The sequence below is a fragment of the Bacillus sp. S/N-304-OC-R1 genome (assembly GCF_019749375.1).
Taxonomy (GTDB): domain Bacteria; phylum Bacillota; class Bacilli; order Bacillales; family Cytobacillaceae; genus Cytobacillus.
Window position 1 is genome coordinate 1 of sequence record NZ_JACWFE010000016.1, and the last position, 213,023, is coordinate 213,023.

204 protein-coding genes, 1 pseudogene and 3 riboswitches are annotated in these 213,023 nt (G+C 37.6%); of the genes and pseudogenes, 65 read left to right on the plus strand and 140 right to left on the minus strand.

Annotated elements, in window-relative coordinates; genetic code table 11:
• Positions 1 to 57 precede the first annotated feature (57 nt).
• The 8 genes and pseudogenes from H0173_RS13295 to hmpA form a co-directional block, all read right to left on the minus strand.
• Complete coding sequence (locus tag H0173_RS13295) at positions 58 to 1,014, minus strand: tRNA dihydrouridine synthase (RefSeq protein ID WP_221847009.1); 957 nt, start codon at positions 1,012 to 1,014, stop codon at positions 58 to 60.
• Between the two features lie 454 nt (positions 1,015 to 1,468).
• Positions 1,469 to 2,611 (minus strand): MFS transporter, encoded by a 1,143-nt coding sequence (locus tag H0173_RS13300; protein WP_260631185.1) that lies wholly within the window; start codon positions 2,609 to 2,611, stop codon positions 1,469 to 1,471.
• Positions 2,612 to 2,937: 326 nt separating this feature from the next.
• Positions 2,938 to 4,521, minus strand: a complete 1,584-nt coding sequence (locus H0173_RS13305; protein ID WP_221847010.1) for a SagB family peptide dehydrogenase — start codon at positions 4,519 to 4,521, stop codon at positions 2,938 to 2,940.
• Positions 4,522 to 4,544: 23 nt separating this feature from the next.
• A complete protein-coding gene (locus H0173_RS13310) occupies positions 4,545 to 6,485 on the minus strand; it encodes a TOMM precursor leader peptide-binding protein (protein WP_221847011.1) in 1,941 nt (646 codons plus the stop codon).
• Positions 6,485 to 8,446, minus strand: a complete 1,962-nt coding sequence (locus tag H0173_RS13315; protein ID WP_221847012.1) for a putative thiazole-containing bacteriocin maturation protein — start codon at positions 8,444 to 8,446, stop codon at positions 6,485 to 6,487. Before H0173_RS13315 ends, H0173_RS13310 begins: the two co-directional genes overlap by 1 nt.
• 392 nt (positions 8,447 to 8,838) lie before the next feature.
• Positions 8,839 to 9,111 (minus strand): heterocycloanthracin/sonorensin family bacteriocin, encoded by a 273-nt coding sequence (locus H0173_RS22770; protein ID WP_221847013.1) that lies wholly within the window; start codon positions 9,109 to 9,111, stop codon positions 8,839 to 8,841.
• Positions 9,112 to 9,358: 247 nt separating this feature from the next.
• Complete coding sequence (locus H0173_RS13325) at positions 9,359 to 9,580, minus strand: hypothetical protein (protein ID WP_221847014.1); 222 nt, start codon at positions 9,578 to 9,580, stop codon at positions 9,359 to 9,361.
• A gap of 268 nt (positions 9,581 to 9,848) precedes the next feature.
• Positions 9,849 to 11,091 (minus strand): annotated as a pseudogene (gene hmpA / locus H0173_RS13330) (NO-inducible flavohemoprotein).
• 442 nt (positions 11,092 to 11,533) lie between these two features.
• Here hmpA and H0173_RS13335 point away from each other — a divergent pair.
• On the plus strand, positions 11,534 to 11,968 hold the full coding sequence (locus tag H0173_RS13335; RefSeq protein ID WP_221847015.1) for an RrF2 family transcriptional regulator: 435 nt from the start codon (positions 11,534 to 11,536) through the stop codon (positions 11,966 to 11,968).
• Positions 11,969 to 12,563: 595 nt separating this feature from the next.
• On the opposite strand, the gene H0173_RS13340 is transcribed toward H0173_RS13335, so the two are convergent.
• On the minus strand, positions 12,564 to 13,793 hold the full coding sequence (locus H0173_RS13340) for a M1 family aminopeptidase (protein WP_221847016.1): 1,230 nt from the start codon (positions 13,791 to 13,793) through the stop codon (positions 12,564 to 12,566).
• Between the two features lie 583 nt (positions 13,794 to 14,376).
• Between H0173_RS13340 and H0173_RS13345 the strand changes: the two genes are divergently transcribed.
• Positions 14,377 to 14,541: a hypothetical protein gene (locus H0173_RS13345; RefSeq protein ID WP_221847017.1), complete on the plus strand. Its 165-nt coding sequence runs from the start codon at positions 14,377 to 14,379 to the stop codon at positions 14,539 to 14,541.
• A gap of 171 nt (positions 14,542 to 14,712) precedes the next feature.
• On the opposite strand, the gene H0173_RS13350 is transcribed toward H0173_RS13345, so the two are convergent.
• Positions 14,713 to 15,972 (minus strand): helix-turn-helix domain-containing protein, encoded by a 1,260-nt coding sequence (locus tag H0173_RS13350; RefSeq protein WP_260631175.1) that lies wholly within the window; start codon positions 15,970 to 15,972, stop codon positions 14,713 to 14,715.
• Between the two features lie 144 nt (positions 15,973 to 16,116).
• Here H0173_RS13350 and H0173_RS13355 point away from each other — a divergent pair, with 144 nt between their 5' ends.
• Positions 16,117 to 16,875 carry an SDR family NAD(P)-dependent oxidoreductase gene (locus H0173_RS13355; RefSeq protein WP_221847018.1) on the plus strand — a complete coding sequence of 253 codons (759 nt, stop codon included), beginning with the start codon at positions 16,117 to 16,119 and terminating at the stop codon, positions 16,873 to 16,875.
• Positions 16,876 to 17,452: 577 nt separating this feature from the next.
• On the opposite strand, the gene H0173_RS13360 is transcribed toward H0173_RS13355, so the two are convergent.
• Positions 17,453 to 17,812 (minus strand): winged helix-turn-helix transcriptional regulator, encoded by a 360-nt coding sequence (locus H0173_RS13360; protein ID WP_221847019.1) that lies wholly within the window; start codon positions 17,810 to 17,812, stop codon positions 17,453 to 17,455.
• A gap of 138 nt (positions 17,813 to 17,950) precedes the next feature.
• On the opposite strand from H0173_RS13360, the gene H0173_RS13365 reads away from it, so the two are divergent.
• Complete coding sequence (locus H0173_RS13365) at positions 17,951 to 18,484, plus strand: GNAT family N-acetyltransferase (protein WP_221847020.1); 534 nt, start codon at positions 17,951 to 17,953, stop codon at positions 18,482 to 18,484.
• Positions 18,485 to 18,673: 189 nt separating this feature from the next.
• Here H0173_RS13365 and H0173_RS13370 read toward each other — a convergent pair whose 3' ends face one another.
• Both H0173_RS13370 and H0173_RS13375 read right to left on the minus strand, forming a co-directional pair.
• Positions 18,674 to 19,072 carry a cytidine deaminase gene (locus H0173_RS13370; protein WP_221847021.1) on the minus strand — a complete coding sequence of 133 codons (399 nt, stop codon included), beginning with the start codon at positions 19,070 to 19,072 and terminating at the stop codon, positions 18,674 to 18,676.
• A 77-nt stretch (positions 19,073 to 19,149) separates the two neighbouring features.
• Positions 19,150 to 19,743 (minus strand): 3'-5' exonuclease, encoded by a 594-nt coding sequence (locus tag H0173_RS13375; protein WP_313770642.1) that lies wholly within the window; start codon positions 19,741 to 19,743, stop codon positions 19,150 to 19,152.
• 344 nt (positions 19,744 to 20,087) lie between these two features.
• Between H0173_RS13375 and H0173_RS13380 the strand changes: the two genes are divergently transcribed.
• Genes H0173_RS13380 through pstA form a run of 4 tightly spaced genes read left to right on the plus strand, consistent with a single transcriptional unit; the run spans position 20,088 to position 24,609 of the window.
• Positions 20,088 to 21,869: a stalk domain-containing protein gene (locus H0173_RS13380; protein ID WP_221847022.1), complete on the plus strand. Its 1,782-nt coding sequence runs from the start codon at positions 20,088 to 20,090 to the stop codon at positions 21,867 to 21,869.
• A gap of 13 nt (positions 21,870 to 21,882) precedes the next feature.
• Entirely contained in the window at positions 21,883 to 22,746 is an 864-nt protein-coding gene (locus tag H0173_RS13385; protein WP_221847023.1) for a phosphate ABC transporter substrate-binding protein, read from the plus strand.
• A gap of 57 nt (positions 22,747 to 22,803) precedes the next feature.
• Positions 22,804 to 23,727: a phosphate ABC transporter permease subunit PstC gene (gene pstC / locus H0173_RS13390; protein ID WP_221847024.1), complete on the plus strand. Its 924-nt coding sequence runs from the start codon at positions 22,804 to 22,806 to the stop codon at positions 23,725 to 23,727.
• 3 nt (positions 23,728 to 23,730) lie between these two features.
• Complete coding sequence (pstA, locus tag H0173_RS13395; protein ID WP_221847025.1) at positions 23,731 to 24,609, plus strand: phosphate ABC transporter permease PstA; 879 nt, start codon at positions 23,731 to 23,733, stop codon at positions 24,607 to 24,609.
• 109 nt (positions 24,610 to 24,718) lie between these two features.
• Here the strand turns inward: pstA and H0173_RS13400 are convergent, their stop codons facing one another.
• Complete coding sequence (locus H0173_RS13400) at positions 24,719 to 24,937, minus strand: YheE family protein (protein ID WP_221847026.1); 219 nt, start codon at positions 24,935 to 24,937, stop codon at positions 24,719 to 24,721.
• Between the two features lie 264 nt (positions 24,938 to 25,201).
• On the opposite strand from H0173_RS13400, the gene H0173_RS13405 reads away from it, so the two are divergent.
• Positions 25,202 to 25,510, plus strand: a complete 309-nt coding sequence (locus tag H0173_RS13405) for a CotD family spore coat protein (protein ID WP_221847027.1) — start codon at positions 25,202 to 25,204, stop codon at positions 25,508 to 25,510.
• A 113-nt stretch (positions 25,511 to 25,623) separates the two neighbouring features.
• Here H0173_RS13405 and H0173_RS13410 read toward each other — a convergent pair whose 3' ends face one another.
• From H0173_RS13410 to H0173_RS13425, 4 genes are all read right to left on the minus strand, one after another.
• Positions 25,624 to 26,619, minus strand: coding sequence for an ABC transporter substrate-binding protein (locus tag H0173_RS13410; RefSeq protein WP_221847028.1), 996 nt, complete (start codon positions 26,617 to 26,619; stop codon positions 25,624 to 25,626).
• A gap of 83 nt (positions 26,620 to 26,702) precedes the next feature.
• Positions 26,703 to 27,479, minus strand: coding sequence for an ABC transporter ATP-binding protein (locus tag H0173_RS13415; RefSeq protein WP_221847029.1), 777 nt, complete (start codon positions 27,477 to 27,479; stop codon positions 26,703 to 26,705).
• A gap of 12 nt (positions 27,480 to 27,491) precedes the next feature.
• Entirely contained in the window at positions 27,492 to 28,577 is a 1,086-nt protein-coding gene (locus tag H0173_RS13420; RefSeq protein ID WP_221847030.1) for a FecCD family ABC transporter permease, read from the minus strand.
• Positions 28,578 to 28,906: 329 nt separating this feature from the next.
• Positions 28,907 to 29,770: a LysR family transcriptional regulator gene (locus H0173_RS13425; protein WP_221847031.1), complete on the minus strand. Its 864-nt coding sequence runs from the start codon at positions 29,768 to 29,770 to the stop codon at positions 28,907 to 28,909.
• A 296-nt stretch (positions 29,771 to 30,066) separates the two neighbouring features.
• Here H0173_RS13425 and H0173_RS13430 point away from each other — a divergent pair, with 296 nt between their 5' ends.
• Together H0173_RS13430 and H0173_RS13435 are read left to right on the plus strand one after the other, a co-directional pair.
• The gene (locus H0173_RS13430) at positions 30,067 to 31,491 is read left to right on the plus strand and encodes a YfcC family protein (RefSeq protein WP_221847032.1); all 1,425 of its coding nucleotides are present in this window, start codon (positions 30,067 to 30,069) and stop codon (positions 31,489 to 31,491) included.
• A 71-nt stretch (positions 31,492 to 31,562) separates the two neighbouring features.
• The gene (locus H0173_RS13435; protein WP_221847033.1) at positions 31,563 to 32,975 is read left to right on the plus strand and encodes a M20 family metallopeptidase; all 1,413 of its coding nucleotides are present in this window, start codon (positions 31,563 to 31,565) and stop codon (positions 32,973 to 32,975) included.
• An 87-nt stretch (positions 32,976 to 33,062) separates the two neighbouring features.
• On the opposite strand, the gene H0173_RS13440 is transcribed toward H0173_RS13435, so the two are convergent.
• Genes H0173_RS13440 through H0173_RS13460 form a run of 5 tightly spaced genes read right to left on the minus strand, consistent with a single transcriptional unit; the run spans position 33,063 to position 37,667 of the window.
• Positions 33,063 to 34,202 (minus strand): hypothetical protein, encoded by a 1,140-nt coding sequence (locus H0173_RS13440; RefSeq protein WP_221847034.1) that lies wholly within the window; start codon positions 34,200 to 34,202, stop codon positions 33,063 to 33,065.
• A gap of 11 nt (positions 34,203 to 34,213) precedes the next feature.
• Positions 34,214 to 35,476 (minus strand): hypothetical protein, encoded by a 1,263-nt coding sequence (locus tag H0173_RS13445; RefSeq protein ID WP_221847035.1) that lies wholly within the window; start codon positions 35,474 to 35,476, stop codon positions 34,214 to 34,216.
• A gap of 5 nt (positions 35,477 to 35,481) precedes the next feature.
• Entirely contained in the window at positions 35,482 to 36,357 is an 876-nt protein-coding gene (locus tag H0173_RS13450; RefSeq protein WP_221847036.1) for an ATP-binding cassette domain-containing protein, read from the minus strand.
• Position 36,358: 1 nt separating this feature from the next.
• Positions 36,359 to 37,120, minus strand: coding sequence for a hypothetical protein (locus H0173_RS13455; RefSeq protein ID WP_221847037.1), 762 nt, complete (start codon positions 37,118 to 37,120; stop codon positions 36,359 to 36,361).
• Positions 37,113 to 37,667 carry an RNA polymerase sigma factor gene (locus H0173_RS13460; protein WP_221847038.1) on the minus strand — a complete coding sequence of 185 codons (555 nt, stop codon included), beginning with the start codon at positions 37,665 to 37,667 and terminating at the stop codon, positions 37,113 to 37,115. The genes H0173_RS13455 and H0173_RS13460 overlap by 8 nt, the downstream gene beginning before the upstream one ends.
• A gap of 365 nt (positions 37,668 to 38,032) precedes the next feature.
• On the opposite strand from H0173_RS13460, the gene H0173_RS13465 reads away from it, so the two are divergent.
• The 4 genes from H0173_RS13465 to H0173_RS13480 all read left to right on the plus strand — a co-directional run bounded on the left by H0173_RS13465 (position 38,033) and on the right by H0173_RS13480 (position 42,677).
• Positions 38,033 to 38,665: a GntR family transcriptional regulator gene (locus H0173_RS13465; protein ID WP_221847039.1), complete on the plus strand. Its 633-nt coding sequence runs from the start codon at positions 38,033 to 38,035 to the stop codon at positions 38,663 to 38,665.
• Positions 38,666 to 38,881: 216 nt separating this feature from the next.
• On the plus strand, positions 38,882 to 40,003 hold the full coding sequence (locus tag H0173_RS13470; RefSeq protein WP_221847040.1) for a M20 metallopeptidase family protein: 1,122 nt from the start codon (positions 38,882 to 38,884) through the stop codon (positions 40,001 to 40,003).
• 90 nt (positions 40,004 to 40,093) lie between these two features.
• Positions 40,094 to 41,368 (plus strand): MFS transporter, encoded by a 1,275-nt coding sequence (locus H0173_RS13475; RefSeq protein ID WP_221847041.1) that lies wholly within the window; start codon positions 40,094 to 40,096, stop codon positions 41,366 to 41,368.
• Between the two features lie 85 nt (positions 41,369 to 41,453).
• Complete coding sequence (locus H0173_RS13480; RefSeq protein WP_221847042.1) at positions 41,454 to 42,677, plus strand: M20 metallopeptidase family protein; 1,224 nt, start codon at positions 41,454 to 41,456, stop codon at positions 42,675 to 42,677.
• Between the two features lie 239 nt (positions 42,678 to 42,916).
• Here the strand turns inward: H0173_RS13480 and H0173_RS13485 are convergent, their stop codons facing one another.
• Both H0173_RS13485 and H0173_RS13490 read right to left on the minus strand, forming a co-directional pair.
• On the minus strand, positions 42,917 to 43,255 hold the full coding sequence (locus tag H0173_RS13485) for a YrdB family protein (protein ID WP_221847043.1): 339 nt from the start codon (positions 43,253 to 43,255) through the stop codon (positions 42,917 to 42,919).
• A gap of 103 nt (positions 43,256 to 43,358) precedes the next feature.
• Positions 43,359 to 44,078, minus strand: coding sequence for a CPBP family intramembrane glutamic endopeptidase (locus tag H0173_RS13490; protein ID WP_221847044.1), 720 nt, complete (start codon positions 44,076 to 44,078; stop codon positions 43,359 to 43,361).
• 124 nt (positions 44,079 to 44,202) lie between these two features.
• On the opposite strand from H0173_RS13490, the gene H0173_RS13495 reads away from it, so the two are divergent.
• The 3 genes from H0173_RS13495 to H0173_RS13505 all read left to right on the plus strand — a co-directional run bounded on the left by H0173_RS13495 (position 44,203) and on the right by H0173_RS13505 (position 46,257).
• Positions 44,203 to 44,790, plus strand: coding sequence for a TetR/AcrR family transcriptional regulator (locus tag H0173_RS13495; RefSeq protein ID WP_221847045.1), 588 nt, complete (start codon positions 44,203 to 44,205; stop codon positions 44,788 to 44,790).
• 27 nt (positions 44,791 to 44,817) lie between these two features.
• Complete coding sequence (locus H0173_RS13500) at positions 44,818 to 45,699, plus strand: AraC family transcriptional regulator (protein WP_221847046.1); 882 nt, start codon at positions 44,818 to 44,820, stop codon at positions 45,697 to 45,699.
• Positions 45,700 to 45,783: 84 nt separating this feature from the next.
• Positions 45,784 to 46,257 carry a GyrI-like domain-containing protein gene (locus H0173_RS13505; protein WP_221847047.1) on the plus strand — a complete coding sequence of 158 codons (474 nt, stop codon included), beginning with the start codon at positions 45,784 to 45,786 and terminating at the stop codon, positions 46,255 to 46,257.
• A gap of 65 nt (positions 46,258 to 46,322) precedes the next feature.
• Here H0173_RS13505 and H0173_RS13510 read toward each other — a convergent pair whose 3' ends face one another.
• Positions 46,323 to 46,460, minus strand: a complete 138-nt coding sequence (locus H0173_RS13510) for an IS3 family transposase (protein ID WP_221847195.1) — start codon at positions 46,458 to 46,460, stop codon at positions 46,323 to 46,325.
• A 426-nt stretch (positions 46,461 to 46,886) separates the two neighbouring features.
• Between H0173_RS13510 and H0173_RS13515 the strand changes: the two genes are divergently transcribed.
• Positions 46,887 to 48,440 (plus strand): ABC-F family ATP-binding cassette domain-containing protein, encoded by a 1,554-nt coding sequence (locus H0173_RS13515; RefSeq protein WP_221847048.1) that lies wholly within the window; start codon positions 46,887 to 46,889, stop codon positions 48,438 to 48,440.
• Positions 48,441 to 48,537: 97 nt separating this feature from the next.
• On the opposite strand, the gene H0173_RS13520 is transcribed toward H0173_RS13515, so the two are convergent.
• The 15 genes from H0173_RS13520 to H0173_RS13590 all read right to left on the minus strand — a co-directional run bounded on the left by H0173_RS13520 (position 48,538) and on the right by H0173_RS13590 (position 64,318).
• Complete coding sequence (locus tag H0173_RS13520) at positions 48,538 to 49,695, minus strand: hypothetical protein (protein WP_221847049.1); 1,158 nt, start codon at positions 49,693 to 49,695, stop codon at positions 48,538 to 48,540.
• Positions 49,696 to 49,823: 128 nt separating this feature from the next.
• Entirely contained in the window at positions 49,824 to 50,780 is a 957-nt protein-coding gene (locus H0173_RS13525; protein ID WP_221847050.1) for a carbohydrate kinase family protein, read from the minus strand.
• Between the two features lie 37 nt (positions 50,781 to 50,817).
• Complete coding sequence (locus tag H0173_RS13530; protein WP_221847051.1) at positions 50,818 to 51,300, minus strand: ureidoglycolate lyase; 483 nt, start codon at positions 51,298 to 51,300, stop codon at positions 50,818 to 50,820.
• Positions 51,301 to 51,422: 122 nt separating this feature from the next.
• Positions 51,423 to 52,169, minus strand: a complete 747-nt coding sequence (locus H0173_RS13535; protein WP_221847052.1) for a BtpA/SgcQ family protein — start codon at positions 52,167 to 52,169, stop codon at positions 51,423 to 51,425.
• 57 nt (positions 52,170 to 52,226) lie between these two features.
• A complete protein-coding gene (locus H0173_RS13540; protein ID WP_221847053.1) occupies positions 52,227 to 52,955 on the minus strand; it encodes an amino acid ABC transporter ATP-binding protein in 729 nt (242 codons plus the stop codon).
• Between the two features lie 119 nt (positions 52,956 to 53,074).
• Positions 53,075 to 53,734, minus strand: a complete 660-nt coding sequence (locus H0173_RS13545) for an amino acid ABC transporter permease (RefSeq protein ID WP_221847054.1) — start codon at positions 53,732 to 53,734, stop codon at positions 53,075 to 53,077.
• Between the two features lie 41 nt (positions 53,735 to 53,775).
• The gene (locus H0173_RS13550; protein ID WP_221847055.1) at positions 53,776 to 54,597 is read right to left on the minus strand and encodes a transporter substrate-binding domain-containing protein; all 822 of its coding nucleotides are present in this window, start codon (positions 54,595 to 54,597) and stop codon (positions 53,776 to 53,778) included.
• Between the two features lie 85 nt (positions 54,598 to 54,682).
• Complete coding sequence (locus H0173_RS13555) at positions 54,683 to 55,684, minus strand: LacI family DNA-binding transcriptional regulator (protein ID WP_221847056.1); 1,002 nt, start codon at positions 55,682 to 55,684, stop codon at positions 54,683 to 54,685.
• 809 nt (positions 55,685 to 56,493) lie between these two features.
• On the minus strand, positions 56,494 to 57,873 hold the full coding sequence (gene rlmD, locus H0173_RS13560) for a 23S rRNA (uracil(1939)-C(5))-methyltransferase RlmD (RefSeq protein ID WP_221847057.1): 1,380 nt from the start codon (positions 57,871 to 57,873) through the stop codon (positions 56,494 to 56,496).
• A gap of 19 nt (positions 57,874 to 57,892) precedes the next feature.
• On the minus strand, positions 57,893 to 58,786 hold the full coding sequence (locus H0173_RS13565) for a DNA-3-methyladenine glycosylase family protein (protein ID WP_221847058.1): 894 nt from the start codon (positions 58,784 to 58,786) through the stop codon (positions 57,893 to 57,895).
• A 282-nt stretch (positions 58,787 to 59,068) separates the two neighbouring features.
• A complete protein-coding gene (pdaA, locus tag H0173_RS13570) occupies positions 59,069 to 59,866 on the minus strand; it encodes a delta-lactam-biosynthetic de-N-acetylase (RefSeq protein ID WP_221847059.1) in 798 nt (265 codons plus the stop codon).
• 125 nt (positions 59,867 to 59,991) lie between these two features.
• A complete protein-coding gene (locus tag H0173_RS13575) occupies positions 59,992 to 61,539 on the minus strand; it encodes a fumarate hydratase (RefSeq protein ID WP_260631177.1) in 1,548 nt (515 codons plus the stop codon).
• Positions 61,540 to 62,191: 652 nt separating this feature from the next.
• Complete coding sequence (locus H0173_RS13580) at positions 62,192 to 62,374, minus strand: SE1561 family protein (protein ID WP_221847060.1); 183 nt, start codon at positions 62,372 to 62,374, stop codon at positions 62,192 to 62,194.
• A gap of 119 nt (positions 62,375 to 62,493) precedes the next feature.
• Positions 62,494 to 63,195, minus strand: a complete 702-nt coding sequence (locus tag H0173_RS13585) for a GNAT family N-acetyltransferase (protein ID WP_221847061.1) — start codon at positions 63,193 to 63,195, stop codon at positions 62,494 to 62,496.
• Positions 63,196 to 63,208: 13 nt separating this feature from the next.
• Complete coding sequence (locus H0173_RS13590; protein WP_221847062.1) at positions 63,209 to 64,318, minus strand: mandelate racemase/muconate lactonizing enzyme family protein; 1,110 nt, start codon at positions 64,316 to 64,318, stop codon at positions 63,209 to 63,211.
• A gap of 104 nt (positions 64,319 to 64,422) precedes the next feature.
• On the opposite strand from H0173_RS13590, the gene H0173_RS13595 reads away from it, so the two are divergent.
• The gene (locus tag H0173_RS13595) at positions 64,423 to 65,691 is read left to right on the plus strand and encodes a helix-turn-helix domain-containing protein (RefSeq protein WP_221847063.1); all 1,269 of its coding nucleotides are present in this window, start codon (positions 64,423 to 64,425) and stop codon (positions 65,689 to 65,691) included.
• A 45-nt stretch (positions 65,692 to 65,736) separates the two neighbouring features.
• Here H0173_RS13595 and nhaC read toward each other — a convergent pair whose 3' ends face one another.
• Positions 65,737 to 67,161 (minus strand): Na+/H+ antiporter NhaC, encoded by a 1,425-nt coding sequence (nhaC, locus tag H0173_RS13600; RefSeq protein ID WP_221847064.1) that lies wholly within the window; start codon positions 67,159 to 67,161, stop codon positions 65,737 to 65,739.
• A 224-nt stretch (positions 67,162 to 67,385) separates the two neighbouring features.
• Between nhaC and yfkAB the strand changes: the two genes are divergently transcribed.
• Positions 67,386 to 68,510, plus strand: a complete 1,125-nt coding sequence (gene yfkAB, locus H0173_RS13605; protein WP_221847065.1) for a radical SAM/CxCxxxxC motif protein YfkAB — start codon at positions 67,386 to 67,388, stop codon at positions 68,508 to 68,510.
• A 25-nt stretch (positions 68,511 to 68,535) separates the two neighbouring features.
• Here the strand turns inward: yfkAB and H0173_RS13610 are convergent, their stop codons facing one another.
• Both H0173_RS13610 and cax read right to left on the minus strand, forming a co-directional pair.
• The gene (locus H0173_RS13610) at positions 68,536 to 69,354 is read right to left on the minus strand and encodes a YfkD famly protein (protein ID WP_221847066.1); all 819 of its coding nucleotides are present in this window, start codon (positions 69,352 to 69,354) and stop codon (positions 68,536 to 68,538) included.
• 380 nt (positions 69,355 to 69,734) lie between these two features.
• Positions 69,735 to 70,793, minus strand: coding sequence for a calcium/proton exchanger (gene cax / locus H0173_RS13615; protein ID WP_221847067.1), 1,059 nt, complete (start codon positions 70,791 to 70,793; stop codon positions 69,735 to 69,737).
• A 279-nt stretch (positions 70,794 to 71,072) separates the two neighbouring features.
• Between cax and H0173_RS13620 the strand changes: the two genes are divergently transcribed.
• Positions 71,073 to 72,254, plus strand: a complete 1,182-nt coding sequence (locus tag H0173_RS13620; protein WP_221847068.1) for an MFS transporter — start codon at positions 71,073 to 71,075, stop codon at positions 72,252 to 72,254.
• 239 nt (positions 72,255 to 72,493) lie between these two features.
• Positions 72,494 to 74,416: a heavy metal translocating P-type ATPase gene (locus H0173_RS13625; RefSeq protein ID WP_221847069.1), complete on the plus strand. Its 1,923-nt coding sequence runs from the start codon at positions 72,494 to 72,496 to the stop codon at positions 74,414 to 74,416.
• Positions 74,417 to 74,650: 234 nt separating this feature from the next.
• Here H0173_RS13625 and H0173_RS13630 read toward each other — a convergent pair whose 3' ends face one another.
• Genes H0173_RS13630 through H0173_RS13640 form a run of 3 tightly spaced genes read right to left on the minus strand, consistent with a single transcriptional unit; the run spans position 74,651 to position 76,333 of the window.
• Positions 74,651 to 75,475 carry a YihY/virulence factor BrkB family protein gene (locus H0173_RS13630; RefSeq protein ID WP_221847070.1) on the minus strand — a complete coding sequence of 275 codons (825 nt, stop codon included), beginning with the start codon at positions 75,473 to 75,475 and terminating at the stop codon, positions 74,651 to 74,653.
• A gap of 22 nt (positions 75,476 to 75,497) precedes the next feature.
• Positions 75,498 to 75,842 (minus strand): YtxH domain-containing protein, encoded by a 345-nt coding sequence (locus H0173_RS13635; protein ID WP_221847071.1) that lies wholly within the window; start codon positions 75,840 to 75,842, stop codon positions 75,498 to 75,500.
• Between the two features lie 20 nt (positions 75,843 to 75,862).
• Entirely contained in the window at positions 75,863 to 76,333 is a 471-nt protein-coding gene (locus H0173_RS13640) for a low molecular weight protein-tyrosine-phosphatase (RefSeq protein ID WP_221847072.1), read from the minus strand.
• Positions 76,334 to 76,472: 139 nt separating this feature from the next.
• On the opposite strand from H0173_RS13640, the gene H0173_RS13645 reads away from it, so the two are divergent.
• The 3 genes from H0173_RS13645 to H0173_RS13655 all read left to right on the plus strand — a co-directional run bounded on the left by H0173_RS13645 (position 76,473) and on the right by H0173_RS13655 (position 78,385).
• Positions 76,473 to 76,697: a DUF1128 domain-containing protein gene (locus tag H0173_RS13645; RefSeq protein ID WP_221847073.1), complete on the plus strand. Its 225-nt coding sequence runs from the start codon at positions 76,473 to 76,475 to the stop codon at positions 76,695 to 76,697.
• A 126-nt stretch (positions 76,698 to 76,823) separates the two neighbouring features.
• Positions 76,824 to 77,885 carry a tRNA 2-selenouridine(34) synthase MnmH gene (mnmH, locus tag H0173_RS13650; protein ID WP_221847074.1) on the plus strand — a complete coding sequence of 354 codons (1,062 nt, stop codon included), beginning with the start codon at positions 76,824 to 76,826 and terminating at the stop codon, positions 77,883 to 77,885.
• A 176-nt stretch (positions 77,886 to 78,061) separates the two neighbouring features.
• Positions 78,062 to 78,385 (plus strand): helix-turn-helix domain-containing protein, encoded by a 324-nt coding sequence (locus H0173_RS13655; protein ID WP_221847075.1) that lies wholly within the window; start codon positions 78,062 to 78,064, stop codon positions 78,383 to 78,385.
• A 121-nt stretch (positions 78,386 to 78,506) separates the two neighbouring features.
• On the opposite strand, the gene H0173_RS13660 is transcribed toward H0173_RS13655, so the two are convergent.
• The 7 genes from H0173_RS13660 to sipW form a co-directional block, all read right to left on the minus strand.
• Entirely contained in the window at positions 78,507 to 78,659 is a 153-nt protein-coding gene (locus H0173_RS13660; protein ID WP_313770643.1) for an anti-repressor SinI family protein, read from the minus strand.
• Positions 78,660 to 78,688: 29 nt separating this feature from the next.
• Positions 78,689 to 78,852: riboswitch (cyclic di-GMP riboswitch) on the minus strand.
• Between the two features lie 290 nt (positions 78,853 to 79,142).
• On the minus strand, positions 79,143 to 79,439 hold the full coding sequence (locus tag H0173_RS13665) for a DUF5658 family protein (protein ID WP_221847076.1): 297 nt from the start codon (positions 79,437 to 79,439) through the stop codon (positions 79,143 to 79,145).
• Between the two features lie 35 nt (positions 79,440 to 79,474).
• On the minus strand, positions 79,475 to 79,615 hold the full coding sequence (locus H0173_RS13670; protein ID WP_313770644.1) for an anti-repressor SinI family protein: 141 nt from the start codon (positions 79,613 to 79,615) through the stop codon (positions 79,475 to 79,477).
• 46 nt (positions 79,616 to 79,661) lie between these two features.
• Positions 79,662 to 79,856, minus strand: a complete 195-nt coding sequence (locus H0173_RS13675) for a hypothetical protein (protein ID WP_221847077.1) — start codon at positions 79,854 to 79,856, stop codon at positions 79,662 to 79,664.
• A gap of 63 nt (positions 79,857 to 79,919) precedes the next feature.
• The gene (locus H0173_RS13680) at positions 79,920 to 80,783 is read right to left on the minus strand and encodes a M73 family metallopeptidase (RefSeq protein WP_221847078.1); all 864 of its coding nucleotides are present in this window, start codon (positions 80,781 to 80,783) and stop codon (positions 79,920 to 79,922) included.
• 88 nt (positions 80,784 to 80,871) lie between these two features.
• Positions 80,872 to 81,531: a TasA family protein gene (locus H0173_RS13685; RefSeq protein WP_221847079.1), complete on the minus strand. Its 660-nt coding sequence runs from the start codon at positions 81,529 to 81,531 to the stop codon at positions 80,872 to 80,874.
• Between the two features lie 83 nt (positions 81,532 to 81,614).
• The gene (sipW, locus tag H0173_RS13690; RefSeq protein ID WP_221847080.1) at positions 81,615 to 82,205 is read right to left on the minus strand and encodes a signal peptidase I SipW; all 591 of its coding nucleotides are present in this window, start codon (positions 82,203 to 82,205) and stop codon (positions 81,615 to 81,617) included.
• Positions 82,206 to 82,467: 262 nt separating this feature from the next.
• Here sipW and H0173_RS13695 point away from each other — a divergent pair, with 262 nt between their 5' ends.
• Positions 82,468 to 82,812 (plus strand): helix-turn-helix domain-containing protein, encoded by a 345-nt coding sequence (locus H0173_RS13695; protein ID WP_221847081.1) that lies wholly within the window; start codon positions 82,468 to 82,470, stop codon positions 82,810 to 82,812.
• Positions 82,813 to 83,448 (plus strand): class D sortase, encoded by a 636-nt coding sequence (locus H0173_RS13700; RefSeq protein WP_221847082.1) that lies wholly within the window; start codon positions 82,813 to 82,815, stop codon positions 83,446 to 83,448. It abuts the gene before it with no gap.
• Positions 83,449 to 83,497: 49 nt separating this feature from the next.
• Here the strand turns inward: H0173_RS13700 and H0173_RS13705 are convergent, their stop codons facing one another.
• Positions 83,498 to 84,409 carry a pseudouridine-5'-phosphate glycosidase gene (locus tag H0173_RS13705; protein WP_221847199.1) on the minus strand — a complete coding sequence of 304 codons (912 nt, stop codon included), beginning with the start codon at positions 84,407 to 84,409 and terminating at the stop codon, positions 83,498 to 83,500.
• A 21-nt stretch (positions 84,410 to 84,430) separates the two neighbouring features.
• On the minus strand, positions 84,431 to 85,528 hold the full coding sequence (locus tag H0173_RS13710; RefSeq protein WP_260631178.1) for a carbohydrate kinase: 1,098 nt from the start codon (positions 85,526 to 85,528) through the stop codon (positions 84,431 to 84,433).
• Positions 85,529 to 85,678: 150 nt separating this feature from the next.
• Between H0173_RS13710 and H0173_RS13715 the strand changes: the two genes are divergently transcribed.
• Together H0173_RS13715 and H0173_RS13720 are read left to right on the plus strand one after the other, a co-directional pair.
• Positions 85,679 to 86,095, plus strand: coding sequence for a MarR family winged helix-turn-helix transcriptional regulator (locus H0173_RS13715; protein WP_221847083.1), 417 nt, complete (start codon positions 85,679 to 85,681; stop codon positions 86,093 to 86,095).
• Positions 86,096 to 86,135: 40 nt separating this feature from the next.
• Positions 86,136 to 87,341 carry an MFS transporter gene (locus H0173_RS13720; protein ID WP_221847084.1) on the plus strand — a complete coding sequence of 402 codons (1,206 nt, stop codon included), beginning with the start codon at positions 86,136 to 86,138 and terminating at the stop codon, positions 87,339 to 87,341.
• 84 nt (positions 87,342 to 87,425) lie between these two features.
• On the opposite strand, the gene motB is transcribed toward H0173_RS13720, so the two are convergent.
• The 3 genes from motB to H0173_RS13735 all read right to left on the minus strand — a co-directional run bounded on the left by motB (position 87,426) and on the right by H0173_RS13735 (position 89,616).
• Entirely contained in the window at positions 87,426 to 88,199 is a 774-nt protein-coding gene (motB, locus tag H0173_RS13725) for a flagellar motor protein MotB (protein WP_221847085.1), read from the minus strand.
• Positions 88,192 to 88,986: a flagellar motor stator protein MotA gene (gene motA, locus H0173_RS13730; protein ID WP_221847086.1), complete on the minus strand. Its 795-nt coding sequence runs from the start codon at positions 88,984 to 88,986 to the stop codon at positions 88,192 to 88,194. The genes motB and motA overlap by 8 nt, the downstream gene beginning before the upstream one ends.
• 255 nt (positions 88,987 to 89,241) lie before the next feature.
• Positions 89,242 to 89,616 (minus strand): DnaJ family domain-containing protein, encoded by a 375-nt coding sequence (locus tag H0173_RS13735; RefSeq protein ID WP_221847087.1) that lies wholly within the window; start codon positions 89,614 to 89,616, stop codon positions 89,242 to 89,244.
• Between the two features lie 142 nt (positions 89,617 to 89,758).
• Between H0173_RS13735 and H0173_RS13740 the strand changes: the two genes are divergently transcribed.
• Positions 89,759 to 89,941: a hypothetical protein gene (locus H0173_RS13740; protein WP_221847088.1), complete on the plus strand. Its 183-nt coding sequence runs from the start codon at positions 89,759 to 89,761 to the stop codon at positions 89,939 to 89,941.
• A 457-nt stretch (positions 89,942 to 90,398) separates the two neighbouring features.
• On the opposite strand, the gene hutH (H0173_RS13745) is transcribed toward H0173_RS13740, so the two are convergent.
• From hutH (H0173_RS13745) to hutU (H0173_RS13810), 14 genes are all read right to left on the minus strand, one after another.
• Complete coding sequence (gene hutH / locus H0173_RS13745; protein ID WP_221847089.1) at positions 90,399 to 91,892, minus strand: histidine ammonia-lyase; 1,494 nt, start codon at positions 91,890 to 91,892, stop codon at positions 90,399 to 90,401.
• A gap of 288 nt (positions 91,893 to 92,180) precedes the next feature.
• Positions 92,181 to 94,370 (minus strand): DNA topoisomerase III, encoded by a 2,190-nt coding sequence (locus H0173_RS13750; protein WP_221847090.1) that lies wholly within the window; start codon positions 94,368 to 94,370, stop codon positions 92,181 to 92,183.
• A gap of 420 nt (positions 94,371 to 94,790) precedes the next feature.
• On the minus strand, positions 94,791 to 95,987 hold the full coding sequence (locus H0173_RS13755; protein ID WP_221847091.1) for a hypothetical protein: 1,197 nt from the start codon (positions 95,985 to 95,987) through the stop codon (positions 94,791 to 94,793).
• 57 nt (positions 95,988 to 96,044) lie between these two features.
• A complete protein-coding gene (locus H0173_RS13760) occupies positions 96,045 to 97,223 on the minus strand; it encodes an amidohydrolase (RefSeq protein WP_221847092.1) in 1,179 nt (392 codons plus the stop codon).
• A gap of 133 nt (positions 97,224 to 97,356) precedes the next feature.
• On the minus strand, positions 97,357 to 98,877 hold the full coding sequence (gene hutH, locus H0173_RS13765; protein WP_221847093.1) for a histidine ammonia-lyase: 1,521 nt from the start codon (positions 98,875 to 98,877) through the stop codon (positions 97,357 to 97,359).
• A 187-nt stretch (positions 98,878 to 99,064) separates the two neighbouring features.
• Positions 99,065 to 100,510 carry an amino acid permease gene (locus tag H0173_RS13770; protein WP_221847201.1) on the minus strand — a complete coding sequence of 482 codons (1,446 nt, stop codon included), beginning with the start codon at positions 100,508 to 100,510 and terminating at the stop codon, positions 99,065 to 99,067.
• A gap of 259 nt (positions 100,511 to 100,769) precedes the next feature.
• On the minus strand, positions 100,770 to 101,936 hold the full coding sequence (locus H0173_RS13775; protein ID WP_221847094.1) for a M20/M25/M40 family metallo-hydrolase: 1,167 nt from the start codon (positions 101,934 to 101,936) through the stop codon (positions 100,770 to 100,772).
• A gap of 35 nt (positions 101,937 to 101,971) precedes the next feature.
• Entirely contained in the window at positions 101,972 to 103,219 is a 1,248-nt protein-coding gene (gene hutI, locus H0173_RS13780; RefSeq protein WP_313770645.1) for an imidazolonepropionase, read from the minus strand.
• A gap of 111 nt (positions 103,220 to 103,330) precedes the next feature.
• Positions 103,331 to 105,049: a urocanate hydratase gene (hutU, locus tag H0173_RS13785; RefSeq protein ID WP_221847096.1), complete on the minus strand. Its 1,719-nt coding sequence runs from the start codon at positions 105,047 to 105,049 to the stop codon at positions 103,331 to 103,333.
• 285 nt (positions 105,050 to 105,334) lie between these two features.
• On the minus strand, positions 105,335 to 106,681 hold the full coding sequence (locus H0173_RS13790) for a YjiH family protein (RefSeq protein ID WP_221847097.1): 1,347 nt from the start codon (positions 106,679 to 106,681) through the stop codon (positions 105,335 to 105,337).
• Positions 106,682 to 106,884: 203 nt separating this feature from the next.
• On the minus strand, positions 106,885 to 107,607 hold the full coding sequence (locus H0173_RS13795) for an amino acid ABC transporter ATP-binding protein (RefSeq protein WP_221847098.1): 723 nt from the start codon (positions 107,605 to 107,607) through the stop codon (positions 106,885 to 106,887).
• Entirely contained in the window at positions 107,604 to 108,260 is a 657-nt protein-coding gene (locus H0173_RS13800) for an amino acid ABC transporter permease (RefSeq protein WP_221847099.1), read from the minus strand. The genes H0173_RS13795 and H0173_RS13800 overlap by 4 nt, the downstream gene beginning before the upstream one ends.
• Before the next feature lie 69 nt (positions 108,261 to 108,329).
• The gene (locus H0173_RS13805) at positions 108,330 to 109,160 is read right to left on the minus strand and encodes a basic amino acid ABC transporter substrate-binding protein (RefSeq protein WP_221847100.1); all 831 of its coding nucleotides are present in this window, start codon (positions 109,158 to 109,160) and stop codon (positions 108,330 to 108,332) included.
• 664 nt (positions 109,161 to 109,824) lie between these two features.
• Positions 109,825 to 111,546 (minus strand): urocanate hydratase, encoded by a 1,722-nt coding sequence (gene hutU, locus H0173_RS13810; protein ID WP_221847101.1) that lies wholly within the window; start codon positions 111,544 to 111,546, stop codon positions 109,825 to 109,827.
• Positions 111,547 to 111,909: 363 nt separating this feature from the next.
• On the opposite strand from hutU (H0173_RS13810), the gene H0173_RS13815 reads away from it, so the two are divergent.
• From H0173_RS13815 to H0173_RS13825, 3 genes are all read left to right on the plus strand, one after another.
• Positions 111,910 to 113,619, plus strand: coding sequence for a sigma-54 interaction domain-containing protein (locus H0173_RS13815; protein WP_221847102.1), 1,710 nt, complete (start codon positions 111,910 to 111,912; stop codon positions 113,617 to 113,619).
• Between the two features lie 120 nt (positions 113,620 to 113,739).
• A complete protein-coding gene (locus tag H0173_RS13820; RefSeq protein ID WP_221847103.1) occupies positions 113,740 to 115,020 on the plus strand; it encodes an MDR family MFS transporter in 1,281 nt (426 codons plus the stop codon).
• A gap of 123 nt (positions 115,021 to 115,143) precedes the next feature.
• Positions 115,144 to 116,376 carry an aminopeptidase gene (locus H0173_RS13825; RefSeq protein ID WP_221847104.1) on the plus strand — a complete coding sequence of 411 codons (1,233 nt, stop codon included), beginning with the start codon at positions 115,144 to 115,146 and terminating at the stop codon, positions 116,374 to 116,376.
• Positions 116,377 to 116,448: 72 nt separating this feature from the next.
• Here H0173_RS13825 and H0173_RS13830 read toward each other — a convergent pair whose 3' ends face one another.
• From H0173_RS13830 to queF, 4 genes are all read right to left on the minus strand, one after another.
• Positions 116,449 to 117,597 carry an outer membrane protein assembly factor BamD gene (locus H0173_RS13830; RefSeq protein WP_221847105.1) on the minus strand — a complete coding sequence of 383 codons (1,149 nt, stop codon included), beginning with the start codon at positions 117,595 to 117,597 and terminating at the stop codon, positions 116,449 to 116,451.
• A 198-nt stretch (positions 117,598 to 117,795) separates the two neighbouring features.
• Complete coding sequence (gene panF / locus H0173_RS13835) at positions 117,796 to 119,238, minus strand: sodium/pantothenate symporter (RefSeq protein WP_221847106.1); 1,443 nt, start codon at positions 119,236 to 119,238, stop codon at positions 117,796 to 117,798.
• Complete coding sequence (locus H0173_RS13840; protein WP_221847107.1) at positions 119,235 to 119,525, minus strand: YhdT family protein; 291 nt, start codon at positions 119,523 to 119,525, stop codon at positions 119,235 to 119,237. The genes panF and H0173_RS13840 overlap by 4 nt, the downstream gene beginning before the upstream one ends.
• Positions 119,526 to 119,630: 105 nt before the next feature.
• Positions 119,631 to 120,128, minus strand: coding sequence for a preQ(1) synthase (gene queF, locus H0173_RS13845; RefSeq protein ID WP_221847108.1), 498 nt, complete (start codon positions 120,126 to 120,128; stop codon positions 119,631 to 119,633).
• A gap of 82 nt (positions 120,129 to 120,210) precedes the next feature.
• Positions 120,211 to 120,256: riboswitch (PreQ1 riboswitch) on the minus strand.
• Positions 120,257 to 120,410: 154 nt separating this feature from the next.
• On the opposite strand from queF, the gene mscL reads away from it, so the two are divergent.
• Together mscL and H0173_RS13855 are read left to right on the plus strand one after the other, a co-directional pair.
• Positions 120,411 to 120,782, plus strand: coding sequence for a large-conductance mechanosensitive channel protein MscL (gene mscL, locus H0173_RS13850; protein WP_221847109.1), 372 nt, complete (start codon positions 120,411 to 120,413; stop codon positions 120,780 to 120,782).
• 68 nt (positions 120,783 to 120,850) lie between these two features.
• Positions 120,851 to 121,492, plus strand: a complete 642-nt coding sequence (locus H0173_RS13855; RefSeq protein ID WP_221847110.1) for a Bax inhibitor-1/YccA family protein — start codon at positions 120,851 to 120,853, stop codon at positions 121,490 to 121,492.
• Between the two features lie 250 nt (positions 121,493 to 121,742).
• On the opposite strand, the gene H0173_RS13860 is transcribed toward H0173_RS13855, so the two are convergent.
• From H0173_RS13860 to cls, 5 genes are all read right to left on the minus strand, one after another.
• Positions 121,743 to 122,282 (minus strand): GNAT family N-acetyltransferase, encoded by a 540-nt coding sequence (locus tag H0173_RS13860; protein WP_221847111.1) that lies wholly within the window; start codon positions 122,280 to 122,282, stop codon positions 121,743 to 121,745.
• Between the two features lie 50 nt (positions 122,283 to 122,332).
• Complete coding sequence (locus H0173_RS13865) at positions 122,333 to 123,691, minus strand: TldD/PmbA family protein (protein ID WP_221847112.1); 1,359 nt, start codon at positions 123,689 to 123,691, stop codon at positions 122,333 to 122,335.
• Between the two features lies 1 nt (position 123,692).
• Positions 123,693 to 125,084, minus strand: coding sequence for a TldD/PmbA family protein (locus tag H0173_RS13870; RefSeq protein WP_221847113.1), 1,392 nt, complete (start codon positions 125,082 to 125,084; stop codon positions 123,693 to 123,695).
• Between the two features lie 127 nt (positions 125,085 to 125,211).
• On the minus strand, positions 125,212 to 126,099 hold the full coding sequence (locus H0173_RS13875; RefSeq protein ID WP_221847114.1) for an alpha/beta fold hydrolase: 888 nt from the start codon (positions 126,097 to 126,099) through the stop codon (positions 125,212 to 125,214).
• A gap of 167 nt (positions 126,100 to 126,266) precedes the next feature.
• Positions 126,267 to 127,778 (minus strand): cardiolipin synthase, encoded by a 1,512-nt coding sequence (cls, locus tag H0173_RS13880; RefSeq protein WP_221847115.1) that lies wholly within the window; start codon positions 127,776 to 127,778, stop codon positions 126,267 to 126,269.
• Between the two features lie 119 nt (positions 127,779 to 127,897).
• On the opposite strand from cls, the gene H0173_RS13885 reads away from it, so the two are divergent.
• Positions 127,898 to 128,401 (plus strand): GNAT family N-acetyltransferase, encoded by a 504-nt coding sequence (locus H0173_RS13885; RefSeq protein ID WP_221847116.1) that lies wholly within the window; start codon positions 127,898 to 127,900, stop codon positions 128,399 to 128,401.
• Between the two features lie 40 nt (positions 128,402 to 128,441).
• Here H0173_RS13885 and H0173_RS13890 read toward each other — a convergent pair whose 3' ends face one another.
• Together H0173_RS13890 and ggt are read right to left on the minus strand one after the other, a co-directional pair.
• Positions 128,442 to 128,888, minus strand: a complete 447-nt coding sequence (locus H0173_RS13890) for an NUDIX hydrolase (RefSeq protein ID WP_221847117.1) — start codon at positions 128,886 to 128,888, stop codon at positions 128,442 to 128,444.
• 131 nt (positions 128,889 to 129,019) lie between these two features.
• A complete protein-coding gene (ggt, locus tag H0173_RS13895; protein WP_221847118.1) occupies positions 129,020 to 130,789 on the minus strand; it encodes a gamma-glutamyltransferase in 1,770 nt (589 codons plus the stop codon).
• 315 nt (positions 130,790 to 131,104) lie between these two features.
• Here ggt and H0173_RS13900 point away from each other — a divergent pair, with 315 nt between their 5' ends.
• Positions 131,105 to 131,611: an acyl-CoA thioesterase gene (locus tag H0173_RS13900; protein WP_221847119.1), complete on the plus strand. Its 507-nt coding sequence runs from the start codon at positions 131,105 to 131,107 to the stop codon at positions 131,609 to 131,611.
• A 31-nt stretch (positions 131,612 to 131,642) separates the two neighbouring features.
• Here H0173_RS13900 and H0173_RS13905 read toward each other — a convergent pair whose 3' ends face one another.
• Together H0173_RS13905 and H0173_RS13910 are read right to left on the minus strand one after the other, a co-directional pair.
• A complete protein-coding gene (locus tag H0173_RS13905; RefSeq protein ID WP_221847120.1) occupies positions 131,643 to 132,188 on the minus strand; it encodes an RNA polymerase sigma factor in 546 nt (181 codons plus the stop codon).
• Between the two features lie 81 nt (positions 132,189 to 132,269).
• Positions 132,270 to 133,598: a polysaccharide biosynthesis protein gene (locus tag H0173_RS13910; RefSeq protein WP_221847121.1), complete on the minus strand. Its 1,329-nt coding sequence runs from the start codon at positions 133,596 to 133,598 to the stop codon at positions 132,270 to 132,272.
• Between the two features lie 221 nt (positions 133,599 to 133,819).
• Here H0173_RS13910 and H0173_RS13915 point away from each other — a divergent pair, with 221 nt between their 5' ends.
• Positions 133,820 to 134,182 (plus strand): hypothetical protein, encoded by a 363-nt coding sequence (locus H0173_RS13915; protein ID WP_221847122.1) that lies wholly within the window; start codon positions 133,820 to 133,822, stop codon positions 134,180 to 134,182.
• Here H0173_RS13915 and H0173_RS13920 read toward each other — a convergent pair.
• The 6 genes from H0173_RS13920 to H0173_RS13945 all read right to left on the minus strand — a co-directional run bounded on the left by H0173_RS13920 (position 134,140) and on the right by H0173_RS13945 (position 139,053).
• A complete protein-coding gene (locus H0173_RS13920; protein WP_221847123.1) occupies positions 134,140 to 135,414 on the minus strand; it encodes an L-cysteine desulfidase family protein in 1,275 nt (424 codons plus the stop codon). The genes H0173_RS13915 and H0173_RS13920 overlap by 43 nt on opposite strands.
• A 99-nt stretch (positions 135,415 to 135,513) precedes the next feature.
• Positions 135,514 to 136,146 carry a response regulator transcription factor gene (locus H0173_RS13925; RefSeq protein ID WP_221847124.1) on the minus strand — a complete coding sequence of 211 codons (633 nt, stop codon included), beginning with the start codon at positions 136,144 to 136,146 and terminating at the stop codon, positions 135,514 to 135,516.
• Complete coding sequence (locus H0173_RS13930; RefSeq protein WP_221847125.1) at positions 136,139 to 137,185, minus strand: sensor histidine kinase; 1,047 nt, start codon at positions 137,183 to 137,185, stop codon at positions 136,139 to 136,141. Before H0173_RS13930 ends, H0173_RS13925 begins: the two co-directional genes overlap by 8 nt.
• Positions 137,182 to 137,916 carry a cell wall-active antibiotics response protein LiaF gene (gene liaF / locus H0173_RS13935; protein WP_221847126.1) on the minus strand — a complete coding sequence of 245 codons (735 nt, stop codon included), beginning with the start codon at positions 137,914 to 137,916 and terminating at the stop codon, positions 137,182 to 137,184. The genes H0173_RS13930 and liaF overlap by 4 nt, the downstream gene beginning before the upstream one ends.
• Before the next feature lie 122 nt (positions 137,917 to 138,038).
• Entirely contained in the window at positions 138,039 to 138,686 is a 648-nt protein-coding gene (locus H0173_RS13940) for a PspA/IM30 family protein (RefSeq protein ID WP_221847127.1), read from the minus strand.
• Positions 138,687 to 138,708: 22 nt separating this feature from the next.
• Positions 138,709 to 139,053, minus strand: coding sequence for a lmo0954 family membrane protein (locus H0173_RS13945; RefSeq protein ID WP_221847128.1), 345 nt, complete (start codon positions 139,051 to 139,053; stop codon positions 138,709 to 138,711).
• Positions 139,054 to 139,250: 197 nt separating this feature from the next.
• On the opposite strand from H0173_RS13945, the gene H0173_RS13950 reads away from it, so the two are divergent.
• The gene (locus tag H0173_RS13950) at positions 139,251 to 140,171 is read left to right on the plus strand and encodes a VanW family protein (protein WP_221847129.1); all 921 of its coding nucleotides are present in this window, start codon (positions 139,251 to 139,253) and stop codon (positions 140,169 to 140,171) included.
• Between the two features lie 61 nt (positions 140,172 to 140,232).
• On the opposite strand, the gene rraA is transcribed toward H0173_RS13950, so the two are convergent.
• Positions 140,233 to 140,709 (minus strand): ribonuclease E activity regulator RraA, encoded by a 477-nt coding sequence (gene rraA, locus H0173_RS13955; RefSeq protein ID WP_221847130.1) that lies wholly within the window; start codon positions 140,707 to 140,709, stop codon positions 140,233 to 140,235.
• Positions 140,710 to 140,888: 179 nt separating this feature from the next.
• Here rraA and H0173_RS13960 point away from each other — a divergent pair, with 179 nt between their 5' ends.
• Together H0173_RS13960 and H0173_RS13965 are read left to right on the plus strand one after the other, a co-directional pair.
• Positions 140,889 to 141,053, plus strand: a complete 165-nt coding sequence (locus tag H0173_RS13960; RefSeq protein ID WP_221847131.1) for a hypothetical protein — start codon at positions 140,889 to 140,891, stop codon at positions 141,051 to 141,053.
• A gap of 144 nt (positions 141,054 to 141,197) precedes the next feature.
• Positions 141,198 to 142,724 carry an FAD-dependent oxidoreductase gene (locus tag H0173_RS13965; RefSeq protein WP_221847132.1) on the plus strand — a complete coding sequence of 509 codons (1,527 nt, stop codon included), beginning with the start codon at positions 141,198 to 141,200 and terminating at the stop codon, positions 142,722 to 142,724.
• Positions 142,725 to 142,771: 47 nt separating this feature from the next.
• On the opposite strand, the gene H0173_RS22335 is transcribed toward H0173_RS13965, so the two are convergent.
• Positions 142,772 to 142,906, minus strand: coding sequence for a hypothetical protein (locus tag H0173_RS22335; RefSeq protein WP_260631179.1), 135 nt, complete (start codon positions 142,904 to 142,906; stop codon positions 142,772 to 142,774).
• A 68-nt stretch (positions 142,907 to 142,974) separates the two neighbouring features.
• A complete protein-coding gene (locus H0173_RS13970; protein ID WP_221847133.1) occupies positions 142,975 to 144,117 on the minus strand; it encodes a DEAD/DEAH box helicase in 1,143 nt (380 codons plus the stop codon).
• Positions 144,118 to 144,278: 161 nt separating this feature from the next.
• Between H0173_RS13970 and H0173_RS13975 the strand changes: the two genes are divergently transcribed.
• On the plus strand, positions 144,279 to 144,716 hold the full coding sequence (locus tag H0173_RS13975; RefSeq protein WP_221847134.1) for a hypothetical protein: 438 nt from the start codon (positions 144,279 to 144,281) through the stop codon (positions 144,714 to 144,716).
• A gap of 55 nt (positions 144,717 to 144,771) precedes the next feature.
• Here the strand turns inward: H0173_RS13975 and H0173_RS13980 are convergent, their stop codons facing one another.
• The gene (locus H0173_RS13980) at positions 144,772 to 146,124 is read right to left on the minus strand and encodes an alanine/glycine:cation symporter family protein (protein ID WP_221847135.1); all 1,353 of its coding nucleotides are present in this window, start codon (positions 146,122 to 146,124) and stop codon (positions 144,772 to 144,774) included.
• Between the two features lie 310 nt (positions 146,125 to 146,434).
• Complete coding sequence (locus H0173_RS13985) at positions 146,435 to 147,886, minus strand: alanine/glycine:cation symporter family protein (RefSeq protein ID WP_221847136.1); 1,452 nt, start codon at positions 147,884 to 147,886, stop codon at positions 146,435 to 146,437.
• A 330-nt stretch (positions 147,887 to 148,216) separates the two neighbouring features.
• Between H0173_RS13985 and H0173_RS13990 the strand changes: the two genes are divergently transcribed.
• The gene (locus tag H0173_RS13990) at positions 148,217 to 149,446 is read left to right on the plus strand and encodes an MFS transporter (RefSeq protein ID WP_221847137.1); all 1,230 of its coding nucleotides are present in this window, start codon (positions 148,217 to 148,219) and stop codon (positions 149,444 to 149,446) included.
• A gap of 76 nt (positions 149,447 to 149,522) precedes the next feature.
• On the opposite strand, the gene H0173_RS13995 is transcribed toward H0173_RS13990, so the two are convergent.
• Positions 149,523 to 150,020 carry an NUDIX hydrolase gene (locus tag H0173_RS13995; RefSeq protein ID WP_221847138.1) on the minus strand — a complete coding sequence of 166 codons (498 nt, stop codon included), beginning with the start codon at positions 150,018 to 150,020 and terminating at the stop codon, positions 149,523 to 149,525.
• Positions 150,021 to 150,035: 15 nt separating this feature from the next.
• Positions 150,036 to 150,956, minus strand: coding sequence for an aminoglycoside phosphotransferase family protein (locus H0173_RS14000; protein ID WP_260631180.1), 921 nt, complete (start codon positions 150,954 to 150,956; stop codon positions 150,036 to 150,038).
• A 101-nt stretch (positions 150,957 to 151,057) separates the two neighbouring features.
• Between H0173_RS14000 and H0173_RS14005 the strand changes: the two genes are divergently transcribed.
• Positions 151,058 to 151,600, plus strand: coding sequence for a GNAT family N-acetyltransferase (locus H0173_RS14005; protein WP_221847140.1), 543 nt, complete (start codon positions 151,058 to 151,060; stop codon positions 151,598 to 151,600).
• Between the two features lie 17 nt (positions 151,601 to 151,617).
• Here H0173_RS14005 and H0173_RS14010 read toward each other — a convergent pair whose 3' ends face one another.
• The 4 genes from H0173_RS14010 to H0173_RS14025 all read right to left on the minus strand — a co-directional run bounded on the left by H0173_RS14010 (position 151,618) and on the right by H0173_RS14025 (position 155,198).
• Entirely contained in the window at positions 151,618 to 152,028 is a 411-nt protein-coding gene (locus H0173_RS14010) for a GNAT family N-acetyltransferase (RefSeq protein WP_221847141.1), read from the minus strand.
• A gap of 73 nt (positions 152,029 to 152,101) precedes the next feature.
• The gene (locus H0173_RS14015) at positions 152,102 to 152,869 is read right to left on the minus strand and encodes a hypothetical protein (protein ID WP_221847142.1); all 768 of its coding nucleotides are present in this window, start codon (positions 152,867 to 152,869) and stop codon (positions 152,102 to 152,104) included.
• Between the two features lie 492 nt (positions 152,870 to 153,361).
• Positions 153,362 to 154,105, minus strand: a complete 744-nt coding sequence (map, locus tag H0173_RS14020; protein ID WP_221847143.1) for a type I methionyl aminopeptidase — start codon at positions 154,103 to 154,105, stop codon at positions 153,362 to 153,364.
• A 100-nt stretch (positions 154,106 to 154,205) separates the two neighbouring features.
• A complete protein-coding gene (locus tag H0173_RS14025) occupies positions 154,206 to 155,198 on the minus strand; it encodes a zinc-binding dehydrogenase (protein WP_221847144.1) in 993 nt (330 codons plus the stop codon).
• 120 nt (positions 155,199 to 155,318) lie between these two features.
• On the opposite strand from H0173_RS14025, the gene H0173_RS14030 reads away from it, so the two are divergent.
• The 3 genes from H0173_RS14030 to H0173_RS14040 all read left to right on the plus strand — a co-directional run bounded on the left by H0173_RS14030 (position 155,319) and on the right by H0173_RS14040 (position 157,922).
• Positions 155,319 to 155,936, plus strand: a complete 618-nt coding sequence (locus H0173_RS14030) for a hypothetical protein (RefSeq protein WP_221847145.1) — start codon at positions 155,319 to 155,321, stop codon at positions 155,934 to 155,936.
• A 185-nt stretch (positions 155,937 to 156,121) separates the two neighbouring features.
• Entirely contained in the window at positions 156,122 to 156,889 is a 768-nt protein-coding gene (yunB, locus tag H0173_RS14035; protein ID WP_221847146.1) for a sporulation protein YunB, read from the plus strand.
• Between the two features lie 109 nt (positions 156,890 to 156,998).
• Entirely contained in the window at positions 156,999 to 157,922 is a 924-nt protein-coding gene (locus H0173_RS14040; protein ID WP_221847147.1) for a ketopantoate reductase family protein, read from the plus strand.
• A gap of 213 nt (positions 157,923 to 158,135) precedes the next feature.
• Here H0173_RS14040 and H0173_RS22340 read toward each other — a convergent pair whose 3' ends face one another.
• From H0173_RS22340 to H0173_RS22350, 3 genes are all read right to left on the minus strand, one after another.
• A complete protein-coding gene (locus tag H0173_RS22340) occupies positions 158,136 to 158,897 on the minus strand; it encodes a metallopeptidase domain-containing protein (protein ID WP_313770648.1) in 762 nt (253 codons plus the stop codon).
• 69 nt (positions 158,898 to 158,966) lie between these two features.
• The gene (locus tag H0173_RS22345) at positions 158,967 to 159,500 is read right to left on the minus strand and encodes a metallopeptidase domain-containing protein (protein WP_260631181.1); all 534 of its coding nucleotides are present in this window, start codon (positions 159,498 to 159,500) and stop codon (positions 158,967 to 158,969) included.
• 98 nt (positions 159,501 to 159,598) lie between these two features.
• Positions 159,599 to 159,973 (minus strand): hypothetical protein, encoded by a 375-nt coding sequence (locus H0173_RS22350; RefSeq protein ID WP_260631182.1) that lies wholly within the window; start codon positions 159,971 to 159,973, stop codon positions 159,599 to 159,601.
• A 211-nt stretch (positions 159,974 to 160,184) separates the two neighbouring features.
• Here H0173_RS22350 and H0173_RS14050 point away from each other — a divergent pair, with 211 nt between their 5' ends.
• Positions 160,185 to 160,910: a DUF3784 domain-containing protein gene (locus H0173_RS14050; RefSeq protein ID WP_221847148.1), complete on the plus strand. Its 726-nt coding sequence runs from the start codon at positions 160,185 to 160,187 to the stop codon at positions 160,908 to 160,910.
• A 57-nt stretch (positions 160,911 to 160,967) separates the two neighbouring features.
• Here the strand turns inward: H0173_RS14050 and H0173_RS14055 are convergent, their stop codons facing one another.
• Positions 160,968 to 163,397 (minus strand): S8 family peptidase, encoded by a 2,430-nt coding sequence (locus tag H0173_RS14055; RefSeq protein WP_221847149.1) that lies wholly within the window; start codon positions 163,395 to 163,397, stop codon positions 160,968 to 160,970.
• Positions 163,398 to 163,789: 392 nt separating this feature from the next.
• Between H0173_RS14055 and H0173_RS14060 the strand changes: the two genes are divergently transcribed.
• Positions 163,790 to 164,239, plus strand: coding sequence for an SRPBCC family protein (locus H0173_RS14060; protein WP_221847150.1), 450 nt, complete (start codon positions 163,790 to 163,792; stop codon positions 164,237 to 164,239).
• A 51-nt stretch (positions 164,240 to 164,290) separates the two neighbouring features.
• Here H0173_RS14060 and H0173_RS14065 read toward each other — a convergent pair whose 3' ends face one another.
• From H0173_RS14065 to H0173_RS14080, 4 genes are all read right to left on the minus strand, one after another.
• Positions 164,291 to 165,610, minus strand: coding sequence for an alpha/beta hydrolase family protein (locus tag H0173_RS14065; protein WP_221847151.1), 1,320 nt, complete (start codon positions 165,608 to 165,610; stop codon positions 164,291 to 164,293).
• Positions 165,611 to 165,630: 20 nt separating this feature from the next.
• On the minus strand, positions 165,631 to 166,707 hold the full coding sequence (locus tag H0173_RS14070; RefSeq protein ID WP_221847152.1) for a DUF1648 domain-containing protein: 1,077 nt from the start codon (positions 166,705 to 166,707) through the stop codon (positions 165,631 to 165,633).
• Between the two features lie 34 nt (positions 166,708 to 166,741).
• The gene (locus H0173_RS14075; RefSeq protein WP_221847153.1) at positions 166,742 to 167,119 is read right to left on the minus strand and encodes a GntR family transcriptional regulator; all 378 of its coding nucleotides are present in this window, start codon (positions 167,117 to 167,119) and stop codon (positions 166,742 to 166,744) included.
• 107 nt (positions 167,120 to 167,226) lie between these two features.
• The gene (locus tag H0173_RS14080; protein ID WP_221847202.1) at positions 167,227 to 167,709 is read right to left on the minus strand and encodes a ribonuclease H-like YkuK family protein; all 483 of its coding nucleotides are present in this window, start codon (positions 167,707 to 167,709) and stop codon (positions 167,227 to 167,229) included.
• A 647-nt stretch (positions 167,710 to 168,356) separates the two neighbouring features.
• Here H0173_RS14080 and H0173_RS14085 point away from each other — a divergent pair.
• The gene (locus H0173_RS14085; RefSeq protein ID WP_221847154.1) at positions 168,357 to 169,088 is read left to right on the plus strand and encodes a DsbA family oxidoreductase; all 732 of its coding nucleotides are present in this window, start codon (positions 168,357 to 168,359) and stop codon (positions 169,086 to 169,088) included.
• A 115-nt stretch (positions 169,089 to 169,203) separates the two neighbouring features.
• Here H0173_RS14085 and H0173_RS14090 read toward each other — a convergent pair whose 3' ends face one another.
• From H0173_RS14090 to H0173_RS14105, 4 genes are all read right to left on the minus strand, one after another.
• Positions 169,204 to 170,475 (minus strand): MFS transporter, encoded by a 1,272-nt coding sequence (locus H0173_RS14090; RefSeq protein ID WP_221847155.1) that lies wholly within the window; start codon positions 170,473 to 170,475, stop codon positions 169,204 to 169,206.
• Complete coding sequence (locus H0173_RS14095; RefSeq protein WP_260631183.1) at positions 170,476 to 170,952, minus strand: ArsR/SmtB family transcription factor; 477 nt, start codon at positions 170,950 to 170,952, stop codon at positions 170,476 to 170,478.
• A 198-nt stretch (positions 170,953 to 171,150) separates the two neighbouring features.
• Positions 171,151 to 172,680, minus strand: a complete 1,530-nt coding sequence (locus H0173_RS14100) for a solute symporter family protein (RefSeq protein WP_221847156.1) — start codon at positions 172,678 to 172,680, stop codon at positions 171,151 to 171,153.
• Positions 172,680 to 173,024 (minus strand): DUF485 domain-containing protein, encoded by a 345-nt coding sequence (locus H0173_RS14105; protein ID WP_221847157.1) that lies wholly within the window; start codon positions 173,022 to 173,024, stop codon positions 172,680 to 172,682. Before H0173_RS14105 ends, H0173_RS14100 begins: the two co-directional genes overlap by 1 nt.
• A gap of 258 nt (positions 173,025 to 173,282) precedes the next feature.
• On the opposite strand from H0173_RS14105, the gene H0173_RS14110 reads away from it, so the two are divergent.
• A complete protein-coding gene (locus H0173_RS14110) occupies positions 173,283 to 173,834 on the plus strand; it encodes an AAA family ATPase (RefSeq protein WP_313770649.1) in 552 nt (183 codons plus the stop codon).
• Positions 173,835 to 174,144: 310 nt separating this feature from the next.
• Here the strand turns inward: H0173_RS14110 and H0173_RS14115 are convergent, their stop codons facing one another.
• The 4 genes from H0173_RS14115 to H0173_RS14130 all read right to left on the minus strand — a co-directional run bounded on the left by H0173_RS14115 (position 174,145) and on the right by H0173_RS14130 (position 176,974).
• Positions 174,145 to 175,077, minus strand: coding sequence for a hypothetical protein (locus H0173_RS14115; RefSeq protein WP_221847158.1), 933 nt, complete (start codon positions 175,075 to 175,077; stop codon positions 174,145 to 174,147).
• On the minus strand, positions 175,052 to 175,597 hold the full coding sequence (locus tag H0173_RS14120) for an RNA polymerase sigma factor (RefSeq protein WP_313770646.1): 546 nt from the start codon (positions 175,595 to 175,597) through the stop codon (positions 175,052 to 175,054). The genes H0173_RS14115 and H0173_RS14120 overlap by 26 nt, the downstream gene beginning before the upstream one ends.
• A 143-nt stretch (positions 175,598 to 175,740) precedes the next feature.
• Complete coding sequence (locus tag H0173_RS14125; RefSeq protein WP_221847159.1) at positions 175,741 to 176,244, minus strand: hypothetical protein; 504 nt, start codon at positions 176,242 to 176,244, stop codon at positions 175,741 to 175,743.
• A 193-nt stretch (positions 176,245 to 176,437) separates the two neighbouring features.
• Positions 176,438 to 176,974 (minus strand): DinB family protein, encoded by a 537-nt coding sequence (locus H0173_RS14130; RefSeq protein ID WP_221847160.1) that lies wholly within the window; start codon positions 176,972 to 176,974, stop codon positions 176,438 to 176,440.
• A gap of 155 nt (positions 176,975 to 177,129) precedes the next feature.
• On the opposite strand from H0173_RS14130, the gene H0173_RS14135 reads away from it, so the two are divergent.
• The 3 genes from H0173_RS14135 to H0173_RS14145 all read left to right on the plus strand — a co-directional run bounded on the left by H0173_RS14135 (position 177,130) and on the right by H0173_RS14145 (position 180,789).
• Positions 177,130 to 178,407: a sensor histidine kinase gene (locus tag H0173_RS14135; protein WP_221847161.1), complete on the plus strand. Its 1,278-nt coding sequence runs from the start codon at positions 177,130 to 177,132 to the stop codon at positions 178,405 to 178,407.
• Between the two features lie 2 nt (positions 178,408 to 178,409).
• Positions 178,410 to 179,303, plus strand: coding sequence for a response regulator (locus tag H0173_RS14140; protein WP_221847206.1), 894 nt, complete (start codon positions 178,410 to 178,412; stop codon positions 179,301 to 179,303).
• 211 nt (positions 179,304 to 179,514) lie between these two features.
• Positions 179,515 to 180,789 carry a cation:dicarboxylate symporter family transporter gene (locus tag H0173_RS14145; protein WP_221847162.1) on the plus strand — a complete coding sequence of 425 codons (1,275 nt, stop codon included), beginning with the start codon at positions 179,515 to 179,517 and terminating at the stop codon, positions 180,787 to 180,789.
• Positions 180,790 to 180,840: 51 nt separating this feature from the next.
• Here the strand turns inward: H0173_RS14145 and gltC are convergent, their stop codons facing one another.
• Positions 180,841 to 181,746, minus strand: a complete 906-nt coding sequence (gltC, locus tag H0173_RS14150) for a glutamate biosynthesis transcriptional regulator GltC (protein WP_221847163.1) — start codon at positions 181,744 to 181,746, stop codon at positions 180,841 to 180,843.
• Positions 181,747 to 181,936: 190 nt separating this feature from the next.
• On the opposite strand from gltC, the gene gdhA reads away from it, so the two are divergent.
• The 5 genes from gdhA to H0173_RS14175 all read left to right on the plus strand — a co-directional run bounded on the left by gdhA (position 181,937) and on the right by H0173_RS14175 (position 187,508).
• Positions 181,937 to 183,319 carry an NADP-specific glutamate dehydrogenase gene (gene gdhA / locus H0173_RS14155; protein ID WP_221847164.1) on the plus strand — a complete coding sequence of 461 codons (1,383 nt, stop codon included), beginning with the start codon at positions 181,937 to 181,939 and terminating at the stop codon, positions 183,317 to 183,319.
• A gap of 354 nt (positions 183,320 to 183,673) precedes the next feature.
• Positions 183,674 to 183,997 carry an ArsR/SmtB family transcription factor gene (locus tag H0173_RS14160; RefSeq protein WP_221847165.1) on the plus strand — a complete coding sequence of 108 codons (324 nt, stop codon included), beginning with the start codon at positions 183,674 to 183,676 and terminating at the stop codon, positions 183,995 to 183,997.
• A gap of 32 nt (positions 183,998 to 184,029) precedes the next feature.
• Positions 184,030 to 184,266, plus strand: coding sequence for a hypothetical protein (locus tag H0173_RS14165; protein WP_221847166.1), 237 nt, complete (start codon positions 184,030 to 184,032; stop codon positions 184,264 to 184,266).
• 283 nt (positions 184,267 to 184,549) lie between these two features.
• On the plus strand, positions 184,550 to 186,031 hold the full coding sequence (gene putP, locus H0173_RS14170) for a sodium/proline symporter PutP (protein WP_221847167.1): 1,482 nt from the start codon (positions 184,550 to 184,552) through the stop codon (positions 186,029 to 186,031).
• A 175-nt stretch (positions 186,032 to 186,206) separates the two neighbouring features.
• Positions 186,207 to 187,508 carry a serine hydrolase domain-containing protein gene (locus H0173_RS14175; protein WP_221847168.1) on the plus strand — a complete coding sequence of 434 codons (1,302 nt, stop codon included), beginning with the start codon at positions 186,207 to 186,209 and terminating at the stop codon, positions 187,506 to 187,508.
• 52 nt (positions 187,509 to 187,560) lie between these two features.
• Here the strand turns inward: H0173_RS14175 and tatC are convergent, their stop codons facing one another.
• From tatC to H0173_RS14215, 8 genes are all read right to left on the minus strand, one after another.
• On the minus strand, positions 187,561 to 188,331 hold the full coding sequence (gene tatC / locus H0173_RS14180; RefSeq protein ID WP_221847169.1) for a twin-arginine translocase subunit TatC: 771 nt from the start codon (positions 188,329 to 188,331) through the stop codon (positions 187,561 to 187,563).
• 8 nt (positions 188,332 to 188,339) lie between these two features.
• Positions 188,340 to 188,531, minus strand: a complete 192-nt coding sequence (gene tatA / locus H0173_RS14185; RefSeq protein WP_221847170.1) for a twin-arginine translocase TatA/TatE family subunit — start codon at positions 188,529 to 188,531, stop codon at positions 188,340 to 188,342.
• An 83-nt stretch (positions 188,532 to 188,614) separates the two neighbouring features.
• Entirely contained in the window at positions 188,615 to 190,324 is a 1,710-nt protein-coding gene (locus tag H0173_RS14190; protein ID WP_221847171.1) for a GMC family oxidoreductase, read from the minus strand.
• Positions 190,325 to 190,338: 14 nt separating this feature from the next.
• Positions 190,339 to 191,082, minus strand: a complete 744-nt coding sequence (locus H0173_RS14195; RefSeq protein WP_221847172.1) for a gluconate 2-dehydrogenase subunit 3 family protein — start codon at positions 191,080 to 191,082, stop codon at positions 190,339 to 190,341.
• A 274-nt stretch (positions 191,083 to 191,356) separates the two neighbouring features.
• A complete protein-coding gene (locus H0173_RS14200) occupies positions 191,357 to 192,664 on the minus strand; it encodes a uracil/xanthine transporter (RefSeq protein WP_221847173.1) in 1,308 nt (435 codons plus the stop codon).
• Positions 192,665 to 193,187: 523 nt separating this feature from the next.
• On the minus strand, positions 193,188 to 194,495 hold the full coding sequence (locus H0173_RS14205) for a DUF4179 domain-containing protein (RefSeq protein ID WP_221847174.1): 1,308 nt from the start codon (positions 194,493 to 194,495) through the stop codon (positions 193,188 to 193,190).
• Positions 194,488 to 195,012, minus strand: a complete 525-nt coding sequence (locus H0173_RS14210) for a sigma-70 family RNA polymerase sigma factor (RefSeq protein ID WP_221847175.1) — start codon at positions 195,010 to 195,012, stop codon at positions 194,488 to 194,490. The genes H0173_RS14205 and H0173_RS14210 overlap by 8 nt, the downstream gene beginning before the upstream one ends.
• 135 nt (positions 195,013 to 195,147) lie before the next feature.
• Positions 195,148 to 195,744 (minus strand): lysophospholipid acyltransferase family protein, encoded by a 597-nt coding sequence (locus tag H0173_RS14215; protein WP_221847176.1) that lies wholly within the window; start codon positions 195,742 to 195,744, stop codon positions 195,148 to 195,150.
• A gap of 167 nt (positions 195,745 to 195,911) precedes the next feature.
• On the opposite strand from H0173_RS14215, the gene H0173_RS14220 reads away from it, so the two are divergent.
• A complete protein-coding gene (locus H0173_RS14220) occupies positions 195,912 to 196,283 on the plus strand; it encodes a DMT family transporter (protein ID WP_221847177.1) in 372 nt (123 codons plus the stop codon).
• A gap of 50 nt (positions 196,284 to 196,333) precedes the next feature.
• Here H0173_RS14220 and H0173_RS14225 read toward each other — a convergent pair whose 3' ends face one another.
• Together H0173_RS14225 and psiE are read right to left on the minus strand one after the other, a co-directional pair.
• The gene (locus H0173_RS14225) at positions 196,334 to 196,756 is read right to left on the minus strand and encodes a hypothetical protein (protein WP_221847178.1); all 423 of its coding nucleotides are present in this window, start codon (positions 196,754 to 196,756) and stop codon (positions 196,334 to 196,336) included.
• Between the two features lie 161 nt (positions 196,757 to 196,917).
• Positions 196,918 to 197,352, minus strand: a complete 435-nt coding sequence (gene psiE / locus H0173_RS14230; RefSeq protein ID WP_221847179.1) for a phosphate-starvation-inducible protein PsiE — start codon at positions 197,350 to 197,352, stop codon at positions 196,918 to 196,920.
• 154 nt (positions 197,353 to 197,506) lie between these two features.
• On the opposite strand from psiE, the gene H0173_RS14235 reads away from it, so the two are divergent.
• Positions 197,507 to 198,739, plus strand: coding sequence for an MFS transporter (locus H0173_RS14235; RefSeq protein ID WP_221847180.1), 1,233 nt, complete (start codon positions 197,507 to 197,509; stop codon positions 198,737 to 198,739).
• Positions 198,740 to 198,743: 4 nt separating this feature from the next.
• Here H0173_RS14235 and H0173_RS14240 read toward each other — a convergent pair whose 3' ends face one another.
• On the minus strand, positions 198,744 to 199,691 hold the full coding sequence (locus H0173_RS14240; protein WP_221847181.1) for an AraC family transcriptional regulator: 948 nt from the start codon (positions 199,689 to 199,691) through the stop codon (positions 198,744 to 198,746).
• Between the two features lie 66 nt (positions 199,692 to 199,757).
• Here H0173_RS14240 and H0173_RS14245 point away from each other — a divergent pair, with 66 nt between their 5' ends.
• Positions 199,758 to 200,435 carry a CPBP family intramembrane glutamic endopeptidase gene (locus H0173_RS14245; protein WP_221847182.1) on the plus strand — a complete coding sequence of 226 codons (678 nt, stop codon included), beginning with the start codon at positions 199,758 to 199,760 and terminating at the stop codon, positions 200,433 to 200,435.
• 30 nt (positions 200,436 to 200,465) lie between these two features.
• Here H0173_RS14245 and speG read toward each other — a convergent pair whose 3' ends face one another.
• The 6 genes from speG to H0173_RS14275 form a co-directional block, all read right to left on the minus strand.
• Positions 200,466 to 200,993 (minus strand): spermidine N1-acetyltransferase, encoded by a 528-nt coding sequence (speG, locus tag H0173_RS14250; RefSeq protein ID WP_221847183.1) that lies wholly within the window; start codon positions 200,991 to 200,993, stop codon positions 200,466 to 200,468.
• Between the two features lie 94 nt (positions 200,994 to 201,087).
• A complete protein-coding gene (locus H0173_RS14255) occupies positions 201,088 to 201,960 on the minus strand; it encodes a foldase protein PrsA (RefSeq protein WP_221847184.1) in 873 nt (290 codons plus the stop codon).
• Between the two features lie 9 nt (positions 201,961 to 201,969).
• Complete coding sequence (locus H0173_RS14260) at positions 201,970 to 203,244, minus strand: S1C family serine protease (protein ID WP_221847185.1); 1,275 nt, start codon at positions 203,242 to 203,244, stop codon at positions 201,970 to 201,972.
• Positions 203,245 to 203,385: 141 nt separating this feature from the next.
• Positions 203,386 to 204,801: a HAMP domain-containing sensor histidine kinase gene (locus tag H0173_RS14265; protein WP_313770647.1), complete on the minus strand. Its 1,416-nt coding sequence runs from the start codon at positions 204,799 to 204,801 to the stop codon at positions 203,386 to 203,388.
• Positions 204,785 to 205,465, minus strand: a complete 681-nt coding sequence (locus H0173_RS14270; protein ID WP_221847186.1) for a response regulator transcription factor — start codon at positions 205,463 to 205,465, stop codon at positions 204,785 to 204,787. The genes H0173_RS14265 and H0173_RS14270 overlap by 17 nt, the downstream gene beginning before the upstream one ends.
• A 144-nt stretch (positions 205,466 to 205,609) precedes the next feature.
• Positions 205,610 to 205,885 carry a YciI family protein gene (locus H0173_RS14275; RefSeq protein ID WP_221847209.1) on the minus strand — a complete coding sequence of 92 codons (276 nt, stop codon included), beginning with the start codon at positions 205,883 to 205,885 and terminating at the stop codon, positions 205,610 to 205,612.
• Between the two features lie 271 nt (positions 205,886 to 206,156).
• Here H0173_RS14275 and H0173_RS14280 point away from each other — a divergent pair, with 271 nt between their 5' ends.
• Complete coding sequence (locus H0173_RS14280) at positions 206,157 to 207,596, plus strand: NAD-dependent succinate-semialdehyde dehydrogenase (RefSeq protein WP_396021237.1); 1,440 nt, start codon at positions 206,157 to 206,159, stop codon at positions 207,594 to 207,596.
• Between the two features lie 53 nt (positions 207,597 to 207,649).
• Here H0173_RS14280 and H0173_RS14285 read toward each other — a convergent pair whose 3' ends face one another.
• Entirely contained in the window at positions 207,650 to 209,476 is a 1,827-nt protein-coding gene (locus tag H0173_RS14285) for an APC family permease (protein ID WP_221847188.1), read from the minus strand.
• Positions 209,477 to 209,689: 213 nt separating this feature from the next.
• A riboswitch (cyclic di-AMP (ydaO/yuaA leader) is annotated at positions 209,690 to 209,830 on the minus strand.
• Between the two features lie 150 nt (positions 209,831 to 209,980).
• Here H0173_RS14285 and H0173_RS14290 point away from each other — a divergent pair.
• Positions 209,981 to 210,118 carry a hypothetical protein gene (locus H0173_RS14290; RefSeq protein WP_221847189.1) on the plus strand — a complete coding sequence of 46 codons (138 nt, stop codon included), beginning with the start codon at positions 209,981 to 209,983 and terminating at the stop codon, positions 210,116 to 210,118.
• Between the two features lie 41 nt (positions 210,119 to 210,159).
• Here the strand turns inward: H0173_RS14290 and scpC are convergent, their stop codons facing one another.
• Together scpC and H0173_RS14300 are read right to left on the minus strand one after the other, a co-directional pair.
• A complete protein-coding gene (scpC, locus tag H0173_RS14295) occupies positions 210,160 to 211,674 on the minus strand; it encodes a succinyl-CoA:acetate CoA-transferase ScpC (RefSeq protein ID WP_221847190.1) in 1,515 nt (504 codons plus the stop codon).
• A gap of 133 nt (positions 211,675 to 211,807) precedes the next feature.
• Positions 211,808 to 212,452: a LytTR family DNA-binding domain-containing protein gene (locus H0173_RS14300; protein WP_221847191.1), complete on the minus strand. Its 645-nt coding sequence runs from the start codon at positions 212,450 to 212,452 to the stop codon at positions 211,808 to 211,810.
• Positions 212,453 to 213,023: the final 571 nt, after the last annotated feature.

A 213,023-nucleotide genomic window follows, 5' to 3' on the forward strand; every position in this document is an offset into this window, starting at 1 on the left:
GCAATTATTTAAAAGTCATGCAAGACTAGTGGGGCAGGCACCATACTAAACATTCTCTCACTCAAAGTTATCGAGCATTGCACGCACTTCGGATGTTGACTTTGTGCTCATCAGTTGATTTCTTAATTCACCTGCTCCTCGAAATCCTTTGACATAGATCTTAAAAAAGCGATGCAGAGCTGTGAATGGACGAGTCTCTAATTCTTTGGAATATTGATCATAGAGATCAAGATGCAATCTTAGGAGATCAAGCAATTCCTTACTGTCATGATCTTTCGGCTCTTTTTCAAAGGCAAATGGATTTTTAAATATACCACGCCCGATCATCACCCCATCAACACCATATTGTTCAGCGAGCTTCAAGCCGGTTTGACGGTCAGGAATATCCCCATTGATCGTCAAAAGCGTATTTGGTGCGATCTCATCACGAAGTTTCTTGATCTCCGGAATTAGCTCCCAATGAGCATCTACTTCGCTCATTTCCTTTCTTGTACGCAAATGAATAGAAAGATTAGCGATGTCTTGTTTCAATATATGTGTTAGCCAATCGTGCCACTCGTCTACTTCCGTGTAACCAAGCCTTGTCTTCACACTTACAGGCAATCCTCCTGCTTTGGCTGCTTGTACGATTTCTGCAGCGACTTCTGGACGGAGAATCAGGCCACTTCCCTTTCCTCTGGAAGCCACATTAGGTACAGGGCAGCCCATATTGATATCCACACCCTTAAATCCTAGTTCTGCCATACCAATACTCATTTGCCGAAAATTTTCGGGCTTATCCCCCCATATATGGGCCACAATTGGTTGTTCATCTTCTGTAAAAGTCAAACGCCCACGTACACTTTGTTTCCCTTCTGGGTGGCAATAGCTCTCCGTGTTTGTAAACTCCGTAAAAAATACATCAGGTCTAGCGGCCTTACTCACTACATGGCGGAAAACAACATCCGTCACTTCTTCCATTGGAGCTAGTATAAAAAATGGACGTGGTAACTCACGCCAAAAGTTCTCTTTCATATTCAATCCCTCTCACTATAGGACACTAAGTTAAACCCATGTCCCCAAAATAAAAAGCAAAGTTGTCCCTGCTTACTTTACACTTATACCATGCCTAAGTGCTTTTTATCAAACTATCGTGAAGTTTGATTATTATACACTTTAATTTTAACAAATAAAAAGTAAAAAAATCGAGTTGAAGTAGTTGAGTGAGGATCGAGAGGCAGTTGCATTGTCTTGGTTTCTACTACATAATGTTGGAAACTCTTTTGTTAAAAGTTGAGCACATCATACATGCACTTCATCTATTCCTAAGTTTGTAAAAAAACTACTTCCATAAAAAAAGGCGCGAGACCCTCAATGGAAAAGCACTGAGGGGCTGGCACCGAGAACTCATCTAAAACCAATAGTTAAATTAACTGCTCACTCCTCAAAAATGAATAGAGTGGAACAATTCCTTTAATTGCGCGTTTCTCTAACTCAATTCAATCTGACGTGTTTCTTTCCCGAAGATTGCAAGTATCACTACGCCGATGACGATACTTACGCAAAACAGCGCGAAAATGAAACCAATGGAGTAACCTGCAGCAACAAGTGAGCCTACAAGGAGCGGTCCGAGAATCCCGCCGACACGCCCAATTGATGCAGCCATTCCAGCGCCTGTCCCACGAATGACAGCTGGATATTGTTCAGGGGTATAGGCATATAAAGCCCCCCAAGCACCGAGGTTAAAGAATGATAAAAAGATACCCGACACGATCAGGACTGTCGTTGTTTCTGCATGACCGAAAATAAGGGCTGAACCCGCCGTCCCCAGCAAATAAGTAACAAGCACGAACTTTCTCCCTACTCGTTCAATAAGCCAAGCAGCTGTAAAATAACCCGGCAGCTGAGCTAAAGTCATGATCAATACGTATTCGAAGCTTTGTATCATACTAAATCCTTTCATTACCATTACACTTGGCAGCCAAAGGAACATCCCATAGTATGAAAAGACGACCGTGAACCAGACCATCCAAAGCACGAATGTAGAGCGTGCATGTTTCTTTGACCAAACGTCCCGAACGTTTTGGCCAATCGATCGTTTCTCTACTTTCTTAGGTGAAAATGCAGGAGAGTCCGGGAGATTCAACCGTAAATAGAGGGCATACAAAGCAGGGATTGCTCCAAGAATAAGGGCAACTCGCCAGCCAAATGAAGGAATAACAAAATATGAAATAAGTGCTGCAATTAGCCATCCAAATGCCCAAAAGCTTTCAAGTAAAACAACAACTCGCCCACGCTCTTTCGCCTCTACACTTTCTGATACGAGCGTCGAAGCAACAGGTAATTCTCCACCAAGCCCCATACCAACAAAAAAGCGCAAAACTAAAAAGGCAAATAGAGTAGTCGTTAATGCGGATACACCGCTCGCAAGCGAAAATAATAATAGGGTGATAATAAATATATTCTTCCTCCCAATCCGATCCGCCCATAGGCCGAAAAGGAGCGCACCAACAGCCATTCCGATCGAGTTCACACTCCCGATCCACCCCATCTGTTCTGGTGTCAAACCCCAATCAGTTTTAAGTGCTGCAATAATAAACGAAAGCATCCCAACATCCATTGCATCAAACATCCAGCCGAGCCCTGCGATGCCAAGAAGCTTTCTCTTCGAAATTGTTTTTTCTGTCACAATGTTTTCCTCCTACTGTCTTGACAATTGTCATTACTATTTACTTTAATAGGATTCAATCAAAAAAACAATAATTATTTTCTGCTGAAAGGCTTAGTATGATCCATTTCTTCCTAAAAAAGTACCAGCCCCCTAGCATAGTAAAACTGCACTATTGGAAAGGCAGCATATATTTGAGCAATACAAAAGCTTTTTAGAATCCTTGGTCTAATCTAGAGCTTTCTTTTCCATAAAAGAAAAGACGAACCTTATTAAAGTTCGTCTAACATCTAGCTATTCAAACTCCCTTTTAACCAAACGCGGGGACGGTACGGACCAACAGGAATTTGGATAAGGCTTGTTTTTTCTTTCGAATTAACTCCGTAAAGTTCATCACTTTGGTTCGAGTCGAATCCTAATAATGGGTGTCCCCCCATCTCTAGAGCACATGCTGTCAAGAGCAGCCTTTGCAGAAGTATACCTGCTTCCATCTGTTGAATTCTGTATCCTCTATAGCCCAGTTCCTTTTTTAGGTGGTCCCTCTCTCCAACAATATGCAGACAGAGAGGTACCTGAAACAGATTTACAGTTGGTGTTATTAAACAATTTTGCATATACTCCCGGAAATCCCCCTTCGATATTCTCCGAAGGGCATGAGCACTTTTGTCATAGGCGTAAGCACCATCTTTAACACCTTCCACATTATAAAAAGTGCCATACAAATTTAAACCCGACTCAAGATTCCCCTGTGTATTGTTAAGGTCTTTTTGATATGAAAATGAGAAAGTCTCTTTTAATAAAGTGGATACTTTTGTTTGACTGACTTTTCCTATCATAAAATCAAAATCAGGAGAGTGCCGCTCTCTGCAAATAGATGCCAGATCGTAAGAAATTTCCTCCGTAAATGGAAGCATGATTAACTCTGAACCTAATGCATGGTTAAGTGAATCATCTTTTTTTATGTTCACAAATGAATGTGTTGTTTCCAACATTGAGGCTTCATTGATCTCTTTCAGCAATGGGTAATCCATGACTCTCTTTGAACGGTTATATGTTACATGCTTGAGCAATGGAACTTCCCGGGATAATTCCGTTGCAGAAATATTTTTTTCTAGTTTAAATGGCTCCACATTATCAATAGTCGGATAAATAGATAATGGAATCACAGCATATATACTTTCATCCTGCTGGGATAGCCCAAGCAAATGATTGATAGAACGGTCTAGAAATTGGTAACATACCCGTGCCCGGAACCCCATCCTATCCGCCACTTCCAACGATTGCCCAATAAGCACTCCTGCATCTAACCCTTGTAACCTGTAAGAGAAATTATTGTATTTATAAAAATTTTTCCAGAAAACCGTCGATACAAAAACAGTGCAAAAACAGTCTGATAGATTATAACGATTTCCAAGACTTCTGGATAAGTAGGAGTCATAGTTGCCTTCACGGAGCAATAAAAGGCGATGGTGTGCAACATCGTAATGGTAAACTCCTTCTGGTACATCCTCCAACTTTAAGTACACGTATAATTCATTTGGATACAACGCTCCACCAGAGGGAACAAATCTGCGAAATAATTGGGCATAGCTTACAGCAGCTTTTTCCTCGGTGCCCTCAATGAAAGCAGTTTGAGAGTATCGAGTAAGACCATATACATACCATAAGTAATGACCAAACTCCTCCAGGCTGGGTTTTGAAGTAGCTTTCCTCCCTTTGAGAGTTAACGGTGCATCTGCGGTAAGTGGAATCTCTTGTAAGCCACGGTACAGTTTATAGGGAAGTGGGGCGTCTTCCCAATCCGGTTGCCAATCCGATGGAAGAAGTTTATCCGTATCAAAATGCAGATTGTATAGGAATGTATTTAGTTCCAATATGAAACCTCCTACTTTTACAGTTATGGAAAAGGATGGGGATGGGTATTCAACTGTTCATATGTTAACGGTTGCTCTTTAAACCCGAGTTTTACAGGTACGTTGAGTACCCGTTCAAGACCTTTTATACGTGTAAGGTGATGTCCAAATGTCATTGGCAGCATTCCAGGAATTAATACCTTTACACAAAATAAACCGTTCCTTTTGGTTATAGGTGATGTTTGGTCAACCACAATGACTTCCAAGCCTAATCTGCGGAACCTATTTAGAAGATCCTCAACATCATCCTTCAAATCAGGATTCACCGGCGGGCATTTAAATTCCTCATCAAATGTACGTAAAGGACGATTTTCATCCAATAAAAAGCTCAGGTTCTCCTCTGCTTCTCTTAGTCCGTAAAGCATGCCATGGTCCACCATAGTACGCACTGCAAACGGATTCTGTAACATTTCCTCATATTTCTGTCGATTTTTCTCCAATATTTCGTCATGCCTAATCATCATTCCTGCAAGCTCGAAAATCGCACTTTTTACTGCCTTTACAGGATCAGGATTAGCTGCGCCTGCACAAATGATGTTTGCACCCTTGGATCTTCTGTTTTTTGCCACTGCCCAAACGCTCGGAATTCCATGTTCCATTGTCGCATTGTAAAAATGCAGGTCATAACCAGTGACTTCACGAATCCGGCTAACCATCAACTGCAATTCTTTATCGTTTGCCGAACTAAGGTCAAGACGGGGAAGGGGGAGCTGTGCATACCAGGTTAATAAGAATGAGTCTCGCTCAACGACTTCCATTATGGCATGGAAAATTGCCTCCTCTATACTCCCTCCCAATGCACAACCGTTGGAAGTCTCATAAACAAATCCTTCTCCATATCCCAAACTGTAATAGGCCAGTAACTCCGGAACCAGAATAGGGCGTTCTTGTAAAAATGAATATCCCCAGACCCAATTCATTGGTTTATCAGGATGGAATGGTTGAAATGGAAAATCGGGCTTTGCATATTGTTCTATCTCATGCAAACCGACCTTTGCAGGATTTAGTGCTATATCGGCTAAATTGTGATAACTATCACGAACTACCTTCCTTTTGCCGCGAGGTTCGATTCCGCAATATCTTTCCAAACCCTCTAAAATGGCAGTTAGCTCACTCATTTCATAAGAATTAGACCTGCCTGCTACTCCCTCGTCCCCATCAAACAATGGCATGTTCACTAAAACATCAGCGAACGGCAGCCTGGAATCCTGCATTTTCCCGTTCATGATCCCAGTACGATAATCCAGATAATCTTTGACTAGCACGTTCTTTAATTCATCAATCGAACGGCATCGGTAACCAGCAGGCTCCAATTTAGGACTAGCTTCTAACCTGATTATTGCTAATTCATCTGTGTCTTCAGGGATTGGACTGCACATTGGGCACAACGGATCTGGCAAGAAAAAATGGCTGGAGATCGTTAACGTTTTCAGATTTGTAATGAACATCCGTTCTCCTAAGCCGTTTTGCTCTCCTTGAATTATCTTCATCACTTCGTTGCTAATCAAGATCGCCATTTGCCATAGTCCTGTTCGTGATGCCCATGCATCACGAAGTAAACCTTCTGTTGTTGTCATTCTCATTCGAAGCCCCAACGTCTCCTTGCGATCAGGTCCAGCTAACAAAAGTCGTATGTCAGCACAATGAGAACATCCCGGTACATCAGGGCGAACAAATGGACCAATTATTCCCTCACCATACGAAATGAAACCCCGAAGCCACGGAATACCTAAGGCCCTTAACCTCTCTTCGGCTTTTAGATGAACGGATGGTTTCCATGTATCGTGCAGCACAAGAATTAATTCTGTATTTTCGGGAACCTCTTCAAGAATGCTTTGGCGCCTTAAAGAATAGTTTGGGGACAATTGATCATAGACATATTCCGCTAATAAACCCTCACCATCTATAAGTATAAAAGCAGACATTAGGATCCCCCCTCTCTAATCTGAACTCCAAACACCCCTGCCAGCTCTTGTTTTAAAAACGGCTCAAAGGCTAAGTCATAGATTACTAGCCGCATGCGGTTCCGGTTCAATACCTGAATAGACGATTGTAATAGCTCTTGAGACGAGGTGTCATCACAAGATGGGATATCCAGTCTGTTCTCGCTTTTTCCAAGAAAAACGGTTGACTCCATCTCTTGCTTTACTGTGGAATACACTTGGTTTTGAGCATCCATAAGCGCTTGTTCCAATGCATTTCGTAATGCTAATGTTGTATTTAAACCTACACTTTTATACCAACTGCCATTCGACCTTACCGATACTACTGGGAACCCTAGTACATCCTCATTAAAACCAATTGTTGGAGCACCATTTAAGGTGGTCAGGGCATTAAAATAATATCTGCATCGCTTATCTTCTAAGGCTCCCAATTTCATACGATAAACCGTACTCTGCCTATCGTCCTTTCCTTTTTTCAATTCTTCGCCTAAATATACTTGAAGGCCTCTACAAACAGACTCTGCGATTGTTTCTCCAGCACCGATGCCTATAAATTCCTCAGATATGTTCGCACCTATCTTATTTTTCTGATGTTTGTATCCCAAATTGTGCAAATTGATCATTTGTGAAACATACATTTCAATGCCCGTAAGCCCGGCCTCTTTTTTTGCATCCTCATGTGTTAGTCCCGCACAGACAACTTCAGGAAGAAGCTCTGCCGGCCCCACTGATAATGGGTTAACTGCTTGAACATAGCACTGTGCAAGTGGAAGTTGGGGTAAATTTCGTTCCTCCCATGTATGGAAAATTCCTATTTCTTCAGACGTTAGTCGGCTGAAATACTCTAAGAGGTTACTCGATGGTTCATTTCTGTCCGTTTCCTGTTTTAGGCGTAAATCAAAATCTTCCACTAGTCTTAGAGCATCACCTTTAGACATACTCAATGGATGTGGGATGAAGTAAAGCCAGTCTCCTTCGAGGGTTTCAAGATCAAGCATATAAATTTGATGACTCTCATTGGATTCTGCAATCCCTGTAGCCCTTTTGAAAAATTCGAAAACAGAAACATTTGCCAGAATCGATCCCGCTGTTGAAGAGAAGGATTGAGGCTGCCGATCTTTTTTTAGTGCTGAGTGATGAATTCTGCGCCATGCAGACTCCCAACATCCATCCCTATCCGGTCGATTAAATGGACCAGATAGTCCCACCTGGTCTAAATAGATGGATGGCATAAATGCCTTCTTTTCTTCTTTGCAAATCAGATTAAGATCCCTTAGTTCATTTATATTGCCATTCTGCGAGACGTATAGAATCCAATCATAAGGCTGAATGGCTTCTCGCCAGAAACTGCTCCCCGCGTCTTTATGAAAGGGTACTTCCTTTATCTCGACTTCGGAATCGCTCTTTCGGGCATTTTGCACCAGGTCAGTTAGCCTTTGCCAATTAGTTGGAATGGAATCTGTGACCATGACATTTATTTTGGGCAGACCTGATTCGATAAACGCGGAAACCAATGAAACCATAAAGGGGCCAGAGCCAACAGCCAGAACTTTCGCCTGACGGTATTCTTGAAAATGGTACGCACCAGAATCCATAAAGTTCTCTATAAATTCGATTTGTGAAGCATACTTTTCAAGAATGTTTCGATTCAATTGATGAGGAACCTCTTTGCTTAGATCCCGAACAAAACCATTGTTGTGCAACGTTTCTCCAATTTCATACACCCTGTCCCGATAAGGGGCAGTTAATCCATTTGTTAATTCTCCCATTGTATGTTCTCCATTGAACATGGGAAGTAATTTTTCAATCCACTGATAGATTGTATTGCCTTCCATACGGAATGAGCTTAAGTTGTTTCTAAAATACACACCACCATTTGGATCTGGAATAAAGAAAGTATCCCTTTTGGCCTTCAGACGTGAGGACGAGTCCAGTTTTTTCATTCAGCTCCTCCTTATTCATAATCGTACAAATCATGCACTATCAGTTTATGTACGAGTTTTTGTCCAATATGATAAAGAAAACTCGCCGATTGGCGAGCCTTGGAAAGTCGAAGACAGAGGTGTAGTTGCACTTATACTTAGCTCCTAAAATTTTCGACTGCGTCGAGTAATCCATCGCGCTGAAAATTTATAATTTCCTAACGTGTAAGAAAAGCGCAAGCGCCCAGTTCAGCGGCGTATGGCCTGGTGCTAGACATTTCTCAAAGTTATATACTTTTTTAAATTTAAGAAGTGCCCCGGCGACAAATTACGCAGGGGCATTTTTGATTCACAAAATTAATTTTCTCTTCAGGAAATTACCCGACGCCAAATAGATCAAACTGCCAAACCAATTAAATAAAACCGAAACAGCTAAAGCCGATACCAAAGCCGATACAACTGAAACCGAAACATCCACCACAGCCACCACAGCCACCACAGCCAAAGCAGCCAAAACCACCACAACGAAATCCTCCACAACGGAAACCACAGCCACCGCAACGGAATCCACAGCCTCCACAGCGCCTGCTCATCATATGCGGGTCCTGGCTCTGAATATCCATAGGAACTAACTGACCAACTTGATAAGGGTCGATTCCCAACCCTTGTAGCTCATTTTGAAACATTCTGCATTCTTCCTCCCCATTGTCTTTTATTATTAGTCTAAACTTGAATAGAGAGTGGAAAAGTCAATGCTTTCTGTGTATACGAAATCATTAGGTACGATGTGTACTCTCTTCAACAAAATATGTTTATTTTAGGTCTCTGTTACTAAACAAAGAGCCTATTTTGCGTTGAAGTATTTTAATATTGCTAAAATAAAACTTATGGTTGATGCCTATATTCAGTCCGCATATTTTTTTGCCTTAATTCTTATCGCCTTTGTGTAGTAATATTGCTAAAACAGCTTGGACACCCATAATATTGATATATTGCTTTCTCTTTTTGTTTTACATTCTTTTCAATTTTTAGTTTTAAGAGTTCATTTCCTTCTCTCAAAGACTTAATTTCTTGAGAATATATATCAATTAATTCTGTTAATTTTAGGTTGAAATCATTCAAGATTTTCTCTTTTATAACATTGTTGTCTGTCACACTAATCCCCTCATTTATAAAACGAATAAAGATATTAGTATAATAATATATTTTTTTACATTTCCAACTGTAAATGGAGATACTCTTATTTTCTAAAGTCTGTAGCTTAAGCGTGTACAGTTGTATTAAAAAATAATGATGATATTCATTAACAGCTGCTGCAATGTCCTTCTTACTATTTTCAATTGCTTTGTCCTTAGTAAGAACCCCACTACAACTGTTGCAGCTGCTGAAAACAGGAACAGATACTATATAAAAAAGGCTTCCGCTAAATATAGCGAAAGCCCTGGTTTAAGCCAATTACAACTGGCTCTTCTTTTAATTCTGCGGCTGGTCCGAAAAACTCGAAATGAATATTTTCCTCTGGTACACCCCCACTCTGAAAGAACGCGGTACATCATCTTCATAAATGGAGTTGGACCACAGAAATAAAAATCGGCTTGATTATTCGGTAAGATTGATTTCTGCCATTCTAAATCTACATATCCTTCTTTATCATAGCTTTTTTCTGCATGATCCTGTTCAGTCGGTTGGGAATAGGCAACAAAGCTTCTTACGTTTGCATGTTCATCTGCCAGTTGCGCAACATGCTCTTTCATCGCATGTAAGCGGCTGTTTAACGCACCATGTATTAAAGTAACCTCACGTTCTGGCTGCACTTCTACTATTGTATTTAACATACTAACCATAGGCGTTAGGCCAACACCGCCACTTAATAAAACGGCTGGTTTATTATTTGATTCAAGAACAAAGTCACCTGCAGGTGCGCTAATTAGTAGAACATCACCTGTTTGGATCGATTGATGTAAGTAATTAGATACAACCCCTTTGTCTTCACGTTTTACGCTTATACGATAATAATCTTTTCCTGGTGCATCAGATAAGCTGTAATGGCGAAGTTGTGTATTCTCTTGGTCCTCAGGTTTTACTTTTACAGCAAGATATTGACCTGCTTGATAAGAGGAAATTGCTCTGCCATCTTCCGGTTTCAAATAAAAGGATGTAATAACATCACTTTCTTCAACTTTTTTATCCACGATAAAGCTTCTAAAACCTTCCCAACCACCAGGCTGTTCTTTTGCTTCTTTGTACATTTCTTTTTAAATGCTGATAAATGCATCAGCAATTACTCCATAAGCCTCTGCCCAAGCCCCAATAATTTCATCAGTAGCCGCATCACCTAATACATCTTTAATCGCCGCAAGTAAATTTCCCCAACAATTGGGTAATGCTCCGGCAATATGTTCAAAGCTCTGTGCTTTTGACCGATTAGTTTTACTACAGGAATAATGGCACCTAAATTATCGATGTTGGCCGCAGCTGCATAGACTGCGTTGGCTAATGCTGTTTGCTGACGTCCTTGTCTTTGATTCGCATGGTTAAAAATATTCAATAATCCTGGGTTGTTCGTAAAACAATAATTGATAAAAACGAGTTGTAATATCTTTTCCGTGTTTTTCTAATACAGGAACCGTACTTTTTACAATTTCAATTGTTTTTTGAGATAACATATGTTGACACCTTCCTAAACATATATTTATTTTACATGTTTATCACTATACTAATATAGAATAAAAAGATATATTTATAATGCATCTTTTGGAAAGGTTGTCACATTTATATGGGGATTTGTTCCAAAGGTGCTATAATGTAAAGGATCTCAGAAAATATAAGGTGAAACTTCATCAGTGGGGGTTTTTCGACAGAAAGGAATTGTTAGTGCCGACGTCTCTTTAGGAAATGCACCCTTAGTCGGCCCCATTCCCCACTGATTGTTAGTTGAACCAATCACGCTCAAAGCTCCACGTCCTGTGGCTTTCGCCTGACTAGGACATCCTGTCCGTCGTCGGGCCTTTACGGGGAGTTGCCCCCACTTATTCTCCATTGTTTATACTCGAATCCTTAAAGTGGAGGTCTTACTGCCCGTTAATCTGCGATAAGGAGATATCACAATTGCGGTTGACTAATTATAAGGATTACTCCTTGCGTGTGTTAATATATTTAGGTTTAAAAAAAGATGACGAATTAGGTACGATTAAGGATATTGCAGGGTTTTACCATATATCAAAAAACCATCTAATGAAGATCACTCATGAGCTCGGCAAACTAGGCTATATTGAAACGATTCGCGGCCGTAACGGTGGTATTCGGCTTGCTAAGCATCCAAAAGACATCAACATCGGGGAAGTCGTTTCAAAAACAGAGGAAGACTTTCACATCGTTGATTGTTTCAGCCAAGGCGGAAACTATTGCGTGATTTCACCCACCTGTAAATTAAAGCACGTGCTATTCGAAGCCCTTCAAGCATTCATTAACGTTTTAAATGATTATACATTGGAGGACTTAATTGAAAATAAAGATGATATTTATCAGCTTTTACGTACTTAAACATCATATTTGAAACCTCAAAAGCCGATTTCCAGAGGAAGGAAATCAGCGATCAGATTATAATATCTAACCTTGAATGCTATGAATTTTAGCATTCACAGTTTAAAAATACCCCTCTTGATTAAAGGTCATCATTTAAAAATAAAAAGTTCAAAGGCAACTCCCATAAGGGCTAGTTGCCTACTCCCACCAACCCCTTGTTAAACTTTTGTCCCCACTACTTTAAGCACATTACTTCACAATTTTTATCTCTCCCTTTAAATTTTGAGTTAAAGTTTTAATAGTTTTCTCACAAATAATTTCATTAATAGAATACAGAAATAAGAGATTTCAGCCTTTATTAATTTGGAACAAACATAATTAAAGACTAGTAAATCGGTTGCGCTTTCTTGGGGATTTAGTAACCCTGGGGTGAGAGGAAAGTCATCCTCCATAGGCGTTACCGTTGCGTGCTCGACTATCGGTAGTTGGAAGCCAAGATTTAGATGGGATAAATCATTAGAAGTTGACACATACATCGACTTGCCACCGGGCCATTATAAGATTATTACAAAACAATTGAGGTCAGCCAAATCTGGGGCTGACCTCGAGTACTTTATTTTAAATAAAAATCCTTATAGGCAGCGGAAAGTTCCTTGGTTGATCCATAAATCTTTTCTAGTGCTTCCACTGTTCTTTTATTAAGTATATCTAACTTATGTTCAGACCTTTTATCAATATAATCAAATTTCGAAAGGTAGTTTAACATCTCTAAATATTTATCTAATCCATAGGTTAAGACAAGATAATTTGAAATGAGAGACCCATCACGATATAAAGAAAACGCAGCTTCTACATCTAAATAGTCAATTTTTCCAAGTTCTTCGATTGATAATACACTTTTTGATATTTCAATCGCTTTCTTCGCTTTTTCCTCCACTACCGTTTGATCGAAATGAATCGCTCCAGCCTTATCCCGTTGTACTCTATTTTGTAAATAAGTAGCAAATCCCTCTTGAAGGTACAAAGAAGCGTTATCATTTGAAAGATCACTTAACATCTTGTGTGTAAGTTCATGTGCTAATATGGAAAAAACAGAAGAAATAGGCTGTTGCTCGGTTGAAATTTTTAATGATTCTCCCGTTTCATTCCAACCTGAAAGCTGCATAAATGGCACTGTGGCCGATGCCTCATCATCTGAGGAATAAATCTTTATCGAGATCGGGTTTGGTTTCCAGTGGAAATTATCAGAATAAAAAACAACGATATCTTTTGCATCAGTAAGCATTGTCTCGGCAGCTTCCGTTTGATTTCCTGTATAGTAAACAGTAATGTTGTTGGACTTATCTGATATTGTTTTAAACGGTACATCATTGAGCAGCCAAGCATCGCCATCTTTGATACATTCATATGTAACAGCATTCGTTTTACTTCCGTTTATTTGATCGTCCATTTGTACGGAGAATACCACTGTTCCCTTGGAATCATTTTCTTGTTGAAAACTGTTGAATGAAATGGAAATTTTAAAACCGTGATCTTTTTTGTAAATGACCTCGTCGATCCATCTTTGTTGTTCCTTAAAAAACACTTCGTTTTTCATATTTTGGAATTTCATAAAATCTGTTTGATTATTTTCCTCAACTGCTTTCACCAAGTTTTCAAAAGTCCATTCAGGTGTTCCTTTTTGTGCCTTAATGACAATTTCAACCTCTTTCTTTGGTATCTCTTTATTTACTACCTTTTTCTCTGATACCTCTTTTTTAATTTCCGTATTCGTTTTTGTACTACAACCAATAAGTAAACTACCAAGTAAGAAAAACATTAGAATCAAAGTATGTTTCTTCAAATAAAGTTCCTCCCATATGTAAAAGATAAAATATCGCCATCCAATAAATAACTTGTTACACCCATGGGGGATCTAGCTAATTTTAGATGGAATCATAAAGCTTTCTCCCTCTTTTGTCGTGAAATCCTTATACAGTTTTAGACGAATAATTTCTAGGAAAAGGTTACAATACTTACCTCTTTTTTAAAAAAAGGTAATAACCCGAACGGAAAATGTGTGTAAAATATATAAAATAGTAAATGTTAAAGAGCTTATTTATAAACTGGATTGCTGCTGGAGTAAGTGGCTTTCTTCGAAATTCAATCATTTTCCGCAAAAATGACTTTTACGCAAAACTAATTGATAAGACTATGTTCATTAATTTCCGCGTAAAAGTTTGACCCCGGGGATCAAAAAATCCCCGGAGCATTAGTCCGAGGGAGCATAAAACACACTTCAATTTTCAATAATTACTCAAAAACCCGAACGTTTCTGGGGGCAAGCTCCATATTCTGCAACATAAATGAAAGCACAAATCCTCGGGATTTAGAAGCTGTATTTGTAAATAATATAAATGTTACACAATCTATTAAGGAGGACTCCTATGCAACCGAATCAACAGGCTAAAAAAAAACGTAGGTACTGGTTCCCCTATGGGATTGGATTTTCTGGAACGGATGCACAAAAAGTAAAACAAGAAATTAGAAAAGATGTTAGCAAAGGACAAGGTGCAATGACTTCCCGTGAAGCTGGGGCAATGCGCGACTAACCACTCGAAATGATTAGTTTTAGGAAACTCTGGGTGTATCTCTGATAAATTGACTTTTGATACACCCCAGATTTGTTTAAAAGATCTAATTTTGCTTGCCTTGTTAAGAGCTAATCATAAACATTTTAGTTCAAGACGTGATTAAAAATGTTAAATTCATATTTCCTTCAATTATGTCGATGTATTTTCAGAAGAATGATCATTTCTAAACTGCTTAGGAGTTAAGCTTGTGTATTTTTTAAAGACTTTTATAAAATAACTTTGATCGTTGAAGTTTAGCCACGTACTGATGTCTGAAATCGGATAATTTGTTAGTGCCAACAACTTTTTTGCTTCGTCTACTCGTTGCCGTTGAATATATTCACTTACAGGAATACCGACTTCTTTTTTAAAAAGGAATGACAAGTAATTAGGACTTAATCGACATAGCTCAGCAAGTTGTTCAAGTGTAATGTCGCCATATAGATGGTTGTAAATATAATGTATACAGGCAGTTATCGGTGAAGAATATTTTTCATTATTTAATTGGTGTACACGATGGGTATAATCACTTATGGCTTCTTCCGTTAATTTCAATATTGCTTTTAAGCTCCCTAATTCCTCGATCTGTTGAATGTAGAAATCACTTAGCGTAAAGGCCGTTTCTTCGTTTAATCCGCCTTCAATAGCAGCTCTGCAAACAAGGGCAATTCCCGTTATCATTAAGTTTTTTTCACTTCTCAAGCGATTCCGTCTCGACAATAATCCTAATTCTGCCTCACCCACAATTGAGTAATCGAATATTTCCATTAATTTATCGGTACGGCCGTTTTTGACATAATCAAGCAGAACTCGTTCATAGGAAAGATTGGAATGAAAAATAAAATTCCTTCTCCCTTTTGAAAGCTCAAGTTCCAGCTTTTCTGATTCAATTATTTCGAGGTCTAACCCTTTATTGTTTTCTATGACATACGTTTGATCTAATGTTTTATGGTAAATTAAATAATACACTAATAGACTAATCTCTAAGAGTTTTTGATTATCAATAATCGCTACGGCTTGATAGTATTCAATGAGATTTATTTTATTGACGTTTCCTTTAAAAGCTTCCATTACCTTGGTAATATTTTCATCGGATATTTCGGATTCGAGGACAGGCCCTACAATAATCGCACCTAAAAAATGGCTCGATTTTTTAAGATTAACAAAGAAAAAGTTTAAATTTGAATTTGAAAAAAAGATCGGAAACTCTATTGGATCATCTTCATAAGTATATACACTTATCTGCTCCTTGAACGGGATATAATAGGGATTACTCCGTAGCTCACTTCTTGAAAACTCGTATTCGAACTCGCCAAATCCATTGACATAAAAAACAGGTATTCCATGAACTTCCGAAATTAGCTGGCAAATATATTGTAGATCCTCTGTTGATATCTCCATCTGTTTCATCTACTCCATCCGTTTTTACAATCGGTTTCATTGTTTATTTTTACATTAAAAAAATACTATTATCCGTAAGATACTACAATAATTCATTCTTAATCAGCAATAAAATAGTTAATGTAAGAAATCTTAAACAAAGGGGAAATGGACATGGAATTAGCAAATAAAATTGCCGTTATCACTGGTGCAGGAAGTGGCATTGGAAGAGCAAGCAGTTTGAAACTTGCTAGTAACGGAGCAACTGTTGTCTTAGTAGATTTTAATAAAGAAACAGGTGAAGAAACATTAAAGCTTGTGAAAGAACACGGCGGAGAAGGAATCTTCGTTCAAGCCGATGTATCGAAAAGTGAAGATGTGCAAAACTATGTGAATACAGCCGTCGAAACATATGGACGTATTGATATTTTCTTTAATAATGCAGGTATTATCCAAAAGTTCGCTCCATTCACAACGGTTGAAGAATCCGAATATGAACGTATTATGGACATCAATGTGAAAGGTGTCTTCCTTGGATTGAAATATGTGTTAAAAGTGATGGAGAACCAAGGAAGCGGTTCAATCATTAACACTGCTTCAACTGCAGGAATTCGTCCTGAACATAGTGTAGCTGTATATTCCGCAAGTAAACATGCCGTTATTGGTTTAACTAAGGGTGCTGCATTAGAATATGCGAAAAAAGGAATTCGTATTAATGCCCTTTGCCCAGGCGGTGTTCAAACAGCGTTAACAGCTAGTGTCACTGAACAGTTTGAAAAAGGTGGTTACTTCCCAGATGAGGTTTCAAATATGAGAATGGGCCGTTATGCTGATCCAAACGAGCTTGCTGAAATGGTTGTTTTCTTAGCATCTGACAAAGCAAGCTATATGACCGGTTCCATTGCACTTGTAGATGGTGGCTTAACTCTATAAGCTATTAAATGATCAAGCGATTATACAGACTTCCTAACCCTCGTTGACTCCCATATGAGTTATCGAGGGTTTTGTGTAATATTAGGCATGAGGTACTAGACTCTCTTTTAAGCCATTCTTAACAAATTCCTTTCTATTTTCTCGAACAAGCATACTAAATTGGGTGTTCTAAGTTTTTCTCCTATCCATTTACCCTTGCCCATTGCTTTTGTATCAGAAATTTCCGGATTTATCAGCGACTTTCTGATTATATCGGCGCTTTTCCGATTATATCGGCGGCTTTCTCGATATATCGGCGGCTTTCCTATTATATCAGCGACTTTCCGAATTTATCAGCGACTTTCTAATTATATCAGCGACGTTCCTATTATATCGGCGACTTTCTGATTATATCGGCTACTTCCAGATTATATCGGCTACTTCTAGATTATATCAGCGACTTTCCAATTATTTTTGCTGGAATCACAAACTTTTTCCCTACTTTTGAGAGTAATTCATTGCCAATCCCAATAATAGCTTCATATGCAAGCATACAAAAAATCCCACTTATTTATGTCTGAATGCGAATCGATACTAATTATTTATTATTCACTTCAATTGTTTCACGATTTTTCATATTTTTTCCCCAGTTCGCAAGGGTTTTAAGTGATGGTATCAAATCTTCACCATGATCCGTCAAGGAATACTCTACTCTAGGTGGAATTTCCATAAATTGCTCACGATTGATTATACCATCTAATTCCAATTCCTTTAGTGACTGGGTAAGCATCATATTAGTAATTCCGTCAATACTGCGCTTTAATTCGTTATATCTCATCGTTCCATTTTTGCTTAACGCCCAAATAATCGGTAATCTCCACTTTCCACCGATCATGTTTAAAGCATATGTTAAGGGGCAGTCATCATATCGATTTTTATACCATTTTTGTTCATTCATTCAATCACTCCAATACTCAGTTTTTCCTTCCCTAAACAGAAAATATTGCATACTTGTTAATATCATTGTAACTGATATAATCATTTCAAATCTGGTTAAATAACCATATTTTTCATTTTTTAAGAAAGGGTGATTATGATGAGTATTACATATGAAGTTATTTCTGATGATCGCATTTTTTGTATTAAGGATTTATGCAATGAATTAATGACCTATCAAAAATCTAAATCATTTATTCGTCCAGAGCTGTTCGATAACATGAGTTTTGAAACTAGACTCATTCCTTCTTTCAAGAACGCAAAAAATAATTATATCGTTATAGCTAAGGATGGACATGAAATTGTAGGGTATGTGTACAGCAATATTTCTCCAAAGGAAGTATATTCAAATGAATTTGCTACCTTTTTTGATATGGATTCTGTAAAAAATGACGATGTTGGGTGTCTTTCTCAGTTTTATATTAAAGAGGGATATCGTAATATGGGGATCGGTTCTGCTTTATTCAATATGTCTATAGAGTGGCTACATTCCTTTAAGTCCATTACTGATTTGTTTATTTATGTTTCAAACGGGAACGATCATGCACTGACATTCTATCAAAATAAAGGCTTCAACATTAGTCACCAAATACTTGACGGATTTATCACCGTGTTAAGGAATACTCAAAAATGAGGCAGTAAGTTATATAAGAGATAAATGAAAAACTATAAAGAGAACTGGATAACGGTTCCTAGGTTTAAATGAATTTTATCGACTAGCCACTTTTTATATAATTCTTAACACCACTACAATTAGGGAAAAGGTGAGAACCAATCGTTCCTGTTTTTCCCTAATTGATACTTCTTCTATTAAAAGAAGACATTACATATCTAAATCTGTGAAAGCAAAAGGTAATAAATCCTTTAAAGTCAATTCTAATATCTCTTTCTTCTCATTAGTCAAATAAACTGGCATGTCTGGTAAACAGAATTCTGCCAGAACCTGTCTGCAAATACTACAAGGCGGAAGGAAATCTACGGTATCACCTGCTACAGCTATAGCTTGGAAATCTCCTTTTTTATATCCATTTGATACTGCGGTGAAAATAGCCGTTCTCTCTGCACAATTTGTTGCACCTAATGAAACATTTTCCACGTTTACTCCATTAATAACAGTGCCATCTTTTAGTAATAATGCTACTCCCACTGGAAATTTCGAATAAGGGACATAAGCCCTTTCCTTCATCCCACGTGCACTTTCCATTAATTGTTCTTTATTCATATTATACATTCCTTCCTATGAATATTGTGTTTTCCCAAGTTTCTTTTACTAATAACACTAGGTGCTTATCCATGGAATTATTTTACTAAAGATGAACGATATTGTCCTTCAAAAAATTCCCCAGGCTTAATTCGTGTTTTAAAATACAGAACATCAAAATCTGTAATGTCATAGTTATCAATTAGTTTTAACATGATTCGAGCACAAGCTTCAGCATCATCTAAAGCATGGTGATGATTCGCTAAATTAATCCCAAAATGCTGACATAGTGCCTTAAGCTGATAGGTTGATAAGCCAGGGATGATTTTTCTTGATAATTGATATGTACAAAGAAATTGATTATAACTAGGGGTTACTTTATATCGAGCTAAATTATCACGTAAGGCATAACCATCAAATGATAGATTATGAGCTACCATTAATTTATTTCCAATTTTATTCTTAATCTTTTGATAAAAGTGATCAAACGTCATTGCGTTTTGTACATCCCTATCGGTAATTCCATGAATGCGAATATTAAACGCATCAAATTCCTCTTCGGGATTAATTAATTCATATATAGAATCTACAATTCTTCCATTCTCTACAAAAACCATTCCAACCGAACAAATACTATGCCTGAAACGATTCGCTGTTTCAAAATCAAATGCGATAAAATCTTTCAATTCCACTACACCTGCTTCCCCCATGACTTTAGAGCAATTAATTCTATCCCCATTAGATAGAAATATGCTAATAAAGAGGTTTCTATAATTTTCACAAAACTCCTTCCTTTTCAATAAAAAGTCACAGATTTGCAAGATTTGGCAGAACTCGTTCTAAATCCAATTTTTTACACAATTAATACAAACAATTCACAAAATTTACTCTACTAATTAACTAAATTAACAAATGTTACCTATAATAAAAATCAAATTAACGGCATTTGAAGGTGGTGGAACATAGATCTTGAATTCAATTCATTTTTTTTAATTGTTTAGTAAATTACTTTAATACTAGAGATGGAGGAAAGAAAATGAAGCGTCATTTTTCAAGTATGATTATTGCTTCAACAGTACTCGTTGGCAGTGTATCCATTCCAGTTACAACAAATGAAGTTAGCGCTGCAGCAGTACAGCAAAAGCAAATCGTACTAAAAGAAAAAACACTTGTTAATGGGCAAGAAAAAATGATTGAATTTATCGTTTTAAATAAGAAAAAACTTTATTCTGCTACGACATTAGCACACTTCTTTTCTGCAAAAGCTACATATGACCAAAAGACTAAAAGCTATATTTTTACGAAAGAAAATGGAAAGCAGCGCATTTCTATAATTTTAAAAGCTGATTCAAACATTGCGGTTACTAATAATAAAAAAGTTACACTGTCTGTTCCAACTAAGCTTGTAGGAAAAAGTGTATATGTAGATCCAAAACCATTTATTCAAGCTTTAGGAGGAGATCTATTCATTGGCAAAAACCTCTTTATTTCAACGAATGGATTAATTAAATTTGAAACAGCAAAATTGAATATCAATGGTGAATTATCGAAAGTGGATAAAATGAAATGGAATGGAAAAGAATTATACTCTGTTCGTGATCTAGCAAAAGCTTTTTCTCTTTCTATAAAATTAGATCAAAACAATCAAGTAATTTTATCGAAGAAAAATCAAAACGTCACTTTTAAACTTGACCAAAATACGATTATTAAAAATGGAAAATCTATCAAAGGAAATACTCTCCCTATTAATGTAAACGGAACGATCTATGCAGACTTAAAGGATCTTGTAACAGCATTTGACGGAGATTTACTAACTTTATCTAGCGGAATTTTCGTTTCTACTCAGGGTCTATTAGGTGGTGATACCTACAATCCACAATGGATTAATTCTTCTACTTTAATGGTGACGAATGAAACGGAAACTGATAGTAGTACATATCTGATTAGCACAAAGGCTAAGAATATATTGAAAAAGCTTGGGATCGCGGAGATTACTGTCTCACCAAATGGCGAACGAGCGGTTTTTTCAGATGAATCAGGCTTCGTTTCCCTTATCGATTTATCAACATATAAAGTTAATGTATTAAATGAAGAAGACGATGCCGCTAAATTTGAGTTCGTCTGGTCACCTGATGGAACGAAAATCTTCTTTATACACGGAGACAAAAGTGACAAGATTTCTTCTATTAATATTCATGATGGTTCTATTTCAAAAGTGTACCAGGATTCATTTGCTTATAAATCAGACTTAAGATTATCCCCTGATGGTAAGAAACTACTTTATTCAGTTGGAAAAGAAGGGACAACAAAATATTCCGATGATAAAAACACTGATGTTGATGGAATTGATTTAACTGATACAGAAGCTCAATTATATGTTCTTCCTTTAGAAGACTCTGAGATTAAGCCAATCCAAATCACGAATTCAAAAGATAATAAGGTGTTCCCTTCATTTTTGAAAAACGGAAATATTATTTTTACAAGCTATGATATCGAAGGAAATAAACTTCCCATTCTTTATCAAGTGGATTCTAAAAATCAATCAACTTCCCTTGTGTCTAATAAAGATATCATTTCATCAGTTGTTACAGCTCAAGGCAAGATTATGATTTTAACAGCAGAAAGCAATGGAATGTTTATGATTAGCGAAGTAGATGTGGCTAGCAAAAAATTAATAGAGATTGCGCAAACAAAATTAGTATTAACTTCATTCTCTGTTTCTAATGACGGCAAATCCATTGCAGTTACAACTCCAGGCGAGAATGGAGAAAAAATCATGGTATTAAGTAACGGAAGCTTTGAACCATTAACAAAATAAAGGAGCGAATATAATGAACTTGATTAAACGATTTTCGATCGCGACGATGGCAATTGTTGCGACAGTAGGCTTATCACTAGGAGGTCTAACAACTAAAGCAGACGCCGCTTCCAAAGTATCAGGAAAAATTGTCATTGCTGGTTCAACTGCGCTGCTTCCTCTTACACAGCAAGCAGCAAAAGAATTTAAAAAAGCAAATCCTAAAGTTTCTATTTCTGTATCCGGATCGTCTTCGATCGCTGGGCCACAATCCGTCATGAAAGGCTCCGCTACAATAGGAGCGAGTGATTGGGATGCAACTACTGCTGTGGCAGGGTTTGATGCTTTTACCGAATTAAAAGCACATAAAATTGCCGTCATACCGTTCGCTACGATTGTCCATAAATCAAACACTGTACAAAATTTAACAGCTAAACAGCTTCAAGATATTTATGGCGGAAAAATCAAAAACTGGAAGGAAGTTGGCGGAAAAGACGCAGAAATAGTTGTTGTTAATCGCAAACACGGATCAGGAACACGTGTTAACTACCAAATGAAAGCTCTAAATAATTCTAGTTTTATGACAAAAGGGAATTATAAAGAAGTAGGAAAAAGCGGTGAAATGCTATCTGCTGTCGAATCAAATCCGAATGCTATCGGTTACGTTGACTTGGCTTACGTAAAAGGAAATGTAAAGTCTATTAGCTATAACGGTGTACCCGCTACGATTGATAATGTTATTAAAGGCAAATATCCTGTTTGGGGATATGGTTACTTATTAACAAAAGGTGAACCTAAAGGGGCAGATGCTGAATTTATCAAGTTTATGCAATCTAGTAAGTTCCAAAACGGTTCTGTAAAAACACTAAAATTTATTTCTATTAGCCAAATGAAATAAGAATAACAATGCCAGCCCTTATTACAGGCTGGCATTGACTTAATTATAGGAGGATTTATGGCGAAAATAGAACATGAACTTCAAAGTCGCCCGTTTCAATTAAGAAATCAAATCAATCATCAATCCAAAAGAAAATATAGTTTTTTGTTTAAATGTGTCTGTTTAATTAGTGCTTTACTTTTAGGCGTTGTCCTATTAGCGATCATTATCTTTATTGGAAAAACTGGGTTGCTTGTATTTAAAGATGTCTCGATCACAGAATTCTTTTTTTCTACAGTATGGGAACCATATGAAGAAAAATTTGGTGCAGCCATTTTTATTATCGGTACGATTATCCTTACTGTGTTAACTATGTTATTCGCTGTACCACTTTCACTTACCATGGCTATTTTTATCGTTGAAATAGCCCCCGAATGGTTCAAGCGCATTTTGAGGCCAGTACTTGATCTGTTAGTGGGAATTCCTTCAATTATTTACGGTTATTTAGGATTAACGATTCTTATTCCTATATTAAGAGATTTGACTGGTTCTATTATGGGTGATGGCATTCTAGCCGCTTCTCTTGTACTAACCTTAATGGTTTTGCCAACAATAACACGAATTAGTGATGATGCATTATCTGCAGTGCCCTCTCAGTTAAGGGAAGCAAGCTATGCCCTTGGCAGCACACGTCTGCAAACAGTTTTTAAGATTATTTTACCAGCAGCAAAACCTGGTATTTTAACAGCTATTATACTAGGTATGGCTCGTGCCTTGGGCGAAACAATGGCTGTTGTCATGGTGATCGGAAATACTGCGCAATTACCGTCTGATCTATTAACCCCTACTTCAGTGCTAACTAGTAATATCGTTATGCAAATTTTGGACGTTCAATATGAATCTACTTGGAACTATGCCCTTTATATGATGGCTTTTTTACTTTTAATGATATCAATGTTCATGATCTTACTAATTAGAAGAATTAGAACAAGTGGGGTTTAAGTGATGAGCGAGCTTACATTTAAATATTCTAAGAGAAAACAAACAAAAAACATTATACTAAATAAATTTTTTACAATTCTTCTTTGGACAATTGTGTGTTTAGTACTAGCTGTTATTGGACTGCTATTATTTCGTATATTATCCAAAGGCCTTTCTGGAATTTCTTTAAGTTTCCTTATTGGCCTTCCTAGTGAAATCGAATCAGGTGGTGGCATTGGCCCCTTTCTATTCAATTCATTATATGTATTAATTATAGCCATGGTCATTTCCATCCCAATAGGAATTGGTTCTGGGATTTATTTAGCTGAATACGCACCGGATAATCGATTAACAGAATTCATCAGAACATGCGTTGAAGGATTAGCTTCCGTTCCTTCTATTGTTTTTGGCCTTTTTGGTTATGTACTTTTTGTCGATGTCTTTCAAATTGGATTAACTATTATTGGAGCGGCTGTGGCACTCTCATTATTAAATCTTCCAATCCTCACTCGTGTTACGGAAGAAGCTATTCAAGCGGTGCCAGATGAATTAAGAGAAGCCTCCTACGCATTAGGTGCAACTAAATCAGCCACAATCATCAAAGTTGTCATTCCAGCTGCGATATCCGGAATACTAACAGGGATTAGCCTTGCTTCGTGTAGAGCTTTTGGTGAATCAGCTGTTATCCTTCTCGTTGGTGGTACAAGTTCATCAGGAGAAATGTGGGATCTTAACCTATTTTCACAAGGAGGAACATTACCTGTTCACTTATGGTATGTTCAATCTGAAGCACTTGTTGAGGATGCAAGAGAAATAGCAGATAAATCCGCTGCCGTACTAGTCATCATGATTCTGATACTAAGCTCTTTTATTAGAATCCCGATTTGGTTAAAAAATAAATAACAGTGAAGAACCTAAAAAAGGTGCCAGAAAAGCTCCCAGTCCCCTAGCAAATTAAAGTATTACCCTACTGGGGGACCGGCATCATTGTTTTTCGCCTTCTAAATATGATTTAATGCAACGTGTTTTTCATTTTTTTATGCACTTTAGATTCGACTTTGTCTAAATGTAATTCATTAAGGTAATTTAAAGGCTGAGGATTAAACCAGGTAATCTCTCCATTACGATAAAGACCTCTAAAATCATTTCCATTATAACTTAATACAAACTGATATCTTTCATTGAATTGATTTCTAAATAAAGTTTTTTCTATATTAATATTAGTTAACAAAGTAACCAGCCTCCCACATTTTTAATGTCTTCTCATAAGTTGTTGTCTTGTTGCTTGTTTATAATAATAGATGCCTAAAATGAGATAAACCTAATAAGAACATTAAAATTTGATTAAATGATACCGTGATAACAACTGCAAAAGAAAATGTAGCTAAAACGCCATGTTCAAAAAAAATATCTTGTTAATTAGGTGTTTGCACTAGGACAAATGTTTATGCCCCATCATAAGCTATTTTAGAAATATAGAAATGGAGGAGATTATATGTATAATCAATACTGGGGTCAACAATGTGCTCCACAATATTGCCCACCACAAGCATTTCCTACGCAATACGATCCAGGATTAATTTCACCAACCAAACAATTTGTTAGTACAAATCTATTCAATACTGAAGTTTCACATATTCACCCTTCTCATAACACTACCGTTAACAGGCAGATGATTACTCATAAGCACTATTTCCCTCATACTGAATCTGTAGTAAACCTATGTAATGAACAGCATATAATATGTGGAGTGCCTTATAATCCTTGTTGCCCACCAATAAGACCATTTGGATGTTTTTTCTAATATTGTAAATCCCCCTTGTATTTTAGGGGGATTTTATTGTCAACATATGATCAATCTCTTTATTTCCTGCTTCGACACGCCTTCTTTGTAAAATATCGGCTTCCCTTATGTTTTTATTTCTTGTTTAAAGAAGCAAGAGAACCGTCCTTCAGGCCATTCGCTAATGATTCTATTGTATGGGCCATTCTATTACCGGGTAATACACTTTCTAAAGGGATGGAGATGAATTGATCATTTTTAACGCATTCTAGTTGAGAGAGAGCTGGATCATTTTTGATGTCTTTTATTTTTTGTTCTAATGATGGGGAATCATAATCGTGAATTACGATTACATCTGGCTTTCTTGCTAATACTTCTTCATAGCTTACAGTTATCCATTGTTTATCAACGATATCGTCAAAAATATTCTTTCCCCCGGCGTATTCAAGTAATAATGTTTCAAAGTTCGTTCCACCTGCTGTGAAAACTCCATCTCCACCACTATCGTATATTAATACTTTTACTGCATCTTGGCCTGAAATTTCCTCTTGAATCTTCGCAATTCGTGCTTTTTGATCAACCACATAAGCTGCTGCTACTTCCTCAATTTGGAATATCTTGCCGATATCAAGTATTTCTTGAAAGATTTCATCTAACGTTGAAGCGCTATTAATATAAGAGGTAATTCCAAAGCTTTCTAGTTCCTTAACATCTAAGCCATCCCCGCCAAATTGCCAATCAATTCCGTAGATAAAATCAGCACCACTCGTAATAACAGCCTCTCTAGTGGCAGAGCCATACGTTAATTCCGGAATCCTTGCATAGTCTTCTTTATATTCAGGTAATGCCCCTCTACTATGATTATCGAGGCTATTGCCAATTATATAATCGGAAAGACCTAATGCTATAAATAACTCTGTACAATTAGGTCCAAATGTTAATACTTTTTTTGGCTTTTGATTGAAAACTACTTTTCTTCCATAGTTATCAAGTGATAATTCTTCGTAATTTATAGCCTGTTCTTCTTCCAATCCACTGGTTGTTGTTTTACTTGAAGTTGGACTGCATCCAACTAGCATAACCACTAGCATCCACACACATAATAATGCTACTTTCCTAATTTTTCCCATATCAATATTCCCTTCTTTAAATGTTGATTGATCACGGTTAAATTGTTGCTAATAACATAAGAACTTCTTTAAGACATACACCTTCATATTTTCAAACTCTCAGGCAAATATGTAATCGATACTTTCTTCGTTACTGGATGAATAATGACATCTGCTTTAATTCCGTACACCTCATAAATCATGGCCGACGTCAATATTTCCTCTGGTGTTCCCGCTCTAAATATACGTCCTTCTTTAATAACAAAGATTTTATCGCAGTACAAAGCAGCAATATTCAAGTCATGTATAGCTGCTAATACCGTTGCCTCTAGTCCTTTCACTAAATCAAACATTTGCAATTGATATTGAATATCTAAATGATTAGTAGGTTCATCCAATAAAATGAAATCAGTTTGTTGAGCTAAAACCCTAGCTATTAAAACCCGTTGCTTTTCCCCGCCAGATAGATGAATATAATTTCTTTGTGCCATGGTTCCCATACCCGTTTGCATGAGAGATTTATCTATTATTTCTTTATCCTCTTTCGTATCTCGATCAAAAAGCTTTTTATGCGGGCTGCGTCCCATGGCAACAATTTCTTCTACCTTAAAATCAAACGGAAGAAAGTTCTCTTGTCCAACTACGCCTATCTTGGTAGCCAATTTTTTTATATTCATTTTGTATAAATCTTCTCCGTCTAAGATAACAGCCCCATTGTCTGGCATTAGAGCACGATAAATATTTTTTAGTATTGTAGATTTACCGCTGCCATTTGGTCCTATTAATCCAACAAACTCCCCTTTTGCAACATCAAGGAACACATCTTCAATAATATTAATCTCATCATATGAGAAACTTAAATTCTCTACCTGTAGTCTCACAAGCTCCCCCCATTATATGCTTGAACTTTTCTTTAATAACCAAATAAAGATTGGCCCACCGAGTAAAGCTGTTAATATTCCTATTGGCAACTCTTCTGGTGCTATTACCATCCGAGCTGCCACATCCGTCCATACTACTAATATTCCCCCTAACAACCCGCTTACTGGAAGTACTCTCTTATGATCTGAACCAACCAATAATCTAGTCATGTGTGGAATCATTAACCCAATAAATCCAATTGAACCACTTACAGCTATCGTCACACCTGCTAAAAGCGAGGCAACAAGCACAAGCATTTTTTGTATGCGTTTCACATTAATACCTAATGTGCCAGCTGTTTCATCACCCAAGAGTAAGATATTTAGAGCACGATAATGAATCATTAAAACAATCATGCAGACAATGATTACAACAAAAGGAAGTTTTAAATACCCCCATTTGGCTCCAGCCAAACTGCCGGCCATCCAAAAGGCAGCATTATGCAATCCTAATGCATTTGGTGCACTTAAAGTGATAATATTCGTAACAGCATCCATGATCATGGCAATAACAACACCTGAAAGTAATAGCTGAGTAATATTAATTCTGCCTTTTACTCTTGAAATGCCATAGACAATCATGATAGTTGCGGCTGATCCAATAAATGCGCTTAAAGAAAGAGCATATGTCCCTAGAAAGGAGAATACGCCGAATAGCATACCTAATGTCGCCGTTGCAGATGCTCCAGAAGACACTCCTAAAATAAAGGGATCTGCTAAATGATTTCGTACTAGAGCCTGCATTATCACACCGGTCACAGCCAACGATGCCCCAACGATCATACCTAATAACACTCTAGGCAGACGTAACCCTAAGACGATGTTTTCATCTAGTTGAGTCCAATCATGAACAATGAGATCGGTTAAAAACGGTAGTTTACTAATTAAGATTTTTGCTACTATTGACGGGTGTATGGAAATGGGCCCGAGGCCAATCGTTAATACGATTGACATGATAGAACCAAGTAGTAGAAGTGAAATAATAATCTTCATGTTCGGTTCATCTCGATTGAAAATTTTTCGTGCTTTTTTAGATATCTGGCTAAGGTTCCCTTTCATCCCTTCTCCTTTCAAATTTATTTTTGTTGTTTTTCTTATACAAGAAAATACAAATTGCTATAAAGACAAATAATAATGAAAAATTGGCATTAGTATTATCATTTATACAAATAGATTTAGATTTTATGACAACCATTATTGACTTAGTGAAAAAGAAACTGTTACTGAGATGAAAGAGAAGGGGAAGAAGAATAGTAGAAGGCCTAAATTTTTGGTGCCTGGCCCTCAGTATTTTAAAGTTTTAGCGCACTGGAGGTCTGGCCAATAGGAATATAAAAAGCTCAATCATCTAGATTGAGCTCCTTCAAACTATATTTAAGATTTTTAAATTATACACCATAGACCTTACTCATCGAAGAATAAAATTCTTGAAAAATGGGGTTACTCAAAGTTTTCGTAAGTGCAATAAGTTTGACCGGAACGTTTGAAGTATACGTATCTATTACAGTGACAGTTCCAGATTCGATTTCTTTTTTAATCTTGCTTGTCCCGATGATTCCAAGATACGGGTAGTTGAGGACGGCATTTTTAATCACTTCATCACTATTAGAATATATAGTATTTGGAAAATACGTTCCTTTTTTTAATATTTCAAATTTAATATAGGGAGCCCTATGATCAAATAGAACCGGAAATTTTGCTAGGTAATCTTCTGTTTGAAAAGAGTCATTAGCTATTTTACTCGAAGCAAACAGCACCAAGCCTTCATAATCAATACTCTGGTAGGATATATCAGAGTTTAAAGGTCTTCCATTAACAATCGCAAGATCCACCTCATTAAGGATTACCTTTTTCAGTGCATCATCACTACTATTAACAGAATACACCTCTATCAAAACATTTTTGTACTTTTTTTGAAAATTTACAATTTGAGGCAGAAAAAAACGCTCATGATGTTCATCTAATCCACAGACACGAATGATTTGTTTTTCCCCTTTAAATTCCTCCATCTTCCTTTGAAGAGTAAACAGTTCATTGAGCATATTTTTGGCATGCTCATATAGAATTTCTCCAGCTTTAGATAACTTTTTTCGATTGTCTATTTTCTCAAAAAGAGGTAAGCCCATCTCATCTTCTAAATGCTGCAGATGTTTTGTAATTGTCGGTTGTGAGTAATTAAGACGCATAGCTGCTTTTATTAGATTTTGTTCTTCAACTACAATTTGAAATGTCTGAAGGTGTCTAATCTCCACTAAATAACAACCTTTCTTGTTTATTTCTGAAGATATATTAAAAATGATTATATGTACATTATCGAATTATTTCAATATAACTATAACTCAAAAAAATTAAAATAGTAATATTGAGTATTCCTTTTTGGAATATCAGTTTCCCAAAATCACGTTAAAATAATGAAAACGTTAACAATTTTAAGTATTTTCTAAATTTAATCCCAGTTGGAAGGAAGATGAAAATTCAAATATTTTAAAAGGTTCAATCAGATTGAGACGACTTGATTTTTTACACATAACATAAAGGAGTGTTACCTATGAGTACTGCCCAATCATTGAAGCAAGAAGAAAACACAGGAAAGAAGAAGAAAAAAGGTGGATTAAATGCCTACGTTCTAATGTTTTTGATTATTCTGGCCATTTCTATATTAACTTATGTTGTACCAGCTGGTCACTACGAGAGATATGAGGAAAATGGCCGAACAATGATTGACGCTACAAAATTTGAATTTGTGAAAAATACGCCTGTCAATCTCCTAGAAATGTTTAATTCGTTTCACCAAGGAATGGTTAAGGCCGGTCCAATTATCCTATTTGTTCTACTATTTGGCGGTGCCCTTGGAATTATGCAAGCTACAGGATCCATTGATGCGTTAATTCGATTTACTGTTCAAAAATTTGGCTCAAAGAAAAAATTGATTATTCCGGTTATGGTCTTGATTTTTTCATTGCTTGGGACTCTAATCGGATCAGCTGAAGACTCATTAATCTATATTACAATCATCGCACCGATGACGATTGCATTAGGCTTTGATGCTTTAACTGGCCTTGCGATTGTTTTTCTGGGAATGCTTGGTGCTGGATTTACTTCAGGAATTACAAATCCGTTTACAATTGGTGTTGCCCAATCCATTGCTGAACTTCCTATGTACTCTGGAATTGGCTTACGTATCGCGCTTTACGTTCTATTCTATATTTTGTCCGTGTTATACATCTTCCGACATGTTAGTAAAATCGAAAAAAATCCAGAACTAGCTGAATATGGTAAATTTAACAAAAACGAAAGTATTCAATTTGAGAACAATTACAAAATAAGTAAAAGTCATGCGATTTCTCTTTTTGTCCTTTTAGCCTGCTTTATTGCCCTTATCTATGGTGTTATTAGTCTTGGATGGTATATCAGTGAAATTGCAGGGGTTTTCTTACTAGGTGCCATTATTATGGGGCTCATCGGTAAACTTTCCGGTAATGAAATGACGGATGCGTTTATTAAAGGATGCTCTGAAATGGTTCCAGGTGCCATGATTATTGGGGTTGCAAGTACAATTCTTATTGTACTTACTAACGGTAACTTATTAGATACGATTTTATATGCTACTTCTGGTTTACTTAAGGGTCTTCCACCTAGTGTTACAGCCGTTGGAATGGCCATTGTCAATTTCTTCATCCATTTCCTTGTTCCATCTGGAAGCGGACATGCCTCATTGGTTATGCCTATTATGGCACCATTGGCAGATCTAGTCGGTGTAACGAGACAAACGACTGCATTTGCTACTGTAATGGGTGCAGGGGTGTCCAATTTGATTATCCCAACTGGCGGAGTGTTGCTTGCGGGTCTAGGAATGATGGGCATCCCTTATGCGAAATGGTTTAAATGGATATTACCATACGTTCTTATTCAGGTAGTGATTGTTGTCATCTTCTTAATCATTGCTCAAGCGATTCATTATGGTCCGTTCTAAAAGATAAGCAAGACTTAAGCTGAGGGGACTCAGGGGACTCCCCTCTTAACTTTTTTGAAGAGGTGAATGAAATGGATTATCGTGAGGTTCTATCAAAAATTATTGAAGAAAAAAGAGAAAAATTAATTTCTGTTAGCGACAAAATTTGGGATTTCGCAGAAACAGGCTTCGAAGAGTTCAAATCAGCAGACTTATTATGTAGAACATTAGAAGAAGAAGGGTTTACTGTTGAAAAAGGTGTAGGCAATATCGAAACCGCCTTTATCGGAAGCTTCGGAACAGGGAAACCAACAATTGCTGTTTTAGGTGAATTTGATGCATTAACTGGTTTAAGCCAAGCTGGAGGAGCTACTGAATATAATCCTGTAAAAGCTGGTGGCAATGGCCATGGCTGTGGGCATAATTTACTTGGTACAGGGGCATTAGCCGCTGCGATTGCAGTACGAAATTACCTAGAAGAAAACAACCTGGAAGGAACAGTTCGCTATTATGGGTGTCCAGGAGAAGAAATTGGCAGCGGGAAAACATTTATGGTAAGAGAGGGTCTATTTGATGATGTGGATTTCGCCCTATGCTGGCACCCATGGTCTCGAAATGCAGTATGGTCCATGTCTTCTCTTGCCTGTTATGAAGTTTCCTATAGATTTAGTGGGAAAAGTGCTCACGCAGCTGCCAGCCCGCATCTTGGAAGAAGTGCGCTTGATGCCGTTGAACTAATGAATGTGGGAGTAAACTATTTAAGGGAACATATAATTCCTGAAGCAAAGGTTCATTACGCTATCACCAATTCCGGCGGGTTCTCACCAAATGTAGTTCAAGAAAAAGCAGATGTTTTATATTTTATTCGTGCACCACTTGTATCCCAGACAGAAGAAATCTATCAGCGCATTTGCGATATTGCTAGAGGCGCCGCACTGATGACCGGGACACAAGTAGAAATAGACTTTGCCTCTGCTGCTGCTAATATATTGCCAAATAATACATTGGAAGAAATCATGCATGAAAACTTTATTTCCTTAGGCGTTCCACAGTATGATGAGAAGGAAATACAATTTGCACAGGCTATTCGGGAAACTTTATCTGAGGCGGATAAAAAAGGTGATGTACAGGTTAATAAGGAACTTGAAGGAAAGGATTTAGCCCATGTCATCGATCCATTTATTCCATCAAATGGAGTACTGCCGGGCACAACCGATGTTGGCGATGTCAGCTGGATCGTTCCTACTGCACAATGTCTAGTAGCGTGTGAACCAGTAGGAACTCCGCTTCATACATGGCAGGTCGTTTCAACCGGTAAGACTTCTATCGCTCATAAAGGAATGCTACATGCGGGTAAAGTTATGGCGGCAACGGCAATCGAAGTCCTTCATAATCCTGCTATTCTTGAGAAAGCAAAAGCGGAATTAATAAAGCAAAGAAACGGCGAAGAATATGTGTGTCCAATTCCGCCAGAAGTTAAAAAATATAAATTGCAGACTGTTTAAAAAGCATAAAAGAAGGCAACTATTTTATTTGCCTTCTTTTTTTGCGATTTTACAATACATCCTCTTCTTTTTTCTTTGAACTATAACTCACAGTACAATATCTAATTTATTTTCTCTCTTCCATAAAAATGCGACAAACACGATCACAATTATGATCAATACGATATAAAGCGTTGGAACAAGCCATATAGGAAGCCACATGTTAATGATGAAATTGAGCAAATAAGGGATTCCAAAAATGAGCAATGCTGATATGATTGGAACTTGTACACCAATGAGAGCAATAAAGCTTGGGACAAGATTTGAGATCCCCATTGAAATGAATGTTAATAAAAACCCCAACACGTAAATGGCCATGATCGAAAGAATGATATATTGAAAGAACGTTAAATTATACCAATGCCATTGCCCAATAAAAGAATTAATCGGGATTTCGAAAAAGATCACAGGGTTATTTAATGAATATAAGCTTAAATAAACAGCCAACAACACTGACATCACGATGAATGCCGAGATGAATCCAGCAAAGAACTTCTTCCTTAAAATTGTACGCCCTATTTTTGATGGGTATTGCAAGTCAACTACATTTTTTGTTCTGTCACTCAATAAAACTGGGGAAATGACGAGCACCACGCTCATTAATACCGCAATGGCGATATTACTAATAATAGATTGAAAGTTCCAGAAAGAAACCTCTGGGTATAAATCAATTTGCCCCGTCATTTTTAACTCATCCAAATGCTTTTGCCCAATTGGGTCAGCCCTGCCTATTTTTTTTTCAATAATCAATTCATTGTCATCATGGAATTCTAGTATTCTTTCACGCTCTTGAAGTTGCAAGAACAAATCAACATTTTCATCAAAAAAAACTTTATCCCGAAATTTCCCCAGGGTTTCATCGAAGAAATCTATATTTTGAAAATCCTTATATGATAGGATGCCCGCTTCCTTAAAATCCTCTCTGCCTTGAATGAATTCGTCAGCTTTCTGGACTTCTTCTTTGTATTTCTTTTTAAAATCATTCTTTTCTGTCTCATTCAAGTTGGTTCCGTACTCTTCTACCATTTCGGCGCCAATCTTATAGGATTCCAAGGCTGATCTCCCATTAGGGAAATACTTAATGTCAAAATCAATTAAAAAATAGTATAAAATCAAATTAACGAACGCAACAGCGAGGAGTATTTTCCAGTTTAAGATTTTTTTTATTTCTAGTAATAAAATCTGCATATCATGTCTCCTTACGAGATATCTTGTTTTCCAAACTTGCTCAAAGATATATAACAACAAATAGTGAAGATGACTGCCCATAATACAATGGTGCCTACTTCATAATACTTAAACATCATTAGTCCACTTGCCCCCATCCACCACTGGTGAGGATTTAATATAAGAGTAGACAAATTAAATCCCATGAATAATTTTAAATTTAAAGAGCCTGGTATAAAGCCCGGTAATAAAAATATGGCAATAAAGATAAGTGCAAACAAAATAAAAGTAAAATAACTGTTTTTCAATATTACAGATATGCTAAAAGTAAAAGTTGAAAACAAAAGCATGCAAATATATGAAACGATAATAGCCAAAAGTAAATAGGTTGAAAATGAAAAATCCCACCATGAAACGTACGGAAAGTTATACTCCCAATTAAATCCGCTGCTTATTGAACTATTCCATAAATAAGAGTAATCAAATACAGTAAAGTATGCACTAAGTGTCACCACCAACAAAAACACCGTAATGATGGATGTAGTAAATAAGGCTGCCACTAACTTATCAAACATTACCTTTCTGCCTCGTCGTGTTGTATATGTAACAAGCTGGGTTCGATTTTCGAATTCGAAATTCGTAATCAGGGCTGTAGAAAGGACGATTAATATCATGCCCTCAATCAAGAGCGAATTAAACAAAGTTCGAAATAATAAACTATGCATAGCGTAAGGCTTCCCGGCAAAAAACCACTGATTGTACTCTTCGTTTTTTTTCAATTCCTCAAATCGTTCAGCGAATTTCATATATTCATTTCTAAGTGTTTCAGCAGCTGCTCCGCTCAAACCATATATGTTTGCTTCTAATTCCCCTTTATTTTTTATGCTTATGTTTGCATAGGCACTATCCAAGGATTTTGCCTTACTTAGATACATTTCTTTTAATTGAAGCTCGTAGAATGATTTCAGCTCCGTTTTTGAATATACATTCTGCTTTTCATAGCGTAATTGCTGAAAAAAATCAGCTGCACTTTCAAATGTTTGCCCAGACCGTTTTTGTGTCACTACGTTCAAACGAGACAGCTCTAGCTGTATATCACGTTCAAGTTCTTCAATAGTTTTATCTGTAATCTTTATCCCATACTTCTTAGAAAGCTGATTCACCACTCCCAAGCCCTTTTTTACTTCGGAAGAATCATAGATAATAAAGACATTCCATGCGGAAAATAAAAGCATTAGCGCAAGAATGATCGGCGAGGTGAGCGCTTTTTTACATTCAAAAAAAATGATCCGCATGACATTTACACTTCCACTTGCAAATTATCTCTATATTCGTATAAGAAAACATCCTCTAAATTTGGCATAACTGGTATCCAATCCTTGTTCATTTCGCCTTTATGAACAAATCTAACTATGACATTTCCACGTTCTTGCTTTTCTCCAATAAGAACGTATTTCTTTCGAAAAGCGTCCAATTCAACGTTCGTAATGGATGTTTCATAGACGAATCCATTAAGTGTATCGCAAATGGATTCGGGAGTGTCTTTAAATAAAAGCTCCTGATTTTTTATCATAATGACTTGATTAGCGATGGACTCGATATCTGAAACAATATGGGTAGAAATGATAATCAGTCTATCCCGAGATAGGCCAGTTAAAAGCTGGCGAAAGCGAGCCCGTTCTTTCGGGTCAAGGCCAGCAGTCGGTTCATCCAAAATTAAAATCTTTGGGTCATTTAACAAAGCTTGGGCTATTCCAACCCGCTGAATCATCCCACCGGAAAATTTCCTCATCTTTTTATTCGCAACATCACCAAGTGCTACTTTCTCCAATAAATCATCAATGATTTGCAGTGCGGCCTTTTTATCTATTCCTTTTAAAGCTGAAAGATACAATAAATACTGCTTTGGTGAGTAATGCTTATAAAACCCGAAGTTTTGTGGTAAGTATCCAAGAATATCACGGTAATCTTCATCAAGATTGACAATATTTGTTCCGTTATAAAGGATTTCTCCTTTTGTCGGAGAAATAAGAGTGACGAGCATTTTAATTAGCGTCGTTTTCCCAGCACCATTAGGAGCAAGGAGGCCATAAATTCCTTTATCAAATTCAAGATTCATTTGATTTAAGACGGTAAAATCCCCATATTGTTTACTAACATCTTTTACAACCAACATATTAAAAAACTCCCTTCGCCGGTTTCATTTGAACCAGCCTGCTTAAATAAAAAAGATACAAAATTATGCTTCCTGCAAGGACAATTCCATAGACAAAAATCGGAACAGTCATGAGAAATTGTATATAAACTTTATTGTTTAATAATCTTAGGAAAACATTGATACCAATCCAGCCAATTCCTACTTGAAAGGCATGAAATCCAGAGTGGCCTTTCATGAATATCATTAGAAACATAACTGAAAACAAGAATAGAGCTGTTGTTGAGATCATGAATATTCTAAAAAAATGTAAATTATTGAATAGAGATACAAGAGAGATAATACTAATGATGTTCACGATGATGGAAATCACGCTAAAATTGAACATACGAAAGGCAGACACTTGGTAAAGGTTATATTTAGAAACCATCTCCACTTCAAAGGTTTCACTATGCTTTTTATGGAAAAGATCATAAAGTGAAAGAACCATATATAGAAGAGGAGAAAACAAAAAGACAAAGCCATATACGTCATTTTCATTTATATTGGATGGATAGGCACTCGTGATAAATAAAAAGATTAGAACCGCCATTACAGAGAATGAAATCAAGATTCCATCTCTTGGGTTCGTAAATAGATAGCGGAATCCTATTTCTTTGTATAAATTCAGCAAAAAAGAAGGAAAGGATTCTTTTCGCTTCACACCTGCACTGATAATCGTTCTAATTTCTTTTTGAATAATCTCATCGTCAGGAGTAGGAATTTGAAATTTTTCTTTATTCATGCTGATGCACCTGCATTTCCTTTTTAATTAATTTGATGGCTGCATAGTACCTTGTTTTTACGGTAGATAGCGGAGCTTGTACCATTTCAGCGATTTCCTGCAGCGTATATTCCCCAAATAGCTTTAAGCGAACAATTTGCTGCGAACTTGACTCTAATTCGTTCATAATCACCGAAATTCGTTCAACATCCTCTCTGTATTCAAATGAAATAGTAAAATCTTCAATACTTTTAAAATCATAATCTTCCAATGACTCTGTGATCTTCCTATATTGATAGTTTTTCGAGCGAAAGTAATCCACCAGTTTATTTGATGCAATTTTGTAAAGCCAAGTCCGAAAAGAAGCCTTTTTTTCATCAAACTGCCCTATTGATTTCAAAACACTTATAAAAATTTCCTGAGTCAGATCAAGAGAAAGATCGGAATCGATCGTCTGCTTGTATACAAAAGCAAACATTTCCCGATAGTATTTTGAAATCAGCTCATTGGCATCTTCATGACTTCCACTTTTCTTGATTTTCTTAATCCAGCGTTGCTCTTGTTTCACGTTCTCACTGCCTTCCAACTGTATATTCGTAAGAAGATGGAAAAAGGTTTTAAAAAGGTTAATTATTTTTTTAAAAATAAAAGAAAACTTGCCGATTTAGTACTCTATTACGGCTATTAAAAAACTGTTAGTTTACCAACCTTATATAAGAATTAAAGTAAAAATCTTTTTACCCTTCTTAATAATTATTCAAAAACCATTGTCACATTAATATTCATTCGACAATTTTTTTGCCCCCTATTGTAAAAATCTTTTTACAAAATAACAAATGAATATGTTATCATTGAAATAAATTTTGAATGATTCGAACATGAGCTTAATAGTTTATATTATTTTCACAAAAATAACGCATTGAGGTTTTTTCTATGAATGAATATTTGTCGTTAAAAGACCATGTATATAATTATATCGTTGAGCAAATTAATAGCGGGAATTTAATTGCCGGCAAAAAGGTTAATGAAACCGCGATATGTGAAAGTTTAGAAGTAAGCAGAACACCAGTTAGAGAAGCGCTCATCCAGCTTTCCTCAGAAGGCCTATTAGAAAATGTCCCAAGAAAAGGCTTTGTGATAAAAAGACTTTCTAAGGACGAAGCGAAAGAAACGTATTTTATGATTGGGGCATTGGATGGATTAGCAGCTTCACTGTCTGCTCCGCTATTAACGGAGAAGCATATAAAGGAAATGGAATTCTATATCCAGAGCATTGATCTTGCCATAGATACAGGAAATTACCATATGTATCATAAAATGCAGGAAGCTTTTCATGATGTTTATCTCTCAGTCTGTCCCAACAAGAGCCTGGTAACCCTTCTCTCCCAATTAAAAAAGAAATTCCTGAAAAACTTCGATGATTCCGACAAGGAAAGGCTTCTGCAAACGAATCATGAACATAGGAAGATGATGGAACTTTTTAGAAATGTGGATTGTGCTGAATTAGAGAGGTATATGAAAGAAGTGCATTGGAATATAGAGAAAACCGAGATCATACCGCTATAGAAATAGAAATATTTAGAAACAACGATTCTGTTATAAAAGACAGAGTCGTTTTTTTTATTAAAATTTTAAAAATATAATATACAATATACAATATTTAATATAAAATATAAAAAAGTTCGCGAATTTGTTATTAAACTTGTGAAAAAAGTCGGTTTCCAAGCGCTGTAAAATAGTTTATTAAGTTTTGAAATAGCTAGTGTTAGGGGATTGAAAACATTGGAAAGTAGAAATTTTGAATTAGCCAAACATTTACGTCATGAATTACATCAACATCCAGAACTCTCCAATGAGGAAGTATGGACAAAGCAACATCTAATCAACTTTTTGAAAACGAATACAAAACTAGAAATTATCGACAAAGGTACTTGGTTCTATGCTGCATACCGTGCCGGTGAAGATAAAAAGAATCTAGCATTTCGTGCAGATTATGATGCTCTTCCAATGGATGAAGGCATTAATCTCCCACATGGTTCTCAATTCGCCGGTAAGGCCCATAAATGTGGGCATGATGGTCACGTAGCAACTTTAGCAGGATTTGCTCTTGAAATCGATCAGAATGGAGCTGATCAAAACATCTTTTTCCTCTTCCAGCCAGCTGAAGAAACCGGAGATGGAGCTATACAATGTATTGATTTAATCAAGGAAGAACGCATCGACGAAATTTTCGGATACCACAACATGAGCGGCTTGCCTTTCAAGTCTGTCGGTGTCATCGATGGAACAGCTCATTGTGCATCGAAAGGAATGACCATTAGTATGGAGGGTTCCCCTGCTCATGCCAGTCAGCCTGAAGATGGGAGAAATCCTTCACTTGCCATTGCAAACGTAATTAGTGCCATTTCAGACTTTACCTCTCCAGATAAAAACAAAGGGCTAATCCTTTGCACGGTTGTTCAGGTCGCAATTGGAGAAAGAGCCTTCGGATTATCTGCGAGTAAAGGAGACTTACTCTTAACCATTCGTGCCCTATACGAAGATGAAATGGATCGACTTCAAAAAAACCTTGAAGATCTTGCTAAAGCTCAAGCAGAGGAATTTGGTTTGAACGTAAGCTTTTCTTACAACGACGAATTCCCTGAAACGGTAAACCATAAAGAGAGCACTGATAAAATCCGTCAGGTCGCAGAAGCAAAAGGAATGCAATTACTTGAGCTAACTGAAGCTTTCCGTGCTTCAGAAGACTACGGCCACTATACAAAATTAACAAAGGGGTCCTATTGCTACATTGGAAATGGGGAGAACCATCCCCAAGTACACACGTATGAGTACGACTTCCGTGATGAACTCATTGAAATTGGTGTTGAGCTTTTCAAAGGACTGGCTGAAATGCAGTCATAATTTTATTATCCTATCCTCTATTAAGAGTCATAAGCGCTTCTAGAGGGATGCAGATAATCAATACAATAATAGAAAATGGAGGATTGTGAAATGAATAAAAAAGGCGGTATTTTTTACGGTTGGTGGATGTTACTTGCAGGCTTTATGATTATGACTTTTTTATATGCTCCAATCGCAAACCTAATCTCTCTTTTTACTAAGCCTGTTACAGAAGAGCTTGGATTTGGACGAGCTGAGTTTACATCGTATTACACGGTTATGGCTACAACTGCCATGCTTGTAGCTCCAATCGCGGGGAGATTAATCAAGAAGCTGAATATTAAAGTATATATGTCCATCTTTACTCTTCTAGGTGCTGGGGCGTATATTGGCTTTTCTTTTGCCACTGAACTTACTCATTTTCTTATCTTTGCAGTACCAATGGGTATGGCACTTGCAGGTGGTGGTTTAATTCCTGTATCTGTTCTAATCACAAACTGGTTTAATGCAAAACGCGGATTAAGCTTAGGAATTGCTTTATCGGGAACTGGTTTCGGTGCTATGATTATGAGTCCTATTGTGACTTGGATGATTACAGCACATGGTTGGAGAACGGCATATTTAATGATCGGAATTTTAATTGCGGTCGTTATTATTCCGCTGACTTTATTCGTTATTAAATTAAGCCCAGCTGATAAAGGTCTACTGCCACTAGGCGCAGAAGAGACTTCAAAAAGTACATCTGAGAAAGAACTCGTAGGATTAACACAAAAAGAAGCATTCAAATCCGTATCATTTTGGATTCTTTGCTTAGGATTTGTAGTAGGTGGAGTTGTTGTAAATAGTATGATTCTGCACTTAGTCCCTTATTTAACGGATCTAGGTACCCCACCACAACAAGCTGCTTTAATGCTATCATTGGCTGCATCCATGGTAATCGTTGCGAAACTATTAATTGGAAGATTATATGACAAACTAGGATTACTTAAAACTCTGACGTTTATCGTTGCTTCCGATGTCATCTGTTTTCTATTCTTAATGAAAGGAAACCTATTAATCCCAGGCATCCTTTACACTGTATTTTCAGCATTAGGCTCAACGGCCGTTACGGTCACACCTGCTTATCTGACAGCAGCCCTTTTCGGTGAGAAAGAATACAGTTCAAAATACGGAGTCGTATCTTTATTTACATCTTTAGGTGCGGCTATTGCTCCAATCGTAACAGGATTTATTTATAATATTAATCATACGTATGGATTAATGATAAAAATGTTAATTGTTCTTGCGGTTGTAGAATTTATCTTATTCTTCGTTGCTATTAAAACAAAACCAAAGTTTAGTACAGATGATGCAGATTTAGATCCTGTACATCAAGAAGCTGTATAACAACGATTATAAAAAAAGATCTAAAAATAATAACAAATACTCTGCCTAAAAGGCAGGGTATTTTCCAATGAGAGGAAGGAATAACATGGTTAATTTTTTTGAGGAATCTAAGAAGCATGAAGAACAAATTATTAAAGATCGCCGTTACTTGCATCAACATCCAGAACTTGGTTTCGACCTTCCGAACACTCAAAAATATATCCGACAACGCTTAGATGAAATGGGGATTGAAAATAAGCCGTGCGGTGTTGTTCCAGAAGAGATTACAAAGAAATATAAGAAAGCTGGATTTGGCGAACAAACAAATTGTACAGGTGTTGTCGCTACTATCGGCAAAGGTGAACCTTGTATCCTCCTTCGTGCCGATATGGATGCCCTCCCACTTGAAGAAGAATATGAATCCGAATATAAATCGAAGTTTCAAGGAAAAATGCACGCTTGCGGCCATGACTCTCACGTCGCCATGCTATTAGGTGCTGCCCAAATGTTAAAAGATCATGAAGACCAACTGCAAGGAACTGTAAAATTAATGTTCCAGCCAGGTGAAGAATGGGGATATGGTTCTAAGTTAATGATTGATGATGGATTACTGCAAAATCCTAAAGTAGACGCAGCGTTTGGGATTCACATTATGCCTGACCAAGAAGCTGGCACGCTATCCGTACACAAAGGAACATTAACACAAGCCATGGACACGTATATTGTAGAGATTCAAGGAAATGGCGGGCATAGCTCACAGCCACATAAAACGATTGATGCCAATATGATCATGAATCAACTATATACAAGCTTAAACTTACTATATACTCGTGAAGTGGATCCACGAGCTAATGTAACATTCTCTGTTGGGGCCATGAGCGGTGGTACTGTGACAAATATTATTCCTGACAAAGCCGTTTTACAAGGAAATATGCGCAGCTATGACCAACAATCAAGAGATCATATGTGCAAACGAATTCCAGAAATGATTGATCATGTCGCGAAAGCATGGCGTGGAGATTATAAAATTTTTGATTTCCATACACCAACTACTAGTAATGATGCAGCATTTATTGATGAAATTACGCCTGCATTAGAAGCTATTATGGGAAAAGAAAATATTACCGATCTTGGACCATTGAGCGGATCAGAAGATTTCTCTCACATCTCACAAGCCGTTCCTTCCGGATTCGTCGTTCTAGGTACTGGCAAAGAAGGAGAGCCACCTGTACACAACCCTCGCATGTATCAGAATGAAGATATTTTCAAATATGGTGCTGCGTTACATGCTAATGTGGCGATGGAATGGTTAAAAGCACAACATAAATAGAAGAAGCACGTCTTCCCTTCTTCCATAAAAGGTGGCCAACCTCCCAATGTACTGGGGGCTGGCCACACTAGTCCTCGAATTGAGTTATTGGTTCGTCTTATACACTGATAAGTCTCCCTGCATTAATGGTGCTTCTCTACTTGAAATATTTACAGTACATATGATATTACATAAGTAACTTGCATCATAACCTCCCCCTATTCATGTTAATTCACGAATCACAGGCTTTTTAGAGCCATTTATTGCTTCCAATATAGTAATAAGATCATATTAATACAAACTAGAATGGTAAAAGTCTTGAACAAACTCTGATGTCCAGATGAATATAGTGCATACCCACCGAGACCAAAAACAATTAATTCCATAATTATTCTCAATGTTAATGGAAGCTGATAGGCAGAATTTGGCGCAATAAAAGTCCCCCATACAATGATTACAAGGATTGGAACCCCGATTCCCAAACCGAATTTAATCATGAAAGAACTCTTATATTGAAATCCCCAGTAGCCAATTGAAATTAGGACACTTAATTCCAACATCAGTCGTAGCAGCAAGTTTGCATTTTTAATTAATAGCATTATTTTTCCCCTTTCCATGCAGATTGCATAGCGTTCTATCTTTCTAAATTGAATTTTGATTCATTTTCTATTCTCATGTAATTCATATCAACCCATCCCCTTTTCAATCAATAGGCAAAAAGTAGAATGATAGGGCAGAAAAACTATCAAATAAAACATGTACAAGGATAAGAGGAAAAAGACGACGGGTTCTTAAATAATAAATCGGGAGCATCACCATTGGAATTACTGTTAAAAAACGATAAAGAGAATATTGGAGATCGAGTGTGACCGGCAAAACGGTGTGCTGTAATGCCCAGAAAAACATTACGACGAAAATTGCAGCTACCTTGTTACTAAACAATTTCTCAAGTTTCGGTAAACAATATCCCATGTAAATCATTTGCTCCATAATTGCCCAACCAATCGGCCAGGCGATTACGCTATAAATCTCCCCCCACAACGGAAGGGGTCCTGCTAGGATAGGAGTAGTTAATTGCCCATATATAAGAAAAGAGACAAGAGTTCCCCATAACGCCGTTAACGGTAATACAATAATTAATAGTAGTCCTGCTTGTTTCAAATCTGTTTTTATCTTGATTTGTGAAAACCCGACTAAAGATTTTAAATCAGTTCCTTCTTTTTTCACTACCCATAACATTAGCGCCAAACATCCAATGTCAATTAATGTCCCGTAGACCGTCCACCATCTTCCTGCTTCTAAGTAATCTAAAGGCATGGATGAAAATGTTGACCCCCAGGAAAAAATCCCTTGAGACAATAGTGAAAGTATTGTGCGGCTTAACAAAACCAATAAAAGAATCCATACTTTCTGATTGCTCACATAATCCCCTCCTAACACAAAATCTTTACTCTTAGTAAAATTTATTGTATTATTCAAAATATAAAACGGAATTGCTTCTTTGTAAAGTGACATTTTTTCAAAAATGCAGGATGGTGAACAAAACATGAGAAGAGAACAAAACAAGGAAAAGACGAAGAACATGCTTATTACATCAGCTATGGAACTATTTAAAATACAGGAATACCAAAAGACTACTATAGACGAAATTGTAAAAAAGGCAGGTGTTAGCAAGCCAACCTTTTTTGCATACTTCCGATCCAAAGAACAAATTTTGTACGAATTTGATCTTAAACAACTGGAGAATTTTGAAATATACATGAAAGCTACAATGAATCAACAAGATGATATATTAAAAAACTTTATAAACTCCATTGTGAATATGGCAACAGTGTTACATACCACACATATGTTCACTCAAAATATGATGCATTTAGTTACGATTAATGAAGAATATAAGGAATTACTTAGAAAGATGTTCAACTTATTTCAATCCATTACAGAAGAGGTGATCCAATACGGACAGCAACAATCTATGATAACCACCGACTTTACATCTGAGACAATATCTAAAGATATCAGTAATATTTACATTGGTTCTCTTGTTTCATGGGTAATAACAAATGGTGAGGAATCACTGGAATATTTACTAAGGAATACCTTAGATCATTATTTATCTGGAATATTATCCTAACAATAGAACTTAAGGAGTGGCTTTTCATTGTCATATATTCCTTTCATTCAACGGGCGATCAATTATATCGAGGAAAATATCCGAGATGAAATCTCTATTGAAAAAGTTGCTTCACAAGCTTCTTATTCCTTATATCATTTTCATCGAATTTTCACCTCCGTTATGGGCTGTTCGGTTAAAACGTATATAAGGCGAAGAAGACTTACTAGCGCTGCATATGATTTAAATCAAACTAGTAAAAGAATCATTGATATCGCTTATGAATATGGATTTGAAAGTCAGGAATCTTTTACAAGGGCTTTCCAGCAGTTGTTTGGGGTTACACCTGGAAAGTATCGTATAGATAAACCTTACCTGGAATTTGTAGGTCCTCATGAGATTGAAGATGTTTTATCAGAAGAAATCAGGATGACTCACAGCATTGTTAGAAGAGATCCGTTTTACGTAATAGGGTTGGAGAAGCAGCAGCTAGAAATTGCCGGCTCGGCTAATCGAGATGAGACGATTCAATATCAAATTCCTGCATTATGGGATTCATTTCTATTACAAATGGACCAAATAGAGGGCAGGGTTGACCCTCAGGTGTCCTATGGAATTGGCCGTCCAACAGGGGGTGGCATTCATTTCTCCTATATCGCTTGCCTTGAAGTAGAATCACCTACTGTTCCTATTCCTCCAGGCATGATATGTTCTACTGTCCCTGGTGGCACTTATGCCGTCTTTCCATATTATGGACCGTCACAAAACATCCCTAAACTAGCAAACTTTATTTACAGTTCATGGCTTCCAACTACTAACTTCCAATTAAATTTTGGGGTTGAAATCGAGGTTTATAATGAAAGATGGAGCAATCCTAATGGTGATGAAATAGGTGTGGAAATTTGGGTCCCGATTAAAGACCCCTTTTGATATCGCAAAAAAAATCAAAAAATATCCCGGCACCTTCCAGTAATATAGAGGGGAATTACTAATAATTCTTTTATGGAGGTTTATATGGAAACAATGACATTCAAACTAGTTTCAAAAGAAGAATTTAAAGCCGTTGGTATGGAGCTTTCAGGGCCATACAGTGCGTTGCAACAAATTGGGCCACTATGGGGAGCCTTTGTCAGTCGAATTGAGGAAATTCATTCAAAGGTCAATCCAGAGGCAATGGAATCCATAGGATTAACAAAAGATCGTCCTACCGATTTTACTTATTATTCTTCAGTTGAAGTCTCTAAATTTAATGAGGTTCCAGAAGGCATGGTTGCTTTAACCATACCTGCAGCTACCTATGCTGTCTTTACTCATAAAGGTTCGACAGATAAGGTTGGGGATACGATAATCCATGCACGAAAAACCATTGTAGAATCGGGGTATAGTATTAAAAAGGATGCTTTTTGGTTTGAACTTTATGATAAAAGATACAACCCAAATTCGGACCAATCTGAATTTGATCTATATTTCCCTATTTTAACGAATTAATTAGAAAGCCGACTCTTTCTTATGAAGTGCCCCTGTCAAGTAGACAGTGGAATAATAAAAAGGATTTAAGCGGCCTTAGCTCTATATTCCATAGGGCTAAGGCCGTTTAATCGTTTTTGATATCTTTCATGAGTATGGAAATGGATATATTCATCTATCGCATGAATAGCAATATGCTTAACCTTGAATCGAATTTGGCTTATTTTCGCCTCCTTTCAGAGTTTACACTTGTTTTAAAGATTTATTCAAACTTAAAAAAAGATTTTCTCTACTTCCAATAAAGAATCTGATTTTTAACAAAGTGTACTGGACTGTTTCGTCTCGGCCCTGCTTATAGACTGTATACCTTTAATCTTGGTTTAGAACTAAACCGATTCTTTCAATTTTTGTACAACTATTTCCACATGGTAATACCTCATATCTTACCTTCTCGTTTGGGTGTATAATAAACTCTTACGTGATAAGCCCAAGTAAATATCATTTAATAACCTCATTTAATAAAGAAGGCCAAACTTCAATTTAACCCAATAATCGAATTACATTTTGCATAAAAAATAATTTCAAGATAGAAAATCTAGTCTAAATCTAGTAAGATATCCACATGTGACATTAAATAAGGGGATAAAAAAATGAGCGTATTAAACGTAAAAAATTTAAGTCATGGTTTCGGTGATCGTGCAATTTTTAATGATGTGTCTTTCCGACTTTTAAAAGGAGAGCACGTTGGACTAGTAGGGGCAAATGGTGAAGGTAAGTCTACTTTCATGAATATTGTTACAGGGAAGTTGCAGCCCGACGAAGGGAAAGTGGAGTGGTCACGAAAAGTACGTGTTGGTTATCTAGATCAGCATGCTGTACTTCAAAAAGGTACTACTATGCGTGAAGCTTTAAGTACTGCTTTTCAATATCTATTTGATGCTGAGTCAGAGATCAATGAACTCTATGCAAAAATGGGTGATGAAGGTGCTGATATCGATGCATTGCTTGCTGAAGTTGGAGAGCTACAAGAAACTTTAGATAGTAATGATTTCTATCAAATTAATTCAAAAGTTGAGGAAGTTGCTCGTGGTCTAGGGTTAGACGATGTTGGACTCGATCGAGATGTAGATGATCTTAGCGGTGGTCAGCGTACAAAAGTGTTGCTAGCTAAGCTACTGCTAGAAAAGCCTGAAATCCTATTACTAGACGAGCCTACGAACTATTTGGATGAACAGCATATCGAATGGTTGAAGCGTTACTTACAGGAATATGAGAATGCATTTATATTGATTTCACATGATATTCCATTCTTAAACAAAGTTGTTAATTTAATTTATCACATGGAAAACCAAGAATTGAATCGCTATGTTGGTGACTATGATAAATTCTTACAAATTTACGAAATGAAGAAGCAACAGCTAGAGTCTGCATACAAGCGTCAACAACAAGAAATTGCTGATTTGAAAGATTTCGTTGCTCGAAACAAAGCTAGTGTGGCGACTCGCAATATGGCGATGTCTCGTCAAAAGAAGCTCGACAAAATGGAAGTTATTGAATTGGGAAAAGAGAAGCCGAAGCCAGAGTTTAACTTCAAAGAAGCTCGTGCATCTAGTCGTTGGATTTTCGAGGCTGAAGAGCTTGTTATTGGTTACAATGAACCACTTTCTCGCCCTTTGAATTTGAAAATGGAACGCGGACAAAAAATTGCATTTGTTGGTGCAAACGGTATTGGTAAATCTACTCTTTTAAAAAGTATCCTTGGTTTGATTAATCCGATTTCGGGTAAAGTGGAACGTGGTGAGTATCAATACATCGGTTACTTCGAACAGGAAGTTAAACAGTCCAACTACAACACTTGTATTGAAGAGATCTGGAGCGAGTTCCCAAGTATGAATCAGGCTGAAGTCCGTGCTGCTCTTGCAAAATGCGGATTAACAACGAAACATATTGAAAGTAAAATCGAAGTTCTTTCAGGTGGCGAAAAAGCCAAAGTTCGTTTGTGTAAAATTATTAACACAGAGACGAATTTATTAATTTTAGACGAACCTACCAACCACTTGGATGTAGACGCAAAAGAAGAATTGAAGCGTGCTTTAAAGGCATATCGCGGAAGTATCTTGATGGTATCCCACGAGCCTGATTTCTATCGTGAAATTGCAACCGATATTTGGAATTGTGAGGATTGGACTACAAAAGTGTTTTAATTAAAGATTAAGGGTACCCCAGTAAAATTTTACTGGGGTACCCTTAATAAAGCCGTTATTGATGGCTTAATAGCATTGTAACAAACACACGCCATTGCTATCCCTTTAGATTAAGACGAAGGAGCTGCTTTGTTAGTACCTCAGTCTGGTTTTTATTATTTTTTAATTCATGCAGGATAGCAAAATCTGGATTTTTTTCATACAGTTTGAGAATCATTGCTTTTATGCTTGCAGGTTCCAAGGTTCCATCCCCCAATGGTAGATGTGAGTCATAGGAAGAAAGTACAATGTCTACCCCGTAATTTTCCTGCTTGTCCCAACTGTCAAGTTTAATAATCTCATCATAATAACGGCCTGTTAGCTTACCATTTCGGAAGAATTCCTTCGTTTTCAACGCACAATCCGAAAGATGTAGACAACCAATACGTTTAACCAGTTCCGAATCAAAAATATTATGCTCCAACCACTTTACAGCTAACACCTTGGGCTCGTTTCCATACATCTGTTGCATTTCAACCATTTGAACACTAATTTCACTGTCAGGCAGAAAGAACTGAGCACTTTTTTTCTGCTCATCATAACCTAATGCATGGAGCAGATGGTTAATATCCCATCCAATTTTCACCTTCTGAAACGGATCATAAAGCTGGCTGTACATTAATTTATAATCCTCCACGGTCTGCAAACCATGCTCTAAACCCCACCCAGCGTTTTCCACTTCAATTGATGGTGAATCCTCAGTGAGTTGATTCCGATCCATTAAATAATTTAAGAACTGCTGGATCATGTAGATCATCGCCTGACGAATGTTCGCTTTCGAGATTGTATACTCCCATTTTCCATCGATTGGGGCGTAATCTATCAAATGAAAAATATAAGATTGTGCTTTTAACTCGGTAGCAATCTCGTATTCCTGCGCCCATCTTTTAAACATGTAATGACCCGTCAGATCACCATAATAATCAACGACTTTCTCACAGCTTCCAAATCGATCTACCAGTTCATTAAAATTATTTTTTGTAAGAAAACTAGTTGGATATGCCCAATAAGAGCAATGAATCCTTTTTACGTTTAAAATACTAAGTTTATGAATGATCCATTCTTTATGATTATACAAATCTTGATCTCTGGGAAGCACATCATCCATAAAAACCTCCATTCCATCGAGCCCAAACTCTTCACAGAATTCATCCATCTTTTTAGATTTAATTTCAGCAAAAAGCTCATCTTTATACGTTGAGTATTGCATTAACATACCATCCCTTCTTATCAATATCAGCCGTACCACCTATTCAGATGATTCAATTAATTAGTCCCTGATAAATGGCAGAAACCATCCAATTATTTGAATGGTTCCTGCTACTAATATTGATTCCTATTAGTTTATAAAAATATATTTAATTCATCAATCTCAAAACCACTCTCTTCCAGGAAGTCCAGTATCTCTTGAACAGTCGCAACTCCCCCACGAGCCCCCATAATTGTTACTGCACGAGCAGCAGCAGCATTTGCAAAACTTGCTATCAATCGTAAATCATTACATTTATTAAGTCCGTATATAAAGGAACTGCAAAAGGTATCACCTGCACCAGTGACATCAACAATATCTACAGAAATCCCTTTGACCTGAATTTGTTGCTCTTTTGAATAAACAAGACATCCTTCCTCAGCTAAAGTTATTACCACAATTTCAGTTCCATAATTTAATAATACCGATACTGCTTCTTCAATAGACATATCTTTTCTATAGCTATCAATTCCAACCTGATTGAAAAAGACGATATCCGATTCATGGAGGAATATTTCATCTCCCTCTTCAAGAAGAGCAACATCTAGGTCATAAACTATTTTCGTACCAGATGCTCTAATCTTTTTTATAATATCAATTGCATCCATATCACCGCATCGTAACGGTTTTATTTCTAAGATTGTAGAGTATACATACTTAGCGTTACACATGGCATCAATGATTTCTGGAGTAATTTCAAATTTATTTATTCCTAAAGTTGGGATAAATAAGGTGTGTTCGTTTTCAGCTAGAATGACAATGCATTTCGAATCGGGTAGGCTATCATCGTATAAAATATAATTCGTGTTAATTCCTTGTTTTCGTAAATCTTCACAAAGCAGCTGCGTAATATTTCCACTATTGAGAAGGGAGAGAAAATAGACAGATTCGTTAAATCTAGCATATACACAGGCTGCATTAGCCATACTTCCACCCATTTGCGGTTCTAAAGTTTGAACAAGGACCTTCTCCCTTATATTTGGCCATTTTGGTGCTTGATAATATTCGTCAAGAGCGACGTCCCCTATAAAAAAAGAATAGTCTTGTTTCATTACTAAACCTCCATGAAGTACCCTTCAAATTATGTTATTACGTATTTAATTCAATAGGGCCGCCGATTATATCGACCCATTCTGTTGGTTCACCCTCATATTCCTCTGCTAACCAATAGTAACGTACAGATGTATTAATGCCATGACAGGCATCATGCCATATTCCCTTATTTAATACGATTACTTCCCCAGGCTGTATAATCACAGCTTCTATATTTGAAGCAAGCGGTTGCTTAGCTTCCCCACTATTTGCAATGGCAATAACAATCGGGTCAGTTAAACAAAAAAGAGCTTCCTGAGTATGCAAATGCCTTTCCATCTTACTAACTTTACATGGCAATGGCGACCCATGAGTAATTCCTAGACTGCCTTCACTACTAATAATTGGGGCCTTTGTTCGAATGTCGGACCAGCCATCTCCTTGTGAGCTCCACAAATTGTCTGATGGATTATTCATATCGTAATATGTACCATACTTTGAAAAATCTATTTTTGAAACAGGTACTGCTTTTATATTCATCCACATCCACCTCTTTAGTTTCACTTAAAATAGTAAGCTGCTGTGGCTACCTGATCGTTACCTAGTCACTTGTACTTTTGGGTGACCCTGGCCATTTTATTAATTAGATTCTTTGCTATTGCTTAATCCCTTAATTTAAATACCTCTTCCATAAAATGTTTCACATGATCAACACATACATCACCGGTATCCTTATAGCTGTCCTTCAAATAGCTGCCAACTATCGCACCATTTGCAATGGAAAGTTGGGAACAGCAATTTTCTGCAGTTAAGCCAGCACCAACAATCAACGGAAAATCATTACCTATTAATGTTCTAAACGCTCTAATTTTCTCTAAATCTGTTTCCATGCCAGTACCCTCGCCAGTCACGACAATTCCATCGCACCTGCTCATCGCAATTGTTAAATCTTCCTCTAAAGACCTTCCGGATAGGTAGGGCTGATACTTAAACCTCACTCCTCCGAGCACAATTGCATTTGTTTGTGACCGCATTTGATTCATGAATTCATGAAACTTTTTGTCTTCTTCCACATTCAAATGTCCGGCTACGGAATCAATCTGAATGAACTTTGCGTCATATTTCATTGCAAGTTCAAATGCCTTTTTATCATCATCGAGTACATTTATCCCGTATATTATATTTTTTCTTTCTTTATAAATATACTTTAGTACTTCCTCCATATCTTCTGTGGATCCAAAATAGTTTTCGATTATCACCGCATCAATATCATTCTCTAATAATAAATCTATTTCATGTTTAGCAATTTTCAGTTTCTCTTCTCTACTGTCACCCTTAAGATGAATCATTGCTAGTACAGGCTTACACGTTTTGAACAAATCATTAAACGTTTTATTTTGATAAACCATTTTTTCACCCCTTTTTAAGTTGAATAATAGATATGGAGATATTCCCCTAAAAAACAATCAATGATTTATTACTTTTGCTAGAAAATCCTTTGCCCTGTCTGAATCTGGTGCTGTAAAAAACTTTTCAGGAGATGCAGTTTCTACAATTTTTCCATCAGCCATAAAAACAATTTTATTGCATATCTCTCTAGCAAACCCCATTTCGTGTGTAACAACCACCATTGTCATACCAGTTGAAGCTAGCTTTCGAATTGAATCCAAAACCTCTTTAATCATTTCCGGATCTAATGCAGATGTGGGCTCGTCAAAAAGCATGATTTTTGGCTCCATTGCTAGTGCTCGTGCAATCGCCACCCTTTGCTGCTGTCCCCCCGATAGTTGTCCTGGATATTCATTATACTTTTCCTCTAATCCTAAGGATGCGAGGAGTTCTTTCCCCCTTGTTTCGGCTTCTTGAGAGGCTATCTTTTTTACATGTATAGGGGCATAGGTTACATTTTGCAATGCGGTTAAATGAGGATAAAGGTTAAACGATTGAAACACAAAGCCAATATTCGTTCTTAACTGGTTTATATTTGTTTCTTTAGCATGAACCGAGACTCCATTTACAAGAATTTCACCTTCTTGAATCGTTTCCAGGGAATTTAATGAACGAATTAATGTACTTTTCCCTGCACCACTTGGACCAATTAATGCATATATCTGTGATTCTGGAATTTCTAGATTAATATTGTCCAGCACTTTCTTATTACCATAACTTTTAGATACTGATCTAATTGATATCAATCAGAGATCACCTCATATTCTAAATAATATTTCCCAAATGGTTTCATGGAAGTTTTTCTACAAAAACGATAGGCAACGAATTCCTAAGTAAAGGCAAGGGTTACTTAACCCTCGCCATTTTAGTCGGCGACCTTATACTTTCTTTCAAAGAATCTGATTATTTGAGAAAGCAAGAACGTCATTAGGAAATAGATCACAGCGATAAAAGTCCAAACCTCCAATGAACGTAATGAGGTTGTAACAATATTTCTTCCTAATAATGTAAGATCCATTACTCCAATAACTGAAACTAACGAAGAATCCTTAATCAATATAATAAATTGGGAAGCCATTGGCGGTAAAATTTTCCGAAAAGCCTGAGGTAAAATAATCAGACGCATCGCCTGAATATATGTCATACCTGAAGAACGCGCAGCTTCCATTTGTCCTCGTGGAACAGCCTGGATTCCAGCTCGAACTATTTCTGCAATAAATGCAGCCCCATATAGCCCTAGCCCTAATATGGCTGACATATATGATCCCAATCTCAAGGCTGATCCAAGGACAAAGTAAATCCATAATAATAAGACAAGTAATGGAACTCCACGGAACACTTCAACATAGATTGAAGTTAGTAAAGAAATGAATTTATTGCGAGAAATACGACCTAACCCTATAATTATCCCAATTGGAATACTCAAAATAAGCGCAAATGCTGATATTTTTAAACTTAGAAATGCTCCTTTGACAAATATGTCTAAGTTATCAAAAACCACACTCCAGTCAACGATATACCCCATATACTTGCCTCCTGATTATCTTTTCGATTGAATCTAATTTTTTACTGTTGAACATCGTCAATCCAATCAAAAGACTCAAACCATTTTTCTCTTGAGGCCAATTCATCCGCACTACCAAGGTATTCGTAAAGGAAAGAGTTCAGCCATTGAACAATTTGAAGATCGCCGTGTGGAACCATCACACCAAGGTTTTCTTTGCTTGCAAGTTCATAAATCCCTCTAACACTGCCATTCTCCATTTTTTCAGTCATTCTTACAAGCGGTTCATCAAAAATAACCGCATCAATATCCCCTTTTTTCATGGCCATTACAGCCTCTGTGTATTCATCAAAATCAACAACAGTTGCATTTTTAAACCCATCCTTTGCATATAGAGAACCGGTAGTTCCCTGTTGGGCACCAATCTTTTTCCCCCCTTTATCAAGATCACTATAGGATTTGGATGTTGTATCACTAGAAGGCACTAATAAAACCTGTCCTGTTGCATAATAAGGACTGCTGAAACTAACTGCTTTTGCCCTATCACCACGGATAGTGGTAGCAGCGATAACCATATCAATTTCGCCTGTCTGTAGAGCTGGGATTAATGCCTCGAATTTGTATTGTTTAAACTCTACTTCTACCCCCAAAGACTTAGCAATTGCTCGTCCTAAATCCATATCATAGCCTAAGAAATTCCCCTTTTTATCTAGCATTTCAAATGAGAAATATCCTGGTGCTGTTCCAACCACCAGTTTCTTTTCCTTTTGCACCTTTTGTAGGATCGAAGGGACAGATTCTCCTGCACTTGTTGCTTGTTTACAAGCACCTAGAACCACTACTAATGCAAAAATTAATGCAATGCTCAGTATTTTCTTTGCCATTTTTTTACTTCCTCCCTTAATAATATAATTATATTTTTTCTAATCTATTAATCTGCCGCAAAGAAAAAAAATGGCAGGATCTTCTTCAATAAATTTTTATTGTTGATTCTCGTTTGATTAATGACACGTCTAATTCATAAATACTGTCTTCCTCAAGCAAACCGTTGATTTTATTAATTAATATTTTTGCAGCTTTCTCCCCCATCTTATAGATCGGCTGAGCGACTGTTGTCAGTTCCGGCTGTGTAATTTCAGTTAAATAGATACCATCAAATCCGCACACGGCCACATCTTCTGGAACTTTCTTTCCCATTTGATGAAGTGCTTTTAATACGCCAACCGCCATCAAATCATTCCCCGCAAAAATACCATCTACGTCTGGGTGTTTTTCCAAAAGCATTTTTGTAGCCTCAATTCCCCCGTTAATCGTAAATTGTCCAGGAACAAGTAATGTAGGAGAATACCAAGAAAATGAATGTACTATCTCCTCATACCCGTCAAGTCGATTTCTTGCAGTTTGGTCATCTAACGGTCCGTATATATGGGCAATTTTTCCACATCCGATTTCTAACAAATGATGAACCGCCATACGGGCTCCTTCGCGGTTTTTAGCCCGAACAATACTGCATGAATCTGTAGATGAGGAGTAATCTAAAACGACTATTGAAATATTATCTTTTTTCATTTTTTCAAAATCCTCTTGTCTCAATGTGTTAGAGGCAAAAACAATCCCATCAATGTATTTCTTACGAAGGACTTCTATATACGACTGCTCTTTAGAAACAAGTCCATCAGAGTTACAAAGAATAACTGTAAATCCATTCGACTGAGCAACATCTTCTACAGCCCTAACGATATCCGAAAAGAATGGATTAGATATATTTGGGAGCACCAATGCTATCGTCTGTGTTTTTTTGCTTGCGAGCCCCTGTGCTACTTGATTTGGCTCATAATTTAATTGTTCCATCGCTTTTCTTACTCTCTTTTGAGTTTCAGGATTAACAGTGCTAATTTGATTGATTACTCGTGAAACCGTTGCGACTGAAACCCCTGATAGTTTTGCTACATCTCTAATAGTTACTGCCACTTTACTTAATCACCGCCATACAACATTTTATTATGCTTTGTAATCGGTTTAATGCTATATTTAAAAACCCTTAATTAATAATGGTTAATCCCATTGTAACCGGTTACTTTAATGAAATTTTATATTTTTTATAATTATTTGTCAAATACATTTTTTGAATATTTTCAATTATTCTTGGTAAATATCGAAATTAACTAAACCTGCCCCAAATTACATTAAAATAATCCCCCCTAAACCTCACGTACTTTGTATTGAGGAGAAGTTGTTTAGGACGTAAGCCGAATGCGCTATCAAGAACATCTCCTTCGAAGATAAGTTCAATAACCGTACTGATTGCCATTTGTGCGACCCTGTCTATTATTGTGTATATCCCAAAGCCTTTGTTTTGTTTCTTCATATAAGCTAAAGTTTTTGTTGTGACATATAAAAAGCACCTCCTTAAATTAATAGGTTTATCATACTAGGGGGTGCTACTCGTTTTATATGCGATGCTTGAATATGTGCTTACATTTCACCCAATCGTTTAAATAATTTATTTAGCTTGTAAAAATATGCATTTCGTCACTCGTTTCGGGACTAAACCTTCATTTTCCAGCTTGATAAAATCAGCTAGTTTTCCTTCTTCTTATATCCAGGAATTAATTTCCATAAATACAACAGAAGGATCAGTCGTGATTCAGATGAACCATATGGCACATTTCGTGAATGATACAAACTATTGTCACTGTGACTCCCGAAAAATAGTGTTTCACAAATACACAAAAAGCCCAACCCCATTAATAGGATTGAGCTTTGATATTGATCATAGACTATTTTAGTACTAACTGCGATATGCACTCAACATGTGCCGTCTGCGGAAACATATCCACCGGCTGAATCATCTCCACTTTATAACTGCCACTCAAAACATCAATGTCTTTGGCAAGCGTTGATGGATTACAAGACACATAAATAACCTTCTTCGGCTTTACCTTTAAAATGGTTTTTAGTAGCTGTTCATCAAGTCCAGTTCGAGGAGGATCCACAATAATTACATCTGGCTTCCATCCTTCTTTCACCCATTTTGGCAGCAACACCTCTGCTTTTCCTGCAACGTATTTAGCATGCTTGATTCCATGACGGGCTGCGTTTTTCTTAGCATCTTCAATGGATTCTGGAATAATATCCATTCCACGAATTTCCGCAGCTTGATCAGCTATCCATAAGCCAATGGTTCCTACCCCACAATAGGCATCCACAACTTTTTCATTTCCTGTTAATCCTGCCGCTTTTTTTGCCTCATTATAAAGCTTGACGGTTTGCTCAGGATTTAGCTGAAAAAACGTCCGGGCAGACAATTCAAAAGAAAGATCGCCAAGCGTTTCTTGGATGAAGTCATTCCCTTCTAAGTTGACTGTTTCTTCTCCAAATATTAAGGATGTTTTTTGTCCGTTTACATTTTGAATGATAGATTTTACTTCTGGCAGTCGCTTTTTTATTTCCTCAATAATTAGCTCTTTCTTTGGCAGTTCTTTTTTCGTAGTGATTAAGACAATTTGCAGCTCTCCTGTTTGGATACCGACTCTTGAGACAATCGTTCGGACTAGTCCCTTTCGATTCTTTTCATTATATATAGGAATCTTCAAATCCTGCAGAATTTTTTTCACAGTTACAGTTGCTTTGTTCGTTTGCGGGTGCTGAACTGCGCAATGTTCAATGTTGATGAGACGGTGAGAGTTCATTCCATATAGGCCAGCCAGAACCTTTCCATCTCGGAACCCAACTTGGAATTGGCTTTTATTTCGATAACTCCAAGGGTCCTCCATTCCAATCGTTTCTCTAATAACTAATTGCGCAGGATTCAACTTTGTGTGTCTTTCTAGTGCTTGAATAACGATATCCCGTTTTTCTTTCAGCTGCTGGGCATATTGCAGATGCTGAAGCTGACAGCCTCCACATTCTTCGTATATCGGACATGGCGGCTGAACTCGAAATTCCGATTTTTTACGGATTTTTTTGATTTTTGCTTCAGCGAATTTTGGATTCACCTTTGTAGCTTCGACGACTACCTCTTCCCCAGGCAAGGCTCCTGGTACAAAGACTACCTGTTTTTTAAAATAGCCGACACCTTCGCCATTGATTCCAAGCCTTTTTATAGTCAGCGGGAAGGTTTGATTAAGTTTAAGTTTAGTTGTTTGTTCTTGTTTCATGGTGCTTGATCACTCCAAATTATTCGATGCTTCTCCATAAATAAAGGGAAGCATAGCTTAAGTAAGGTTTCCAATCTTTTGAGTATGATTCCATATCCTCGAAAGCCGGTTTTGCTTCTAATTGATATAATTTTTTCAATGCATTTTGAATGCCGATATCTGCCATCGGAAAAAGATTCGGTCGTCCTAACCCAAACATGAGGAAATTTTGAACGGTCCATGGTCCAACTCCACGCAACTTTATTAGTTGTTTAAAAATCTCTTCGTCCGACTGAGTTTTTAGTCGTTCAAAGTTTAAGTTTCCAGCTGTTACTTCTTTGGCAATACCAATGACATATTCGGCTTTTCGTCCACTAAATTGGAGCTCTCGAAGATCTTCAACTGTCAGCTCTGCTACTTTTTCTGGCAGCGGATAAAACCAAACTCCTTCTTTTTCAAATCCATAAGTTTTCACAAACCGCTCTGTTAACGTATGAGCAAATGACATATTCAACTGCTGATGGATAATGCACTTTAAGATGCAATTATATGGGGAAAAATCAAGAACAATTGGTGTGCCATAGTGCTTTTCAAAGATTGGCTTTAAATCGGTATCCTTAAAATGATCGCTGATTGTTTCTAAAGGAACATGCCATTGAAAAATGTCGGCCAGTTTTTGGTCTGCTTTTTCCTTATATTTCCCCTCTGTTCCTTCAATAATAAATTCAGGTGCAAGTGTTGTTCCAACTGCTTTTACTCCAGCGACAATTGGTTCATCCTCAATCAGAAGTGGTACTTTTACCGATCGATTAGCAATGTCCACTTGATTAAGCGGATCAATGGAAAGCCTGTCCAGAACAAGATCAAAATTGTATGGCCCTTTTATTTGTATTGTTTCCAAGAATGCTCCGTCCTTTAACCATTTTTCCGTCATTATAGCATTATTTCGGCTATCTTTCCTAAATAGAACGTAAAGAAACCCGAATTTCTTAAGCAATTCGGGTAATTTTTAAAATTATAGTACATTTTCATTATTATAACGGTGATTTTCAGCATTTATCGGTGATTTTTTCATGATATCGCGACTTTCCATTCTTTTATCAGCGACTTTTTCATTTTATCGGCGACTTTCACTCATATATCCGCCAGTTTTTGATTATATCCGCTACTTCCAACTATATTTCCGCCAGATTTCCATTATATCCGCCAGTCCCTCTCAATAAAGCATTCTCTCCTCAAACGCATGACTCATCATCAAGTCATCCAAACTTTTAAACGTATATCCCCGTTTTTTTAAATCCTGAATTGCTTTTTCCAATGCATCGGCATTATCCTTGGAAACGGTATGCAGAAGCAGAATTGCACCTGGATGAATTTGCTTCATAATATTGTCATAGGCGTATTGCCAACCCTTTTGCTGATCCACGTCCCAGTCTTTGAAGGCTAATGACCAAAAGACGTGGGTATAGCCATGCTGATTGGCCACTTGAATTGTTCGTTCACTAAATATTCCACGAGGCGGACGCAGATAAGCCATGTGCTTGATCCCAGTTAACTTTTCTGTTCCTTCACGAACCATTTCTAATTCTCGTGCAATTTTTTCATTGCTAATCGTTGTCATATCGGGATGATGCCAGGAGTGATTGCCGATAATATGTCCTTCCTTTGCCATCCGCACAACAAGATCTGGTGCTGTTTTGATATAATGTCCTGTTATAAAAAATGCTGCTGGGACCTTTTCTTTTTTCAGTACGTCTAAAATTTTCGCTGTATAGCCGTTTTCATACCCATTATCGAAGGTTAAATATATTTCCTTTTTGGTTGTGTCCCCCTTATAATACGCGCCTAATCTTGCAAGCATCTCATCTAAAGCCTTGCCTGCCTCGGCAGGCTGTTCATTAGAGCCTTTGTTAAATCCCCAATGAATCGGCGAATTCGCGTAGTTTGCATGAGCTGATGATGAAAAAGTAAACAATAGTACACTTAGGATGATCAGATGCTTTAATCGTTTCATCTGCACTCCTCCTCTATTTTTTCTTATTGTTTGTGCTGCTCAGCTAAAACATTCGCAAACTACTTTGTCAAAAAACGCCATTTAAAAAAAGCTCCAGCCATCAAAATGGCTAGAGCTTCGCTTCATTAAAATACACGTTCTTTAAATTGAGCTAATTTTTCTAAAGAGGATTTATCTACATCAGCATGTAAGCTGTTTCCATGTGAATCCATTGTTACTACTGCAGTAAAGCCTTCTACACGTAAGTGCCACATTGCTTCTGGAATACCGAATTCCATTAGGTCAACGCCTTCTACTTCTTTAATACAGTCAGCATAATACTGAGCTGCACCGCCGATTGCGTTTAAGTACACGCCGCCATGTTCCTCTAGAGCTGCCAATGTTTTTGGACCCATTCCGCCTTTACCGATTACAGCGCGAATGCCAAATTTCTTCATGATATCGCCTTGGTATGGCTCCTCACGAGCACTTGTTGTTGGGCCAGCAGCTTTTACATGCCACTTTCCTTCAGCATCTTTTAGCATAACAGGACCGCAGTGGTAAATAACCTGGCCATTTAGATCTACAGGAGCGTCATGTGACATTAAATGATGGTGGATCGCGTCACGGCCAGTGAAAATTCTGCCGTTGATTTGTACAACGTCACCAACTTTTAAGCTGCGAATTTGTTCTTCTGTAATTGGCGCTTGTAGAGTGATCACATTTGCTTGTGTTTCAGAAGCAGCTGCTGTTTCTTTTTCCGCTTCAGTTTCTGCAAATTCGATGTTTTCACCTTCTTGGTACATCCATTCATTAATTTCACCAGTTTCAGGGTTTACTGCAACACCTAAACGGCGGAATGCCCAGCAGTTATACGCAACAGATACGAAGAAGCTTGCAGGAATACGGTTCATGACACCAACTTTACAGCCTAAAAGAGTTGTCTCTCCCCCGAAGCCCATTGTTCCGATTCCAAGCTTGTTGGCATTTTCCATCACGTATTCTTCTAACTTACGAAGATCTTCGTTTGGATTTACATCGTCGTTTGAACGGAATAATTGCTCTTTCGCAAGGTCGTAGCCTGAAGAACGGTCTCCACCGATTCCAACGCCGATGAAGCCAGCACTGCAGCCTTGTCCTTGTGCTTGATATACGGAGTGCATAATACATTTACGGATACCATCAAGGTCACGACCTGCACGGCCTAGTCCTTCAAGCTCACAAGGTAAGCTGTATTGAATGTTTTTATTTTCACAGCCGCCGCCTTTTAAGATAAGACGCGCATCAATATAATCTTTTTCCCATTGTTCAAATTTGATAACAGGAACTCCAGCTCCAAGGTTATCCCCGCTGTTTTCCCCAGTTAGCGAGTCAACCGCATTTGGACGAAGCTTACCATCCTTTGTTGCTTGAGCAATCGCATTCTTGATTGCTTCTTTCATCACAAGCTGGTTTGCTCCAACTGGTGTTTTAATTTTGAAGGTTGGAAGACCAGTATCCTGACAAATTGGTGAAACGTTATCATCAGCCATTTTAATATTATTCGTAATGGTCGCTAAACTCATGGCTGATCTCGTTCCAGCACTTTCTCTTTCCTTAGCAGCCTTAATTGCACGGCGTACATCTCTTGGAAGCTTTGTTGATGTTTCAACAATTAGCTGATACATGCTTTCTTGAAACTTTTCGATATTCATCCTCGTTCCCCTTCCCCTTTTTAGCGTATATCTATTTTGTCATTAAAATGATTATAATTGCCGTCTATATTATACTCCTATCCCGGATGTATTTAAAGATAAAGGTTTGTATACTATAAAAGGGAAACTTAACCATCGCGTGAATACCAAGATTTTCTGAAAAAGACAGCATGGTTTTAGTTCTTTTTTACAGTGAGAGTTAATGAGGGGGGCTGGTATTAATTCGAAGAGACTGTCATCTGTCTTATGACGGACAACTCGACTCGCATTTTTACCCAAAGTGACCGTCATCCAACTTATGACGGACAGTTTGACTCGAATTTTTCCCCAAAGTGACCGTCATCCGCTTTATGACGGACAGCTCGACTCGTATTCTTACCCAAGTGACCGTCATCCAACTTATGACGGACAGTTTGAATCGAATTTTTCCCCCAAGTGACCGTCATCCGCCTTATGACGGACAGCTCGACTCGTATTCTTACCCAAGTGACCGTCATCCAACTTATGACGGACAGTTTGACTCGAATTTTTCCCCCGAGTGACCGTCATCCGCCTTATGACGGACAACTCGACTCAAATTTTATATAAAATGTGATCATTTAAGCTGAATATCTTTAAAATCGCCAAATTAAAAAGAGCCTACTGGCTCTTTTTAGTCACGATTATTAAATTCACGGCATTTTGATTCAATGTCGTCAATTATTTGAATTAAGCGATCGATATCATCAATATCTGCATCTTCTGGTTCAATTGCATCGAGTAAATCCATAAACATATTTAATCGCTGTTTTAGAAAATCAACTTGGTTGTTTTTATCTTGAATTGGACTGCCCAAAAACGTTCTCTCCTTTCAGTTACGTTATCATCCTACCGAAAAATTCCTCTTTTCGCAAATTGTTTTTTTGTTATAGTATGTCCAATTTGCAAACTTTTGAGCAGGGCCAAAAGGAGCTCTTAGCGTTTATATTCCACATATAGCTCCTCATCACGTTCCTCCATTCGAAAACCTCTCCAGCCTTCAGCAAGTTTCGATTGCTGGGCCACTGTATCCTCCATTGGAATATACAAACTCTCTTTCCATTCTGGTTCACCAGTTTCCGCTAAATCCATAACAAAAATATACCGTAAGCTGCCGCCATATTTCTCTTTCAACGCAGCAATTCTCATACCTTGGGAAAACTTATCCTTTAAGCTTGGGATATTGAACGGCGCAACGGTACAGCAAACATATCGAAAGCCATGATCACTCTTCAATAATTCCTTCATAATCAGTGATGCGAGTGTTTTCTGCAGCTGGTTTCCGCGGTATTCAGGAAGCACATTAGAAATTTCCTGGTAAATGACCTTTGGCAGCTCAGATTCTGCTAGCCCAATATCGATTCCTAGATGCTCTTCATCAATGATTGGTACTAATAAGGCTCGAAAGGCAATAAGCCGTTCATTTGAAAACGCACCAATCATCATGCCCTTACCTTCTAGAATAAATTGAAATTCTTCCACCGTGAGAGGCTGCAATGTTTTCTGCCCATCCAGATGTGCCACAACCTGATCTTGAACCTTTAAGATGCTCGGCAAATCCTCCATCGTTAAATGCTGAACAACAAATGGCTGAACTTTTCCATTTTTAAACAGTGTTCCTTCGAATATATACTTCATCCGGCACCTCTCCTTAGCGAACAACCTCATGTAAAACGGTTAATTCATTTAATACTTCTTCATTTATATCTACACCTAATCCCGCTTTTTCTGTTAAGCGGATAAATGGAACGTCATAATGTAAGTTGCCAACATCCTTTGAGAATTTCAATGGACCAGTCAATTCAACACTCGTAATTACTTTTTTAGAAAAAGCGACATGGAAGCCTGCTGCGGATCCAACTGACGATTCAACCATTGATCCGATTTGGCACTCAATGCCTGCAAGCTCTGCCTGATGGGCAAGCTTCACCGCAGGATAAATGCCGCCGCACTTCATCAATTTAATATTTACTTTATGTGCAGCACGTTTTTGGATGATCTCAAGCATTTCTCGCTGTCCTTTTAAGCCTTCATCGATCATGAGCGGAATCGTCGTTTTCTGATTAATTTCCACCATCCCGTCAATATCATCCGCTATTACAGGCTGTTCTACCCAATCCAAATTGCAATCACGCAATTGATTTAATGCAACAAGTGTATTGGCACTGTTTCTCCAGCCTTGATTTACATCAACGCGAATAGCAATATCGTCTCCAACCTTTTCACGAACTGCTACAATGCGGTGAACATCTTTTCTTACGTCTGTACCAACCTTCATTTTAAAAGAACGATACCCTTGTTCAAGCATAGCAGCCGCTTCATTGGCCATCAGTTCAGGCTCTGCAATGCTTAATACATGAGTAATTGGGAACTCATTATGATAACGGCCGCCAATTAATTGGTATACAGGCTGCCCCATCTTTTTCCCCATAATATCGAAGCAAGCAATATCAATTGCCGCTTTTGCTGTTGGTGCACCATAAATGGACTTGTTCATGATGTCATGAATTTTCTCAATCTCCATCGGATTTTGGCCGATTAGAACAGGAGCTAAAGTATGTTTAATAATTTGATAAGCGCTTTGTAATGATTCCCCTGTTACATGTTCATCTGCGACACCTTCTCCGTAGCCAACAATTCCTTCATCTGTTTCGATTTTGACAATGACAGAAGGCATATCATTGTATGTATGATAGCTGACAACAAAAGGCACATGAAGCGGTAAATGAATAGCGTGTAGATGGATAGCTGTAATTTTCATAATTATTTCCCCTTTTTAGTTTAAAGTTTCTTCAAAATTTGATATAGTTGTCGTTAAATAGTCGGTTAATAAAAAAAATAAAAATCCCCCTATTGAGGTGAAAAATGCAAATTAGAATTGCGGTAATAAGTTCTGCCGAGTTCTTCGAAAGAATTCAATCTGTTTCTGACCAAGTTCCTAATATTGAATTAGAAAGCTATATTTACCAAAAACCACAAGAGGCATCTGAGCTCATTAAGCAGATTAAGCCTTGTGATGTTGTTTTCCTGTCCGGTACATTGCCATATCTATTTTCGAAAAAACATCATGAACAGTTGCCAATCCCAGTTGTTTATATGGCTCAAGATGAAATGACGGTAGCATCTTCCCTTCTCGCTGCATTATATCATAAGAAAATTACACTAGATCGAATTTCAATTGATTTATTTGATTCTTCTATTGTATCGAATGTGTTGGATGCAGTTGATATTGACACGAGCCCCATCCATATTATTAACTATGATGCCATTATACAAAAAGAACCATATGATTTCGAACAACTTGTCTCCTTCCATCTTTCATTATGGAAGCAAGGTGAAATTGACTTAGCGATTACGAGTGTTCACTTAGTTTATGATCAGCTTGTTCAAAAAGGCGTTCCAACTCTTCGAATGGCAGATCCAAAAACGGCACTTATTCGTGGTCTTCAGGATGCCAAAGCAAAAGCAGAATATGTGAAAAGTCAAGCCTCACAGGTGGCAGTAGGATATTTATCCTTTAGCACTGTCCTTGATGAAGACCAAATGAAAAAAGTTCAAGCCTTTGCACATGAAATGTATGCTACAGTTCAGCAGCTTAATGATCATCAATTTATTCTCTATAGCACACGAGGTGACATTGAGACATTAAAACCAAGTGTACTTGATGACTTACTCTCCAAATCACAAAAAATAGCTGCAGGTTTTGGCTATGGCACCACAATGAAGGACGCTGATAAAAATGCGTTAATTGCATTGAGCTTTGCTGAAAAAAATCCAGATGACATTTGCTGCTATATTTTAACAGAGGTCAAGGATTTACTCGGTCCTTTTCCACAAACCCATAATCAGCAAAAGCTTGTCAATGATCATCCTGATTTATATCTCATTGCTCAAAAGGCCAAATTAAGCCCTGCAAATCTTTCAAAAATTATCGACTTTGCAAAAGACAACCAAATGAATCACTTCACTTCAGCTGATTTAGCAGATTATCTTCAAGTAACCAGACGGTCAGCAGAAAGGATTATCAAAAAGCTTTCAGACCACGGCTATATTCATATTGTCGGCGAGGAAATGACCTACCAGCAAGGAAGGCCACGCTCCTTATATCAACTTAATATCCCGATTTATTTTTAAGAAAAAAGGAAAGTTCAGTGATGAACCTTCCTTTTTCTTGCCCCATTATCCCTTCACAACTAGCTCATCTTTCTTCTTAAGCTCAAGCTTTTCAGCATCTGTCAACTTCACAATCGAGAATCCAGTAAAGGCAAAAATAATAGATAGAATTGGAACAACAAAGTTTAATACTGCATAAGGAGCATATTCAAATGTATGAACACCGAGTGTTCCAAGAATGAATACACCACAAGTATTCCAAGGAACAAACACAGAAGTTAATGTTCCGCCATCTTCCAATGCACGTGATAAGTTCTTGGAATGCAGCCCTTTTTCACGATAAGCCTTTGCAAACATGCGTGATGGGATAACGATTGAAATATATTGCTCTGAGCAAGAAGCATTTGTTGCAAAACATGAAAGGACTGTTGAAGCTACCAAGCTCTTTGCGGTTTTAGCAAGCTTTAAGATTTGGTTTACAATCGCTTCAAGCATGCCTGTGTTTTCTAAGATTCCTCCAAATGTCATCGCCACAATCGTCATGGAAACGGTATACATCATCGAATCTAAACCACCGCGGTTGAACAGATTGTCTACCATTTCATTGCCTGTTTCAATTACGAATCCACTTTGTAATGCAGCAACTGCATCTGCCACATTGCCGCCTTGTACAAAAATTTGAGCTAAGAAACCAAGTAAAATACCAATAATAAGAGCCGGAATTGCTGGTACCTTTTTAGCAACAAGCACAATAACGAGAACAGGAATTATTAATAGGAACGGTGAAATCACAAAGCTGTCTTGCAGAACCTGAATTGTTTGATCAATGCTTTGAGTGTCCATTGCACCGCCTGCAAATTTTCTTCCCATAATGGCGTACGTTGTTAAGGCAATAACGATACCAGGGATCGTTGTGTAAAACATATGCTTAATATGAACAAATAAATCCGTATCTGTTAATCCTGCTGCTAAGTTCGTTGTATCTGAAAGCGGTGACATTTTATCGCCAAAGTATGCGCCAGAAATGATCGCACCTGCAATCATTGGAGCAGGAATTCCCATACTTAAACCAATTCCCATACCTGCAACTCCAATTGTGCCCATTGTAGACCAGGAGCTTCCGATTGCGAGTGATACAATACAGCAAATAACACAGATCGCCACAAGGAATAGAGACGGTGTAATAATTTTTAATCCGTAATAAATCATCGTCGCAACGATTCCGCCGCCAATCCAAGCACCAATCGTTAATCCAACTAGCATAATAATAACTACTGCAGGCAATGCCAAGCGGATCCCCTTATACATCGCTTCTTCAATATCATTCCACTTATACCCTGCACGCCATGCTACAATGGCAGCAACTGATGTCCCTACAATTAGCGGAATATGCGGCCCCTCTTCAAGGATAATTACTGTTACTGCCATAACTGCAATCATCACCGCAAGCGGGATAATCGCAAGCCCAAAAGTCATCTCCTTTTTTTGCATCGTACATTTCCCCTTTGTTGTATTTTTCAAACAAAACCTGTTTTTCGACTTTTTATAATTGTCGTTAAATAGTCGCTAATAGGGTTATAATAAACTGTCTAAACGATTCCGTCAATTTATTTTTTTCAAAAAAAATAATTATTCATTCAAAATTTGCGATTATCTTTAATGTAAAGACTCTTTATTCTAAAATGAGAAAGGAATTAATTTTAAAGGAGAGCACAATGATTTCTGATATTTTGCAGGTAATACCTGAAAAAGACCAATGGGAGGCTTATCGGGATATTGAAGAATTCGGAAAGCTTACCCTATCTAACATTGAATTTACGACAACCGTACTTTGCAATATGCGCTGTGAGCACTGTGCAGTTGGCTATAAGCTGAAGCCAAAGGATCCGGATGGATTGCCAATTGATTTATTGCTGAAGAGACTTGAGGAGGTTCCGCACTTAAGGGCATTGAGCATAACAGGCGGAGAACCGATGCTATCAAAAAAGTCCGTTGAAGAATATGTCGCTCCTTTGCTTCGGTATGCACATAACCGTGGTATTAAGACTCAGATAAATTCAAATCTAACACTTGAATTGTCTCAATACGAAGCCATTATCCCTTTCTTAAACGTTCTGCATATTTCACACAATTGGGGAACAGTGAAAGAATTTGTTGAGGGCGGCTTTGCGATGATGGAGCGAAAGCCAACTTATGAGCAAAGGGAAAAGCTCTTTACAAGAATGATTGACAATAGCCGGGAGCTTGTGAAAGCTGGTGTCATTGTTTCAGCTGAAACGATGCTGAATAAACGAACTCTGCCATATTTAGAAAAAATACATAAACAAATCGTTGAAGAAATGAAATGTCAGCGACATGAAATTCATCCTATGTACCCATCAGATTTTGCTTCCAATTTAGAAACTTTATCCTTGGAAGAGATTCGCGAAGCCATACATCATCTGTTGGACATTCGTGATGAAAATACTTGGATGCTATTTGGAACATTGCCATTTTATCCATGCAGTTCCAATGAAAAGGATTTAGAATTGCTGAAACGATTATATTCCGCTAAAAATGTGACGGTTCGTAATGACCCGGATGGCCGCTCCCGCTTAAATATTAATATTTTTACAGGAGATGTTATTGTGACGGATTTCGGGGATACACCGGCACTTGGAAACGTGCAAACTGACCGTCTTCCAGATATTTTTAAAAAGTGGCTAGGGTCTTGCTTAGCACAGTCTTTAAATTGCCATTGTCCAGCAGTCCGTTGCCTTGGACCGAATGTACTTGTTAAGAATAGTTATTATCAGGATATTGATTTTACTGGATTAAAAACAAAACTAACTCAAGCTTAAGACGCTGAGTTAGTTTTTGTTTATTTTACCTAGGCCGTTCTGAAGCAAAGAATCCAAATGACACATGATCTTGAAGTGGAATCCATGCACCTACTCCTTGTGAAGTTACATTTTTAATAATGATCATTTTTTTATTTCCTTTAAGCATTAAATAAACTTCACCATAAGTAACCTTCCCTTTTTCATTAACGGCTGGTGCGTATGCATAAAGGTAGCCTAATCGTCTCGGAGGAATATTGTATTTATTATCCTTTTTCGTGCCTGCTCCAACGATCGTCTCAAACGCAAGCGGAAGTCCTGATTTTTGCATTGCCTTTAAAAGCATCATTTTTTTGACATCTTCTGTATTTGGCACCTTGGCTGTGAGGCCGCCTCTAACTATTTTCTGTGCTTCTTGCACATAGTGAATTTGATATGGTGCATTTCCGCCACGGTTGTCAAAATAATTCGTGTTGATTCTTTGATATTCCCAGTTCGGTGATGTTTCGGTTGACTCGTAATTTAATGGCCACTGCCCCAAGTAGATAATCGCCCTATATCCAAAAGCAAATGGGGTGCTGTTCACAGTCGTTTCATTTAACATCCGAATTAAATCCGGGTTTTCAATTTTGACTTTAGACGTTTCAAGCAGACTTTGAGTTAATTCACTTGGCTGCAGTGTCGGCATATCTTGAGTCGGATTCGGATATGTGTTTTCCTTTGTAATGGTTAACACAGAATTAGGCACATTAATCAATTTCTTTGCTTCAACCGCTTTTTTCTCATCTGTTTGGGCTAAAGCATCATGCTGGAAAGATAGCAAAAATATTATAGCTGTAAGGAAGATGGATATGTACTTTTTCATGTTGCGAACTCCTTTCAAAATCACTATCTCTTTCGATTTGTTTATAGTTTTTTCGGAGAGTAATTATATTATCCATTTAGAAAAAAATTTTTTTGTTAGAAATGTAATATAATTTTAATAATCGGAATATTTACAAATATCAATCATCAGTGTATAATAAACTTACTTTCAACTAAAAAGGAGGGCAGCTAAGTCGATTCGCTACTGTAAAGGAGGATGGCAATTTATTAAAGCATCATCATTCCGAAAGGTTTTCATGGTCCAGTAACTTTGAAAAGGCTGGTGATAAATGCCTAAAGAGCGAGTAGATTTACAATCCTTTATTTAAAGTCTAATAGGAATTTGAACGACTCTGAAGCAATTCAGAGTCGTTTTTGTCCTTATAATAAGTAAAATCCAATTCCCATAATTAAATAAGCTGCAAGTAATGTTGCTCCTTCAAACCAGTTTGTTTCTCCATCATTTGAAATAATAATCATTAATAGTGCTGCTGTCACCATAGTGATTAGTTCTGGCAGCGTAAACACTAAAGGCATGGAAACAGGAAACATTAAGGAGATAAGCACAAGCAGTGGAGCTACAAACATAGCCACTTGCAGCGTGGAACCGACTGCAATTTCCACAGTAATGTCCATTTTATTCTTAAAAGCCATAATGATCGCTGAAGCATGCTCTGCTGCGTTACCGACGATGGCAACAATCACAACCCCAATAAATAATTCCGTCCAGCCAAATGCTTCCCCAACAGCTTGAAAGGTATGGACTAGATTTTCCGATACATACGCGACAGCCACCGTTGCCAACGCAAGGATTACCAAAGATTTACCTTTCCCCCACTCAGGCTCTTCATCCCCATGTTGATCTTCTTTTACATAATCAGTTTGATAAACTCCACGATGTGTAACGAGCTTAAAGAACAACGCCGCTAAATATAAAACAATTAAAATAATAGATATGCCAACACTGAAACTAAGCGTATCACTCTCTGACATGTTTTTTGAAAAAATTTCAGGAATCACAAAAGCAACAATAACCCCAAACATTAGCAAACCTGAATTATGTCTTGCATCATATACATTGAACGTTTGGCGTTTGTATTTTAGACCGCCAATAAAAAACGATAAGCCCGCAACTAAAAGGAGATTTCCAAGCACAGACCCCGTTAAGGATGCCAGAACGACCCCAATTAAACCTTCCCTTAGTGCAAAAATAGAAATAATTAATTCAACCGCATTTCCAAAGGTTGCATTCAGCAAGCCGCCAATTCTTGGACCAGCAACAATCGCCAAACTCTCTGTTGCTCTCCCCATAAAGCTTGCTAATGCAATTATCGTAAGGCAATAAATGATAAATAATATAACACTTGGCCAATGCATAATTGTACCGATTACAGAAATGGGCACACCAATAAAAACGAGCGCCGAGAATACTTTGTTCATCCTATTTAAACCACCTTCCATTCAAAAAACAATCTATCTAACATTCCGATATTTTATGAAGCATAGTGTGCCTCTTTCCTCTTCAATACATTCATTTCATAGTGGGGTTTTTTCGCTCAAATGAGGTTTGCTACTCTTTTTTAACCGTTTCTCAGAAATCTGATCGCACTTCGCTCTAGGTAAGAAAAAATAATTTCTCTTGCCAACAATTCTCATTGCTTGTTAGGATTTATAGAAAAGACGTTTACTTACAAATTGTTCACAGCAGAGGTAATGGAAATGAAAAAAATTGAAAATGTACGTTTTTGGATTTTAGTTAGTATTGTGGCCATTTCAGGCTTTAGCCAAGGTATGCTCCTTCCGTTAATCGCCATCATTTTTGAAAACGATGGCATTTCTTCCAGCTTAAATGGACTTCATGCAACAGGATTATATATTGGCATCCTGCTTGTAACTCCCTTTATGGAGTATCCGCTCCGCAAATATGGATTTAAACCAGTCATCGTCTATGGCGGATTGCTTGTTGTCCTATCGCTTTTCCTTTTCCCGCTCTGGAAAAGCTTCTGGTTTTGGTTTTTATTGCGGTTATTGATTGGAATTGGCGATCACGCCCTGCATTTTGGTACACAAACATGGATAACTACTTTTTCACCGGATCATAAAAGAGGCAGAAATATATCTTTATACGGGCTCTTTTATGGAGTTGGATTTGGGGTTGGCCCCTTAATGGCGCCGCTTGTAAAGGTGAATGAATCTCTTCCATTTATTCTTTCATCGGGATTATGTCTAATTGCCTGGTTTTTCTTATGGACATTAAAAAATGAATTCCCTGAACAAACAATTGCAGTTAATTCATTTCGAGATACTATGAAAAGATTTTCAACTGCCTTGAAATTTGGCTGGGTCTCCTTTCTCCCTGCCTTTGGCTATGGATTCCTGGAATCTTCATTAAATGGAAGTTTCCCAGTTTATGGGTTACGCATCGGATTAGAGGTTTCTAGTGTATCTCTTCTTTTGAGTGCGTTTGCCATTGGCGGAATTGTTTTTCAATTACCTTTAGGAATATTAAGTGATAAGCATGGTAGAAAGAATATATTAATGTTCATTCTTCTAACTGGTGGCTTAAGCTTTGCAGCAGCAAGTTTTTTAGAGGAATGGCTGATCGCCTTAGTTATGTGCCTTTTTGTTGCTGGTATGTTTGTCGGATCGACTTTTTCCTTAGGCATCAGCTATATGGCAGATTTATTGCCAAGAAATATGCTGCCTGCTGGTAATTTGCTTTGTGGGGTCGCATTCAGCATTGGAAGCCTAACTGGCCCTTATTTTGGCGGAGTATTCATTCAGCATTTTAAATCGGTTAGCTTTTTTAATATTATAAGCATGATGCTATTCCTGATATTCTTGACTGTAGTAATTTTTGGCCAGAAACAGGTAACATCAAACAAGGAATCGTTTTCATGAAATAAAATTATAATAAATTAATAATAATTATAAAAAACCTCAATATCCCCCTTTTCAATTTATAACCTGTGTAGTAAACTATGAATAACATTAAAATACAACACTACTTTACTACTTATTTTTTGCTGTCGCCTTCCAAGGCGGCAGCTTTCGTTGTTTTTTACGGGTAATGATTGTGATTATTTTTCTCAATTAGAAAAAGTTAATTGAAAATTACTATCAATAAGGGGAGGAAAAAAATGAGTACTGAAGCTAAAGCATTATTGAAAAGTGAAAATCAAGAACATGAGGGCTTTCTTCAAAAGCTCAAGCCGCATGCTGAGTTAATGGCTGCTCTGTTAAGTGGTGTTCTCATTGCCGTTGGTTGGATTTTATCTAAAAATGAGCTTGATACCCCTTCTGTTACTGCATACATCTTAGCATTTTTGATCGGGGGTTATGCGAAAGCAAAAGAAGGAATCGAGGAAACAATTGCTAATAAGGAATTAAATGTAGAAATGCTGATGGTGTTTGCTGCAATCGGATCTGCCATTATTGGCTACTGGACGGAAGGCGCCATCCTAATTTTTATTTTTGCTGTCAGTGGTGCACTAGAAACGTATACGATGAATAAAAGTCACAAGGAAATATCTGCTTTAATGGAGCTTCAGCCTGAGGAAGCTTTACGTATTAATGATGAAATAGAAGAAAAAGTCCATGTATCCCAACTCCAAATAGGTGACCTTATTTTAGTAAAGCCAGGAGAAAGAGTCCCTTCCGATGGAAAAATTATTAAGGGGCATTCTACCATTGATGAATCTGCCATTACGGGAGAGTCCATTCCAGTTGGAAAAGGATATGATGATGCTGTTTATGCAGGAACAGTCAACTTAAACGGATCCATTACTGTTCAAATTACAAAGCCGAACAGTGAAACACTCTTTCAAAAAATCATTCAGCTTGTTCAATCAGCTCAGAGTGAGAAATCGCCTTCCCAGCTGTTCATAGAGCGCTTTGAAGGCACCTATGTTAAGGTTGTTTTGGCCATTGTTGTTCTTATGATGTTTGTGCCCCACTTCCTATTAGGATGGAGCTGGACTGAAACGTTTTACCGGGCTATGATTTTACTCGTTGTTGCTTCACCATGCGCCTTAGTTGCATCGATAATGCCAGCGACTTTGTCTGCTATATCAAATGGTGCAAGACATGGCATCCTATTTAAAGGCGGCGTTCATTTAGAAAATCTAAGCCATTTAAAGGCAATTGCTTTCGATAAGACAGGTACACTTACGAAAGGCAAACCAGAAGTAACAGATATGATTGTAGCTGAATGGCTTTCTAAATCAGACATTTTATTAAAGGCTGCCTCTATTGAGAGTCACTCCACTCATCCGTTAGCAAATGCCATTGTTCAATATGCAAAAAATGAGTTGGCAGAGTCCCTTCTGAATCCAGAAAGCATTGAGGATGTATCAGGCTGGGGTGTTAAAGCTTTCTTTGATGGAGAAGAGTGGAAAATAGGGAAAGCAGCTTTCGTGGGCTCTGAATCTGCAAAACGCTTTGCTGAGGGTGCAGCTACAAGAATGGCAAGTGAAGGAAAGACAGTTGTTTTTGTAGAAAAAGCAGGGCAAATTGCGGCCATTATTGCTCTTCAGGATGTTGTTCGTGAAGAAACCAGAAATGCGATTGACCAATTAAAAGAACAAGGCATTTATACGATCATGCTCACAGGTGATAGCCAAAATACGGGTATGGCCATCGCAAAAGATTCCCATGTGGACGATTATATTGCTGAATGCCTGCCTGAAAATAAGGTAGAGCATCTGAAGAAGTTGCAAGAAAAGTTTGGTACGGTTGGGATGGTAGGAGATGGAATTAATGATGCTCCTGCATTAGCCACAGCCAATGTTGGTATTGCCATGGGAGAAGGCACGGATGTTGCTCTTGAAACAGCAGATATGATTCTAATGAAGAACGATCTTCCGCGTATTCCAGAAGCAATTAATCTTTCAAGGAAAATGAATCGTGTCATTAAGCAAAACGTAATTTTTTCTATATCGGTTATCATGCTTTTAATCGCCTCTAACTTCATGCAATTTGTTGACTTGCCATTTGGGGTTATTGCGCATGAAGGAAGTACGATATTAGTTATTTTGAACAGCTTAAGGCTGCTGAAATCATAAAGTGAAAATCCCGGGGCTGTCCCCGGGATTTTATTAGTGATATCCATTCTGTCCGTTAGCCGAACCTGAAGTTTTTTGGTTTGGTTTGTTTTTTCCTTTTTGCTTTGTTCCGCCATCTTTCTTCGATTTCTTCGACATTTGCATAAGCCTCCTTTAAATACAAAAATGTATTTCCCCTGTCTTATTCTTTGATAAAGCGGGCCTTTTATGAAGGAAACTTATAGCAGTATTTTTTTAACAGCCTTCCTTTTTATATTTGCTGTATACAGCATTTATTTCCCCACCAAGGATGATAATGATGCCCGTCATGTAGAACCAAAACATGAGAACAATAATCGCACCAATGCTGCCATAAGTAGCTGAGTAATTTCCGAAATTCGTGACATAAAATGAAAAAGCCAAGGATGAAAGCTCCCAGCCCACTGTTGCAAAAATGGCACCTGGCACTACGGTAATGCATTTTAATTTAGTGTTCGGAGCAATCCAATATATCCCGGTAAAGACAATGAACAAAATAATCGAACTTAACAGCCACCGTAGTGTATTCCATATTGTCATAAACTCATCAGATAATCCAAGCTTGGCAAATAAATAACTGCCGATGATTTTCCCGAATACCGGGAGCAATAAAGCGACGATAAAGACAAAAATCATCGCAAAGGTAAAAAGAATAGCCATTCCTCTAGCGACAATAAATGATCGGCTTTCCTTCACCTCATACGCCTTATTAAAAGCACGAACAATCGCATTAATCCCGTTCGACGCTGACCAAATGGTTGCGATAATTCCAAAGGAAAGCAATTTCACATTCTTATTTGTCAGTTCATTTAAGTTTGTCTCGATTAATTGAATGGTTTCTTTCGGCGCAAAATCACGAATAACACCGATTATATCCTCTTGGGTAATTGGCAAATAAGGAAGCAGTGAAATTACAAATAGAAGTAAAGGAAAGAGAGACAAGAGGAAGAAATAAGCAAGCTGAGCTGCTAGTCCAAATAAATCATCCTCCACAACTCTCCTCTTTAACTGCGAAAACAAATTCGAAAAGGTTAGTCCCATCCCATCACCTCACAAGTATTTTTTAATGAATAGGAGCAGCACTCTCTTCTTCCTTTTCAAAAAATGCCTCTTTTGTTTCTTCTACAAGCTCCACAACCTCAGCTGTTGAATCCTTTAATTCATCAACTTTTTCCATAATAAAGGACACTTCCGAGCTAACCTGCTCATATGTCGATTGAACTTTTTCAGTCATATCCTGAATTTGACTGATGACTTCATCAGGATTCTTAACATAGTAAGTAATTTGTTTTGTAGCCTTTTTGCAGTTAGCAGCCACAGATTCTCTAGTTGTTTTGTCAAGCAGACTTAATGCCCCACCTGCAAGTGCTCCATAAAAAACCCCTTTTAAAAATAACGATTTCCCCATTTGTAACCACTCTCACTTTCTTATATATTATGGGCTTTGCGAATCTCTTTTAACAATTGTTCACAGCCTTTTTTAACAAGCTTGTACACTTCTTCAAAGTTCCCAGTATAATATGGATCAGGAACATTCTTGTCGGCTGCTTCTGATACTAAATCGAGCAGTTTGATTACCCGTGCATTCGAATTTATCTTGTTCAGCTTTTCGATATTCTGTACATTCGATGCATCCATCGCCACAATATATTGAAAATCCTGAAAGTCATCACTCTTTATCTGCCTAGCCTTCAGCCCATCCACAGAAATATTATGTTTCTTTAAGATGTTCCTTGTCCCTTCATGAGGCGGCTCTCCAATATGCCAATCTCCAGTTCCGGCAGAGTCAACGGTAACGGTCTGTTCTAACCCTTCCCTTTTTACAAGGTCCCGAAACATCGCTTCAGCCATAGGGGATCGGCAAATATTCCCTAAACAAACAAATAATACGTTTATCATTTTAAGACAACCTCCTTGACAACATTTTCTTTCAAAATCTATTGTTGTGCAACTTATATTATTGACTTTTCATTCGTAACATGGAAAGATGGGAATACTTACGAATGAAAACGGAGATATGATTAGGGGAGGAATTCGGATGGACTTAGCACAGAAATCAGTAGAGAACGTAGAGTTCATGATTGAAAAAATTAAAGAAAAGCTGAAGGTGTTAAACTTTGGCGCTATCAAACCATCACATTTTGATGAAGAAATGTATGAAGAACTAAAGGATATTTATGACCTTGTTATGAAAAAGAACAATTTCAGTCCAAATGAAATGCAAGCACTAGCTGAAGAACTTGGAAATTTAAGAAAAAAATAAAAATGCAGCCGCTTTGGCTGCTATTTTATTTTCCGGATATCATTTGTAATATTTTACAATCCCTTTTCAATGTATTGAATAATGGATAAAATAATTTTGATAGATGCAGACTCGGAGGAAAAGAAAATGAGAGAAATCAGTGTTGAACAGCTTCTTGAGTTAAAAGACTCTGTTCCGGTTGATGTCAGATCGCCTGGTGAATATGACGAGTTCAGCATTCCTGGAGCGGTTAATATCCCATTATTTACAAATGAAGAACGTGCCTTGATCGGAACGATCTATAAACAGGAAGGCGCTGATATTGCAAAATGGCGAGCAATGGAAATTGTATCCCCTAAACTTCCTTCCATTTTAGGACAAGTTAAAGCCCTGCATGACGAAGGCAAACATCCGGTAATATACTGCTGGAGAGGCGGAATGCGCAGTAAATCAGTTGCTACCTTTTTATCATTCGCTGGCATATCTGTTCCACGCTTAATTGGCGGATATAGAGCCTATCGGCAGTATATTTTAGAGGAAATTCCTCGTTTAATTCCGTCGAAAGCTATTTCTATACACGGAATGACTGGCGTTGGAAAAACAGAAGTGCTGGAAAAATTAAAAGAAAAGGGCATGCCTGTTATTGACTTGGAGGCTTGTGCAGGACACCGAGGCTCCATTTTCGGTACCTTAGGATTGTTCGAAGGGAATAATCAAAAAAACTTTGATTCCTTGCTTTTTCAAGCATTAATAGAAATAAAAGATTCTCCTTTTTTCTTCGTTGAGGCCGAAAGCAAACGGATCGGAAAAGTAGTTCAGCCTGATGAATTACTAGACGTTAAGCATCATGGATATAATATTAATTTGCAGGCATCATTAACTTCACGGATTGAGCGCATTTACCGTGATTATGTCGAGCCGTATATTCAAGAACAGTGGTTTCATGATAAAGTTCTTGAACGTTTATCCATTATTTATAAACGAATGAAGGATCAAGAACTTGTCGCATCACTTAATGGGGCAGCATTAAATCAAGATTATAAATTAGTGATTCAAATTTTGCTTGAAGATTATTATGATCCGCGTTATGCGCATAAGCAGCTTGAATACGAAGGGGCTTTTCACCATTTTGATGCCGAGGATCCTGATAAAGCAGTTGAAGAAATTTTGCAGTTTTTGGAATCAAAAAGTGCTCTCATGAAGCAATAAGAGCACTTTTTGATTTTCCACAGAATATTTCTATAATCGGACATAAAAAGTATATGTTATTCGAATATTTATGATAAGATGTTAATATATTTTTTGAACAAATCGTTCTTAATATGGAACCATTGATCTAATTTTGGTATAATTATTTTATATTGATATAAGGTGTGTGAGATTGGATGATCGGTGATCGCGTAAAAACACTGCGTAAAGAAAAGAAGATGTCGTTATCCGAGCTTGCAGAACAAGCTGGCGTCGCTAAGTCCTACTTAAGTTCACTGGAAAGAAACCTGCAAACCAATCCTTCCATACAATTTCTTGAAAAAATTGCTGCTGTCCTCCATGTCCCGGTTGATCACCTTATTCATGAACAGCCGAACACAGATGAATTGGATGCTGAATGGATCGATATTGTACAAGAGGCAATGAACTCAGGTGTTACAAAAGACCAATTCCGTGAATTTCTTGAATTTAATAAATGGAGAATCGATCAGAATAAATAGATCTCCAAGGAAGGCGCTATAATCAGCGTCTTTTTATTTTTTGGCAAAAATAAAAAGCATTTGCATTTCCTAATAAGAGTTCAACTCTTTAGAAAACACTTAGCTTTCTTTTCATCTATCTCTATTCGGCTACTTTTAATGTAAGCTCTTTAACTTCTTGTTTTAATAGAAAGTCCCTAATCTCTTCTTTCTTAATGCCCATTTTCTTTGCTTTCAATATGAGCTGCATCCATTCCCGGTCTAATAATTCCAAATTAACTGCCTTTTTCCCCACACTCTTCCCCCCAAAATACGAATCGTATCCCAGGCAATCCAGCCATCCTAGTATTGAATCCTATCTTTTTAAGAGAGCTGCTGCTTGTTATATTTTAATTTATGCAACAAAATCTATAAAAAGAACTATTATTCCATACTTTAGACCTGTGACTTTGCGTCCCTATCTTTCGGTAGGTTTGCCTTTTTCTGAAGCTTATCTCATAGGTAAATTTGCGTCTAGTTGTATTGTAATGGATGATTGTTAATAGAAATGTAATATTTTGTCATTGGGATAAAAATATTTTATTCAATTTTCTGCAAACTTCTTCCGAAATTACAATTAAAATAAAATATTTGGCTAAAAAATATTGAACTGAAAGGAAAAAGGTAATGTTTTCTAAAATACCCTGTCGGGAAACGTCGAAATGTTTTCTGAAAATTACATACTTTATGTAACATTTATCATGGATATTTTTTTCTATGTCGTTTCAAGAATGGTTGTTTAAATAGCTTTACTTAACCACACACCGTGATAGATACACACCAATGTATATAGAATTGAAGCAGTAAATGCTAATTTCTTTATGGAAGAACCTGTTGGTAACTTGTTAAATAGCAAAAAAGCAAAAAGAAAACAAGAGAGGATTGCCTTTAGATAAAGGAAATAAAGTGGATTTGATTGATAGAGGACATCCATTAAGCGGTTGCTTTCACCAATTAATGAATTTTGAAGTCCCCAGAAGGTCGCGACTGCATCAACTAGATTAAGAATGGCAAGATAGATGAAAATTTTCTTCAATTACATCTCCTCTTCTTTCTATATGTAAAAACCCTTCATCTTTCTGGAACTATATTATTTGTAAGGAAATCAAATACTTCCTCTTTTGGTATTCCTAAGTTTTTTGCCTCTATAATTAACTGCAACCAATCCTGATCCAAATTAGCTATATCAATTTCAAGGTTTACACTAAACACATTCTTACCCCCAAATAGAGTTCATATTCAAAACTTTTTCTAAGAGTTAATTGGCTGTTTGTTGATAACTGTTTAATTTCTTTTTTACTGGTAGTGCAATCATATGAATTCGTTCCATTGTCATCGCATCAAAAAAAGGATAAGCCGTCAAATTATTGCCGCAAATTGGACATAACCATTCCCCTATTTCACTGCTGCTAAAAGAGGGCCTTATACACCGGTCACAATTCTTTTGATACATTCGGATACCACCTTTTTTAGAAATAATAAGGCCATAAGATACTATATTCTCTTAGGCCTTGGATTATTGGTCACGACGCAATCTGCGGAAATAAAAAACGAAAAGGATACTGCCGCATCCAAGAAGCCCCGCGCCGATTAAAAGAATGTTATAAGTATTAATGGCGGTATTTGGGAGCAAGTTTTCCGTCATTTCTGGAGAAATGATGATTTTGTCGCTCGCATCTACTACCTTTGTTTCTTCAGGTGTTCCTTCTTCTGTGTTATTTTGTTGTGCTCCTTCATTGCTAGGTGGTGTGTTATTATCTGATGGGTTCTCTTTTCCTGGTGAATTTGTTTCGTCTGATTGCTTGTCATCTTTAAGTGAGTTTGTATCATCTTGTGCGCTTTCATTATTTGGTGGCTTTTCTTCATCCGGCGGATATTCCTCTCCTGGTGGTCCAGGTGGATCCCCATCACCAGGTTCACCCAGTGCTTCCGCAAAAAATAATATTTCTACTTCTGCTCCCGCGCTTTGATAGGCGTTGCCAAGGTCATATGGCATTGTTACTTGGAAAAATAATATTTCAGAACTTCCAATCTTCAATTCCCTAGGAGTAAAGCCTTTAAATTTATCTAATTTACCCTCATATAATATCTTTTCATCCTTTTTGACGATTAATTCTAATTCCCCGAGTAGGCCTTTAACCGATTTCTTCTTCCCAAGAGTAGCCATATATCTAAAATCCTGAGTGCCCTCGTTTAAAATTGTGATGTCTCTTGGCATCCAGTCGCCGGGTTTTAGGTTGCCGACTTTAAAAAGATACCCGCTTGGGTTGCTTGTATTGATATCGATTTCTTTTTTTGCTGCCGAAATGTTATTTTGCCCCAATAATAAAGAGAAAATAATAATAGGTAAAACCTTTAATAAGAGCCGATTTTTGTTCATATACTGTCCTCGCTCAAGGCTATTTTTCTAAATTGGATTAGTAAAAGGTGGGGACATTTTATTTGCCCTCACCTTTTTCTCAAAGTAATTAGTTTCTTTCTTCCCCAGCTGTTTGTCTTCCCTCAAACGTCCACTCTAAATTTAGTTTTAAATCTTGCAGTTGGTTTTGTGGTGCATCAGTTTCATTAAATCTAAATTTCACTTTAAAATCATCAACAGATTTATTTCCTGAGTTAGCTTTAATTCCATCTGTTAATACAAATTTTTTTGTTACAGACGGAGAAGGAACTACTGCTTCAAATTCTTTTGCAAGTTCTTCCGGTGTCATATCTCTTAATTGCAATAATGATTTAGATGCTACAACTTCAATTTCATGGTCTTTACCATCGTCCCCAGTATTTATTAAGAAGTCAACAATGATTTGACTAGCAAATTCGTTTGCTAAAGCGTTACTTATTGTATCTCCATTACTTTTTGTAACATTAAATTTAGTATGGAGTAGTACATTTCCAATATCTATAGTACCTCCATTAATAAGCTGAAATGTCTTTTCTGTCCAATCACCAGGTTTTAGATTTGAGATATTTACATTTGTAGTAGGATTTACAGAAATATCTAACGTTCCAGAAGAGAAGTGGTTCATTTGAGTTGCTGTGTCACTAAAGTATGCAAATGTCCCTCCACCAACTAATGACAATCCAAGTGCTGCTGATGCGATTCCTAAACCTAATTTTTTCTTAATGCTCATTTTCCATTTCCTCCTCTTACCCTTTTTGGGTATGTATAATAGTTTTTTATATTGACCCTTGTATAACAAGGAGTGCAATCACATTAAGCTGTTTTTTCTTTGGTGTCTTTGTCTTTCGATTTTGGATCAAGTTCTCTAAGTGCTTGCATGATGCTAAAGGCTGCGTATCCGAGAAGAAGTACACCAGGACCGATTAGCAATATGGCGCTGCCCTCTTTGGATTGGGCGAAATCTATAAAATATCCTATATAAGGAATAGTGAAACCAGTGTATAGTGCTGTTACATTATCGGAAAGGACCGGATTCATGTCAGCTGCATTGTTGTTATCCCCTTTGGTTTCGTACATAACATGTTCTCCGCTTTTCGTTACATCCATAATTCTGTGGGTGATCAGCTTATCTTCCCCCTCCATAAAAGTAATGACGTCACCTTTTTGAAGGTTTTCTCTTTCTGCTTTATCTAGCGGCTTTACTGCGATAATGGACCCTGTTAAAAATGTCGGTTCCATCGAGCCAGATAAAACGGTTTTTAGTTGATATCCAAGCACCTGGGGTTCTCCACCTGATGCTTTTGATGAAATAACCAATATGGCCATAATGATTAAATTGATAAATAATACTGTAGTAATGATATTGCTTATGACCTTTCTTACTTTCTTCCAACTAAATTTCAAGGTCGACCACCTTCCTTTTTCACTCACTGTTCTTTAAATTTTATTTTTTTGTTCTTTTTATAGAACTTTATGATCTGAGTATAGTCCAAATGGATTATTTTGCAAAAGTCCAAATTCGGCCGATATTTCGTTTTAAAGAACATTTTCCTCGCTATTTCTTTATTTACCTAAATTTATCTCAATATTTTGTATTTTTTATTGAACATTACGTTCGTTATAATGAATACATAAAAATACGTACTCATAAAAGGGGATAATGAATATGGTTGGGATGCGAATTAAAAGGTTAAGGATTGAAAAAGGATTTTCTATCAATGAACTTTCTGAAAAGGCTGGGGTATCAAAGTCTTATTTGAGCTATATAGAAAGAGGAATTCAGCAGAATCCCTCACTGCTAGTTCTGTCTAGGCTGGCTAAAACACTTGATACAGATGTGGAAGATTTATTGGATCAAACTGAAAAGAGTGAGGAAGTAGAGTTTATGAATGTAGATAGTGAGTGGATCGGACTTGTGGTGGATGCGATAAAAACTGGAATAACCAAAGAGGATTTCTCCTATTATTTAGACTTTATTAAATTCAAGAAGAAGAATGGAGGCAAAGATTAGGTGAAACATGAGAAAAAGTTATTAATTACTATTGCTTCTTTATTAATACTAATTGGCTGTTTTCTAGTTCTTTTCTCATTAAATGACATTTACACTCTTAAAAACAATAACAAGCACGCATTAAAAATAGCAAAAGAAAGATTTATTGTTGAAAATACGACAAGACAGGCAGATATGAACACTTCTGTTCTTCAAAAAGAACAAACAATTGACTACATCTTCCGAAAAGGGGATGTCATCGGAATCCTAGAAATTCCCAAACTCAATTCAGAACTCCCAATTGTCGAAGGCACTAGTGAAGATGAATTAGAAAAGGGAGTTGGCCACTATTCCAGTACGGCTCTACCAGGACAGCCGGATCAAATTTTGCTTTCAGGCCATCGGGAAACAGTTTTTCGCAAGCTTGGCGAACTTCAAAACGGGGATATTTTTCAAGTCAAAATGCCTTATGGTACGTTTAGTTATGAAATCATCCACTCCCAAGTTGTTGATGCTGACGATCCAACTGTTATTAAATCAACCGCTCCAACCGAAACACTGACAGTATCAACCTGCTATCCCTTTTCCTATATTGGCGATGCTCCTTATCGATATGTACTAACAGCGCATCGAGTAGAAAATCCCGTTACAAAATAAAATGGCCAATCCTATGATTAGAGGACTTGGCCATTTTATTATGATGATTTTATTTGCTATTCAAGCTAACCGCAATTCGCGATCCCACTTCAGCATTATTCTTCACAAGAGCAATATTAGCAATTAAGCTTGTTCCTTCTGTAAGTTCCTTCACTTTCCCTAAAAGGAATGGAGTTACTTCCTTACCAGCGATATTGTTTTCCTTCGCTTCTTTTAACGCTGTTTCAATTACATTCGTAATGAATGATTCTTCCATTGCATCTGCTTCTGGAATTGGGTTAGCAATGACAACACCGCCGTTTAGGCCAAGTTCCCATTTTGTACGGATAATTGCCGCTGCGTCTTCAGCCGTGTCTACACGTTGGTGCAAGCCGAAAGGACTAGTCCGCGTATAGAATGCTGGAAGGACATCTGTTTCATATCCAATTACAGGAACACCATGAGTTTCTAAGTACTCTAATGTTAGGCCGATATCTAGAATTGATTTCGCACCTGCACATACGACTGCAACATTTGTTTGTGCTAATTCTTGAAGGTCTGCAGAAATATCCATTGTTGTTTCTGCTTCGCGGTGAACCCCACCGATACCGCCAGTAACGAATACTTCAATACCGGCAAGCTCGGCACAAATCATTGTCGTAGCAACCGTTGTCGCACCATTTTTCTTTTGCGCTACTAAGTACGCTAGATCACGGCGGCTAGCCTTCGCTACATCCTTTGCTTGTCCTAGGTATTCTAACTCTTCATCAGAAAGACCGATTTTAATTTTCCCATTTAAAATGGCAATTGTTGCTGGAACAGCGCCGTTTTTACGGATAATCTCTTCTACTTCTCTAGCCGTTTGCACGTTTTGCGGATATGGCATACCGTGGGAAATAATTGTTGATTCTAATGCAACGATTGGTTTATTTGCTTTCTTAGCTTCTTGAACCTCGCTTGAAAATTCTATCCAGTTTTCCATCATGTTGTCAAAACCCCTCTATTAAAAATATTGATTAAACGTATCCTGTAAGCAAACTTGATTTAAATTTGGATTTACTGTTTCGTGGGATTGAAGCGTAATAATTGAACAAGCTATTCCTATTTTGCAAGCATTTTCGGTATCTAACCCATTCATATGAGCATACATAATGCCAGCTACAAGGGAATCCCCTGCTCCTGTCACATCCTCAACTTGGACCTTTGGCGGGAGAATAACGCCTGCCTCTCCATTTTTTGTAAAGAAAATTAACCCTTTATCGCCTCTAGTAATTACAACTTTTTCTACTCCCTTTTCCAGCATCTTTTCTGCCGCTTTAAAAAAATCACCTTCATCCTTAATTTCAATTTCGGATAAGGCTTCTGCCTCTTCACGGTTAGCAATCAGCCAGGTGACTCCAGTAAGATTTTTCGGCAATTTCTTAACTTTTGGAGCAGAAACTGGCGTGATGCAAAGCGGAATATTTTCTAACTGGCAACGCTCAATTACTCTCTTCAGCACATCTGCAGGGAAATTCGTGTCAATAACGACTAATTCAGAAGAAGCCAGATATCCCCACTTTTTTTCGATAAAATGGATGTCAACTAAATCATAGATGGACATGTCAGCTAATGCTATTGCCATTTCTCCCTTATTGTCTAAAACGGCAGTATAGGTTCCGGTAGCAGCCTCAGAAAATATTTGAGATGGCCCGATATCTGCATATGATTTTGTGTGGTCAAGCAGCCAATGACCTTCTTGGTCCTCGCCAACTACAGTCATAAGCGCAACATCACAGCCAAGTCTTCCAAGGTTCTCGGCAATATTTCTTGCAACACCTCCGAATGATTGTGAACTTTCCGCAGGGTTCGAGGTGCCCATCTGGAGTGAATGCAATGTTTGTATTTTTCTATCTACATTTGATCCTCCAATGCATAAAATCTGCTTTTTATTCGGAAGAACATATGCCCTTCCAAGAAGCTTTCCTTCCTTCGTTAATGAAGAAATATAGCCGGCAACTGCTGATCGAGATAGCCCTGTCTTATCAGAAATCTCATTCTGAGAAATGAATGGGTTCTCTTTTATAAGCTGCAAAATTAACGACTCTTTTGGATTCATCATTATTCAGCCCTTACAATTATAAACTTTTGTTTTCATTATAAACATTTGTTTTTTATCTTGCAATCATTTTTAAATAAACCTTCATCTCTAGACAGAAAAACAATGATTGTATATAATTAGCTAGGTAACTAATTTCGAAGGGTGATTTTTTTGAACAATATTTCCAACAATCTTTTTCACTCCATTAACCAATTTACCAGGCATTTTTCTAAAATTTTGAATGAGGCTCTTGTTCCGCTTGGGCTTTACTCTGCTCAATGGACTATTGTTTATTTACTCAAAACAAACGGTTCATCTACTCAAAAAGAATTGTCCTTATATCTTGGCGTCGAAGCCCCTACGATGACACGCACCCTGGCGAGAATGGAAAAATCAGGGTGGATTACAAAAGAAATTGGGACAGATAAACGGGAAAAACAAATCATTCTGACTGAAAAATCGAATGAAATGTACGATAAATGGCTTGAGGCTGTTCGGGCATGTGAAGCTAAGGTGTTACAAAATATTCCTGAGCAAGAAATGGTAAATATGCTGTCAATCATAAGTAAAATGAATGCCAGTCTATAATAATTGGCTAATATGTCATAAAATTTTTCGGAGGACAACAATGAAAAAACAATCACTTTGGACGAAAGATTTTTTAAGTATTTCTTTCACAAGCTTTTTTATTTTTATCGGTTTTTATATTTTGCTAACAACATTGCCAATTTATGTACTTGACAATTTACACGGAAACGAAACACAAGTTGGACTTATACTTTCAGTGTATCTAATCGCTGCTGTGCTATGCCGTCCTTTTACCGGAAAATGGCTCGATGAATTAGGCAGGAAAAAAATCCTGCTATTTGCTGTGTTCATCTTCGCTATTTCTTCTATTTTATATTTTTGGACAGATTCCCTGCCCCTATTATTGGCTTTAAGATTTGTTCACGGAATTGGCTTTGGAATGGCAACTACCGCAACGGGAGCAATTGTGGCGGATTTAATTCCTAATGAGCGTAAGGGAGAGGGACTTGGTTACTATGCAATGTTTATGAATTTAGCGATGGTTATTGGTCCTTTTACCGGGTTAACTATTATTCAATACGCAAGCTTTTATTGGATTTTTGGACTCTGCTCGATCCTAGGTATATTTGCGTTGGCACTATCATTAATTGTTCGTATACCAGTGAATAGTAGCAATGCTGGTAAGAAAGCTGTTGCAAAAATCACTTTATCTGCTCTTTTCGAGAAAAAAGCAATACCAGTTTCAATCGTCGCTGGGGTGCTGGCAATGGGATACTCTGGGATTCTTTCTTTCATTTCCGTTTATGCTAAACATCTTGGATTACTATCAGCAGCAAGCTTCTTTTTTGTCGTTTATGCTGCATCGATCTTAATTTCTCGTCCGTTTACGGGAAAATGGTTTGATCTATATGGAGAAAACCGAATTATTTATCCATCCATCATTCTTTTTGCCCTTGGTCTGCTGCTGCTTAGCCAAGCAAATAATACATTTTTATTTTTACTTTCCGGTGCTCTAATCGGGCTAGGATATGGAACACTTTCTCCTGGATTACAAACAATCGCTATTCAAAAATCGGATCCATCCAAACGAGGTTTAGCTACATCAACATTTTTCACGTTTCTTGATTCCGGTATCGGTGTAGGCTCCTATGTACTTGGCGTGATTGTTGTATATACTGGCTTTTCAACTCTTTATTTAATTCTTTCCGTTTTAATTGTCGTTGCCTTTTTTATCTATTATTTATTGCACGGCAAGCATTCCACTGGCCGTCAGCCAAAAGCTTCAAAGGCAGATTTACCAGCTTAAATATAGGTACGGTCACATACTCGTATCATTGTGACCGGTACTTTTCGATAAAATCCTAAAACAAAAAACTAAACCCCTTGAGGTTTAGTTTCCAGTTCTAGGTAATATTAAAATCTCTACTCTTCTGTTTTTAGCTCTTCCTTCACTTGTGTCATTCGAAGCAACAGGCTGGAATTCTCCAAATCCTTTTGCACTAAACCATCTAGGATCTAGCTTGTCATTTTGCAAAACGATTTTCATAAAGTTTACCGCCCTCATGACACTTAACTCCCAGTTTGACTCAAACGGAGCGTTGCCGATTGGCACATTATCTGTATGACCGCTAATAATAATATTTCTTGGTGGATCCATAACAAGAAGCTCTGCGATTTCAGTCGCTACCTTTAAATCGTTTGACCGAACATCTGCACTCCCCGGCGAAAATAACACATTATCTCTAATAGAAACTAGCAATCCTTCATCCGTGAGTGAAGTTTTTAGCTTTTCGGTTAAATTATTATTTTCAATATAAGAATTTACTTTATTTTGTATGGTTGCTAACTCTTGCTGATCAGCTTGCTTAATTAGCTCTGCATCAACTTTATTTTTGTCTTTTGCTTTTGTATCATCGCCTTTTACATCCGAAGACTGCATTTCTCCTTCAGGAAGGGGGCTCGGGAATTCAAAAATTCCTGTTCCACCTGAAAAAGCTGAATTTAGTGCCCTAGAAAGCGCCTCAAATTTTTGTGCATCTACAGAACTCATTGCAAATAAAACGATAAATAATGCTAGCAGCAGAGTTAACAAGTCAGCATAAGGCAGTAGCCAAGATTCATCGATATGACCCTCATCGTGAATTTTCTTTTTCTTTTTACTCACCTTTATTCACGCTGCCTTCTTCAAGAATTTTTTTCCGTTCTCCTGCAGGTAAATAGGAAGCTAATTTTTGTTCAATTACTCGCGGTGCCTCTCCTTCCAGAACTGAAAGAACTCCTTCAATCATCATGGCCTTCAGCTTTGATTCCTGTTTGGATTTTCTTTTTAGCTTATTGGCAAACGGATGCCAAAGTACATATCCGGTAAAAATCCCTAACATTGTCGCAACGAATGCTGCACTGATGGCATGCCCTAAAGTATCAGTATCGTTCATATTTCCAAGTGCAGCAATTAATCCAATAACCGCCCCTAATACCCCAAGTGTCGGGGCATAAGTTCCAGCCTGGGAAAAAATTTGTGCTCCTGCGGAATGCCTTTCCTCCATAGCTTCAATTTCTTCATTCAGAACGTCCCTTATGTAATCAGCACTTTGCCCATCTACAGCAAGAGAAAGGCCATTCTTTAGAAATGGATCATCTATTTCACTTGTCTTAGCTTCAAGTGCAAGCAGCCCTTCCTTTCTAGCAAGCTGTGCCCACTCAGAAATCATTTTTATTAGATCAACTGGATCCATTTGTTTTTTCTCTTTAAAAATAATGCCAAACAGCTTGGGAACCCGTTTAATTTCACTCGTCGGGAATGCAATTGTTACTGTCGCCGCTGTCCCAAGTAAAATAATTAATAAAGCCGCTGGATTAATTAAAACAGATGGACTTACTCCTTTAAAAACCATCCCTACCCCAACAGCAATGATCCCCATGATTAAACCAATTAACGATGTTTTATCCATATGTCCTCACCCATCTTTAAGATCCTTCTAAAAAAGTTATTGTTAAAATTAAGCATTTTCTTGTAAACATTTAACCCTTCTCTTCTTATTTCGACATTTTCTCCCAAAGATTTAGGTTATGACACTTATTTTTTTCTATTAACCTGCATTTTCTAGGAAATAATTACTATTGTATAAACATCCGGCAGGAAATAAGTTTTTGTTGAAAATAAAAAAAGCATTCCCCATTATCTTTGGGTCCTGCTCAGAGAGGAATTAAAATATTTTTTTATTAATTTTTTGCTCATAGTTTTTGAATAGAGATGAGTTTGTTTTTTTGCCTCTTTTAGCCATCACACTATTAAATCGGAGCATTTTTTCATTCCATTTCTTCTTTAATTGCTCCTTTTCGTCTGGATCTTCACATTTTCTTATTAAATCTTCAATGGTCAGTATTTCTTGTTTAAGGTGATTATCTTCTTCAGCAAAGCCCGAATTCTTAAGAACTCGGTACGCCATTCTTAAATCTTCTGGAACTGAAGCTAAATCATCATATGGCAGTGGCTTTCCGAGACCAGGTAATTTTTCAAATTCTTTATTCTCATAGGCTTTTTTAATCCGATCTTCTGAAATGATAGAGAAAAAATCCACCAGCTTGCCCCTTCCCTTTTTAAAATTCCTGTTAAGTACTTCTATTATATACTTTAGTACTGAAAGAAAACTCATAAAATACATAGGACATTTTGAAAACGGGGAAGATACATGAAGAAATACGAAAGGAGTGGAAAAAACTTTGGCACGAGGAAAAGATTTCAACCATAAAAATAAAAATCATCCCGGTAACTTCCCTGAGCACTCCATGATTGAAAATCCTAAAGCAACAGAGGCTCAAGAGGATGAAGAATTTATCGTAGTACAGGAAGCATTCAAAAATCGAATTGAAGGCCATGATGGAACCGAGTTTAGGGATAAATAATAAATGCACTTAAATATTGTCCAATTACAGCCTATTGGACAGGTTTTGGAGTTTTCTTAAATTCTTGTCCAATAACTGCTGCTTATTGGACAGCTTTTTTGCTTTTCTTAAATTCTTGTCCAATAACTCTGTTTATTGGACAACTTTTTGCATTTTCTTAAATTCTTGTCCAATAACTGCTGCTTATTGGACAACTTTTTGCCTTTTCTTAAATTCTTGTCCAATAACTACTGCTTATTGGACAGCTTTTTTGCTTTTCTTAAATTCTTGTCCAATAACTACTGCTTATTGGACAGCTTTTTTGCTTTTCTTAAATTCTTGTCCAATAACTCTGCTTATCGGACAGCTTTTTGCCTTTTGTTAGTTTCTTGTCCAATACGTAAGAAGTATCCATCTTAAATAGATTAAAAATGGCTGCTTCCCTCAACAAAGAGAAAGCAGCCATTCATATGCTTAATTATAATGAATGAACCTCAAATCCTTTAAGCCAAGAAGCACAAGCTGCTGTATCCTTGGCGAAAATACGATCTCTCGTAATAGAAGGCACAACCTTTCGTGCTTCTAGATAAAACTTCTTCGTCTTTTCGCCCATTTTTTCATATCCTTTAAATTCTGCCGCTTGTAGTGCGCAAATTAGCTCTATCGCCAGTACATTGTTTGCATTTTGAATAATTTGATATGCATGTCTGGCAGCGATTGTTCCCATGCTCACATGATCTTCTTGATTAGCAGATGACGGAATAGAGTCTACACTCGCTGGATGTGCTAACGTTTTATTTTCAGATACTAATGCTGCTGCTGCGTATTGTAAAATCATCGCACCAGACTGTAGCCCTGGTTCCGGACTTAAGAAAGGCGGCAGGTCATTCAATTGTGGATTAACTAATCTTTCAATTCGGCGTTCCGAAATATTAGCAAGCTCCGCTACAGCTATTTTCATAAAATCCATCGCGAAAGCTATCGGCTGTCCGTGAAAGTTTCCGCCAGAAAAAATATGCTCCCCTTGATCAAAAATTAACGGGTTATCTGTAGCCGCATTCATTTCAATTTCAAGCTTCTCTTTTACATAGTCTAAAGCTTGCCATGAAGCCCCGTGAACCTGTGGAATGCAGCGAATGGAGTAGGCGTCTTGAACCCGGATCTCACCTTGTCTTGTAATGAGCTCGCTACCCGTTAGGTACTCCCTAATTCTTTTAGCCGTTTCAACCTGCTGCTTGTAGCCTCTAGCTAAATGGATTTTCTCATCAAACGCATCAATAATCCCATTTAGCCCTTCCATCGTAACTGCTGCGATTATTTCACTTTGATAAGCAATCTTTTCAGCTTCTAAATACGCAACAACCCCCATTGCCGTCATTGCCTGAGTGCCATTTATTAGCGCCAAGCCTTCTTTTGCCTCTAGGGTTAATGGTTCTAAGCCTTCTTCTTTAAGAACTTCAAGGGACGGTTTTCGCTCCCCTTTATAAAAAACCTCTCCCTCTCCTACCAAAACTAGGGCCAAATGAGAAAGCGGCGCTAAGTCCCCACTTGCTCCTAATGAGCCTTGCTGAGGAATAACGGGATGAATCTCTCTGTTCACAAGTTCCAGCAATCTTTCGATTACAACAGGTCTAGCACCTGAGAAACCTTTTAATAATGCATTGGCTCTTAATAGAAGCATAGCCCGTGAGACAGATTCTGGAAACGGTTCGCCAACTCCGCAAGCATGTGATCGAATAAGATTTAACTGAAGGTCCTTTACATCCTTTTGATCAATAAGGACATCGCTAAATTTGCCAAATCCAGTAGTAATTCCATAAATCACTTTTTCTTCTTCAACAATTCTTTTCACAGCATCATGACTTTCCTTAACTGCGACCATACTTTCTTTTGAAGCCTCTACCTGATCATTATCAAATAAAACCTTTCTAATTTCCTCTAACGTTAAAGTATTCCCTGTTAAAATAACCATTTCATTTCCTCCTCAGTACATTAGTGAGATAAAGAAAAGGCTGTACTTCAAACAAGAGTTTGAAATACAGCCTTTTTATATAATGCAGACATTAATTCCCTATGGAGCATCATTGTCATCATTCCCACTATAAAAATTTTCCGAATATAATTAATTGTAGGGTTTGGGTTATGGAGATGTCAATGAAAAAATGTCATTTTTTAACAAATTAGATTATTAGCGTGATAAAGGAACAGAGAGAGGAGTTTACTGTCTCTAGACTGGGACAAGGGACCCGTCCCCGCATCCCTAATCAAACTTCAATCCCTTTAACGCTTCTGCTAAGGCATTATTAATAGGTTCTTCCTCTTTGCTTTGGTTTTTCAAGTACTTTTGGACGGTACGTTTATCGACTTTGCCTTTGGATTCTTTTTTGCGGCGCGCTTCGAATGTCGATAATTTTTCACGATGGCCACATTTGCATACGAAAATTTGACCTTCTCCTTCGCCACGCAGCTCTAGTTTTTTATGGCATTGCGGGCAACGGGCATTTGTCACACGTGAGACATTTTTGCGATGTCCGCATTCTCGGTCTTGGCATACGAGCATTTTGCCCTTTTTGCCGTTCACTTCAAGCATTGGTTTTCCACAGTCTGGGCAAGATTTTGTGGAGATATTGTCATGCTTATATTTTTTATTACTCCCCTTAATTTCCGAAACTATTTCTTTCGTATAGTTTTTCATTTCACTGATAAACACTTCTTTTTTCAGCTTGCCTTGGGCAATTTTCTCTAGCTTTTGCTCCCACTCTGCTGTTAAAGCAGGTGATTTCAGCTCTTCGGGAACTAAATCTAACAGCTGTCGGCCTTTAGAAGTAAGATAAATATCCTTGTCACGCTTTTCGATTAAAAATGAGTTGAAAAGCTTATCAATAATATCGGCACGAGTGGCTACTGTTCCTAAACCACCTGTTGATTTTAACGTTTCTGCCAATTGTTTATTCTGAGTGTCCATATACTTCGCTGGATTTTCCATTGCAGAAAGTAAAGTGGCTTCATTGAAGCGTGCAGGCGGCTTTGTTTGTCCTGTTGTTTGGACAATTAATTTTACATTTAAAGTTTCGTTTTTTTCTATTCGCGGCAGGAGTTGTTCCTTCAGATCGTCCCCAGCATCTTCATCTTCAAAACGATTTTCATATACTTCCTTCCAGCCTGTCGATAAAATCGTCTTCCCTTTAGCCACAAAATTCTCATCACCGATTTTCGCCCGTAGCGTTAATTGCTCATATTCAAAAGCCGGGAATAAAACGGCTAGGAATCGTTTAACAACTAAATCATAAATTTTCCGTTCTTTATCCGTAAAGGATGAAAAATTCACATATCCTTCTGTTGGAATAATCGCATGGTGATCAGAAACCTTGCTGTCATCCACAAAGGCTTTCGATGTTTTAATTGGCTTGCTCAATATTTTATTAGCTAATCCGCGGTACTCCCCAATTCCACATGCTTTTAACCTTTCTGGAATCGTTCCAACAATATCTGAAGAAAGGTAACGTGAGTCGGTTCTTGGATAGGTTAACACTTTATGCTGTTCGTACAGCTTTTGCATAATGTTTAACGTTTCTTTTGCAGAATAGCCAAAAATTTTATTGGCATCACGCTGCAATTCTGTTAAATCATAAAGTCCCGGAGAAAATGACTTTTTGGGTTTTTTCTCAATTTCCGTCACAACTGCATTTTTATTGCCCAATTTTTTCACAATGCCGTCGGTTTTTTCTTTATCAAAGCTTCTGCTGTTTCCTTTTCCATCCTGCCAAGTCAGCTTTAATCCATTTGTGGTTTGAGCTTCAATGCCGTAATACGTTTGTGGTTTAAAATTTTTAATTTCCTCTTCACGTTCAGCTATGATTGCAACAGTTGGTGTTTGCACACGTCCACAGTTTAGCTGAGCATTAAATCTTGTCGTTAATGCACGAGTAGCATTAAGACCGATGTACCAGTCTGCTTCTGACCTGGCAACTGCTGAAGCATATAAATTTTCATAAGCCTTGCCTGGTTTTAATTTCGCAAAGCCATCTTTAATCGCTTTATCTGTAACTGAAGATATCCACAGTCGTTTAATCGGCTTATTCACTTTCACTTTTTCAATGACCCAACGTGCGACTAGCTCCCCTTCTCTTCCGGCATCTGTCGCAATAATAATTTCATTAATATCTTTTCTTGTCAGCTGAGCTTTTACTGCTTGAAACTGTTTGCCTGTCTGCTTAATGACTGTTAATTTCAAACGATCAGGCAGCATGGGAAGATCCTCTAAATTCCATGTTTTATATTTCACATCATAGCTCTCTGGATCGGCAAGTGTGACTAGATGTCCCAATGCCCAAGTAACGATATATTTATCTCCTTCAAGGAAGCCATTTCCTTTTTTATTACACTTCAGAACACGTGCGATATCACGTGCCACAGAAGGCTTTTCAGCAATTACAACACTTTTGGCCATTCTTCAAACATCCTTTCTAATTCCGTAAGATAAATATAACATACGTTGCAGTTCTGCAGAATCTATAGCCGCTTTATGACATAAACTGCTTGTCCGCTCCATAGCATGTACTAACAAAAGAAAGGAGTGTGAGTGATTGTATTTTACTTGGCGTTTGGCTTGGAATATTGATTACTTTATTAATGTTATTTGTCTATTAAGATTAGGAAAAAAATGTATTTTATATTTTGGGAATGCACAAATAAATTTTACGGGATAAAGGGATTTCATAGAGCCTTCATGACTACCTTCATCGGCTCTTTTTACAGAAGAATGGTCTTATAAATAATATGTATCTATTAAAAGAATTCACAAAAAGAGCTGTTGCACATGGGGACGTCCCATCACACAACAGCTCTTAACCATTGAAAACAAACAGCTTTACAATGTTTTTATTAAAATACTAGCAATGACAACGGATCCGATTGTAACGGTTGTGAAGCCTCCTACTAGCATCGGAGTCAGGATTTCATTAAAGATCTTTTCTTGCTCTTCTTTTGTTCTTCCGACACTTCGGCTAACTTCCTCACAAACGATATAATCTCCTGGGAAACCAAACATCGCTGTTAGGGCAACGGGGATTCCTTTCAAAGGGTCCCATTTAAATATTTTCGATCCAATATACCCGCCAAGAATAATACCAATCATCCCAACAATTATAATTAGGAAAACTTCAGGCAGATAGCTGACAAACATGTCGAAGGTAATGTCGTTTAACATCGTAATAATTAAGAAAATGATCCCCGCCATCCCTACCGTGAAAGCGTTCGCTTTTTCCATCACGCGCTCTGGGTAGAAACCAATTAACCGTCCAACCATACCAATGGCAAGAGCCCATAAGCTATATGGAATGCCAGTAAATTTATCAAGAACGACTGCAATCGCTCCACCGATAAACAGCATGAACAATAGGACTAGATTTGTCTGATATTTTTCAGGAATCAAATATTTGACTTTTGCTGCTTTTTCATTGTTTTCAACGATTTCTTCCTTCACCATATCAGCCAATGCTGCTGCAGCTAGAGTTTCGTTATCTAAAGTACCTCTAAGCTTTAGAGCAAATCGGCGCAGTAAATTAATCGCTAGAGGGATACCGAACATAGATTGAAGTGCGAGCACCAATACCGGAATTGTCACTAAAGAAACAAAACCAAGATCTTTAAGTCCTTGAGATGTGACTAATAAAGCGACAATTCCTCCTGTTAATGGACCCGTTCCAGAAACAGCAGTAGGGTAATCGTAAATCCAAGTAACTAGAGAAAGAATTAATGTGGCAGAAATGAGAATACCCAATAAAGAGATTGCGACCGCTCTCCATTGACTTTTGATGCTTTTTAAAGGAATTACTGTTCCCATATGGACGAGGATTGGTGCCGTTCCCAACACCATTCCAACTGCGGAGAACTTTGAATCATCAATTAAATTCTTTGGCATTACTCCAATCCATACTAGGATGAGATACCCGATAAAAGCTACAAACAGCATAGGAACTCTGGCTCTAGTGATAATTGAAACAATTTCTCCGACAGCGATTAAAGCTAAGATGATGACTGCAGCAATGACTGGTTCATGGATCATATTTTTGCCCCCATTTTATTTTGAAATTTAAGAATATAAATATATTGCTAGCTTTACTTACTTCAGAAGATGAAACGGAGCATGAACTAACAGCTTAAGACCAATCCCAAGTGCTCTTTCGTCAATATCAAATTTCGGATGATGGTGCGGGAAACTAACATCATTATTTGGATCAGCAGCACCGATTCCAATAAAACAGCCTGGAACCTTTTCCAGAAATGCTGAAAAATCTTCCCCACCCATAAATGGCGGCAATTGCAAAATATACTCTGGCCCAAATTCTTGTAAAACCAATCCTTCAACTTTATTTGTAACTATCTGATCATTATTTACAGAAGTGTAGCCATAAACAAAATCATATTTATAAGATGCTTGATGAGCTTCCGTCACACCTTTTACGATTTGTTCTAGTTGCTTCGCAATCTTCTCTCGAACATCCTTAGAAAAGCTTCTTACACTCCCACCGATTTTGATCGTATCTGGGATAATATTTTTAGCTGTTCCACCATGAAATTCTGTCACCGAAACAACAGCTTGTTCTAATGGATCGATATTCCTAGCCATAATGTGCTGTATATTATTAACGATTTGTGCGCCGATCGCAATTGGGTCAATCGTTACATGCGGCTGCGAGGAATGACCGCCTTTTCCGATCACTTCAATATCAAACACATCAGAATTGGCTGTATATGGACCATATCCTATATGAATTTTGCCAGTTGGAAACATTGAAAATAAATGAAGCCCAATGATTTCATCTACTCCATCCATCACGCCAGCTTCCACCATTTCCTTTGCTCCGCCTGGAAATAATTCTTCAGCATGCTGAAAAATGAATCTGATTTCACCATCGATCTGATCTCGGAATTGTACAAGAATTTTTGCGGCCCCAAGAAGCATCGCGGTATGCCCATCATGCCCGCAAGCATGCATGATTCCAGGATTTTTCGAAGAGAAAGACAAGCCGCTCTCTTCATGAATCGGCAGTGCATCCATATCAGCACGCATCGCCAATACCTTCCCTGGGCGTTCTCCAATTAAACGAGCGACAACACTAGTTCTAGTTGGACGTGTTACTTCTAATCCTCCATAAGAAAGAAGAGTTTCATAAACAAATTGAGATGTTTTCTCCTCTTGATATGATAATTCAGGATGCTCATGAAATTGTCTTCTCCATTCAACGACTTGCTGAACACTAGCTTCTACTAATTCATTTAAATCCTTTGTTTCAGTCATACTTTCACTCCTTTTTAAAAACATAGAATATTCTGTATTTTTTAGGTAGTTAACTCCTAATTTTACATTTATAGTAAAAAGAAGTTGTTCATTTTTTCTTTTTTAAGACTAATGAACAACTTCTTAACACTTTCTACTTTAATACATCTTCTTTTAAAATAAACTGAGCTAACTCTTCCATTTGATCTGAAATAGCACGATCACTTTCTAGTGGCGGGCAAATTGCTCTAACTTTTTCTAGAAATGCTCTCGTTGCAGGAGCTAACTGATTTTCAGCCTTTTCAAGGTAAATAGCCTGTGACGCACAAATCATTTCAATTGCGATAACTCTAGCAGCATTATGAACAATCTCTCTAGCCTGACGAGATCCGCTCGTACCCATACTTACGTGGTCTTCCTGGTTCGCAGAAGTTGGAATAGAATCCACACTTGAAGGATGTGCAAGAACTTTATTTTCAGAAACAAGTGATGCTGCTACATATTGAGCCACCATTAACCCACATTCAAGACCAGGATCTGGTGCTAAAAATGGAGATAAACCACTTAATTGCGGGTTTACTAGTCTTTCTGTTCTGCGTTCAGAAATATTTGCCCATTCAGCAGCTGCTACTTTTAAGAAATCCATTGAAAGAGCAATTGGCTGGCCATGGAAATGCCCTCCAGAAATTACTTCTCCGTTTTCTAATACGATTGGATTATCAGTAGTAGAGTTCATTTCAACGCTTAATCGCTCATCCACATAATTAAATGCTTGCCAAGAAGCACCGTGAACCTGTGGAATACAACGAATGGAGTATGCATCCTGAATACGGATTTCTCCCTGACGAGTAATGCGCTGGCTCCCTTCTAGCCATTTTCTCATCCGTGAAGCAACAAATTCCAGCTCAGGATGTGGACGAACTGCTAATAAATCACTGTCAAAAGCAGAGATAACTCCATGTAGAGCCTCCATTGTTAAGCATGCTGCCATATCCGCCGCCAAACCAACTCTTTCAGCTTCATTCAGAGCTACGACACCTACCCCGGACATACATTGTGTACCATTAATTAAAGCAAGGCCTTCCTTCGCCTGTAAGGAAACCGCTTCCAATCCAGCTCTTTTTAAAGCTTCCCCTCCGGAAAGAATTTCACCTTTGTATTCTGCTTTTCCCTCACCGACCAATACGATCGCAATATGAGCTAGTGGAGCTAAATCTCCGCTTGCTCCAACAGAGCCTTTGCTTGGTACAACTGGATGTACTCCTTCATTAATCATATCTACAAGCAATTGAAGAGTTTCTTCTCTAATTCCTGAAAAACCGCGAGCGAGTGCATTTGCACGCAGTGTCATCATGGCTCTTACAATTGGAGTTGGAAGAGGATCACCTACACCAACAGCATCTGCTCTTAATAAATTTAACTGTAGCTTTGCAATATCGTCTTTTTCGATTTCGATATCACTTAATTTACCAAATCCTGTATTTACTCCATATAGAATCTTTCCATCGTTTATCTGTTTTTCAATTCGGTTTCTGCTTTCACGCACTCTAATGCGGTTTTCTTCTGGGATCGATACTTTAGCAGTACCGTTCACAACCTTTTGAACCTTATGTCTATCTAATGTCACACCATCTAATTCGACTAAATCTAATCCTGCTACTCCACTGTTACTCATAAGTTGCACACTCCTCTATTTGAATATAATAAAAATTCAGACTCTGAAGGTTATTATAAAACTAATACTGCCATTACGCTAAAATAAATAATAGAATTCCAAATTGGAATAATTATATTCTATTTATGAAATTTATTGATCTATACACTAGTGTTCAATCTGAGCTGCTGTCATGGTAATTAGGTTTTCAATCTTCCTTCATCTCAACCTTACATTCTTCTAACGGAATCACTTTCGTTTTCTTGATAAATTTAAAGCCAAACCATAATAAAAGAAACACTGGGATTCCAAGATAGGCGGCAAGGACGTTTATCCAATCGATATGGCCACTAATAAATCCTTGATAGTTTTGTCCGACTAAGATAACACTACAAACGATAACGGCAAATATTGGACCGAAAGGATACCATTTTGCGCGATAAGGAAGATCTTCAAGCGAAAAGCCTTGTTTTACATATGCTTTTCGGAATCGATAATGGCTTACAGCAATTCCGATCCAAAAAATAAATGTAGTGACTCCGACTGAATTCATTAACCAGATATAAACCTTTCCGTCGCCGAAAATGGAAGCTAAAAAAGCTAGCATTCCGATCAAAGTTGTCGCGAGAAGGGCAAGAACAGGAACGCCTCGTTTATTCACTTTAGCGAAAAAACGTGGAGCTTGTCCGTCTTTAGCCATAGCATACATAATTCGGCTTGTCACATATAAGCATCCATTACCAGCGGACAATACAGACGTTAATATAACTGCATTCATAATGGAAGCTGCAATAGCAAGCCCTGCTTTTTCAAATATGATCGTAAACGGGCTGTTAATGACCGCATCACTTTGTAGACTTTCGTTTGTGTAAGGAACGAGAAACGCTATCACTAATAACGCTAGTACGTAAAATAATAGAATTCGCCAAAAAACGCTTCGAATGGCACGAGGAATTGTTTTTGTAGGATTTTCACTTTCTCCGGCTGCAACACCAATGGACTCTGTTCCTGAGAAGGAGAATCCTGCAACTAGAAAAATGCTAAAAGTACCGAGGGCCCCTCCTACAAACGGTGCTTCACCGATGGTAAAGTTTTTAAAACCGGTTGGCTCTCCATTCATGATTCCAAAAATCATCAATATCCCAACAGCAATAAAGATAATAATAGTTGCTACTTTAATAAACGAAAACCAATACTCCCCTTCACCAAAACCTTTAACAGATAAAACATTTAAGAAAAAAAGTAATCCTAAAAACAAACTGCTCCACAATAATGATGAACTATCAGGAAACCAGTATTTCATAATCAGTGCAGAAGCCGATAGTTCCGCAGCTAGCGTCATCGCCCAAGCGAACCAATAGTTCCAACCAAATGCAAATCCGAGGGCCGGATCGATAAAACGTGTTGCATACGTACTGATCGATCCGCTTGTCGGCATAAACGAAGCCAGTTCCCCAAGACTTGTCATGATAAAAAATACCATGATACCAATGATTCCATAAGCGAGCAAAACTCCACCCGGTCCTGCTGTATGAATGGCAGGGCCGCTTCCAAGGAAAATTCCAGTTCCAATTGTCCCACCTAATGCAATCATAGAAATATGGCGTGCTTTTAATTTTTGCTGCAAGTTAGGTGATGACTCGTTTTGCTCCATTTTTGGTGGTATTTCCTGCTGTGGTATTCCCAATACTAACACCCCTTTAATCGTTACTTAAGATGCAAATAACTTCCTGTCGTTAATAAGTGAGTTAACCGCAAATATGTAATTCGGTTAGTACACAAAAAATATTAAGAATCGTTGTATATTCTTAAGTAACGACTATGACAAACACAATGGCTCTCATTAGAATCACGTTGGATGTTTTAATTCCTTTTTACTAGGGTAACAGCTGTATTTTTTATGTTAATTTTTATTAAGCGTTTTTATGATTTACATACCATTGCTCAATAAGAGCAGCAGTAAGTCTGCCTGTATTAACTAAGTTTTCGATACTAATACACTCTCTAAAGGAATGAATATTTTGGAAGCCTAAGCCGAGTGTTAAACATGTTAATCCGTTTTCATTTAGAACATTTGTATCCGCTCCGCCAAGTGTTTCTGTTATCCATGGCTTTACTCCAATATTTTTTGCCGCCTCTTCTGCATTTTTTACTAGGATATCTTGAGTTGGGATATTAAATCCACTGTATTTTTTCTCAATTTTCACATTTACGTTTCCGCCTTTTTTCTCAGCAGCTAGTTTCATAGTTTCTGCCATATGCTCTAACTGCTTGTCGAGTTTTTCTTTTGAAAAACTACGAACCTCTCCTGCAACCGTTACACTGCCTGGAATGATAGAAGTCAGTTCCCCTCCTTTAATAATTCCAATGTTGGCAAGTGTCTCTTCATCAATTGCGCCAAGCTTCATGTTAGTTAGGCCTTCCGCAGCGATTAGGAATGCACTATTTCCTTCTTCTGCATTTAAAGCGATATGGGCTGCATTTCCTTCTACTTCCATCCAAATCCGTGAGCTGTATGGACCTTTTAGAATAATTTGTCCTACGTCACCGCTGCTGTCGAAAATATAGCCAGTTTTACTTTTGGCTTTTGAGTAGTCCATGTATCTGGCACCAACTAATCCAGGCTGTTCATTTACTGTCAGGATGAACTCGATTGGGCCATGTGGAATTCCGCCTTCAATAATTGCTCTTAATGCTTCTAAATAAGCCGCTAAAGCCGCGCGATCGTCTGCACCTAAAATCGTTGTGCCGTCAGTATGAATCACACCATCTTTAATTACTGGCTTTAACCCCTCGGTTGGCAATACTGTATCCATATGTGTCGAGAAGAATAGCGGCGGGATAGATGGATCTGTGCCTTCATGCCAAGCAATTAAATTTCCAACTTCACCATTGAAATTTTTGTGCGCTTCATCAAACTCTAATGTAAAACCAAGCTCTGGCAATGCCTTAATTAAATAATCAGCTACAAGCTGCTCTTTTGTACTTGGTCCATTTATCTTTGCTAATTCTAAAAATAACTCCTGCAGGCGCTCCCCATTTACACATTCTGCAGCATTAGATGTATGTTGCGTAGTCATATTTGAACCCTCCCAAAGTCAATTAATCTATGAAACTAGCGGTTTACGACAACTTTTCCCTTTTTTATGACCGTTTCAACTACATTTGTTCCAAGCTCGTAAGCGATATGCTTATACGTAGGGACATCCCAAATTTGCAAGTCTGCTAATTTCCCTTCTTGAATAACACCGCGGTCATCTAAATCGAGTGCCTTCGCTCCTCCATAAGATGCTGCTTTAATTGCCTCTTCCACAGAGAATTTATATAAACGGCATGCCAAATTAATGACAAACTGCATAGACTCTGTGTAACACGCTGGACAAAGATCTGTCGCAAGAGCGATTTTCATACCTAAATCGAGCATTTTCCGGGCATCAAATGGCTGCTTATGGCCAACTGCAAAGTCCAATGCCGGCATTAAAACACCTGTCACTTTTGCTTCAGCAAGCTTCACCATGACATCTTCAGGCGTATAATTTAAATGATCAATCGATACCATTTTCATTTGGGCTGCTAGATCTGAACCGCCGATATAAGAATAAGCATCCGCATGGATTTTCGGCTTCATCCCATACTCTAAGCCAGCCTCTAGAATTAATTTTGATTCCTCTGCCGTGAAATAGCCATCATCACACCAAACATCACAAAACTCTGCTAATCCGCGCTCTCCCACTTTAGGGATCATGTCATTAATAATGACATCCAGATATTCAGCCTTCGTTAAGTTCTCCGGAAAACCGTGAGCCCCTAGGAAAGTATTTACTACATCAAGCGGAGTTTCATTATCCAGCCTTCTGCCAACTTCCAGAATTTTTATCTCACTATCAGTAGTCAGTCCATATCCACTTTTGCTTTCAATTGTTGTAATCCCGTGCTGGAGCATTGTCATTACACGCTTTTTTGATTGCTGGAATAATTCCTCTTCTGGTTCATTACGTGTCAGCTCAACGGTTCTGCTCGGTCCTGTTGTCATCTTTAACTGCTGTAATTTTTCAGGTTTTCCAGTTAATTTAGCTGCATATTCTTCAACACGTGTGCCGTAAAAAACTAAATGAGTGTGTGAATCAACAAAACCTGGAGCAACTACCTTACCAGCTGCATCTATGACAGCCGATTGTTCTATGTCAAAATTCCCCGTCACTTCTGCTTCGGATCCAACACCGACAATTTTGTCATCTTTGATAGCGACCCACGCATCCGTCAATACACCAATATCCTCCATATTGTCTCCGATACACGTAAGAACCTCTGAAGCATTTTTGATCACTAAATCTACCTTTGTCTTGACTTTCGTTTCAGACACTTTGCAAAACCTCCCCTTCTGTAAAACAAGCTGTAACATGGCCGTTAAAAGAATGGAGGTGACTCAAAGGCTTTTTCTCCCTTAAGTCACCCGATCTATTAGAAAATTAAATTATGCTTCTACTTTTTCTTCTAAATCCTTCGGTCCAAATGTTGCCTTTGGTGACCACCATAATGGAACCTTAATGCTTTCTTCCGTTAACTTACCTTTACCATTCGCAACATCACGAGCAATATCGTAACCGGCTTGAGCATGGCGGATTACCCCAATACCAGAGTCAACGGTCATTGCTACATCTAGTCTCATATCCGCTTCATCAGTTCCATCAGCAATCTGAGTTACTCCAGTATGAACAGCTTCACCCATTGAGTAGTTCGCTTGAAGTGCGATCAGATCACACATTCCAACTGCGTTCAATAGACCGTTCAATACCGGCCAGTCAGAGATTAAGTCTCCGCCGTCTTTCATGTTTTCAGATTCGAATGTTGGGTTCACGATTGAACCAGAGTCTAAGTTGTCACGAGAGAATGCAACTGGACCTGCAAGTTCACCTTTGCGGATCATGTCATTTACTTTTAGAGCAAATTTCTTACGCTGACCGAAGCCCATATAGCAGATACGTGCAGGAAGTGCTTCGATTGGGATATGCTTCATTGCAAGCTTGATCCAGCGAGTTACTAGATAGTCATCAGCGAACTCCTCTAGAATCATTTCATCAATTTTGCGCAGGTCATCCGCTTCTCCTGATAGACATACCCAACGGAAAGGTCCACGGCCTTCACAGAATAGTGGACGTAAGTATTCAGCTACGAAACCTGGAAGACGTTTTGCTTCCTTCTCATCAAATCCAGCATCAATACACTCTTTACGGTGACTTGTTCCGTATTCAAATGAATGAACGCCTAAATCCATAAACTTGATTAAAGCTTTCAATTCACGGACCATTGTTTCACGAGCTTTTTCTAGGTAAAGTGAACGATCTGTATCCCGAAGTTTTTCTGCTTCTTCAACTGTGTAACCAGCTGGCAAGTAAGAAATTGGATCATGACCTGGTGTCATGGATGTAGAAATGTCTGGCAGCCAGCCTGACTCTAGAACGGCTTCAAAGATATCTGCAGCATTTCCAACAACTGCTACTCCAAGCGGCTTGCCTTCTGCTGCAGCTTGCTTCGCCATAGAGATCGCTTCATCTAAGTCTTTAGCTACACAATCAATAAATCCTTTTTCAATACGGCGGTTAATAATTTCAATGTTAGAGTCTGCTAGAATACAAACTCCGCCGTGCATTGTCATCGCTCTTGTCTGATTACCGCCCATTCCGCCAGCACCAGCTGTTAAAAGGATTTTCCCAACAAGAGAATCATTATAATGAAGGCGAGCAATCGCTGATAAAGTTTCAAATGTACCTTGGATAACTCCTTGTGTACCGATATATTCCCAAGGAGCAGCCGTATAGTTTGCATACATCGTTAAGTTTTTATCTTGTAAATCATAGAAAGTTGGCCAATCAGCTTTCATAATGTTTGTTGTTGCCATTACTACAGTTGGCGCATACTTATGAGTTTTGAATACAGCTACTGGCATACCAGATTGAACAACTAGAGTTTCGTCATCCTCTAATTCTTTTAAAGATTGAACAATCGCATGGTAAGATTCCCAGTTACGAGCAGCTTTCCCGATCCCGCCGTAGATTACTAGCTCTTCAGGTTTCTCAGCATTTTCCATATTGTTTTCTAACATACGAAGGATTCCCTCTTGTCTCCACCCTTTACAGCGAAGTTCTGGGCCTCTTTGTGCTTTAACTGAATATAAGATTTCTGGTTTTGACATGTTTATTTCCCCCTATATTAATAAAATCAATTCTATTTATCTATAATGCAATTACTGTGCCAACTTAATCTGAGAATATAAAATTTTCTAAAATCATTTGATAACAGTGGAAATGTTTATTTATTTTTATATGTTATAACCGAATAATTTTTTTAAATATGAGATTTGGCCCTGAAAAATCGCAGATGAATTTTGCATTATTTTACGGATAATTCCGAAAATACAATCAAAACAACTGTAAGCGATTTCAGCTAGTCGGTGCAGATGTAATTTGCGTGCAGATATTTATAATAGTAAAAATGCAAGAGGAGTGATTAGCACCAGTGTAAAGACTGTTCTCCAGAACCAAATAGCCAGGATATGGCTCATTTTAATAGGAATTTCCGTCGAGAAAATACAAGGTATTAACGCTGAGAAGAATAGTATTGTTGAAATTGATAATGATCCAATGATAAACCTTGTTTCTAAGCTTGCATCTAAGACGACAAGCGATGGCAAAAACATATCGATTAAGTTAATTGTTGCCGCTTTTGCAGCAAGAAGAGGTTCAGGAATTTGCAATAAAGCTGTAAGTGGGTAAAAAATATAGCCGAGATAATCAAAGATTGGTGTATTGTTTGCCAAAATCAGCCCGAATAACCCGATAGACATAATGGAAGGGAGTATCCCCATTGCCATGACAAATCCATCTTTCACATTCTCTAGAATATTGTCTTTTAGCTTTGGAGCATTCTGTGCGGTTGTCATAGCTTGTTCCCATGCATACTTAAGGCGCTGTTCCTTCACAATCTCTTCAGGTGAACCTTCTCCCGTATAATAGTCATCAGGCATTTTATTAATTGGCCAAATACGAACTGTTATCGCAGTTACGACAAAAGTGACTAAGAAGGTAAGCCAGAAGTATAAATTCCAAATCTCCATTAGACCTAGAGTTTTTGCCACAACAATCATAAAAGTGGCAGACACTGTTGAGAATCCAGTAGCAATAATGACTGCTTCCTTAGTTGAATACTTGCCTTCCTTATAAATTCGGTTCGTTATAAGCAGACCAATTGAGTAGCTCCCAACAAAGGAAGCAACTGCATCAATAGCTGATCTTCCAGGTGTTCTCCAAATCGGTCTCATGACAGGCTGCATTAATACCCCGATAAACTCAAGTAATCCATAGCCTACAAGCAATGCTAGAAAAATAGCTCCAATCGGAACAAGTACACCAATTGGGGTAAGCAGCTGATAAAACCAGTACGGTCCCATATCTTCTGCCATCATCCAAGCTGGCCCAATTTTAAATAGTACGAGAAAGGCAGCAATGGCTCCTAGCACCTTAAATAAGGAAATGACTATTTCGACTTTACTTTTATTCCAGGTCTTTTTATAAAACGGATAAATTGCCCCGAGAATCACAACGATCATAATATAATAAGAAGTAACGTTGCCCGCTGTTTGCCGGAGCCATGTAACTAAATGGTCTAACGGGATAGAGTTTTTACCATTAAGTTCAATTGGAATGAAAAACATAAAAATTCCAATCGCACTGTAAAGCGAAAATTTAAGTACGTTTTGAATAGTATAAATAGAATTTGATACTGAATAGTTTTTTTCTACCGCTGTTTTTTCTTGAAGCTCACCCATAAAGATACACCCCTTATCCTTTTTTAAATTTATAAATTTTGAAGACTTCTAGGTATATAGCATTATGAATCCACTCTTTGCATTCCCCCATTCCAAAAAAACTATTATTTCCTATATATTGCAAATTCTGTGCCAATTAGGCGGTAAGTTTCCTTTTATAAATGATAAAAACATCGACCGCTTTTGGCCGATGTTTTTGTCATTTATAAAACTTTGCTTAAGAATGCTTTTGTTCTTTCGTGCTGAGGGTTCTCAAAAATTTCTTTAGGTTTATTTTCTTCTACAATGACACCTCCATCCATAAACAAAACTCGGTCACCTACTTCTCGGGCGAATCCCATTTCATGCGTTACAACCACCATTGTCATACCCTCTTTTGCCAGCTGCTTCATTACTTCAAGCACTTCTCCAACCATTTCCGGGTCAAGAGCAGAGGTTGGCTCATCGAAAAGCATAATTTTAGGCTTCATCGCTAGTGCTCGCGCAATCGCGACCCGCTGTTTTTGTCCTCCTGACAAGGAATCTGGATATACATTCGCCTTTTCGGCAAGTCCCACTTTCTTTAGAAGCTCTAAACCTGTTTTCTTCGCTTCATCTGCCGATATTTTTCTAACCTGCATAGGTGCAAGCATAATATTTTCGATAACTGTTTTATGAGGGAATAAGTTAAATTGCTGAAAAACCATTCCTACTTCGGTTCTTACTTTATTAATATCTGTTTTTTTATCGGTAATATCGACACCTTCAATTGTAATATGACCGCCTGATATCGATTCAAGCAAATTGATGCATCTCAAAAAAGTAGATTTCCCTGATCCTGATGGCCCAATAACGACCACAACCTCTTGAGGATGAATAACAGCATTGATATCTTTTAACACTTCATTTTGTCCAAACGTCTTTTTTAAGTTCTGTACTTGAATCATTCAGTTGCCAACCTTCTTTCTAGACGATTTAATAAGAATCCTAAAGTAGTCGTTAAGACAAGATAAATAAGTGCGGCTGTTAAATAAGGCTCCCATACACGGTAATATTGGCTTGCCAATGCCCGTCCATAGTACATAAGCTCAGGAGTGGCTACTATCGCTGCCAATGAAGATTCTTTAACTAGAACGATAAATTCATTTCCTAAAGGAGGAATCATTCGTTTAAAGGCTTGTGGTAAAATAACATGTTTCATTGCTTGTACATGCGTGAGGCCTAATGAACGAGCTGCCTCCATCTGCCCCTTATCAATCGACTGAATTCCAGCTCGAAAAATTTCTGCAATATAAGCACCAGCAATTAAGGAAAGAGCAATAATACTGGCTACTATCCCATTTGTATGACCAAGGATTAATGGTACTACCCCAAAATGTATTAATAGAATTTGGACGAATAAAGGCGTTCCGCGAAAAAAAATAATATAGCAATTAAATAAGAATGCTATTGTTTTATTTTTCATCATTTTCCCTAAGCCAATTAATAGTCCAAGAATCGTTCCAAACAATATGCCTAAAAGTGATAATCCAATTGTCAATAAGGTCCCCTTAAAAAAGAAAGGGATATAATCTACTAAGATGTCGAATCTGAAATCCATCGCTTATCCTCCTGTGTAACCCAAGATTGCGAAACTACCGATTTTGCATCGCAATCTTGGATCAATTACTTATTTTTGCTGTGCTAAAATGGTTTCAACATCTGGTTCTACATGGAACCACTTTTTATAAATTTCTGCATATGTTCCATTCTCAAGCACTTTCGTCACAGCCTCATCAAAATCAGCTTTTAATTTACTGCCTTTTGGAAACATCAAGCCATAGAATTCTTTTTCGAAACCCTCGTCATCTTTAATAATATCTAGATTAGCGTTTGGATTATTTTTAGCGTAGTCCTCAACTACTGCATTATCTGCAACAACAGCATCAGCACCGCCACTAGTTAATTCCAGGATAGCAAGATTATTATTATCAAATTTTTTAATATTTTTATTATTTTTCCCTAGAATTCCTTCAACTGCTTCTTGGCCTGTCGTCCCGCCAAGAACGGCTACGACCTTATCATTCTTTAAATCAGCCGCGCTCTTAATATCGCTTCCTTTTGGAACTAATATTTCATTCGTAGATAGATAGTATGGCACAGAAAATTCATACGTTTGCAGACGTTCATCATTTATCGTAATCGCGCAAATTCCTAGATCAGAAAGCTTGTCTTTCACCTCAACAAATAGAGGATCCCAGCCGACATTGACCATTTCAATGTCAAATCCGGCTTCCTTTGCAACCGCATTCATAAAATCGACGTCAAAGCCCTTCATTTCTCCCTTATCTAGAAATACAAATGGAGCATAGTTTGCCTCTGTTGCTACTTTTAATTTTTTCTTTCCGTCACCTGCAGCAGCACTTCCCCCTTTACTCTCAGAAGAAGATTGACTAGTACCACAAGCTGCTAGAATTAGAGATAAAATCATTATAAAAGTTAGTAAGGTGAATTTTTTCATTTCATTGCCCCCTTGGATTAAAATAACTACTCATACAGACCAACTATTGTTTTAATTAGAAATATTCCGTAAATTTCGATAGCAGTTTTCTATTGCCCATCCTTCCGACAAGTTTATTGTGTAAAAAAATTCTATCCCCTCTCATAAAATTTTCTAATCGATTACTATCATTGCAAGGATTATGCCAAATTAACTAATTGTTATAAAATTCTAATTTAAATAGCTACTTTGGACTCCTTTAGACCAAATATTCCCCTTTTTCTGTAAATTATAAAATTATTAGTGCAGATGTTTTTTGCTTTTTTGCATCTCAAATCATATGTATTTCCAATAATCATTTAATTCTAAAAAATTTTAATAAGCAGATATATTTGGCGGTTTTTTAGATATAGATTTTTAAACATCAGCAATAATTGGTACTAGAAAATATGTATAAACCATTTATATCAACTATTACTCATTAATGAAGTGACCTTCTGCATAAATGCAGATAGATTTTGCTGCTGTGTGCAAAGCTCGAATATTCCTTCTCTAACAGCACAAGAAAATTTGAGTGGTTCTTCCTAATAAGCCTAAAAAAAATAGCCCACTTCTCCATCCAAGGGAAAAGCAGGCTATTTAATAGTCAAATTATTAAAGTGGTGTATGAAGTTTTTTAAGGTTTTTAAGCTTTTACTTCTTCTTTTTCAAGATCCTTAGGACCAAATGTTGCTTTTGGTGACCACCATAAAGGAACCTTGATGCTTTCATCTGTTAGTTTACCTTTACCGTTGGCAACATCACGAGCGCTCTCATAACCAGCTTGAGCATGGCGGATAACTCCGATACCAGAGTCAACAGTCATTGCTACTTCCAGTCTCATATCTGCTTCCTCTGTTCCATCGGCAATTTGAGTTACTCCAGTGTGAACTGCTTCACCCATTGAGTAGTTCGCTTGAAGTGCGATTAAGTCACACATTCCAACTGCGTTCAATAGACCGTTCAATACTGGCCAGTCAGAAATTAAGTCTCCGCCGTCTTTCATGTTTTCAGATTCGAATGTCGGGTTCACGATTGAACCAGAGTCTAAGTTGTCACGGGAGAATGCAACTGGACCTGCAAGTTCACCCTTACGGATCATGTCATTTACTTTTAGAGCAAATTTCTTACGCTGACCGAAGCCCATATAGCAAATACGTGCAGGAAGTGCTTCGATTGGGATATGCTTCATTGCAAGCTTGATCCAGCGAGTTACAAGATAGTCATCAGCGAATTCTTCTAAAATCATTTCATCAATTTTGCGCAGGTCATCCGCTTCTCCGGATAAACATACCCAACGGAAAGGTCCGCGGCCTTCGCAGAATAGTGGACGTAAGTATTCAGCTACGAAACCAGGTAAGCGTTTTGCTTCCTTCTCTTCGAAACCAGCGTCGATACATTCTTTACGGATGCTTGTACCGTATTCAAATGAATGAACACCAAGATCCATAAATTTGATTAAAGCTTTTAATTCACGGATCATCGTTTCACGAGCTTTTTCTAAATAAAGGTCACGGTCTGTATCACGAAGCTTTTCTGCATCCTCTACTGTATAGCCAGAAGGCAGGTAAGAAATTGGGTCATGAGCAGGTGTCATGGATGTTGTGATATCTGGAAGCCAGCCTGATTGAAGAACTTCTTCAAAGATATCAGCAGCATTTCCAACAACTGCTACTCCAAGCGGCTTGCCTTCTGCTGCAGCTTGCTTCGCCATTGCAATTGCTTCATCTAAATCCTTAGCTACACAATCAATGAAGCCTTTTTCGATACGGCGGTTAATAATTTCAATGTTAGAGTCTGCTAGAATACAAACCCCACCATGCATTGTCATTGCTCTTGTCTGGTTACCGCCCATACCGCCAGCACCAGCTGTTAATAGAATCTTACCAACTAACGAGTCATTATAATGTAAGCGAGCAATCGCTGATAAAGTTTCAAATGTACCTTGGATTACACCCTGTGTTCCGATATACTCCCAAGGAGCTGCTGTGTAGTTTGCGTAAATTGTTAAGTTCTTATCTTGTAAATCATAGAAAGTTTGCCAATCAGCTTTCATAATGTTTGTTGTTGCCATTACTACAGTTGGCGCATACTTATGAGTTTTGAATACGGCCACTGGCATCCCGGATTGTACTACAAGAGTTTCATCATCTTCTAATTCTTTTAAAGATTGTACAATTGCATGATAAGATTCCCAGTTACGAGCTGCCTTACCGATACCACCGTAAATGACTAGCTCTTCCGGTTTTTCCGCATTCTCCATATTATTTTCTAACATACGAAGGATTCCTTCTTGTCTCCATCCTTTACAGCGAAGCTCTGGTCCTCTTTGTGCTTTAACTGAATATAAGATTTCTGGTTTTGACATGTAAATTTCCCCCTAAGTTGAATTAATTTATGAAACTTACTAATAGATAATGCAAGGAGTGTGCCAAATTAATTTAACTAGAGGGAATTTTCTTTCAATTAATCCCGAAATGCTGTTATATCAAGCTTTTTATCTATTAAAAATCTTTTTTATTATTTGGAATTATATCGTTTCGAAATAACTTTTTAAGCCAATGTGCAGATAAATTTGGCATGTTTTCAGATTGCAGTTTTCATAAGCCTAATCAAGCATAAATCCTTACAAATCATACGAGTGCAGAGAAATACTGCATGCAGACTATTTAAAAAATTTTCAATTAATGTTATATTCGAAAATAACAATATGAAGTCAGGAGGGACTGGAATGATTGCAGCATCTATTGGAAAGTTAATGAAGAGTTATACGGATGGAATCATGATCTTAAATGATAAATATGAAGTTGTTTGGCAGGACATGAGTCAGATTAGTTCATTTGGTGTCACAGAGGGAACTCACGTTTCTGAATTTATTCCGTGTGATCATGTGCGTTTTATTGAAAATGAGACTTTCTCCATTACATTAAACCAAAAGAAATTATCCGTTGAAGTTAAGACTTTTTCTGCAGATCATGACTATATTATCCTTTGTTTTGAGGATATTTCTGACTTATTGCACAATCCGAAAATGAGATTGTATTGCCTAGAAAAAATAGTTGAATCCCTTGGCGAAGGAATTATGATGAGCAATCAAGAGGGAGAAATTATTTTATACAATTTGGCTCAGGAAAAAATGGAAGGACTAAATAGAAACGAGATCATTGGCAAGCATTTATGGTCCGTCTATAATTATAATCCGCAAAATTCTGAGCACAAGCATACCTTTAAAACAGGGAAGCCCATATTTTCCCGATACAGGGCCCATTCTACTATTAATGGCGTTCCAAAATATGTGAATTATAGTACATACCCTATTCAAAAGGACGGCGAAACCATTGCAGTCTATTCGGTTAGTACAAATGAAACAAGATTGAAGGATATGCTTTATCAAACAATTGAGCAAAAACGAAAAATTATCTTCCAAGATAAGAATGACCAAGAATCAAAAAATGGGACAACTTACACATTTGAAAATATAAAAGGCCATAGCCTCGCCTTAAAAAATTTAATAAAGGAAGCACAAAATATAGCGATTCACAATACAGATGTTTTAATTGTTGGAGAAACCGGTACGGGAAAAGAACTATTTGCTCAAAGTATTCATAATCATAGCCCGCGAGCCAATAGTCCGTTTATTGCCATTAACTGTGCTGCCATACCTGAAAATCTCTTAGAAAGTACGTTGTTTGGTACCGTAAAAGGAGCTTTTACTGGTGCAACAAATCAAGTTGGTCTGTTTGAGCATGCAAAGGATGGAACTCTCTTCCTTGATGAAATTAACTCCATGCCCATGACGTTACAATCAAAGCTTATGCGGGTTTTACAAGAAAGGCTAGTAAGGCGGGTAGGATCAAATGATGTCACACCTGTTCAATGTACAGTGATCAGTGCATCAAACGAAGACCCAGAGAGACTGATTGCTGAGGATAAAATGAGGCTTGATTTATTTTACCGGATTGCCCGTACAAGCTTATTCATACCGCCTCTAAGGGAACGGACGGAAGATATCCACTTTTTCATTGATTATTTCTTAGAAACGTATCAGGAAAAATTCAATAAATCAGTGCCTAAATTATCGAAATCATTAATGACTACCCTTCTGCAGTATCCATGGCCAGGGAATACGAGAGAGCTTGAACATTTAGTTGAAAATCTTATTATTCGTGCAAGTGAAACCGATCAAACAATTGATGTAGAACATTTACCAACCTATATCCGAAGAAAAATATTTTCTAATACGAAAAATAAATCAGAGGAAATGAAGGAATTAGAGAAAAAACCGATTAAATCGATTTTCGCCAACTCCAAAGAGCATTTCATCCAAACTACTTTAGAACAGACCGATTGGAATATTTCCAAAGCGGCAAGAAAGCTTGGAATTACTAGGCAAAGTCTTCAATATCATATTAAGAAATATGGTTTGGAAAAACCAAGCTAAGTTTTTAAAATCGGCGCCTGCGCCGATTTTTTTGTCCTTTTAACTAGTAAGATATCCTTGTATACGCTTCTAATAAATGGTAATATTATTTAGTTATTCTTAAGAAATCGAGGATGCATCATGAGAATTAGAGATTGGGATTCAAATCTTAAAGTCAGATTATTTGGGGAAGCCGCAATAAATATTACTTTCTGGATGTTCTTTCCGTTTTTAACGATATATTTTGCAGGTGAATTTGGGAAGGATAAAGCCGGATTACTTCTTATTTTTTCTCAAGTGTTTTCTGTATTAGCGAATTTAATGGGCGGGTATTGTGCTGATCGTTTTGGACGGAAAACGATGATGGTTTTGTCAGCATTTGGGCAAGGCTTGAGTTTTTTAATTTTTGCACTAGCTGATTCTCCATGGTTCAGCTCGCCATGGCTTGGCTTTATCTGCTTTGCCTTTGTCGGGATTTTCGGTTCTTTTTACTGGCCCGCAAGTCAGGCAATGGTCGCAGATGTTGTTGAAGAAAAGCATCGCAGCCATGTGTTTGCCATCTTTTATACATCCATTAATATTGCAGTCGTCGTCGGCCCAGTGTTAGGAGCGATTTTCTATACGAACTATCGCTTTGAACTTCTTTTATTTGCAGGTATCATCTGTATCATATTAGCAGGAATCTTGGCAAAAATGACAAGGGAAACCGTCCCTGAACAGTCTCAGATTGTAAATGAGGATGACAAATGGTATTCGTTTTTAATAAAGCAAATGAAGGATTACGGAATTATCTTTAAGGATAAAACCTTCCTCCTCTTTATTATTGCAGGTGTATTAGCAGCACAAACCTTTATGCAGCTGGATTTGTTATTCCCTATTTACACAAGTGAGTTTGTGCATAACCAGCCTTTGCTTAAGTTTGGTGATTGGGTCTTTAATGTTAGCGGTGAGCAGGCGTTTGGCATTATTCTTTCAGAAAACGGTTTTTTAGTTGCGCTGTTTACAGTAGCTGTCACTAAATTTATGGTTAGATATAAGGAAAGAAATGTCTTCGTAGTATCTTCCCTTACATATGCAGTGGCCATCTACATGTTTGGACAAACGAGCTGGATTTGGGGATTGATTATCGCGATGGCGATTTTTACCCTTGGAGAACTCATGACCGCAGGTCTGCAGCAAAGTTTTGTTTCAAAAATTGCCCCTGAACATATGCGCGGTCAATATTTTGCCGCAGCCAGTCTCAGGTTTACATTCGGCAAAACTATTGCCCCTATCTCCATCCCTTTAACGGTTTGGATTGGCTATGAATGGACATTCTTAATCTTAGCCGTTCTTGCGGTTTTGAGTGCTGTGCTTTATTGGCTAATGTTTGCCATTGCGGAAAAACCAAATACAGTAATCACGAAAAAGGAATCTGTTTAGGGTTCCTTTTTTCTTTGATTTCAGATATATTTGGAGTCTGGCGGATATCCTCTCTTCAAAGTATCTTTTTTTTCACAAAAAAGTTACAATTAAAAAGAAGATTTTGGCAAAGGAGAATACATAATGAGTGATTTCCAAAAAAACTTAGAGAAATATGCAGAGCTTGCCGTTAAGGTTGGCGTTAATGTTCAAGAAGGGCAAACATTAGTCATCAATACTTCCCTAGATGCAGCCGAATTAGTACGTCTTATTGCAAAAAAAGCTTATGAAGCTGGTGCTTATAATGTAGTCGTGAATTGGAATGACGATGCTGTATCCCGCACGAAATATGAACTGGCTCCAGATGAAGCATTCAATGAATATCCAGAATGGCGCGCAAAGGAATCTGAAGAGTTGGCTAAAAATGGCGCAGCTTTCATGTCCATCGTTTCTGCAAGCCCAGATCTGCTGAAAGGTGTTAAGCCTGAGCGCATTGCTAATTTCCAGAAGGCAGCGGGGAAAGCGCTTTCTAATTATAGAAAGATGATGATGTCTGATAAAGTCAGCTGGACTGTTATCGCGGCTCCATCACCTGCATGGGCTGATATGGTATTCCCTGATGCACCAGCAGAAGAGAGAGTTCAATTACTATGGGATGCTATTTTCAAAGCAACTCGTACAGATGTGGACAATCCAGTTGAAGCATGGAAAAAACATGACGAAACATTACATGAAAAGGTAAATTATCTGAACAGCAAACGCTATAAAAAGCTTCATTATAAAGCACCTGGCACCGATTTAACGATTGAACTGCCTGAGAAGCATCTTTGGGTTGGAGCTGGCAGCATCAATGAAAAAGGGCATGAATTTATGGCGAATATGCCTACTGAAGAAGTATTTACGGTTCCACACAAAACAAGTGTGAACGGCACTGTTTCAAGCACAAAACCATTAAGCTATGGCGGCAATATTATCGATAATTTCACGCTAACGTTTGACAATGGTCGCATCGTCGACGTTAAAGCTGAGCAAGGAGAAGAAATTCTTAAACAGCTTGTCTCTACTGACGAAGGCTCTCATTATCTTGGTGAAGTGGCGCTCGTTCCATATAATTCGCCAATTTCACAATCAAATCTTCTATTTTACAATACATTATTTGACGAAAATGCATCAAACCATTTGGCGATCGGCAGTGCTTATGCATTCTGCTTAGAAGGCGGAAAGCAAATGTCGAGTGACGAGCTTAAAGAACATGGACTAAACGACAGCCTCACACATGTCGACTTCATGATCGGTTCAGCAGAAATGGACATTGACGGTATTACTGCAGATGGAAAAACAGAGCCTGTCTTCCGCAATGGCGATTGGGCATTCTAAATAACATGATTCAAGGCTGCTGAAAAAGTTTCAGCAGCCTTTATCATGCCAATGTAAGGAAAGTTCAAATTTCTACTTCTTCGCTAAATAAATTGTGCTTACTTTCCCGCTTTCTCCTGATAAAATTTCTACAATATATTTATCCGCATTGTAAACAGACTGTGTTTCTCCTTCAGAAGTTTTCTCCTCACGATCAGGCTTGCCAAGTAATTGTTTCACATTTTCTATGGTTGTTTTCACCCGTTCTCCAGGGATCGAGACGGCTGTGACAGTTCCCGTTGATTTTTCGTAATAATACGTAATTTCCGGGTACATCAAATAGGGGGTCTCTTTAATAAACCCTTCCTCCATGAAATTAGGCTCAGATTTCTTGATGTTTGCGATATTCGTTCCGATTGGATATGGACTGCCTAGTGGAATGCCGTGCTTTGCTTTTTCCACGATATCACTGCTTAGCTCAATATTGTGGAATGGATAGTAAAACTCTTTCTGCTCGCTCCATTTTTGATACCAGTCTTCTCCTTCTGAGATTTCCTTTTCGTTTAATTGGGATTCATCTAATTTGTTGATTGTTGATTGTGCTTCATTGTATTCCCACGTAATAAATTTCCAAACTTTATTTTCCTGTAAGTGTGCTGTTTGCAAATAATTTTGGTTAATGACTTTTATTTCTGTACCAAATATAGTTTTCATCTTGTCTTCGGTACTAATTTTCTTCAGCTCACCATCTTTAATAGTATATAAATACACCTTCGAGCTGCCATTTTCATTTGGCTGCAATACAACAATGATCGTATTATTGTCTAAATTTATAGAATAAGCTTGGTTTAGGGAAGGATTGAATGTGAAGGCAGAAGTGTCGTCCCTTCCTACTTCAGCTTGCTTATAAGCAACATCAGATCCTTTTTCTGCAAGATACAGAGAATAGTCCCCTGTAAATGCCTGATTTTTCGAGCTTGCGTTTTTGTCCTCATTTAAAGTAGCTTGTTCATCATCAGCATAGATAAATACTGTATATTCATCCGAACCTTCAACAGCTTCAAATTGATATAATGCTTGATCCTTTAGCCAAATCGTATCTCTTTTCTCTATATTAGATAACTCTGCAGATGCAGCTTTTAATTGTGTATTTTCAGCGTCAAGAGCTTTTGTTTCATTTGAACAAGAGGCTAACGCACTTGATAACATCATTAAAGAAATAATATATATAAATTTTCTCATTAAAATCTCCCTGTAAAAATAATGCAAATTTGTTTTTCAAATGTTAATTTTCTTTTACAAATATAACAATTTTATTTGTATGTTAAAAGTGTAACAAATAGCTTGCCATTCTACAAATCTCCCAATATACCCATTTTTCGAAAAACTCCATTAAACAAAAAAGAGCATTAACCCTAATTAGGCTAATACTCTTCACTTTCAAGAAATTATTTTCATTTCAGCTGTTTTTCCTGTCGTGATACTAATAGCAATAAAAGATATCAAAGATAATAAAATGGGCATAACGACTGTATGCATGCCGAAAAGATTTGGAAGATACATATGAAAAATGATATAAGAGCCGATTCCGATGATCATTGAAGAAATTGCTCCAAATTTATTGCCCCGGTCCCAATACAAGCCAAGAACGACCGGCCAGATAAACGCAGCTTCCAAACCGCCAAAGGAAAATAAATTAAGCCAAATAATAAGATCTGGCGGGCTAAGTGCCATTAGAAACACAAGAATTCCCAGAATGGTTGTAACGCCAAAGCTCATTTTCTTAATGGTCCCTTCTTCCGCATCCGGCTTCATGTAATTAATGTATACATCCTTTACAACTGCAGAGCTTACGAGCAGCAATAAGGAATCAACTGTAGACATGATAGCCGCCATCGGAGCTGCTAGAACGACACCGGCTAGCCAAGGCGGGAGTACTTTAAGGGCAATGAGCGGCATAACCTTGTCACCAATTTCGATTCCAGGAAGAATCGGGCGTGCAAACACTCCAATTAAGTGCATACCTAACATAATAAAACCAACAACAATCGTGCCAATAATAATCGCCCTATGCATTGCTTTGGAATTCTTATAAGACATCGCCCGAACTGTAACCTGAGGCAGCCCGACAACACCAACCCCAACTAAAATCCAAAAAGACGAAACATATAGAGGAGTCAGTCCCCTGTCAAAACCATACGGACTAATTAAATTCGGATTTTCTGCAGCAAGTTCCTTAATAATATTCGGGATTCCTCCGCCAGCAATGATAACACCAACTAGCAGAATGAGCGTACCTATAAACATAATGGCACCTTGAACTGCATCCGTTAAAGCAACCGCACGGAATCCTCCGATAATGACATACACCATAACAGATATAGCAAAAATAAATAAAGCCGAAAGATAACTAAGGCCAGTGAGCGATTCAATTAGCCGCGCACCGCCGACCCATTGTGCAGCCATTGCTGAAAATAAGAAAACAATAATACTAAAAGCAGATAACAGAACAACCCACTTACTTTTATACCGTTCCTTTAAAAAGTCGATTAGCGTCACTGCTTGATATCTTCTTGCCGTAATGGCGAACTTCTTCCCAAGAACCATAAGGACAAAATAGCCTGTGACCACTTGAGACATAGCAAGCAGCACCCATCCTAGCCCCTGTGTATACGCAACACCTGGACCTCCGATAAAACTGCTGGCGCTTCCGTATGTCGCCATCATCGTCATCGCTAAAATAAATCCGCCAAGCTCTCTGCCGCCAAGGAAATACTCCTGCAGAAAGGAATTCTCTTTATTCATATGTTTGCTTGCCCAAAATCCAACAATAAAGATTAGAACTAAGAAAATAACTAATGGAGTCATAACTTGCCAGCTCATTTAGACGCCCCCCTTTCTTCCTCTTCCTCGAACGAGACGTCCTTAAAGAAAAACTTTACAACGATGATTACAAGGATGACCATAATAATAATTCCTGCCACACAGCTATAGAAAAACCAAGCCGGAAGCCCAAAGATAAATTCGTATTTTTCTACTGGGCCTGAGCCCATTCCATAGGCAAATCCAAACCACCAAATAAAATTAAATACTACGAGACCAATCCCAATCCATGCTTCTCTTTCAGCAATTTTAAACCGGGGATCTTTTTTATGGCTTTGCTTCTCCATTCGGTACTCCTTTAATTATTGTTTTTAAAATGCATAAAAAGGCAGATTGCTCTGCCTTATCTATATTATATAGTTGTTTTATCAATGTACACAATTCCCCATTTACTAACGATTATCTACTGTCTCAGGATAAAGATCATGGTTCATCATCCGGTACTCAGCCATTTTTTCATACTTTGTACCAGGCTTACCGTAGTTGCAATATGGATCAATAGAAATGCCGCCCCTTGGCGTAAATTTACCCCAAACCTCAATGAAGCGCGGGTCCATCAGCTCTATTAAATCATTCATAATAATATTCATACAATCCTCATGAAAATCCCCATGATTGCGGAAGCTGAATAGGTACAGCTTTAATGATTTGCTTTCCACCATTTTTTGATCGGGAATGTAGCTTATATAAATGGTCGCAAAATCTGGCTGCCCCGTTATCGGACATAAACTCGTAAACTCAGGACAATTAAATTTCACAAAGTAATCGCGATATGGATGCTTATTATCGAATGATTCTAAAATTGACGGTGAATATTGAAATAAATATTTCGTTCCCTGATTACCTAAAAGAGTAATGTCTTTTAACTCTTCTTCTTTTCTTCCAGTCATAAAAAAAACCTCCCCTAATGATCCCGATCAAAAGAGAGGTATAAACCAAAGCTTTATTATAGAAATGATTCATTCCACCATCAAAGCCATAGTTTTTTATAGAGGGTATTGCTATGAACCTCTCCCTTTAACAGGGACTCATTTAATTATCATAGTTACTATAAGGAAAATGCGGTTATCTGTCAATGCCAGCAATCATTCTTAGTATTGAAGACTGGAATCTTTGTGGATGATCATAGTATAATAGACGATAATTTTGAAATGAAAGGTGTTTTTTGACCTATGCTCAATGAGTTTAAAAAGTTTGCATTAAAAGGAAATGTATTAGATCTTGCGGTCGGAGTTATTATCGGTGCTGCCTTCGGTAAAATTGTTTCTTCTCTAGTAGAAGATATTATTATGCCGCTTGTCGGTCTTCTTGTTGGTGGAATTGACCTAACTACACATCTTATCATCAAAGTCGGGACAGCTGAAGTGAAAGTTGGCGCCTTTGCCCAGACGATTTTAGATTTTGTGATCGTTGCATTTTCGATTTTTATTTTTATCAGAATGATTAACAAACGCTTTAAAAAGCATGAGAATCCGAAGCCGCCAGAAGTGGATAAGAAAGAAGTACTCCTGACTGAAATCCGGGATCTATTAAAAGAAAAATAATTTTTTGAAACTCTTTTAAAGGACAAACGTATATTTATATAGACAAAATGTTATGAGGTGAAAAAAGGATGTATGTACAACAAACAGCAAATCATAGTCATCTACCTGCCGTTTTAAGAACGTTTGCGTTTTCACTCGGTATTGCCTTTATTGGGACAATGGCCGGAGTCTTTGTTCCACCTGCTATGTTTTTGCCGCTTATGATACTTGAAATCGGAATGCTCCTATTCGCATTTATTATCCGCAGAAAGAAAGCGATGTCTTATTCATTCCTATTTGCTTTCACGTTTATTTCAGGAATGACGACTTATCCAATTATTTCTCATTATCTTGCTGCAATTGGTCCGAATCCGGTCTTGCTTGCTCTTGCAACAACGACAACCGTTTTTACTGGCTTAGCTGTTTACGCAACAACGACGAAGCGCGACCTTACTTTCCTAGGCGGTATTCTGATGGCAGCCCTTCTCGCACTAATTGCCATCTCAATCTTTAATATTTTCTGGCCATTAAGCTCAACAGGGATGCTGGCATTTTCATTTATTGGTGTACTCGTATTCAGCGGATATGTGCTATTCGACTTTAACCGCATGAAGCAGCACGGTGTAACAGCTGAAGAAGTTCCATTAATGGCTCTTAACCTGTACTTGGATTTTATTAACTTGTTTATTAATATCCTCCGTATCTTTGGAATTCTTGGAAGCAGAGATTAATTATTAGTTTTGGCTTTGCTATACGTTGCTGTTGATTTCCGCTGCAGGCACTCGCTTTCCGCGGGCGGTCCGGGAGCCTCCTCGTCGCTATTGCTCCTGCGGGGTCTCCCTTTGACTCGCTTTTCCCGCTGGAGTCTCGCGCCTTCCGCTCCAATCAACGACTGCAAAAATCAATATTCTGCTTTAACATAGCCTTTGATTAAAAAACCTCGTCAACTGGAAGCAGCTTTCTTCCATTGACGAGGTTTTTTTAATGACTGGAGTATTCGTCTCTCAGAATACTGTAATAGGTTAAATCTACAGGCTTATTTTCTTTCATCACATGATTGCGCAGTATTCCTTCATGCTTCATTCCGCACTTCTCCATAATTCTCCAAGAGCCAGGATTATCTGTAAAAGCTAATGCATAGATGCGGTTAAGCTTCAATACTTCAAAACCATATTTAATGATGAGTTTGGAAGCTTCTGTCCCATAGCCTTTCCCCCAAAATGGCTTGCCGACCCAATAGCCAAGCTCAGCTCTTTTATGTTCTGCTACAGGGCGAATCCCAACAAGACCAATTAGACTAGAGTCCTCTTTTCGGACAATCGCATAAGTGGCAGTCTTGCCTTCCTTTTCAGCCTCCAAAACATTCTCTATAAAGCTTCTTGCAGAGCCTTTAGGATATGGATGAGGAATATTTAACGTTGTTTTGGCTACTTCATAATCACTTGCGTATTCTTCTACCTTTTCTGCATCATCAAGTGTAAGAGAACGTAAGATAATTCGCTCTGCTTCTAGAATTTCCATGATTGTACACACCTTTTTCTACGAAAGTTCCTAAATAGTACACTATTACATTACTCTACCGTTACAGCTAATTCTTTAACTAGCAGGGAAGGTGATCCAATATATCCTGGTGCAACAAAGGAGAATGAAAAGTCCAGGTCTGACCCAATTCCCTCAATGCTTTTCAGAATTTCATAGAAATTCCCTGCAATCGTCATTTGCTTTGCTGAAAATTGAATCTTTCCATCCTTTACAAAATACCCTTTAGCAGCTAGCGAAAAATCCCCAGAAACAGGGTCAGCGCCAGAATGTAATCCCTCTAAGCCGGTAATAATCATTCCTTCCTCTATGGATGTCTGCAAGTCTTCAAAGCTTTGCTCAGAAGGAACAATATAGAAATTAGTTGGAGAAACAGAAAGTGCCCCTTTGTAGGAAGGCTTATAGGCATTTCCGGTTGATGCGGCATTTGCTTTTTCAGCCGTTTTCCGATTATGCAATAAGGTAACGAGCTTCCCATCTTTAACAATGTCTTTTTTTGCTGTCGCAACCCCTTCACTATCAAATGTACTGCTAAATAATCCGCTTTCCAGGAAAGGATCATCAACAATTTGTAAGGAAGAAACGGCTATTGGTTCTCCGGTCCTGTCTTTTAAAAGAGACTGGCCCATTTGTGCTTTTTCTGCTGAGAAAACAGGTGAAAAGGTTTGAAGAAGGCTTGCTGCCGCTGTATTACGCAATAATACAGGATAACGCTTGCTTTCTACCGTTTTGGCATTCAATTGTGAAAGAGCTTCCTCGACAGCGTGTTTCGCAATCTCCTCTGGAACTAAGGAATCAATATTTTGAGTTATCTTAACAAATAATCCCGTTTTAATTTCTTCATCCTGCTTAACAACTACAGAGATATACATCCCTATATAATTTTTCTTTTCTTTCAGCTCAAGCCCTTTGCTGTTCATAATCGCGCACTCTGATTCAGCACTTTCAAGCTTAAAATAATTTGTTCCTGTTACCCTTTCGTCATAGGCATAAATTTGTTTTTCAATCTCTTTTAACAGGTCTATTTTTTCTGGAATAGTCACTTCTGCCAGCTTAGCAGAATAAAAGCTGCCATCATGATAGCTGTCACTTCCTGAAAACATTTCAATTTTTATTTCTTCCTCACTTAATTCAGCATTTTCCTTCGCATTCTTAACCATATATAATAACGATTCTTCATCCAGTTTTTCCGTGTAGGCACTGCCGAATTTCCCATTAATGATACCACGGAAGGAAACTCCAGATACTTCAGAGCTTTCATAGGAATCTAGTTCCCCTTTGAACAAGCTGCAGCTGAATTTATCTTCCTTTTCGTAATAAAGCTCCATGTCAGAAAAGCCATGCTGTTCACTAAGTGTAAAAAGCCTTTGCTTAAAATCCTGGATCAACATCCTATTCAGCCTCCTTACTGCCGCCAACTGTCATTTCACTTACCCGAATCATTGGCTGGCCAACATTAACTGGAATGCTTCCGCTTAAGGATCCACACATTCCTTCTCCATGGGCTAAATTATTCCCTACCATATCAACAAGCATTAGAGTTTCCGCACCATTTCCGACTAGCGTTGCTCCTTTAAGCGGTTTGCCAAGCTTTCCGTCTTGAACCATATACGCTTCCATTACAGCAAAATTATAATCCCCAGTAGCTGGATTCACTGATCCGCCGCCCATATATTTTGCATATATGCCATGCTCTGTATTGGCAATGATCTCGTCTGGAGTAGACTTTCCTTCCGCAATATACGTATTGGTCATACGGGAAGTCGGGGCAAAACGGTACGATTGCCTTCTTCCAGATCCTGTAGATGGCATCCCCATTCTTCTGCTATTAAACTTATCAATCAAGTAACCTTTTAATATTCCATTTTCGATTAGAACATTTTTCCGCGCCTTTTCTCCTTCATCATCTATTGTGATGGAGCCCCACTCATTCTTTAGTGTCCCATCATCAATATATGTAACGACGTCAGAAGCAACCTTTTCCCCTATCCGATTAGCAAAAACGGAGTTATTCTTTGCAACTGATGTTGCTTCAAGACCATGTCCGCACGCTTCATGGAAAATGACTCCTCCAAATTCATTATCAATAATGACAGGAAATTTCCCGCTAGGGCATGGATCCGCACTAAGCATGGTGACGGCTATTCGGGAAGCTTCATTTGCATAATGGTCCAGATTTAAATTCTCAAAGAACTCAAATCCCTTATGAGCGCCTGGACCATAAAAACCTGGCTGCATTTGTGTGCCATCCGATGCAATTGACTGGATCACCAATCTGCTTCTCACTCTCTTGTCCTCAACCAATTTACCTTCACTATTCGCAATAAGTACGTTTTGCTCTTCGTCCAGATAGCGAACAAGAACCTGCTGAATACTAGTATGATAGTTTTTTGCTATTTCATATGCCTTTCTCATGACGTCTGCTTTACGGGTTTTATTTGCTTCACTTGGATAAATTTCGATTGGATGGGCATATGTGACAATTTCTTTTGTAAGGGATGAAGGCTGAATAATCTTTTCTCCGCTGATTGCATGAGCTGCATTTCGTGCGGCTTTTAACAATCCTTCCTTTGAAGCATCTGTTGTATACGTATATACACTTTGTAGGCCTTTAAACACACGGATTCCAATCCCAAAATCTCTTCCTGACAAGCTGTTTTCGATTTGACCGCTTTGCAGTGTTATCAGATTATTAAATCGATCCTCAACGAACACCTCCGAAAAATCACCGCCAGTTGCAAGTGCAGCAGCAAGTACATCTTCAATGACAGATGTGGAAAGCATAAGCCCCCTCCTTATTGAATAGATTATTCTAAACAGTCTAACTATTTAAGTATACTATTTCCTTCCTTTTTTTACTACTAAGGACAAAGTTGGTTTGTTTGCCCTAATTCATTATTTATTCAAATAACTATTTCTCATAATCGGCTTTAATTTGACTTAGGACCTCTTCCCAAATTGTTTCATGATCTGTTAAGAAATGACCTGCTCCCGGTATAAAATGGTTAGAGACTTTAGGGATTGCTTTTGCAACTTTTTTAATTTCTTCAAAAGGAGCCATTCGATCATCCTCTCCATGCCAAATATGAACCGGAATACTAATATCGTTTAAATCAAAACCCCAAGGCTTCGACAATAGATTCACTTCCTCAATGGGCCCATCCACTCTTAACCGAAGTGCCTCGCCCAAATGCGCCTTCATTTCTTTAATGACTGCATCATTTTGGGCAATTTTACGATCCGACTCGATTAAATGTTTATTTCCCCTTTTCATCGCCTGTATAAATTTTTCCGGCTTCTCCTCCATCATTTTTTTTTGCATTTTATAAGAATATTTCATTAGCCAAGGCACGTATTTACTCAATGTAAAAGCAAGGCGATTTTCTTTTACCATCGTTTTCGGTGGCTTGCCGTTAATAAAGGGTGCTACACTAGCAATCATCGAAACATGATGTAGACGCGCTGGAATTTGATATGCACAGGCAGCTGCAAATGCACCTCCACCAGAAACACCTATGACGGAGAACTTATCTATTCCAAGTCCATCAGCTAATTCCTGAATATCAAACGCCCAATCAGCCAGACTTCTATTGATCTTTCGGTCTGATGTTCCAAAGCCCGGACGATCAGTTGCAATCAGCCTTACTCCCAATGATTTCGCTATTTCATCATCTTCCGTAAACCATATTTTAGACCCTGGAGTTCCATGAAAAATCAACACCGGAATTCCATCTTTTTGTCCGTACTCGATATACCCTAATTGACGTCCATCCTTCAACCGAAATAATTTCCCTGCCATTTTTCTTCTCCCCCTATCAGTTGTTACCTTCATTGTAAAAGATCACGCAACGTCAGGTTCAAGCACTTTTTTTCGGGACATAGGGACAAGTGCATTGTCCCCAAAAAAACAGGAGCCCACTGTGATTCCCCTTATATCTAGGGTCTATTTCACATAGGGCTCCTCCGTTATAAAACACCTGAAAATAACCGGGCAAAAGATTCCTTTGATCTCTCAACAAAACCTCTTTTAAAATTTTGAACAGGACTGATTTTTTCGCTGTACTCCATATCCTCCTCGTAATGAGCAACAAGATCACGAATCGAGCTAGTCCCATAGAGGATGACATTCACTTCAAAATTCAAGTGAAAGCTCCGCATATCCATATTGGCCGTTCCTAATGAAGCAAGATTGCCATCCACGATAATTATTTTCTGATGCAGAAATCCTTTTTTATAAGAATATATTTCTGCACCGGAACGAAGCAGCTCAGGAAAATAAGATCTGCTGGCATATTGGGTTAGAAACCCGTCATTAATTTCCGGAACCATCACACGAACCTCTATCCCTTTTGCAGCCGCAACCCTTAAAGCAGTCCGAATGGATTCATCTGGAATAAAATATGGGGAGGCAATCCAAATAGACTTTGTCGCTGAAGAAATCATCGTGAAATAAAAATCACTTATTAACCCTTGCTGTGTATCTGGACCGCTTACCACAACCTGTACAGCTCCATCAAGGACATCGTCATTCATTTTTGATTGGTATGAATCATAATTCCCCAAAACTTTATTTCCGGTAACATATTCCCAATCAAGCAAAAAGACTGTGTGAAGAGAGTAGACAGCTTCCCCCATTAGCAGCATATGGGTATCGCGCCAAAACCCCGCCTTATCATCTTCCCCAAGATACTCAACACCCACATTTAACCCGCCTACATAGCCATACTTTCCATCAATCACAATAATTTTCCGGTGATTGCGGAAGTTAATTTTCTGATTGAAAAAGCCATATCTCAGCGGAGAAAAGAGCTTGACCTTTATTCCTGCATTCTCCATGGCTTGTATATCCTCTGGAGAGATTTTCCTGCTCCCCACCGCATCTGCCATAAACAAGACTTCAACACCATTTGTCGCTTTTTCAATCAGTATTTCAATAATTTCTTTTCCTAAGCGATCAGAGCGGTAGATATAGTATTCCATATGGATAAACTCTTGGGCTTCTTTCAACCTCTTCTTTATTTCGGAAAAAGTAGCTTCTCCGTCTTTTAATATGAATGATCTTGAATCTGTGCTGATAGGAGTAGGTGATGCACTGCTCGCATATTTTAAAAAAGAATGCTGCGTGTCTTGTAAAAAAGAAAAGTCTGGAGACGACTCTTTCTGCAAGAGCTTCTTCCATTCATCTCGATCACGCTTTCGCTTGCTTTTAAATAAATATCCTTTCAAGTATAGCTGTCCGGAAAATAAATAAAATAAATAACCGAAAACAGGAAAAAAGATTAACACATATATCCATAAAAGGGTGTGCTGTGGCGATCGGTTCTCGAGCATTAATGAATAAATACTAATCATAAGTGCAGAAATATATAATAGACCGATGATAGCCTTGATTTCCAAAACTAAATGACTGAAAAGAATAAAATAAAGGGAACAGATTAATATTGCTGCAATTAAAAATTCAATCCGGCGCTTTCTCATCTCATTGTTCTCCATATCTAAACGTATTGTGTATATTATTTCCTTTATACCCAATTTTAATATAGAAAAACAATGAAAATGTTGTAAAATAAATAGAATCATAGAATGGTGGTGATTTAATGATTGTTAGGCTTTTAAATCCAACTGATGCTGAAGCTTATCAAAAAGTAAGATTAATCGCATTACAGAATCATCCAGAAGTCTTTGCCTCCAGTTACGAGGAGGAAAAAGACCGCCCGGCAGAGTTTTATGGACAGCGATTTCAGTCAGAGGAAGCCTTTACTTTCGGGGCGTTTGAGGATGAAACTTTAATTGGAACAGTTACTTTATTTATTGAATCTAAATTAAAGCTTAAACATCGAGCTAATATTTTCGCCATGTATGTTTCGCCGGAAAAGCGCAAAATAGGTGCAGGTAAATTGCTAATGACTGCAGCACTTGAAAAAGCAATGGCGTTACCTGACATTGAACAAATTCACCTTACAGTAGAGGCATCTAATGAACCTGCTAAAAAACTTTATGCCTCATGCGGGTTTGAAACATACGGAAAAGATAAAAGAGCTTTGAAAATTGATGACCAGTATTTTGATGAGGAACATATGGTTTTATATTTAAATAAATAAACGCAGAAAACCAGGTATCAAAAAACCTGGTTTTTGAGCCTTATTGATACTTATTAATAAGTAGACTTTTTCTCTTTCCTACTGCATCCTTAATGCTGTCCTTAAGCCATATCGGCGATTGTGGATGAAGAAGAATTTCATCAGGGGTCATCCAATATACAGCATCCACTTCATCAGGACTTTTCGCAAAGGCTTCTCCACTTTCATATTCACATAAAAAAACTACATCAATTACATGGACTCCATCCTCTGTCACGAATGAAGTACTTCTGACATATATCATCTCGTCTTTTACGTAAACCCCAACCTCTTCAAAAATTTCCCGTTTTACTGTTCGCTCAAGGATTTTAGTAGAGTGTCCCTCCTGCTCCACTGTTCCTCCAACAAGAGACAGCAATCCCCCTGCATGTTCTTCCTTCTTGCTGCGCTCGATAATAAGCCATTTATCATCTTTTACAATTGCACCTTCGACATTAACATAGAACATATCATTCACCTCTCCTAAATATATTTCAACTAGGCTTAGTGATTTTCCTGCAATAAAATGAACTGCAATTCATTTTTATTTCATAAAGAATCAAGCGCCATCAAAAAATGAGTGGCGCTGCCTAATCAGCTCTATTTTTTCTTTCCTTTTGGATTGATCCCAATGGCTGCCCCGTTTCTGCTGGAGTCAGCAACTCCTTTAAATAATCCATTTTTATGGTCAATGTAAATGCTTTGAACGTTTCCAATCGTGACAGGCTCCGACCCGAAATTATGACCCATACTATTTAAACGGGATAAAACATTCTTAGGAATACCTGACTCATAACGATAAGAATTCATGTTATTTGTATAAATTCGTGGTTCTTCAACCGCTGCTTTCAGTTCCAAATCATATTCAATGGCATGAAGTATCGTTTGCAGTACTGAGGTGATGATCGTTGGACCGCCTGGCGAACCTACTGTCAATACAGGCTTTCCATCCTTAAACACAATCGTAGGGGTCATACTGCTTAATGGCCGCTTATTTGGCTGTACTTCATTGGCGCCCCCAGGAATGGCATCAAAATCTGTCAGCTCATTGTTTAATAAAATGCCATACCCTGGAACCATAATTCCGGTGCCAAAAAGCTGCTCAATGGTAGTCGTATATGATACGACATTTCCCCACTTATCTGTTACAGAAAAATGTGTAGTCTCACCATACTTACGATCATTTGGCTGCTGTTTCACCCCATAATTAGCTGAAACTGTTTCATACTTCCACGGATTTCCTGCAGCAGGATTTTGATTTACTCCATTTAAACTAATTAGTCTTTGGCGCTCTTTAATATACTCTGGATGTAGAAGCCCCTTTAATGGTACATTAACAAACTCTGGATCTCCCGCATAAGCAGCACGGTCTGCATAGGCAAGATGCATCGTTTCAGCAAGCAAATGATATTTCTGCCATGACTTCACATCATATTGAGATAAATGAAAACCATCTAAAATCTGCAGCATTTGAAGCAGGAACACTCCACCGGAGCTTGGCGGCGGCATGCTTGCGATTTGATAGCCTTGATAATCCCCCCAAATCGGTTTATCAATCGTTACATGGTATTTCTTTAAATCACCAGCAGTCATAGAGCCTCCAAATTCCTGTACAGTTCCAGCAATTGCCTCAGCAATCGGTCCTTTGTAAAAGGCATCCGTGCCTTTTGACCGAATTAGCTTGAATGATTTAGCTAAATCCTTTTGAACAAGAGTATCCCCCTCACGCAATGGCTTTCCTTTAGGTAGAAACACATTTTTGGCCGCTGTGCGAGAAAGCATTTCTTTATTTTCCTCAATAGCTTCAGCAAGCACAGAATCAATTGGGAAGCCTTTCTCCGCAAGAGTAATGGCAGGATGAATCAGCTGTTCCATTGGACGAGTGCCCCATTTTTCTAAAGCTTTTTCCAAGCCCTTTAACGTTCCTGGAACTCCTACTGCCTTTCCTCCTGTAGAACGTTCAGCAAATGGAATCGGATTACCGTATTTATCTAAAAACATATTAGGAGTTGCGCCTTGTGGGGCTCTTTCACGGCTGTTAATAATTGTTGTCTCCTTCGTTTTGCCGTCATACACCATCATAAAACCGCCGCCGCCAATGCCTGACATCATTGGCTCCACTACATTTAAGGCAAACTGAATAGCAACAGCCGCATCGATCGCATTTCCTCCCTTCTCCAGTACCTCAGCTCCAATTTTCGATGCTACAGGATGAGCAGTTGCCACCATGCCATTTTTTCCAACGGCAACCTGACTATATGGACCATAGTCCACTTTTTTGTTTTTTGCCTCAGCATGAAAAGGCAGTGTCCCGATTAATAAAAGAACACTAAATACCAATATGAAACTAGATTTTAAAATTCTCCCCATTCTTCTCCCCCTTGGTAAACTCGTTCATTTTTAAATTTATGACAACCAAAAAAGAATATGAAAATTTACGTATTTCTATTAATGAATTGAATATTATGTCCTATATCCTAATCTAAGAAGAGAATTTTCTCCTATAACGATCCTTTTTTACAAAATAATGACCATCAAACACGTGCATACTAATAAAAAGTGTTATTTTCAACGAGGATAGCAATAATTTTATAAACATTTAAAAAAAATAAACTTTAAACAGAATTAATATCTTTTTGATATGATTATTTTGATCAAACAGATAAGTACCATTAGGAGGACATTATGCTAGAAGCAAAAAGATGTAAGGAATCCTATGTAGTGAAAACCAGTATCGTTTTACCGCCGGATACGAACGCATATGGGACGTTATTCGGAGGAAAATTAATGGCTTACATAGATGATGCAGCAGCCATTTCCGGTATGCGCCATGCAAGAAAAAATGTAGTCACGGCCTCAACAGATTCAGTTGATTTTCTGCACCCTATTCATCAAGGAGATGCTGTTTGCTTAGAAGCATTTGTTACATATACAGGAAGATCATCCATGGAGGTTTTCGTGAAAGTAACAGCAGAGGATTTATTAACAGGGGAAAGCAATATTTGTGCTATGTCTTTCTTAACAATGGTCGCTGTAGATAAAAATGGCAAACCTACACCAGTGCCACAGGTACTCCCGGAAACAGACGAAGAGAAAAGCCTCTATGATTCTGCAAAAGAACGTGCAGAGATTCGTAAAAAGCGTAGAAAAGATAGTGTAAGCCTAGTAGAAGCTTATAAAAAAGAGGATTAATATTATAGAGCAGCCATTAAACTTGGCTGCTCTATTGATTTGCAACGAGATACTCTATTTTTGGCCGAAGATAATTCTTGGCACGTTTCATTCTAGTCTTTACAGTCGAAATTGGTGTACTAGTTAAATCGCTAATCTCTTTTAAAGATTGCTGCTTGAAATAAAACAACCAAAGCGGTTCACGATACTTCTTTGGAAGAGACTGGAGTGTAGCCTCCATTTCAATTTTGCTGCATACTTCCAAAACTGCCTCTTCAGGTGGACAAGAAATTGTTGAATTCTCGGTAAACAGAAAAACCTTTTCTTCCCAGAATTGTTTTTGCAGTTTTTCTTTTCTCCAATAATCTCGGCATTTATTCATGGCAATTGTATATAGCCAGCTCCTAAGCTTTGCTTTTTCTTCAAATCCAGGAAGTGCTGAGAAGGCTGAAAGCAGCACCTCTTGATAAAGATCCTCCGCTAGCTCCTTATGTTTGACTAAAGAAAAAATGTAAAGATACAAGGACTTTCCATAGTTAACGATACATTCCTCAAAATATTTCTCTTTTTCTAGATTGGCCTCTCTTTGGTACTGCATTTGAACTTTCTCCTTGCCTTTAATATCCTTCATATGAATAGACGGAAAACAGGGATGCTCCCCCTACAGCTTTGATAGATTTTATGACTGGAAGTTTTTTTCTGGAGATAGCAGCAGATTAACACCAATTTTCTTACAGATTGTCAGATAGTGCATTAGGAATAATATAAGAGCACCCGCATTCATACCAATGATGATACCATCCATCTGGAAACTATGCATGGAACCAAGGACATACATAACCGAGAAGGAAACGATTGTGGACCAAACAAAATGATAAAAAGCCTCTTTCATAAGTCCTAAACCAATTAAAAATGCCTGCATCGGTATAATGAAATAGTGCAACAGAAAAAACGGCCATAGCAACTGCAAGTAAATAGCAGCGTCAGTGGAATGGAAAAAGTTCAATGTCAGTGGTTCTGCGAAAAAGTAGAATAAGATAACTGCCGGAATTCCATATAGACAAGTAATGATAAATACTTGCTGCAGCAGACTTTGTAGCTTTTCATGATTTTTCTCGGCATAAGCTTCAGAAACAGTTGGAATGAGCATGATGAGGAAGGAATGTGCAATAAAAGCTGGGAAGAATCCGATTGTCATCGCAATGCCAGCAAGCATGCCGAAATGCTCAGTTGCCACCACACCACTTACACCAGCTCGTAATAAAGCTGCCTTAATAAGAAACGGTTCTATTGCGTGGGTGAGAGCATGAAAAACTCTTAGCGCAGTTGTAGGGACGGAAACAGCAAGTAAGCTTTTTCGGACGGAACTGCCGCTAATTCTTTCACTCGGCGCCCTCTTCACCTGCTGGAATTGCAGGATAAACATATGCAATAAATAGAAAAAGACAATAATTTCACTGCCTATGAACGTACAGAACGCAATGAAAACAGCGGTTTCCATATCAAACTGGAAAAATTGATATAAAAATACAAGTAATAAAAGCTGGACCAATTTTCTTACTAGATTATAAGTTGCTATTTTCCCCATCTGCTGCTTGCCCATAAAAAATCCTCTCGTAATGGAGGAAAAAGAAACGATAGGAATAAAAGCAATGACAACCCATCTTAAGTAAGGATGATACTGATCAAAGACAGAGATAAACGGAATAATCATGATTGCCAATGGCAGTAAAATAACTGTAAATAGAACGGTTAATTTAATGACGTGGTTGAGCATGCTATAATGATATTTCTTGTCTTTTTCAGCGATAAATTTTGAAATAGCGATTGGGAGTTCAAAGCTTGCCAGTAACACAATTAAAAAAATCGTTGGAAGAATGGACATATACAGCCCCAGCCCTCTCTCCCCCAGTTCCCGAGCCAATACCATATTAACGATAAATTCAATAATTTCACCAGCAAAGGCCGCAACCGCCAACAACAATGTTCCCTTGAAAAATTTATTCATTTTGCCTCTCCTTATACATCTGCCTAAATGATCGACTAGTTACCAGGTTCATATTGTATAAGATATGAGACAAGTTGTTAGATTATTATTTTTGTTGCTGGGAATATGAAAATTAATATTTGAATGAGGTGATGAAGTTAATAAGGCTAACTTTTCTTCTTTTTCTTTCTTGCACTTTTTTTAGTCTTAGATCGTAACCGATCCCTCGAAGAAAATATGTGGTGCCTCAGAATTTATCGGACAGTACTTGTGGAGAAGGTTGTGAAGCTGTCCAATATCTTGCTTTATCGGACAGGAACTGTGGAAAAACTGTTGAAACTGTCCAATATCTTGCTTTATCGGACAGGTACTGTGGAAAAGCTGTTGAAACTGTCCAATATCTTGCTTTATCGGACAGGTACTGTGGAAAAGCTGTTGAAGCTGTCCGATATCTGGCCTTTATCGGACAGGAACTGAAGAAAATCATCTCACCCAGGCATAATAAAACTCTTCCCTATAAAAAAAGAGACCCGCCATATAGGCAGCTCTCCCCTAAATATATTTATTTCTCCAGCATTAATTTTAAAATAAGCTCATCTGTTTGACGGGTGCCTTCATTGCCTAGCTTGCAGAAGCTTTCGATGCTTTTTTCTACGTCATCGTGGATGAAGCCATCTGTGGATTGGATTTCTTGGTGGTTAAGTGCTAATAATGCTGATTGAACTGCAACGTTTGAGCAGGTGGATACTTTCATCGCACAGCCGGCCTTTGCTCCGTCGCAAATCATGCCTGATACATTTCCAATCGTATTTTGGACAGCTGCTTTTACTTGCTGCAGATTGCCGTCTAGCAAATAAACGATTGCTGCACTGGCTCCCATTCCCGCTGCTGTTACACCGCATAGAGCTGACAAACGGCCAAATTTCGATTTAATATGGATGGTAACTAAATGACTGAGCGCAACAGCTCGAATCATTTTGTCTTCAGAGACTTGCAGCTTTTCAGCTACTGCAACAACAGGCAATGTTACAGCGATTCCTTGATTTCCGCTTCCAGTATTGGCCATGACCGGCAATGTCGACCCTGCCATTCTTGCATCAGAGCCTGCTGCAGCAAGCGACATAGCTGCTGTTGCAAGATCAGCGGATAGAAAGCCTTTCTTCACATTCTCTTGTATTGTTCTTCCAACATTGAGGCCGTACTGACCTGATAAACCTTCTAATCCAATGGTTTTATTTAACTCTATACTTTTTTTGACAAGAGTTAATTCCTCAACGTTGGCCTCAAGTACCCAAAGATAAATTTCATCTATCGTTAAGGCCTCTAATTCTTCTTCCTCCGTCTGAATGCCGATATTTTCGCAGCCCCCAAGAAAAACAGGCTTGCCATCAACTTCAATTAAAGTGATATTGCTATGATTATCTGAAATCACAACCTTTGATACATGCTGATCAGTTTGCACCGTAACTTCAATATAAAGCCTCTTTGGGGAGTCTGCTTGTCCGGCTTTCACCTTGCCCTCGGAGATTAATTGCAGAGCAAGCTGTTCATCTTTCTTTGTTAATCCATCAAGCAATTCTAACTTTTTGTCTGGATCTCCGGCAACTGCACCAAGAGCTGCAGAAAAGTCTAAGCCTTTTCCTGACATCCCAGGTATGCCAACTGACTTAGCATTTTTAATAATATTTCCGCTAGCTTTGACGATAATTTCTTGAATGGTACCGTTCGCATAACTTTTTGCCGTTGCCGCAGCCAATGCAATCGCAACAGGCTCCGTACAGCCAAGTGCTACCACAAGCTCTTTTTCTAAAATAGATAAAATTTTATGATTGTTCATTGATTATCCACCCGTTTTCATAATAATTAGTTAGATTTTAACATATCTAAATGCAAAAAAGACCCTCTCATTTTTTGGGAGCTGGCCTTTCAACTAATATTATTGGGTAAGAGAATGTTTAAAAGCATAAATAACAGCCTGAGTCCTGTCTTGGACCTGGAGCTTGCTTAGAATATTGCTTACATGGGTTTTTACCGTTTTTAAGGCGATAAATAATTCATCTGCAATTTCCTGATTCGTTTTCCCTTCTGTCATAAGAAGAAGAATCTCCATTTCCCGGCTCGTTAATTCTTCATGAGGAAGCTGCTGATGTTTCTGCCTCATTTTCACCATCATTTTCCCAGTTACTTCTGGCTCTAGAACTGATTGTCCTTTAAAAGTAGAACGGACGGCTTCTGCTATTTCACTAGCTTTTGAGGTTTTTAGCATATAGCTTGTAGCACCCGCTTCCAGTGCTGGATATACCTTCTCATCATCTAGAAAGCTTGTAACAATAATGATTTTAGCTTCCGGCCATCTTTCAATAATATTTCTAGTCGCTTCAATTCCATCCATTTCCTTCATAACTAAGTCCATTAAAATAATATCAGGACGTAATTCTAATGCCATATCAATGGCTGTTCTTCCATTGTCAGCCTCACCCACTACTTCAATATCAGGCTGTGCAGACAAATATGACGAAACCCCGATTCTTACCATTTCATGATCATCTACAAATAAAACTCTAATCATTAGCTTCACCCTCTTGCTTAATAATAGGAATCTTCACTTCAAGCCGTGTTCCGCTATTTTTCAAACTAATAATTTTGATCGTTCCTCCGATCTCTACAGCTCGTTCATGCATATTCTGAAGCCCATAAGAACCTGCTTTGGCTTCCTCCACATCGAAGCCAACCCCGTCATCCACAACACGTAAAATGACAAAATCATCTCTTTGAATGAGCAAGACTTCGAGCTTCGATGATTTTGCATGCCGAAGAGTGTTCGAAACCGATTCTTGGAGAATGCGGAATAAGTGGTCTTCAATTCCTTTGTCGAGAGGGAAGTCTTCTACTTTCCATTTAATATCCATTGTAACCTTTTGTGATAATTCGACTAGCAATTCCTGAATCCCTTCCTGCAGGGATTTCCCTTTTAAAGCAGCAGGTCTTAAATGAAGAAGAAGAGCTCTCATTTCAAGCTGAGATTGGTGAATCATTTCTTCCACCATTTTCAACTGCTTAGTCTCTCTTTCATTTGTCTCTTGCCTCGCCTCATTAATAGCAGACATTAACATAGAAGCAGCAAACAGCTGCTGACTGACTGAATCGTGCAATTCTCTGGCTAAGCGATTTCTCTCTTGAGAAATCACTTCCTGGACACGATTCTCCATATCCTCCGCTTTTTCCGTTGCCAGCTTTTGTGATAGCTTTGCCTGTTCGGCAATTTGCTTTTGAATTTTCCCTACTCTATTTACGATCGAATGTAAATCAGGAGAGGATTCCATTTCTTTTGTGTCAATTTGACGGCCTTCTTCTATATGATATAGCAAATTATCTACAGTTTGAATTTGCTTTTTCCAATTGATTCCTGAGACCAATCCAAAAAGGGTTCCAATAAAAATACTGACACTTGGAACAAAGATAATATAGGGGATATCCATTACATGTGTATCCCATAGCTCTTTCCCATCAATGAGCGGAAAACGAAATAGGAAAGACAGAATGAAAAGACTGCAAATGAGAAAAGCAACTGCAACTCCTAAGATAATTTGACGCTGAACTATACTCATACGCGCTTCACCTCTATATCGCCAACAGGTATCGAAGTAAAGATTTTTACACGCTGTTCAGCTTGCTCAAACCCTGGAGTTTGAACTTGCACAGTCTGATTAAATACTTTTGATTCCTGATTACCAAAGATTTCAATTGAGCCCGCTAATACAGAATGATTTACACTTATTTCAATATCATAAGGCACAAGAACTTGTATGTTGCCAATAATATTACGAATAAATATGACAGTTTCCCCTTTAGGAAGCACCGTATAGCTAAAATCTACTACCGTATCACCAATTCCTGTCTGGATATTAATATCTCTCCATTCGTACACGTGATTCGGTGTTTTCTGCTGCCCAAATAGCTGATTAACAAAAAGCGGTTTATTTCGAATAACGGTTTCTTTTTCTAAATTGACTGTAGATTCCTGAATAATTGGTTTAATATGAGCAGGATTTCGTTTTGCCTGAACAAATTGAATCAGAAAGTGTATTAAAATAGCCAGCAGGAAAAATTTCAGCGTAATCATACTAAAAACACTGATTACTAAAAAGATAATGCCAAGCCAAAAAAGGATTTTTCCGGATTTACTCGGCATCCATTTTCTCCCGAAATAAATCATCCCTGCTTCCACAAGGAGGGAGAAGATCAATCCTCTATTAAAGAAAGAAAACTCCAAGAAGAGAACGACTGCCCCTAGCAATAATATCCAGCTAATATATTCACTTTTTACTTTATTAATCATGGGGTCTCCCTCCCTTTCTAAAAGCGGAATGCGATCCTGCCTCTAAGAACTTCAAATACATATGCTACTAAACTCCTAAAAAGGCGCAGTTGTCCACGCCTTTTTAGAATACCATGTTTTCCCTATGAAATAGAATGGGTTTCTTCTTTTTTCATATCTTTTTCTAATTGAGCAATGCGTGCATCAATTGTACTGCGATAGTATGAACTATTTACTTCGTTTTCTAGGTGATCTAAATAAGATTCAATTTCTTGAAAACGTGAAGTTGATTTATTTGATACATTTTGCTGATCAAGCACCTGATTCATTTTCACTTGAGCTCTAGTCATGTTCTCACGGCCCATTAGCTCCATACGACGAATATGCATGTCTTTCAGCTTATGCTTCATTTCTTCATATTTTCTTTCAAGTTCATTTAGCTGCTGTACTGCCTGATTCAAGACATCCTTTAGGCGAACTGCACGCTCCATGTACTGTGCCTGTTCCTCAGAAGCAAATAAGTATAGATCTTGTTCTCCTGCCTGTGAGGCAATTTCTGCTTGGCGTTTTCTCTTGGCAGCTAATTCCTCTGCTTGACGATACTCTCTGCTGAACTCTTCCTTCAATGCATATTGGCGTTCTAACAGCTTACGAACCTTCTCCGTTTCTTTCTCACAGTCACGTAAATACTGATTTAAAAGGGTAATTGGATTTTTCTTTTCTTTTTGATCAAGCACCTCATTGAGATCGGCTAATACTGTGTTTTTAATACGAGTGAATAAATTTGTCATCTTCATCTTCTCCTTAAGGTTATTAGTTTTTCTTTATTTCAGCCCATTGTTTTTCAAAATTTGTGAATGGGTCGTTTTCTTCAACAACTGCTGTCTTTTTTTCATTCCATTTTTTATACACAATGTAAAGGACATATGCAGCGGCAATTCCTAGGATTGCTGGTATATTTGAAGCAGAGGCCATTAGTGCGATAAAGCCGATAATCCCCCAGCCAATTTTCATAAGTGTTGAATCTGCTTTTAAGAATTGCTTAAACACGAAGTACAGAATTACGACGCTTATGCCTAACGCCACCATTGGTCCCAGATTTGACAATAATACAAATGCTGCAATTCCTCCTGCTAATAGTAAACCGAATTTTTTCATTTTCGTTTCCTCCTTTCTTGATATCATCTTACCTTCATTTCAGGTTTCTCATAACGAGCCTGAGCTTTATTTTCAACTAGGACCAGAGACCGAGTGAAGCAAGGTCTGAGGTAATACATATAAGAAAAAAAATAATAGGTGTATTTACATGGATTCTATACTCTTATCCATACTAGAATTAGGAGGTGTGCGTTTACATGAATTTAGCGTGGCTATATGGAATATTACTGTTTACCCTGCCTGGTCAGCCAGCAGATAGTCTTTCCATCGAAAATGAAGGAGAAACAGTTCTTACTGTTTACCGGCAGGATTATTCAGTTCCTTTTCCGGATTTCCCCTTAATAGACGAAAAGAAATTAAATGTACTTATGGATATAGTTGATAAACAAACATATACAGCTTCAAAGAATGCTTATATAGACCGGACAGGCAACGTAGTTGAAGAAGAGGTCGGCAGCAGGCTGCACAGGAGGGCTTTCACTGAATTGTTTTATACATATTATTACAATACAAATGCATCGCGGATAACGGTACCGCTGCTTCCCATTCATCCTCGCGTAGATCGGGACTTATTATTACATATTCGGGTAAAGCAAATTGGCAGATATGTAACGTTTTTTAATTCAAGTAATAGAGCACGTTCTCATAATATATCGCTTGCTTCAGAGGCTATTAATAATCATGTCGTATTTCCTGGTGAAACTTTTTCCTTTAATCGTGTCGTAGGCAAGCGAACGAAGAGCAGAGGATATATGCAAGCTCCTGTTATTGTTAGAGGTGAACTGGCGGAGGATATTGGCGGTGGGATTTGTCAAGTTTCCTCCACCCTTTATAATGCGGCTGACCGGGCTGGGCTGAAAATAACCGAACGCTATTCTCACTCCAAGAGCGTTCCATACGTGCCAACTGGAAGGGATGCAGCAGTTAGCTGGAATGGACCCGATTTTAGCTTCAAAAATGAATACAGCTTTCCTTTATTAATTCGTGCCAGGGCTATTGGCGGACAAATGGTTATAAGAATCTTTTCTTCTGATGAAATTGAATATGAGCCGAGAATTGTCCCAGGAGCTTCGAATATCTTGCCAGAAGAAGTACCTAGTAACAGTGAGGAAAAATAAACTTAAAAGGATAAATGTGCATAGCGAAAAGAAGCGAAGAGGAAAAAAAACCTCTTCGCTTTTAAATTAGTTTTTTACTACTGACAACAATTCCATCCTCATCAGCATATATATAGTCCCCTGGATTCCAGTCTACCCCGCCAAACGTAACTATCAGATCACGTTCACCTTTTCCATCCTTTTGACTTCGCAAAGGATTGCTGCCAAGTGCAAGAATTCCAATATTTAAATCGGCCAGCTCAGCAGTATCCCTGACACATCCATTAATTATAACCCCTGCAAGCTTTCTGCTAACGGCAATTTCACCTAAACGATCTCCAAGTAAAGCACATCTTCTTGAACCGCCACCATCCACGACAAGTACATTTCCTTCTGGAATCGTTTCTAGAGCTTGCTTAACTAACACATTATCTTCAAATACTCTCACTGTTGAGATTGGACCAAAAAAGCTTTTCTTCCTTCCATAAGAACGAAATTCCTTCTGGCAAACTTCTACTTCCTTGCCAAATTCATCACATAAATCAGCTGTTTTTATCATGTTCCTCTAACCTCCCGTTACCTATTTTATGAATAAATTCAAGATGTACAGCCTTAATCCCTTTAAGATAGGAAAAAATTGTACTTTCCAAGCATATAGCTTAATTGATAGACCTTTTTTTAAAAAACGATAAGCAACTGTATTTGTTACCTGATAGCTTATTTAAGGGGAGGTATAATATGATTTTAATGGCTGTGACAACAATTGGATTTGTCATTTCATTAGGGATTGTCGGTGTCCTTCTGCATTTCTTTACGAATGAGGCATTAAATCTAGAGGACTCAACCTCCATTGATTCTGTTCCTAAGAATGAAGTAACCGGGGAAAGCGATTGTGAGAACTAGGATAATAAATTAAAGCTGGCTAGATTATATGTAGCCAGCTTTTTCTATCTATAAGTAACGTTGCTGTCATTTCCTTCTGCCGCTAGTATACAAACAACACCAATTGGAAAAATTATGGATGATTAAACCTATAGGAGGAAAGGTATGTCATCGAATAATAAAATGCCCCAATTTCCTGAGTCTTATTGGAGGGAAGTCCCTCTTCCATCTTTTGAAAAGCTTACCGAACATACTTCTGTCGATGTAGTCATTGTAGGTGGCGGAATTACTGGAATTACAGCTGGATACCATCTTGTAAAGGAAGGGCTAAAGGTGGCCATTTTGGAGGCTGGAAACATCCTAACCGGTACATCTGGCCATACAACAGCAAAGCTTACTGCTCAGCATGGATTAATTTATGATGAATTCATTAATCATTTTGGCATCGAAAAGGCAAAACTTTATTATGAGGCACAAAGTAGAGCGATAGATTTTGTCCGGAACCATGTGCAGGAGAAAAATATTGAATGTGATTTTAGTGAAGAAGATGCCATCATTTATGCTACTTCCGACAAGTACGCTAAGAAAATCGATACTGAAATGGAAGCCTACCAAAAGCTCGGAATAGATGGGAGACTTAAAGAAGGCATACCGTTCAATATTGATACAAAAGCAACAATCGTTATGCATAATCAAGCTCAATTTCATCCAATAAAATTCTTAAAAAACTTGCTCCAAGATTATATCGAAGCTGGGGGACTCGTTTATGAAAACACAACCGCAGTTGATATAGGGGAAAACGATCATCCAGTTGTTATTACTAATGACGGACATCGAGTAAAATGCAAATATGTAATTTCTGCTTCCCATTTCCCGTTTATGGATATGAAGGGCTTTTATTTTGCAAGAGTCTATCAAGAACGCTCTTATATTATAGGAGTAAAAACGAAAACGGATTATCCTGGGGGCATGTATTATAGTGCAGATGAACCAACCCGTTCACTTAGATATACACCATATAATGGAGAAAAGTTAATACTCGTTGGCGGTGAAGGACATAAAACCGGACAAGGAATTAATACTATCAAACATTATGAAGCATTGGAAAAATTCGCTGAAGAGGTGCTTGGCATAACAGAATATCCTTACCGCTGGTCCGCACAGGACATCATCACATTGGATAAGCTCCCTTATATCGGCCGAATTACAGCTGACAGCAAAAAGGTTCTCGTCGCTACTGGATATCGGAAATGGGGAATGACGAACGGAATAGCAGCGGCCATGCTGCTAAAGGACATTATCACCGAACAAAGAAATCCTTACGAGGAGTTATTCGATCCAGCTAGATTCAAGGCAGACCCAAGCCTCAAGAAAGTCATTTCTATTAATACGGACGTTGCCGGTCATCTAATAAAAGGAAAGCTAGAGGTTGCTCCAAAAAGCCCTAATGATTTGGAAAAAGATGAAGGTTCGGTCGTAACCGTTAATGGTAAAAGGGCCGGTGCTTATCGCGATAAAGATGGCACTCTTCACCTCGTCGACACTACTTGCACTCATTTAGGCTGTGAAACTGAATGGAATGAAGGCGAGAGAACATGGGATTGCCCATGCCATGGTTCAAGATATTCTTATGAGGGTGAAGTTTTAAACGGTCCGGCAAAAGAACCGCTTAAAAAGGTTGATTTTAAATAAAAATAGAAAAATCCTCTGAAGAATAGAGGATTTTTCTATTTTACTGTCTACTCCTGCGGGCGATTTTTCTGAGGATTATTGTGGCCGGTAGTAAACTCCACTAATTCAGAGCTCGTTCGATTGCCCCTTTTTTCATTTGTATTGCGCTGCGCATTAGCATTTCCTTGCTTTTTTCTGCCCATAGCTGCCTCATCTCCTTTTTTCAATTTCAAAGAGTAGTATGAGCGATATAAGAATCTTTATGCCTAGATTATTTAGTTACGCTTGGTTCAACAATTTTACCTGCCCGCATCATTTTCTTAGCAACAGGCACCCCAAGCTCCTTCGTAAATTTTCGCAGCTCTCTTTCCTCTCGTTCTGTAACTAAGGAAATAACGGTTCCGCTTGCCCCAAATCTTCCTGTTCTTCCTGAACGATGTATATATTGCTTTAAATCCTTTGGAAAATCAAAATGGACAACATGTGTGACGTCCTTAATATCTAAACCTCTGGCTGCCACATCTGTAGCAAGCAGCATATTTGTCTTTCCTGTACGAAAATTCTTTAAGGCATTTTGGCGGTCCATTTTATTTAAATCACTGTGTAAAATGCTTGTTTGGATGTTTTTATAGGCTAATTTTTCGGATATTACATTAAGATTGCCAATGTCCCTAATAAAGACTAGTGCTTTAATCTCTTCTAACCGAGATATTTTTTCAAGCATCATAATTTTGTCTCTCTGTTCAGCGATGAAATAAATATGGTCGACATTTTCAGCTATAATTGTTTCATCTTTTTCAACTCTGATCACCTCTGGATCAGCTGTCAATTCACGTGCCAGTCGTTCTGTGCCTTCTGGTAAGGTTGCAGAAAATAATATCGTTTGGCGGTCACTTAATGCCGATTTTATAATATTTTTGACTGTGTCTAAATGCTCAGGTACGAGCAGCTGGTCGCCTTCATCAAGCACAATCGTTTTGACTTCGTGCATCTTTAATTTTTTCTGCTTAATTAGTTCAAGCATTCTTCCAGGGGTACCAACAGCAATATGTGGGTGCTTCTTTAGCTTCTCTAACTGTCTTTTAACATTGGCACCTCCAATAAAAGATGCTGACCCAATGCCGCTTCCCTCTGACCATTTTTGAATTTCCTGAAGGATTTGCATGACAAGCTCTTGTGAAGGGGCAATAATGACTGCCTGGACACTTCTTTTGTCACTTTCAATTTTTTCTAGTATAGGAAGTAAATAAGCTAGCGTCTTTCCCGTCCCTGTAGGTGATTCTGCTATTACATCTTTTCCTTCTAAAGCTGACGGTATCGCTTTTGACTGAATCGTTGTCGGCTGATCGAAATTCGACTTTTTCCATACCTCTTGTATAAATGGCTTTAAACCGCTAATGAGAGTTTGTGTCATAAAGTACTCCTTTTTATATCAATTGTATATGTATCCTTTTATTAAACACATTATCGCTACTGATACTAGCTTATCATGCAAAAGATGTCTAGTCTAAATCCGTTGTATTGTAGGGATAACCCTCTATTGACAAGGGAATATTAAGTATGAGGTGTATTCCAATGATCCGAAAAATTAACAGCATATTATTAGTAGGATTACTTGTTTTTTCTGCACCTATTCATGCTCAAAAAGGAAACGATAAGATTGAAGTATTTCATATAGAAGAGGGAAAGGTTATAAATGAAGCAGCTCTCTCTTCAGACATTCAAGATGAAGCTGAAAAGTATTTAGCCAATATTTCAGATGTTTATAAAAAAATTAACCCCTTCCCTAAAAAAGGATTTATTGTCAAGATCCCTCTCCAGCCTTCTATTTTAGTAAAAAATCAATGGATTTATACGCTTGCAGATGAATTGACAATTATTTTTCCAGTTGAGGAAGAACCTTTTATTATGATTTATGATGATGAACACCAAGTATATTTCTTTACCATTGAGCATCAATTTAATCATTATTACTTAAAGAAAAAGCTTGGATTAGTCAATGAAAAAAGGTGAGACCTATATTCTATATAGGAATCACCTTGAACTTTATTGTACTATAGCATAAATATTATGCAGCAGTATTAGCTTTCAGTGCTTTTTCCTTTGCTCTGATTTGTTTGAAAGCTTTCGTTTCAGCCACAACAACACCAGAAAGGAATAGAAGTCCAATTAAGTTAGGAATCGCCATTAACGCGTTGAAAATGTCTGCAATTGTCCAAACTAATCCAAGACCCGCAACTGCTCCTAGTAAAACTGTTATTGTATAAATAATACGATATACAGCAATGGATTTATAACCAAACAAGTATTCAAAGCATTTCTCACCATAATACGCCCAGCCTAATACCGTCGAATAAGCAAAGAAAATTAAACCGATAGTAACAATCCAGCCTCCAACTCCAGGAAGCAATAGATTAAACGTTTGTGTAGTTAAAGCAGCACCAGTTGCTTCACCTTTTGCATATAATCCACCCATTACTAAAGTAATACCAGTGATCGAACATACAACAACTGTATCAAGGAATGTACCTGTCATTGAAATAAGAGCTTGACGACCCGGGTGGTCTGTTTTTGCTGCTGCAGCTGCAATTGGTGCAGAACCCATCCCAGCTTCGTTGGAGAATACTCCACGCGCTACCCCATAACGGATAACTGATCCGATCGCTCCACCAGCCATTGCTTGTCCAGTAAATGCATCAGAGAAAATAAGACCTAAAGCAGCTGGAAGTTCACTAATATTAGCAAAAATAATAATTAGTCCGCCTAAAACATAAAATATAGCCATGAATGGAACCATTAGTGAAGTAACTTTTCCGATACTTTGAATTCCACCTAATAAAACTAGTCCTGTTCCAATTGTTAAAATAATACCTGTAATCCAAGGGTTAATACCAAAGCTTGACTCTACTGCAGCAGCTACGGAATTGGATTGAACCGAGCTTCCGATACCAAATGCAGCAATTGAACCAAATAAAGCGAATAAAACAGCAAGCCATTTCCAGCCTAAACCTCTTTCAATATAATACATCGGTCCTCCGGCCATTTCGCCGCGTTTTCCAACTGTACGATATTTTACTGATAGAATTGCTTCAGCATATTTCGTTGCCATTCCCACTAGAGCTGTAATCCACATCCAAAATACTGCTCCTGGACCTCCGAGTACAACCGCTGTTGCAACCCCCGCAATATTACCAGTTCCAATTGTAGCAGCCAGGGCTGTCATGAGAGATTGGAAATGCGAGATATCCCCTTCTGAAGTTTTGTCCTGATTTTTTGAGAACGCTAGTTTAAGAGCATATGGAAGATTGCTAAACTGCATAAAACCTAATCTTATTGTAAGATAAAGACCTGTTCCAACTAATAAAATGAGCAGGGGTGGTCCCCAGACAAAATCTGCAATTTTTGATAAAATATCTGTCATATCGTTTCTCCTTTTTGTGTATTAGTTACTTTCAAAAGATGATCGATGAACAAAAACCAGCTGGAAAAATCCCCCTTTGATATTTCAGAATATTATTGTAATTATGACTATTAATCATATTACGATAATTATATATTATTCAAAAAGTAGACACAATATTTTTTTTATTTTTATATTTCAATTGACTCAATTTTTAATTCAATTCTGTTGCCAATCTATTGATACAAAAGGGTCTTACGAACTATAAATTTTTTAGAAAAAGAAAATAAAAAGAGGTGCTTAGCATCTGCCAAGCACCTCTTTTTGTCTATTAAGATACCTTCTCTTTTTCTTCTTGGTAGCCATTCTCCCAATACTCAGCATTTTTAATGCCAAGCTTGGTTGAGTTAAATACAGGATCAAGTCCTTGTTTCTTTTGTTGCTCGTAGTCTTTTAAAGCAACTATTGCTGGTTTTGCCAATATGATTATTGCAATCATATTTAACCAAACCATTAGCCCTAATCCAGCATCCCCAAATGCCCATGCAAGATCTGCTGTTCTGATAGCACCGTAGAAAGTTGAAACTAACAGGACAATTTTCAAGATAAACGTTGGCCATTTTGCATTTTTGAATAAATAAGCAACGTTTGTTTCTGACATATAATAGTACGCCATAATTGTAGTAAAGGCGAAGAAGAATAGAGAAATCGCAACGAATCCAGCTCCAAACCCTGGGAAAGCGGTTTCAACTGCTGCCTGAGTATAGCCAGGGCCAGCAGCAACACCAGGAATATTGTTTACGATCATTGTTTTACCATCTGTACCAACTGTATTAAACATTCCCGTAAACAAAATCATAAAGGCTGTAGCTGAACAGACTAATAATGTATCAATATAAACTGAAAACGCTTGCACTAAACCTTGTTTAGCTGGGTGAGATACTTCAGCAGCTGCAGCAGCATGCGGACCAGTTCCTTGTCCAGCTTCATTCGAGTAAATTCCACGTTTAACTCCCCAAGCAATAGCACTACCTACAAGGCCGCCGAACATTTCTTCAGCACCAAAAGCACTTTTGAAAATAAGAGCGAAAACATTGCCTACTTCGCCGATATTCATGGCCATAATAATAAGTGCTACAAGTATATATCCAAGAGCCATGAATGGTACTACTAATTGCGCAACATTTGCAATACGTCTTACTCCACCAAAAATAATAAATCCTAATAATGCTATGATAAATAATCCAGTAACCCATGTTGGAATATTAAATGCATTCTCCATACCTGCTGCAATTGAATTTGATTGAATACCTGGCATTAATAATGACAATGCTAGAACAGCAGAGATAGCGAATAAAATGGCAAACCATTTGACACCCATACCTTTTTCAATATAGAATGCAGGGCCCCCGCGATATTGACCATCTTTCTTTACTTTGTAAATTTGCGCTAATGTCGACTCTACATACGCAGTTGCTGCACCGATGAAGGCCATAGCCCACATCCAGAATACCGCCCCTGGTCCTCCCATTGCGATTGCAGTTGCTGTACCAGCAATATTACCAGTTCCTACGCGGCCAGAAAGAGCAATAGATAAGGCCTGGAAAGAAGAAACGCCCGCTTCAGAACTTTTTCCTTGAAACATGAGCATGATCATGTCTTTAATGTGTCTAACTTGCAGGAATCTAGTAAAAATCGAGAATAATAATCCTACACCTAGACAAATGTAAATTACTGGAGTACTCCATAAAATATCATTCAACCCATTTACAAAAGCTTCCAAATAAATTCCTCCTTTGTATAGTTAATTCTGAATCTTTTTCCTATTACGAATTATAGAACAAGTACCTAAAGAAAACAATAATTATTTTTTTATTTTTTTACACATGTCAATAATTATATTGTACTATCCTTTTTGGCTTGTAATATCCGATATATCACATTTTTCATACAAAATATTACGCTTCATATATGCTCTTCACTACTTTACACTTGACAACTGTAAAGTTTGAAAAAATGCCCAGTTTGCATATTCCTTCATATTTTCAAAAACTTCGTTATAATATATTTAGGGAAGCGAAATAAAAAAGCAGAAAGAAGTGTTTAAAGCATAATGAAACCAGATTCAAAACGGAATTTATTCATCATGTGGTTTGCTAATTTTTTCGTCGCAGGCAGTATGACGATGGTCTTGCCATTTATTTCTTTGTACATTGAAACGTTTGGAAATTTTTCTGCTACTTATGTGCAGCATTGGTCAGGCTGGACGTTTGCCATTACATTCGTCGCTGCATTTCTCTTCTCACCGATCTGGGGAAGAATTGGAGATTTATATGGCAGAAAGAAGATTTTAATAGCCTCCGGACTAGGAATGGGGTTATCCATTTTCCTTATGGGATATGTCACATCAGTCTGGCAGCTCTTTATGCTTCGGTTATTTATGGGAATATTTACAGGATTTATTCCAATGTCACAGGCCTTTATTTCAACACAGACACCAAAAAATATCGCAGGCAAAGTCATGGGTACTTTGCAGACCGGCAGTATTACAGGTTCCTTAATGGGTCCTATGCTTGGAGGTATCTTGGCCGATCAATTTGGTTTTGCCCATACATTTAAATGGACTTCAATCTCGATTTTCCTTTCGGCATTGCTCGTGTTATTTACAAGAGAAATTATTCTGCAAAATAAAGATGACAAAATAACAAGCTATTCTAGCAAAGCAGTCATTCTTCATATTATTCGCCACCCTATTCTCCTGACCGTCCTGCTGATCTCGGCTCTTATTCAGGTCGCACATTTTAGTATCCAGCCAATACTATCTCTATATGTGAGTAAACTTCATGGTTCTGAAAATCTTGCATTTTTTGCAGGAATAGCATTCTCAGCCGGAGGACTTGGCAACTTAATGATGGCTCGTCAATGGGGAAAAATTGCTGATCGTTATGGTTATATTAAAATACTAATCATTTTACTTTTTATGGCAGGGCTCTTCTATTTACCAGGAGGATTTGTCACAAATTATTGGCAGCTCGTAATTATTCGGTTTACTCTTGGTGTTACAATTGGCGGGATTATTCCTGTCCGAATTGCTTATATTCGCCAGGAAGCACCAATTGCCATGCAAGGAGAGGTTCTTGGCTACAATACGAGCCTTCGCTTTTTCGGGAATATTATTGGTCCTGTTATGGGCGGACTCATTTCTGGCTATTTTGGCTTTTCTGCGGTATTCGTCACAACCAGTTTATTGCTTATATTAAGCGGACTTATCTTATTGCTAGCCATGAACCGGCATACCCAAGTTGCCGGAATAAATTTGGAGAAAAAAAGAATGCCCCTTTGATTTTTGGGGCATTTTTTCATGTTTATTACTTCTACAAAATCTATTTAAATTCGGATATCTAAATAAAATGATATCGCTAAAAATCCCCCTCAGCCAATGCATCTCTTAGTATTATCAGCGCAAGAGAATGATCGTTCATGATATTTTGGACTTCATCTGGTTCAACCAAGATTCGTGATGTTGTTTCATTTTCTTGCTGAAAAGGAAGATATTCTTCTACATTCATTCTATAGTAAAGCTGATAGCCTACTAAAGGGTATTTCCCATTAGGATCAAACAATGGATTTTCTTCATGACTTACTTTAATAGCACCTAAATATTTTATTGTCCCCTTTACGTAAGCTTCTTCAAGTGCTTCTCTATGAAATGCTTCTTCTGGAGTCTCTCCATTCTCTATATGTCCGCCGGGGTTATTGAATCCCCTCCCTTTCACATTCACTAAAAGGATCTTTCCGTTAAAAAAACAGTAGCCATGAACACTTGTCACTATCTTTGTATCAGAAATAATTTTCCTGGGATGCCATGAAAGTTTAACATGATGACCTCCCCAATTAACATATATACTGTGCTCCATAGTACTCTCCTGTTACTAAAGCTGAATTTTTTCGTACCAAATTGGCTTTGTATTTTCAAAATATTTATGGTCCTCTAAAATTCCATACAGCCGAATTATCATCTCATCTAATTTTTCTGGTACGACATTTTTCGTCCATACTACTGAGGAAAAAATATTCATAGCTAAATAGATTGAATATAGCATCCAAAACCCATCAGGTATTTCGTTATTAAAGTAACCATCCAATTGACCAATAGAAAAAGGAATGCTTACTTCTTTACTGAACAAACCGACCTTTAAGAAATCATGGATTGGATCACCCCAATCAAATCGGTTAAAATCAATCACTCCTGCATATTGTTTATCATTCACAATTAAATTCCCTGCATGGAAATCATCATGCTGAAAACGATTAGGACGGTTCTTAAGAAAATGAAGATTTTCTTCAATAAAGTTTATAATCCTATCATCGCCTGCAAGCTTGACTCCACATGTTTGGTAAGCATTTAAATACTTTGTATATTTTGCTACAATTCTGTCGTTCCAAGGCTTCATATTTGATGGAGCAGGAAGTGAATGCATCTTCTTTAAATCCTTGCCTGCATCAAGGCCAATTTGATATTGCTCTTTCTGGCTTAATGAAGGGAGTGCATCTCTTGCATCTATTCCTTCTATATAAGTAAGTATATAATAGCAAAGCTCTAAATCTGCCAAGCAGCCATATTCAATTGGCTTCGATGTCCTTATGTTATATTTTTGTAAAATACTAATTACATCGTATTCAGCTTTTTTCCTTTCCGATTGGCTAATGTTTGAAGTACGCAGTATACACTTTTCATTGCCATCAAAATGGATGATATAAATCCTATCGCTTGAGAAACCTTTATGTATTTCTTCTATTACTATATGCTCAGTAAGAATTTGAATTTTATCTATTAAATTTTTTGGATCCATCATAATTTACTCCTCAATTTTTATCATATTTTAAAGGGAAGCATTTATTTGAAGCGAAAGTATTATATATTCTCTTCAAAAAAAGAATAGGAGGAAACTATATGTTTTTTCAAAATGGTCCGCTGCTCATAAGAGAAATAAGAATAGATGATAATCATTTGTTAGCCAAGTGGCTCTCCGACCCTATTATTCTAGAATATTATGAAGGAAGGGATAATCCGTTTGATATAAAAAAGGTAAATAAAAAGTTTTATAATCGTCAGGATGGAGTTAACAGATGTATAATCCAATTCAATCAAACTCCGATTGGTTATATCCAATTTTATGAGTTAGACCATGAAACAAGAGAAAAATATGGATATATAAGTGATCAACGAATCATTTTCGGAATGGACCAATTTATCGGAGAACATGCCTATTGGAACAAAGGAATTGGAACAATGCTTGTAACATCCATGATCAATTATTTGATAACTGAAAAACACGCAGATTTAGTTGTCATGGACCCTCGAGTACAAAATGAACGTGCACTTCGCTGCTATGAGAAATGCGGATTCAGAATTGTAAAACTGCTCCCCAAAAATGAGCTGCATGAAGGAGAATACAGGGATTCTTGGCTAATTCAATATCAACATACGAATTAAATCGTTTTCCCTCTAATCTATTGATGATTTTCAAAAAATTCGATTTCAAACTCTGGATAATCGGCTTCCGTTTCTAATGGTTTTAATCCTAAACGTTGATAAAACCCTGTCGCACCGGGACTTGAGTACCATTGCATCCAAGATGTTCCATTGCCTCTTGCCCATTCCTTTACTGCGCCGAAAAGATTGGCAGCAGCGGATTGATGACGCCAGGCTGGATGAACGAACAAATCATGCAGCCGGCTAATCTTTTTGCCCGTTCTCAGATGAAATCCATAATCTTGAGCCCATGAATAACCAACAATTTTTTCATTCATAATAGCAACAAGTATAAAATGTTCATCACTTAAGAGTTTTTGCTCAAAACGAATCTTAGTATTCTCTTTTGAATCTGTTTTCCCCATCAAGAAGAGTAATTCCCAAAGCATAGCGAAATCTTCTTTCCTGGCATGTCTAATCTCTATGATGTTCAGCTCCTTTCATCAAGTAGTCCTGCTGTCTTTAACCTCCCCTCTGCAATTCTTTGTAGAAGTTTAATGCTTCTATTAAAAACTGTTTATCATAACCGGTTTTTGAATGAATTCTCTCTACCCACGCCTCAGTCGTTTCAAGAGACTGATCAGGAACTAATCCTTCTGTTGTACTGAGGAAACTCTCCCAATTATAGAATTCCCAATGTGCTGTTTCACTTTTATAAGGAGTTCTCACTTCTAAAAGCGGCTTTGGTCTAATTTGAATTTGAGAAAATTCAGCCGCATCCATAAATAAATCTAAATCTATTGGTCTCGTATCATAGGATTGGCGCGATATTTTTCCATTTGGCCGATAATAGGTTACTTCTAAAGAAAATTTATTTGGCATTATTTCGACATCGACTGCTGGGAAAAATCCTGCCAATTTCTCTCCACTAAATCGATCGTTTTGAGAATCTATTAATATTGGATTGATCCACTGATCTCCTAAATCACATAAGTATCGGTCTCCCTGTTCATCAACTGCAATTACAGCCCCGTGAGCCTTTTCCGTTTTCAAATTGTGGCCAATCGGATAACTCTCGATACCAGCTTGTCTAAATTCACCAAGCAGCCAGATCGCTAAATCAAAACAGTTTCCTGATATTCCATACTGAATTCGATGCTCCTTCATTAAGGACAAATCTCTTTGCTTTTTATGAATTGTTCTCTGAGAAAACCAAGCCTTTGTTAATGTTTCCATTGGAAATTTATCAAACTTCCTCCATACAGATAGAATATAATCCGGTGCATTCATCTTTTTCATCCTCTCAAATCGGTTCAAAGGAATATTCTAGGGGAAACATATAAATTCCTGTTTTAGGAAAAAGGTTTTTGATTAGATTTAATAGGGGATTAGTTTTTGAGCGCTTCATATAGTTGGGGATAGCGGTTTATCGGACAGCTTCAAGCCTTTTATTGGAGAACTTGTCCGATAAACGGATTTATCGGACAACCTGGAGCATTTCGTCTGAGAACTTGGCCGATAAACGGTTTTATCGGACAGCTTGAAGACTATTCTCGAAAACTTGGCCGATAAACGATTTTATCGGACAACCTGGAGCCTTTCGTCTGAGAACTTGGCCGATAAACGGTTTTATCGGACAGCTTGAAGACTATTCTCTGAGAACTTGTCCGATAAACGGTTTTATTAGTTATGAAATCAAGAATATCCTCCAAAAAACTCAAAAAAAAGCCTAGTCCAAAAGAAGAAACCTCCTTCCCCTTCTGAACTAAGCGCCTAAATATATTACCGAGTAATAATAATCGGTTCGCCCTTTGTTACGATAATTGTATGCTCGCATTGAGCGACTAAGCTTTTATCTGGTGTCACGAACGTCCAGCCGTCTCCAAGCTCAATGACCTCTTCCGCTCCCATTGAAATAAATGGTTCAAACGCAATGACCATGCCGTCCCTTAATAATTGTGAGTCCCATGGTTCAAAATAGTTTAAAATATGATCTGGCTTTTCATGGAGTGATCTTCCAATGCCATGTCCAGTTAAGTTTTTTATAACGGTATAGCCATTTTCATTGGCAACTCGGTTTACGGTTTTTCCAATCATGCTAAGCTTTGATCCGGCTTTTATTTTTTTCAGCCCTTCTTCAAAAGCCTTCTGTGCTGTTTCACATAGGTGCTGAAGCTTTTCATCCGTATTTCCCACTACAATGGATAAGCCGGTATCAGCAAAATAGCCATTTTTAGATCCGGACACATCAATATTTACAAGATCTCCATCTTTTATCACACGATCCCCTGGGATTCCGTGTGCAACTTCCTCATTTACACTGATACAAGTAAAGCCTGGAAAATCATATTCTCCTTTAGGACCTGAAACCGCTCCGTATTTTTCAAATAGTTCACCAGCGTAGTCATCTAATTCCTTTGTCGTTACGCCAGATTTTGTCCGTGCAATTAATTCGTCACGGATAACCGCAACGATTTTTCCTATTTCTTTTAAAGCTGCTAATTCTTCATCATTTTTAACAATCATTACATTCCTGTCCCTTCAATTGTAGGTTTACTTCTTCTATTATATTCTATTTTTCGATTAACGTAAAAACACCCCAAAGATTTGAGGTGTTTACCAAAACTTAACTAATACTAAAGCCAATTTTACCAAATTGATCAGCTTGCTCCATTCGCATAAAGGCTTGCTCATACTGATCTAATGTAAAAATTTTATCGATAATCGGTCTTAATGTATGTTTCTCCATAAATTTGAGCATATCCTTATATTCTTCCGCACTTCCTAATGTAGAACCGAGAAGGTTCTGCTGAGCATAGAAGAACGTACGGAGGTTAATTTTAACCTCATCCCCTGCCGAAGCACCAAAAGTTACAATGGTACCTCCTGTTCGCAAAACTTCAAGTGATTTATTAAAAGTTGCCGCTCCAACAGATTCAATCACTAAATCCATCTTCTTCCCTTGGAGTGCAGTATTCCAGTCTTCGTTGCTATCAATCGCTTTATCTGCACCAATTTCCAAAGCCCTCTGACATTTTTCCTTTGAACGTGAAGTTACATAGACTTCAGCTCCAGCTGCTTTTGCAAATTGGACTAAAAAAGTAGCAACCCCGCTGCCCACTCCAGGAATAAATACCTTCATTCCCGGCTGCACTTTTCCTCTTGTAAACAGGGCACGATATGCTGTTAAGCCAGCTAATGAAAGCACACCCGCTTCTTCCCATGTTAAATATGCTGGTTTGTGCTCTACATTATCTACCGGCAAAATCACATACTCTCCGAAGGTTCCATGGAAAGGATGACCAACAATTTCAAAGCCAGCAGGCGGTGCATCACTGTTTTCTTTCCAGCCGATCCCTGGATTGACCATAACTTCATCCCCAACTTGTACATGAGTCACGCCGTCACCGATTGCATCTACTATTCCTGCTCCGTCTGATCCAATTACTAAAGGTGGATCAGTTGGCTGATGACGTTCTAAAACGAACAAATCACGATGATTTAACCCAGCTGTTTTAAGCTTGACTCTTACTTCTCCAGCTTTAGGCTCCGCTGCCGTTATTTCTCCATATGAAAGTCCTTCTCTTCCCGTTTTCTCTGCATGAATAACTGCCTTCATCTTAACACTCCTCTATTTGAAAATAACTATTAAATATATCATACTTGTAAATGAATAGAATTTGAAATATTTCAACTTTATATCAAATCCAATTTTCCCTAAACAAATGGAGGTTTTACGATGGGCTGGGCTGAATTTGAACATGTCAGAAATGAATATAATGAGGAATTTAAAAAGATTGATGAACAAATTATTAAGTTAATAACCGAAAGAAAAGCAGCAGCAAAAGGCAAGCGCTATTCTCCTCCAACTGAACTGTTAGAGGAATGGTCAGAGAAATATGATATGAAGGCAGGTGAAATCGGCTGGCTAATGCATGAATTAAATGATGGCAGTGGTCCATTTTATTTGCCAGATGGCCCAGGGGATCTTCTTGGAGTAGTCCAGATTATGCAGAAATCAACAGTTGGCGATTTTGAATATGTGTTAACCCATGCTATGCAGCACGAACTAGGCAGTATTGTTACCCTTGAAATCAACTATAAACATAAAGATACTGAAAATATTGGTCATATTATCCCTCATTTAATGCTTGAAGTAACAGGTCCGATCAATTACAAAGTGGGAAGAAACGGATCTCGGGGCGGTGGCGGTAATACTCAAATGGGTTTCATTGTTTCTCCTGCTCTTCCTTCTGACTTGAATGAAATACATTTTTCCTTAGTTCCATATGCTCCTCCAATGGAATTTCCTCAAAAGGAAATTATTCTTGATAAAGAGGTTCTTTTCAAAAAATAAGTGCAGCCGTAATGGCTGTTTTTTTATATTTTCTTAATTTCCATTTACTCAAAAAAAACAGATTCAACAAAACCCTTTCAAAAAAGAGAAAATGCTTCGTTTTATTTTCTTGTTTTGGACATATATTGTACAAAGCCCAAAAGAATCAGGAACAGAAAGAACAACTCGAATTGGAGGGTTTTGTTTTGATTAGAAAAAGAAGAAAGAGATGGAAGATCAAAAAGGGACCGCTTCCCTTTAAATATGTGTTACTTATTACTTTTATCATTTTTACTTTTCTATCTATTTTTAGTGTTGTGATCATCAACAGAAATCTGGAACCGGCATTAATGAGTATTGCTGAATCTAGAGCACGTCAATTCGCAGTTCAGGCAATAAATGATGCTATTGCGAAAAAAGCCACAGAAAGCATTGATATAAATGAATTAATTATCAAACATGAGAATGCTGGTGAAGCGAGCTACAGCTTTAATCCGCAATATAATAAGGTTATATCAGAATTAACAATTAGAGTTCAGGAATATTTAGATTTAGTAGAAACCGGAGATATGGAGAGTATGGAAAATTTCAGAAACGACCTTAATATTGATAAGGATAAAGCAAAAAGCACAAAAGGAATTGTGTATCATATCCCATTAGGTATGGCCACGAAAATGACCTTACTCTCCAATTTTGGACCTAAAATCCCCGTAAGGCTAGAAATACTAGGTGATGTTACTTCCGATTTAGAAACTAAGATTGTGGAGACAGGGATTAATAATACTTATCTAGAAGTTTATATTAATGTAAGAGTCCAAATGAATGTAATCATCCCTCTTATTGAAAAACCGATCGAGGTATCGAATCAAATTAAAATCGGTGACTGGTTTCATCCTGGTAAAGTACCGCAATATTATAATGGCAAAGGGTCAGAAAATCCCATTCCGGCTTTAATACCACCGCCAGGAAATTAAGTTTTAAAACAAGTTTATTTAGTTATGTTATTATTTTTCACAGCAACAATTATTGTAAATAATGAAACTATTATTGGTAGTAGTAAATCTACTCAGGAGGTATGTAATTTTGAGAATCTTAGTCGTTGGAGCAGGAGCAGTTGGCGGTTATTTTGGAGGACGTCTAGTAGAGAAAGGAGAAGATGTTACCTTTCTTGTTCGTGAAAGAAGGAAACAACAACTGCACCTTCATGGCTTAAATATTGAAAGTGTTCATGGAAATATGAACCTAAAGCCGCAAACCCTTTTATTTGGAGAAAAAGCTGAACCTTTTGATGTCATCATTTTTTCAACTAAGGCTTATCATTTGAATGGAGCAATTGATAGTATTCGCCCCTATGCTAGTGACCAGACTATGATTCTCCCCCTTTTAAATGGAATTGCTCATATCGAAAAGCTTATCGAAGCTTTCGGAGAAGAACGAGTGATTGGAGGCTTATGCTTTATTGAAACGACACTTGACGAGGATGGCAGAGTCCTGCAAAAAAGCACAGCACACGATTTAGTTTATGGTGAACGCAATGGTGAGAAAACAGAGCGTATATTAAAACTTCAGGAAGCCTTATCTGGAACAAATGCGAACTTCCGGCTCTCTGAAGATATCATCCAGGAGATGTGGCATAAATATTTATTTATCACGACTATTTCGGGGGTTACCTCTCTTTTCCGTTCACCAAGCGGCCCTATTTGTGAACAAACACTCGGACTCCAGACGATAAAAAAAGTACTTAATGAAACAATCCGCATTATGACAGCTATTGGCGCACCACTATCAGATCAAGTGGAAGAAGTTCAATTAAAACGAGTATATGATCTTGGATATAACTTTAAATCCTCATTGCAAAGAGACATGGAAAAGCAGCTCCCAGTCGAGGCTGACCATTTTTTTGGCTATTTACTAAAGCAAGCACAAGGATACGGCATACACGCTCCTGCACTTGAAACGGTTTATGCGAATTTAAAAATCTACGAAACTTCTTTACAAACAAAATAAATATTGTGCTTCCACTCTAAATGAATATAACTAAAGAAAAGCCTGTCCTCCATTGGATCAGACTTTTCTTTAGATATAAAAAATTTTATAATCTATAGTTCCTAAGTGTGCTGGCATTGGACAAAAATCGTAGATTTCGCAAATAATTATCCAAATGACTAATGATATTAGATAGGAATCTTTGAAACTATGAAAACTTGTCCAAAAGAGTTTTTATTTCTTATTCCCTTGATTCGAGTTGTAATAGAATTTTGCTGTAATCGATCCATCCTCATTTTCAACAATATCAGTTACATGGATTCCGGAATCACCTGGTGTTGCGTTATGTCCTTTCCAGAAATAATAAGAGCCTGTATGAACATTGCCGGAAACCGGTGTAAGCTTGCTGCCTGATTTGAAGAAGTCACCCGCATCTCCACGGTTAACATTTTTCTCTAAATCATATTTGCCATCAGCTTGAATGACAGAAAGTCCGTAATGAGTGACGACTGTTCCATCACTCGCTGTTTGAGACTGATTATACTGGAATCGTTTATTCATCCAGTTTTCAACGTTATTTGGACGGAATCCAGCTGTTTGATAAAGATTGATTACATTTTCATCTACATGCCAGGCGACTAGACCATGAGCATCACTTCCTTGACGAATTAATCCTTTATTAACGCCATCCTGCTGTATATTTTCAAATAAGAAGTACTCTGTTCCGTTTGAGCCCGGCACCTCCATCTTTACAATGCCATTGTCAGTAGATGTTTGATTTATTGGTGGCAGAGTGATTTCTTGAATTCCATCTTCCGGTTTTACCTCAATTGGATTTGCCCATCCTAAGAAAACCTTTGAGAATGGATCAAAATGGGTTGGTGAATTACCTGAATACGCTGCATGGTCCGGATAACGCATCCATGAACCGCCTGCCATCATCGAATAATTCCCTACCCCTTCAGAAGAATAAGCTGTATCATAGAAATCAGGCAGTCCTAATGCATGACCAAATTCATGCGCGTATACTCCAGTTTGTGCTGGGAAAGGGCCGGTTTTTTTCGATTAATCATACTTTCCTGTAGCAGCATCAAAGCCTGCGACATTTCCGCCAATTGCTGGCTGAATATTATAGTTATTCACAATCACACCGTCATAGGTCATATCTTCAGCAATCGTTTTATTAATCCAATCTGCTTGGTTCATTCCCGCATAAACATCTGCTGGTTTCCCAGTTTCATAGTACTTTCCATAATACAGGGCGCTTAACAGACTCCATTTATGTGACCAAATCTGTGCAGGATCTCGGCTAAACTCTGCACCCGCTCCTTCATGGACTATAAAAACATTTGGAACCTCTCCATTTTCAGCATATTGTGAGAAGTCAATTTGCTCATCTGCTACCTTTAATAAATCTCGGATAAATTCTCCCATATGTGCGTCCCCATTTTCATTACCTAGAACATATTGGCCGCTTTCTGCATATTTGCCTTCCTGGTCTAGACAATAGGTAGCACCGTGTGGAAGCTCTACCCAAACAAATTCTGTATTTTCTTTTCGAACGAGATTAACCTTTCCATTACTTGATTCTTTATACACATTTTGCATTGTCCGATCAGTTGGGTCAAGCTGTCCATTGTACTCTGCGTATTGCTTAAACTCATCAAGTTCATATGGATTATATTCAGTTCCAAAAATTAAATCTTCATAATAGTGGGCAGGTACTTGTCCAGCATATCTCCTATTGGCTCATCCCCATCCTTATACTTGGCAAGAATAACAAGAACAGGAATATCCCCTTCAGCCTTTCTATAGGAAAAATGGTTGTTCCCTGCTTGTTGAAATTTTGTTCCATGCTTGGCCCCTTTTTCAGCAGGGTCCACCTTTGATAAATCCACCCCAAGTCTTTTTGCCTGCTCTGCTAATTCCGGAGAAGCACCAACATAATGTGCTAGATTTAAATTATATGTACTTTTTTCTTTTGCTGTTAAATCTGCTCCAGCTCCTGCAGAAAAAATTGTACTTCCTACTAATGTTAGTGCTAATGCAGAACTTGATAGAACTTTTAACAAATACACCACTCCTCTAATTTATTTCTACACCCTAAATAAATAATACAAAATAGTCTTTATTTTCCGAATAAAGAATCAGTACCTTTTCATTGGAAATTAGACATGTCTTAAGGCTTATTTAGAAAGAGACTTCTATTCTTGCACGTTCAATCTATCTAGCTTGCTATTATTTATATATAATTAGGAAGAGATTGGTAAAGGGGGACTCTTTATGTGGGGACTTATTAGTACACAAATCATCATTTCTGTTTTATTTTTAATAGTGGGTTGGGCCGTGCGCTACAAGAAAGCGTATTATTTAATTTCAGGATTTTCCTCTCGGTCTAAAATGGAACAGCAGCACATAATAGCAAATGGATTACCGCAAAAAACTGGGAGTTTGCTGATCACAACAGCATGTGTAATGCTGATTTTGCTCCCGCTCCATTTCACTTCCTTTCTATATAATATGGAAATTCAGTTTGGAAGTATGCTTGTCATCTTATTAGGCGGATTCATCTATTTATCTAAATATGAGATTCCTAGTAAAAGAAAACGCAGCTTTACCATTAGCATTAGCCTTTTTATTATCGTTTTAGGCTCCATAACCGCTCTTTCTGTATTCAGCTACCAGGGATATGAAATGACGGTATTAGATGATCGCTTCGAAATTACCGGGATGTACGGAAACGAATGGAGTACAAAAGATATTAAACAGATCGAATTAATAGATGAAATGCCGAAAATCATTACGAAAACCAACGGAGTTGGTCTCCCTACTTTAGCAAAAGGTTATTTTAAATTAAATGATTTCGGGATTTGCCTGTTATTTATTCATAATAACTCCTCACCCTATATCTATATTGAACTGCAAAATGAGAAAATCTTTATTAACGACAGTGATCCTTTGAAGACTAAACAGTGGTTTGAGGAATTAAGAAGCAAACAAAGTCTTTAAAATATAACTTAAAAAAGGTCTTCATTCTCATTCGAACGAAGACCTTTTCCTATTATTCTACTTTATTAAAATATTGGAACCAGCAAGATCAGATTTGCCCTTGTAAGTAGCATAGGCGTAAATATTATAATACTGCCCTGCTTGAACCGTTTTTCCATCTGCGAACTTTCCATCCCAATCGAATGTTTTGTAGCCCGCCTGAACATTGTTGTAAATACCGATGTCACCCACATAAGCTAAAGGCTGCCCATCTTTATTAGAGAGGTAAACAAATAGTTCAACTTCTTCTGCTCCTCCAGGGAAATAGCCTTCAATTTGAATGTTTCCATTACTTTGCTGACCAACACCTAAGTATTGAACACGAGGATAATCTGGCTCTTTAACGAAAAGAATGGTTGGAACATGAAGAGTGTCTGATCCATTGCTAACGATAATAGTTCCTTCGTAATAGCCAGGATTTAGAGCACCAGCATCAACCTGTACATTTAGATTAACATTTTGAGTTTGGCCAGGGTTTACCTTTAAATTATTACTTGTTGATACTTTAATCGCTGAATTATCCATTAGCACTTCAAAATCATAATTTTGGCGCTCAGAGGATAGGTTTTTGATTGTAAAATGCTGCTTTTCTACCTGCTTCCCTTTATCCTTGTAGAACGTTCCAAAAGAATGGCTTCCAGGCGTAACTAATGTTTTTGTTTGGATAGCATCCACTACTCTAATGCTTCCAGCTCCTTGCGTATTATGTGGATACGCTTGGCCGGTCGCAGGATTTGTCATTGTTTCAGCTGTATTCATTAATGCTGCTTTCACATCTTGAACACTCCAGTTAGGATGAGCTTGCAAAATAAGAGCAGCTGCACCAGCTACATGTGGAGAAGCCATACTTGTACCCTGCTTTGCTCCATATCCATGCGGATTGGCTGGATCATTTGTTGGAACAGTACTCACAATATTTACGCCAGGTGCAGATACATCCGGCTTAATCATCCACGTTGATACAACTGGCCCACGTGAAGAAAAGTCTGCAACGGTTTCACCAACTCGGCTGGCAAAACTAATGTCAAAGGACACTTTATTATTCCCTTGCTCTAATTGAGCTAAAAGCTTTTCTCCATCTTCAAGTGATACTTTAATCGTCGGCACATCCGTTCCAGGAACGTCTGGCTGTTCTCCCGGACTATGGTTAAAAATAATTGCTCCAACCGCACCTGCATTTTTTGCGTTAGTTGCTTTATCAACAAATGGGATGTCGCCACGCTTTATTAAAGCAATTTTTCCAGTAAGATCTTTACCAGCAAATTCATCTTCTGTTCCTAAGCCCACATATTCAAATTCAAATTCTTTGTCATTTAATGATAAAAGTGCTTGATCATTCGGGAAGCCCATTACCTTTGCAGAAGGGTAGCTATCACCATTTAATGTTGAAACAGCTGCATTGTATACATTATAAGGCAATTGTGTAGCTCCAACAGAAATCGCATCACGAGCAGTTCCAGGGGAACCAACTGTCCAGTTATTCGGACCACTGTTACCGTTTGAAGTAACAGCTACTACGCCTTCAGCCATTGCCCAATCTAATGCAATACTTGTAGCATAGTCTGGATCATTTAGGGAGTTTCCTAGTGATAGATTCATAACGTCTGCGCCGTCTTGGACAGCTTTTTCAATTCCGGCGATAACATTTTCAGTAGTTCCTCGACCACCAGGACCTAATACGCGGTAAGCCAATAATGTTGCTTCAGGAGCTACCCCTTTAATATAACCGTTAGCCGCAACTGTCCCTGCCACGTGCGAGCCATGGGTTGTTGCTTCCCCTCTTGGGTCGCCAGCTGGTGTTTCCTGAGGATCTGCATCATTATCAACTAAATCCCAGCCTTTATAGCTTCCAAATGCATGCTCTAAATCTGGATGTTTGTAATCAACTCCAGTATCAATAATTGCAACTTTTACACCTTTCCCTGTGTAGCCTGTCTCCCATGCCTCATTAGCCCCAATATACGGTGCACTGTTCAGCATGTTCGGACTGTACTCTTCTGAGGAAATAACTTCCCCTTCTCCTAAACTAGTAGCTTGGTATTCAACATCAGGATATACCGCTTTAACACCTGGTACAGAAAGCAAAGCAGGGATTTCATTTTCTTCTAGCTCTACTGAAAATCCAGAGAATACATAATCATATTCACGATTAATTTGTGAGCTTTTTACTGCTTTACTTACCTCAGATTTTACTTGATTACGCTTGTTGGCAAGATTGGCTTTTGTTTGGCTTTTGCCTGTATGCTTTGCCTCAACAATAGATGGTTCAGTGAGCTCAACAATAACACTCGTACGGTTGGAAGAAGAAAAATTAAACTCTCCGACTAATTGTGCCAATTGAGCAGCAGATTTATTATCTGCTTTAGGAGCAGCGCCTGCACTCATTGGTGAAAACGCTAACATTAATACAAGGGCCATGAGAAAAGTTTTAATACTTCGTTTTGACATGATTTACTTCATCTCCTTTTAAATTAAGGTACTGCCGACTAAGAAAGTCCACCTCCGCTCTGAGCTTATAATTTTTTAATATGTATAACAGTAGAAATATTCTGTGTTTTATAAAAATACCCTTGAGTCCTTCATCCTGATTTATCTAGGAAATTTGAAGCGTTTTTCGTACAAAAACTAATATTTAGCAATAAATCCGAAACTAAACACCTAATATCTATAACTCTATAAGATTCCAATACGTATAAGATATCCTTCATTGACACGTCATAGATAAAACTACTGAAGACATTTATGATGATCTGGCACAAGGGGGAATACTTGCTCTGATTTTTGAATAGATATTCATGTAAAGCATCGATGAAAATTCAAAATAAAGGGGAAGGGAAACAATGCCAGTTTATAATCATCAAATAGAAGTAAATGTGCCTATTCATACGGTTTGGAACTTTGTAAGCAATATGAATAATTGGGCTCCACTTGTTCCGGGGTATATTGATCACAAAATTATAAGTGATACAGAGTCTACGTGGTGCTTCAAAAGTGATATTGGTTTTATGAAGAAAAAAATTGAATTAAAAGTGGACATTACAAGCTGGGAGGAACCTCATAAAGTAACATTTAACTTAAAAGGTATCAACGAAAAGTTTTCGGGACATGGATTTTTTTCAGCAGAAGAGTCCGGCAAATCAAAGGTGCTTATGACAGGCTGCCTCGATATAACTGCTGAAGGACTGATGGCTAAGGTGGCCAATTCAATATTAACCTCTTCTCTTCCTGAAACAACCTCTGAATTAACCGAAGCAGTTGCAGCCAAAATTGAAGAATATGCACTACATTAAGCGGAAATTAAATAAAATGAGCGCTCTCACTGTGAGAACGCTCTTCACTTCTTATTTTACATTGTGGTTATTTAAGAAATTGACAATATTGTCAACAAGTCCTGAAGCTAATGGCAAATCTGGATTAGTATATGTGTCCATATTTCCTTTCTGGTCCTCTGGTGACTCTTTCAAAATATGATTCATTTTATCAACAATCAGATAGTCAGAATCCTTTTTTGCTCCATGTAATAATTCTGCCTCTTTCACCGGAACTTGAAGATCACGATCGCCATTAATAATGAATACGGGACAATCTAATTTTTGCAGTTGCTCCTGCGGGTTATATTGAAGCCATGAAATCAAATATGGCTGTACAGATAGGCGAAATAAGTTCTGGAGGTCAGCGCTAAAGGATTTAACCTGCTTCCCTTGCTTTAATTGTTCAAAAATATCCTTTGATTCTTTCATCAAGTTTTCCGATAACTGACCTTCTAGCTGCTCTAGAATAACTTGATCAATTGTTCTCCCAGCACCTGATATAGAAATAAAGGCATCCGCTTTTGCTTCGTCAGCCGCTGTCATCCCAATTAATGAACCTTCACTATGACCAATAATACCAACCTTCGAAAAACGTTTATCAGCTTTCGCAAATTGAACCCATGAGGCAGCGTCTTCTATAAAATTATCAAAAAGGACATCCTCTTCTTTGCCGCCTAAGCTAATATTTTGGCCAATTCCTCTCTTATCATAGCGAATACTTGCCACTCCTTGAGCAGCTAAATCTTCCGCTAACATTTTTAAACTATCATTCTTTCCTGATAAAACATTTGAATTTCCATCTTTATCAGTTGGACCTGAGCCGGAAATAATAACCATAAGAGGATAGGGTCCCTCACCTTCCGGAATGGTCAATAGCCCCTTCATTGTTCCATCCTTTAATTCCATATGGACGGCTTCACCAACTTCTTTTACTTCTTTTGTAGCTTCACCAGTCCCTTTCTTTAATTCAAACGGGAAAGATTGTCCACTCTGCTTAAATGTTCCAGTGATTTTTTCACCATCTACTTTCCCATTAAACGTAATTTGCTGACTCTGAATATCCATTGCAAAAGCTACATTATTGTTTTTTATATTAATGTTAGATAACGGATGCTGATCGATTCCTTGTACTGGAATACTAATTGTACCGCCGTCGCTTGTAAATACAATAATAATTGGCAGTGGCTGATTAGGTATATTAATCGATCCTTCCCATGTTCCAGCGATTCTTTCCAATTTACTCTCTCCAGAGTCAGTTTTTTTATCCTCTTTATTATTCTCCTTACTGCAGCCTAATAATAGGAAAGCAACACTTAGCATTACAAAAAGGAGATACGCTAATTTCTTCATCTTTTAACCCCCACAATTATTTATCCAAACCATGAAATGAGCAGTATAATGACAATTGGTACAAACATAAGAATATAACCTAGTGGATTTGCAAAATTAATTGTCCATCCAATTCCAAATCGTTTTTCTACAAAGATAGACGGATCGTTTTTATTAAAATAAATCATACCGCCAATCCAATATTGATCTTCATCTAAATCCGAAATGCCATCTCCATATTCATTATCAATCTTCTCACCTGCTCTTCCTACTTTTACAGCAAAAATAACAGAACAAATCAAAATAATGAGAATAAAGACAATAGGTATTGCCATTAAGACAACCCCATCAGTAATATTAGGGTGAATCATCTGCAATTGTAAAAATGAAAACAGCATTGTGACAAGAACATTTACAAAAAACATAAACCAGCTTGAGTACTTCCTTAATGTAAGCTGACGAATTCGAGAAGCTTCTGTTCTAGTTGCACTTAATTTAATTCCAGAACGCCTAGTCGACTCATTAATCCCTATAAACATGAATTGCAAAACAAGTAAAATAACCGGCAGTGATATAGAAGAAAAGAGATTTTTCTCTGTAAAAGCGTCTGGCTTCCCGCTCGGCCCCCAATGAGTCGGTATTTGTTCAGGCAGCATGCTGTAGTTCATAAGTGTATAACCGATTACACCCAAGGATACTGCTATTGGCAGCAAGTATAAATACCAGGGGAGCATTTCATCCAGAGAACGGACGGAAAAATCCGTTACTTTAACTTGCTTTAAATTTTCTCCCCATTTCATCGTTTTTTTTCGCTGCAAAGTTTTCGCATGGAAAAAAAAGTATAAAGCAAGACTAATAAAAATGATACTAAACTGCATTGCCTGTCCCAATAATGGATTGTCTCTTACTCCTAGAAGTAGGTATAAGCCAATTGCGATTAAACCAATTATAAGAATTAGCAGCGAATACATTTTTTTAAAGAATGCTAGTTTTTCATCTCGCACAAACTCATCAGGAATATACACACCAAATACAGTATTACGTTTAGCAAGAAATGGGATTGCCATTTCAATTGCTACTAAAAAGGCAATGATGACTAAAAATAATATGGAATCCATTTGTTACCACTCCTTATAGGAAGAATCGTTGCTGTTAGGGCTTACCCTTAATATCTAAAATAAGGGATGTTACGAGTTCAAGAATCTGTTCCATTTCTAGCCCTAAAGCTAACGCTTCTGCAATCATGGGTTTAAATTCATCTTTGAGGCGATCTATAAAGTGATTCATTTCTGCCGGAGAATTAATTACGGCACCCGATTTTGGAATAATGCTGATAATGCCCTTCTTTTCTAACTCATGGTAGCTTTTGTTGACTGTGTGCATATTCACACCCAGATCAGCTGCCAAGGAGCGTACAGAAGGAAGTGAATCTCCAGCATGCATATATCCTCTAGCTACCCCCTCAATTATCACATTCGTTAATTGAGTATAGAGCGGAACTTCAGACTGGGGCTCTATTCGAATAATCAAAGGTATCCCCTCCATTCTGTTCTAATAACAGTATAACAAAGTTGTTATAGTTTGTATAGAACAAAATAAACAAAAAACCCCATTTTTGGGGTTTACTTAATAAGAGTTTATTTTGTATAACGATTAGCATAGCTTGAAGCTACAAATGCGTCCGGCTTTATTTTTGGCTTAACTCCCATTGATTCCATTCTTGAAACCATCTCTTTTACAAATTCACGTGTTTTATTCCTTTTACCAATCCCGATGTCCAGATGCCCTTCCATTGTAAAAGTCGCACCGTGATAAATATAAGGAAGAATCAGATCAATGATTTCATTTTTCTTTTCTATCGAAAACAGAGCAACCACCTGTTCAGTTAATGACGTTTCATATGAGATTCTCTCATGCAGATGGAGCATTTTCCTTGGAATGATGTGTTTCCTTATACAAGCCCAGGCCCCTTTCCCTTCATTTTGGATCACAATTCCTGTAATAAAAACAGTCCGATCACAATGAACCTGGGAATCAGTCCCCACCATTAACCGGTAGTTCCCACAAGGACTTCTGCTAATGAACTTTAAAATTCTAGAGAAGACAGTATCAAACGTCATATTCCGTTCCTGAAGATTTTCAAACTCAATGTTTTCTTCATTATGATCATTTTTCACCTTTTATCACCACATTATGTTTGGAATAAAGTGAAACTTCAATCAGTGGGGTTTCCGACGTACATGGCGTTCTAGTACAAACGCTGCGACATAGACGTCAGTACTCAGTCTGTCCTCATTACCCACTGATTGTTAGTTGAACTAATCACGTTCAAAGCGCCACGTCCTGTGGCTTTCACCTGACTAGGACATCCTGTCCGTCGTCGGGCTTTTACGGGCTGTTGATCTCCCACAAAGAAATTTTTTGTTTTATCCAACTTCTTAAAGTGGGAATCTTACAGCCCGTTAATCTGCGATAAAGTGAATGTTCAAATTGGCACTAATCCTTATGCACCTAAATTTACTATCAAAAGTCGGTCGAGGATTACCAGCAAAAAAATGTTGATTCATTGACATGTTCAGTTATTCCCTTGTAAATACGTGTATATTATCAGTATATTAAGTCGTGGAATCAGGTTTCCCGTTTTTTAAGTTTTCCCACAATAATTTCAAATTAGTCATTTTTATCCAGAAGTTTATGAGCATCTTTCAAGTGAATATCGAAGTAAATATGCTAGTATGAATTAACTACTATTGAGAGGAGCTTTTTCATGAAAATTCAGGTATGGTCGGATTTTGTTTGTCCATTTTGTTATATAGGGAAAAGAAGATTGGAACAGGCAATTGCCCATTTTCCACATAAGGATCAGGTAGAGGTTGAATTTAAAAGCTTTGAGCTTGATCCAAATTCATCAAAATACAACGGTAAAAGTATCAATGAAATTTTAGCCGCCAAATATGGCATGAGCATTGAGCAGGCTAAGCAGGCAAACGAAGGTGTAGGCAGCCAAGCGGCGAGTGTAGGGTTAAATTTTAATTTCGATGGAATGAAACCAGGTAATACATTTGATGCTCATCGTCTGGCAAAGTTTGCAAAGGAAAAAGGGAAAGAAGCTGTGATTACCGAAAAGCTGCTTTATGCGTATTTTACAGAATCAAAGGATATTGGCGATGAAGAAGTTCTCGCTGATATTGCAGCTGCTGTGGGAATTGACCGAGGAGAAGCTTTAAACATACTTCAGGACAAAAACGCTCTTGCTAACGATGTTCGAATTGATGAAGCAATCGCTCAGCAATATGGGATAAGAGGAGTACCATACTTTATTATTAATAATAAGTATGCCATTTCAGGTGCTCAAGCTCCTGAAACATTTATGGGAGCACTCCAAAAAGTATGGGAAGAAGAGTCTGCTGCTCCTGTATTCCAAGATCTTTCTGGAGAAGCTGCAGATGAGGCAGCCTGTGTTGATGGCAGCTGCGGAATTCCTGATAAAAAGGAATAATAAATACCTAAAATGGCCTGAATCCCTAGTGCAATACTGGATCAGGCCTTTTCATGGTGTGTAATAGCACATCTCAAAAACTTATCCTGTAAGTTTTTAAACCTCTTATCGCTTTCTAGCTTATCGCTACATTCTTATGCTGTTTATCTTCCTTTAAATACGGAGTAATTGTTTTCTTTTTAAAGTGGTAAATGATTAATGCCATAATACTTAATCCACAAACAGCAAGTAAAAGCCAGACAGGCATCCTTTCAAGAGCAAACCCAAAGATAATAAATCCTAAAGGAGTCATGGCACTTGCCCCTGTTTCTAGCAGCGACATTACTCTGCCACGATATTCGTCAGGTGTGCTCTTTTGCAGTAGAACCATAATAGGCATATTGATAATCATAATAAAAGTGGCCAGCATAAAAACCATAATGACTAAGTATGGGAAGAATAATGAATTAGAAACATTCATCATGCCAGGAAAGTTCGGAAGCCCTAGTAAAATGAGAACTGTTGACATTGAAATTAACCCGCCAAAAATACTTAGTTCCTTTTTCTTTATTTCTGGACGGGCGGATAATATTATCGCCATTACCATCATCCCGACTGAAAATGTCCCTTCAATAATGCCTAACTGTATCGACTCCATTTTCCTGATTGTTAGAACTAAATATGGAATGGCAACTGGAAACACGGCAAACCAGAAATTAAGCCAAATACTTATTAAAATTAAATTTTTTATAAATGCCTGCTGTTTCACATAAACCAACCCTAATTTTAAGTCCGTAAAGATAGAGTTTCCATTTTCCTTCTCTTTTTTTTCTGAAAATAGGTTGTATTGAATGAAAATGCTGGCAATACCTGAAATGGAAAACGTAACAATATTTATAATCATGAAAGTGGTTATGTTAAATAGGCCGAAGAAAACTCCTCCTAATACTGGACCTAAAATAGTGGAAAGGGACCCTGCTGCCTGATTTAATGACATTGCCTTCTGCAAATAATCCGGGCCAACCATGTTGAAGATCGCTGATGTAACGGCATTGGAGTAAAATGTGTTGAGGATGCTAAGAACAGCAGTTGCTGTATATAAAACCCAAATTTCCGGATAAATAAATGTAAAAACAAAAAAGACAATCGCTAGCCATATGGCACAAGCAAAATCAGATGTTATAATAATGAGCTTTCTGCTCATTCTGTCACTTAAAGTACCCGCAATCGGAGAAAGAAGAATTCGCGGCAAAGCACTTAATAATAGGGTCACCGCAAAATTAAGACTTGAGCCTGTTTTAGCTAAAATAAATAATCCGATCGCAAATCCATATATAGATGACCCAAGAACTGCAGTCATTTTACCGATAAGAAATAGGATAAGATTTCTTTGAATAGCTCCAGCCATCTAATTTTCCTCCTCTTCATCAAGTACTTCGAACTGGCAAGAAACTTGATATGAAGCTCTTTCAATATGATCATGAACCGATTTCTTTAAATACTTTAATACAAGTTGATCCCACTCTGCTTCAAATTCTTTTAGTTCGATTTCTGAAAGCGATAAACTCGTGCCCCTCTTTCGTGTTTTAATTTCGTGTTTCGGTGCAAGTGGATCCTTTAATCTAAAATGAGTAGCTTTTGCTTGGTAATATTTTTCAATGATTCCCTTGTTCTCCCTCGTTTCTTTGATTTCAAGAATTCCTCCATTATAAAGCTGCTGAATATGGTAGTGTATGCTTCCGGCTGTTTTTCCTAGCTCATCAGCTACCTGCTTTGCAGTCATTGCATGTTCATGAAGCAAATAAATGATCTTTACTCTTAAAGGGCTTGAAATTAATTTTTGCTGTTCTAAATTGATTTCCATCCATTTTTCTTTAATATCCATCGTCTTTCCTTTCTAAACTTACTAGTCGTTTTATTTTTATTATATGTTCTATTTTTTTAGAATGATACCTTTTTTTGGTTTATTTTCAACATATTTCAAAATTGTTGTTCTTTATGTCAAATACCTAACTCTATTTATTCAACCAACATAAATAAAGACTTAGCCCTTGAACCGGAGCTAAGTCTTCTTTTTGTTAAACTAAATTTTGTACCCAGTATTGGCTTTTACTTTTACCTCTGCAAAGCGTTTTGCATCATGCTTACTGGATAGAAGTGTTCCAATAATACCCCCGATGAATCCAACCGGGACAGATACCAATGCTGGATTTGTTAGAGGGAAAATTGGGTTCCCCGTAATAAGTGTTGCTCCTTCTACCGGTGACATTACACTTGGACTAATTGCCACAAGAACAAGTGCGGAAATTAATCCAGAAAGCATAGCTACCATGGCACCTGTCGTATTGAAGCGCTTCCAATAAATCGTATATACGATTACAGGCAAGTTAGCACTTCCTGCTACACAGAATGCAAGAGAAACTAGAAAAGCTACGTTTAGATTTTGGGCAAATAGAGCTAAAAGGATGGATAAAACTGAAACGCTTAGTGACGCATATTTTGCCGCTAGCATTTGCTGCTTTTCTGTCGCTTTGCCCTTCTTAATAATTTGTCCGTAAATATCGTGCGCAAAGGCTGAGGCTCCTGATAAAACAAGACCTGCAACAACTGCTAGAATAGTAGCAAACGCTACTGCTGATACAAACGACATTAATATATCGCCGCCAAGTACTTGAGCTAGTAATGGAGCAGCCATGTTTCCAGCTGCGTTGCTCGCTTTAATCGCTTCTCCACCAACAAATGCAGCTGCACCAAAGCCTAGGAAAATGGTCATCACATAGAAGATACCAACAATCCACGTCGCCCAAATAACAGAGCTGCGCGCAGTTTTCGCATCTTTAACCGTAAAGAAGCGCATTAAAATATGCGGCAATCCAGCAGTTCCAAGGACAAGTGCAATCATAAGTGAAATTGTATCTAATGGTACTTTGTATTTAACTCCAGGATTTAAATATGCTTCACCTAGTGGTGTAGCTGTTTTCATTGTTGTAAACATTTCAAAGATATTAAAATGGAATTTGGCCAAGACCATGAAAGAAATGATGATTGTACCAAGCATTAATAGGACAGCTTTAATGATCTGTACCCAGCTTGTTGCCGTCATCCCTCCAAATAGAACATAGATCGTCATCATAATACCAACAATAAGTACCGCAACCCAATAATCAATGCCAAACAATAGTTTAATTAACGCTCCAGCACCAACTAATTGAGCAATCATATAAAAAATGACAATTGTAATCGTATTCAACGCTGCAGTTGCTCTAATCTTCTTCGCATCAAAGCGGGCATTAATCATATCCGCTAAAGTATACCTGCCAAGATTACGAAGCGGCTCTGCCACTATAAACAATACAACTAAGTACGCTACTAAATAACCGATACTAAACAAAAAGCCATCAAAACCGCTTAGGGCAATTGCACCGGCAATACCTAGGAAGGAAGCTGCAGATAAATAGTCACCTGCAATGGCAAGACCATTTTGCCAGCCTGTTAAACCTCCACCTGCCGTATAAAATTCACTGGCAGTATTCGTCCTTTTGGCTGCATAATAGGTTATTAAAAGGGTCATTGCTACAATTAGTAAAAATAGGATAATAACGGTTGCATTCATTACGCCTTTCTCCTCTCCGGATCCTCTTCACTCCAAACTTTTTCTGCCAGGCGATCAAGTTCCGCAGATTTTCTCATATAAAGTGTAGCCATTGTCCATGTCATAATGAATAAGAACAAGGAGTAGATCCATGCCCATGAGATATCACCAATTGCAGGAGCTTCCATCCAGTTTGTATAAGATATTAATATAGGAAACAACAAATAAAGACCAAAGAAAATAATAATAGATGGAACTAGAAACTTCCTTTTCGCAGTCAATAACGCCTGAAACTCAGGACTGCTTGCTATTTCCTCAAAATCCTCCTTTTTGTTATAGTTACCTTGATAATCAACTTGTGCCATTCCATCAACTCCTTTTTAATTTATATTCGAAATTGTTCGAATATAATTAAAATTTAATAAAAAACAGGACGTATGTCAATTTTTATTTTACTAATTCACCCTAAATATCCAATATTAAGAAAAAATGGTTTATAATTTCCATTAAATTCCTTTATAATTGTTTTATTCTTATAAAAGATTTGTTAACCAAGGAGCTGATAAACGCTGATAAAAAATATACTGAAGGCTCAGACACACAATCGGATATTAATTTTAGGAATTGATGGATTAGGAGGGGCTGGAAAAACAACGTTAACTCAACATATTAAGCAGGAATTAGAAGAAGCCGGAAAAAAAGCTGTCGTCCTGCATATAGATGATTTCATTCATCCGAGAAACATCCGATATGACCAAGCGAAATGCGAATGGGAATGTTACTATTTTGCGCAATGGCGTTATGATTACCTAATTCATAATATTTTGTTACCTATTCAAAATGGAGAAGAGATTGATAAGGAAATAGAATTATATGATAAAACAAATGATCAATACATAGAAACTCATTTGAAAATTGATGCTGAATCTGTGTTAATCATCGAGGGGGTATTTCTCCAACGGAATGAATTAAGACGTTTTCTAGACTATGTCATTTATATTGACGTTCCTAAAGTAGAAAGATTAAAAAGGGTGCTTGAAAGAGATACCTACATCGGGGATAAATCGAAAATTGCAGAAAAATATGAGAAACGCTATTTTCCTGCAGAGGACAAATATATTATGGAGTATTCCCCTTCCAAAAGTGCAGATTTAATCATTAATCCTAACTCCTAATGTAGCGCTGACAATTTATACTTTTTTAAAGTGGACTGACGGTCAACTCAACTATGAAATCCTTCCTTCTTGGCCGTCATCACCGGAATGACGGACAACTCAACTATGAAAACCTTCCTTCTTGGCCGTCATCAACGGTATGACGGTCAACTCAACAATGAAACCCTTCCATCCTGGTCGTCATCACCAGAATGACGGGCAACTCAACAATAAAATCCTTCCATCTTGGCCGTTATCAGTGAAATAAAAAACAAGAGACAAATATAAAAAACTTATTTGTCCCCTGTTCTTTTCTTCATTAATAATGCTATTATTCCTCATCGTCGATATAAGTAAATTCGTAAAGCAAGTCACTATCCTCTAGGGTAATCGTGACAATTTGCCTTCCATCAGCTGAAACTAATGTCGTTCTAGTACCTTTTGAAGATTCCTTTTTCCAATAGCCGCTTGAAATTTTATCTAAATACATCTGGTAATTGGCGGTAGAAGCATATTCCCAACGATATCTTTCCTCGTTTGAAGAAATGGAGATCGGATCTAAACCGACAGGGAAAAGCATCGATCCATACCCATGCTTCACGTACAGCTGCTCATTCTTCTCACTAGGTGTTAGACCTGCTATATTCAAAGTTGCCATTGCTTGAAATATTTCAGCATGCTCAACCTTCGGATAATCAAATGAAAAATGAGCAATCTTTTCATCTTGAATTGGGACAAAGAAATGATAGCGAATAGCAGTGTCCATCATTTTCACATGCTCAATATACATGGTCATTGGATAAGGAAAGCCTTCCAGCTTTTCATCCACAAACATAGGCAATGATGATGTGATATCCTCCATTTCTTCTTGAGTTATGACAGAAATTTCGCCTACTTTGCTTGATGTTTTATCCGATATAATATTCCAGCCAATGGCTGACTTTTCAATTCGAGCATTTTTTAGCTTCCAGCTAAATTCATCATTTATTGGTGCACCCTGTTCATTAGCATTTCTTGGTATGGTTTGATTTTGAAGAATACCATCTGAAACTACCTTCCAGATACCCCCGCCGCAAATTAGTAAAAACAGGCATGATGCTAACAGTCCAGTCCATTGGTACCTTTTCTTTGGCTTATTTTCCATAGATTCATTTTTTAAGGTATGCAACAGCCTTGCTCTTAAAGCATCTTTTTCCTTTTGAGAAGGCTGGATGTGTTTTAATTGTTCCCATTGAATATCATACCGATTTTTCAACTTGCTCACCGCCCTCATCCTCCGTCATCTTTCGTAATGCCTGTAATGCTCTTGACAGTGTTTTTCGTACCTTATCCTCAGACCAGTTGAGAATATCCGCAGCTTCTTTTGTAGAAAAACCCTCAATCTTTCTTAAAATAATGACAAGTCGATAATTGGACTTTAACCGGAACAAAGACTCTATTAACTGCCGTACTGTTTGTTTATTTTCAACATATTGCTCTACATTGAACGAAGAAGGAATATCCTTTTCGGGAGCAAATGATAAAAATAGCTTTCTGCGCTTTCGTTTTCTGATTTCATCCATAACAATGTGCTTGGCAATACTAAACAGCCATGTTTTAATACTGGAACGATAATTAAAATACTCATAAGCAGTGTAGGCACGAACGAATGTATCATGAACAAAATCTTCGCAGCTTTGCTTGTCATCCATCATAAATAAGATAAAACGATAAATATCTTCATAATATAATTCATACCACTCCATTACGAGTGCTTCCCTGTTCTCGTTCACCTTCTTTTTCACCCGCCTTTTCCCCTGTTATATAATCAGTCGTTCCTGTTAAATAAATGTGACAGTGTTTCTAAAAAAATTCACATTCCTTGTTTTGAAATTAAAAAATGCAAAAAGACAAAGAGCATTTTTACATTCCACTCTTTGTCTTTTTTCTATAATATCGTTTTTGTTAATACCAATTTTAGTAAAATCATTACAATTACAATGAGAATCGTATTTATCCAGTGAATATGAATTCGTTCGTTTTTCATTTGAAGCATACCTATTGATATAAATTTCCAAAACTTTGGGGAATCTGTCCATTTTCTTCTCTGATTTGGAGTATCCTGACCTGCCCTCTTCTTGTTGTTCTCATGCTTCGCCCAAAGTAAAATAATGATGATGTCTAAAACTGAGGAAATGCCAATAGCAGTTATGGCAAATGATTTCGATGGCTTCCACCGGTTATGCTCTCCGTTCGTTTCTTTTAGCTTTTTTTCATCTTTATACCTGTTTAATTCTTTACTAAAAGTTTCAGAAACTTCATTTGTTTTTATATAAGTGTCCTGTTTGTTCGTTTGACTAAAATGGGTTGCAAAAAAAATGAGGGATACCATTAAGCTAGAATAAATTAGAAAAAATATGAAGTTGAATTTTAGAGTAGAAACTGTTTTCATAAGCTGTCTTCTCCTCTATGAGCCTAGTGGTTTAGTAGAAAAATATCAACTGAACTGCTGCACAACTATATTATAATTTTAATGGAAAATTAATGGGTTACAAAATAGTAACAGCTTATTGACATAAGCTAACTATTTATAGAAGTAAGCAAAAAAACATGATGGAGCCTTTATAAATAGACTCCATCATGTTTTATTCTGCAGGAAAATCCGCAGAACTCAAATATTGGTCTTGAAGAATTTGGCAGTGGTGCAGCTCATGGCCAGCAATAATATAGGCGATTCCACGAACAGTTACTCCTGCCCCATTTGCATTACCTTGACGACCCCATGAATCAGAAGGCAAGATCTTTAGCAGCGAAATTGTTGACTGGCGTACAATCATTAAATTATCTAGAAGCTCTTGCAAAGACAGTCGATTAAATTCAGCATTTTGTACATAACTTATGTCATCGTAGCCCGGCAGCGGAATAGTTTCTCCCCTGGCAATACAGAGCATTCTGTACCCCATAATTCGTTCAGTATCTGCAATGTGCCCAATTACTTCTTTAATTGTCCATTTGTCTAACCCATATCGAAAACGACCTTGTTCCTCCGTTAAATCTTTAAGTGAATATATCCATTTATTGAGCTGGTTTTCTAATAAATTTATAATGTTTCCATCTGGAACTCTATTCACATAGGATGAATAATAAGCTGCATACTCATTTGATTCTGGCCTTTTTAGCATTCTTGTCATTCCCTTTTATTAGTATTCTCTTCATTAAAATTTAGCACAAAACAATGATCGCTTACTATTATTAAATATCGCCCCCTTCAACAAACTGTGTCTTTCCGTTATGATAGAAACGGATATCATCTACTTTTTTGACCTAGGAGGATTAAATGTTATCATCTCACAGTGTTAGCTTAAAAAATACTCGTAATGAGTGGTTTGCATTAATCCTTACTGCTGTTCTAACTGCTATTGCCAGTGAAATAAAGATGATTCCCTTTAATGGGGAAGCATTTCGTTTTGGTTTAGGCAGTATTTCTTTTTTTCTTCTTATCCTTATAAGGCCTCCCGCTTCCATGATAAGAACAGGTTTCGTCACTGGTGTAGTTGTCATTTGCTTCCGGATTACAGAAGATATTTTGTTTTACTCCGCTGCATTCGGGACGAGCTTAATCAATCATATTCCTGCGTTTACTTTTTATTTTCTGTATGCTGCAGGCTTGCATTTTGTAAAAATAGATCAATACAAAACCTCCCCTCTCCTACTAGGGGCCATAGCTGCTGGAATGGAGTTTACCGGAAATAGTATAGAGCATCTCTTGCGATACTTATTATTAAGCCACGAGAATGTAGGCTTACGTGATTGGGCGCTCGTTTGCGCAGTAGCCTTGTTTAGAAGCTTCTTTGCAGTAGGACTGTATAGCTCCATTACTGTTTCCGAGCAAAAAAAGCGAATGCAGGAAATGCTTAATATTGGTTCAGAATTATATGCGGAATCGCTCTATTTACAAAAATCTATGGATCAAATTGAACAAATAACAGCTTCTAGTCATGAACTGTATCGCAAATTAAAAAAGGAAGACTTGCAGGAACTAAGTTCACAGGCATTGCTTATTGCACAAGAAATTCACGAAGTAAAAAAAGATTCGCAACGAATTTTATCTGGGCTTTCGAAAGTCTCCATACAAAAAATAAATAATGTCGTTCTATTATCAGATGTACTTGACATTGTTCTAATAGGAAATGAAAAGTACAGTGAACTGCTGAATAAAGAAATTACCTTTCCTTGTACTATGACGGTTGATTATGAAACAAATCAGCAAATTCCTCTTCTTGCTTTACTAAATAATCTCATGGCTAACTCGGTAGAAGCTATTGTGAAAAATGGTGAAGTTTCTATTGCTATTTCTGAGGAATTAGAATTTACCACTTTTATGATTAAAGATACTGGCAAAGGAATACATGATGACGATTTATCCTATATCTTCGAACCTGGTTTTACAACGAAATATAACCATGAAGGAGTTGCGTCAACAGGAATTGGATTATCTCATGTAAAATCCATTATTGAAACTCTGGAAGGAAAAATCGATGTAACATCTTCCTTAGAAGGAACTGCTTTCCTCATACAAATTCCAACTAATAATATTAGAAAGCGAGGCGAATGAAAGTGCGTTATTTTATTATTGATGATGATACTGCAAGCCGCAGAATGTTAGAGAGAATTATCGTCGAAGGTGGACTTGGAGATGTCATTGGTGAAGCAGAAAGCGGCTTAAAAGCAATTCAGCCCATCTTGTCTATTCGGCCTGATTTTGTCTTAATTGACTTTCTAATGCCTGAATTAGATGGAATTGAAACGATTGAACAGTTAAAAAATCATGGATTTCAAGGGCAGTTTATTATGATTTCTCAAATCATAAACAAAGAGATGGTTGGACAAGCATACGAAAAAGGCGTCGAGTTCTTTATTCATAAACCGATCAATCGGGTCGAAGTGCACAGTATACTGAAAAGAACAGCCGAACAATTCAATCTTAAGCATTCATTACTTACTATTCGTGAATCTTTGGCACATATTGAATATTCTCAAGTAAAGCATAAACAGCAAAGTGTAAAGGAAATTGTATTATCTATATTAAATGATATGGGGATCATAGGTGAATCCGGAAGTGATGATATAGTATTGATGATGGAATATCTCATGAATCAGAAAAACCAAGGCACGCTTTTACCGCCTTTAAAGGAATTATATGAAGCAGCTGCGATTTCCAAAAATGCAAGCGCTGACAATATTAAGAAAGAATCGAAATCAATAGAACAGCGTATTCGAAGAGCTATTCTATCTGCGCTAAATAATATAGCTTCCTTAGGAACCATTGATTATACCAATCCTAAGTTTGAATATTATGCGCCGCGATATTTTGATTTCCAGGAAGTTAGACTGCAAATGAAGAAAATTGAATCTGACAGTTCCGATTCTGCAAAAGCAAAAATTAATATTAAAAAGTTTCTACAAGTTTTATACGTTGAAGTATCGGACAAAATGACCAAAGGATTCTAATTGCTTTCTAAGCATTTCCCCAACTTTTATAACTCCAATGATCATTCATCCATGATTCCATTAGATTAGCCAGCCTTTTAACATGAGGCTGGTTTTATTTTTTGCAGTTTATGTCGGATTTTGTAGGATTTTATAATTAAGTCATATACTAAACTTAACGTTTTTATTTTTGAATCGTAAGCGTTTTCATTTTATTGGAAGAGGTGTTTGAATGAAAAAAAAGTTTAAATTTGGGTTAGCATACCAGATTCTTGTTGGACTTATATTAGGAATTATTGTTGGAGCCATTTTCTATGGTAATCCAGCGGTCTCCACATATTTACAGCCGATTGGAGATATATTCATTCGTCTGATTAAAATGATTGTTGTCCCAATTGTTATTTCTACACTCATCCTTGGTGTAGCTGGTACTGGGGACATGAAGAAGCTTGGAAGACTTGGCGGCAAAACAATTCTTTATTTTGAAATTGTAACGACTATTGCTATAATCGTTGGTTTGCTTTCTGCGAATATCGTTAAGCCTGGTGCTGGGATCGATATGTCCCACCTTACAAAAGGGGATATCCAGAAATATGTAGCGACTACTGAAGAAGTTACTAGCCATAGTTTTGCTGATACGTTTGTAAATATTGTTCCATCTAACATTATTCAGTCATTAGCAAACGGCGATATGCTTGCCATTATTTTCTTTGCTGTTATGTTTGGATTAGGTATTGCAGCTATTGGTGAAAAAGGAAAGCCCGTTCTTGCTTTCTTCCAAGGTACTGCAGATGCCATGTTCTGGGTTACGAATCAAATCATGAAATTTGCTCCATTTGGGGTATTTGCTCTCATTGGAGTTACTGTTTCAAAATTTGGTGTAGATTCTTTGATTCCGCTTGGAAAATTACTAATTTGTGTATATTTAACAATGATTTTCTTTGTTGTGGTTGTTCTTGGCTTAATCGCAAAAATGTGTGGGACAAGTGTTCTAAAGATTGTAAAAATCTTAAAAGACGAGCTATTGTTAGCCTATTCAACTGCAAGCTCAGAAACTGTATTACCTAAAATCATGGAAAAAATGGAGAAATATGGCTGTCCTAAAGATGTTGTCTCCTTTGTCATTCCAACTGGTTACTCATTTAATTTAGATGGATCCACTCTATACCAAGCATTAGCTGCTATCTTTATCGCACAAATGTACGGTATCGATATTAGCATTACACAGCAAATTACATTAATGCTTGTACTTATGGTGACATCAAAAGGAATTGCCGGTGTGCCTGGCGTTTCGTTCGTTGTTCTCTTAGCTACATTAGGATCTGTAGGTATTCCTCTAGAGGGACTAGCATTCATTGCTGGGATTGACAGAATTCTAGATATGGCACGTACAGTTGTTAACGTTATTGGCAACTCATTGGCTGCGATTGTCATGTCTAAATGGGAAGGCCGCTTTGACAACAAAAAAGGAAATGAGTATTTGTCTGAAATACAGAAATCTGCTTAATAAAAAGCCTGTTTTGAAACTTTTTCAAAACAGGCTTTTTTTAGTTAAAAGTTATCTTTGATAACTTCCTAGCATATTGAAAAACTCATTGAGGAATTCATGAAAGAGCTTGGCTGTTGGAAGCATTTCACGGTCGGTTGGAATAATGACTCCAACTGTTCTCGTTACCTGAGGCTCGATAACTGATATTTTCACAGTATGGCGAGGCAAACTGTCAATCAATGTAATCTCAGGAATAAGGGTTACACCTAGACCGGCTGAGACTAAACCCTTTATTGCGTCAATGTCCTCCCCTTCAAAAGTTACATTCGGCTGAAACCCTTGCTGCTGGCACGCCTTCACAGTAATCTCCCGCAAAATATAGCCATTCGGAAAGAGAACAAATGAATCATCCCTTAATTGGCTAAGCTTAATAGACTTCCGATCGGCAAGCGGATGTTTGGATGGAAGTAGTGCTACAATTTTTTCTGTAAATAAAATATTGCCCAAAACTTTTTTTTCGTCCTTTGGTACCGGCCCTAAAAGAGCCATATCAATATCACCCTTAATAACCCCATCTATTAAACTTTGATAAGATCCTTGTCTAAGCTGATATTTCACATCAGGATGCCTGCGGCTAAAAGCAGAGATGGCAGTTGGGAGTGTATAAGCGGCTAAACTGCTGGGAAAGCCAACACGAATTGTACCTTTTTCAGGGTCTAAATACTCGTCTACCTCTCTCCTTGCATTCTCGATGACATTCATCGCTTCCTCCATATGCTCAAGGAATATTTTTCCGATTGGGGTTAATCTTACATTTCTTCCCTCTCGAATGAATAAATCCACACCTAGCTCCGCCTCTAAATTAAAGATTTGCCGGCTGACAGCTGATTGTGCTACATGAAGTGCATCTGCAGCTTCCGTTACATGCTCTCTTTTTGCAACCTCCATAAAATATTGAATTTGTCTTAATTCCATTTCTGCACACCTCACCTGAATGATCTCAAAGCGGCATTAAACTTATCTAAAATTCATATTGTTTAGATTATTTATTCATTATAAAATTTCCTTAATACAAAATCCATTTATTTGGATAAATTTTCAAAAAGAATACAAAACATGTTAACAAATAAAAATTAATTTTTATATAGAAAGGACATGATGCTATATGCAAACTATAGAGGAAGTGAAAAAAAACGAATCCCAAGTTGCAGTTAATTATGTAAATGAAGTATTTGAGAAAGTAAAGGTAAGAAATCCATATGAAACTGAATTTCACCAAGCCGTTGAAGAAATTTTTGATTCACTTTTGCCCGTGTTTTCTAAACATCCTAAATACATGAATCAAAATATTCTTGAGCGAATTGTTGAACCTGAGAGAGTCATTACTTTCCGTGTTCCATGGACCGACGATCAAGGCAAAGTTCAAGTTAATCGCGGATTTCGCGTACAGTACAGCAGTACACTTGGCCCCTACAAAGGCGGTATCCGTTTCCACCCTACAGTCAATGCAAGCATCATCAAATTCCTCGGTTTCGAGCAAATCTTTAAAAATTCCTTAACCGGTCTTCCAATTGGCGGAGCTAAAGGCGGAGCAGATTTTGACCCCAAGGGAAAATCAGATGGTGAAATCATGCGCTTTACCCAAAGCTTTATGACTGAGCTGTATAAGCATATTGGCCCTGACACAGATGTTCCAGCTGGTGATATTGGTGTTGGTGCAAGAGAAATTGGCTATATGTTTGGTCAATATAAGCGACTGCGCGGGGCTTATGAAGCAGGAGTATTAACTGGCAAAGGACTTGAATATGGCGGCAGCTTAGCTCGGAAGGAAGCTACTGGCTATGGACTTGTTTATTTTGTACAAGAAATGCTCAAAGACAAAGGCCATAGCTTTGATGGCAGTACTGTTATTGTTTCTGGATCAGGAAATGTCTCCATTTATGCTATTGAAAAAGCCCAACAGCTAGGTGCCAAAGTTGTAGCATGCAGTGATTCAAATGGTTATATATTTGATGAAAACGGCTTAAATCTTGATACAGTTAAACGTCTAAAAGAAGTCGAGGGCAAACGAATCTCTGAATATGTTTATGAGCATCCGCAAGCACAATACGTTGAAGGCTGTTCCGGTATTTGGTCCATTCCATGTGATATTGCCCTGCCATGTGCAACTCAAAACGAAATTAATGAATGCTCAGCAAATATATTAGTAGCCAATGGCGTAAAAGCAGTCGGTGAAGGCGCTAATATGCCATCAAATTTAGAGGCCATTGATGTCTTCTTAAAAAATGATATTCTATTCGCTCCAGGAAAAGCAGCAAATGCTGGCGGAGTATCTGTTTCAGCATTAGAAATGTCACAAAACAGCGCAAGAATCTCATGGACATTTGAAGAAGTAGATGAAAAACTTCGTCAAATTATGACCAATATTTATCGAAATTCAGTAAATGCAGCTGAAGAGTACGGCTACCCAGGAAACCTTGTAATCGGCTCAAATATTGCCGGTTTCATTCGTGTAGCTGATGCAATGATTGTGCAAGGGGTAGTATAAACTTATAAGGATGTGGCAATTTTTTGCCATATCCTTTTTTATTTTGGCTGTTTTCTAAAAGATTATTGCTTTGAATAACATTGGAAACGCAGAGTGGATTGGAGCGGAAGGCACTTGACTCCTGCGGGAAATAGAGGAAAGGTCGAGACCCCACAGACGGAACGGCGAGGAGGCTCGACTTCCTCCCCGCGGAAAGCAAGTGCCTGTAGTGGAAAGGAACGGTTCCCTGTTTTGTCTTAAATAAACAAAGTTTACGAAAAGGGCCTCTTATTTAAATAATCAATTTCCAACAAAATATCATATTTTAAAGAAAACTGTTGCATTTTTCTTTTACATGTAATAAATTTATTACATATGAAAGATATATTATTTGGTGACGATTTGTTAAGGTCATTGGAAGCATTGTCAAATCCCTATCGGATTAAGATTATTGGCATACTTCAGGCTGAAAGGCAATATGTAAGTCAGTTAGCTCGGATGTTGGGGATTAGCAGACCATTACTTTATCTGCATCTACAAAAGCTTGAGGATGCGGGTCTTGTAATTGGTCAGCATGAACTTTCTGATTCTGGAAAAGCCATGAAATATTATGAGCTTGTCCCATTTAACATTCAGTTAAATGAACACCTAATTGCCATAGCCGCTGAGAGCATTACTTTAAAAAATAGAAAGGAATAAAACTAGCATACATAAAAATTCAGGAGGTTTATATGAGTGACGTTCTATTTCAAATGATTGCTTTTGGATCACTTACTATTCCAATTCTTATTACTATTATTGTTGTTATTTTTATCGTTAGGATTGTTCGCCGGATGGAACGCCGGGCAGATGAGCGACTAAAGCTCGATAAAGAAAATGCTCAATTTCAGCAGCAGCAAATGCAAGCCATTCAGGAATTAAATCTGCGACTTACAAATATAGAAAAATTGTTGAAAGATGTAGAATAATTTTATTGCAAAAAGCGAGAATTATATAATAATTCTCGCTTTTTTGTTATTTTAGTATAATTAAAATTATTATTAAGAATTTAATCCTTTCCTCTACCGATTTATTTATTTTTCAATATTATCAATGGTTTCTACATAAAAAAGAGTAATGAATAATAATTATTAACATTACAGATATTATTTAGGAAAATTATACATCGCATTTTTTGTCGATTAATGTTAGAATACAATTAGTTTTTTTTCTACTTTTTTTATAAATATCGAATAAATTGGAGGGATGTACATGTCAGATACTGGTCTTCAGCTTGTTTCCATTGGTATTTACATGGCTGCCATGCTTATTATTGGATGGTATTCATATCGGAAAACAAGTGATCTGACAGATTACATGCTTGGTGGCCGTTCACTAGGACCAGCGGTTACTGCTTTAAGTGCTGGTGCTGCTGATATGAGTGGCTGGCTATTAATGGGGTTACCAGGCGGAATTTATGTAAGCGGTTTAGCGGATGCTTGGATCGCTGTCGGGTTAACAATTGGTGCTTATTTAAACTGGCTGCTTGTTGCACCAAGACTTAGAACTTACACACAAGTAGCAAATGATTCTATCACCATTCCGGGTTATCTTGAAAACCGTTTCAAAGACACAACAAAATTATTAAGAATTGTTTCAGGTATTGTAATCCTTATTTTCTTTACATTCTACGTGTCTTCTGGAATGGTTGCAGGTGCTGTATTCTTCAAAAGTTCATTTGGAGCATCCTATCATACAGGTCTCTTAATTGTTGGTGGAGTAACAGTTGCCTATACTTTATTCGGTGGTTTCCTAGCTGTTAGTTATACTGACTTTCTTCAGGGATTAATGATGTTAGTAGCATTACTACTTGTTCCAATCCTTGCATTGTCAGATACAGGTGGAATAGCTGCTACATTTAATACTGTTAGAGAGATTGATCCATCATTACTTGATTTCTTTAAAGGAACGACGACTATCGGAATCATATCCGCAATGGCGTGGGGACTTGGATATTTTGGCCAGCCTCATATTATCGTTCGTTTTATGGCCATTACTTCAGTTAAAGAAACAAAAGCCGCACGTCGCATAGGTATCGGCTGGATGATCTTCTCATTAATTGGAACCATCGCTACAGCATTTATTGGTCTTGCATTTTTCCATAATAACACTCACTATACGCTAGACAATCCTGAAGCTGTATTCCTTACTTTAGGACAAATTGTTTTCCATCCTCTATTTGCAGGATTCCTACTAGCTGCTGTTCTTGCAGCAATTATGAGCACGATTTCGTCACAATTAATTGTTACATCTAGTGCCTTAACAGAAGATTTATATAAAGTCTTGTTAAGAAAAGACGGTACTGATAAAGAGTATGTCCTATTTGGCCGTTTGGCAGTATTAGCTGTATCAATTATTGCTGCAGTGCTTGCTTGGCAGCAAAATGATACGATTCTTGGCCTTGTAGCTTATGCATGGGCAGGATTCGGAGCTGCATTTGGTCCAACCGTTATCCTAAGCTTATATTGGAAGAAGATGACAAACTGGGGAGCAATTGTTGGTATGATCTCAGGTGCTTTAACAGTAATCATTTGGAAGAACGTTGGCCTTGGCGATACACTATATGAAATCGTACCAGGATTCATTATTAACTTAATTCTTACCTATGTTGTCAGCTTAATCACATATAAGCGCAACGAAGAAATTGAAAAAGAATTTGATGAAAGTGTCAGATTACTAAAAAGTGAATCATAAAAAGTGATCCTCCTTTAATAAGGAGGATTTCTTTTTTATCAGCAATTAAGTTACAATTATCGAACATTTTCCCAGGAAATAAGGAGATCCGTCAAGGAATTACAGCCTTTTTCGACAGTTGTTTTTCCATTTTTTTATAATTTTGTATTAAAATAAAATAAAAGAGGGGGATATTATGACAAAGGAAAAAAACATAATAAACTGGATAAACGCTTACAAGCAAAACGGTTATCTTCATGGGTCAATCCTAGTGGCTATAAATGGCGAGATAATTATGCATGACGGCTTTGGAATGGCGAACTGGGAACACGAAGTGCCAAATACGGCTTTAACTAAATTTAGAATTGGATCGATTACAAAAGGCTTTACAGCAATGGCTATTTATCAGCTTCATGAGCGTGCCCTGCTGCATATCGATGATACAATCAGCAAATTCTTACCCCACTACCCTAATGGAGAAAAAATAACTTTATATCACTGCATGACCGGGACAAGTGGAGTTCCAGATTTTACAGGAATGCCAGATTTTTGGTTTAAAACAATGAGACTTCCCGCAACACTTCAAGAAATAATAAATTCATTTAAAGATCTACCGTTGAATTTCGATCCAGGAAGCGATTACGAATATTCTACTTCCAATTATATGCTGCTCACAGCTGTAATCGAAAAAGTTACTAGTCAAGCCTATTCAGACTACATGCGAGAAAATATCTTTCTTCCCCTTGGTATGAATGATACAGGAGTAGATAATGGCCGAGAAATCATTCACGGTCTTGCATCTGGTTATTCATTTTGGGAAAAACCAATTCATGCTGAATTTGCTGATTTATCGTTTCCATTAGGCGGCTATGGCCTATATTCAACAACAGGCGATCTCTATAAATGGAGTCAGGCTCTTCGTAAGCCTATTTTAATAAGTGAGGCGACGCTAACTCAAATGCTTGCTCCTAACTTAGAAGACTATGCATGCGGTTTAGTAAATGCATCATACTTAAACAAGAAATACGTAGGACATTTCGGTGACATTAGCGGTTTTACCAATGATTTCCTAGCATTTCAAGATGATGAAATAACGATCATTCATTTAAGTAATATGAATATCACACCTGTTATGAAATTAACTCGCGAACTCGCGAAAATTGCTTTCGGCGAATTTGGAGTGCTTCCTGATCCGGCTCTGCCGATTTCGTTAAAAGAGCCCATATCCATTGATGGGACGTATTATTTTAACAATAACCCTGAAGCAACAATAGACATATCATATAAAGATAACGAATTCTATCTGACTGTACCAAAAATGTATGGGGCCATCTATAAATTTAAGCTAATCCCGATCAGTGAAAGGCCAGGAACACTCTGTTTTTTAACTAACATGATTCATGAAAAACTCTACATTCACTTTACTAATAAAAAAATAGATCATGTTGAATACATAGATTACTATGGAAATAAAAATATGTTAATAAAAAAAGCATAAATAAAGAGGCCTATTCTCTATGCAATCCGATCGGATGCATAAGAATAGGCTCTTATCCTTCTATGTTTATTTCTTTATCTCTCTTAGCTTCCAACTGTCTTACAAGTAATATACTTAGTTCATACAACAAAGCCATTGGTGCCAGAACAATTAACTGACTAATAAAATCAGGCGGTGTAATGAGGGCTGATACTATCGCAATAACTAAGTATGACCATTTCCTTACTCTTCTTAATGTATTTGCTGTTAAGACTTCAATGGAATTAAGGAACATAACAATGATGGGCATCTCAAATAACAATCCTAACGGAACTGTTGTTAAAATAAGGAAATGAACGTATTCAGATGCAGATATTAAAACGTCAAAATTCATAGCACCCATTTTTATTAAAAACTGATAGCTCAGAGGATTGACGATGAAATACCCAAACGCCAATCCTACAATAAATAGAAAAAACATGGCAGGTGCATATAACCCGAGAAATCTAATTTCTTTCGGATTTAATCCAGGTTTCACAAATTGCCAGATAAAGTGAATGAGAAATGGCAGTGATAGTCCAAGAGATATTGTCAAACATATGGATGTATACAGCTTGATTACCTGAAACGGACCTAGTACAACTAAATCATTTTCTCTCGTCACATAAGGCAGCCACCAATTAAGCGTAGCAAAGGAGAATATCAAAAAAAAGACAAAGACAAATATACTTTTAATAAGCTGTCTGCGTAGATCGCCAAGATGATCCGAAAGTGTCCCTCCATTGCCTGCTTTTTCTGATACATCAGAAACATCATTATTCTTCTGCTCTTTGTTATAAGTCATAAAATCACCTAATCAGATTTTTTAACGTCGTTTGAAGGTGTATCCTCATCATCCAATATCTCTTTTGTTGATTTCTTAAATTCGGTTAACGTTCTCCCAAATGCTCCCCCAATTTCCGGAAGTTTTTTTGGACCAAATATGATTAAAACAATCACTAGGATGATGATTAAACCTGGTATTCCAATTGATGATAATCCCATAGCAATGCCTCCTTAAATAGAAAAACTTGGATGTTGCCAAGTTTTTCAAATAATAATTGAACTTTTTTGTTATAAATTATAGTCTAAACAAGACTTCCGCCAGTTTTACTATACTTAATAACTCCTTCAGCACAACGATATGCCAGTGCTCCTACTGTACCAGTCGGATTATACCCGCTGTTGTGAACAAAATTCCCTGCCCCAACTACAAATAGATTATCGGCATCCCAATGCTGCAAATAGGTGTTAACAACACTTGCAGCAGGATCCGTTCCCATTATCGTACCGCCTGTATTGTGAGTGGTCTGATATGGAACAATATCATATTCTTCTATAACATTTTCAGGTACGACTGTCTTGGCACCCATCTCTTTCATAATTTCTTCTGTTTTATCGTTTGAAAATTTAAAGAGGGCACGGTCTTGGTCAGTGAAATTATATGTAAGTCGCAGCAGCGGCAAACCATATGCATCTTTATAAGTTTCATCTAGCGACATAAAGTTTTCCCTATGCGGCATTGTCGCACCTTGTCCGCCAACATATAGTGTTCTTGAGTAATTATATATCGACGATTTTTTAAATTCCGGACCCCAAGATGGAACATCAGGAGTAACGGGATTATTAGAAATAGGACGAGCACCTGACTGAGTAATCCAAATTCCTGAACCATGAATAAAGTCTAAGTTACTATGATCAAAATTATCTCCGTTCCAATCGTCTAACGTCATCCCCAGTGCTCCAGCACCCATAAATACATTCATTTGATCATCGAAAAAGCCTGTTGAACCTGCGTTTAATTGGTAACAATAATTTTTTCCCAAAGTTCCTCTACCCGTTTCAGGGTCGTATTGCTCTCCAATCTTAGAAACCATTAGCAGTTTTGCATTGTTTAATACATAGCTTGTAAGAACAACAACATCTGCTGGCTGGATGATTTCTTCTGAAGTAAGAATATCGATATATTTTACACCTGTGACTTTGTTTCCTTGTTTTAAAATCTCAACTACATTCGAATTAAATCGGACTTCATAATTTCCTGTTTTTAATGCAGTTGGAACAACTGTCACCTCAGGAGTTGCTTTTGCTCCATACTCACAACCGAATCTTTCACAAAATCCGCAATATTGACATGCATTAATTTGTTCACCATCCGGATTCGTATATGTTTGGGAAATCGTAGCTGCCGGCATCATATAAGGTTTAAGCCCCATTTTTTTGGTTGCCTTATCAAACCTTTCAAGTATCGGAGTCATTTTCATAGGGGGTGTTGGATATTCGTCAGAGCGCTTCCCTCCGTAAGGATTTTTTTCACCTGAAATTCCAGCTGTTTTTTCAAACTTATCATAATAAGGCTCCAAATCATCGTATGTTAATCCCCAATCTTGCAACGTATAATCTTTCGGAACTTTGTTTGTCCCATATTTCTTCTCAGTAAGCGTTTTTATTTCAAAATCATATGGTAAGAACCGATAGGTCCAACCATTCCAATGCGTTCCTGAACCGCCTAAACCTTCCCCCAAAAGGAATGAACCCATCTGACGCATAGGCAGTGCCTTCATTTTGCGGTTATTTCTGAAAGTGATTGTTTCTCTTGCAAGATTTTGCATTAATTCATAACGAATCGCATATCGATATTCATCATGAACATGTAAATAATCAGCAGTTCCTCTTTCTCTTCCTCGCTCAAGCCCTACAACCTTAAGGCCGGCCTTTGCACATTCTGCTGCAACAATTCCGCCTGTCCAGCCAACACCTACTGTTACAACATCAACCTTATCCATTGTTTTCGCCATAAACTATTCTCCTTTTAATGCTCCATATTCGCTAACGATAGCGGTTCTATCTTCTGAAACTTTTTACTATCAATGACATTGAGGTATGACATTTGGTTTCCTGGGAAGTCTTTCATTCTCCAGCCATCCATATTATTATTCCCGCTGTATATTGGATCAGCATATACCCCTTGAATGGTGGCAGATCTCAGCATCCTAAAGAAAAAGTCGGATGTGATTCCTGTCATTTTCACTTCTCCTTTTTCAAATGCCGTAAGTATTTCATCCATTTGCCCGCCTTCGAGATCGACAAAGCTCTTATTAAATCGAGCATGCGCTTCCTTATCCAGGGCAGCTATCCCTTGTCTGTATGCATCTGCACGTGTTAATGAAGCCTGATACCCCTGTGTGGGAGCACCAATAAAGTGTGGTCCCTGCATATACTCTCTTGCATTGCTTCCATAATTTCCTGCTAGCTGATTATCGATAAAATATGGGACCCCAAGCTCAATCGCTCCTGGGCCAAGGTCGTCCTTTGGAAAAATTCTTTCTGTTGCTTTAGATAGGATATTGAAATCCAGCTCTTTTGTAAAAAACATTCTTCCTTTTGGGCTTGTAACATTATGTATTTCTTCCACTTTCTTCGGTGCCGTTTGCTTATTTATTCCATAGCCGATAAAACCGCCAATCAAGCCGCCACCAATTAAAGTTCCTGTCGCAATTCCAGATGTTTTTAAAAAGTCACGCCGGGATATATTTTTTTCTTTTTCCTCTGACATGCGTTGATCCTCCTTCATAGGTTTTTTATGTCTTAAAGCGGTAAAAAGTAGTATTTATAGAAGATTTCTCTATCCATAAGTTAGCTATCATTATAGACAGATATTTTTTGCTTTAATCATGGGTTTGCATGGATTAGCTTGCACATTCCAAAAAGCCCATTCCCGTACATGCCTGGAAATGGGACATTGAGTTCAATCAATTAATTATCATTGGTTAAACTAGAGTAAAAATGACCAAATAAAAAACCCTCTGTTCATAAACAGAGGGCTTGTGCTAGCTATTTTTTAATTCAATTTGTTCCATCGAAGACCAATTTACGACTTTTTCCAAAATAATCGATAGAAGAACACCCATAATTAACCCATTTGAAATAAATGGCTGGACTAGAATGGGCAGATTACTGAATAACGATGGTGTAATATTCATTAAGCTAATACCGACAAGTACCGGAATCGCCAATCGGAAAATTGTATTTGAATTAAATACTTTTCCATTTAAACTGCTAAAGGCTGTCCCGAAAAGCTGTAAATAAGCGACGAACAGGACGGCATCTCCTACTGTTACTGGCATGGTTGCTAAAAATGAGCCCATCTGTGGGATTAAACCGATAATGGTAAGCAAAGCTCCGCCAATATAGAAAGGTTTCCGATCCAGTATTCTTGTACTCTGTAGAAATCCGATCGCAGAGGCAAAGGGAGAATACGGGACAAGTCCAAAGCCAGCTCCAACAACCGTAAATAATGCCGAAATAAAAATGGAGAAGCGATATTCCTTGTTGCCTGTCTTTCTATGAAACACTCTTTCCCCCGCATTAATCGCAGAAAACGTATTGCTTAAATTCATTAATCCCGCAAAAAATGCCACAACGACTATACCAATTTCTAAATTTGGTTTTCCTAATGGAAATAAAGTAAAGGCCACACTCGCAGATGATGTAACCTTCGCGACGGAATCCATAAATAATAGATCATAGAAAACCCAACCGACAATTAAACCAATTAAGATAGAAAAATTGCTAATGGCTTTATTTCCTTTTATTTTTAACAGAATCACAAAAACGACTAGTCCAATGGAAAACAAACTAACAGGAACATCAATTGTTCCATGCTCCGTTACCTTCAACATCCCTTTTGAAAAAATTAATACGAGTTGAAAGGTTAATAAAAATAAATAAACCGACATCACCATCGGATTAAAAATTGATTTTAATAGGGGTATTCCATTAAAAAGCGCCAGGATAATAGTTACTAAGCTTGCTAAAAGAACACCTGTTGCAATGCCCCCGCCAATGGTTGTGAGACTCATTCCCAGTGACGAAGCAGAGAGGCCAAGATTTAGGATCAATCCCCATAACAAACCTGAGTGTCCTTCAATTAAAGGATATCTATGTCCTTTCCACCCTTGAAAGATGCTCGCCAACCCTGTAAATATTAAGGACATTCTTAACATCATCGCCATCGTTTCAGGCGGCAGATGAAATACATTTGCTACTGAAATGGGAACCATGACTGTATTCGCAAATATAAAAAACAGCCATTGAACAGAAGAAAAAAGAGTCATAGATGAAAACCATTTGTTCATATGAATCACCACTTTCTATTTGAAACAATTGCGGATAAAGATTGGAGATTGCTAATTTATCTTGATAGTTGCCGATATATCTCGAAAGTTGCGGATATATTCTCAAAAGTCGCGGATATATCTCAAAAGTTGCGGATATATCTCAAAAGTCGCGGATATATCTCAAAAGTCGCGGATATATTCTCAAAAGTCGCGGATATATCTCAAAAGTTGCGGATATATCTCAAAAGTCGCGGATATAACCTCAAAAGTCGCGGATATATCTCAAAAGTTGCGGATATAACCTCAAATTTGCTGACATTAAGCTTAAAAAACATTCCATCCATCTGCAAACTCTTCAATACTCACCCAAAGTTGGCATAATTTATAACAAAACGAGCTTTTACCACGGTTTCAGCCGAATTCTATTATAATATAAACATAGCCTTTTGATAAAAATTTTTTCATTTTGTTTCTTGGGGTTATTGGCATTATTTCCCCATAAAAAGGCCGCTTCCAAATTCGGAAGCGGCTTTAGCAAACATTATTCAATATTAATCTCAAATTCTTCAAACATAATAATCTTCAGCAATTTTGTTGTTTTCAGCTGTAAACCCCTCTTCTGTTCAGTGGGAAATTCCTGCCTAAAATGGTTTCCTTCAATTCTTTCTGCCATTGGATTGTCCTTCGACCAGATCCGTTTACCATTCGCATCCTCGAGCCAAATCCCATTATAAGAAGCATGATTGTCAATAATCGTATCGCTTTGAACTTCAAAGCTGACTATAGTCTTATCATTTTCATATTGAATATCTGTAATAATAGTTTTCCCAGATTCTCCTTGGTCCATTGTAATAGGCAATGTTGCATCATCTAATTGAACAGCCACTTCCTCATATCCATTTTCCACTGTAGGGACCATGTACGGGAAAATCTTAACCTTTTTAACACCTTCTTTTAAAGGTGAGTATAAAAACTGAAGATTTGCCTTTTCTTTTCCATCAATTGTTTCTCCAGACCCGCTTGCAGTCACAGAGTCTAATACATCGCCATTTTCGTCAACTACATAAAAATTCAAAGAATACGGATCGACTTTTTGATTATTTTTATCAGCTGAAATCCCAACAGTCAGATCAGTTCCAGCTGGCCCTAGCTTCAGGGATTGGATGGTCACCTCTGCATCATTAATTAATTTCACTTCATTCGGTCGGACAACTGTCACTGTATTCGACTGCTTCATCTGAAATTCAAATTCCCACTTTCCAGGGATTAAGCCCACTGCATCAATCCTGATTTTCATATCAAACTGCTCTGGCAGCTCCTCCGTTGGGGTAATATCGATAACTCCTTTATATTTCTGCGGAGTGATAAAGTCTCCCGAATAAGAAGAACTAAAATTGATTTCCTTTCCGTTCACATCAATTGTTGGCCGCTCAATGTCCCCAAATGCAAATAATGATTCTTGTGTATACCCAATAGTAAAGCGGGTCCCATCATAAAACACTTCATTGATCGTTAAAGTTATGCCATTATCCTTTGAAGATTGATCAATAATCTGTGTTAAGCCCTTTTGACCTACAATTCTTAAGCCTTCATCAGCACTTTCATTGAAAAATGTTCCAACAAGTGGAATATGAGAGGCCACCTTTGCCATTGCTGGGGATACAATAGCAGAACCCATAAATAATCCAAACCCTACCACCGCCGCACTAACCGAATAGAGACCCACTTTCCTCTTTGATTTCTTTCTTCCGTTTTCCTTAATGGTATGAACAATAATTTGATCTAGTTTGTCTATTGGAACCGAAATTTTGTCCATTTCCTTTTTAAATTCTGGAAGTCCGTTATTCATTTACACAATCCTCCTTTATCTTTTCTCGCAGCAAATTAATCCCTCTGTGAATATTTGTTTTCACCGTACCTTCCGGATAATCCAAAAGATCTGCAATCTGTTTTACCGTGTAATCCTTATAAAATCGCAGAATTAACACGGTCTTATATTTTTCATCTAATTCCGTAATTGCTTGGAGCAAATCTGAATCTTCTTCATGTGGCAAATAGGAATTTGCTTTACTCTCCAATACTTCTCTTTCCATCGGAATGACTCTCTTCTTTTTCTTCAACAAATCAAAAGCTGTATTTATCAAAATTCGAGTCAGCCATGTAGAAAAGTACCTTTCATCCTTTAAGTTCTTTATAGAAATAAAAGCTTTGTAGACCGTCTCCTGAAAAACCTCTAGTGCGTCATCCTCATTTTTCATGTACAAATAGGCAATTTTATAAAGCTTAATCTTTTCATCCTCCATTAGTTCCTGAAAAGCTTTATGGTTTCCTTTCTTTGCTTTTAACACTTTCTTTATATCTGTCAAAACTTGTGCCCCTCCCTTCTTCTAACTGTTAGATAGCTTAGGTATGTAAAACGTTTCATTTTATATAAATTTCCTTTTTACCCTTTAAATTCTTAAAGTGCAAAAAGAGCCAGTCCTTTCGAAACTGGCCCTAAATTATAAAGTTTTTTCTAAGTTTTTCATTTCGTTTACCAATAATTCTACATGCTTTTCAATAATGTCTTCTTTCCTTCCATCCTTCTGCTCTTTTTGAAAAATGATTGGTTCACCGAATACGACTATTGACTTTTCTCCTTTAAATAATTGAGAAAAATTAGTCGGACCTTTAAATACTGCCGGTAATAATGGAGCATTGGCTTTTGCTGCAATGGTTACAGCTCCTCTTTTTAATGGCAAATCTTCATTTGTTCTCGTGCCGCTTGGGAAAATGCCAACACACTTGTTTTCTTTTAATAGCTTCAAAGGAATCTTTAACGTGCTTGGCCCGGGATTTTCACGGTTAACTGGAAAAGCCTTTATTGATTGAAAAAAACGATTCTTCCATTTTCCCTCAAATAGTTCCTTTTTAGCCATATAATGAACAGGAGTAGGATATAAAGCAATCGCAAGCATAATCACGTCTACCCAGCCTTTATGTGAGCAAGTCACTACATATCTTTGACCAGAAGGAATATTTGCCTTCCCCCTGATCTCTAATCGGTTGAAAAGCTTAATTAGGACAAACAAAATACTGCTGAATATATGATATAACATTATAATCCCCCAATAGTTTTATTCTTCCATTTTAGAACAATTCGATCAATAACTAAAGTTTGATATTAGGAACAGGTACTAATTTTGTGTATGGATATATTTGACAAAGTGATTCCTACTCTACTATTCTACCTTTATTGAACATTTTACAAGAGGGGTGTTTAAGGATGGCGTGGGTATATTTAATGGGAGCGATCCTGCTGGAGGTTGCTGGAACTGTCTCGATGAAGCTTTCAGAAGGGTTTACAAAATTGCTTCCTTCTATATTAATGGGAGTATTTTATTTATTAGCCTTTACATGTCTAAACTTTTCACTAAAACAAATTCCTGTCAGTATGGCCTATGCCATTTGGTCTGGTCTAGGCACAGCAGCCATTGCGCTAATTGGTTATTTTGCTTTCCAGGAATCACTCAATTTAATCAAAACGATTTCAATTATTCTCATTATATTTGGAGTTATTGGGCTTAATATTGGGGATAACGAAAAGAAAAAGATTCAAGAGCATTCACAAAATCCTGCTGGTATGGAAAATCAATAATTTTTAAAACGCTTGTTTCTTCAAATAATGTAAAAGGGCAAGCGTTGTATTTAGTCCTTGGAATTTTTTATCGAGATAACAATAGCTATTAACAATGATAAGACAATAAAAAACAAAAAGGCTTTAAAAACATAAGAAGTCCAATGTGTTTGTGCTTTATGGACAAACACTGCCTTTTTCCACTTCCCTTCTTCCACTACAACCGCTAAAGCATCTGACGGGGAAACTCCGCTAATTTCGTAATACTTCGTTCCTACAGGGTAAATGTTTGATGCATCGCCAATATAGTCCCCTGTCCGATCATCAGGCTTACTTTTTACTTCCCCTATGACATTTTCAACCTTTATAACGTCTTCATCGGTTACTTCATAAACATTCCCTTTCCAAACAACAAATGGATATGCCCAAGAAAGTGCTTGGGTGGTTGAACAAAAGGCAAAAAACATAAATAGAATAAATATGGATTTTTTCATTGTCATCCCCATTTTTCTTTTATTACTTTATACTATTCTCTTTATTCGGGAATTCCCCTTTAATATGTTATTGAGTCGTTAAAGATACATTGGAGCATATACAGAAATGCGGGGAAATTTTTTATGGCAGCTATTTGAATAAGTGTATTAAAAAAGCCCTTCTAAGTATCTTTCCTTCGCTGCCAATCACGCGGGGTAATATGCATGATGTAGTAACCAATGATGAGGATGACAATGACCAATGAGTAAAAAAAGGTATGAATTGGATTTTCATGATCTACAATAATTAGTCTGAGCATGGCAGTAATCCCAATGTAAATAAAATACCGTAGCGGAAAATGATAATTTTCCCTGAAATACTTCACGATCATCGAGATAAATTCAAAATACAAAAAGAAAATTAAGATGTTCGCAAGGAAAAGCCTATAGTCATTACTATTATTTTCAAACAGCAGTCCGAAAAAAATAAATAACTCCTTAACAAGTAATATCGTTAAAATGAAAGCTAAGATAACAAGAGAGGTATTCAATACGATTTGAAGAATCTCAGGAATCCAGTTAAACCACGCCAAAATACGCCTGTTTTTTACATTCATTAAAATCCCCCTTTATAAGGCAGTATTTACTTTACAAACATACCACGCTAGTTTCAATTTAATATAAACTCACTGTAAACAATCTGAAAATCGCAAATTTGGAAAAGAAAACCTCATCCCTCCTTCTTATAATTTAAATACAGGAGGGACAAAAATGAATGTATTCAAAACAAAAAATCCTTATAACGTCTACATCTATACGTGTTTTTTAGCACAATTTTTCTTTACTTATATCTTTACTGTGAACTTGCTTTATCACGTACAAATCGTGAAACTTAATCCGTTCGAGCTTGTATTAGCAGGGACGATTTTAGAGCTGACCGTTTTTCTTTTTGAAATTCCTACTGGCATTGTTTCGGATATGAAAAGCCGGAAGCTTTCTATAATAATTGGTTACGGGTTAATCGGGATCGCTTTTGTTGTTGAGGGATTATTCCCGTTATTTACTGCTGTTGTTATTTCTCAAATCCTGTGGGGAATTGGCTATACTTTTACAAGCGGTTCACAGCAGGCATGGATTTCAGATGAAATTGGGGAAGATCGTGCTTCCTCTGCGTTTCTTGCAGGTGCCAAAGCCGGTAGCCTCGGAAAAGTCATTGCCATTCCTTTGAGTATGGCAACTGGCTATTTTATGATAAATCTCCCGATTGTCATTGGCGGTTTATGTATGGTTGGTCTTAGTGTCTCTTTAATCTTTTTAATGAAAGAAGATCATTTCAAACCATTACATGAGCTTACTCGTATTTCAACCTTAGAAAATATGAAGGGGAACATTAGGAAAATCTTTGCCTACTCAAAGGCAAGTCAATTAATGAGGCTGCTCTTTCTAATTGCACTGTTTGTCGGATTTTATAGTGAAGGATTTGACCGGCTTTGGATCTCGCATTTCTTTGAAGCATCTAATTTAGCACATCTAACAGATCAAAACATGGTGATCTTATTAGGCGGAGTTCAATTTATAGTTGTGCTTCTGTCCTTTACCGTTCTTCATTATTTAAATCGCAGCTCTATTCATGGGGAGCTTAAACGAATTTATACCGCACTCTTAATTGGAAGCGGACTAATCGTTTTTTCGTTGCTTGGCTTTGCCTTCTCAACAAGTATCATAAGCTTGCTCGCCTTTTATATTCTCATTCAAGTTGCCAGACAATCTATGTATCCTTTGGAGAACATTTGGCTAAATAAGCTAATTCCTGATTCTACAACGCGGGCCACCTTCTTTTCCGTAAAAGGTCAAGTTGATGCCATTGGACAAATTAGCGGAGGGCCTGTAGTCGGGGTTATTGCTACCGGCTTTTCAATTAAAACAGCTATCTTAGCAAGTGCCCTATTTCTGTCACCTGTCTTAATCTTATATAAAAGAGTGCTAAAAAAATCTAGAGGGTAATTAATTATCCTCTAGATTTTTCTTTAATAGGCAAATGAATTTCCATATAGATTTTTTCATAGTTCCAGTAATGGCAGTACTCATCATAGTACTCAAAATCATAGCCTTTTTCATCTACTTCATAGGATGAATGAGGCAGCCAGTCTTCTAAAATATATCTCCAGGTTCCTTTAATGGCAGATACAAATTGCTCCTTTTCCACTGCCGGTGTTTTGAAAATTGCATAGGTGGATGCAGGTATTTTAAACGGCAGAAATTCGTTTGATGGTTTTACCTGTTCATCTAAATCCACTGCAAATAAATAAGTAAACTCTTCATCATTATCTTCTTCCGTTAAATTAATGCAATATTCCCCATGCTTTTTTGGAGCTAGAGCTGCATATAATGCTCTCTCAACTGACCCATCATTTAAACCTTCCTGATCCCAAAAAGCTGGGGCATCCCTTGTATAGGATACATTTTTTACGCTGCTTTTAAATGTTTTTCCCGCTACCCAAAATGATGGCCTTGAAACAATCATCGGCTGTAAAACAATGCCTCCTAAATTTTTTTCATATAAATCTACTAAATTTAACTTTTGAGGAGGCGAAATAGGGCAATGAAGTTTATATAAACTTGGCGGGCTCCCAAAGCATCTTTTAAAAGCCTTTGTGAAACCGGCATGTGTATCAAATCCGTATTCCAGAGCAATCTCAATAATTTTTTTGCCGCTTACTAATTCATAGAGAGCATGCTGAAGCTTTCTCTTGAGCACATAGTCCATAACCGTGTAGCCTATTTGCTTGTGGAATATTCGATAAAAGTGAAATGGAGAGTACCCTGCCATTTTGGCGAGCTCTTCTGGATCTATTTCCTCTTTTAAATGGTCATCAATGAAATCAATAACTTTTTGCAGTAGTAACAGCTGTTGAAAAGGTATCGCCTGCCCTTTAGAATTTTCTAAAAAAATCATATCAATTCGAAAAAGATTTGTGTAGTATATTAATAGGATTTTTTTACTATAAAAGGAGAAATTGCTATGATTGTTTTCGGTATTATATTGCTTATCTTTCTAATTGGGATTTATCCATTCTGGGACAAAAAATATACAAAAAGATTAGAAGAAACATTGGATGAAAAAGATCGTATTGCCTATTTCAAATATGTCATTTACTCTGAGTGGGCTGTTACTTTCATCATTTTAATTGCAGTGTATTTATCAGGAACCGCTTTTGCACAAATCGGTTTAGGACTTCCCGGCGAAGATGCTTCTCAATTCTCTGGAATGATTGTTGGATTTATTATTGGTATATTGGTCATGATATTTGTGTTAATGAGGCTTCCCTTCTATCGAAAGTATCAAGAAGCACAAACATCATCTGTTTCCTATCTAGTGCCAACTGGAAAAATAGATAAGCGACTAGCCATTCTCGTTGCTCTTACAGCAGGAATTTGCGAGGAAATTATTTATCGGGGATTTTTATTGCATTTGTTAGCTCTTCCGCCATTCCAGCTTGAAGGCAATCTTATCCTCATTGTGGGAGCTGCCATATTTGGAATTGCCCACTATTATCAAGGCTGGAAGGGAGTCCTTTTAACCGGTTTAGTAGGATTTGCGCTTTCCAAAGTGTATTTACAGACGGGAAGTCTAGTTTTTCCTATTATTATGCATGCTTTAATTGATTTGCGCTTTATGTTAACAAAACCAAAGAAATAATGCTTGGAACCAAGAGGCTCCAAGCATTTTTCATGCCTCCATGGAATCACTGCCGAGGTATTGATGCTGAAACATACACATTCTAATCGCGTTATGATATTCCCCATCTACGAAAAACTCGTCAATGAGTTCACCCTCAAAATAGAAACCGAGCTTTTTATAGATATGAATGGCTTTTTCATTATTTTTATCAACAATTAAATATAGTTTATATAGATTTAAAACGGAAAAGGCATAATCCATGGCAAGCTTTGTCGCTATCGTTGCATACCCGTGTCCTTGATGCTTCGGATCAATAATAATTTGAAATTCGGCTCTTCGGTGAATATAGTCAATCTCAACTAGTTCTACAAGACCAACCATTTCTCCATCATGTTCGACAATAAACCGCCTTTCGCCCTGATCATGGATGTGCTTATCGTATAAATCCTGTAATTCAACAAACGCCTCATATGGCTCCTCGAACCAGTAGGACATAATATTCCCATTGATATTTAATTTATGGACAAAACCTAAGTCCACCCGTTCTAATGGTCTTAATCTAACGCCATGACTCATACTTTCATCCTCCGCATCTTCTCTGCTTTACTTTATTATTATGACCAAATTCCGGTAATTATCATAATCAATGTTACGAAGGATGAATTTTTCTTTAGCTCTCTATATAATTTTTAATCTCATATTCTTTATATTTTTCTTCCAGCCAATCTGCATATTCTGATTCGAGCTTTGAATCGATAATAGTAGCTTTAATTTCATCTTTTACTGCATCAAAGTTTGCTTCCTTTGCTTTCTTTTTATCCGTTACTTTAATAATATGGTACCCATACTCCGATTGAATTGGTTCACTAATCTTTCCTATATCGAGTGAAAAGGCCGCATCTTCAAATTCTTTTACCATTTCACCTCTGCCGAAATATCCTAATTCCCCTCCAGAGGCGCTGCTCGATTCATCTGTAGAATATTCCTTAGCTAATTCACTAAAGTCCGCTCCTGCATTTAATTTTTTAATGACTTCATTTGCAGTTGCTTCGTCCTTTACTAATATATGACTCGCTTCAACCTGTTCAGGCTGAGCATAGTTATCTTTATTTTCTTCAAAATATGTCTTTATCTCGTCATCCGTAATCGAAATCCTTGGCTCCAGCAGTTTCTTTGTCGCTAAATAGGTTTTCATATTTTTTTCAATGGTGGACCGTTTAACACCACTTGAATCTAAAAGATCTTTAAATGCGTCTTCCCCGCCATATGCTTCTATATAATCAGCCATCTCCTCATTTATTTCGGACTGGCTTATTTTTAAGTTTTCTTTTTTCATTTCTTTTTCAATGATCTTATCAGTTATTAACTTGTCCACTCCATCTGAACCATATTGAGATACTAACAGATCATATAATTCATTTTTGCTTATACTTTCTCCATTGACACTAGCAACTTTTTTGTCATCCATAAAAGTGAGTGAAAGGGCAATGGCTAGAGCAGATCCTAAACCGATAATAAAATAAATGACTTTCTTCCTTCTCATTTTATCCCCCTATGCTTTAGTATTTTTATTGCTTTGTAATGTCACTTCAACCGTTTTTAATTCTCCTTGGCGATAAAATTCAACCTTTACCTTATCCCCAATTTTGTATTGACTATATAATGTCTTACGGAAATCATTTGAATTAGTAATTTCCTTGCCTCCGATAGAAACAATAATATCTTGTGATTGAAGTCCTGCTTTTGCAGCTGCCGAATTAGGATCAATCGTTGCAATAATTGTTCCTTTTGAAATAGTCGCAGGGAGATTTTGTCTATAAAAGCTTGGAATTTCGTCTAAATCAGCTAAACTAACCCCAAAATAAGGGCGGACTACTTGTCCATTTTCAATGAGCTCATTGATAATCCTTTTTACTTCTTTGCTTGGAATCGCAAAGCCGAGACCCTCAACACCACTTTCAGAGATTTTCATGCTATTAATCCCGACTAATTGTCCTGCGGTATTAATAAGGGCCCCTCCACTATTTCCAGGATTTATCGCTGCATCAGTCTGAATAACCTCTAAATCCCAATCTCCTGCAGAAGTCGAAACTGGAATAGTCCGATTTACAGCACTTACAATTCCTTGAGTAACAGTTCTTGATAAATCCAACCCAAGCGGATTTCCAATTGCTAGAACCTGATCACCTGCTCTTAGCTGTGATGAATCGCCAAAAGTTAAGGGTTCTGCTGCTGAAACATTTCCTGAAATTTTGAGAACTGCAATATCTGTTAAAGAATCAGTCCCTATTAATTCAGCGGTCATTTTATCTCCATTATGAAGAGTCACTTCAATTTTATTAGCATTTTCAATAACATGGTTATTGGTTACAATATATGCAGTGTTCAGATCCTTTTTAAAAATAACCCCTGATCCAGATCCCGTTTCAACTTCATTATTTCCTTGCTGAAAAGGATTGCTTTGCTTCTGATAATTCACAATGCCGACGATTGCTTTAGACGCCTGTTCAACCGTATCAGCCAAAGAATGGGAAGTTGTTGAAACCTGCTTCACATTCACTGCTGGTACAGCTGATGTATTTTCCACTGCCTTCGTTTCACTAGCAGCTTCTTGATAGTTTGGCAAATAAGGTACTGCTGTAAGAGTGATAGCAGACCCTAGCACACCACCTGAAATTGCCATAAGCAAACCTTTAAATCCAGTCTTTTTCGGCGGTTTGATCTGTGTCCCATTCATTTGATAGTTTTCTTCTGTTTGTTTAAATTGACTTTGATTAGTATTTTCGTTTAATTGATCTTCTTGGAAATGCTTATTTTCTTCGTACATATATATACCTTCTTCCTTTTATTAAGGTTTAAAGTTTTATTTACCTTACAAGACCCACTTTAAACACCTAATGTGTCAGGAAGATGTCAAAGGAAAAAAGTTTAATAAAAAAACCGCTGACCGAAATCAGCAGTTTAATATCTACACTTTAGGTAATATTATTCTAAAAGTCGTTCCATCCGGTGAGCTTTCTAACAGCAATAAATCTCCTCCAAGTGATTGAGCGATCATCTTGCTGAAGGGCAGGCCTAAACCGAGCCCTCTCACTTTAAACTTCTTTCTCTCTCCTCTAAAAAAGCGTTCAAAGACAAGATTTTGTTCCTCGGCTGGGATACCGCAGCCTGTATCTCTTATATCAATAAAAATTTGCTTGCTTGTTTCGGATAATTGAACATGAATCTTTCCAGCACCTTCAATGGCATGCTTCGCATTATTGAGTAGATTTGTTAAAATTTGCTGCAGCCTGATTGGATCTACATCCACCTCACTGCTTATTCGGAGTAACGACACTGTTAACTCAATTTGTCTATCCTCCTGAACCGTTTCCCATTGATGTGTGAAATCACTGATTAGCTTATTAATATGGTATCGCTCCTTAGTTACAGGAACAGCATTTGCCGCGAAAGTATTAAAAGCTAAAAGATCCTCAACCAGCTTTTTCATCTTGGCGGTCTCGGCTAATGATAGCTGAAGAAATTCCTTCGCATCTTCCCCTGTAACCACTTCATCGTTTAGTGCCTGAAGCAGTCCGCTTATCGAAGTCACCGGTGTCTTTAATTCATGGGTCACCCCTGCCAAAAGCTCAGTTCGAAGCGTTTCTAATTTTTTCAGCCTCATTGACATCTCTTGAAAGGAATGAACAAGTTCATATACTTCTTGTTCTTTAATATTCTTTGGGAGATGAATATTATAATCTCCCTCTTGGATTTGCTTGGCAGCTCTTGCTACATCTTTAATCGGATTTGCTAAGCGGCGGGATAAAAAATAAATTGCTGCCCAGCCAAGAAGGGCAAGACTTACAATCATAATTGCCAATTGCCGGTACTCTTGATCCACTCTAGTCAAGTTTTCTTCTGTTTCAATGATGACAACCCAGCCAAAAAAGGTTGTTTCTGTGTTTATAGGCGATTTCACAACATAATATACTTGATTATTTTCCAGCTTTAATTTTTGGGTACTTTCTTTATTCGTGAGTATCGCACCTGGAAATTGACGAAACATTCGATCCGGAGATCTATTTGTTGAAAGGATCGTACCTGAACTATCAACAACATAAATCGAAGGATCACTTTTTATATCCAAAAATTTCCCGCGATTTAATAGGAACCCTGGAAGCTTCTCACGTGAAATCGGTCTTCCCTCACTTATTTCAACAAAACGGTCTGCCAATTCATCAGCCATTAGCTTTGTTACGTTTAATCGATGCTCTAAAGTCGTATGTCTAATCCATAATGCTGATACAATGGCGACCACAATCAGACCAATACATAATGTCATGACATAACGACTTGTCCAATAACGAAGCAATGATATTTTCTTATTACTTTTTGTAAACACTGAGTTGATACCCCAATCCCCGTAATGTCTTAATTTCGCCTTCTGACTCTGGCCATTTTTGAAGTGACTTTCTCAACCGTTTTATTGCTAAATCAACAGCTCGGTCACTTCCATCATATTCCCATCCCCATACATGTTCAATTAGCTGGTCTCGAGTAAATGTTTGATTTGGATGTTCTGCCATAAACATTAACAGTGATAAATCACGCGGAGTCAGTTCAATCTCTTTATCGCCAATATTCACCCGATGTGATTTTAGATCAATTTGCAATTGGCCAAATGTTTTCTTTGGTCCTTCATTTATTTCTGACCTTCTTAAAACCGCCTGGACTCTTGCAATGACTTCATCTGCTATAAAGGGCTTCGGAATATAATCATCCGCTCCGCTATTCAAACCGTTTAACCGATAATTCACATCCCCAAGAGCTGTCAGCATAATAACCGGGCAAGTACTTTTCTCTCGTATTTCCTTTAATATTGTCCAACCATCCTTCCCAGGCAGCATGACATCCAGCAGGACAAGAGCAGGATTAGCAGCATCGAATTTCACCATTGCCTCGTGCCCGGTAAATGCCTGCTCCACCATAAAATTAGCTTTTTGCAAATATACCTTTAATACTTGGCTTATCGGAAGTTCATCTTCTACTATTAAAATAGTTTTCATGGATTTCAACTCCTGAAAATCTTAAAGATTTACCTTTATTATATATAGATTTCACTCTTCAAAAAAACATAACATGTAATTAAGTCAGGATAATGTCAAAAAAAATAAACCAACCCCGATCTGGATTGGCTATTGTCCTATTATTTAACTCTTTACAGCAGCACTAATCATTTCCCACTCATGAATCTCCATCCCTCTAGCTCCATGAACTATATACGGATCAGCCTCAACGTATGATTTTGCTTCTTCTAAAGATTGTGCAATATAAATAACCAAACCACCTGCACCGTCAGCAAATCTTCCTCTTGCAAAAATTTTTCCTTCATTACTCATTTTCTCAAGAAATTCTAAGTGCTGGGGACGATACAGTTGGCTTTTTTCCTCATTTAGCATCGGCAATAGCACAGCAAAGTATTTCATTCCGTACCCTACTTTCTTATTATTTGGGTTCAACTCCCATTATCCAAATTCCTGTTATTTCCCAAAATTATATCAAATGATGGAGACACACACCATAATAAAAACTGTAGAGTATAACTTTGCAGCAAGTGTATCGGCATTTTCTCGAGCAGGCATTTTCTTGCCAATGAGGGAATTATGCTACAATTGGAAGAGAAATCAGTTTAAATTGAGCGGTACCTAATTAATAATCATTTTATCAAACTGAAAGGTGTGAAGCTTAGTGAGCAGCATAGAAAAAGATTTAAATAAAAACTATATTAATGGAGATTGGATTCGGTCAGACTCAGCCGAAAGCATTGAAGTATTTAATCCTGCTACAGGGGAGCTAGTTTCTCTTGTTCCAAATTGTGGACAAATTGAAGCAAAACGGGCAGTAGACTCTGCATATGAAGCTTTCAAAAGCTGGTCTCAAACTTCTGCCTATGAACGTAATGAATATATAATGAGATGGTATCATCTTATTCAAGAACATAAAGAAGAAATTGCCGAAATCCTAGTAATGGAACAAGGAAAACCTATGGCGGAAGCGATCGGAGAGATCAATTATGCGGCAAGCTTCCTGTCATGGTACGCCGAGGAAGCAAAGCGCATATACGGTGAAACGATCCCTGCTTCTTCTACAGACAAACGCCTTCTCGTAATTAAACAGCCAGTAGGTGTTGTTGCAGCGATTACCCCATGGAATTTCCCAGCAGCCATGATTACTAGAAAGGTTGCCCCTGCTCTTGCAGCAGGCTGTACAACGGTAATCAAACCGGCTGAACAAACTCCTTTAACGGCAATTAAACTTGCGGAGCTTGCGGAACTTGCTGGTATCCCAAAAGGCGTAGTTAATGTTATTACTGGTGATGCAAAGCAAATTGGACAAGCTTGGCTAGAGGATGAACGAGTTGCAAAGATTACCTTTACTGGATCAACTGAAGTCGGCAAGGTTCTTATGCGCGGTGCTGCAGATACGGTGAAAAAGGTTTCCCTTGAACTTGGGGGACACGCTCCAGCTATTGTTTTTGCTGATGCTGATCTTGATAAAACGATTAGCGGAGTGATTGCTTCCAAATTTAGAAACAGCGGACAAACTTGTATTTGTACGAACCGCATATATGTTCAAAAAGCTATACTGCCAGCGTTTGTTGCTAAGCTTTCTGAGGCTGTCTCAGCTCTGAAGGTCGGGATTGGCACTAATCCAGAAACGAGTATTGGACCACTAATTAATGAAGCAACCTATGAAAAAGTAAAGCACCATATCGATGATGCCGTTGAAAAAGGAGCAAGAATTGAATTGGGCGGAAAGCGTGTCCCTGATTTTCAAAACGGCTATTTCATGGAACCAACGATTATTAGTGGTGTTAAAGAGAATATGGTCGTCATGCAAGATGAAACCTTTGGTCCAGTAGCACCAATTATTGAATTCGAAAAGGCAGAAGAGGCCATTGAAATGGCCAATAACTCCCGTTATGGTCTTGCTGCCTATGTGTATACAGAAAATTTAACAACAGCTATCAAAGTATCTGAAAAACTAGAATTCGGAATTGTTGGGATTAATGATGGCGTTCCTTCTACAGCACAGGCTCCATTTGGAGGAGTAAAGGAAAGCGGACTTGGCCGTGAAGGCGGACATCATGGCATTGAGGAATTTTTGGAAGTGAAATATATTTCGATTAAATTATAATTCATTATAGAAGGAACCCTGAATGAAATTTTAGGGTTCCTTTGACATCTAACTTATTTTTTCAAATGATACGGCACCGTTGTAATAATAACGTTTCTTCGAAAAAGTAAATACGAACGAATAAGCAGACTGGATTGGTTGTGAAGAATATGATGCCAACCCTTCTTAGGAATAAATTGAGGAATAACTACTGTCACCTGGTAGTTGGATTCTCTCGCTTTATGTTCAACGATATCAATAAATTTCGTTAAAGGATGAATAATGCTTCGATAATATGATTGAAGAGTGACAAGTCGAATATCAGGCTGCCATTTCATCCATTTATCCTCAAACTTTTTCTCATCTTCTCTTTCGAAGGAGACATATACGGCAATAATTTGGTCAGCATTTAATGACTTTGCATAGTTTAATGAATTTTCCACAACCTGAGTGATGCCGGCTACCGGTACAATGATAATATTTCCCTCGATAGGACTAATAGCCGCTTCTGGATTGATTCTTAACTGTTCACCAACGGAATTATAATGCTTTTTAATTCGATGAAATAAAAGAATTATAATGGGCAAGAAGATTAGTATTGGCCAAATTTGTTCAAACTTTGTTAAAAAGAACATAATTGTCACGATAAAGCTAATAAGGGCACCTATCGTGTTAGTTATTAATTTTACTACCCAGCCCTCAGGCTTTTCTCGTATCCACTTCACCATCATACCCGTCTGAGACAGTGTAAAAGGAAGAAATACGCCCACTGCATAGAGCGGAATAAGATGTTCTGTTTGCCCTCTGAAGGCTACAATCAATATGATCGAAAACGTAGCTAGAAAAAGAATACCATTTGAATAACCTAGACGGTCTCCCCTGACTGTAAACATCCTTGGAATAAATCTATCTTTTGCTAAATTTACAGCTAATAATGGAAAAGCAGAGTAACCTGTGTTGGCAGCAAGAATTAAAATCAGAGCCGTTGTTCCTTGAATGAAAAAGTACATGAAGTTTCTTCCAAAAACACCTTCTGCAATTTGAGAAACGACTGTTACTTTTTCATGAGGAGCAATTCCGTAATAATAGGCTAAAATAATTATCCCTGAAAATAATAAAGCAAGCAGGACGCCCATCGCCATTAAGGTTTTTGCCGCATTCTTTGGAGCGGGATCCCTAAAATTTGGAATCGCATTAGAAATGGCTTCAACTCCTGTTAATGCCGAACTTCCCGATGCAAAGGCTCTTAGCAAAATAAAGAGACTAATTCCCGCAACAGGTGTACCAATAGGTGTGTGTAAGGCTGGCGTAACGCTGCCTGTTGCGATCTTATAAATACCAACCCCAATTAAAATAAAAATCGCTAAAACAAATAAATAGACTGGGTAGGCTAATACCGAAGCAGATTCTGTTACCCCTCTTAAGTTTAATATCGTTATAAATAACACAAATAAAATGGCAATCGAAACATTATAATCATGCAGAGAAGGAAAAGCCGATGTGATTGCATCCGTTCCTGCAGAGACACTTACTGCAACTGTAAGGATATAATCAACTAGCAAAGACCCGCCTGCAATTAAACCAGCATTTGTGCCTAAATTATTTTTCGAAACGACGTACGCTCCACCGCCATACGGATAGGCAAAAATAATTTGTCTATATGATAAGATAAGTGCCGTCAACAGAATTAAAACGCCAATAGCTATCGGAACCGAATACCAAAACGCCGCTGCACTAATTGTGGCAAGAACAATTAGAATTTGTTCAGGCCCGTAAGCAACAGATGAGAGAGCATCGGATGAAAGTATCGCTAATGCTTTCGTTTTAATAAGCTTTTGTTCACCTAACTCATTTGATTTTAACGGTCTTCCAATTAATACTCTTTTTAATAATGAAACCACCTAGGTGCACCACCAAATCGTCGAAATTATTCTATAAAGCCAAAAATTATCACTGTATTGTATGTTTTTAGGAAATACTTTTTCACAAAAATCTTTTCCTTATTGTTCCCAACCTTCTTAAACATATGGGAAAGATAATGAAAAATAAAAAAGCCTACAAGTCATCACGAAATAGACCTGTAGGCATCAATATTTTGACACAACAAGCTCCACCTTCCTTCTCATCAACGCTTACGAGGTTAGCTGCCGGATTCGGACTATGAGTAGCCCTACCTTAAAGGATTCACCCCTTGGATTACAAATTATCCAATATGTGGTTCCCCCGTACCGTATAGGTTTCAGCGATTTAGAAATATGAAACTGCTGTTTATCATACTCCTGTGTTTTCGTTATGTAAATATATTTTTTTAATACACATTCTTAATCGAAAAATTTCAGAAACATACATAATCATTCATCAATTGAAAAAAATATAAAGAAGGCTTAATCGATAGGAGGCAACCTATGCCAAGACATACTCATCCTCTGCTAACAGATGAATTTCTAGATAGAGTGGCAAAAGAGATCTCTCAGCTCAACAATGTTTCGCCGATAGAAGAAAGAGAAGGAATAAGACCTCAGAATAAAAAGAGACAATCATAAAGAAAACTCTGAGCAGTTTGATATGCTCAGAGTTAACAAATTTATTTATTCTCTACTAATGTTTTTAGCATTGTTCCATTTTTTGCAAAATCAATATGCCATGAAAGAGCTTTTTCTAGTACATGAGGAGTGTGTCCGCCTCTTGTAAGAGCTTCTTGATAATATTCGCGAAGGTGCTCCTTGTACATTGGATGTGCACAATTTTCAATAATTAATTCAACCCGTTCTCGAGGTGCCAACCCGCGAAGGTCGGCATATCCTTGCTCTGTCACGATTACATTCACATCATGCTCTGTATGATCGACATGTGAGACAAATGGAACGATACTTGATATCTTACCATCTTTAGCAATTGATTTTGTTACAAAAATCGCCAGACGAGCATTTCTCGCAAAGTCACCAGAACCGCCAATCCCGTTCATCATTTTCGTTCCAAGCACATGAGTAGAGTTTACATTTCCGTATATATCTAATTCTAAAGCCGTATTTATTGAAATTAAGCCGAGTCTGCGGATAATTTCCGGATGATTTGAGATTTCCTGTGGCCTCATCAAGATACGATCACGATATTGATCAAAGTTTGCGAAAACTTGCTTCATTTTTGATTCGGATAAAGTAATCGAACAGCATGAAGCAAATCGAACCTTTCCAGCATCCATTAAGTCAAAAACCGCATCCTGCAATACTTCTGAATAAACTTCCAAGTCCTCAAATTCTGAATCGATCATTCCATGAAGAACCGCATTTGCGACTGAACCAATTCCTGATTGCAGAGGTGCAAGCTTTTCAGTTAATCTTCCCGCTTCTATCTCTTTACGAAGAAACTCCAATAAATGACCAGCCATGATTTTTGTTTCTTCATCTGGCTGAACAATGGTTGAAGGTGAATCTTCTTGATTAGTAAAGACAATTCCTTTAATCTTCTCTATATCAACTTTTATACCTTTAATGCCAATACGGTCATCCGCTTTTCTCAGCGGGATCGGATCTCGCTCCCCTTGCTTTCCAGGTTCATATAAATCGTGTAAGCCCTCAAGCTCAGGTGTTTGCGCCAGATTAATTTCAATAATAATCGACTTGGCATGCTGAGCAAATGTTAAGGAATTTCCTATGGACGTCGTTGGAATAATCAGCCCATCCTCTGTTATCGAAACCGCTTCCAAAATTGCAAAATCAATAGAATCTATCACATTTGCACGAACTAATTCAGCTGTGTGCGATAAATGCTGATCAACGAATAAGAAGTCCCCTTGGTTAATACCCCTTCTCATCGTTGGATCTGCTTGGAATGGCAACCGTTTATTAATAATTCCCGCCTCTGCGAACAATTTATCCACATCAGAACCTAATGATGCCCCTGTATACACATTCACCTTGAAGGATTCGGTTTTTGCTCTTTCAACTAATGCAAATGGTACCGCTTTCACGTCACCCGCACGTGTGAAGCCGCTTAAACCAAGTGTCATTCCGTCGTGAATCCATGAAGCAGCCTCCTCAGGTGTGACAACACGATCACGTAAACGAATGTCCTTAATACGTTCATACCCCTTATTCATTTTCCCAACCCTCTCCCACTATAGATAACTATATATAATCATTTTACCTATTAAAAATATGGGAAAGGAATTTTAGGATTAAATAGTACAAAATAAGGATAGAACATAAAATATTTTATACAAGGCAGAAAATTTAAAAACCTAGCAGCTTTCGGAAATAGCTGGAATACGATTGACTAACCGTTAAACGTTCACCATTATTCATAGCCAAAATAAAGGTTGAATGCGAGTCAGGATAAATTTCTTTAATATGATTAACATTGACAATATATGAACGATGACAGCGAATAAAGTAGTCTTTAGGCAATAAATATTCAAATTCCTGAAGCGAATATTTATGTGTTCCAGTAAATCCTTCTGTATGGATATACGTTTTTTTATCCTTAGCTTCTATATACACAACCTTTGAAAACGGAATAGGCGTCCATCCATCTTGGCTTCTTACTGTTACTACAGTCTTTCCATCTGTTAAGGCAGGGTAAATCGCGGTAACACAGCCTTCCAATATACCATCATGGTGGAATGGTACGGCCATCCCATGATAAGGCACTCCAAATAATTCCCGATTAATAAACTCTGAAGCCTTATGACCAGATGCAATAGCCTTATAGGCAATGGTCCCTTCCTTCAAAGGGTCACCAGGCTTTATTTTCAAATCCACCCGTTTACTTGGTCGATAATAAATGTATTCTTTTGTATTTGAAACGGCAATTGAAATTTCATCTGAAAATAATTCACCAATTACATCCAATAGCGAAATAATCGAGATCCCTTTCATGTTCCTAACGTCCTTCCAGTATGAGAAGTAAATAGAATAAATTAATCTTACAATGTTTTAAGAAAAGTTTCTATTCCGATTACTTTTCCCGGCAAAAATATCCTGGAATAGATTGTTGCTTATACACAGCATTTGATATACCTTCGCTTTCCGTTGGCGAATCGCTAGCCTCCTAGCCCGTCCCTCGCTGCCAGTTTCTCAATATATTCCACTAATTCTCGAATAGATCTGCCAATTCCCGTATATATCCGCCAATTCCCGTATATATCCGCCAATTCCTGATTATATCCGCCAGTTCCCGATTATATCCGCCAATTCCTCAATATATCCGCCAGTTCCTAATTATATCCGCCAGTTCCTCAATATATCCGCCAGTTCCTGATTATATCCGCCAGTTCCCGATTATTTCCGCCAGTTAATCTCGCAGGAATCTAGGTGTATATCAACTACTGAGATTAGACTTTTTTATTAAAACTCCTATAAAACAACATTCATTTAGAAAACAGCCTTCTACAAAGAAAAAAAGCCCTCAAGGCTTCCTGATATGCTCCCCATTAGGTAGACAGATTAA

What these genes read in the sequence shown, in the direction of transcription:
- H0173_RS13855 (WP_221847110.1), top strand. Translation starts at nt 120,851, where the DNA reads ATGTATGTACAACAAACAGCAAATCATAGTCATCTACCTGCCGTTTTA.
- H0173_RS13450 (WP_221847036.1), bottom strand. Translation starts at nt 36,357, where the DNA reads ATGTTGGTTGTAAAAGATGTTAGTAAACAATATGGGGATTTTACCGTC.
- H0173_RS14235 (WP_221847180.1), top strand. Translation starts at nt 197,507, where the DNA reads ATGAATGTATTCAAAACAAAAAATCCTTATAACGTCTACATCTATACG.
- H0173_RS13565 (WP_221847058.1), bottom strand. Translation starts at nt 58,786, where the DNA reads ATGACGGAAAAATGGTTAAAGGACGGAGCATTCTTGGAAACAATACAA.
- rraA (WP_221847130.1), bottom strand. Translation starts at nt 140,709, where the DNA reads ATGATAAAAACAGCTGATTTATGTGATGAATTTGGCAAGGAAGTAGAA.
- H0173_RS13865 (WP_221847112.1), bottom strand. Translation starts at nt 123,691, where the DNA reads ATGTTGATCCAGGATTTTAAGCAAAGGCTTTTTACACTTAGTGAACAG.
- H0173_RS13820 (WP_221847103.1), top strand. Translation starts at nt 113,740, where the DNA reads ATGAGAATTAGAGATTGGGATTCAAATCTTAAAGTCAGATTATTTGGG.
- H0173_RS13965 (WP_221847132.1), top strand. Translation starts at nt 141,198, where the DNA reads ATGTCATCGAATAATAAAATGCCCCAATTTCCTGAGTCTTATTGGAGG.
- H0173_RS13485 (WP_221847043.1), bottom strand. Translation starts at nt 43,255, where the DNA reads ATGCTATTAATTAAAAATGCAAACTTGCTGCTACGACTGATGTTGGAA.
- motA (WP_221847086.1), bottom strand. Translation starts at nt 88,986, where the DNA reads ATGGATAAAACATCGTTAATTGGTTTAATCATGGGGATCATTGCTGTT.
- tatC (WP_221847169.1), bottom strand. Translation starts at nt 188,331, where the DNA reads ATGACTTATAACAAAGAGCAGAAGAATAATGATGTTTCTGATGTATCA.
- H0173_RS13770 (WP_221847201.1), bottom strand. Translation starts at nt 100,510, where the DNA reads ATGGAGCAAAACGAGTCATCACCTAACTTGCAGCAAAAATTAAAAGCA.
- H0173_RS13860 (WP_221847111.1), bottom strand. Translation starts at nt 122,282, where the DNA reads ATGGAAATTCTAGAAGCAGAGCGAATTATCTTACGTTCTCTTACACTT.
- H0173_RS14275 (WP_221847209.1), bottom strand. Translation starts at nt 205,885, where the DNA reads ATGAAATACTTTGCTGTGCTATTGCCGATGCTAAATGAGGAAAAAAGC.
- H0173_RS13575 (WP_260631177.1), bottom strand. Translation starts at nt 61,539, where the DNA reads ATGAATATCGAAAAGTTTCAAGAAAGCATGTATCAGCTAATTGTTGAA.
- H0173_RS14030 (WP_221847145.1), top strand. Translation starts at nt 155,319, where the DNA reads ATGGGCTGGGCTGAATTTGAACATGTCAGAAATGAATATAATGAGGAA.
- H0173_RS13990 (WP_221847137.1), top strand. Translation starts at nt 148,217, where the DNA reads ATGAAACCAGATTCAAAACGGAATTTATTCATCATGTGGTTTGCTAAT.
- H0173_RS14255 (WP_221847184.1), bottom strand. Translation starts at nt 201,960, where the DNA reads ATGAGAAGGAAGAAAGTCATTTATTTTATTATCGGTTTAGGATCTGCT.
- H0173_RS13545 (WP_221847054.1), bottom strand. Translation starts at nt 53,734, where the DNA reads ATGGGGTATATCGTTGACTGGAGTGTGGTTTTTGATAACTTAGACATA.
- H0173_RS14125 (WP_221847159.1), bottom strand. Translation starts at nt 176,244, where the DNA reads ATGAAAACAGTTTCTACTCTAAAATTCAACTTCATATTTTTTCTAATT.
- panF (WP_221847106.1), bottom strand. Translation starts at nt 119,238, where the DNA reads ATGAGCTGGCAAGTTATGACTCCATTAGTTATTTTCTTAGTTCTAATC.
- H0173_RS14130 (WP_221847160.1), bottom strand. Translation starts at nt 176,974, where the DNA reads ATGCTAAAAAGGCCAGAATCAAATGAGTATGCAGCTTATTATTCATCC.
- H0173_RS14100 (WP_221847156.1), bottom strand. Translation starts at nt 172,680, where the DNA reads ATGAATGCAACCGTTATTATCCTATTTTTACTAATTGTAGCAATGACC.
- H0173_RS13830 (WP_221847105.1), bottom strand. Translation starts at nt 117,597, where the DNA reads ATGAGAAAATTTATATATATTATTTCTTTAATGATGTTATCAAGTGCG.
- hutU (WP_221847101.1), bottom strand. Translation starts at nt 111,546, where the DNA reads ATGTCAAAACCAGAAATCTTATATTCAGTTAAAGCACAAAGAGGACCA.
- cls (WP_221847115.1), bottom strand. Translation starts at nt 127,778, where the DNA reads ATGAGAAAGCGCCGGATTGAATTTTTAATTGCAGCAATATTAATCTGT.
- speG (WP_221847183.1), bottom strand. Translation starts at nt 200,993, where the DNA reads ATGAGTCATGGCGTTAGATTAAGACCATTAGAACGGGTGGACTTAGGT.
- H0173_RS13535 (WP_221847052.1), bottom strand. Translation starts at nt 52,169, where the DNA reads ATGGTTTATCAAAATAAAACGTTTAATGATTTGTTCAAAACGTGTAAG.
- putP (WP_221847167.1), top strand. Translation starts at nt 184,550, where the DNA reads ATGTCAGATACTGGTCTTCAGCTTGTTTCCATTGGTATTTACATGGCT.
- nhaC (WP_221847064.1), bottom strand. Translation starts at nt 67,161, where the DNA reads ATGCAAAAAAAGGAGATGACTTTTGGGCTTGCGATTATCCCGCTTGCG.
- H0173_RS13300 (WP_260631185.1), bottom strand. Translation starts at nt 2,611, where the DNA reads ATGTTTGATGCAATGGATGTTGGGATGCTTTCGTTTATTATTGCAGCA.
- H0173_RS13630 (WP_221847070.1), bottom strand. Translation starts at nt 75,475, where the DNA reads ATGGGACTAACCTTTTCGAATTTGTTTTCGCAGTTAAAGAGGAGAGTT.
- H0173_RS13795 (WP_221847098.1), bottom strand. Translation starts at nt 107,607, where the DNA reads ATGATTCAAGTACAGAACTTAAAAAAGACGTTTGGACAAAATGAAGTG.
- pstA (WP_221847025.1), top strand. Translation starts at nt 23,731, where the DNA reads ATGAGCGAGCTTACATTTAAATATTCTAAGAGAAAACAAACAAAAAAC.
- H0173_RS13870 (WP_221847113.1), bottom strand. Translation starts at nt 125,084, where the DNA reads ATGCTTTCCACATCTGTCATTGAAGATGTACTTGCTGCTGCACTTGCA.
- H0173_RS13410 (WP_221847028.1), bottom strand. Translation starts at nt 26,619, where the DNA reads ATGGGAAAAATTAGGAAAGTAGCATTATTATGTGTGTGGATGCTAGTG.
- H0173_RS13815 (WP_221847102.1), top strand. Translation starts at nt 111,910, where the DNA reads ATGATTGCAGCATCTATTGGAAAGTTAATGAAGAGTTATACGGATGGA.
- H0173_RS14080 (WP_221847202.1), bottom strand. Translation starts at nt 167,709, where the DNA reads ATGACGTTTGATACTGTCTTCTCTAGAATTTTAAAGTTCATTAGCAGA.
- H0173_RS13920 (WP_221847123.1), bottom strand. Translation starts at nt 135,414, where the DNA reads ATGAACAATCATAAAATTTTATCTATTTTAGAAAAAGAGCTTGTGGTA.
- H0173_RS14060 (WP_221847150.1), top strand. Translation starts at nt 163,790, where the DNA reads ATGCCAGTTTATAATCATCAAATAGAAGTAAATGTGCCTATTCATACG.
- H0173_RS13995 (WP_221847138.1), bottom strand. Translation starts at nt 150,020, where the DNA reads ATGGAGCACAGTATATATGTTAATTGGGGAGGTCATCATGTTAAACTT.
- H0173_RS13475 (WP_221847041.1), top strand. Translation starts at nt 40,094, where the DNA reads ATGAATAAAAAAGGCGGTATTTTTTACGGTTGGTGGATGTTACTTGCA.
- H0173_RS13435 (WP_221847033.1), top strand. Translation starts at nt 31,563, where the DNA reads ATGGATTATCGTGAGGTTCTATCAAAAATTATTGAAGAAAAAAGAGAA.
- H0173_RS13405 (WP_221847027.1), top strand. Translation starts at nt 25,202, where the DNA reads ATGTATAATCAATACTGGGGTCAACAATGTGCTCCACAATATTGCCCA.
- H0173_RS14090 (WP_221847155.1), bottom strand. Translation starts at nt 170,475, where the DNA reads ATGGCTGGAGCTATTCAAAGAAATCTTATCCTATTTCTTATCGGTAAA.
- H0173_RS14005 (WP_221847140.1), top strand. Translation starts at nt 151,058, where the DNA reads ATGTTTTTTCAAAATGGTCCGCTGCTCATAAGAGAAATAAGAATAGAT.
- H0173_RS13960 (WP_221847131.1), top strand. Translation starts at nt 140,889, where the DNA reads ATGATTTTAATGGCTGTGACAACAATTGGATTTGTCATTTCATTAGGG.
- H0173_RS14050 (WP_221847148.1), top strand. Translation starts at nt 160,185, where the DNA reads ATGTGGGGACTTATTAGTACACAAATCATCATTTCTGTTTTATTTTTA.
- H0173_RS14300 (WP_221847191.1), bottom strand. Translation starts at nt 212,452, where the DNA reads ATGAAAGGGATCTCGATTATTTCGCTATTGGATGTAATTGGTGAATTA.
- scpC (WP_221847190.1), bottom strand. Translation starts at nt 211,674, where the DNA reads ATGAATAAGGGGTATGAACGTATTAAGGACATTCGTTTACGTGATCGT.
- H0173_RS13645 (WP_221847073.1), top strand. Translation starts at nt 76,473, where the DNA reads ATGGACTTAGCACAGAAATCAGTAGAGAACGTAGAGTTCATGATTGAA.
- H0173_RS14245 (WP_221847182.1), top strand. Translation starts at nt 199,758, where the DNA reads ATGATTGTTTTCGGTATTATATTGCTTATCTTTCTAATTGGGATTTAT.
- H0173_RS13710 (WP_260631178.1), bottom strand. Translation starts at nt 85,528, where the DNA reads ATGATGAATCCAAAAGAGTCGTTAATTTTGCAGCTTATAAAAGAGAAC.
- H0173_RS13805 (WP_221847100.1), bottom strand. Translation starts at nt 109,160, where the DNA reads ATGAAAAAATTCACCTTACTAACTTTTATAATGATTTTATCTCTAATT.
- hutH (WP_221847093.1), bottom strand. Translation starts at nt 98,877, where the DNA reads ATGAGTAACAGTGGAGTAGCAGGATTAGATTTAGTCGAATTAGATGGT.
- mnmH (WP_221847074.1), top strand. Translation starts at nt 76,824, where the DNA reads ATGAGAGAAATCAGTGTTGAACAGCTTCTTGAGTTAAAAGACTCTGTT.
- H0173_RS14145 (WP_221847162.1), top strand. Translation starts at nt 179,515, where the DNA reads ATGAAAAAAAAGTTTAAATTTGGGTTAGCATACCAGATTCTTGTTGGA.
- H0173_RS13515 (WP_221847048.1), top strand. Translation starts at nt 46,887, where the DNA reads ATGAGCGTATTAAACGTAAAAAATTTAAGTCATGGTTTCGGTGATCGT.
- H0173_RS14190 (WP_221847171.1), bottom strand. Translation starts at nt 190,324, where the DNA reads ATGGCGAAAACAATGGATAAGGTTGATGTTGTAACAGTAGGTGTTGGC.
- H0173_RS13840 (WP_221847107.1), bottom strand. Translation starts at nt 119,525, where the DNA reads ATGGAGAAGCAAAGCCATAAAAAAGATCCCCGGTTTAAAATTGCTGAA.
- H0173_RS13520 (WP_221847049.1), bottom strand. Translation starts at nt 49,695, where the DNA reads ATGTTAATGCAATACTCAACGTATAAAGATGAGCTTTTTGCTGAAATT.
- H0173_RS13595 (WP_221847063.1), top strand. Translation starts at nt 64,423, where the DNA reads ATGCAAATTAGAATTGCGGTAATAAGTTCTGCCGAGTTCTTCGAAAGA.
- H0173_RS14195 (WP_221847172.1), bottom strand. Translation starts at nt 191,082, where the DNA reads ATGTCAGAGGAAAAAGAAAAAAATATATCCCGGCGTGACTTTTTAAAA.
- hutU (WP_221847096.1), bottom strand. Translation starts at nt 105,049, where the DNA reads ATGTCAAAACCAGAAATCTTATATTCAGTTAAAGCACAAAGAGGCCCA.
- H0173_RS14105 (WP_221847157.1), bottom strand. Translation starts at nt 173,024, where the DNA reads ATGGCACAAGTTGATTATCAAGGTAACTATAACAAAAAGGAGGATTTT.
- hutH (WP_221847089.1), bottom strand. Translation starts at nt 91,892, where the DNA reads ATGGTTATTTTAACAGGGAATACTTTAACGTTAGAGGAAATTAGAAAG.
- H0173_RS13380 (WP_221847022.1), top strand. Translation starts at nt 20,088, where the DNA reads ATGAAGCGTCATTTTTCAAGTATGATTATTGCTTCAACAGTACTCGTT.
- H0173_RS13585 (WP_221847061.1), bottom strand. Translation starts at nt 63,195, where the DNA reads ATGAAGTATATATTCGAAGGAACACTGTTTAAAAATGGAAAAGTTCAG.
- H0173_RS13360 (WP_221847019.1), bottom strand. Translation starts at nt 17,812, where the DNA reads ATGAATGAACAAAAATGGTATAAAAATCGATATGATGACTGCCCCTTA.
- gdhA (WP_221847164.1), top strand. Translation starts at nt 181,937, where the DNA reads ATGCAAACTATAGAGGAAGTGAAAAAAAACGAATCCCAAGTTGCAGTT.
- H0173_RS13900 (WP_221847119.1), top strand. Translation starts at nt 131,105, where the DNA reads ATGCTAGAAGCAAAAAGATGTAAGGAATCCTATGTAGTGAAAACCAGT.
- H0173_RS13930 (WP_221847125.1), bottom strand. Translation starts at nt 137,185, where the DNA reads ATGAGTATAGTTCAGCGTCAAATTATCTTAGGAGTTGCAGTTGCTTTT.
- H0173_RS13720 (WP_221847084.1), top strand. Translation starts at nt 86,136, where the DNA reads ATGAAAAAACAATCACTTTGGACGAAAGATTTTTTAAGTATTTCTTTC.
- queF (WP_221847108.1), bottom strand. Translation starts at nt 120,128, where the DNA reads ATGACTGGAAGAAAAGAAGAAGAGTTAAAAGACATTACTCTTTTAGGT.
- H0173_RS13465 (WP_221847039.1), top strand. Translation starts at nt 38,033, where the DNA reads ATGAATGAATATTTGTCGTTAAAAGACCATGTATATAATTATATCGTT.
- H0173_RS13825 (WP_221847104.1), top strand. Translation starts at nt 115,144, where the DNA reads ATGAGTGATTTCCAAAAAAACTTAGAGAAATATGCAGAGCTTGCCGTT.
- H0173_RS13970 (WP_221847133.1), bottom strand. Translation starts at nt 144,117, where the DNA reads ATGACACAAACTCTCATTAGCGGTTTAAAGCCATTTATACAAGAGGTA.
- H0173_RS14135 (WP_221847161.1), top strand. Translation starts at nt 177,130, where the DNA reads ATGTTATCATCTCACAGTGTTAGCTTAAAAAATACTCGTAATGAGTGG.
- H0173_RS13625 (WP_221847069.1), top strand. Translation starts at nt 72,494, where the DNA reads ATGAGTACTGAAGCTAAAGCATTATTGAAAAGTGAAAATCAAGAACAT.
- H0173_RS13890 (WP_221847117.1), bottom strand. Translation starts at nt 128,888, where the DNA reads ATGTTCTATGTTAATGTCGAAGGTGCAATTGTAAAAGATGATAAATGG.
- H0173_RS13315 (WP_221847012.1), bottom strand. Translation starts at nt 8,446, where the DNA reads ATGAAAAAACTGGACTCGTCCTCACGTCTGAAGGCCAAAAGGGATACT.
- H0173_RS14220 (WP_221847177.1), top strand. Translation starts at nt 195,912, where the DNA reads ATGGCGTGGGTATATTTAATGGGAGCGATCCTGCTGGAGGTTGCTGGA.
- H0173_RS14175 (WP_221847168.1), top strand. Translation starts at nt 186,207, where the DNA reads ATGACAAAGGAAAAAAACATAATAAACTGGATAAACGCTTACAAGCAA.
- H0173_RS13530 (WP_221847051.1), bottom strand. Translation starts at nt 51,300, where the DNA reads ATGAATATAAAAGCAGTACCTGTTTCAAAAATAGATTTTTCAAAGTAT.
- H0173_RS14085 (WP_221847154.1), top strand. Translation starts at nt 168,357, where the DNA reads ATGAAAATTCAGGTATGGTCGGATTTTGTTTGTCCATTTTGTTATATA.
- H0173_RS14055 (WP_221847149.1), bottom strand. Translation starts at nt 163,397, where the DNA reads ATGTCAAAACGAAGTATTAAAACTTTTCTCATGGCCCTTGTATTAATG.
- H0173_RS13925 (WP_221847124.1), bottom strand. Translation starts at nt 136,146, where the DNA reads ATGATTAGAGTTTTATTTGTAGATGATCATGAAATGGTAAGAATCGGG.
- H0173_RS13980 (WP_221847135.1), bottom strand. Translation starts at nt 146,124, where the DNA reads ATGACAGATATTTTATCAAAAATTGCAGATTTTGTCTGGGGACCACCC.
- H0173_RS13445 (WP_221847035.1), bottom strand. Translation starts at nt 35,476, where the DNA reads ATGCGGATCATTTTTTTTGAATGTAAAAAAGCGCTCACCTCGCCGATC.
- H0173_RS13430 (WP_221847032.1), top strand. Translation starts at nt 30,067, where the DNA reads ATGAGTACTGCCCAATCATTGAAGCAAGAAGAAAACACAGGAAAGAAG.
- pdaA (WP_221847059.1), bottom strand. Translation starts at nt 59,866, where the DNA reads ATGAAACGATTAAAGCATCTGATCATCCTAAGTGTACTATTGTTTACT.
- H0173_RS14000 (WP_260631180.1), bottom strand. Translation starts at nt 150,956, where the DNA reads ATGGATCCAAAAAATTTAATAGATAAAATTCAAATTCTTACTGAGCAT.
- rlmD (WP_221847057.1), bottom strand. Translation starts at nt 57,873, where the DNA reads ATGAAACAAGAACAAACAACTAAACTTAAACTTAATCAAACCTTCCCG.
- H0173_RS14215 (WP_221847176.1), bottom strand. Translation starts at nt 195,744, where the DNA reads ATGTTATATCATATATTCAGCAGTATTTTGTTTGTCCTAATTAAGCTT.
- H0173_RS13910 (WP_221847121.1), bottom strand. Translation starts at nt 133,598, where the DNA reads ATGAATAAATTTTTCAAGGGAACATTGTTGTTGGCGGTTGCGGCCTTT.
- H0173_RS13480 (WP_221847042.1), top strand. Translation starts at nt 41,454, where the DNA reads ATGGTTAATTTTTTTGAGGAATCTAAGAAGCATGAAGAACAAATTATT.
- H0173_RS13775 (WP_221847094.1), bottom strand. Translation starts at nt 101,936, where the DNA reads ATGACTACGCAACATACATCTAATGCTGCAGAATGTGTAAATGGGGAG.
- H0173_RS14270 (WP_221847186.1), bottom strand. Translation starts at nt 205,465, where the DNA reads ATGAAAACTATTTTAATAGTAGAAGATGAACTTCCGATAAGCCAAGTA.
- H0173_RS13680 (WP_221847078.1), bottom strand. Translation starts at nt 80,783, where the DNA reads ATGAACAAAAATCGGCTCTTATTAAAGGTTTTACCTATTATTATTTTC.
- H0173_RS14240 (WP_221847181.1), bottom strand. Translation starts at nt 199,691, where the DNA reads ATGATTTTTTTAGAAAATTCTAAAGGGCAGGCGATACCTTTTCAACAG.
- map (WP_221847143.1), bottom strand. Translation starts at nt 154,105, where the DNA reads ATGATTGTTAAAAATGATGAAGAATTAGCAGCTTTAAAAGAAATAGGA.
- H0173_RS13440 (WP_221847034.1), bottom strand. Translation starts at nt 34,202, where the DNA reads ATGCAGATTTTATTACTAGAAATAAAAAAAATCTTAAACTGGAAAATA.
- H0173_RS13790 (WP_221847097.1), bottom strand. Translation starts at nt 106,681, where the DNA reads ATGGGTGAGCTTCAAGAAAAAACAGCGGTAGAAAAAAACTATTCAGTA.
- H0173_RS13505 (WP_221847047.1), top strand. Translation starts at nt 45,784, where the DNA reads ATGGAAACAATGACATTCAAACTAGTTTCAAAAGAAGAATTTAAAGCC.
- H0173_RS14260 (WP_221847185.1), bottom strand. Translation starts at nt 203,244, where the DNA reads ATGTACGAAGAAAATAAGCATTTCCAAGAAGATCAATTAAACGAAAAT.
- H0173_RS13905 (WP_221847120.1), bottom strand. Translation starts at nt 132,188, where the DNA reads ATGCAGTACCAAAGAGAGGCCAATCTAGAAAAAGAGAAATATTTTGAG.
- H0173_RS14225 (WP_221847178.1), bottom strand. Translation starts at nt 196,756, where the DNA reads ATGAAAAAATCCATATTTATTCTATTTATGTTTTTTGCCTTTTGTTCA.
- H0173_RS13420 (WP_221847030.1), bottom strand. Translation starts at nt 28,577, where the DNA reads ATGAAAGGGAACCTTAGCCAGATATCTAAAAAAGCACGAAAAATTTTC.
- tatA (WP_221847170.1), bottom strand. Translation starts at nt 188,531, where the DNA reads ATGGGATTATCATCAATTGGAATACCAGGTTTAATCATCATCCTAGTG.
- liaF (WP_221847126.1), bottom strand. Translation starts at nt 137,916, where the DNA reads ATGATTAATAAAGTAAAAAGTGAATATATTAGCTGGATATTATTGCTA.
- H0173_RS13705 (WP_221847199.1), bottom strand. Translation starts at nt 84,409, where the DNA reads ATGGAAAACTGGATAGAATTTTCAAGCGAGGTTCAAGAAGCTAAGAAA.
- ggt (WP_221847118.1), bottom strand. Translation starts at nt 130,789, where the DNA reads ATGGGGAGAATTTTAAAATCTAGTTTCATATTGGTATTTAGTGTTCTT.
- H0173_RS13495 (WP_221847045.1), top strand. Translation starts at nt 44,203, where the DNA reads ATGAGAAGAGAACAAAACAAGGAAAAGACGAAGAACATGCTTATTACA.
- H0173_RS13685 (WP_221847079.1), bottom strand. Translation starts at nt 81,531, where the DNA reads ATGAGCATTAAGAAAAAATTAGGTTTAGGAATCGCATCAGCAGCACTT.
- H0173_RS13750 (WP_221847090.1), bottom strand. Translation starts at nt 94,370, where the DNA reads ATGGCCAAAAGTGTTGTAATTGCTGAAAAGCCTTCTGTGGCACGTGAT.
- psiE (WP_221847179.1), bottom strand. Translation starts at nt 197,352, where the DNA reads ATGAATGTAAAAAACAGGCGTATTTTGGCGTGGTTTAACTGGATTCCT.
- H0173_RS13640 (WP_221847072.1), bottom strand. Translation starts at nt 76,333, where the DNA reads ATGATAAACGTATTATTTGTTTGTTTAGGGAATATTTGCCGATCCCCT.
- H0173_RS13295 (WP_221847009.1), bottom strand. Translation starts at nt 1,014, where the DNA reads ATGAAAGAGAACTTTTGGCGTGAGTTACCACGTCCATTTTTTATACTA.
- H0173_RS14015 (WP_221847142.1), bottom strand. Translation starts at nt 152,869, where the DNA reads ATGAATGCACCGGATTATATTCTATCTGTATGGAGGAAGTTTGATAAA.
- H0173_RS13455 (WP_221847037.1), bottom strand. Translation starts at nt 37,120, where the DNA reads ATGAATAAAGAAAAATTTCAAATTCCTACTCCTGACGATGAGATTATT.
- H0173_RS13655 (WP_221847075.1), top strand. Translation starts at nt 78,062, where the DNA reads ATGATCGGTGATCGCGTAAAAACACTGCGTAAAGAAAAGAAGATGTCG.
- cax (WP_221847067.1), bottom strand. Translation starts at nt 70,793, where the DNA reads ATGAACAAAGTATTCTCGGCGCTCGTTTTTATTGGTGTGCCCATTTCT.
- H0173_RS13385 (WP_221847023.1), top strand. Translation starts at nt 21,883, where the DNA reads ATGAACTTGATTAAACGATTTTCGATCGCGACGATGGCAATTGTTGCG.
- H0173_RS13620 (WP_221847068.1), top strand. Translation starts at nt 71,073, where the DNA reads ATGAAAAAAATTGAAAATGTACGTTTTTGGATTTTAGTTAGTATTGTG.
- H0173_RS14200 (WP_221847173.1), bottom strand. Translation starts at nt 192,664, where the DNA reads ATGAACAAATGGTTTTCATCTATGACTCTTTTTTCTTCTGTTCAATGG.
- H0173_RS13885 (WP_221847116.1), top strand. Translation starts at nt 127,898, where the DNA reads ATGATTGTTAGGCTTTTAAATCCAACTGATGCTGAAGCTTATCAAAAA.
- H0173_RS14290 (WP_221847189.1), top strand. Translation starts at nt 209,981, where the DNA reads ATGCCAAGACATACTCATCCTCTGCTAACAGATGAATTTCTAGATAGA.
- H0173_RS13350 (WP_260631175.1), bottom strand. Translation starts at nt 15,972, where the DNA reads ATGAAACAGATGGAGATATCAACAGAGGATCTACAATATATTTGCCAG.
- H0173_RS22770 (WP_221847013.1), bottom strand. Translation starts at nt 9,111, where the DNA reads ATGTTTCAAAATGAGCTACAAGGGTTGGGAATCGACCCTTATCAAGTT.
- H0173_RS13760 (WP_221847092.1), bottom strand. Translation starts at nt 97,223, where the DNA reads ATGACTGAAACAAAGGATTTAAATGAATTAGTAGAAGCTAGTGTTCAG.
- H0173_RS13610 (WP_221847066.1), bottom strand. Translation starts at nt 69,354, where the DNA reads ATGAAAAAGTACATATCCATCTTCCTTACAGCTATAATATTTTTGCTA.
- H0173_RS13525 (WP_221847050.1), bottom strand. Translation starts at nt 50,780, where the DNA reads ATGAAACAAGACTATTCTTTTTTTATAGGGGACGTCGCTCTTGACGAA.
- H0173_RS13875 (WP_221847114.1), bottom strand. Translation starts at nt 126,099, where the DNA reads ATGGCAGGGAAATTATTTCGGTTGAAGGATGGACGTCAATTAGGGTAT.
- H0173_RS13550 (WP_221847055.1), bottom strand. Translation starts at nt 54,597, where the DNA reads ATGGCAAAGAAAATACTGAGCATTGCATTAATTTTTGCATTAGTAGTG.
- H0173_RS13345 (WP_221847017.1), top strand. Translation starts at nt 14,377, where the DNA reads ATGCAACCGAATCAACAGGCTAAAAAAAAACGTAGGTACTGGTTCCCC.
- mscL (WP_221847109.1), top strand. Translation starts at nt 120,411, where the DNA reads ATGCTCAATGAGTTTAAAAAGTTTGCATTAAAAGGAAATGTATTAGAT.
- H0173_RS14025 (WP_221847144.1), bottom strand. Translation starts at nt 155,198, where the DNA reads ATGAAGGCAGTTATTCATGCAGAGAAAACGGGAAGAGAAGGACTTTCA.
- yfkAB (WP_221847065.1), top strand. Translation starts at nt 67,386, where the DNA reads ATGATTTCTGATATTTTGCAGGTAATACCTGAAAAAGACCAATGGGAG.
- H0173_RS13310 (WP_221847011.1), bottom strand. Translation starts at nt 6,485, where the DNA reads ATGTCTGCTTTTATACTTATAGATGGTGAGGGTTTATTAGCGGAATAT.
- H0173_RS13975 (WP_221847134.1), top strand. Translation starts at nt 144,279, where the DNA reads ATGATCCGAAAAATTAACAGCATATTATTAGTAGGATTACTTGTTTTT.
- H0173_RS13590 (WP_221847062.1), bottom strand. Translation starts at nt 64,318, where the DNA reads ATGAAAATTACAGCTATCCATCTACACGCTATTCATTTACCGCTTCAT.
- H0173_RS13940 (WP_221847127.1), bottom strand. Translation starts at nt 138,686, where the DNA reads ATGACAAATTTATTCACTCGTATTAAAAACACAGTATTAGCCGATCTC.
- H0173_RS14095 (WP_260631183.1), bottom strand. Translation starts at nt 170,952, where the DNA reads ATGGATATTAAAGAAAAATGGATGGAAATCAATTTAGAACAGCAAAAA.
- H0173_RS22335 (WP_260631179.1), bottom strand. Translation starts at nt 142,906, where the DNA reads ATGGGCAGAAAAAAGCAAGGAAATGCTAATGCGCAGCGCAATACAAAT.
- H0173_RS14160 (WP_221847165.1), top strand. Translation starts at nt 183,674, where the DNA reads ATGAAAGATATATTATTTGGTGACGATTTGTTAAGGTCATTGGAAGCA.
- H0173_RS14205 (WP_221847174.1), bottom strand. Translation starts at nt 194,495, where the DNA reads ATGAATAACGGACTTCCAGAATTTAAAAAGGAAATGGACAAAATTTCG.
- pstC (WP_221847024.1), top strand. Translation starts at nt 22,804, where the DNA reads ATGGCGAAAATAGAACATGAACTTCAAAGTCGCCCGTTTCAATTAAGA.
- H0173_RS13675 (WP_221847077.1), bottom strand. Translation starts at nt 79,856, where the DNA reads ATGTATCAAAAGAATTGTGACCGGTGTATAAGGCCCTCTTTTAGCAGC.
- H0173_RS13365 (WP_221847020.1), top strand. Translation starts at nt 17,951, where the DNA reads ATGAGTATTACATATGAAGTTATTTCTGATGATCGCATTTTTTGTATT.
- H0173_RS13950 (WP_221847129.1), top strand. Translation starts at nt 139,251, where the DNA reads ATGAATTTAGCGTGGCTATATGGAATATTACTGTTTACCCTGCCTGGT.
- H0173_RS14165 (WP_221847166.1), top strand. Translation starts at nt 184,030, where the DNA reads ATGAGTGACGTTCTATTTCAAATGATTGCTTTTGGATCACTTACTATT.
- H0173_RS13695 (WP_221847081.1), top strand. Translation starts at nt 82,468, where the DNA reads ATGGTTGGGATGCGAATTAAAAGGTTAAGGATTGAAAAAGGATTTTCT.
- H0173_RS14070 (WP_221847152.1), bottom strand. Translation starts at nt 166,707, where the DNA reads ATGGATTCCATATTATTTTTAGTCATCATTGCCTTTTTAGTAGCAATT.
- H0173_RS13355 (WP_221847018.1), top strand. Translation starts at nt 16,117, where the DNA reads ATGGAATTAGCAAATAAAATTGCCGTTATCACTGGTGCAGGAAGTGGC.
- H0173_RS13635 (WP_221847071.1), bottom strand. Translation starts at nt 75,842, where the DNA reads ATGGGGAAATCGTTATTTTTAAAAGGGGTTTTTTATGGAGCACTTGCA.
- H0173_RS13945 (WP_221847128.1), bottom strand. Translation starts at nt 139,053, where the DNA reads ATGAAAAAATTCGGTTTACTATTAGCAGGAGGAATTGCAGCATTTGTA.
- H0173_RS13800 (WP_221847099.1), bottom strand. Translation starts at nt 108,260, where the DNA reads ATGGATTTCAGATTCGACATCTTAGTAGATTATATCCCTTTCTTTTTT.
- gltC (WP_221847163.1), bottom strand. Translation starts at nt 181,746, where the DNA reads ATGGAATTAAGACAAATTCAATATTTTATGGAGGTTGCAAAAAGAGAG.
- H0173_RS14010 (WP_221847141.1), bottom strand. Translation starts at nt 152,028, where the DNA reads ATGCTTTGGGAATTACTCTTCTTGATGGGGAAAACAGATTCAAAAGAG.
- H0173_RS13370 (WP_221847021.1), bottom strand. Translation starts at nt 19,072, where the DNA reads ATGAATAAAGAACAATTAATGGAAAGTGCACGTGGGATGAAGGAAAGG.
- H0173_RS14065 (WP_221847151.1), bottom strand. Translation starts at nt 165,610, where the DNA reads ATGAAGAAATTAGCGTATCTCCTTTTTGTAATGCTAAGTGTTGCTTTC.
- H0173_RS13755 (WP_221847091.1), bottom strand. Translation starts at nt 95,987, where the DNA reads ATGATCCATGAACCAGTCATTGCTGCAGTCATCATCTTAGCTTTAATC.